Below are 230,686 nucleotides of genomic sequence, written 5' to 3'. Positions count from 1 at the left end.
GAAACCGCCACAGGCTACCAGCGCCTGGAAGTTACCCAGACCGATGCGTCCGCCCAGCAGGTCGCTCATATGCACATCGATGGCGTCAAAGCCCGCACGGTGGAAGGCAGCCGCCATTTCAACGTGGGAGTTCACGCCCTGCTCGCGCAGCACGGCCACTTTTGGACGCGCGCCGGTAGCGATGTACGGGGCGGCAACATCTTCGTTGATATCAAACGACAGTTTTACGTTGAGGCCAGGATCGGCATCGTTGGTTTTCGCGTCGTGTTCCTGATCGGCACACTCCGGGTTGTCGCGCAGACGCTGCATCTGCCAGGTGGTTTCCGCCCACCACATGCGCAGCGTGGTGCGGCTTTCGCTGAACACCGGCTGACCGTTGGCGCTCAGGGTGAAACGGTCACCCGTTACCGCCTGGCCGAGATAGTGCACGCAATCTGCCAGGCCATGTTGTGCCAGCAACACCTCAACCGCTGCACGGTCAGCAGCGCGAACCTGGATCACTGCGCCCAGCTCTTCATTAAACAGCGCCGCCAGACGATCGTCACCCAGCGAGTGGATATCAGCGTCAATACCGCAGTGACCGGTGAAGGCCATTTCCGCCAGCGTAACCAGCAGTCCGCCGTCGGAACGGTCATGGTAGGCCAGCAGCTTACGCTGCGCGACCAGCGCCTGAATGGCGTCGTAGAAGCCTTTCAGTTGCTCAACGTTACGTACGTCGGCAGGCTTGTCGCCCAGTTGACGATAAACCTGTGCCAACGCCGTCGCGCCCAGCGCGTTGTGACCCAGACCGAGGTCAATCAGCAGCAGGGCGTTGTCTTCAGTAGAGAGCTGCGGGGTTATCGTGTGGCGCACGTCTTCCACACGGGCAAAGGCGGTGATCACCAGCGACAGCGGCGAAGTCATTTCACGCTGCTCATTACCTTCCTGCCAGCGGGTTTTCATCGACATAGAGTCTTTGCCCACCGGAATAGTCAGGCCAAGCGCCGGACATAATTCTTCCCCAACGGCTTTTACCGCTTCGTACAGCCCGGCATCTTCACCGGGGTGACCCGCAGCCGCCATCCAGTTAGCCGACAGTTTAATGCGTTTGATATCGCCAATCTGCGTTGCCGCAATGTTAGTCAGCGCTTCACCTACCGCCAGACGCGCAGAGGCCGAGAAATCCAGTAGCGCAACTGGCGCACGCTCACCGATAGACATCGCTTCACCGTAGTAGCTATCCAGGCTTGCGGTGGTGACCGCGCAGTTGGCTACCGGGATCTGCCACGGACCAACCATCTGGTCACGCGCCACCATGCCGGTAACGGTACGGTCGCCGATCGTCACGAGGAACGTTTTCTCAGCGACAGTCGGCAGATGCAGCACGCGGTTAACCGCATCTGCAATCGAGATTTCGCCACGATTCAGGGCGTCGCCTTTGGCTTTCAGCGTCTGCACATCGCGGGTCATTTTCGGGGTTTTACCCAGCAGCACATCAAGCGGCATGTCGATCGGCTGGTTATCGAAGTGGCTGTCGCTCAGTGTGAGATGCTGTTCTTCAGTGGCCTCACCGATCACCGCATACGGCGCGCGCTCGCGCTTACACAGTTCGTCAAACAGCGGTAGCTGGTCAGCGGCAACCGCCAGCACATAACGCTCCTGGGATTCGTTACACCAGATTTCCAGCGGGCTCATACCCGGCTCGTCGCTAAGGATATCGCGCAGCTGGAACTTACCGCCGCGACCGCCATCGCTTACCAACTCCGGCATGGCGTTAGACAGACCGCCTGCGCCAACGTCATGGATAAACAGGATCGGGTTCGCATCGCCCATCTGCCAGCAGCGGTCGATAACTTCCTGGCAACGGCGTTCCATTTCCGGGTTGTCGCGTTGTACCGAAGCGAAATCAAGATCGGCATCAGACTGGCCGGAAGCCATAGAGGAGGCCGCCCCGCCGCCAAGCCCGATGTTCATCGCCGGGCCGCCGAGGACGATCAGCTTGGCGCCAACGACTATCTCACCTTTTTGCACATGATCGGCACGGATGTTACCGATCCCCCCCGCCAGCATGATCGGTTTATGGTAACCGCGTAGCTCTTCGCCGTTGTGGCTGTTGACCTTTTCTTCGTAGGTTCGGAAGTAGCCGGTCAGCGCCGGACGACCGAATTCGTTGTTAAATGCCGCGCCGCCCAACGGACCTTCGGTCATGATATCGAGCGCGGTAACAATACGGTCCGGCTTACCAAAGTCTTCTTCCCACGGCTGTTCAAAGCCAGGAATACGCAGGTTGGAAACGGAGAAGCCCACCAGCCCGGCTTTCGGTTTTGCACCACGACCGGTTGCACCCTCGTCGCGGATTTCGCCGCCGGAGCCGGTAGCCGCGCCCGGCCACGGAGAGATAGCCGTCGGGTGGTTGTGGGTTTCAACCTTCATCAGGATGTGGGCTGGCTCCTGATGGAAATCGTAGCGGCCGGTTTTGTGGTCGGCAAAGTAGCGGCCCACTTCAGAACCTTCCATTACCGCGGCGTTGTCTTTATAAGCAGACAGCACGTGGTCCGGCGTGGTTTCGAAAGTGTTTTTAATCATCTTGAACAGCGACTTGGGCTGCTGTTTACCGTCGATAACCCAGTCGGCGTTAAAAATTTTGTGGCGGCAGTGCTCGGAGTTAGCCTGCGCAAACATGTACAGTTCAATGTCGTTCGGGTTGCGTCCCAGTTTGGTAAACGCATCCTGCAGATAGTCGATTTCGTCTTCCGCCAGCGCCAGACCGAGACGCAGGTTAGCGTCGATCAGCGCCTGGCGTCCCTCACCCAGCAGATCAACACTGGAGACCGGCGCAGGCTGGTGATGGACAAACAGTTTTTCGGCATCGTTCAGCGCAGAGAAAACCGTTTCCATCATGCGGTCGTGCAGTTCGTCGGCAACCATCTGCCACTGCTCAGCGGTCAGCGTAGAGGCTTCTACATACCAGGCAATGCCACGTTCCAGACGGCTAATCTGTTGCAGGCCACAGTTGTGGGCAATATCAGTCGCTTTAGAAGACCACGGGGAGATGGTGCCAGGGCGAGGCGTAACCAGCAGCAGTTTGCCTTCAGGGGCATGGCTGTGAAGAGCAGGACCATATTTCAGCAGGCGTACAAGCTGGGCGTGCTCATCCTCATTCAACGGTGCATTCAGATCGGCAAAATGGACGTACTCGGCGTAAATATTGTGGACCTGGAGGTTGGCAGCCTGAAAACGTGCCAGCAGTTTGTTAATACGGAATGCAGACAGTGCAGGTGAACCACGCAGAATTTCCATCATAAGTCTCTCGTCTTCTAAGCTTTCGGTGTGCCCAAGTGGGGGAAACGGGCGTCATTATAAAGAATCTACCGCGCCGACGAAACCGTTTGCGTCGAAATAAAATCACGACCTTCTCTTATCATCAAATGCGGTCTGGTTTCTGAATAAGTTGCCAACTGACGCAAGTTTAAGCAAAATGCCGCTCATTAATGACGACTTCACTTCTTAATCATCACCACAGCAGGCAGAGACAACGTACGGTTCAGAGAATTAACTAATTGAAAAAATTAAAGATTAATTATCTGTTCATCGGCATATTAACGCTGTTGTTGGCAGCGGCCCTCTGGCCATCTATTCCCTGGTTCGGTAAAGCCGAAAATCGTATCGCCGCCATTCAGTCGCGGGGAGAACTGCGCGTCAGTACCCTCGACTCGCCGTTAACTTACGCGACCCTCAACGGTAAGAAATTCGGCCTGGATTATGAACTGACTCAGGCGTTCGCCAACTACCTGGGCGTGAAGTTAAAAGTCACCGTGCGCCAGAACATCAGCCAGCTTTTTGACGACCTGGATAACGGCCATGCCGATCTGTTAGCCGCAGGCCTGGTATATAACAGCGAGCGGGTGAAAAATTACCAGCCCGGCCCAACCTACTATTCGGTTTCACAACAGTTGGTGTATCGGGTTGGGCAATACCGCCCGCGCACTCTTGCCACTGTGAACGAAAATCAGCTGACCATCGCCCCGGGACACGTGGTGGTTAACGATCTCCAGTTACTTAAAGAGAATAAATTTCCCGATCTGAGCTGGAAGGTGGATGACAAAAAGGGCACTACTGAACTGCTTGATGATGTTATCGCCGGGAAGCTGGATTACACCATTGCCGATTCCGTCGCCATCAGCTTATACCAACGCGTACATCCTGAGCTGGCCGTAGCGCTGGACGTATCTGACGAACAGCCGGTGACCTGGTTTAGTCGCCTGGACGATGACAACACGCTGTCTGCCGCCCTGTTGGATTTTTTTAACACCATGAATGAAGACGGCTCTCTGGCGCGGCTGGAAGAGAAGTATCTCGGACATGGCGATGATTTTGACTATGTTGATACCCGCACCTTTTTACGTGCCGTAGACAGCGTATTGCCGGACCTTAAGCCGCTGTTTGAGAAATATGCGCAGGAGATAGACTGGCGACTGCTCGCCGCAATCTCTTATCAGGAGTCGCACTGGGACGCGCAGGCCACTTCCCCGACCGGCGTACGCGGGTTGATGATGCTGACCAAAAATACCGCTCAAAGTCTCGGACTGACTGACCGTACCGATGCCGAACAAAGCATCAGCGGCGGCGCACGGTATTTGCAGGATATGATGAGTAAAGTGCCCGATACCGTCCCCGAAGGGGAACGCATCTGGTTTGCGCTCGCAGCCTACAACATGGGTTATGCGCACATGCTGGATGCACGGGCGCTGACAGTGAAAACCAAAGGCAATCCGAACAGTTGGTCCGACGTAAAACAGCGTCTGCCGCTGCTCAGCCAAAAGCCGTATTACAACAAGCTGACCTATGGTTATGCGCGAGGCCACGAAGCCTACGCTTATGTAGAAAATATCCGTAAGTACCAGATTAGCCTGGTGGGGTATCTGCAGGAGAAAGAAAAACGGGCGCTTGAAACGCAGCAACTGGCGCAGGATTACCCGGCGGTGACGCCGGCAGAGCTAATAGGTAAAGATGAATTGCCGCTTTCGGCGTTTCTGTCTCAGACGTCGTCAAATTACCTGTCGCACTCCCCTTCCCTGCTGTTTTCACCGCAGAAAAAAGAGGACAAGTAGCCTCGTAGGCCTGATAAGCGCAGCGTCATCAGGCAATCAGACCGGCATTTACAAATTGGCGTTTTTTTTCAGCGCTTTGATTTCCTGACGACGCATGCGGAAGAAATCACTGAGCAACGTTGCGCATTCATCCCGTAGCACCCCTTCGGTCACCTCCACCCGATGATTCATTCCAGGGTGATGCAGTACATCCATTAATGACCCGGCAGCCCCCGTTTTCGCATCGCGCGCGCCAAAAACGACATGGCCGATACGGCTGTGCACCATCGCGCCTGCGCACATCACACACGGCTCCAGAGTGACATACAGCGTGGTATCCAACAGACGATAGTTTTGCAGCACCAGGCCACCCTGACGCAGCGCCATAATTTCAGCGTGGGCAGTCGGATCATGGTGACCAATCGGACGGTTCCAGCCTTCGCCAATCACGCGGTTGTTATGTACCAATACCGCGCCCACCGGGACTTCACGCTCATCCCAGGCGCGCTTAGCCAGTGTTAAAGCATGACGCATCCAGTATTCGTGGCTAAATTCAACTTCAGACAAAGGGGGTAACTCCAGTAATCAAAGCGGGCGCATTATACACAGACGCTATCGTTTACTCTATTCGAGTTGTTGCAGCTCTCCGCGCGGCGTGACGCGCCAGCGATGCTGGCAAAAAGAGAGCAGAGGATTGTCCTGATTACTGTCGCTGTAGCCACTGTAAAGCTGAAGCGGCGCACCAATGTGGCGTTCCAGTTGTGTCACTTTCTCATGGCCCAGACAGCGCAGAGGCAGCACCCACCCGCCGAATCCCCGCGCCATTTTACTGGCGATCAGATTGACACGCGGTAGCCACGGCGTGTCGAAGTACACCTGCTCAACCAGCGACTGCGGGGAGCCAGTGATAAGCCAGATTTCGGCGTCAGAGCTTAACAGGTAGGTTGTCAGCCGCTGCTGAACGAGCGGAAAGGCCGTCACGTTACTGCGAAACCAGCGCACAAAGTCAGCCTGATGCCCTTTCAGGCGCGCCTCGCTACGACCAAAAGTACATCCCCATAACAGCAGGCTCATTGGCCAGCGGGCGGCGCGCCCTTGTATCAGCAGCGCCAGCGCAATCACCGGTAGCAGAGGCAGCACAAGCAACGCGTTCAGCGGCTGGCGACGCAGCAGATAACGTATAAAGCTACCGAACATATCTTGCTGGTGTAACGTGCCATCCAAATCAAAAAAAACAACGCGGCGCTGGTGATTGGTCAAACCTTATTCCTCTGGATCGTTGAACCCCAATAGCCAGGTAAACAGGAACCCGGCGATAACTGCTACCAGATAGCCTAACAGATAGAACATCACTTTTCCGGCAACAATCGTTAGTGCCAGCGGCAAACCGGAGATGCCAAAGGTGATAACCGTCGCCACCTTCCAGTAGCTAATCAGCGCCCCGCCTACCGCTCCGCCAAGGCAGGCGCCGATAAACGGTTTACCCAACGGCAGCGTGACGCCAAAAATAAGCGGCTCACCAATACCCAGCAGCCCGACCGGCAGCGCTCCTTTGATCACTTTCTTTAGCCGCACATTGCGGGTTTTCATCAACACCGCTATCGCAGCCCCAACTTGTCCAACGCCTGCCATCGCCAGGATAGGAAAGAGCGCGTTATAACCGTGTGCCTGTACCAGCTCAACGTGGATGGGCACCAACCCTTGATGAAGTCCGGTGAGCACCAATGGCAGGAAAGTTCCCGCCAGTATGGCACCAACCAGGAACCCGCCGCGGTCGATAGCCCAGGATGCGCCGTGAGCGATGGATTCAGAAATCCAGCCTCCAAGCGGTTGCAGCGCCACAATCGCGATGGCCCCGGTAATGATGGTGGTCAGCAGCGGGTTAAGGATAAGCTCCAGCGATTCCGGCAACAGCTCGCGGAATTTGCGCTCGATCCAACACATCAGCGCAACCACCAGCAGCACTGCGATCACCCCGCCGCGCCCCGGCTGCAACGCTTCGCCAAACAGGGTAATCTGCGCCAGCTGTGGACTGGAGAGGATCCCCGCCATCACCCCGCCCATCGCCAGAGAGCCGCCGAAGACTTTGGCGGTATTCACCCCAACCAGAATATTCATGATGGCAAACACGGCGCTACCAAATATGCCCATCAGCCCCAGCATATTCGGATAATGGGTCGCAAAATCCCCCACGATATCCGGCCGCTTAAGGATGTTTATAATGCCGGTGATCAAACCGGAGGCGATAAACGCCGGAATAAGAGGGATAAAGACGTTCGCCAGCTTGCGCAGCGCATCGCTCATTGGCGCTTTGTACTTCGCTTTGGCCTCTGATTTGGTGCGCTCGATATTATTCACATCTGCACGCTCGCCGCCACCGGCAATCAGGGAGCGCATGGCATCCACCACCTTGGCAGCTTTACCGGGGCCGACGATTATCTGATGCTGCGCGCCCTGCTTCACGTAACCGCTAACACCGGGCAGTTGCCTGAGACGGGGAATATCAATCTGATCGTCATCCTGAACTTCCACCCTGACGCGGGTCATACAGTTTTCCAGGCGCAGAATATTTTGCTCTCCGCCTACGCCCAGCAGAATGTCGCTGGCCAGCACCGCCGTCTTATCCATATACACCTCTTAGTGTTCTAACACCGCGCGTAAAAAACCCTGGTGAGCGGCAAGCTTTTCGCGGGCGGTAGCGGCATCCAGGCCGGTGAGCGCCATTAAAATCGCTGGCTTAACGTCAAAATCAGTCTGCTTTAACAGCGCTTGCGCCTGTTCACGCGCAATGCCGGTGGCTTCAACCACCATACGGCACGCTCGATCGACCAGTTTGACGTTGGTTGCCTGCATATCCACCATCAGGTTCTGGTACACCTTGCCAAATTTCACCATCGCACCGGTGGAGATCATATTGAGCACCAGTTTTTGCGCGGTGCCGGATTTCAGTCGCGTTGACCCGGTCAACGCCTCCGGCCCCACCACCGGGGAGATAGCAATATCCGCTTCATGCGCGACAGGAGAATCCGGATTGCAGGAAATAGCCGCCGTCGTACAACCCACCGAACGCGCATATTTCAGCCCGCCAATCACATACGGCGTGCGACCTGAAGCCGCCAGACCAACCACCAGATCCTGTGCGGTAAGGTTGAGTGCGCGCAGATCGTCCTCGCCTAACTGCGGGTTATCTTCCGCGCCTTCTACCGCCTTGAGCAGCGCGCCCGGCCCCCCGGCAATCAGCCCAACCACCAGACCATGCGGTACACCGAAGGTCGGTGGGCACTCAGACGCGTCCAGCACTCCAAGACGTCCGCTGGTACCTGCGCCCATGTAAATAATGCGTCCACCGGCTTTTAACGCGTTGGCTGCCGCATCGACCGCACACGCAACTTGAGGCAGAGTTGCTTTTACTGCTTCCGCTACCAGCGTATCCTGTTGATTAAATCGATGAACCAACTCCAACGTTGAGAGCGCATCCAGATCCATGGTCTGTGGATTGCGGGTTTCTGAAACTAATGCACCGAGATTCATTTTTTGTTCCTTAGGAATTTTTAATTCATAATAATCTGTCATAATGGAATATTATATTCATCCAGGCGAGTGAAATTTTGTTTTGCAATCGCCATCACGTTTTCGCCAGGAGACAGCATGAACTGTTTAATTCGCATTCGTCAGCGTTACCCGGACCTCGCGCAAAGCGATAAAAAACTTGCGGATTATCTTCTTGCTCAGCCGGATACCGCGCGTCATCTCAGCTCACAGCAGCTGGCCTTTGAAGCAGGTGTCAGCCAGTCCAGCGTGGTGAAGTTCGCGCAAAAGATGGGCTTTAAAGGGTTTCCGGCACTGAAACTGGCGATTAGCGAAGCGTTGGCCAGCAATCCCAACCCTCATTCCATTCCGGTGCATAATCAGATTCGCGGTGACGACCCCATGCGTATGGTGGGCGAAAAGCTGATTAAAGAAAACGTGGCGGCGATGCATGCGACGCTGGATGTCAACAGCGAAGAGAAACTGATAGAGAGCGTCACGATGCTGCGCTCAGCCCGGCGCATTATCCTGACCGGGATTGGCGCATCGGGTCTGGTAGCGCAGAATTTTGCCTGGAAACTGCTAAAGATTGGTTTTAACGCAGTGGTTGAACGCGATATGCACGCCCTGCTGGCGGCGGTGCAGGCGCTTTCACCCAACGATCTGCTGCTGGCCATTTCGTATACCGGAGAACGCCGCGAACTCAACCTGGCTGCGGATGAAACGTTGCGCGCCGGAGCCAAAATTCTCGCCATCACCGGATTTACCCCTAACGCCCTGCAACAGCGCGCAACTCATTGTCTGTACACGATTGCTGAAGAACAGGCCACGCGCAGCGCAGCGATTTCCTCTACCCATGCGCAAATGATGCTCACTGATTTACTGTTTATGGCGCTGGTGCAGCAAGATCTGGAGCATGCCCCGGAACGCATTCGCCACAGCGAAGCACTGGTAAAAAAACTGGTCTGAGCAAAGAATGCGCGTATAATGCCCGCCCGATTTGTGATGTTTTGAGAGTTTCCTGATGGCCCTGTTAATCACTAAAAAGTGTATCAATTGCGATATGTGCGAGCCCGAATGCCCGAATGAGGCGATTTCGATGGGTGACAGCATTTACGAGATTAACAGCGACAAGTGTACTGAATGCGTAGGCCATTACGACACGCCAACCTGCCAGAAGGTGTGCCCGATCCCTAATACTATTTTGAAAGATCCGGCACATGTTGAAACGGAAGAGCAGCTGTGGGATAAGTTTGTACTGATGCACCACGCCGATAAGCTGTAACGTTGCCTGATGACGCTATGCTTATCAGGCCGACGAAACGTTAGCTCTCGATAATCACCGTGGCGCAGGCGTAGTGACGCTCATCGGCCAGTGTCACATGCATATGTGCGACGCCGAGTTTTTCCGCCAGTTTTAACGCCTCCCCCCATAACCGCAGACGCGGCTTACCGAGTTCGTCGTTAAAGACTTCAAACTGATTAAACGCCAGACCGTTGCGAATACCGGTACCAAAGGCTTTTGCTGCCGCCTCTTTGACCGCAAAACGCTTCGCCAGAAAGCGCACCGGTTGCTGATGCGTCTCCCAGATTGCCCATTCGTTGTCGCTGAGCACGCGTCTTGCCAGACGGTCGCCGGAACGGGAGATCACCGCTTCGATGCGGGCAATCTCCACGATATCCGTACCTAATCCCAGAATCGCCATTAACCACGCGCTTCCAGCATCAGGCGCTTCATTTCGACTACTGCATCTTTCAGACCGCTCATCACCGCGCGGCCGATAATGGCATGGCCAATGTTCAACTCGTGCATTTCCGGGATCCGCGCGATGGCTTTAACGTTATGGTACGTCAGGCCGTGCCCCGCATTCACCTTCAGACCAAGGCTGGCGGCAAAGGTCGCCGCTTTGGCGATACGCGCCAGTTCGCTGGCCTGTTCAGCGTCGGTTTTCGCATCGGCGTAACAGCCGGTGTGAATTTCGATGTACGGCGCGCCGACTTCAGCAGCGGCCTTAATCTGTTCGTCATCAGCATCGATAAACAGCGAAACCAGAATGCCTGCGTCCGCCAGGCGTTTGCAGGCATCACGCATCTTGTCACGCTGACCGGCGACGTCCAGGCCACCTTCAGTCGTCACTTCCTGACGTTTTTCCGGCACCAGGCAGCAAAAATGCGGCTTAGTCTCAACGGCAATCGCCAGCATCTCTTCGGTTACCGCCATTTCCAGATTCATACGCGTATCCAGCGTCTGGCGCAAAATGCGCACGTCGCGATCGGTAATATGGCGACGATCTTCACGCAGGTGCACGGTAATGCCGTCTGCGCCCGCCTGCTCAACGATAAACGCCGCCTGAACCGGGTCAGGGTATGCGGTGCCGCGTGCATTACGTAAAGTGGCAATGTGGTCAATGTTGACGCCTAACAGTAATTCGGCCATGGCAATCCATCCTCGTTAATCATTTTTTGTTTTTACTGCGCGTTTTGGCATAAATTGCCGGAACAGTTCCCGGCTTTTTAACGGCTTGCCACCAAGATACGGCTTTAACGCCATGCGGGTAAAGCGTTTCGCGGCGCGAAGCGTATCAGCATCCGGAAATTCCCGCGATTCGAGAGCTTTCAGATGGCGTCCGGTAAAGGTGGCGTTATCAATCACTACGCTTGCGATAAACCCTTTTTCTTCCCGGTAACGATAGGTCATGGTGTCATCCACCGGCTCGCCACTACCTGCACAGTGGGTAAAATCGACGCCGTACCCCAGATGTCCAAGTAAGGCCAGCTCAAAACGACGCAGCGCAGGCTCTGGCGAACCCGTCGCGCCAGCCAGCGCCTGAATACAGTTCAGGTAGTCGAAAAAGAGTTCAGAAAAGCGGGTCTCATACTCAAGTACACGAGAGATAAGCTCGTTGATATACAAGCCGCTGTACAGTGTGATACCGCTAAGGGGGAGAGCCAGAGAAACGGCTTCGGCACTGCGTAAGGTTTTGACCTCACCACGTCCACCAAAGCGAAGCAACAACGGAGTAAAAGGCTGGAGCGCGCCTTTGAGATTAGAACGTTTGGAGCGCGCGCCTTTAGCCACCAGGCGCACACGACCCGATTCTTCCGTGAAGACGTCCAGCACGAGACTGGTTTCGCTCCACGGGCGGCTATGCAGGACAAAAGCGCGTTGCCATCCTTCCATCATACCCGCCGTCTTTCAAGCTGCAGGTGTGTTGGCTGCGCCCACTCACCCCAGTCACTCACTTGAGTAAGCTCTCGAGGATCTGCGGTCTTGCCGCCTTCCTGCACCTCGAAAGCCATAACCTATGAAAAATTAGACGTCGTCGCCGTAACCGAGGCTACGCAGCGCGCGCTCGTCATCGGCCCAGCCGGATTTCACTTTCACCCACAGCTCGAGGTGAACGGGCGCTTCGAACATCTCCTGCATGTCTTTACGCGCTTCGATGCCGATGGTTTTAATTTTGGCCCCTTTGTTGCCAATAACCATCTTCTTCTGCCCTTCACGTTCAACGAGGATCAGCCCGTTAATATCGTAACCACCGCGTTCGTTAGAGATAAAACGTTCAATCTCCACGGTAACGGAGTATGGCAGTTCAGCCCCCAGAAAACGCATCAGCTTTTCACGGATGATTTCAGAAGCCATAAAGCGCTGAGAACGGTCGGTGATGTAATCTTCCGGGAAGTGATGAATGGCTTCCGGCAGGTGCTTACGCACGATGCCCGCAACGGTATCAACATTCAGGCCGGTTTCGGCAGAAATCGGGACAATATCAAGGAAGTTCATCTGGCTTGCCAGGAACTGCAGGTGCGGCAGTAAATCGGCTTTTTCCTGAACGTTGTCCACTTTGTTCACAGCCAGAATAACCGGGGCTTTACCGTCGCGCAGCTTGTTGAGCACCATTTCGTCGTCCGGCGTCCAGCGCGTGCCTTCCACAACGAAAATAACCAGTTCAACATCACCAATCGAGCTGCTTGCCGCTTTGTTCATCAGGCGGTTGATCGCCCGTTTTTCTTCCATATGAAGGCCCGGGGTATCAACATAAATTGCCTGATACGCACCTTCGGTATGGATGCCAACAATACGGTGACGTGTTGTCTGAGCCTTACGTGAGGTTATGGAAATCTTCTGCCCAAGCAGATTATTCAACAGGGTGGATTTGCCGACGTTCGGGCGACCGACGATGGCAATAAATCCGCAGTAAGTTTTCTCTTCGCTCATTCCAGCTCCAGTTTTTTCAACGCCTGTTCGGCGGCAGCCTGCTCAGCCTTACGACGGCTCGAACCTGTGCCAACCACCGGTTCACTCAGGCCGCTGACCTGGCAGTGGATAGTAAATTCTTGATCGTGTGCTTCACCACGAACCTGCACCACCAGATAGGACGGTAGCGGCAGGTGGCGACCCTGCAAATATTCCTGCAGGCGCGTTTTCGGATCTTTTTGTTTATCGCCTGGGCTAATTTCATCCAGACGAGTCTGATACCAGTTCAGGATCAGTTGTTCAACGGTTTGAATATCGCTGTCGAGGAAGACGCCGCCGATCAAAGCTTCAACGGTATCTGCCAGGATCGATTCACGACGGAAACCGCCGCTTTTCAGCTCGCCTGGCCCCAAACGTAAACATTCACCGAGGTCAAACTCACGGGCTAATTCAGCCAGCGTATTGCCGCGAACCAGCGTCGCGCGCATGCGACTCATATCACCTTCATCCACACGCGGAAAACGGTGATACAGCGCATTAGCGATAACAAAGCTCAGAATAGAGTCGCCTAAGAATTCTAAACGCTCGTTATGTTTGCTGCTGGCGCTACGGTGAGTTAATGCCTGCTGCAACAGCTCCTGATGATTAAAAGTGTAGCCCAGCTTCCGTTGAAGCCGATTAATTACGATGGGGTTCATGCGATACCAATAAATGAATGCGTCAACAATTCAGCACACGAAACAGACCTGATATACGCATTTCGCTTAGCCATCCCGCTTCGGCTGAATGCATTTATACACAAACCAACGCTGTTTCGTGTGCCGTGGCAACCTGTCGGTGCCAACCTCAAACTTCGGGGGAATATTCTATACACAACGACAAGGGATGTCGTTAGTCTGCGGGAATTTATCCGAGAAATAATTCACGCTGTCGCCATAATGACGACAACGTGAACGATTATCAGCGATTAGTGAATGCCACCAATACGGCTTAAGCGCACACCGGTCGGCCATTCGCCTTCTTGCTTATCGAAACTCATCCAGATAGCGGTTGCTTTACCAACCAGATTCGCTTCCGGCACAAATCCCCAGTAACGGCTGTCCGCGCTGTTGTCACGGTTATCACCCATCATGAAGTAGTGTCCCGGCGGGACGATCCAGGTTGCCAACTGCTGGCCTGGCTGGCGGTAATACATCCCCACCTGATCCTGCGCGATTGGCACGGTCAGAATGCGGTGCGTTACCTCACCCAGCGTTTCTTTACGCTCGGAGAGGCGAATACCGTTATCTTTCGTTTCATTCAGCGGAACCTCAAAGAAGCCGCTGGTCGCTTCACCGCCGTTACGACGCGCAAATGTCTGCACAAAATCACTTGGCTGAACATCAGAGTACGTTACCGGCAGCGCGTTTTCACACGCCTGACCGGAACTGCATCCTGGCTGAATAGTTACCTCTTTCGCCACCGGATCGTACGTCACTTTGTCTCCCGGTAAACCGACAGCACGTTTGATGTAGTCCAGACGCGGATCTTCCGGGTATTTAAACACCACGATATCACCGCGTTTCGGATGGCCGGTTTCGATCAGCGTTTTCTGGTAAATCGGATCTTTAATCCCGTAGGCGAATTTCTCCACCAGGATAAAGTCACCGATAAGCAGTGTCGGCATCATCGAACCAGACGGGATCTGGAACGGCTCATAAATAAATGAACGCACCACCAGCACAATAGCTAAAACCGGGAAAACGGATGCCCCGGTTTCCAGCCAGCCTGGCTTAGGGGCCACTTTTTTCAGCGTTGCTTTATCCAGTGAATCACCTGCAGCAGCTTGCGCTGCTGCCTGACGCTCCCGGCGTTTAGGCGCGAAGATGAATTTATCTACGCACCATAAAATGCCCGTCACCAGTGTGGCAATCACCAGAATCAGGGCAAACATGTTCGCCATGCCAACTCCTTAAGATTATTTGCTGTCTTTACCGACATGCAGAATGGCGAGGAAGGCTTCCTGTGGCAGTTCGACGTTACCGATCTGCTTCATGCGCTTTTTACCCTCTTTCTGTTTTTGCAGCAGCTTTTTCTTACGGCTGATATCGCCACCGTAGCATTTCGCCAGAACGTTTTTACGCAGCTGCTTAACCGTTGAACGCGCGATGATGTGCGTACCAATGGCCGCCTGGATCGCGATATCAAACTGCTGGCGAGGGATCAGATCTTTCATCTTCTCGACCAGTTCACGACCACGGCTCTGGGAGTTGTCGCGGTGGGTAATCAGCGCCAGCGCATCGACACGTTCGTTGTTGATGAGAACATCAACGCGCACCATGTCAGACGCCTGGAAACGTTTGAAGTTATAGTCCAGCGACGCATAGCCGCGAGAAGTTGACTTCAGACGGTCGAAGAAGTCGAGTACCACTTCCGCCATCGGAATTTCATAGGTCAGCGCCACCTGGTTACCGTGGTAAACCATGTTGGTCTGTACGCCGCGCTTCTCGATACACAGCGTGATGACGTTACCGAGGTAAGCCTGCGGCAGCAGCATATGACACTCAGCAATCGGCTCACGCAGTTCGTATATGTTGTTCAACGGCGGCAGCTTGGACGGGCTATCGACGTAGATCGTCTCTTTCGCCGTGGTTTCGACTTCGTAGACTACGGTCGGCGCGGTAGTGATCAGATCCAGATCGTATTCACGTTCCAGACGTTCCTGAATGATCTCCATGTGCAGCAGACCGAGGAAGCCACAGCGGAAGCCGAAGCCCAGCGCGGTTGAGCTTTCCGGTTCATAGAACAGGGAGGCATCGTTGAGGCTCAGCTTGCCGAGCGCGTCACGGAAGTTTTCGTAGTCGTCAGAGCTCACCGGGAACAGACCGGCGTAAACCTGCGGCTTCACTTTTTTAAAGCCTGGCAGCGGCTTGTCCGCCGGGTTACGCGCCTGCGTCAGGGTATCGCCAACCGGTGCGCCCAGGATGTCTTTAATCGCACAAACCAACCAACCCACCTCGCCGCATTTCAGCTCGGTACGGTCAACCTGTTTTGGCGTGAAGATGCCCAGACGGTCAGCGTTATAGACCTGACCGGTGCTCATCACTTTAATTTTGTCGCCTTTACGCATGGTGCCGTTTTTAATACGCACCAGTGACACGACGCCCAGGTAGTTATCGAACCAGGAGTCGATGATCAGTGCCTGTAACGGACCTTCCGGGTCGCCTTCCGGCGGCGGAATGTCGCGCACCAGACGTTCAAGAACGTCAGTGACGCCAACGCCGGTTTTCGCCGAACAGCGAACGGCATCCGTCGCATCGATACCGACGATATCTTCGATCTCTTCCGCCACACGTTCAGGATCGGCGGCTGGCAGGTCAATTTTGTTCAGTACCGGCACCACTTCCAGATCCATTTCCATGGCGGTATAGCAGTTAGCCAGGGTCTGTGCTTCGACGCCCTGTCCGGCATCAACCACCAGCAGTGCGCCTTCACAGGCAGCAAGCGAGCGGGAAACTTCATACGAGAAGTCAACGTGGCCCGGGGTGTCGATAAAGTTAAGCTGATAGGTTTCACCATCAGATGCTTTGAAATCGAGCGTCACGCTCTGCGCTTTGATAGTAATACCGCGCTCACGCTCAAGATCCATCGAGTCGAGAACCTGCGCTTCCATTTCACGGTCAGACAGGCCACCGCAGATCTGGATAATACGGTCAGACAGCGTCGATTTACCGTGGTCGATGTGAGCTATGATTGAAAAGTTACGTATGTTCTTCATATAGTGTAATTATTGTGCCTTACGCCCGCCTGAGCAGGCTCTGAGAAGTCGCTGATCTGAGCTTAACGTCTGTTTAAGTGAAACGCCGCATTCTACACTACAACGCTGAGGCGAGGAAATGTTCATAGAGCAAGGATAGCGGGAACTGGAAACAACTTTGCAAAGTCGGTGAAACTTTTGCCGGATGGCGACACAAGCGCCATCAGGCAAAGCTATCACTGTTGGGTTTCGACGCGAATAAGATCGGGTGGGAGAGCAACGTTCAGAATGACCGGCTGCCAGGCTTCGCGCTCAGCAAGCTTACGAGAGTATCCACGGGCAATCAGGAATCCGCCCACGCCCCCCAGCACGGCACCGCTTAATGCCGCAAGGTCGGAACCAAACAGCACCTGGAATAACGCCGCGAAGAGAAAGAGCCCCGCCAACGGAGACATGTAGACCAACATCGCTGAACCCAGCAGGCTACCCTCGGCAATACCCAGTTCAACTTTTTGACCGGGCGCTAAGGGTTCGTCGCTGGGCACCACAATGGTATGCGTGGTCTGCGGCCCAAGTTTGTTCAGCACGCGGCTCCCGCATCCGGCCCGCGAAGCACAGCTGCTACATGATGCTTTAACATCACAGCTGACCGTCGCCAGACCATTTTGCCAGGAGACGACTGTCGCCCACTCTTTAATCATTGTGCAGCCCTGAACTTAATATTGTCCGCGATACGCTTCGCCGTTTGCGGTGGAAGCTCGCCCACAATCGTAATTTCTGCGTTATCACGCACGCTGGTGCTAACCGTTCTACGCCCGGTTCGCAACAGCTGATCGGCGCTGTTTTGCATCGCACGGTTTACGTTCACGGAGAAACTGAACAGGCCATCAGAATATAGGCGCGATTCGATCGGCATGTTATCCATCGTCGGCAGCGGACGTCGACTGCTGGAAACTTCGCTGAAGCCTTGCGGCAACCACGACGGACTCCAGTTGAAGTTGGTTTTCTCGCCAGCAGGAACTGACAGCAACGGCGGTAGATTGGCTTTCGCCAGCGCCTGCATGCTATCGCTAACGCCGTTGTTTACGGTAAACGCGATAACACGGAACTGTTCCAGCGTCTCACCATCACGGTCGAGAAGATCGACGCGCATCGGCAGCTTAGTCTCCGTGTCCATCCAGACGATATAGCTGTAACGCGTACCGTCACGGGCGACTACGCGGATCACTTCACAGAGCCGATCGGCAATGCGGGTGCGACCTACTGAGATAAAGTCATAGTAGGGAGCAAGACGTTTGAAGTCGGTGTAAATCAGAGAGGGCAGAGAGTCAACGATATAGTCGCCGTTCAGCGTGAACGGTTCGAGACCAGGCTCAAAATAGCTAATTTCATTGCCACGCTGCACCACTTCCCGGCGCGGTCCATCCATTTGCAACAGTTGCGCTAGCGGACGGTTATCCAGGCGGGCATGGCGATAACGTAGGGATTCAACACCCTGCTTATTGATGCTGACAAATGACAGCTCATAGGTTAGCGACTGGCTGGCCAGATTCATCTGCTGCAACAACGCCCCGGACGCAGGATTGGCCGAGGCGTTTACAGAGAAAAACAGGCTACCAGCCACAAGTGACATGGCAAACCAAAGTTGCTTCATTACTGCGATTGCGTTCCTAAAGTTTGAATTCCTGGCACCTGCACAGCGGCTTGCTGTGTTTGGGCCTGCTCAAACTGAAGCTGTTCAGAGTGCAGTCGACGTTGCAGTTCGTAGTCCTGCAACATGGCATTAATACGACGACGCTGCTCCTGTACCTGCTGTTGCTGACCGCCGCTGGCCGTCGCGTCAGAGGGTACACCCAAGCTTACCGGACTGGCTTTACCCATCATCGGTAATGTATTAAATACCGGCGTTTCGGGCTGCTGGGACGTTTCAGATTGCCCATTATAGTGCTGGACGCCAACAATAACTGCAAGTGATACACACGCGGCCACACCCATTTGGGTAAGCTGCGCGGCCCATGGACGCATTTTCTTCCAGAATGGCATTTTCTGCCACTGGTGCGGTGCTGGCTGGGCCTCAGGAATCAATGGCACCGTCTGACGTACTGGCTCATCCTGGATGGCAGCCATTACGCGGGCGGAAATATCGAAATGGAGAACGTCGGCGGTATCACCTCGCATAGAATCGCGAATCAGGTGATAACTCTCCCAGGTTTTTTGCATTTCCGGGTCCTGAGTCAGCTCTTTGAGTAACTCAGTATCCAGCGTTTCGCCATCCATTAAAGCGGAAAGTTTTTCTTTCTGCATGCCTAATACCTTTTCCAGTATCCCGCTATCGTCAACGCCTGATAAGCGGTTGAACTTTATTATCAATAGCTTCCCTCGCTCGGAAGATACGTGAACGCACCGTACCTACCGGACAATCCATGATAGCGGCTATCTCTTCATAGCTCAGGCCATCCAGCTCCCGCAAGGTTATTGCCATGCGTAAATCTTCCGGGAGGGACTCAATAGTCCGGAAAACTATCTGTCTCAGTTCTTCTGACAACATTAAGTTCTCAGGGTTCGAAATTTCTTTCAGCGCACCGCCACTTTCGTAATTTTCTGCTTCAATCGCATCAATATCACTGGAAGGTGGACGACGCCCCTGAGCGACCAGGTAATTCTTCGCTGTATTGACTGCAATACGATACAGCCAGGTATAAAAAGCACTATCTCCCCGGAACGAGTCCAGCGCACGATAGGCCTTGATAAATGCTTCTTGTACTACATCGGGTACATCGCCCGATGGTACATAGCGAGAAACCAGACTCGCCACCTTATGCTGATAGCGCACTACCAGTAGGTTAAAGGCTTTCTGATCTCCCTTCTGGACCCGTTCTACCAGGACCTGGTCCGTTAACTGCTCGCTCATCCGAGGTAAAGTCTCCCCAAACCAAATTTCCACGCGCCTTCGAAACGCCACTCCATCAGCTTCACTATGAGCAAGCAAATGCTTAGAGTGCTCAAGTTTCGTAAAGTTCCGTTACGCATTGTTTTTTGTTTGTCATGTTGTAGACAGGTCTTATCTCTCATTATAAGTCTACATAATCCGATCGACGCACTATCTGTTTAGAAATGCCCATTTCACCGCTTGCAGAGTAACCCAACGGCCACTTTATTTCATCACATAATCTGGTGCTAACGGCCTGCTTCACAAAATATTTTTGCTCATTTCGTCCTCGTCATGCTTTTTTTTCATGTTTAGTCACTGCAACACATTTAAAAATAAAACGTGCAGTATCGCGCAAAGTGGTGCTATGGTGACCAAACACTGTTTAGTAAATTAAACAAAAATCATGAATACGACTCCTGAATTATCCTGTGACGTGCTGATCATTGGCAGCGGGGCTGCCGGACTCTCACTGGCGCTGCGCCTGGCCGAAAAACATCAGGTTATTGTCCTGAGCAAAGGTCCGGTCAGCGAAGGCTCGACATTTTATGCCCAGGGCGGTATTGCCGCGGTGTTTGATGAAACCGACAGCATCGATTCCCACGTTGAAGATACCCTGATTGCCGGGGCCGGCCTGTGCGATCGCCATGCGGTTGAATTTGTCGCCAGCAATGCCCGCACCTGCGTTCAGTGGCTTATCGATCAGGGCGTCTTATTTGATACGCAGGTTCAGCCCAACGGTGAGGAGAGCTATCACCTGACCCGTGAAGGTGGTCATAGCCATCGACGCATTCTGCACTCTGCGGATGCCACCGGTAAAGAAGTCGAAACCACCCTCGTCAGCCAGGCACAAAATCACCCCAACATACGGGTTCTTGAGCGCAGTAATGCCGTCGATCTGATTGTCTCCGATAAAATCGGTCTGCCGGGAACGCGTCGGGTTGTCGGAGCCTGGATCTGGAACCGTAATAAAGAAGCCGTAGAAACCTGCCATGCCAAGTCAGTAGTGTTGGCCACCGGCGGCGCGTCAAAGGTGTACCAATACACCACCAATCCAGATATTTCCTCGGGTGATGGGATTGCGATGGCCTGGCGCGCGGGATGCCGTGTCGCCAACCTGGAATTTAACCAGTTTCACCCGACGGCGCTGTATCATCCGCAGGCGCGCAACTTTCTGCTAACCGAGGCGCTGCGTGGCGAAGGCGCACATCTGAAGCGCCCGGACGGTTCGCGCTTTATGCCCGATTTTGACGAGCGTGGCGAACTGGCTCCCCGCGATATTGTTGCCCGCGCCATCGACCACGAAATGAAGCGCCTGGGCGCTGACTGCATGTTTCTCGACATCAGCCATAAACCGGAAGAATTTGTTCGTCAGCATTTCCCGATGATTTATGAAAAATTGCTGGGACTGGGCATCGATTTGACCAAAGAGCCGGTTCCCATCGTTCCTGCCGCGCACTATACCTGCGGCGGCGTGATGGTGGATGACTTTGGCCGTACGGATGTCGACGGGCTGTATGCGATCGGCGAAGTGAGTTACACCGGCCTGCATGGAGCCAACCGGATGGCGTCAAACTCATTACTGGAGTGCCTGGTTTACGGCTGGTCCGCGGCTGAAGATATCGACAGGCGAATGCCTTATGCTCGCAGCGTCAGCACCCTCCCGGATTGGGATGAAAGCCGGGTAGAAAACCCGGATGAACTGGTTGTGATTCAGCATAACTGGCATGAGCTGCGGCTATTTATGTGGGATTACGTCGGTATCGTGCGCACAACTAAACGTCTGGAGCGCGCCCTGCGCCGTATCACCATGTTGCAACAGGAAATCGACGAGTATTACGCTCATTTCCGCGTGTCGAACAACTTGCTGGAACTGCGCAATCTGGTGCAGGTTGCTGAGCTGATTGTCCGCTGCGCGATGATGCGTAAAGAGAGTCGGGGCCTGCACTATACGCTGGATTATCCAGAACAGCTTCCAGAGGCGGGCCCGTCCATTCTCTCGCCGCTAAGTCATCACATGAACAGATAAAACGCCTGGGTCAGCGCCGTGTAACCTTCAGAGTAACGTTGGTCTGGCCCACGGATCACCAGCCTGTCACTAAAGCACTCCCCGGCCTGCGGGGAGAATGCCAGCAGTACACGATTCGGTAGTCGGGCCTCGGTTTCTGCTACATCCGTGCGCAATCGCAGATGCCAGCCCATGCCCAGTGCCTGCTGGGAAAATGCGTTACCAATCTGTTCGGGCAGCACCACACAGAAAAAACCTTCTTCCGTAATGCTGTCTGCCGCCAGCGTCAGCAATACTTGATGATCGAGCGTGGTGGTGTAGCGAGCCTGCTCGCGCTGCGGCGTGGCACATTCCACTCCCTGTTCATAATAGGGAGGGTTGCTGATGATCAAATCAAAGCGCACGGTCTGGCGCGGTACCCACTGCTGCACATCTTCCGTATGAACGTTCACGCGATGCATCCACGGGGATTGCGCGATGTTCTCCTGCGCCTGCTGCGCGGCATCAACATCAAGCTCCACAGCGTCAATGATGACGTTTTCATCTGTGCGCTGGGCCAGCATCAGCGCCAACAGGCCGCTCCCGGTACCAATATCCAGGATCCGCTTTACGCCAGCAACAGGGGCCCAGGCCCCCAATAAAATGCCGTCCGTTCCGACTTTCATTGCACAACGATCGTGTGCCACAAAAAACTGCTTAAAAGTAAATCCATTACGTCTAAGTACGGATGTAGACTGGGGCATGAAGAACAACCTTCCTGGAAAAAAAACGATAACATAGGATAAAAACAATACCTGAGAAGGTATATCCATACAAACAGATGAAGATTGCAGCCGTAACGTCTATAATCAGCGCCCCACTCAGAGGTAGAACATGACTGTAACGACTTTTTCCGAACTTGAACTCGATGAAAGCCTTCTGGATGCCCTCCAGGAAAAAGGTTTCACTCGCCCGACCGCCATTCAGGCTGCCGCCATTCCGCCTGCGCTCGATGGCCGTGATGTTCTCGGTTCTGCGCCGACAGGCACCGGTAAAACGGCGGCATATTTGCTGCCAGCGTTGCAGCACCTGCTCGACTTCCCGCGCAAGAAATCTGGCCCGCCGCGCATTTTGATTTTGACACCGACGCGCGAACTGGCGATGCAGGTTGCCGAACACGCCCGTGAACTGGCGAAGAATACGCATCTGGATATCGCCACGATTACCGGCGGCGTGGCTTACATGAACCACATGGAAGTCTTTAGCGAAAACCAGGACATCGTGGTCGCCACTACCGGTCGTCTGCTGCAGTACATTAAAGAAGAAAACTTCGACTGCCATGCGGTTGAGACACTAATCCTCGATGAAGCAGACCGCATGCTGGACATGGGCTTTGCCCAGGACATCGAGCATATCGCTGGAGAAACCCGCTGGCGTAAGCAAACTATGCTGTTCTCCGCCACGCTGGAAGGCGATGCGATCAAAGATTTTGCTGAGCGTCTGCTGGAGGATCCGGTCGAAGTTTCGGCGGATCCGTCTACCCGCGAACGCAAGAAGATTCATCAGTTTTACTACCGTGCCGATGACATCGAGCACAAAACTGCCCTGCTGATCCATTTGTTAAAACAGCCGGAAGCGACCCGCTCGATTGTCTTCGTACGTAAACGCGAGCGTGTGCACGAGCTGGCAGGCTGGCTGCGCCAGGCGGGCATTAATAACTGCTATCTCGAAGGCGAGATGGTGCAGAACAAACGTAATGAAGCGATCAAACGCCTGACCGATGGTCGAGTGAACGTGCTGGTAGCAACCGACGTTGCCGCTCGTGGGATCGATATTCCTGACGTCAGCCACGTGTTTAACTTCGACATGCCGCGCAGTGGCGATGCCTATCTGCACCGCATTGGCCGTACCGGTCGTGCAGGCCGTAAAGGTACTGCGATCTCTTTGGTTGAAGCCCACGACCATCTGCTGCTCGGCAAAGCGAGCCGCTATATTGACGAGCCACTGAAAGCACGCGTCATCGACGAACTGCGTCCAACCACGCGCGCGCCAAGTGAGAAATCTAACGGTAAGCCATCCAAGAAAGTGCTGGCGAAGCGCGCCGAGCAAAAAGCGAAAGAGAAAGAGAAACCGCGGGTGAAAAAACGTCACCGCGACGCCAAAAATATCGGCAAACGCCGTAAGCCGAGCGGAGCTGCTACCCAGCAGTCCGACAAAGAGTAAACCGAATGCCGGGCCTTTAGCCCGGCATTTTTTGTGCACAAAAAAGCGGAAGATACGTTGGCATCTTCCGCTTTCAGATTCTCTGCTAGACGGGGTTATTCCCCGTGAGCCTTACAGGCTCTCAGTAAAGGTACGAGCAATAACGTCGCGCTGCTGTTCTGGCGTCAGAGAGTTGAAACGCACGGCATAACCAGAAACACGGATGGTCAGCTGCGGATATTTTTCCGGATGCTTAACTGCATCTTCCAGCGTTTCACGACGCAGAACGTTCACGTTCAGGTGCTGACCACCTTCCACACGGACTTCCGGCTGTACGTCTACCGGTACTTCACGGTATTCGATTTCACCCAGTTTGCTGATAGCAACGACTTCATCAGCATTGAAACCTGCTTTCGCAACGATGCAGCGTGCTTCGCCTTTTTCGCTGTCCAGCAGCCAGAAAGAGTTCAGCAGGTCGTCATTTGCAGCTTTAGTAATCTGGATACCTGTAATCATTTGATGCCTCCCCGGCAAAATTATTTGATCTCGGTTGGCCGTCATCCGGCCAATTGGTAAAACCATTGTTGCTTGAGTGTATATATACCCCTCACACACCCTTGAATCTTTGATTTAAATCAATAAAAACCACACATGAAAAGTGGTGATAGGTGGATTTTATTGTTTTACATCAACTTACGCCACATGCGCAGCTAAACTTTTTACATAAATTTTCAACTATCTTTAAGGGGTAGACCCTTGAGAAACGTACAGAATTTTGCGACGCAGAAAGGAGCAGTTAAGCTAGGGGGATTGAAAATTCGCAGGAGAGCGAGATGGCCACCGAATTAACCTGGCACGATGTGCTGGCAGAAGAGAAACAGCAGCCTTATTTTATTAACACGCTGCATACTGTGGCGGGCGAGCGTCAGTCAGGTATGACAATTTATCCGCCACAAAAAGATGTATTCAACGCTTTTCGCTTTACCGAACTTGGCGACGTGAAAGTCGTCATCCTGGGGCAGGATCCATACCACGGTCCGGGCCAGGCACACGGTCTCGCGTTTTCTGTCCGCCCCGGTATTGCCACCCCGCCCTCGTTGCTGAACATGTACAAAGAGCTGGAAGCAACGATTCCTGGCTTCACACGCCCAACGCACGGATATCTGGAAAGCTGGGCACGCCAGGGTGTGCTGTTACTCAACACCGTGCTTACCGTCCGTGCCGGGCAGGCACATTCGCACGCCAGTCTGGGATGGGAAACATTTACCGATAAAGTCATCAGCCTGATTAACCAACATCGGGAAGGCGTGGTATTCCTGCTCTGGGGTTCACACGCACAAAAGAAAGGTGCGATTATTGATGCGCAGCGTCACCATGTATTGAAAGCGCCGCACCCATCACCGCTCTCTGCGCATCGCGGTTTCTTTGGCTGCAATCATTTTGTACTGGCTAATGAGTGGCTGGAACAGCGAGGTGAAAAGCCGATTGACTGGACGCCGGTATTACCAGCAGAAAGCGAGTAAAAAAATGCCAGCGAATCGCTGGCATTTTTATTATCAGGCTTTGTTCTGACGCCACCACTCCGCGAGCAGCACGCCGGTCGCGACAGAAACGTTGAGCGTTTCTACGTTGCCCGTACCGTCTATCGCCACGCACAGGTCGTCGGCTGAGCATGCTGCTTCTGGCAGAGCCTCACGCTCACGCCCTAATACCAGCACCATTTTTTCCGGCAACGTGGTAGTAAACAGCGGCTTGCCTTTCACGCTTGAGGTCATCACTACCGTGTAACCCGCATTACGGAAGTCGTCCAGCACATCGACAATACTGTCACCGGTGATCGGCTGAACGTGCTCAGCTCCGCCTTCAGCGGTGCGGATAGCCGCACCTGATTCCAACAGCGCCGCATCCTGTACCACCACGCCTTTCACACCGAAGTGCGCGCAGCTACGCATCATGCCGCCCAGGTTGTGCGGGTTAGCAATGTCTTCGAGGGCCAGCACACAATCCTGCGCCCCGGCCTGACCAACCCACTGCTTAACAGTGGTACCGTTACGTTTTTTGATCAGGAAACAGACGCCGCCATGGTGTTCAGTGCCGGAGGCTTTCGCCAGCTCGGCTTCGTCAACCACGTGGTAGGCTTTGCGGTTCGCCGCCATCCAGCGTAATGCTTCTTTAAAGCGCGGGGTTACGCTCTGAACAAACCAGGCGCGAACAATAGCGTCCGGACGACTCTGGAACAGAGCCTGACAGGCATTCTCACCGTAAACGCGGGTTTCTTCCGCGCGCTGACGACGTAATACTTCAGGATCGATAAAGCTTTTGCCGCTGATACCACCGTGATCGGCTTTGTCTGCTGCATCATCATTCGGTGCGCGGGACACGGTACGCCATGGTGAATCTTCACGTCCACGGTCGCGTTCTACATCGCGGCCACGACCACGTTCACGACCACGTTCGCTGTTCGGACCCTTTCTGTCATCACGGGCAGGGCGACGACCGCCTTCGGCTCGGGAAGTACCGGGGCGACCGCCGCCTTTACCAGTACGTGGATTTTGGGTGCGTTTGTCCGAGTCATCGTCACTGCGGACGTACATCACTTTGACCTTGCCGTTTTTATTCTTCAGTTCGTCGCTCATGTTTTTCTCCACCTGCTCTGCGCGAAGCGCGAAGATTACCCGATGTGCACGTCGTTAGCCATTATTTCATTTAAAAGCTAAGGACTATTGTACTCATTGAATAAAACGCATTGTTGTTTAGAACAGACTCCCCGATAATATGTAACATAATAGAAACATACTGGCGTTACTGCCGTGAAGTCCACTCCACTCATCCAGAGGTTAGTTATGAATACCGTTTGTACCAGCTGCCAGGCTATCAACCGCATCCCCGACGATCGTGTCCAGGAAGCGGCTAAATGCGGACGCTGTGGTCACGACCTGTTTGATGGGGAGGTGATCAATGCGACCGGTGAAACACTGGATAAACTGTTAAAAGACGATCTCCCGGTGGTGGTTGATTTTTGGGCCCCCTGGTGTGGTCCATGCCGTAACTTCGCCCCGATTTTTGAAGATGTCGCGGAAGAGCGTAGCGGTAAAGTGCGTTTTGTTAAAGTGAATACAGAAGCCGAGCGTGAACTCAGCGCCCGTTTCGGTATCCGCAGCATCCCGACCATTATGATCTTCAGAAAAGGTGAAATCGTCGACATGCTTAATGGCGCCGTACCTAAAGCCCCGTTTGATAGCTGGCTTAACGAATCATTATAATCTCTACGGGGCGCATCTTGTGCCCCGTTTTCACCTCTGCGACAATAGCGTTTTTCAACGTGTTCTCCCATGACCGATAACGCTGTTCTTCAGTTACGCGCTGAGCGCCTCGCGCGCGCCACGCGTCCTTTCCTTGCCCGAGGTAATCGCATTCGCCGCTGTCAGCGCTGCCTGTTGCCACTGAAGCTCTGCTTGTGCGCAACGCTGGTGCCGTCTGAGGCCAAAAGCCGCTTTTGTCTGGTGATGTTTGATACCGAGCCGATGAAGCCCAGCAACACGGGACGTTTGATTGCCGATATTTTGCCCGATACCACGGCTTTTCAGTGGTCACGCACCGAACCGCCGCAGGCGCTGCTCGAACAGGTGAAAAACCCGGATTACCAGCCGATGGTTGTATTCCCGGCATCCTATGCGGGCGAAGAGCGTGAAGTGATTTTCGCGCCACCAACCGGTAAACCACCGTTGTTTATCATGCTTGATGGTACCTGGCCTGAAGCGCGTAAAATGTTCCGCAAAAGCCCGTACCTTGATAACCTGCCGGTGATCTCCGTTGATTTATCGCGACTTTCCGCTTACCGCCTGCGTGGCATTCACGCCGAAGGGCAATACTGTACTGCCGAAGTGGCCATCGCGTTGTTGGATCTGGCGGGCGATACGCAAGCTGCGGAGGGGTTGAGCGATCATTTTACTCGCTTTAAAACCCGCTACCTGGCAGGAAAAACTCAACATCAGGGAAGCGTCACAGCAGACTCGCCAGAAAGCGTTTAAAATCATTCGGTCACTGGTGTCATTAAGGAAGCCGATATGAGTCAGCGTGGTCTGGAAGCACTACTGCGACCGAAATCCATTGCGGTGATTGGGGCGTCAATGAAGCCTAATCGCGCAGGTTACCTGATGATGCGTAACCTGCTTGCCGGCGGTTTCAATGGACCTGTTTTACCAGTGACGCCAGCATGGAAAGCGGTGTTGGGCGTCCTGGCCTGGCCCAATATCAACAGCCTGCCTTTTAGCCCAGACCTTGCCGTGTTGTGCACCAATGCCAGCCGCAACCTGGCATTACTCGAAGCGCTTGGCGAGAAAGGCTGTAAAACCTGCATTATTCTTTCAGCTCCCGCATCGCAGCACCTGGAATTGTTGGCCTGCGCCGCACGCTACAACATACGTCTGCTAGGCCCCAACAGCCTGGGACTTCTCGCGCCCTGGCAGGGGCTTAACGCCAGCTTTTCCCCCGTCCCCATCAAGCGCGGTAAGTTGGCATTTATTTCCCAGTCAGCGGCGATTTCCAACACCATTCTGGACTGGGCGCAGCAGCGCGACATGGGTTTTTCCTGGTTTATCGCGCTGGGCGACAGCCTTGATATCGACGTTGATGAACTGCTGGATTACCTGGCGCGCGACAGTAAAACCAGCGCTATATTACTGTATCTCGAACATTTAAGTGATGCCCGGCGCTTTGTCTCCGCCGCCCGTAGCGCCTCGCGCAATAAACCCATTCTGGTGATTAAGAGCGGTCGCAGTCCGGCTGCGCAGCGTTTACTGCATACCAGTGCAGGGATGGACCCTGCGTGGGACGCGGCTATCCAGCGCGCCGGTTTATTACGCGTACAAGACACTCACGAGCTGTTCTCTGCGGTAGAAACCCTGAGCCACATGCGTCCACTGCGCGGCGACAGGCTGATGATCATCAGCAATGGGGCCGCGCCTGCCGCACTGGCATTAGATGAGCTGTGGTCAAAAAATGGCAAGTTGGCGACATTGAGTGAAGATACCTGCCAGAAATTACGCGATGCGTTACCTGAACATATTGATATCGCCAACCCGCTGGATCTGCGTGACGACGCCAGCAGCGAACACTACGTTAAGACGCTGGATATCTTGCTCGCCAGCCAGGATTTCGACGCACTGATGGTGATTCACTCACCCAGCGCCGCCGCCCCGGGAACAGAAAGCGCACAAGCGTTAATCGAAGCGGTAAAACGTCATCCCCGCGGTAAGTTCGTCTCGTTGCTGACCAACTGGTGCGGAGAGTTTTCCTCCCAGGAAGCCCGTAGACTGTTTAGCGAAGCCGGATTACCTACCTACCGCACGCCAGAAGGCACCATCACCGCGTTTATGCATATGGTGGAGTACCGGCGTAACCAGAAGCAACTGCGGGAAACCCCTGCGCTGCCCGACTACCTGACCACCAACACCGCCGAGGCGCATAATCTGTTACAGCAGGCGATTGCTGAAGGAGCAACGTCGCTGGATACCCATGAAGTGCAGCCGATTTTACAAGCCTATGGCTTACACACGCTGCCTACGTGGATCGCCAGCGACAGCGCTGAAGCCGTACACATCGCGGAGCAAATCGGTTACCCAGTGGCGCTAAAACTGCGTTCTCCTGATATCCCGCATAAATCAGAAGTTCAGGGGGTAATGCTCTACCTGCGAACGGCAACAGAGGTGCAGCAGGCAGCCAATGCGATTTTTGATCGGGTAAAAATGGCCTGGCCGCAGGCGCGCATTCACGGTTTATTAGTACAAAGTATGGCGAATCGCGCTGGCGCTCAGGAGCTGCGCGTCGTCGTTGAACATGACCCGGTATTTGGCCCGTTGATTATGCTTGGTGAAGGCGGAGTTGAGTGGCGACCAGAAGAGCAAGCCGTGGTGGCGTTGCCGCCATTGAACATGAATCTGGCGCGTTATCTGGTGATCCAGGGGATCAAAAATAAAAAGATCCGCGCTCGCAGCGCATTACGCCCATTGGATATCGCCGGGTTAAGTCAGCTTCTGGTGCAGGTCTCCAATCTGATCGTCGATTGTCCGGAAATTCAGCGTCTGGATATTCATCCGCTGTTGGCCTCCGCCGGTGAATTTACCGCGCTGGATGTCACGCTGGACATTGCCCCTTTCACGGGCGATAACGAAAGCAGACTGGCTATACGTCCCTACCCCCATCAGCTTGAAGAATGGGTGGAGTTGAAGAACGGCGAGCGTTGCTTGTTCCGCCCTATTTTGCCCGAGGATGAACCTCATCTGCAGCAGTTCATTTCTCAGGTAACAAAAGAAGATCTTTATTATCGCTATTTCAGTGAGATCAACGAATTTACCCACGAAGATTTAGCCAATATGACGCAGATCGACTACGATCGGGAAATGGCCTTTGTTGCGGTACGCTGTAAAAACAATCAGCAAGAGATCCTCGGCGTAACGCGAGCAATCTCAGATCCTGATAACATTGACGCCGAGTTCGCCGTGCTGGTTCGTTCAGATCTCAAAGGGCTTGGACTGGGTCGCCGGTTGATGGAAAAATTAATTGCATATACCCGAGATCACGGACTTAGACGTTTGAATGGTATTACGATGCCAAACAATCGTGGGATGGTCGCCCTGGCCCGGAAACTCGGGTTCGCTGTTGACGTCCAACTCGAAGAGGGAATTGTTGGGCTAACGCTTAATCTGGCCCAATTTGAGGAATCGTGAGTAAGGTACTGGAAATGTTGACCACATTAATAGGTACTGGTGGTATCATTACCCGCTTATGTCGTCTGCATAGCACAGAGGACCCTTCAATGAACAGAGAAGAAATGCACTGTGATGTTGTCAAAATTTAAGCGTAATAAACATCAACAACACCTTGCCCAACTACCCAAGATTTCTCAGTCAGTTGATGATGTAGATTTCTTTTATGCTCCCGCTAATTTCAGGGAGACTCTGCTGGAAAAAATAGCCAGCGCGACGCGACGGATCTGCATTATTGCGCTGTACCTGGAACAGGATGACGGTGGCAAAGGCATACTCGACGCGCTCTATGCGGCAAAACGGCAGCGTCCTGAACTGGATGTACGGGTGCTTGTCGACTGGCACCGAGCCCAGCGCGGACGTATTGGTGCTGCGGCATCAAATACCAACGCTGACTGGTATTGCCGAATGGCACAAGAAAACCCAGGTATTGATATTCCTGTCTACGGTGTTCCGATTAACACCCGAGAAGCGCTTGGCGTCCTGCATTTTAAAGGCTTTATCATCGATGACAGCGTCCTGTACAGCGGGGCCAGCCTGAATGATGTTTATCTGCATCAGCATGATAAATATCGCTATGACCGTTATCAGTTGATTCGCAACGCGCAAATGGCCGATATCATGTTCGATTGGGTCACGCAGAACCTGATGAACGGTCGCGGCGTTAATCGCCTTGATGATATTAATCGCCCTAAAAGCCCGGAAATTAAAAACGACATCCGCCTGTACCGTCAGGAACTGCGCGATGCGTCATTCCATTTTCAGGGTGATGCGGATAATGAACAGCTTTCGGTAACGCCTCTGGTAGGCCTTGGAAAATCCAGTCTGTTAAATAAGACCATTTTCCACCTTATGCCCTGCGCGGAGCACAAGCTCACAATCTGTACCCCTTATTTCAACCTGCCCGCTATACTGGTGCGCAATATCATTCAGCTGCTGCGTGAAGGCAAAAAGGTCGAGATCATTGTCGGTGATAAAACTGCCAACGACTTTTTCATTCCAGAAGATGAGCCATTTAAAATCATCGGCGCGCTGCCCTACCTGTATGAAATTAACCTGCGCCGTTTCCTGAGCAGACTGCAATATTATGTGAATACCGACCAACTGGTCGTGCGCTTATGGAAAGATGATGACAACACCTATCATCTGAAAGGCATGTGGGTTGATGATAAATGGATGCTGCTCACCGGCAACAACCTTAACCCTCGCGCCTGGCGTCTGGATCTGGAAAACGCCATCCTTATCCACGATCCGAAGCAAGAGCTGACTCCCCAGCGCGATAAAGAGCTGGAGCTTATTCGCACGCATACCACCGTCGTTAAGCACTATCGCGACCTGCAAAGCATTGCCGACTATCCAGTCAAAGTGCGTAAGCTCATCCGTCGACTACGCCGTATCCGTATCGACAGATTAATTAGCCGTATTCTGTAACCAAGACCCCGTCCAGTGACGGGGTTTTTCCTATGGAGGCAACGGTGCGCTTGTTTATTCTTTTCAGTATCATGGCCATTTCTGGCTGCAGCCACATGGCAAACGACCGCTGGAGCGGACAAGACAAGGCTCAACACTTTATCGCCTCCGCTATGCTCTCCGCAGCTGGAAACGAATATGCTCAACATCAGGGCAACAGCCGCGATCGCAGCGCGGCTATCGGCCTGATGTTCTCTGTCAGCCTGGGCGCATCAAAAGAGTTATGGGACAGCCGTCCCGCTGGGAGCGGCTGGAGCTGGAAAGACTTCGCCTGGGATGTTGCAGGTGCGTCTACCGGCTATGCGGTCTGGCAACTGGCACATCACTAGAGGCGCAGACCTTTCCCCTTCCCATGCAGCATCAGCGATACCAAAAATGCGACTATTGCCAGTACTGTAACGTACCAGAAGAATGTTGTTTCCATACCGACAGACTTCAGGGATAACGCAACATATTCGGCTGAGCCACCAAACAGAGCATTGGCCACCGCATAAGATAATCCAACCCCCAGAGCGCGCACCTGTGCCGGGAACATCTTGGCCTTCAGAATACCGCTGATTGACGTATAGAAACTCACAATCAGCAAGGCACACATCACCAGAGCAAACGCCATATACGGGGACGTCACGCTTTGCAACGCTGTCAGAATGGGGACGGTGAAAATCGCGGCCAACGCGCCAAAACACAGCATTGAAGTACGTCGGCCAATTTTATCTGACAAGGCACCGAACAACGGTTGCACCAGCATAAACACACACAGTGCCGCCGTCATAATCCCACTGGCTACATTGGCATGCATACCGGCAGTGTTAACCAGGTACTTCTGCATGTAGGTTGTGAACGTGTAAAAACACAGCGAGCCAGCAGCGGTAAAGCCAAGCACCATGATGAAGGCTTTGCGATTACGCCACAGACCTTTCAGAGAGCCAGCTTCTTTCAGCGCGCGAACGTCCTGTTTCGAGGTTTCATCCAACTGTCGACGCAGCCATAACGCAACAATAGCCAGTACGGCGCCCAACGCAAATGGAATACGCCAACCCCACGATCTCAGCGCTGAGTCTTCTAACGTTTGCTGTAATATGACCACAACCAGCAGTGCCAGTAACTGCCCGCCGATTAACGTCACGTACTGGAAGGAAGCATAAAAACCTTTCTTACCTTCAACTGCTACTTCACTCATATAGGTAGCGCTGGTCCCGTATTCACCACCCACAGACAGCCCCTGAAATAACCTAGCCAGCAGCAATAGAGCAGGAGCCCAGGTACCGATGGTTTCATATCCCGGAAGACAAGCGATCACCAGCGATCCCATACACATCATACAAACTGATAGCAGCATCGACTTTTTACGCCCGTGCTTATCCGCGATGCGACCAAACAGCCAGCCGCCAATCGGTCGCATCAGAAAGCCTGCAGCAAAAACTCCGGCTGTTTGTAAGAGTTGCGTAGTGGTGTTTCCTGATGGAAAAAAGATATGAGCAAAATAGAGAGAGCAGAAAGAATAGATATAGAAATCAAACCATTCGACCAGATTCCCTGATGATGCTCCGACAATCGCCCATATACGACGCCGAGTATCGCCGTCTGCCAGCGCCCCGTTCTCAGTTACACTGCTATCAGCCATTAGAATTGTACCCCTGCCAACGATTGCATTAATTTATCAATGGTGGTTGTGTCTTTTTTGGTGATGTAAATGTTATATAATTGTTATAAGTTATTATGAGAGAAAGATCACGGTTTTCATTAGCAGAGAAAGGATTCAGATATGTTCGAGAAAGAGAAAAATCGGTTTGAAATAGAGTGGGCTTTTATGGGCTGGATAAAATGGTTCGCTGCATCCGGCAGTTCTGACTGCCCTGCAGACGCAAAAAAGCCCATCCGGCAGGATGGGCTTCTTCACTTGTTTGATGCCTGGCAGTTCCCTACTCTCGCATGGGGAGACCCCACACTACCATCGGCGCTACGGCGTTTCACTTCTGAGTTCGGCATGGGGTCAGGTGGGACCACCGCGCTACAGCCGCCAGGCAAATTCTGTTTATCAACACGCTTTTCGCATGTCGATGTCATCTGTAATCAAGCTGAATTTCGTGTCTCTTCGCCAAAACACCTTCGGCGTTGTAAGGTTAAGCCTCACGGTTCATTAGTATCGGTTAGCTCAACGTATCGCTACGCTTACACACCCGACCTATCAACGTCGTCGTCTTCAACGTTCCTTCAGGACCCTTAAAGGGTCAGGGAGAACTCATCTCGGGGCAAGTTTCGTGCTTAGATGCTTTCAGCACTTATCTCTTCCGCATTTAGCTACCGGGCAATGCCATTGGCATGACAACCCGAACACCAGTGATGCGTCCACTCCGGTCCTCTCGTACTAGGAGCAGCCCCCCTCAATTCTCCAGCGCCCACGGCAGATAGGGACCGAACTGTCTCACGACGTTCTAAACCCAGCTCGCGTACCACTTTAAATGGCGAACAGCCATACCCTTGGGACCTACTTCAGCCCCAGGATGTGATGAGCCGACATCGAGGTGCCAAACACCGCCGTCGATATGAACTCTTGGGCGGTATCAGCCTGTTATCCCCGGAGTACCTTTTATCCGTTGAGCGATGGCCCTTCCATTCAGAACCACCGGATCACTAAGACCTGCTTTCGCACCTGCTCGAGCCGTCACTCTCGCAGTCAAGCTAGCTTATGCCTTTGCACTAACCTCCTGATGTCCGACCAGGATTAGCTAACCTTCGTGCTCCTCCGTTACTCTTTAGGAGGAGACCGCCCCAGTCAAACTACCCACCAGACACTGTCCGCAACCCGGATCACGGGTCTACGTTAGAACACCAGCCATTAAAGGGTGGTATTTCAAGGTTGGCTCCATGCAGACTGGCGTCCACACTTCAAAGCCTCCCACCTATCCTACACATCAAGGACCAGTGTTCAGTGTCAAGCTATAGTAAAGGTTCACGGGGTCTTTCCGTCTTGCCGCGGGTACACTGCATCTTCACAGCGAGTTCAATTTCACTGAGTCTCGGGTGGAGACAGCCTGGCCATCATTACGCCATTCGTGCAGGTCGGAACTTACCCGACAAGGAATTTCGCTACCTTAGGACCGTTATAGTTACGGCCGCCGTTTACCGGGGCTTCGATCAAGAGCTTCTCCTTACGGATAACCCCATCAATTAACCTTCCGGCACCGGGCAGGCGTCACACCGTATACGTCCACTTTCGTGTTTGCACAGTGCTGTGTTTTTAATAAACAGTTGCAGCCAGCTGGTATCTTCGACTGATTTCAGCTCCATGAGTAAATCACTTCACCTACATATCAGCGTGCCTTCTCCCGAAGTTACGGCACCATTTTGCCTAGTTCCTTCACCCGAGTTCTCTCAAGCGCCTTGGTATTCTCTACCTGACCACCTGTGTCGGTTTGGGGTACGATTTCGTGTTACCTGATGCTTAGAGGCTTTTCCTGGAAGCAGGGCATTTGTTACTTCAGCACCGTAGTGCCTCGTCATCACACCTCAGCGTTAACAAGACTCCGGATTTACCTGGAATCTCCGCCTACATGCTTAAACCGGGACAACCGTCGCCCGGCTAACATAGCCTTCTCCGTCCCCCCTTCGCAGTAACACCAAGTACAGGAATATTAACCTGTTTCCCATCGACTACGCCTTTCGGCCTCGCCTTAGGGGTCGACTCACCCTGCCCCGATTAACGTTGGACAGGAACCCTTGGTCTTCCGGCGTGCGGGTTTTTCACCCGCATTATCGTTACTTATGTCAGCATTCGCACTTCTGATACCTCCAGCAACCCTCACAGGCCACCTTCAACGGCTTACAGAACGCTCCCCTACCCAACAACACATAGTGTCGCTGCCGCAGCTTCGGTGCATGGTTTAGCCCCGTTACATCTTCCGCGCAGGCCGACTCGACCAGTGAGCTATTACGCTTTCTTTAAATGATGGCTGCTTCTAAGCCAACATCCTGGCTGTCTGTGCCTTCCCACATCGTTTCCCACTTAACCATGACTTTGGGACCTTAGCTGGCGGTCTGGGTTGTTTCCCTCTTCACGACGGACGTTAGCACCCGCCGTGTGTCTCCCGTGATAACATTCTTCGGTATTCGCAGTTTGCATCGGGTTGGTAAGTCGGGATGACCCCCTAGCCGAAACAGTGCTCTACCCCCGAAGATGAATTCACGAGGCGCTACCTAAATAGCTTTCGGGGAGAACCAGCTATCTCCCGGTTTGATTGGCCTTTCACCCCCAGCCACAAGTCATCCGCTAATTTTTCAACATTAGTCGGTTCGGTCCTCCAGTTAGTGTTACCCAACCTTCAACCTGCCCATGGCTAGATCACCGGGTTTCGGGTCTATACCCTGCAACTTAACGCCCAGTTAAGACTCGGTTTCCCTTCGGCTCCCCTATTCGGTTAACCTTGCTACAGAATATAAGTCGCTGACCCATTATACAAAAGGTACGCAGTCACCCCATAAAGAGGCTCCCACTGCTTGTACGTACACGGTTTCAGGTTCTTTTTCACTCCCCTCGCCGGGGTTCTTTTCGCCTTTCCCTCACGGTACTGGTTCACTATCGGTCAGTCAGGAGTATTTAGCCTTGGAGGATGGTCCCCCCATATTCAGACAGGATACCACGTGTCCCGCCCTACTCTTCGAGTTCACAACACATGCACTTTTGTGTACGGGACTATCACCCTGTACCGTCGGACTTTCCAGACCGTTCCACTACCACACATGCTGATTCAGACTCTGGGCTGCTCCCCGTTCGCTCGCCGCTACTGGGGGAATCTCGGTTGATTTCTTTTCCTCGGGGTACTTAGATGTTTCAGTTCCCCCGGTTCGCTTCATTACGCTATGTATTCACGTAATGATAGTGTGACGAATCACACTGGGTTTCCCCATTCGGAAATCGCCGGTTATAACGGTTCATATCACCTTACCGACGCTTATCGCAGATTAGCACGTCCTTCATCGCCTCTGACTGCCAGGGCATCCACCGTGTACGCTTAGTCGCTTAACCTCACAACCCGAAGATGTTTCGTAAAACACTTCAGTATTGCGAAAATTTGAGAGACTCGGACACACCGCTTTTCATTTCTTGTTTACGGAGAAATGAAACAGTGTGTCGTTTCAATTTTCAGCTTGATCCAGATTTTTAAAGAGCAAATATCTCAAACGAGACTCGAAAGTCTGTTTTGAGATACTTCGGTCGGCGACTTTCACTCACACATACCAGCAAGTGGCGTCCCCTAGGGGATTCGAACCCCTGTTACCGCCGTGAAAGGGCGGTGTCCTGGGCCTCTAGACGAAGGGGACACTGAAGTCTCAATCGCAAGACGCCTTGCTATTTACTTTTCATCAGACAATCTGTGTGAGCACTACAAAGAACGTTTCTTTAAGGTAAGGAGGTGATCCAACCGCAGGTTCCCCTACGGTTACCTTGTTACGACTTCACCCCAGTCATGAATCACAAAGTGGTAAGCGCCCTCCCGAAGGTTAAGCTACCTACTTCTTTTGCAACCCACTCCCATGGTGTGACGGGCGGTGTGTACAAGGCCCGGGAACGTATTCACCGTGGCATTCTGATCCACGATTACTAGCGATTCCGACTTCATGGAGTCGAGTTGCAGACTCCAATCCGGACTACGACATACTTTATGAGGTCCGCTTGCTCTCGCGAGGTCGCTTCTCTTTGTATATGCCATTGTAGCACGTGTGTAGCCCTACTCGTAAGGGCCATGATGACTTGACGTCATCCCCACCTTCCTCCAGTTTATCACTGGCAGTCTCCTTTGAGTTCCCGACCGAATCGCTGGCAACAAAGGATAAGGGTTGCGCTCGTTGCGGGACTTAACCCAACATTTCACAACACGAGCTGACGACAGCCATGCAGCACCTGTCTCAGAGTTCCCGAAGGCACCAAAGCATCTCTGCTAAGTTCTCTGGATGTCAAGAGTAGGTAAGGTTCTTCGCGTTGCATCGAATTAAACCACATGCTCCACCGCTTGTGCGGGCCCCCGTCAATTCATTTGAGTTTTAACCTTGCGGCCGTACTCCCCAGGCGGTCGACTTAACGCGTTAGCTCCGGAAGCCACGCCTCAAGGGCACAACCTCCAAGTCGACATCGTTTACGGCGTGGACTACCAGGGTATCTAATCCTGTTTGCTCCCCACGCTTTCGCACCTGAGCGTCAGTCTTTGTCCAGGGGGCCGCCTTCGCCACCGGTATTCCTCCAGATCTCTACGCATTTCACCGCTACACCTGGAATTCTACCCCCCTCTACAAGACTCTAGCCTGCCAGTTTCGGATGCAGTTCCCAGGTTGAGCCCGGGGATTTCACATCCGACTTGACAGACCGCCTGCGTGCGCTTTACGCCCAGTAATTCCGATTAACGCTTGCACCCTCCGTATTACCGCGGCTGCTGGCACGGAGTTAGCCGGTGCTTCTTCTGCGAGTAACGTCAATTGCTGCGGTTATTAACCACAACACCTTCCTCCTCGCTGAAAGTACTTTACAACCCGAAGGCCTTCTTCATACACGCGGCATGGCTGCATCAGGCTTGCGCCCATTGTGCAATATTCCCCACTGCTGCCTCCCGTAGGAGTCTGGACCGTGTCTCAGTTCCAGTGTGGCTGGTCATCCTCTCAGACCAGCTAGGGATCGTCGCCTAGGTGAGCCGTTACCCCACCTACTAGCTAATCCCATCTGGGCACATCCGATGGCAAGAGGCCCGAAGGTCCCCCTCTTTGGTCTTGCGACGTTATGCGGTATTAGCTACCGTTTCCAGTAGTTATCCCCCTCCATCGGGCAGTTTCCCAGACATTACTCACCCGTCCGCCACTCGTCACCCAAGGAGCAAGCTCCTCTGTGCTACCGTTCGACTTGCATGTGTTAGGCCTGCCGCCAGCGTTCAATCTGAGCCATGATCAAACTCTTCAATTTAAGTTTGATGCTCGTGAATTAAACTTCGTAATGAATTACGTGTTCACTCAGAGACTTGGTATTCATTTTTCGTCTTGCGACGTTAAGAATCCGTATCTTCGAGTGCCCACACAGATTGTCTGATAAATTGTTAAAGAACAGTGCCGCTTCGCTTTTTCTCAGCGGCGCGGGGTGTGCATATTACGCCATCCCGCTACAGAGTCAAGCGTTTATTTTCGCCTTTCTCCGCTGACCCGGCGGTTTGTAATCCGTTGTTCCGTGTCAGTGGAGGCGCATTATAGGGAGTTATTTCAGACTGACAAGTTAAAAATACAAAAAACTTATCAAGCGGCTACTTTTCAACCGTTACATTGCTTTTCGCTTTGTTTTTAAACAAAAACGAGCCCCGCAGGGCTCGTTTATTGTCGTTTTGTGACTTACTGCACTGCCACAATGCGATCGTCATTCACTTCCAGCCGAATCGTTTTGCCTGGAATCAGCTCACCAGACAGAATTTGCTGCGCCAGCGGATTTTCGATCTGTTGCTGGATAGCACGTTTGAGTGGACGTGCGCCATACACCGGATCGTAACCATTCGCACTCAGCAGTTTAAGCGCCTCGTCAGAGATATGGATTTCATAGCCACGCTCTTCCAGACGTTTATACAGACGTTGCAGTTGGATCTGTGCAATAGAAGCAATGTGCTGCTCACCCAACGGATGGAATACAACAACTTCATCTATACGGTTGATGAATTCCGGGCGGAAATTATGGCTTACGACGCCAAGGACCATATCCTTCATGTGGCCGTAGTCCAGCTCGCCGAAGCGTTCCTGAATCAGATCGGACCCCAGGTTCGAGGTCATGATGACAACCGTATTACGGAAGTCGACCGTTCTCCCCTGCCCGTCAGTCAGACGACCATCGTCAAGCACCTGCAACAGAATATTGAACACATCCGGGTGCGCTTTCTCCACTTCATCCAGCAGGATGACAGAGTAAGGACGACGACGTACCGCTTCTGTCAGATATCCACCTTCTTCATAGCCGACATATCCCGGAGGCGCCCCGACCAGACGAGACACCGAGTGTTTCTCCATAAACTCGGACATATCGATACGCACCATGGCATCATCACTGTCGAACATAAAGTTTGCCAGCGCTTTGCACAGTTCAGTTTTACCGACACCGGTTGGGCCGAGGAACAAGAATGAACCAATCGGGCGATTTGGATCGGACAAGCCAGCACGGCTACGACGGATAGCGTTAGAAACGGCTTCCACCGCTTCGTTCTGGCCAATCACGCGGCTGTGCAACTGCTGCTCCATACGCAACAGTTTTTCCCGTTCGCCTTCCAGCATGCGAGCAACCGGGATCCCGGTCCAGCGCGCCAGCACTTCTGCAATTTCTGCATCCGTGACTTTATTACGCAGCAGACGCATGGTTTTGCCTTCAGACTGGGTGGCTGCTTCCAGCTGTTTTTCCAGTTCAGGAATTTTGCCGTACTGCAGTTCAGACATCCGCGCCAGGTCGCCGACACGACGCGCCTGTTCGATAGCGATTTTCGCCTGCTCCAGCTCAGCCTTGATAGTTTGCGTTCCCGAAAGGGATGCTTTTTCAGCTTTCCACTCTTCTTCTAATTCAGAATACTGGCGCTCTTTATCGTCCAGCTCTTCGTTGAGCATATCGAGACGTTTTTTACTCGCCTCATCAGACTCTTTCATTAATGCCTGCTGTTCCAGTTTGAGCTGGATAATACGGCGGTCGAGTCTGTCGAGTTCCTCCGGCTTGGAGTCAATCTGCATACGAATGCTGGATGCCGCCTCATCGATAAGGTCGATAGCTTTGTCCGGCAACTGACGATCGGCAATATAGCGGTGAGACAGCGTAGCTGCCGCAACAATCGCCGGGTCAGTGATCTGCACATGGTGGTGCAGCTCATAACGTTCTTTCAGGCCACGCAGAATCGCGATGGTGTCTTCTACTGAAGGTTCGGCTACAAATACTTTCTGGAAACGACGTTCCAGTGCCGCATCTTTTTCGATGTACTGGCGATATTCATCAAGCGTTGTTGCGCCTACACAGTGCAGTTCCCCGCGTGCCAGCGCAGGTTTCAGCATGTTCCCGGCGTCCATTGCGCCATCGGCTTTACCCGCCCCAACCATAGTATGCAGCTCATCAATAAACAGGATGACATTGCCTTCCTGTTTCGAGAGATCGTTCAGCACGCCTTTTAAGCGTTCTTCAAACTCACCACGATATTTGGCCCCAGCCACCAGCGCGCCCATATCCAGCGCCAGCACACGGCGACCTTTTAAGCCTTCCGGCACTTCACCATTGATAATTCGTTGGGCCAGCCCTTCAACGATAGCCGTTTTACCGACGCCTGGTTCGCCGATTAACACCGGGTTATTTTTAGTACGCCGCTGCAGTACCTGAATAGTACGGCGAATTTCTTCATCACGGCCGATGACCGGATCGAGTTTGCCCTGCTCGGCACGTTCGGTCAGGTCGACGGTATATTTTTTCAAGGCCTGACGTTGGTCTTCAGCCCCCTGGTCATTCACGCTTTCACCTCCACGCATTTGTTCAATTGCCTGAGTGATATTCGCGGTCGTCGCACCTGCTGATTTTAGTAAATCGGTCAGCGTACCGCGTGACTCAAGCGCCGCCAGTACGAACAGTTCTGACGAAATAAAGTTATCCCCACGTTTTTGCGCCAGCTTGTCGCAAAGATTCAGTACACGCACCAGATCCTGAGAAGGCTGCACATCACCGCCGGTACCTTCTACCTGCGGCAACCGGCTCAACGCCTGGTCAATGGCTGTACGTAACTGGCCAGCATTAATGCCAGCAGACGTTAATAAAGGACGTACCGATCCCCCTTCCTGATTCAGCAAGGCGCTCATTAGATGAAGTGGTTCGATGAATTGATTGTCGTGCCCCAATGCGAGTGACTGGGCATCGGCAAGAGCAAGCTGGAATTTATTAGTAAGACGATCCAGACGCATAACTCCTCCCATAACAGGTCAAAATTGCTACTGGAGATTAAATGAGGTCATCCCTCAATTATTCAAGGTGAATGACCTGAATTATGTGAAAAGAAAATTACACGTACCGGATCGTCTTGATTCTTTAGGTTATATCAGCCAAATAAAACTTGCCATACGACCCGTGGTATTGTCGCGACGATAAGAGAAGAACGTCTCACTTTCGCTGAAGGTGCAACGGTCGCCACCGTAGATGTTCTCTACTCCGATATTTGCCAGACGCTGACGCGCAAGCTGGTAAATATTCGCCAGATATTTATCACCATGCGGTATAAATGCGAGGTCCGCTTGCGGATCTTTCGCCATGAACGCTGCGCGAACTTCTGCTCCCACTTCAAACGCGTTCGGGCCAATCGCCGGGCCTAGCCAGGCAATAATGTTTTCAGGTTTGTCGGCAAAACACGCCACCGTCTCTTCCAGCACGCCTGCGCATAATCCGCGCCAACCCGCATGTGCCGCCGCGACTTCCGTTCCAGCGTGATTGCAAAACAGCACCGGCAGACAGTCGGCCGTCATCACTGCACACACGGTGCCCGGCGTATTGCTGTAAGAAGCATCCGCACGTTTGGAGGCGTAAGGCTCGCCGGTCAGTTTCAGGACATCCTTACCGTGGACCTGCTCCAGCCAGACTGGCTTTGACGGCAGATTGCCCGCAGCAAACAGCCGCTTGCGGTTCTCTTCAACATGCTCCGGGTTGTCGCCGCAATGGGCGCCCAGATTCAGCGAATCATAAGGCGGCATGCTAACACCGCCAATACGGGTAGAACTACACGCCACAACACCTTGCGGTATCGGCCACTGCGGCACAATTAGCTTACTCATAGCCAGGCAATATCATCCTTATGTTCTTCGAAATCAGCGCGCATCACTTCAATCAATTGCACCATATCTTGTGGAATCGGTGCGTGCCATTCCATTTCGATACCTGAAATTGGGTGATATAAACGCAGCATAGTCGCGTGCAGCGCCTGACGATCGAACTTACGCAGAACGGAGATAAATTCGTCAGAAGCGCCTTTCGGGGGACGCGGACGACCGCCGTAGACCTGATCGCCCACCAGCGGATGGGTGATATGCGCCATGTGCACGCGGATCTGGTGCGTACGTCCGGTTTCCAGACGCAGGCGCAGACGCGTGTGCACACGGAAGTGTTCCATAATGCGATAGTGCGTCACCGCCGGTTTCCCCATCGGGTGTACCGCCATGTGCGTACGCTTGGTCGGGTGGCGGCTAATCGGTTCCTCAACGGTTCCGCCTGCCGTCATATGACCAATCGCCACGGCTTCGTACTCACGGGTAATTTCACGCAGCTGCAGCGACTCCACCAGACGCGTTTGCGCCGGAACGGTTTTTGCCACCACCATTAATCCGGTCGTGTCTTTATCCAGACGGTGCACGATACCAGCACGTGGAACATCCGCGATTGGCGGGTAGTAATGCAGTAATGCATTCAATACCGTGCCATCAGGATTACCGGCGCCCGGATGCACTACGAGGTCACGGGGTTTGTTGATGACAAGAATATCGTCATCTTCATAAACGATATCCAGTGGGATATCCTGAGGTTCAAAACGAACCTCTTCATCAATTTCTGCAGTGATGGAGACGCGCTCTCCACCCAACACTTTTTCTTTCGGTTTATCGCAAAGATTGCCATTTACCAGTACGCGCTGGTCAAGGATCCATTCTTTTATGCGCGATCGCGAATAATCAGGGAACAATTCGGCCAAAGCCTGATCTAAGCGTTGACCGAGCTGATTTTCGGAGACTGTTGCGGTGAGTTCTACTCGTTGTGCCATAAACTGCTTCTTCGTTTAACGTTGGGTTTTACGGCTTTGCCGTTTAATATAGTGTGCTATTGTAGCTGGTCTTAACCGGGAGCAGGAACAGAGAATCTCCCGTAAAACATTTTGAGGAAAGTCAAAACGTCATGACGCGCATGAAATATCTGGTGGCAGCAGCCACGTTGAGCCTGTTTTTGGCGGGTTGCTCTGGTTCAAAGGAAGAGGTGCCCGATAATCCGCCAAATGAAATCTACGCGACTGCTCAGCAAAAGCTGCAGGACGGTAACTGGAAACAGGCAATAACGCAATTAGAAGCGTTGGATAACCGTTATCCATTTGGACCGTATTCTCAGCAGGTGCAATTAGATCTCATCTACGCCTACTACAAAAACGCCGATCTGCCACTTGCTCAGGCTGCCATCGATCGTTTTATTCGTCTTAACCCGACACACCCTAACATTGATTATGTCATGTATATGCGTGGCCTGACCAATATGGCGTTGGATGATAGCGCACTGCAAGGATTCTTTGGTGTTGATCGCAGCGATCGCGATCCGCAACATGCCCGAGCTGCGTTTAATGACTTTTCCAAACTGGTACGTGGCTATCCGAACAGCCAGTACACCACTGACGCCACCAAACGTCTGGTATTCCTGAAAGACCGTCTGGCGAAGTATGAATATTCCGTTGTGGAATACTACACTGCCCGCGGTGCATGGGTTGCCGTGGTAAACCGTGTGGAAGGCATGCTGCGCGACTTCCCGGATACCCAGGCAACACGCAATGCCCTGCCGTTGATGGAAAATGCTTATCGCCAGATGCAGATGAATGCGCAGGCAGAAAAAGTAGCGAAAATCATTGCCGCTAATAGCAGCAATACCTGATTTATCTCAGAATGCAAACGGCAGCCCAAAGGCTGCCGTTTTTTTATCCGTAAACGTCACAACTGAAGCGGTTTAGCTGCAACGCATCTCATCAAATATGGCCTGCTTTCAGGTATTCCTCAAGTAAAAAATCGCTTGTTCCTGCGGTGCCTCACAAAAAGGTTTTCTTGACAAAAAGCGACAAAAAAATGTGATTAATATCACACATTTTGACATTAGGAACGGTATGCTGGAATCACCAAGACGGGAAAGACAAGAGGTAAAATTTATGACAATGAACATTACCAGTAAACAAATGGAAATTACTCCGGCAATTCGCCAGCATGTCGCAGACCGTCTCGCCAAACTCGAAAAATGGCAAACTCATCTGATTAATCCACATATCATTCTGTCTAAGGAGCCGCAGGGTTTCATTGCTGATGCCACCATCAATACACCGAACGGACATCTGGTCGCCAGCGCAAAACACGAGGATATGTACACCGCAATTAACGATTTGATCAACAAGCTGGAACGGCAGCTCAATAAAGTGCAGCACAAAGGCGAAGCCCGTCGTGCAACAACTTCAGTCAAAGACGCCAACTTCGTCGAAGCAGAAGAAGAGTAGTCCCTTACATTGAGTGTATCGCCAACGCGCCTCCGGGCGCGTTTTTTGTTGACAGGGTGAAAACAGTACGGGTACTTTACTGACGTAGCCAAAGGAAAATTACATGAAACTTGTCCCGTTCTTCTTCGCATTCTTTTTTACCTTCCCCTGAATGGGAGGCGTTTCGTCGTGTGATAAAGAATGCGAAGACGAACAATAAGGCCTCCCACAACGGGGGGCCTTTTTTATTGATAACAAGAAAGGCAACACTATGACATCGGAAAACCCATTGCTGGCGCTGCGCGATAAGATCAGCACGCTGGATGAAAAATTACTGGCCCTGCTGGCTGAGCGACGTGGACTGGCCGTAGAAGTTGGCAAAGCTAAGCTCCTTTCACATCGTCCAGTTCGTGATATCGACCGTGAGCGCGATCTGTTGGACCGACTGATTCAGCTTGGCAAAGCACATCATCTTGATGCTCACTACATCACTCGCCTGTTCCAGCTCATAATCGAAGACTCCGTCCTGACTCAGCAGGCACTGCTCCAGCAGCATCTGAACAAAATTAACCCGCACTCAGCACGCGTTGCTTTCCTTGGGCCAAAAGGGTCATATTCTCATCTTGCCGCACGTCAGTATGCTGCCCGCCATTTTGAACAATTTATAGAAAGCGGCTGCGCGAAATTTGCCGATATCTTTAATCAGGTCGAAACCGGACAAGCTGACTACGCAGTGGTTCCGATTGAAAACACCAGTTCCGGTGGGATTAACGACGTTTACGACCTGCTACAGCACACCAGCCTGTCTATCGTTGGCGAGATGACTATCACGATTGACCACTGCCTACTGGTGTCCGGCACGACAGATCTCGAGACCATTGAAACGGTATATAGCCATCCGCAGCCATTCCAGCAGTGCAGCAAATTCCTGAGTCGTTACCCGCACTGGAAGATTGAGTACACCGAAAGCACCTCGGCGGCGATGGAAAAAGTTGCGCAGGCTAACTCACCGCGCGTGGCGGCTCTGGGGAGCGAAGCCGGAGGCGTACTATACGGTTTGCAGGTTCTCGAGCATATCGAAGCTAATCAGACGCAAAACATCACCCGCTTCGTGGTACTGGCGCGCAAGGCAATCAATGTTTCCGATCAGGTGCCAGCAAAAACCACGTTGCTGATGGCGACAGGACAACAAGCCGGTGCGCTGGTAGAAGCTCTGCTGGTACTGCGCAACCATAATCTGATTATGACTAAACTGGAGTCACGCCCGATTCACGGCAATCCGTGGGAAGAAATGTTTTATCTTGATATCCAGGCCAACCTGGAATCACCCCAGATGCAAAAAGCATTGAAGGAGTTAGGTGAGATTACGCGCTCGATGAAAGTACTTGGCTGCTATCCAAGTGAGAATGTGGTGCCGGTCGATCCAAGCTAACGTTTGACAATGCCGGATGGCGCTACGCTTCTCCGGCATTCTATTTAGCCGATCCTTGTATGACTGATACAACGCATCAGCGTTGCCATCAAGCATCGTATTTATTGGCGACTATCGTTAGCCTGGCGCAACAAAGTACGGCTTTCATTCTGGAAGCGTTTCGCATAATCACCAAACCATTGCTCCACCTTACGGAAGCTGTCGATGAACGCTTGCTTATCGCCCTGCTCCAGTAAACCGATCGCCTCACCAAAACGTTGGTAGTAGCGTTTGATCAGCGCAAGGTTACTCTCAGACGACATAATGATATCGGCATAGAGCTGCGGATCCTGGGCAAACAGACGTCCGACCATCGCCAGTTCAAGGCGATAAATCGGCGAAGAGAGTGCCAGTAACTGCTCTAGTTGAACATTCTCTTCCGCTAAATGCAGACCGTAAGCAAAGGTCGCAAAGTGACGCAATGCCTGAATAAATGCCATGTTCTGGTCGTGTTCCACAGCACTGATCCGATGCAGTCGCGCACCCCACACCTGAATCTGTTCCAGAAACCACTGATAGGCTTCCGGCTGACGTCCGTCACACCAGACGACGACCTGCTTTGCCAGACTGCCGCTGTCCGGGCCAAACATAGGGTGTAATCCCACCACCGGGCCGTCGTGCGCCGCCAGCATCGCCTGCAAAGGACCATTTTTCACCGAAGCCAGATCCACCAGGATGCAGTCGGACGGCAGACGCGGTAATTTGGCGATCACCTGCTCAGTGACGTGGATCGGCACGCTGACGATCACCATGCCCGCATCAGAGACGATCTCCGGCGCACGATCCCAGTCCTGCTGTTCCAGGATCCGTACCTGATAACCTGACAGGGTGAGCATTTTTTCGAACAGACGTCCCATCTGACCGCCGCCGCCGACAATCACCACCGGTCGCAGAGAAGGACAAAGCGTTTTAAATCCTTTGTCGTTCTCACTGGAGTAAGACTCGCGCATAACCCGGCGCAGCACATCTTCAATCAGGTCCGGCGGCACGCCAAGGGCTTCCGCTTCCGCCCGGCGGGAGGCCAGCATAGAGGCTTCCCGTTCCGGCACGTAGATAGGCAGCCCAAAGCGGCTTTTTACTTCACCGACTTCGGCCACCAGCTCCAGGCGACGTGCCAGTAAACCCAGCAGCGCCTTGTCGACTTCATCAATTTGATCGCGTAATGCGGTCAATTCAGCAACCATAACCAACCTCTTATGCTACACGCGCCGACAGCTGGCCGTTTAAATCCTGGCTAATTTCACGCAGTAGCGCATCCGTCATTTCCCAGCTAATGCAGGCATCAGTTACAGACACGCCGTATTTCATTTTGCTACGCGGCTGTTCAGAAGACTGGTTGCCTTCGTGAATATTACTTTCAATCATCAAGCCAATGATCGAGCGATTGCCATCTTTGATTTGTGCAATCACGGATTCAGCCACGGCAGGCTGGCGGCGGTAATCTTTATTGGAGTTACCATGACTGCAATCTACCATCAGAGAAGGTCGTAGTCCCGCCTGCTCCATCTCTTTTTCGCACTGGGCGACATCTGCCGGGCTGTAGTTCGGCGCTTTACCACCGCGCAGGATCACGTGACCGTCCGGGTTACCCTGAGTTTGCAGCAGTGCAACCTGTCCAGCCTGGTTAATACCAACAAAGCGGTGCGACTGTGCCGCCGCGCGCATCGCGTTAATGGCGGTCGCCAGGCTACCGTCAGTACCGTTCTTAAAGCCGACCGGCATCGAAAGACCGGAAGCCATTTCGCGGTGAGTCTGCGATTCCGTGGTACGCGCACCGATTGCAGACCAGCTAAACAGATCGCCCAGGTATTGCGGGCTATTGGGATCCAGCGCTTCAGTTGCCAGCGGTAGTCCCATATTCACCAGTTCAAGCAGCAGCTGACGCGCAATTTTCAGGCCGGCTTCAACATCAAAAGAGCCATCCATATGAGGATCGTTAATTAACCCTTTCCAGCCGACGGTGGTACGGGGTTTTTCAAAATAGACACGCATCACCAGGTAGAGGCTATCGCTGACCTCTGCGGCAAGGGCTTTAAACCGACGAGCGTACTCAATAGCCATTTCAGGATCGTGAATGGAACACGGGCCACATACCACCAGCAGGCGCGGATCGCGACCAGAGATAATATCTGAAATGGTTTTACGCGACTGGGAGATTTGCGCTTCTTGCGCCTGGCTCAGCGGGAATTCAGCTTTCAGCTGCTCCGGAGTCATCAGAACCTGTTCGTCGGTAATATGTACGTTGTTCAGCGCGTCTTTTTGCATGGTGGTGATCCTGTTTAGCTCGTTTGCGATAGTTGGTCCTCAGCGAGGAGGTGATAACGATAACACAACAGGTAAAGATTTCAATCCACAAACCGTAAATTTTAATTTACAGAATGCAATTTAATGACAAACCAAGCCCTCCACTGTGTACATTAAAATTTACATCACCCGATATATAGATCCACTATGCTTAAAAAAACGAGGGAGTACAGGCAATGAAGCAACTCATCAGCACCCTATTTCTATTACTTCTTAGCGGATGTCAGATAGATCCTTATACCCACGCCCCCACATGGACGGGAACCGCCTGGTACGACGCCGGAATACAAGATGCCATTTCGGGGTATGCCGTTAAAGATAATGAAACTCTTGCCGACAACTACAATGACCCCGAAGTCGATCGTACGGAATATCTTAAGGGTTATGCCGAGGGACAACGTAAAATCTGCCAGCCGGATTTTGTTTACGCCAGAGGTTTGACCGGGAAAACCTTTCCCCCAAGTTGTGATACGGTCGAAAATATTGACCAGTTACACAGTGCCTGGCAAAAAGGAGCAAACGAAGGTGCCACCTCAATAAGATTAAATTAAACAATAGCTTATATTTTATAAATTACTAAGATTTAACTTAAATCACCAATGGCTTTCCACCTGGCATAATGACGGCTTAGGAAAATAATGTTATTTTGTCCTAAATAATCTTGAATGTATTTCGACGTTTTACGGCAAACGCTGGTAGGTAACTATTCATGAGCTATTCTTACCGACTCATACTTCTACTGGCACTGCTCCTGACCGGATTACCGCTGTACGCCCAAAGCGTTACGGAAGAAGCAAAATCTGTACGCGCTATGGTTTCCGGCATCGTCAGTTATACGCGCTGGCCTGCACTGTCCGGCCCCCCCAAATTGTGTATTTTCTCTTCATCGCGTTTTTCCAGTGTCCTGGGAGATACCAGTGCCGGAGCATTACCCTATCTTCCCGTCATCATTCGTACGGAACAAGAAATATTAGTTTCGCAGTGTGATGGCTTTTATTTTGGAAAAGAATCCCCTACTTATCAGGTGGAATTAAAGAATAAATATCCGTCTAAGGCATTGCTATTAATTGCCGAACAGAACCCCGAATGCGTTATTGGCAGCGCCTTTTGCCTCATAATTAAAGATGAAGATGTGAGATTTTCCGTAAATATGGATTCCCTTTCACGCAGTGGCGTAAGGGTCAGTCCGGACGTATTAATGCTTGCACGGAATCAGAAGCATGGATAAGGGCCATTCTCCCATAACACGCCCGACGTTTAAGCGGACATTACGGCGTATCAGCATAATCAGCGTTCTGGTAACTATGACGCTGATCTGGCTGCTGCTCAGCATTTCTTCGGTGCTGGCATTGAGACAGTATGCGCAAAAGAACCTGGATCTGACCGCTGCAACCATGACCCGCACACTTGAAGCAGCATTAGTTTTTTCTGATGGCGTCGCGGCCACTGAAACGCTGGCAGCACTGGGCCAGCAGGGGCAATTTTCCGTTGCAGAAGTTCGTAATAAAAACCAGAAGGTGATCGCCACCTGGCGCTATAACGCGCAGGATACCACTGAAAAAATCAGCGGACTTATCAGCCACTGGCTGTTCCCACAACCGGTCACTCAACCTATTTTGCATAATGGCAACGTCATCGGCGAAGTACGATTGACTGCGCGCGATAGCGTTATCAGCCATTTCATCTATTTGTCGCTGGCCGTCCTTACCGGGTGCATTCTGTTGGCCTCTGGCATTGCATTAATGCTCACTCGTTATTTACATAATGGCGTCGTGGAAGCCCTGCAAAATATAACCGAGGTGGTACATGATGTTCGTACCAACCGTAACTTTTCACGGCGCGTTTCAGAAGAGCGCATTGAAGAGTTTCACCTTTTTGCCCAGGATTTTAATAGTCTGCTGGACGAGATGGAGGAGTGGCAACTTAAACTGCAGGCAAAGAACGCCCAGCTTTTGCGTACGGCGCTACACGATCCGCTGACCGGACTGGCGAATCGCGCCGCATTTCGCAGCAGCATTAACGCCCTGATGAATGACCATGCCGCCCACAGCAGCTCCGCACTGTTATTCCTTGATGGTGATAATTTTAAATTTATTAATGATACCTGGGGCCACGCAGCGGGGGATCGGGTCCTGATTGAAGTTGCAAACAGGCTGTCCGAGTTTGGTGGTAATCGACATCACCCCTACAGACTTGGCGGCGATGAGTTCGCTATGGTGCTGTACAGCGTTCACTCTGAATACGAAGTTCAGCGGATCTGCGCGGCACTGTCACACGAGTTTAACCGACCTTTTGACCTGCATAACGGTCATCAGGCAAGCATGACACTCAGCATTGGTTTTGCGCTGACGTGGGAACATGCCTCTGCCGAGAAATTACAAGAACTTGCCGATAAAAATATGTATCAGGCCAAAAATTTGCGTTCTGAACGCATTATTAAAAAATAAGGACTTACACATGCTAAAACGTCTATCATCCCCGTTTCTTCTGCTTTTACTGATTTTGGCAGGCTGTCAGGCACCTCAGGGAAAATTTACCCCGGAGCAAATTGCAGCCATGAAATCGTACGGATTTACCGAAGCTTCCGGAGACTGGTCTCTTGGTCTGTCTGACAACATCCTGTTTGACAAAAATGACTATAAGCTCCGCCCTGAAAGTGAAAAGCAGATCCAGGAAATGGCATCCAAACTGGCAGCTACCGGGTTAAACCATGCGCGTATGGATGGTCATACCGATAACTACGGCGAAGACAGCTACAACGAAGCGCTGTCGCTCAAACGCGCGAATGTGGTTGCCGATGCGTGGGCACAGGGCGCCAACATTCCCCGCACTAATCTGACAACGCAGGGACTCGGGAAAAAATACCCGATCGCCAGTAATCAGACGTCAAAAGGTCGTGCTGAAAACCGCCGGGTTGCAGTCGTGATCGCTACGCCGTAAAAGTCCTCAACTGGCTGCGCGCCGCGCAGCCATCCAATTGCAATAAAACAAAAGAGTAAGGTCGGAATAAAAAAAGGGCCAGCCTTTCGGCCAGCCCTTTTCTAACAGGATGTCGCTTGCGCGAATCTTAGTTAAGACGCTCTTTGATACGAGCAGACTTACCAGTGCGCTCACGCAGGTAGTACAGTTTAGCTTTACGAACAGCACCACGACGTTTAACAGCAATGCTGTCAACTACCGGAGAGTGAGTCTGGAAGACACGCTCAACGCCTTCGCCGTTGGAAATTTTACGAACAGTGAATGCAGAGTGCAGACCGCGGTTACGAATAGCGATAACCACGCCCTCGAATGCCTGCAGACGTTTTTTGGAACCTTCAACAACCCATACTTTCACTTCCACGGTATCACCCGGACGGAAGGAAGGTACGTCCTGCTTCATCTGCTCTTGTTCAAGTTGCTTAATAATGTTGCTCATAATTTAATCTCTTATCCTGGGTAAACTGATATTTGGGGGTCTCAGACCAGCCCATCATGTTTATGCTGCTGTTGTGCGTGTTCCGTTTTGAACTCCGCCAGCAACCTTGCTTGCTCTTCAGTCAGAGCCAGGTTTTCCAGAAGTTCAGGTCTTCTAAGCCAGGTCCGGCCCAGCGACTGTTTTAAACGCCAGCGACGTATCTCAGCGTGGTTCCCCGACAGTAACACTGCCGGTACTTCCATCTGTTCTAACACTTCAGGTCGGGTATAGTGCGGGCAATCCAGCAACCCATCAGCAAACGAATCTTCGATTGCCGAAGCTTCATGACCCAGAACTCCCGGAATAAACCGAGAAACGGAGTCGATCAGCGTCATTGCTGGTAACTCACCACCGCTGAGAACGTAATCGCCGATTGACCATTCTTCGTCAATTTCGGTTTGAATCACGCGCTCATCTATTCCTTCATAGCGACCACACACCAGAATCAGCTTTTGATTCGTGGCCAGTTCGCTAACGCCCGCTTGATCAAGCTTGCGTCCCTGAGGTGACAGATAAATCACCTTTGCGCCTTCACCAGCCGCAGCTTTTGCTGCATGAATGGCGTCCCGTAAAGGTTGCACCATCATTAACATCCCCGGTCCGCCGCCGTAAGGACGATCGTCCACGGTACGGTGCCGGTCATGAGTAAAGTCACGAGGACTCCAGCTCTGGATGTTCAGCAGGCCATTTTTTACTGCCCGGCCAGTTACCCCGTAATCGGTAATTGCGCGGAACATTTCTGGAAACAGGCTAACGATACCTATAAACACAAGCCAATCCCCATAACGCCGACTTTTACCGTTTATCCGGTGGTTTAAAAACCAGGATCCCAATCTACTTCGATAGTACGAGTAGCGAGATCGACTTTCTTGATAACCTGCCCATCGAGGAACGGTACAAGACGTTCCTTGATACCAAACGCATCTTTCAGGTTTGCCTTAATGACAATGACGTCATTCGAACCGGTTTCCATCATATCGACGACTTTACCGAGATCGTAACCTTCAGTGGTCACTACCTGGCAGCCCATAAGGTCTTTCCAGTAGTAGGAACCATCTTCCAGCGCTGGCAACTGCGAGGAATCCACGACAATTTCGCAATTAGTCAGTAGATTCGCCGAATCACGATCGTCAACGCCTTTCAGCTTGATGATCAGATCCTGATTGTGGTGCTTCCAGCTTTCCAGCTGTACTTGCTGCCACTGACCCGCCTTCTGGATAAACCAAGGCTGATAGTCAAAAATGCTTTCGGCGTCTTCAGTGGAAGAAAACACTCTGAGCCAACCACGGATACCGTAAGAAGACCCCATTTTCCCCAAAACGATGGGTTCCACAGGAGCCTGCGCGGCGAGTTGCTTGCTCATCATGACCACCGTGACAGATTAAGCTGCTTTGTTTGCTGCTTTGATCAGCGTAGCTACGCGATCAGAAATAGTCGCGCCCTGGCCAACCCAGTGAGCGATGCGATCCAGATCCAGGCGAGTGCCTTCTTCTTTTTCGCTAGCGATTGGGTTAAAGAAGCCAACGCGCTCGATGAAGCGACCGTTGCGTGCATTACGGCTGTCGGTAACAACAACCTGGTAGAACGGACGCTTTTTAGCGCCGTGACGAGCTAAACGAATAGTAACCATAACATCCTCTTGTGTGAATAAAACACCCAGGCCCCATCGAGGAACGGAGCCCGGGTGTCATATTAAAAGCCCGAAAATTTTACTGATTTCTGGGAAAAAAGCAATCAACATGTGATGAGGCTTTATACCAGGGCGTTACCATTGCAGCCAGTTTGGCGTCGGTGTGCGCGCAGAAAGCGGAACGTACATGCAGTACGTGAGCATTTCGAGCCCACCCCGACGTCAAAAAGGCAAATTAGGTAGCCCGATATATTTATCTACCAGGGAAGCCTGGCGGCATCATACCCTTCATGCCACGCATCATCTTCGCCATACCGCCTTTCTTCATTTTCTTCATCATGCGCTGCATGTCGTCGAACTGTTTCAGAAGGCGGTTTACGTCCTGTACCTGCATACCGCAGCCGGCAGCAATACGGCGTTTACGGGAACCTTTGATGATTTCCGGCTTAGCGCGTTCTTTCATCGTCATCGAGTTGATGATGGCTTCCATACGCACCAGCACTTTATCGTCCATCTGCGATTTCACGTTGTCTGGGATCTGCCCCATGCCAGGCAGCTTGCCCATCAGGCTTGCCATGCCGCCCATGTTTTTCATCTGGTTGAGCTGCTCAAGGAAATCGTTGAGATCGAAGCCGTCGCCTTTTTTCAGCTTGCTGGCTAATTTCTCTGCCTGCGCGCGGTCGACCTTGCTTTCGATATCTTCGATCAGCGACAGCACGTCACCCATGCCGAGAATACGCGAAGCAATACGATCCGGGTGGAACGGCTCCAGCGCTTCGGTTTTCTCGCCAACGCCGAGGAATTTAATCGGCTTGCCGGTGATATGACGAATAGAGAGCGCCGCACCACCACGAGCATCACCATCAACTTTGGTCAGCACGACACCGGTTAACGGCAGCGCTTCGTTGAAGGCTTTTGCGGTATTCGCGGCATCCTGACCGGTCATGGCGTCGACCACAAACAGCGTTTCAACCGGCTTGATAGAAGCGTGGACCTGTTTGATTTCGTCCATCATCGCTTCATCAACGTGCAGGCGACCGGCGGTATCCACCAGCAGCACGTCGTAGAATTTGAGTTTGGCTTCTTTCAGCGCGGCGTTAACGATATCGACCGGCTTCTGGCCGACATCCGACGGGAAGAAGTCCACACCGACCTGCTCGGCCAGCGTTTCCAGCTGTTTTATCGCCGCCGGGCGATAAACGTCCGCGGAGACCACCAGCACTTTCTTCTTATGCTTCTCACGCAGGAATTTCCCCAGCTTACCGACGCTGGTCGTTTTACCCGCCCCCTGCAGACCAGCCATCAGCACAACGGCTGGCGGCTGTGCAGCCAGATTCAGGGTCTGGTTTTCTTCGCCCATTGCCGCAACCAGTTCGTTACGGACAATCTTGACGAACTCCTGACCCGGCGTCAGGCTTTTGTTAACTTCATGACCAACCGCTTTCTCTTTTACGCGATTGATAAACTCACGCACTACCGGCAGCGCTACGTCAGCCTCCAGCAGCGCCATGCGCACTTCGCGCAGCGTCTCTTTAACGTTGTCTTCAGTAAGGCGTCCACGGCCACTGATATTGCGCAGCGTGCGCGACAAACGATCGGTTAAATTATCAAACATTGTCTCTCGCCTGGGGTGGAAACGGTCGGTCGCGACAGCGACACATCAACAGAAATTTGTCGCAGTATAACATGAAGCCGCCTTTGTTGTTATGCAACGGTTGGAGCAGCGGTCACGTAACGCTATACTGCTTTTCTTTATCACTGGCCAACTGTCGACACCTATATGCCCGTTTTTGCTCTGCTCGCCCTTGTCGCCTACTCAGTCAGCCTTGCGCTGATTATTCCCGCTCTGCTGCAAAAAAACAGCGGCTGGCGGCGTATGGCTATTCTCTCTGCGGTCGTCGCGCTGGTAAGTCATGCTATCGCCCTGGAAGCGCGAATTCTGCCCGGCGGTGAAAGCGGACAAAACCTGAGTCTGTTGAACGTCGGCTCACTGGTTAGCCTGATGATCTGTACGGTAATGACTATCGTCGCTTCCCGCAATCGTGGCTGGCTATTGCTGCCCATTGTCTACGCCTTTGCGCTAATCAACCTGGCCTTCGCCACGTTTATGCCGAACGAGTTCATCACCCATCTCGAAGCTACGCCGGGCATGATGATTCACATCGGGCTATCGCTATTCGCTTACGCCACGCTGATTATCGCCGCACTCTATGCGCTGCAACTGGCATGGATCGACTACCAGTTGAAAAACAAAAAACTGGCCTTCAGCAATGAGATGCCGCCACTAATGAGTATTGAGCGGAAAATGTTTCATATCACCCAAATTGGCGTGGTTCTGCTGACGCTCACCCTGTGCACAGGCCTGTTTTACATGCATAACCTGTTCAGTACCGAGAACATTGATAAAGCCGTTCTCTCTATCGTGGCATGGTTTGTCTATATCGTTCTGTTGTGGGGGCATTACCATGAAGGCTGGCGCGGACGTCGCGTCGTATGGTTTAACGTCGCAGGCGCAGGCATTCTAACGCTGGCCTATTTCGGCAGTCGTATCCTGCAGCAGTTCGTGAGTTAAATCTTTAAGGAACCCTACGTGGAACACATCTCCACCACCACGCTCATTGTCACGCTTCTCATCATGGTGGTCATTTCCGCCTATTTTTCCGGTTCTGAAACCGGAATGATGACCCTGAATCGCTATCGTCTACGTCATCGGGCCAAGCAGGGAAATCGTCAGGCAAAACGCGTTGAAAAGCTACTTCGTAAGCCGGACCGCCTGATAAGCCTGGTGCTCATCGGTAATAATCTGGTGAATATTCTGGCCTCCGCGCTCGGCACCATTGTCGGTATGCGCCTGTATGGCGATGCGGGTGTCGCTATTGCCACTGGGGTACTGACGTTTGTCGTGCTGGTTTTTGCCGAAGTACTGCCCAAAACTATTGCCGCGCTGTATCCAGAAAAAGTTGCCTATCCGAGCAGTGTACTGCTGGCTCCACTGCAGATTCTGATGATGCCGTTGGTGTGGCTACTCAACACCATCACGCGGCTACTTATGCGCATGATGGGCATCAAAACGGATATCGTGGTGAGCGGTTCGCTGAGTAAAGATGAACTGCGAACGCTGGTGAATGAATCGCGCTCGCAAATCTCACGCCGTAACCAGGATATGCTGCTGTCAGTGCTGGATCTGGAAAAAGTCAGCGTCGATGACATCATGATCCCGCGTAACGAAATCATCGGCATTGATATTAACGATGACTGGAAGTCAATCGTGCGTCAGCTTTCGCACTCTCCACACGGCCGTATTGTGCTGTACCGCGACTCGCTGGACGACGCCATCAGTATGCTGCGCGTACGTGAAGCCTGGCGATTGATGGCAGAGAAAAAAGAGTTCACCAAAGAGACCATGTTACGTGCCGCCGACGAAATTTATTACGTCCCGGAAGGTACGCCTCTCAGCACCCAGCTCATTAAGTTTCAGCGAAACAAGAAGAAAGTGGGTCTGGTTGTCAATGAATATGGCGATATTCAGGGGCTGGTCACGGTCGAAGATATTCTGGAAGAGATTGTCGGCGACTTCACCACTTCAATGTCACCCACGCTTGCCGAAGAGGTAACGCCGCAGAATGATGGCTCGGTGATCATTGACGGCAGCGCCAACGTTCGTGAAATCAATAAGGCGTTTAACTGGCACCTGCCGGAAGATGACGCACGTACCGTGAATGGTATTATTCTTGAAGCACTGGAAGAGATCCCGGTTGCCGGCACGCGTGTGCGCATTGGACAGTACGATATCGATATTCTCGACGTGCAGGACAATATGATTAAACAGGTGCAGGTATTGCCGGTCAAACCGCTACGGGAAAGCGTGTCGGACCAGTGAGAGTAATTCAGGCCGGGTAGCGCGTGAGCATTACCCGGCCTGAAGGCTGATTAGCCTTTGGCTTTCGCCACAGAGACCATCGCGGCGCGGATGGTACGTCCGTTCAGGGTATAGCCTTTTTGCATTACCATCAGCACATTACCGGCAGCAACGTCGTCGGACTCTACCATTGCAATTGCCTGGTGCACGTTCGGGTCCATCGGCACATCGATATCCGCAACCACCTGTACACCAAACTTCGCCACGACATCCAGCATTGACTTACGGGTCAGCTCAATACCTTCAACCATCGCCGCCATAGCGTCATTATCTTTATCCGCAACTTCCAGCGCGCGGTCCAGGCTATCCAGCACCGGCAGCAGTTCGTTGACGAATTTTTCCAGCGCAAACTTATGCGCTTTTTCTACGTCCAGTTCGGTACGACGACGCAGGTTTTCCATTTCCGCTTTGATACGCAACACGCTGTCGCGCTCGCGAGTTTCGGCCTCAGCAAGCTGAGCTTCCAGATTCGCAATTTTTTCATCGCGCGGATCCACCTGCTCAGCAGAAGCGTCTGATTCAACCGCCTCAACTTCTTCGTGCTGATCCATGATAATTTCTTCCGGGGCTTGCCCCTCAGGCGTTTTCTGTTCTTTACTACTCATGAATTTCTCCGCGTTTTTTTCGCATTCATCTCGCTAACTTGGCTTATTATGGGGATCAGATTCAGGGATTCAAGGGAAGTACTCACATTGTCACTAATCTTCGTTACAAGGACCTCGAGAAAATGAACAAACATTTCAAGTGTATTGGCATTGTGGGGCATCCACGTCACCCCACTGCACTGACCACACATGAAATGCTCTACCGTTGGCTGTGCACCAAAGGTTATGAGGTTATCGTTGAGCAACAAATCGCCCACGAACTGCAGCTGAAAAATGTGAAAACCGGCACGCTCGCAGAAATTGGCCAACAGGCAGACCTCGCCGTGGTAGTCGGCGGCGACGGCAATATGCTGGGCGCCGCACGCACCCTGGCACGTTATGACATCAAGGTTATTGGCATTAACCGCGGCAACCTCGGTTTTTTGACCGACCTTGACCCAGACAATGCCCAGCAACAGTTAGCTGACGTGCTGGAAGGCCACTACATCAGCGAAAAGCGCTTTTTACTCGAAGCTCAGGTGTGTCAACAGGATTGCCAGAAGCGCATTAGCACTGCCATCAATGAAGTTGTGCTGCACCCCGGGAAAGTGGCGCACATGATTGAATTTGAAGTCTATATCGATGAAATTTTTGCCTTCTCCCAACGTTCAGATGGGCTGATTATCTCGACGCCGACCGGCTCTACCGCCTACTCGCTCTCTGCCGGAGGCCCAATTCTGACGCCTTCTCTGGATGCCATTACGCTGGTACCCATGTTTCCGCATACGCTTTCCGCGCGACCGCTGGTGATCAACAGTAGCAGCACCATTCGCCTGCGCTTTTCCCATCGCCGTAACGATCTGGAGATCAGCTGTGACAGCCAAATCGCCCTACCTATACAGGAAGGTGAAGACGTATTGATTCGCCGCTGTGATTATCATCTGAACCTGATACATCCAAAAGATTACAGCTATTTCAACACATTAAGCACTAAGCTTGGTTGGTCAAAAAAATTATTCTAATTTAACGCCAACCTCTTTACTGTATAAAAAACCAGTTTATACTGTATGAAATTACAGTTATGGTTTTTCATACAGGAAAACAGCTATGTTGGCACAACTGACCATCAGCAATTTTGCTATCGTTCGTGAACTTGAGATCGATTTCCAGAACGGAATGACCGTTATCACCGGTGAGACCGGTGCGGGTAAGTCCATTGCCATTGATGCTCTCGGTTTGTGTCTGGGCGGACGCGCAGACGCAGACATGGTGCGTGCAGGCGCCATGCGAGCCGACCTCTGCGCCCGTTTTGCCTTAAAAGATACCCCCGCAGCCCTGCGCTGGCTGGAAGAGAACCAGCTTGAGGAAGGCCGTGAGTGTTTGCTGCGTCGCGTTATCAGCAGCGATGGCCGCTCCCGTGGGTTTATTAACGGAACCGCCGTTCCGTTATCGCAGTTGCGCGAGCTGGGCCAGTTACTTATTCAAATCCATGGCCAGCATGCGCATCAGCTCCTGACAAAATCAGAACACCAAAAATCCCTGCTTGATGGTTACGCCAATGAAGCGTCTCTGACCCAGGAAATGGCTGCGCGCTACCAACTATGGCACCAAAGTTGCCGTGACCTGGCGCATCATCAGCAACAAAGCCTGGAACGCGCAGCCCGGGCGGAATTGTTGCAATACCAGTTAAAGGAACTGAACGAATTCAATCCGCAGCCGGGTGAGTTTGAGCAAATCGATGAAGAGTACAAGCGCCTGGCTAACAGTGGGCAATTGCTCACCACCAGCCAACAGGCGCTGGCTATCCTGGCTGATGGTGAAGACATCAATCTGCAAAGCCAACTGTACACCGCAAAACACCTGGTCACTGAACTGGCAGGCATGGACGGCAAACTTTCAGGTATTCTGGATATGCTGGAAGAGGCCACCATCCAGCTCAGCGAAGCCAGCGACGAGCTGCGCCACTATTGCGATCGTCTGGATTTAGACCCTAACCGCTTGTTCGAACTCGAACAGCGTATCTCCAGGCAAATCTCGTTGGCGCGTAAGCATCATGTTGCCCCTGAAGTGCTGCCACAGTTCTATCAGTCGTTGCTGGATGAACAACAGCAACTGGACGATCAGGCCGACTCGCTCGAAACCTTAACCCTGGCGGTGAACAATCACCACCTGCAGGCGCTGGAAACGGCAAAAATGCTGCACCAACAGCGTCAGCATTATGCGCAGGAACTGGGACAACTTATTACAGAGAGCATGCATGCTCTCTCGATGCCGCACGGTGTCTTTTGCATTGATGTGAAATTTGAGGAGCATCATCTGAGCGCAGACGGTGCCGATCGCGTGGAGTTTAAAGTAACCACTAACCCAGGTCAGCCGTTACAACCAATTGCGAAAGTCGCTTCCGGCGGGGAACTGTCACGTATTGCGCTGGCTATTCAGGTCATTACAGCACGTAAGATGGAAACGCCTGCGCTAATTTTCGATGAGGTGGATGTTGGTATCAGCGGCCCGACGGCTGCGGTAGTGGGTAAAATGTTGCGACAGTTGGGCGAGTCAACGCAGGTAATGTGTGTTACTCACCTGCCGCAGGTTGCGGGCTGTGGTCATCAACATTTCTATGTCAGCAAAGAAACAGATGGCGCGATGACGGAAACACACATGCAGCCGCTTGATAAACGCGCGCGCCTGCAGGAATTAGCCCGTCTACTTGGCGGTAGCGAAGTGACGCGCAATACCCTCGCAAATGCAAAAGAACTGCTGGCGGCATAAACTTTTTTACCTTGTGAAGGTCTGAGTTCAACATAAAATCGCCGACCGACCCGACAGCAAAAGGTTTTAAAGTGGTGAAAGGTCTATTATCATCGGCATATTACATATGAGCCGCGTACTGCTCGGGCCCGAAAAGGAATCAAATCACTATGCGCTGTAAAACGCTGACTGCTGCTGCAGCAGTACTACTGATGTTGACTGCAGGCTGTTCCACTCTGGAGCGAGTGGTTTACCGCCCTGACATCAACCAGGGAAATTATCTGACACCTACCGATGTCGCTAAAGTGCGCACGGGTATGACGCAACAGCAGGTTGCTTATGCTCTGGGTACACCAATGATGTCTGATCCTTTTGGCACTAATACCTGGTTTTATGTGTTCCGTCAGCAACCTGGACATGAAGGCGTAACCCAGCAAACGCTGACGCTGACCTTTAACAGCAGCGGCGTATTGACCAACATTGATAACAAACCCGCTTTGACCGATAACAAGTAGGTTTGAGAGATCAAAAAAAGGTGCTCAATGAGCACCTTTTTTATTGTCTGTTACTTTTTAGCGGATTTCTCTGCTCGCTGTCTGCGCAGCTCTTTTGGGTCAGCAATCAGTGGCCGGTAAATTTCCACCCGATCGCCGTCATGCAGAACATCAGCAAGCTTTACCGGACGGCTGTAGATACCCACTTTATTTTTACTGAGATCGATATCGGTACGTAATTCCAGCAGCCCGGAAGCGCGGATAGCCTCTTCCACCGTTGCGCCCTGCTGCAGCGTTACGCGCTGTAAATACTGTTTCTCGGGTAGCGCGTACGCCACTTCAACGACAATTTTAGCCGACGCTGACACTGTAAACCTCTTTCGCGCGAACCGTGAAGGCCTGCACCATATTTGAAGCCAGTTCTTTAAAGATACGGCCAAACGCCAGCTCGATTAACTTATTGGTGAACTCAAAATCGAGGTGAAATTCAATACGACACGCTTCATGACTCAGTGGCGTAAACTTCCAGCCGCCAATCAGCTTCTTGAACGGCCCATCGACCAGATGCATCAGAATGCTCTGATTACTGGTCAGTTGATTGCGCGTGGTGAACGTTTTGCTGATCCCTGCTTTCGAGACATCCACAGCGGCCGTCATTTGTCCCGGAGTCGACTCCAGTACGCGGCTACCGGTGCAACCCGGCAAAAACTGAGGATAGGACTTAACATCATTCACTAGCTGATACATCTGTTCCGCACTGTAGGGTACTAAAGCGGTCCGGCTAATCTGAGGCATAACAATTCCCATCAATATCAATCACACAAATAATACCATTTATCACCCGCTAAAAAAAACGCTATAGCCTAACTCGTGCTAAGATAGCGCCTTGCGCCCCGCTGGATGAAATGGGGTGTTTTTCGATTCCAGATTACCTATACTGAGCGGCATTATGACGAAGAAAAAAGCACACAAACCTGGCTCAGCCACAATCGCGCTAAACAAGCGCGCACGACACGAATACTTTATTGAAGAAGAGTTCGAAGCAGGACTCGCCCTGCAAGGTTGGGAAGTCAAATCCCTGCGCGCGGGTAAAGCCAACATCGGCGACAGCTATGTCATACTCAAAGACGGCGAAGCGTTCCTGTTTGGCGCCAACTTCACGCCAATGGCGGTGGCCTCAACACACGTGGTATGCGACCCCACTCGGACCCGTAAACTGTTGTTAAACCAGCGTGAACTCGACTCCCTGTATGGTCGTATGAATCGTGATGGTTATACCGTCGTTGCGCTTTCGTTGTACTGGAAGAATGCCTGGTGCAAAGTGAAAATTGGCGTTGCGAAAGGTAAGAAACAGCACGACAAGCGCTCTGATGTGAAAGAACGCGAATGGCAGTTAGATAAAGCACGTATCATGAAAAATGCTGGCCGCTAAACGCTACTCCCCTGTGACCAGTCTCCCCTTCTGAGACTGGTTCTTATTTTTTAGTTATCGAAACCCACACAATACATTCACCTCGTTTATAGTTTATTTATGCTGAATCGTTCAGATATGAAATAACCCCCCTGTCATTACCGTAGCGGTCTATAGTCCAATAATATAAAAGTTCAAGACCATAGCATTCATATTTCCATTTATTTAATACCACTATTATTACTATTGTTTATTATATTGGCATTCATTTCAATAAAAACAAACCCATTTAAATACAATTAGTTGCCATGAAAACAACCGTTAAAAGCAAACTGGAAAGTATCCTTTTCAAATGACTAATTACTTTTTTAATATGGATAAGTTGCAGAATACTTTCTTTCTGACTATATCATCTAATACGAAAGAACTATTCAGCCGAAAGGGCCCAGACGTATTTAATCAATAAACTAACATCTATGTGACCTAATCAATGAAATTACATGTGTAAATTCATCTTTATGATGAACGGAGCCCCTGTCTGCTCATTTTCCCAGCGCGCTGTTGCGGATTAATACTCCCGGCATGCCATCAGGAGTGAACATATGCGTCTACTCGCCGTTGTATCAAAATTAACTGGCGTTTCCACAAATGTTGAAGCCTCTGAAATTACGCTCAGTTCACCTTCTATCGTGAAACTGTCTGTGTCGCGTGAGGAGGTGAGTCAACTCACGCGCGTTAATCAGGATCTGGTTGTCACACTCCGCTCAGGTGAAACCATCACCATTAAAAATTTCTACCTCGGAAAAGGCGAAGCGCAAAACCAACTTGTTCTGGAGGACAGTAATGGCGCACTGTGGTGGGTTCAGGATACTGACGGAGCATTCCATTTCCAGCACCTGGACGATCTCACACCGCTGATGACGGCCGAAGGCAGTCATGAAGGCGGCGCCGTCTGGCCGTGGGTTCTTGGCGGGATCGCTGTCGCTGGCGGGATTGGCCTCGCTGCGGGTGGTGGTGGCGGCGGCGGCGGTGGGAGTGATAATAACGCTGGAAACGGTAATACCGGGAACGGCAATGGTAGCGGCGGCAATGGCAACGGCGGCAACGGCGGCAACGGCGAAGGTAACGGTAACGGTAATGGCGACGGTGACGGTGATGGCGGCACACCGCCAACAACAACTCCTAACAGGCCAGACGTCCCCGTTATCACCAGCATAATCGATAACCAGGAGTTGATTACTGGCCCTGTCAATCAGCAGGAATCCACCAACGATAATACGCCGACACTCCAGGGCACCGGCCCCGCGAATGCCACATTACATATTTTTGATAACGGCGTCGAAATAGGCCAGGTGACAATCGATGCCAACGGCAACTGGTCGTTTACGCCATCCTCTCCTCTGGCAGACGGCACGCACCAGTTTATCGTCAGCGCTTCAAACGGTGCTGGCAGCAGCGGCATGTCGGACAGTTGGGAAATTATTGTCGATTCGCTTGCCCCCGACGCCCCCGTGGTCACTCAGGAAACCGACAATGTCGGTTCCATTACCGGCTTTATCGCCAATAACGGCGTAACCGACGATGCTACGCCGACGTTCACTGGCACAGGCGAAGTAGGTAGTTTCATCAGCATTTCTGATAACGGCATTCTGATCGGCATGGCCCGGGTGGATGACAATGGGAACTGGACATTTACACCGGACATTCCGCTCAGCGATGGTGTTCACAATCTGACGCTGACGCAAACTGACGCCGCGGGTAACGTGAGCGCGGAAACGCGCGTGCCGACATTCACCGTTGATACCACCCCGCCTGCAGCCGCAGTCATTTCCTCCGTTAATCCGGAAGGTACAACGGTAACCGGTAGCGCTGAGGCGGGAAGCCTGGTCATTATCATCGGCAGTAATAATCAGGTTTTGGGTTCAACAACGGTCGGTCAAACCGGCAATTTCGTCATCGCGATTTCGCCCTCACAGACGCACGGTGAAGCGCTGATCGCGAAAATTCAGGACCAGGCAGGCAACATCGGGCCAGATACCTCTTTCAATGCCACCAACTCTGGCTACCCGGGCGTGCCTGTTATCGTCAGCATAATGGATGATTTTGCCCCCTCAACCGGACCATTGAGCAATAATCAGGCCACCAACGATAATACCCCCACGCTCTCTGGCACTGCCGACGCCAACAGCACGGTGACTATTTACGACAACGGCACAATTATCGACAGCGTACTGGCTGACGGTAACGGTAACTGGACATGGACTTCCAGCTCCCCGTTATCAGATGAGCTACACGCCTTCAGCGCCACCGCGACAAACCAGTCAGGTACAGGAGGCATGTCACCAGCGTTCAATATCAACATCGACACACAACCACCGTCAGCGCCGGACGATCTGAACGTATCTGCCGATGGCACTGTTGTTACCGGGACGGCCGAGCCGGGCAATACCGTGGTTATCACCGGCAGTGGCGGAACTCAGATCGGCAGCGGCGTCGCCGGAACGGACGGCTCATTTACCATCACCATTAACCCACCACAGACCAATGGCGAAGCCATTGAAGCCATCGCAACCGATCCGGCAGGAAACCCAAGCCTGCCAGAAACGGCGCTTGCACCAGACATTACCGCGCCACAGCCCCCAACAAACCTGCTAGTTAATGGCACTGGCGACCAGGTCACCGGCAAGGCCGAACCCAACAGTACGGTCAATATTCTGGATCCAGATGGCAATATCATTGGTACGGCAACTGCCGATACGGATGGGGATTTCACCGCAACGCTGGTTCCGCCGCAAACCAACGGCGAGACCCTTACGGCAAATGCGACCGACACCGCAGGCAACAAGGGCGACGACGCCTCTGTCAACGCACCGGACACCACGGCACCTGATGCGCCAACCGGCGTCACCGTCGCCGGAGACGGCGGTTCTGTAAGCGGACATGCTGAAGCGGGAAGCACCGTCACCGTTAAAGACAGCAACGGTAACCCGATTGGCATAGGCCAGGCTGACAGCGGCGGCAATTTCACCGTGTCTATCGCGCCGTCGCAAAAGAACGGCGAAACGGTAAAAGTCACCGCAACGGACAGCAGCAATAACGAGAGTCAGCCTACCTCCGCGTTGGCTCCGGATATCACTGCACCAAACCAGCCAGTTATTATTGCCGTTACTGATGATGTTGACGATTTCACTGGCCCCATCAATAACAATGGGTTAACCAACGACGATAAACCGAAAATTGAAGGCATCGCCGAAGCAGGTTCGCGGGTCAAAATTTATGATAATGGCACCCTGCTTGCGACCGTTACCGCTGATAACAACGGTAACTGGAACTATACGCCCACCGCAGCACTAAGCCAGGGCGCGCACGTATTTACGGTGACGGCAACAGACGCTGCCAACAACACCAGCAGCGCCGCCAGTTGGAAAATTATTGTCGATAGCATCGCCCCAACCGTTCCAGTAATAACGTTGATTAACGATGATGTTGGCAGCATTACGGGCAACGTTGCAAATAACGGTTGGGTCACCAACGATAACACGCCAACCCTCTCGGGTACCGGTGAACCAGGTTCACTGGTGAGCCTGTACGATGGCAGTCTGTTGATGACGGTTATTCTTGTCGACAGTTCAGGCACCTGGAGCTATACCGTTCCGGGAAATCAGGTGCTCAGCGATCGCACTCATCAGTTTACGGTATCGGCAACCGATGCCGCCGGTAATGTCATCACCTCACCCACTGTGGTCAGCGTTACCGTAGATACTCAACCGCCAGGCGATCCTGTCATTTTGGCTGCCACCGACGACGTTGGGAATGCGCCGATCGATCTGCCTTCCGGAAGCCGTTCAAACGATACCTTACCAGAGCTGAAAGGAACCGGAATAGCCGGTTCTACAATCACCCTCTATGAGGGTTCCACGCCAATTGGCAGCACAACGGTTTTACCCGCCGGCACCTGGAGTATTCAACTCAGCCAACCGCTCAGTGAAGGCGCACACAATTTATCCGCTATCGCCACGGACGCTGCAGGCAACGCCAGCAATGCCGGGAACTTTACGCTGACGATTGATACCACCCCACCAGCTGCCCCGGTTATCAGCTCCGCAGAAGGTCTGATTGGGACAAATCTTCAAACGCTGAGTAACGGCAGCAGTACCAAGAGCTCAAATCCCGAACTCTCCGGAACCGGCGAGCCCGGCGCGAAGATTACGATTTATGATAATGGCGGTTCTATTGGCATCGTCACCGTACAACCAGACGGCACCTGGACATTTACCCCAACCTCACTCGCCGACGGGCCGCATAAATTTACCGCCACGGCGACTGACGTCGCGGGCAACACGGGGATCCCGTCGGCAAGCTTTACTCTGACAGTAGACAATACGCCTCCCGCACAACCAGCCGCGCCAATCATTACCGACGATGTGGCTCCGGTAACGGGTGTGGTCACTAATGGCAACACCAATGACACCACGCCAACTTTTAGCGGCACGGGGAACGTCGGGGATCTGATTACCCTCTATCTTGCTGGTACTCCCCCATTGCAGGGAACAGCAACAGTAGGTGCAGACGGTACCTGGAGCTTCACTCCGTCAGCACCGGTTGCTCCTGGTAGTTATCAGGTAACTCTCACCGCAACCGATCCAGCAGGCAACGTCAGCCTGCCATCTAACGCCATAACACTGAACATCGACACGACGCCGTCTGCACCACCGGAGATTATTGCCGCCAACGATAATGTCGGTGATGTCACGGGCGACCTTGCGCCAGATGCCGTGACTGATGACACCACGCCAACCATTCGCGGTACTGGCACAGACGGGGATACCATCACCCTGTATAACGGGGGGACGGTGATCGGTACTACAACGGTGGCTGGCGGAACCTGGAGTATTACGCCAGGGACTGCGCTGGCGAATGGAAGCTACACGTTAAGCGCCACCGCAACCGATCCGGCAGGTAACATCAGCGACAATTCAAACAGCATTTCGTTTACGGTTAACAACACGAAGCTGACGTTGCCGCAGGTAACGGATATTAAGGATAGCGTTGGAATCTTTACCGGTTCGCTAACCAGTGGCAGCGTCACGGACGATACCTCCCCGACCATTAGCGGGACCGGCACACCGGGCAGTACAGTGTTAATTTTCGATGGCAATAATCCCGTCGCAATTGCTACGGCTACCGTTGCTGCTAACGGCACCTGGAGTGTGGATGTTCCCCTCACGCCTAACGTCTCACACACACTGACGTTCGGCGCCGTGGATGCTGCAGGTAACTCACTGGCTGCAGATAACCCGCTGACGGTGATTGTCGATACCCTGCCGCCTGCAACGCCTACGGTTACCAGCGTAGATCCTAACGGGACGCTGGTAAGCGGTACGGCCGATGCCGGCAGCACCGTGATTATTCGCAGCGGTAACACCATTCTCGGCCAGGGGGTGGCAGACGGTTCTGGTAACTTTGCTGTCACCATTTCGCCAGCGCAAACAACCGGTCAGGCGCTCAACGCCATCGCTCAGGATACCGCCGGAAATCAAAGCGATCCGACAACGTTTAACGCCGCTACCTCCAGCGTTCCGCATCCACCGACTCTTGAGATCGTTGATGACATCGCGCCCATCATGGAGGTGATTGGCAACGGTAAAACCACCAACGACACCTTACCGCTGCTGCAAGGGACCGCAACTGCAGGGGCATCGGTGACTATCTATCAAAATGGCGCATCCATCGCCACGGTAACCGCCGATGCCGTGTCTGGCGCATGGAGTTATCAGCTACCCACTGCGCTGACTAACGGCATTACCTATAACTTCACGGTTTCACAAACGGTGGACGGTACCCCAAGTGGTCTGTCGCCCAACTACGCAATCACCATCGACACCACGCCCCCGCAGGTGCCAACTATCACCAGTATTATTGACGATATTGCCCCCGGAACCGGATCGTTGGATAAAGGGCAAATTACCAACGATTCACGCCCGACGTTTAACGGAACCGGCGAGGCGGGGGCAACCATCACCCTTTACGATAATGGCATCGCTTATGCCACTACCACGGTAAACAGCAACGGATTCTGGAGTTTTACCCCTACCGCTCCGCTGGGTGAAGGCGACCATATCTTTACCGCTCGCGCAACAGATGCTGCAGGCAACCAGGGAGATCCATCCGGTGATTACCAGATAATTGTCGATACCCTGGTGCCGAATGCCCCCTCTATTGTTACAGTCACGGACAACGTTGGTACAACCCAAATCCTGACCTCCGGGCAGTTGACCAACGATAATACCCCAACGCTTGCTGGCGTTACCGAGGCGGATTCGCTTGTTACCATCCGCGACAACGGGGCGGTCATTGGCACAACCATCAGCGATGAAAACGGCAACTGGAGCTTTACGCCTGCGCCTGCCCTCGGTGAAGGCAGCCACTCGCTGACTGCCACCGTCACAGATGGTGCGGGCAATATCAGCCCGGCAACGCCGCCGTTTGTGGTTGTCGTCGACACGCTGCCGCCAGCAGCACCGACCATTACCTCCGTAATTGACGATCAGCCCGGCAATACAACACTGGCTAACGGACAACTGACAAACGATGCGCAGCCTACGCTGAACGGCAAAGGCGAGATCGGTACCATCATCACGATCCGTGATAACGGCGTCGCCATCGGTACAGCGCAGGTGGACGAGTCAGGCAACTGGCGCTTCACACCGGATGCCCCGCTGGGACAGGGACAACATATATTCACTACCGTTGCCACCGATCAGGCAGGTAACTCCGGCGGAGTATCATCATCGTTTACTATTGAGCTGGACTCAGTTGCCCCGTCAATCCCGGTCATCAGCTCAGTTCAGGACAGCACCGCACCGACAACAGGCCCGATAACCAACGGGCAGACCACGAATGAATCCCGTCCGGCCCTGAGCGGCACCGGTGAAATTGGCGCGACCATTACCGTCCTGAGCGATGGTCAGCCCATCGGCACCACCACCGTTGGGGCTAACGGCACCTGGAGCTTAACCCCAACGGATGCACTCAGTAACGGCCCGCATACGCTGACCGTCACCGCCACCGACAGCGCCGGTAATACCAGCCAGCCATCCAATAGCTTCACGCTTATCGTGGATACCGTGTTGCCTGGTACGCCAGCGATTACTCAGGTTGCAGATGATGTCGGCCCGCTGATCGGTAATCTAAACAACGGTCAGGCCACGAACGATCCACTCCCGACGCTTAGCTGCACGGCTGAAGCCAATTCCACGGTAAGAGTTTACGATAACGGATCGTTTATCGGCTTTACCTCAGCGGATGGCACGGGCGCCTGGAGCTTCACGCCAGGAACCGAGCTTGGCAACGGTGACCACGCGCTGACGGTGACAGCCACCGACGCTGCCGGAAACGTCAGCCTCACGTCCGCTGGATTTAACATCGTTGTTGATACCGTCGCCCCGCTTGCGCCAACGATTATCCAGGCTTTTGATGACGTGCTGCCGGGAACCGGAACGCTGTCGAGCGGGGCCTTTACCAACGACACCCGCCCCGTACTCAACGGCTCAGCGGAAGCCGGTGCCCGGGTAGCCATTTACGATAATGGCACGCTGCTGGCAACGGTAACTGCGGCGATAGACGGCACCTGGGAATATCTGCCTGCCGCGCTGGGTAACGGTCAGCATGTGTTTACCGCTATCGCCACCGATGCCGCCGGAAACGTAAGTCCCACCTCCGGCGGGTTTATTATTAATGTCGACACCATTGCACCATCCGCCCCGCTGCTGGTCTCAGTGGTGGATGATATCGCAGGCGGCGTGTTCAATGCGGCACTCAGCAACGGACAACTGACCAACGATGCGCGCCCGACGCTGAACGGTACCGCCGAGGCAGGCAGCACCGTCAGCATCTATGATGGAAGCACCCTGCTGGGTACGGCGCTGGTGCAAAGTAATAACAGTTGGTCGTTTACCCCAACTACGCCGCTGACGAATGGATCGCACACCTTCACCGTCACCGCGACTGATGCGGCGGGCAACACCAGCAGTGCGACGGCAGGCTTTAGCGTGGTGGTCGACACCACGGCGCCGACGCAGCCTTCAATCAGCAGCATTATTGACGACGTCGGGCCAAACACCGGGGCGATTGGCGCTAATCAGCCAACCAACGACGCACGCCCAACGTTAAACGGCACCACAGAAGCCAACGCGCGGGTCGATATTTACGATAACGGCAGCTTTGTCATCAGCGTGACAGCGGACGGCAGCGGCAACTGGAGTTACACCCCAACCACCGCGCTGGCACAAGGTACCCACTCCTTTACCATCACCGCAACGGACAGTGCGGGTAATACCAGTGGCATATCGTCTGCGGCAGCGATCGTGGTCGATACCGTCGCCCCGGGCATTCCTACAGGGCTGGCGGTAAACGCCAACGGTACCACGCTCACCGGCGTTGCCGAGCCAAACAGCACGGTCATTATTACCTCCAGCGGTGGAACGGTGCTCGGCACGGCAACCGCCAACGCCTCCGGAAATTTCACCTTCACGCTGAACCCACCGCAAATCAGTGGGCAAACGCTGCAGGTCAGCGCCCAGGATGCCGCAGGCAACATCGGCACGGCGGGTAACGTTCTGGCACCGTTTACTGGCGTACCGCCTGCGCCGGTTATTGCCACCGTTCTCGATGACGTCGGTACGATCACGGGGCCCGTCGCGGCGGGCAAAACCACCAATGATACACTGCCAACGCTCAGCGGAACGGCGCAGGCTAACGCCATCGTCAGCCTGTACAACAACGGTGTGCTAATGGGCACCACAACCGCAGACGGTAACGGGATCTGGAGCTTTACCCCATCCGGGGCGCTCAGCGAAGGTAACCACGCGTTTACCGCCACTGCAACAAACGCCAACGGCGCAAGCGGATTGTCCAGCTCGTTCAGCGTGATTGTGGACACCACACCACCGACCGCGCCAACGATACTGATCAGCGCCGATGGCGGCACCGTCAGCGGCGTCGCCGAAGCGGGAAGCACGGTCACTATCTCCCTGCCCGGCGGCACCAGCGTGACGGCAATCGCCAACAGCAGCGGTGTCTACAGCGTCAACCTGCCGGTTCGCCAAATTGAAGGCCAGTCGCTGTCCGCCACGGCGACCGATGCGGCGGGCAATACCTCATCGCCGACAAGCGCTATCGCACCGGTATTGCCACTGCTGGCTGAAGACAACGTCACCAGTCTGCCGCTGCAAACCGATGTTATCGTCAGCACCGATCATCAAAGCGATTATGGTTTCCTGCTGGTTAATGCGTTGGGGAATGTCGCCAACGTGCTGGGGAACGATACGGCAAGCGTTAATTTCAGCATCGCTTCTGGCGGCAGTGGGTCCATTACGATCAATGCCGCCGCGACCGGCGTGGTGCTGTCGCTTTTAAACACGCTTGAAGTCGTTATCCAGCGCTTTGACACCGGGCTGAATGCCTGGGTAACGGTGGTGGATACCGGTAAATCAGACTTTGCCAGCCTGCTCACCCTGGGCGCCTCGGGCGTAACGCTCAATTACGGCGGACTGACTGGCGGTGATTACCGCGTGGTCAGTTACAACACCAACCTGCTGGCGACCGGGGCATACACCAGCCTTGATGTCTCGGTGGTGAAAGCCAGCGCAGGGACCATCATCGGTGGTACCACGGAATCCGGGAATATCATCACGGATACCGATCCCGCCAACGGGCAGGATAATGCGCCTTCCGGCACGTTGGTCACCTCCATCACCGACGGTAACGGCAACGTTGTGAATATCCCAGCGGGCGGCATTGATGTGCAAGGGAAATACGGTATTCTGCATATCAATCAGAACGGTAGCTACACCTATACCCTGACCAATACGTCAATCTCAGTGTATGGTCGTTCTGAAAGTTTCACCTACACGCTGACGCATGGCAGCGATCACTCCTCGGCAAAACTGGTGGTAACGCTCGGTCAGGCTCCAACCACCAGCACGGTAACCGCGGCAGACGATGCAGCAGTGCTGACTTACGGAACGCAGGTCATCGCGGTTGACCACTTGCCATCACAACAAACCGGCTTCACGCTCGCCAGCGTCGGACTCGGCAATGTGCTGGACGTCAGTCTGGTCAACGGTCTGACTAACCCGATTAAGTTCAACGTTGACGATGGCGCAACCCGCACGCTGACCGTACAGGCGAATGTTCTCGGCGTGACGCTTGGCGGCTTCGATCTCTATGTTTATCGCTTCAACGAGTCAATTCAGCAGTATGAGCAGTACCGGGTACAGCCAAACTGGGTCACTGCCCTACTGGGCGGAAGTTCGTCAGCGTATACCATTACGCTACCGGGTGGCGATTATCTGTTCCTGCTTAACGCTTCCGGCGGCCTGACGCTGCTGACCAGCTATACCCTGAATATTCAGGCCGATCACACCTACGCCGTCGACAGCCTGAGTGCGACAACCAATGGCAATCTGCTGGTCAACGACTCAGCTCCGGCCAATACCGTTATCACCGAAGTAAACGGTATTGTCGTTAACGGGACGGGCACTACCACTATTAATGGGCAGTACGGCACGCTGACTATCGATGCGAAGGGGAACTACACCTACACGCTAAGAAGCGGACTGGGTGCAGACGGTATCAACACCCCGGACAGCTTCGTGTATAAGGTCAGGGCACCAAACGGCGATACCGGCAGCGCCTCGCTGAATATCAAACCAACGCCGCAACCGCTGGACGCCGTAAATGACGTCAGTAGCACGATGGCGGTAAGTACCGTTCAGGATTCTGCTGCATACGGAAGCGGCGCGCTGGGAACAGCGACAATTCCGACGCTTGGGAACAAAGCAACCGGTACAGGTTCGTTTGATATCGCGACAAATGACGTACTGAAAAGCGCCACGCTCAACTTCAACATCGGCACGCTTATCACCGTCGGTACGCTGGGCATTGCCTGGACAATCACCGGTCCCGACGGATTCTCGCTTTCTGGCTCTGTACCCGCCAGTTCCATCAGCCTGTTAGGCAGTTCAATTGCCATTTCGCTGGGTAATGCCGAGCTGGCCGCAGGCCATTACAACATCAGCTTCACCGGAACAATGGGAGGACTGGCAGTTGGCAACGTCAGCATTACGCCAAACGTCACGGGCACGACATGGCACCTCAATACCTATGACGTTAACGCCACCACGGTGAATGGCAATATTTTTGATGGCAGTGATGCCGCCGGCGCGCACGATCAGCTCTCAACCGTCCATACCCAGCTCACCGTCACCGGCTTTAACGGCAGTACTGCCACCCTCAATCCGGCCAGCAGCGCCAGTAGCGCAATAATTCAGGGTCATTATGGATCACTGACCATGAACCTGGATGGCTCATACATCTACACGCTGAAGCCGGGTGCAACCGTAGCATCGATCACCAGCAAAGAGACCTTTACCTATACGCTTAACGACCAAAACGGGCATACGGACACCGCTACGCTGACCATCAATATGAATCCGCAGATGGTAAGCACCGCACAGCATGAGGTGATCACCGGATCGGTCTACGGCGATACGCTGATTTATCACCTGCTCAACGCCAACGATGCTACCGGTGGTAACGTTGGCAATGTTGGCGTTGGACCTACCGATACCTGGACCAACTTCTCGCTGGCCCAGGGCGACAAAATCGATATCGGCGACCTGCTGGTGGGCTGGAACGGGCAGAACGCTACGCTCGGCAACTACCTCACCGTGACCACCAGCGGTAACAACACGGTGATTGCTATCGACCGCGACGGTACCGGCAACACCTGGCACTCAACCAATCTCATAACGCTGGAGAACGTACACACCACGCTCGATGAGCTGGTGCAACAAAATCACATTGTGCCCTGAAGCTAACGCATAACGTTAAAGCGCCATAACTACAGCCCCGGATGCCATGACGTCCGGGGCAATAACAGTCGTCGCTGCCGTATTTTGTAACGGATAAACTATGAGAAATGTCGCGCCTGTTGCCTTACTGCCGGCATTAACGCTCTGTACCCTGCGGGTGAATGCCGAAGATGAACCGCAAATTATTACGCCGGAAGGCCTGGCCACCAGCCAGATGCTGCCCTCGCTGGACGGCGCGGTTGCCGATCTGCCGCTAAGCGCCGCCGCCCCCGGCAGCCTGACGCTCAACGACGCAGTGAGTCGCGCCGTGAGCTGGCATCCTTCTATTCGTGAATCCATCGGCAAACTGCTCTCACAAAATGAGCAGATCGACGTGGCGAAATCAAAATATTACCCGCAGGTTTCTGCCGGGATGAACAACGGTTACAGCAATACTTACACCGATCACGGCTTTAGCCCGGCCCTGGTTATTTCAGTGTCGCAAATGCTGTACGACTTCGGCAAAGTGGCAAGCCAGGTCCGTGCTGAAACCGCCGGATCCGCACAACAGCAGGCGAATGTGTTACTCAGTATTGATACCATCGCCCACGCAACCGCCAACGCGATAGTCCAGGTGCAGACGTGGCAGCAAATGGTGGACGCCGCCGAAGAGCAGCTCAGCGCCTTGAACGGTATTGGTCGGCTGACCCGTCAACGCAATGATGAAGGGGCAACCTCGCTATCCGACGTGGTGCAAACCGATGCGCGTATCGAGTCTGCACGTTCTCAGTTGGCGCAGTATCAGGCTAATCTCGACAGCAGCAAGGCAACGCTGATGAGCTTCCTCGGCTGGAACTCGCTTAACGGCATCAGCAACGAATTTCCGGTCAAACTGGACAGCAGTTGTGATGTGGTCAAACCGGACGATAAGCTGGTTCCTGCGGTGCTGGCGGCATGGGCGCAGGCGAATGTGGCACAGGCAAATCTCGATTACGCCAACGCGCAGATGACGCCCACTATCTCCCTCGAGCCGTCGGTTCAACACTATCTCAACGACAAATACCCCAGCCATGAGGTGCTCGATAAAACCCAGTACTCCACGTGGGTAAAAGTCGAGATGCCGCTGTATCAGGGGGGCGGACTCACCGCCAGACGCAACGCCGCCAGTCACGCGGTAGAGTCTGCACAGTACTCCATCCAGCGTACCCGACTTGAAGTGCGGCAGAAATTACTGGAATCCCGCAGCCAGGCGATGAGCCTCGCCACTGCCCTGCAGATCCTGCGTCGCCAGCAACGGCTGAGTGAACAAACGCGCGAGCTTTATCAACAGCAGTATCTGGACCTCGGGTCACGCCCACTGCTCGACGTGCTTAACGCCGAGCAGGAGGTATATCAGGCCCGTTTTGCTGAACTCCAGACTCAAAACCAGCTGCGCCAGCTCCAGTTGAACTGCCTCTATAACACCGGCTCGCTTCGCCAGGCGTTCGCCTTAAATAACCGCAGTATTCAATCGGTGGAGATAAAGCTATGAGCGACGTCGATACACATGCGGAAGATGCGATTGGCGAACACGCCCTGAGCCAGTGGGCGCTAGCGATGACGCATATTGCCAGCCACTATCGCGTTGCCTGTTCGCCCGGCGCAATCCAGGCCAACGCCCCGTGGTTTGCGGGAAAAAGCCGAGCTATGGCCCTGTCGCAGCTGGCGCGTCAGGCGGGGCTGTCATTTCATGCGCTGGATACCGCCACGCAGGCGTTCGGCCAGTGGCGTCTGCCGGTGGTGGCGGAACTGCGCGACGGCCAACTGATGGTGATAGAACATTTCAACGGTGAAGATGCGTTGGATGTTTTTATAATCGCCGAAGAGGGCCAGCGTAACCGACTCACAGTTGCAGAACTTCTGCCGGAGATCGTGAGCATTACCGCGCTGCGCCCGCTGTCGGCGCTGAAGGACAGTCGGGTAGACCGCTATATTTCGCGCTTCAAGCCCGACTGGATGCGCGAACTGGTGTTACAGGACATCCGCCCTTACCTGCCGGTCATGGTTGCCGCCTTTCTGATTAACGTCCTGTCGCTCGCCGGGATTATCTTTTCGATGCAGGTCTATGATCGGGTGATCCCCGCCCAGTCTTATCCAACGCTGTATGTTCTCTCCACCGGCGTTCTGGTGGCGGTGCTGTTTGGCTTTTTGCTGCGCGAAGCGCGTACCCACATAATGGACCTGCTCGGCAAACGCGCCGATATGCGCATTTCCGATCGCGTGTTCAGCCACGCATTGCGGCTGCGCAACAGCGCCGTTCCCCGCTCGACGGGGAGCTTTATTTCTCAACTGCGCGAGCTGGAACAGGTTCGCGAGATGATCACCTCCTCGACCCTGTCGACGATTGTCGATCTACCGTTTTTCTTTTTGTTTATCGTGGTGCTGGCCTTTATCGCCCCGCCCTTGGCGTGGATAGCCCCCGTCGCGGCCCTGCTGATGATCCTGCCCGGTTTGCTGTTACAGAAGAAACTGGCGGTACTCGCCAACCAGGCAGCGCATGAATCCACCCTGCGCAACGCGGTGCTGGTCGAGAGCGTTCAGGGGCTGGAAGATATCAAGCTGATGCAGGCGGAAAACCGCTTTTTACAACAGTGGAACAGCTACATCCGTATTACCGGAGAGTCCGGGCTACGCACGCGCAAGCTGACTCAGGGGCTGATTGGCTGGGGCATGTCGGTACAAAGCCTGGTCTACGCCGCCATCATTATGTTCGGCGCGCCGATGGTCATTGAAGGCACAATGACCACCGGGGCCGTGGTGGCCGCGTCGATGCTCGGTTCCAGAATGATTGCCCCGATGGCGAACTTGTGTGGCGTGCTGGCCCGCTGGCAGCAGGTCAAGGCGGCGAAGATGGGGTTAGACAGCATCATGCAGCTTCCCACCGAAACGCAGTACGATGAAGACCGGGTGCATCAGGAGATTTTTCACGGCCATTATCTGTTTGAAAACGCGCACTTTCGCTACCACAGCGACGATCAACGCGTTCCGCTGCGCATCTCGCGTCTGGAGGTCATGCCCGGCGAACGAGTGGCGATCCTCGGGCGTAACGGCGCCGGGAAATCAACGCTGCTACAGGCCATGGCGGGCGGCGTGGAGATCGTCCAGGGCGATGTCCGACTCGATAACCTGAGCCTGGCGCAAATTGATATGGCCGATTTACGCCGCAATATCGGTTTTCTCAGTCAGAATGCGCGGCTGTTTTTCGGCACCCTGCGCGAGAACCTGACCCTCGGCGCACCGCATGCCAGCGACGGGCAGATCTTCGAAGCGCTGGAGGTCAGCGGCGCGGCAGCTTTCGTTAAACAACTCGCCAAAGGGCTGGCGCACCCCATTATGGAGGGCGGCAACGGTCTGTCCGGAGGACAACGGCAGTCGATCCTGCTGGCAAGAATGCTGCTGCGATCGCCCAATATCGTGCTGCTCGACGAACCCAGCGCCTCGCTGGATGAACATACCGAACGAGAGTTTATTCAGCGCCTGAACCAGTGGCTGGGCAACCGAACATTGATTGTCGCCACCCATCGCGTGCCGGTTCTGGAGCTGGTCGAGCGCGTAGTGGTGTTAAAAGAAGGTCAACTGGTCATGGATGCCCCGAAAGCGCAGGCGCTGAATGCGAGCCGGGCACCAGCCCCTACTCACGGTCGGGAGTGGAAAAATGAAAACCAATCCGCATGACGCTGCCATGGACGACCTCGATATCCGCCGCGAGCACCGTTTCTCCGGGGCCAGCCGCATTATTCTGCTCAGCACGCTGCTGTTTGCCGTCCTGGGTATCTGGGCATATTTCGGCAAACTGGATGAAGTCTCGACCGGCAGCGGGAAGGTAATCCCCAGCTCGCGCGAGCAGGTATTGCAGTCGCTGGATGGCGGCATTCTCGCCGAGCTCACGGTACGCGAAGGAGATAAAGTATAGGCTAATCAGATTGTCGCGCGCCTCGACCCCACTCGCTCTGAGTCCAACGTTGGGGAGAGCGCCGCCCGCTATCGCGCTTCACTGGCTTCCAGCGCAAGGCTCAATGCCGAAGTTAACGATCTGCCGCTCGTTTTTCCCGCTTCACTACGCGCCTGGCCGGATCTCATCGCCTCCGAAACGCGCTTGTATAAAAGCCGCCGCGCGCAGCTCGCTGATTCTATGGCAGAACTGCAGGATGCGCTGGTCTCGGTAAATAAAGAGCTGGCCATAACCCAACGGCTGGAAAAAAGTGGTGCCGCCAGCCACGTTGAAGTGCTGCGTCTGCAACGACAAAAAAGCGATTTAGGATTAAAAATCACCGATCTGCGCTCACAATACTTCGTGCAGGCGCGGGAAGCGCTGTCAAAAGCCAATGCCGAAGTGGATATGCTGGCGGCTATTTTGAAAGGACGCGAGGATTCCGTCACCCGCCTGACCGTGCGTGCGCCGATGCGCGGTATTGTGAAAAACATCCAGGTCACTACCATTGGCGGCGTTATCCCGCCCAATGGCGAGATGATGGAGATTGTACCGCTGGACGATCATCTGCTGATTGAAACTCGCCTGTCTCCGCGCGATATCGCTTTCATCCACCCCGGCCAGCGGGCGCTGGTGAAGATAACCGCTTATGACTACGCGATTTACGGCGGTCTGGAAGGCGTAGTCGAAACTATTTCCCCGGACACTATTCAAGACAAAGTGAAACCGGAAATATTCTACTACCGCGTGTTTATCCGCACCCATCAGGACTTCTTACAGAACAAACTGGGACGCCATTTCTCCATCGTACCGGGAATGATTGCCACAGTGGATATAAAAACAGGTGAAAAAACCATCGTCGACTATTTAATCAAACCGTTTAATCGCGCAAAAGAAGCGCTGCGCGAGCGGTAAATCCTTGAGGATTGGGGTTGCGGGGGCTGGTCACGCGTGTCACAAGTCTGTTATACTTGCTCTAACACATTGGGGCTGATTCTGGATTCGACGGGATTCGCGAAACCCAAGGTGCATGCCGAGGGGCGGTTGGCCTCGTAAAAAGCCGCAAAAAAATAGTCGCAAACGACGAAAACTACGCTTTAGCAGCTTAATAACCTGCTCTGAGCCCTCTCTCCCTAGCTTCCGCTCTTAAGACGGGGATCAAAGAGAGGTCAAACCCAAAAGAGATCGCGTGGAGGCCCTGCCTGGGGTTGAAGCGTTAAATCTAATCAGGCTAGTCTGGTAGTGGCGTGTCTGTCCGCAGGTGCCAGGCGAATGTAAAGACTGACTAAGCATGTAGTACCGAGGATGTAGGAATTTCGGACGCGGGTTCAACTCCCGCCAGCTCCACCAAAATTCTCCATCGGTGATTACCAGAGTCATCCGATGAAGTCCTAAGAGCCCGCACGGCGCAAGCCCTGCGGGCTTTTTTGTATCTGCAATTTGTCCCGCGAAGTCCGAAGAGAACTAATTAAATCCGAACCTTTTAGGCCCATTGATAGGCCCAACGAAAAGCTCTATTGTTTTCGTTGGGCCTAAACGCATGGAGACTCCCCATGGCAAGAAAAACCAAGCCGTTAACCGATACGGAAATCAAAGCCGCCAAACCTAAAGATGCCGATTACCAGCTGTATGATGGTGACGGGCTTACTCTGTTAATCAAGTCCAGTGGTAGTAAGCTCTGGCAGTTCCGTTACTATCGACCTCTGACAAAGCAGCGAACCAAGCAGAGCTTCGGTGCCTACCCTGCCGTCTCACTTTCTGATGCGCGTAAACTCAGAGCCGAATCTCGAGTTTTATTGGCAAAAGATATTGATCCTCAGGAACATCAGAAAGAACAGGTGAGGAATTCTCAAGAGGCCAAAACCAACACCTTCTTGTTAGTTGCCGAGCGTTGGTGGAATGTGAAGAAAGCCAGCGTGACAGAGGACTATGCCGACGATATCTGGCGCTCGCTTGAGAGAGATGTTTTTCCAGCAATCGGTGATATCAGTGTCACTGAGATTAAGGCTCATACTCTGGTTAAAGCAGTTCAGCCGGTTCAGGCTAGAGGTGCATTAGAAACTGTTCGCCGTCTTTGTCAGCGTATTAACGAAGTCATGATTTATGCGCAGAACACGGGCCTGATTGATGCGGTTCCCAGCGTAAATATCGGAAAAGCGTTCGAGAAGCCTCAGAAAAAGAACATGCCGAGCATCCGGCCTGATCAACTGCCTCAACTGATGCAGACGATGCGAACAGCAAACATCAGCCAATCAACACGATGCCTGTTCATGTGGCAGCTTCTTACTATTACCCGTCCTGCCGAAGCCGCTGAAGCTCGATGGGATGAGATCGATTTTGAAGCTAAAGAATGGAAAATTCCTGCAGCTCGAATGAAGATGAACCGGGACCATACGGTTCCATTGTCTGATGGAGCTCTCGCTATTCTGGCAATGATGAAGTCACTCAGTGGTGGCCGAGAATTTATCTTTCCTAGTCGAATCAAACCAACCCAGCCGATGAATAGCCAAACAGTGAATGCAGCACTCAAACGTGCTGGATTGGGAGGCGTTCTCGTTTCTCATGGCTTGCGTTCTATCGCCAGTACCGCCCTTAATGAACAAGGCTTCCCACCTGATGTTATTGAAGCGGCGCTGGCTCATGTGGACAAAAATGAAGTACGTCGCGCTTACAATCGCAGCGATTATCTTGAGCAGAGACGCCCGATGATGCAGTGGTGGGCAAACCTTATAAAAGCGGCAGATAGTATTCCTACCGTTTGTAACGAAGTAGCAGGTCTTAGATTGGTTGGGTAGTGGATTTAAAATCTCAAGTGATTATCCTTAGAAAAGATAATCACTTGAGATAATTGAAATTTTTATTGGATTAAGGCAAAACCATGCTACATTAATTAAGATAGTTTAAAATAGCATTTATATAGATATATGTTACACTTTCTAAAAAAAATCGCGAAAAAGGAAATATGATAACAATCATATTTTAGAAGTTGACATAATACATACCAAATTTATTGTGCTATGAACACTACATTAACCTTTTATTTTTCATAACAAGCAAGCAAAAATGATGAATACAATAGAAATTCACCGCAAACAACCAAACATAACTCTAGCCCAGCACATACAAAATAAAAGACTACAACTTGGAAAAGAAATCTCCAAAAAATACAAGATTTATCTCGACTTAAGGTTCTGGTTTTTTTTAGAGATATTGAGCTTGGGAATAATAACGATCGAGACTTAATTAATCTCCTACAAAAAATAAAGTACTTGGTTGATAATGGAAAGGTAGTTTGCCCTATATCTGCTACTGTTTTTTTAGAACTAATGAAACAGAACGATATCGAAACAAGGATGGCCACAGCCAAAATTATTGATCATCTGAGTTTTGGAGTTACACTTATAGCTAGTCATGAGAGAGTCAAACAAGAATTATGTAATGCTACGTATTCGATTTTGGGAGCTAAGGACAGCATTCCAATTGATCAATTAGTATGGACCAAACTAAGTTATATTTTCGGCGATTACCATCCATACGATACATCTTTCGATGCAGCTGAAGAACTGATCATTCAGAAATCTTTTTTTGATCATATGTGGGATATTTCACTCGTTGAAATGATGAACCATATCAACTATGAAAGCTGGGAACAATTTGATTGGCAGAAAACAACAGAAATGCTTAACTTGGCTAATAAAGAGCATACCAATGAGCTTAGAAGCTATCAACACGCATATCGTATTGAGTTCGACGGAGTGTTAAGCCTTTTCAACGAGCAATTAATCCAGATATTCAAAGAGGCTTACAAGGCCGGATATAACAATGATGAAATTAATAATAAGAAAAAATCAAAAAATGAAAAACTTAAACAATTTGCACAATTAGTCCGTACTTTACATATTGGTGCCTCTTGTCATGCTGCAGTAAGATGGGATCAGAAACGCCAGCTCAATGGTAATGATCTTTTAGATTTTCATCATGCCGAAGCAGCTTTAGGATATTGTGATTTATTTTTGACTGAAAAACCTTTGAAAGTTCTAGTGAGTCAAGAACATTTGGGATTAAGAGAATTATTCTCATGCTCTGTTGAGTCATCAGCTAGTGAAGGGCTCAAGATACTTAACATGTGTAAAATATAAAAATTAAGAATATTTCATATTACTAAATCTATAAACTTTAGAGGTCATTTTCATAATTGAAGCTGACCTCTCACCCGCTCGATAAGTCTCACACAACTATGACTAAGATTGGCAAGTATTATACCCCCCAATTATCATCTATTACAAAAATAGCTAATCATCTATTTTAAAATCAAAAATCCTTAAAATATCATTAAATGATGCTTCACATTGCCCCACAAGGCTAGTGAAGTGTGCACGTAGATTTTCATGATCGGTACGCGCTTCTAATATCGCTTTCTTCTTTTTTTCTGTAGAAGCATGTCCGCGTACTTCGGTTCGTAGAGCATGCAGTTTTTGCATAGGCTGAACTAACATTTTCGCTTCATCTACTGTTGCACTTTTAGCAATAAGAGCTTCTTGTAGTATGCGCAAGGATCCCCATTTGGGTTCAATGATTCGGCCCTCATATTTAGCAATTTCACTCAGTGGCTTTGGTAAAAAGCCCTCAACTAAATACTGATCAAGCGCAAGGATTTCATCACCCCACTCTTTGATTGAATCTGTTGCAGGATACTGAACAGCGCCACTCAATACTGTACCCCGTGGCTTCCACCAGGTGGGAGGATTCTTGTCCATTAGCGAAATTTTGTGTTTGAGTGCCAACAATGGTTCATTGGACAGATACCATTCCCCAACAATATCCGTCTGAAATGCACGCTTAGAAATTGTTCCTTTTGGCCATTCATTGAAGGCTTGCCAATAGAGCTGTTCTTCATAAGGTAAATGAGCCAAATCACCAATGTATACATGAACTTGCCCGGCCTCATTAATATCATAGGATTTTAAATACCAAGCATTTCGACAAGCAATACTTCTTTCATCTAAAGTATATTTTTCTGGATCCGCCTTGAAACGATGTAACACTTCTGCTCTAAAAAAGGCAGGTGAAACTTCCCACGGTAATTTATTTTCTTGAAAATAGTTAGATAGTGAGTCTGGTCCGCAAGATGTTTCAACATTGCAGCTATTTTTACGATCGTATATTTTAAAGGTTGCGTATTTCCTTTTAGATGGATTATCTTCATCCTTCCATGCTTTTACCAGACCGCGCACAGTTACTTGAGGGCGAATGATCATTACACCATTACAGTAACTGGCTTCCCCGTTAATACCACCATGATAAAAAAGACTCCCTTCATCTTTAGTATATCTGTTGATATTCCCCCAGCCAGCAAAATTACCCCATCTGACACGTGTAAAATCAAACTTTAAAACAAGACATGTTTTGGATAAAGCCATGAATGTATCTAAATCCTTTCTCTTAATAGTAACTATATCCAGATAGTTAAAAGGAGGTGAAATATTTTTGTTAATTATCCTGATTACATCTTCAATATCACCCCGTTCATCGAGACGACAATATGCATTTCTTTCTGACAAGTAATATAACCCAAGGCTGTGCACAAGTTTCTGACTTAATTCGATAGGTGCACGGCCTTCTTCAACGCCATGAAACCTACGACGATAAATTAATGCCTCTCCCCCTTTGAACACCCCATCTAAAGGTGGCTCAAGATAAATACGATGTCCTTGACCTCCACCCCATGACTTTTGAATCTTCCAACAATACTCAACATCCATACGCATATTCTGCAATGCCCATCTATCTGCTGTAGTAACATTTTTCTCTAAATAGCTGCGCCTAATACCGCTACACTTTTGCCTGACCATGTTTTCCTCCGGGGAATGGGCTGGCGGTTTCCATAAAATGGCGGACCTTTTTCAGTAACTGCCACATTGAGCGGCACTGATGATTACGGGTTATCGTGTCATGAAGTGCCTGCCATAGCCGTTCCACATGATTCACCCACGGCGAGTAAACCGGCTGGTAAATTACCCTGAACTTGGGATTTGCTTTCAACCAGCGCTGTGTTTCGCGGCTTTTATGGATAATGTAGTTATCAACGATCAGCGTGATTGTTTTCGCCCGCCGGTAAGTGGCTTTCAGGTGCTTCAGCAGAGCGATAAACAGCGCTGAACTTTTGCTGTTGCCGCCCACGTAGCTGACTTTACCCGTGCCACTGTGCAGTGCGCCGGCCAGATAGTATTTTTCGTTCTGCCCCGGCGTCACTACCCGTTTCTGCTGTCCGCGCAACTGCCAGTCCGCACCGATTTTAGGATTAAGGTGGATATCCACTTCATCTTCATAAAATACCGGATGCTCTGCGCTGCATTCATCCAGCGCTTTGTGGATTACCGCCATCTTTTCATCTTTATGTGGGTCACGGATACGCAGAGTTGGCGCGGCCCTGCGCCATACAAGCCCCGCAGATGGCAACCAGCGGCGAACGGTTCCTGCATGTAACTGGCAACCGGTTATCTCATTGATTTTTAATGCCAGTAATTCGGTGCTCCAGCGTGAACGTTGATAACCAAAATCGCCGGGAGAATGCTTTATCAGCTCACGTAACAGGGTGCAGATATGTTCAAAAGGCCAGCGTCGGGAGCGCCCTGCGGGTAAGGATTTCAGGCCTTCAATACCTGAGTGCGTAAACCAGTTAATCCAGCGACCAACGGATGAACGAGCACAACAGAGAGTTCTGGCAACATCGCTGACCCGTTCACCCCGATGAAGCATCAGCATGGCCGTGAGTCTGCGGGCATGATTTTTATCGCGCGTTTTATGAATAGCTTTCTGCATCAGGCGTCGTTCGCCACGGGGTATTGGTGCTATGATCGGCATCGCTCAGTCCGGTTGGTGGTTTTGGTTGGTTTGGCGATTGATCAGATCGCACAATCCGGGCTGAGTTCCCTTTCAGTGATCTACTATTCCGCGCATCTATTTAGAGCTAGCGCGCCATGAATTAGGACACTATTTCCAATCGCGTAGATAACCACTTCATCATTTTGAGCATTTTCTTTCAGAAATTTAATTGACCTTTCAGCCTCTATTAACCAAGCGGCATCATCATTCTGTGGCTTTTCCGAAATAGCATGAAGCTCTGTGAATTTAAATTGGCTCATGAGTAATATTCATATCCTTTTACTTTATCTATAACTGACATCACTTATAAGTTATAAGTTATAAGTTATAAGTTATAAGTTCCCCTTATGAATTAAGAAATAACATCAAACAAATACCACCCCTCTCGTAATTTTTTCACTGAATCTGCCATAACTTCCATTACGATGGAATCTACGTACTTGCCAAGAGTAAAATGAGCGCAATGACCCGGTATTTGTTATGTTTCTCTCGCGATATGAGGGCTGTCCCACAATTACCTTGAATTTGCCCTAGCCTAGCTGGCCCCCATCCAGCATTCCAATAATAAAGCTCTGCGACGACTAGGTCCTTTAACTTAACCTGTAGACGCCCATCATGCGGGATGACTTCAAGAGAATTTTCTATGCCTGGCATCGTCGGTAAAAATAACCGGGATGGATACAAATCATGTTGTAGGTATCCTATCCGACCAAAATCGAGCGTTCCCGCCAATGGCCAAGCCATACAAGTTTTATTCACCAGTTGTTCAAAAGTTGGTGGAGTTATTAAGGTTGTTGTACTGAGTGGATCCGGAGCTTGGCTGGAAAGCATTTGTTCACGTGTCCAGAACGATTCAATATGGGATGTCAACGAGTCCGCTTCTTCCTTATCACTGCTTACAGTTTGTGACCACCGAACAATCGACAACTCTACGCACTGTTCCATTGACATTGAAATGGGCGAGCTAAATGCAATTAGCTCGTCTCCTGGGTTTGCCGCCTCTACTTGAGCAAAGAAAGTTCGCAATGAAGCCTCGATCGCCTTACTATCACTTTTGAATTCAGTCGATACTGAGAGCCATTCGGGACGATAAGGTCGAAGAAAAGCCAAAGTTGGATGGATAGGCAACGCCAAGAGAGAATGTTGCTCGGTCAACTCCATTGGTATCCTCCAGATGTGTCTAGCCACAGCTAACGTGCGAAGATAAGCGGAAATTACGCGAAGGGCTGTTCGAGAGGAAAAATGAGGGGCAAAGCCCTCTCCCAAGGGCCGAATGAAATATCCTGCATCCCCTTGGTACGGTGCATTTGGATATGCCGTCCGGTTTTTTGTCCATTCGAAGGCCATTTGTCGAATAAATGGACAGCGGGTAAAAGTTTCCAACTTGCTAATGGTTATATGGAAGATTCTTGGCAAATCCGTACCTTGAACACTATCAAAGTCATCGGGAATGATGAAGTCTTCTGGAGCTAGTTCCAAATCAGTATTCATGAGCAGAATCGATAACCCAAAATCTTTCATCAACAATGATGAAAGTGGTGAGGGTAGAAGAATATTCTCTGCCAACAAAGTCGTAGGAAAGTAGTTAAACTCTTTAATTGCCATCCAGAAAATACATAATACTTCGACAACCTCGGCTTCAAGTTTGCGCGAGCGCAGCAATTGAAGCAGCAATGATTCGGTTTCAGCTTTCGTCTCAGGCTCTCCCAGTCGAGCGGCAAGCTCCTGGATAGTCCACCACCGAGCAGACGTAGCAGGCCATCCAAGACGGGCAATAAGAATGCGAAGATCGTTCATTTCACTTCCTGGGCGATTGGCTCGAGCAGTTTTGACATCCAGCAAGGTGGTTCTAAGGGCAAGGTCCGAGTATCCTCAATCACACAATTAACCATCGTCTCTGTGAAGTGGTCAACAAAAACTGGCCACCGAGTTAGAGTTTTTCCAGTATCGATTTTCCGATTCGTTTGGGGGTAACCCACCGTTATATTCGTGCGGTCTTAGTGCGCTGTAATATCCAACGATATAATCCGTTATGGCGTGAGCTGCCTCGCTGAAGCTTACGTAACCCACCACCGGTATCCATTCGTTCTTCAGACTTCTGAAGAAGCGTTCCATTGGGCTGTTATCCCAGCAATTTCCGCGCCGGCTCATACTCTGCCTGATCTGGTATCGCCACAATAACTGCCGGAACTGCCTGCTCGTATAATGACTGCCCTGATCGCTGTGGAACATCACCCCGCCGGGCTTACCACGGGTTTCCCATGCCATTTCCAGCGCTTTCATGGTGAGCCTGCTGTCCGGCGAGAACGACATGGCCCAGCCCACTGGTTTTCTTGCGAACAGGTCGAGAACAACGGCGAGGTACGCCCAGCGCTTACCCGTCCAGATATAGGTCACATCACCGCACCACACCTGATTTGGCTCGGTCACGGCGAACTGCCGTTCAAGGTAGTTAGGGATAGCAACATGTTCATGACCACCACGTTTATACCGGTGAGTCGGCTGCTGACAGCTGACCAGCCCCAGCTCTTTCATGAGCCTGCCAGCAAGCCAGCGTCCCATCTGGTAGCCTCTCCGGGTTGCCATTGTGGCGATGCTTCTTGCTCCGGCCGAACCGTGGCTGATGCCATGTAGCTCAAGTACCTGACTGCGTAATACAGCCCGTCTGCCGTCTGGTTTTTCAGGACGGTTTTTCCAGTATCTGTAGCTGCTGCGATGAACCCCGAACACATGGCAGAGTGTGACCACAGGATAATGCGCTCTGAGTTTCCCGATTATCGAGAACTGTTCAGGGAGTCTGACATCAAGAGCGCGGTAGCCTTTTTTAATATTTCATTCTCCATTTCAATGCGTTGTAGCTTTTTCCTCAGCTCACGTATTTCGATTTGTTCTGGTGTTATCGGAGAGGCTTTTGGTGTTTTGCCCTGACGCTCATCACGCAGTTGTTTGACCCATCTTGTCATTGTGGAAAGGCCAACATCCATAGCTTTGGCGGCATCTGCCACCGTGTAGTTCTGGTCAACAACCAGTTGAGCGGATTCGCGTTTAAACTCTGCGCTGAAATTTCTTTTTTTCATTGGAGCACCTGTGTTGTTCTGAGGTGAGCATATCACCTCTGTTCAGGTGGCCAAATTCAGTGTGCCACTTCATATTGAGATTCTTTTGCATTAGCGCAAGATAATCCGCGTTGACGCCCCGATAATATTCACCGCTATTTTGATAAACAATGGGGGAGACTTCCGGTAACCAGGTGCCAACAACCAAGGTTTTTTTATGCGCTAACCAGTTTGCTTCTTCCCTGTTCAAGCCGATATGTTGTACTGAGGTATTATAGTTACTTTTTAGCTCAACTTGCCGGGCTGAGCTTACACCCGTAGAAAACCCGATGGTAAATATGACCATCAAAAAAATAAACAAGCGATCCAGCATTACTCTATCCTATTTTATTTCTTTGCGCATAATCATAAATTTCCATTAATGACGAGCAATCTAATTTCTCCATCAAACGGCTTTTATAGGTGCTTACCGTTTTATTACTGATGTTCATTTTGCTGGCAATAGTGCTGTAATCCATACCGTTAAGAATATAACGCAACACTCTCATTTCCTGGGTCGACAACGTATCAAGCTTATCCTGTTCGCTGACAGATGAGCCAGTAAAATGCTCAAGGGAAAAGGGAAAATAGCTATACCCATTTTTTGCAGCTTCGATTGCGGCAAGAATATTATTCATACCCTCTTTTTTACTCACAAATCCGTTGGCACCGTATTCGGCGCTACGTTTGCCGTAAAAAAATTCATTTTTGGCTGAAATGATAATGATTACACCAGCATAGTGCCGCTTTCGCAGTTGCTCCAGCACTTCGATGCCGCTGATGCCCGGAATATCCACATCAATAATTAGTAGCTCCGGCTTAGTTTTTTCAACGGTTTGGACCACATGCTCTCCGCTGTCGAGCTCGGTGGTTACGGTAATACCATTAGTATCGAGTAAGTTGCGGATGGCTATGCGAGCTAATGGGTGATCATCAACGATTATCGCGTTCATTGCGTATAAGAATCCCGATAAATAAAGAGAGGCGATGGCTATCGAGCAGGTGAGCCTTAAGCATTATAATTTATAAAAATAAGGCGTTATCAGGTAAATCCTAACACATTCACACGTATATTTATTGGTTTTTTATAAAAACGAAGAATAAGGCATAAATGCAACACTGTATTTTACAAATTTTAAACCTTGAGCCTATCTAAATATCAAACCATTAACACAACCAAAAGGAATATTCCTACATGCGTAGGATAAATCCCTCATTTATTATGATTCATTCTTAATGGCCGGGGTCATAGAACCTAGGGGAGTTTTCATCACAACGGCAAAGGTGTATATGCAGAATAGCTTTCTAAGAATCATTTTTATACCAGGTCAAATCTGGAGAAAAAGATAATAAACCTGCTGATTTGATAGTAAAACGCCCTGTGGCTCAGGAATCAGCAGAGCCACAGGAGTCAGTCATGAATCAGGCTTTACTGGGCAACGCCCCAATAGCATGGGAGCTTTTCACGGTCAGCGTAACGACGGCAGAACATAACAGCGCGGCAATCATAAAGATAAAGGCGCTGTTATAACTTCCACCACTGCTTTGAATCAGCCAGCCGATGATAGGTGCAGAAACGACTCCCGCCATCTGACCGCCAAAGTTAACGATCCCGGATGCCCGCCCCATGATGTTGCTGGGAATGGTGTCCATCAGAATGCCCCAAAATGTCGCCATGGCGAAGAACATGAACAGGGCTGAAATACACTGATAAACCACCGCCATATCTGCACTGCTCACGCTGAAGGTCAGGTACAGGAAACCCGCGGCGATAACGGAGGTCACGACATACAACGTTTTACGCTGGGGTTTAAATTTATCTGAGCAATAGCCGCCTAACAACGTTCCGCCTGCGCCAAACAGGAAGGGAATGGCCGCCATGACGCCGGTTTTTGCCAGAGAAAACTCACGAACGGTGATCAGGTAGCTTGGCAGCCAGGTTGAAAAGCCCCAGAAGGTGATATCAAACAAAAACCAGATACTTGCCATTTGCCAGAGCACCGGCATTTTGAGGACGTCTTTAAACGCGATGCCGCTGGTGTTTTGCAGGCTTCCCTGCTCGTCAGCAGCCAGTTCCGCCAGATCCTGCTGCGTAATTGCGGGGTGATCTTTCGGATTGTCACGGGTAAAAAAGTAGATCCCCGCCGCGATAAACAGACCCGGAATACCTAGCACGATAAAGACCATGTGCCAGCCAAAGGCCCCGATTATGCTTGCAGCTACCACTACCGCCAGCGCCGGGCCTAAGGTGTTTACCGTTGACTGAATCGCCGTGGCGCGGCCACGTTCTTTCGACGGGAAATAGGTTGATATCATCTTCCAGGAAGCCGACGGGAAACAACCTTCACCAACACCAAAGAAGAAGCGAACGGCCAGCATTAGCGGCAGCGTCAACACGGCACCGGTTAAGCTGGTGAAAACAGACCACCAGGCAATACCGATGGCCATGATTTTGCGCGAACCAAACTTATCCGCCAGTAAACCGCCGGGAATTTGAAACGCGGCATAACCAATAAAAAAGGCGCTAATAATTAACCCTTGTTGGGTCGTATCCAGATTTAAATCTTTGCCGATATAAGGGAGCGAAACGCTCATCACCATTCTGTCGAGAAAAGAGAGCAGCCACGCCAGCCAGATCAATGTCAGGACGGTATACCTTGCTTTCCAGGTCTTTGGTTTACCTGAAGGTAAAGACGTTTGTAGGTTCATTGTGATGTCCTTAGGGTGTAGTGATCTACCGCGGCCATAAATGGTCGCGATAAATCAATGCGTGTTTAGCGTTATTTATTAATATTGTTTTCTAATAACCGTACCGCTACAGGCATAACTTTCAGTGCCATTGATTAAGGCAATGCGCCCATTAACCATGACAATTTCAATCCCTTCCGGATATTGATTGGGTTCAACAAAAGTGCCCTTATCGGCAATGGTGTTCGGATCGAACATCACAATATCCGCCGCATAACCCACTTTCAGCAGCCCACGATCCTGCAGGCCTAATACCTCAGCGGGTTTGCCAGTCATCTTACGGATTGCCGCTTCCCAGCTCAGACATCCCTCTTCACGCACATATTTACCGAGCACACGAGGGAATGCGCCAAACACGCGCGGGTGCGGTTTGCCAGCCCCCATTAAACCGTCGGTACAGACGTTTTGCTCAGGACGGCAAAGGAACTTAATCACATGCTCTTCAGTACCGTAAAAGTCGACCATCCCAACGGCGTTTTCTTCTTCAAACAGCAGATCGAAGGTGGCGTTGTACGGATCTTTTCCGCGTAGCTCGCCCAACTGAACGAGGTTCAGACCGACGGCATCCTGGTTTTTTGTCGTTTTCACGCTGGTGACAAAAATCTGGTCCAGCCCGGCAAAATCGATAAAGTTATCCCAGCCAGGAATGCCCTGCTGAATATCGTCGATCATTTTGGCGCGCAGTTCAGGCGAGGCCAGCCGCTCAAGTAATTTGTCAGTGCCACCGGAGTGGACCCACGGCGGCAGGATCACGCCGAGCATCGTGCTGCCTGCCACATACGGATACTGGTCGAAAGAGATACGAATCCCCTCTTCCTGCGCCTGTTCCAACATGCCCAGCATCTGGTCAATCAGCCCCCAGTTTTTCTTACCGCAAACTTTCATATGTGAAATATGCAGCCAGACACCGGTGGCGGTGGCGATATCAATCAGTTCCTGCGTTGAGTTGATAATATCGTCCGCTTCACTGCGCTGATGCACCACAAAGATCCCGTCATATTTCGCCGTCACTTTGCACAGTTCAATCATTTCGGCGGTATCGCCAAAGGCGCAAGGCATGTAGATGAGCCCAGTGGAAAGACCAAACGCCCCCGCTTGTAACTCCCGCTCAAGGATTTCGCACATCTTCGCCACATCCTCACGAGTAGAGGGGCGCCCATCCAGGCCCATGGCTTCCATGCGTACGTTGCCATGCGGAACTAAATACGCGAGGTTTGTCGCCGGATGACGCGATGCCAGCAGATTGAGGTAGCCGTCTGTGTTTTTATATTTCCAGTCTATTTTGTCGGTATCGCCATCCAGTCCGGCGATATTTTTACGCCAGGCCGGAATATATTCTTCAGGTAACGGCGCAAGGGCGACACCATCCTGCCCTAACAGCTCGGTGGTAATACCCTGACGAATTTTTGCCGACAGCGCGGGGTTAATAATGGCCGACAGGTCAGAGTGCGTATGGGTATCAATAAAACCAGGACAAATAATTTTTCCCGTTGCGTCAATAACCTGCTCATTAACGCCAACGTCAATTTGTCCGATTGCGACAATGCGTCCTTCGTCAACCATCACATCGGCAATTCTGCCTTCACTGCCCGTCCCATCGATTACATTTCCGTTTTTGAAAATGGTTTTCATCGTTATTCTCCATAGCGGTGTCGCTTCACGACACCACTTGTAAGGTAAGAGGTTGTTATCTTTCTTTTTATTGGCGATAGAGTGTCTGAATGATGCTGTAATAGCCGCTGGCCGAGCCGGTTAACTGATCAATCTCGATATATTCATCGATGGTGTGGGCCAGGTTTTCGCGTGAAGGTCCGAAGCCGATAGTTTTAATTCCCGCTTCGCCCGCATAGTGGCTGCCGTTGGTGCAAAATGAGTACTGTGTGATAGTTGGATTAAACCCGGCCTCGCGAACGCCAGCCAGAGCGGCCTGCACGAATTCGTCAGACTCGTCATACACCCAGCCCGGGAAGAAGCGCTCGCCCTCAATTGTGGCACCGGTATAGCAAGACTCCTGACCTACCGCGTAGGAGACACGGGCCTTAAACTGCAGATCCTGTGCGGTAAGTTCCGCAAGCGCATTTTCCAGTGGGGCAATAACACTTTCTTTGGTTTCACCCACCAGCAAACGACGATCGTAGGTTGCGCGACAATAATCCGGCACTACCGAAGCTCCTGGGTATGGCGAAGATTTAATGTCGGTAAGCTCCAGAATGCCAGGCCCCAGTACCGGGTGCGTGGGCGGAGTGATTGTGCGAATTTTGTCGATCAATTGCGCCATTTTGTACACCGCGTTAATGCCTGCCTGCGGGTTGGCGGAGTGCGCGGGTTTACCAAACGTTTCGACCACAATTTCAGCGCGGCCACGCTGACCAATTTTCAGGTTTAACTCGGAAGCTTCACCGATGATCACGTAGTCCGGCTTATAGCGCTCGCTGACCAGCCGGGCAGCAATACCTTCAAAGCACTCCTCATGCACGATGCAGGCAACGTAGATTTTGCCGGCAAAATTACGCTGATTGTCCTGGCCGAAAAAACCCACGGCGGAAATCATCGCCGCCACGGCACCTTTCATATCGGTTGTACCGCGACCATAAATTTTGCCATCGTCGATATCGCCGCCGTACGGGTTGCGGCTCCACTTCTCTTCGTTGACCGGCACGGTATCGATATGTCCATCGAGAACCAGCGTTTTCCCCGGCTGATTGCCGACAATGCCGCCCACAATGTTGCCGTACTTATCAACGTGGATGTCATCGAACTGGTAATGCTGCATCATTTTTTTTATGGCATTAACCACTTCCCCTTCCTGACCGGAATAACTTTTTTGTTGGATCAGCGCCTGACAGTTTTTAATGACTTCATCAATACGTTTTGCAGATAACATGGGTTTCTCCGTTATTTCTCTCAATCAGGAAATGTGTTATTTGATGCCCGGGTACTGACCGCCCCAGACAATATCCAGATATTGTTGCGGGTCGGTGTCGCCTTCGGTACTGACCAACAGCACGCGGGAATGCGCATCCAGCCCCAGTTGTTCACGCGTTTGCGCCAGTTCAGGTGAGGTCATCAGCAGCGCCAGCAGACCGGAAGTGACCGCGCCGGACTCACCAGATACGATCTGCGGATCGCCCGCCAACGGATTACCCAGCATGCGCATGCCCAGCGCTGCAACTTCATCAGGGCAGGAGGCAAATGCGTTGGCATAATCACGTAGCAGTTTCCAGCCGATGCTGTTCGCCTCACCGCAGGCGAGACCAGCCATCACGGTTTGCAAATCGCCGCCCACCGCAATTGCATCCCCCTCTTTAGAACGGGCAGAGCGGTAAAGACAATCGGCAATTAACGCTTCAGCGACGATCACTTTCGGTCGGTGTTCACCCCAGGCTGCCGTCACCATTCCCTGCACCATTCCGGCAAACGAGCCAACACCTGCCTGAACAAAAATATGCGTCGGCGCAACCTGATGCAGTTGGTCTATCGCCTCCAGCATCAGCGTGCCGTAGCCCTGCATAATCCACTGCGGGATTTTTTCATACCCTTCCCAGGCGGTATCCTGCACCACAATCCAGCCATGCTTTTGTGCCTGTTCCGCGGTCATGCGAACCGCATCGTCATAGTTCATATCGACGATTTCAGCGGTAGCGCCTTCATTACGGATGGAGGTCAAACGCTGCTGCGAAGAGCCCTTCGGCATATAAACCACGGCGTTTTGCTTCAGTTGGCGCGCCATCCACGCCACACCGCGACCGTGGTTGCCATCGGTGGTGGTGGCAAACGTGACGGTTTGGAGATCGCGGCGTACCTCTTCGCTGGTCATCACGTCAAACGGCAGTTCACTGATATCCTTGCCGATTAATTCCGCGATATGGCACGCCATCGCATAGGAGCCGCCCAACGCTTTGAAGGCTTTCAGGCCAAAACGCTGAGACTCATCCTTGAGATAGATATTTTTAACACCCAGCTTTTGTGCAAGAGCCGGCAGCGTATATAACGGCGTCGGCGCATAACCCGGAATAGACCGATGAAAATTCAACGCTTTTACCAGCTCCTGGCGACTAAACGGTGCCAGCGGCGCGTTTGGATGTTCGGTAAACGGCGTCTGGTTGATAAAAAATGATAAGTTTTCCTGCATCATAAAACCTCATTGTTCTGGTATTTCACTCCCTGTAATAGACGTATACAGAGATATTTACGCTATCGGTATTGCCAATAGAGCAAAATGCTTACCAGTTTTTTATTAATCGAGTAAAACTTTATAAATATTTTAATAAAGGCTTTATTTTCAACCAATTAAAAAGAGAGCAAGATGGGTACTGAAAAATACCACAGCATTAGTTTATCGCCTCGTTTGATAAACTCTCACAATTGATAAATAGTGTGATCGCGGAAGATAAAATAAAAAAAACATCCAAAAACAGAGCGGTAGATTGATTTTTCGCAAATCATTTTTGCATTGCTTCGCATATTTATCATCTCCCTTGAGAAATGCCACTCACTGCCGGAGAAGTACCATGATTTCAGTACTCAGCAATATCCAGGATGATATCTGCAATTATGCCGACGCTATTTCTGGCATAACCGGAACGGATGTTGAAATCATCGATGAATCCTTAATGCGCATCGCTGGCACCGGTAAATACCGACATATGCTCAATGAAAACGTGGCAAAAAATGGCTACATCTACCACCACGTTTTGCAGGTCCGAGAAACGGTTCTTATCAAAAACCCCGGCGAACATCCGCTGTGTCAGTTATGTGAAAAACACCACTACTGTTCTGAAATGCTGGATTTGAACGCACCAATTTTTCTCAACAATCGTGTGATTGGCGTGATCGGAATTATTTGCTCAACCCAGGCGCAGCGTGACGCGTTATTGAGCCAGATTGATAAATTTGTCACTTTTATTGAGCAAATCGCGGTGATGATCTCCAGTAAGGTCTTTGAATGTCTGGAGCGTTTACGCGCGCAGGAAACCCTCGGCGCATTTCGGCGTCTGATCGATGCCATGGACCGCGGCGTTGTAGCAATTGATGGCAATGGTCTTATCTGGCATGCCAATCATTCAGCCGATCGCATTCTCAACCGCGAAGTTCAGGGATTACCGCTGACCATTGAAACAACCGGGGACAGTTTGTATGGCGATGAAGAAGCATGGCTGACGCTTGAAGGCCAGAAACACCATGTACTGTGCAAACAAATTTCGCTCTCCTCGCTGGATAACGATCGCTTAACGATGGTCATCTTTCGTGATGCGCACGACTACCTGAGTAACCTTACTCCATCCCCTTACGAGTCTGACACGCAGGTGCGGCTGATTGGCCACTCTTCCTCAATGGAGCAGCTCAGAAGCACCATTAGCAAAATTGCCAACAGCTACGCCAGCGTGCTCATCACCGGGGAAAGCGGCTCGGGTAAAGAGGTCGTGGCATTTGCCATTCACCAAAACAGCCCCCGTAAAGCCGCCCCTTTCGTGACAATCAACTGCGCGGCAATCCCTGAGCAACTACTGGAAAGCGAACTGTTTGGCTATGTACGCGGTGCATTTAGCGGTGCAGATCCCAAAGGACGAATGGGGAAATTTGAACTGGCCAACGGCGGCAGCCTGTTTCTGGATGAGATCGGCGATATGCCGCTGCACCTGCAGGCCAAGCTGCTCAGGGTGTTGCAGGAAAAAGCGATCACCCGCGTGGGTTCTAATAACATCATTAATATTGATGTGCGCATTATTGCCGCGACCAACAAAAATATTAGCGCGATGGTGGAGAATAATCAGTTTCGCGAAGACCTTTTCTATCGCCTGAATGTCGTCCCTCTGGTGCTTCCTTCCCTGCGTGAACGCAAGGCTGATATCGCCGTCCTCGCACAATACTTTGCCGATGAGTTTTCTGTCAGTTACCAACGTGCACCGCAAAAACTGCCCGATGACGTTATTAATCGCCTTTATGCCTGGCACTGGCCGGGGAACATTCGCGAATTACGCAACGTCATCGAATACATTTTTGTGATGCGCGGAGAAGCCGCTGGGATCAACGCCAGCCATCTGCCCCCTTATTTACTCTCCCCGGCTGACAGCAGGAAAACCACGATGACCGCACAACCCCGACAGCTGGCGATCCAAGGAAAACAAGCGGAAAGGGACGCCATCGAAAATGCCATCCAGCGATTTGGTTCAAGCGTGGAGGGCAAAAAACAGGCTGCATCAGAACTGGGAGTCAGTATTGCCACGCTCTATCGAAAAATAAAACTGTATGGTTTGTGAGCCCCACTTTTTTAACAATTAAGCCCGCGTAGCGCGGGCTTGTGGTGGGTATAACAGAGCAAATTAAGTACAGGAATACTTAATCAAACACACCATTGATAACCGCGGTGACAATTGCCGTGCTCAGTGCAATCAACACCAGATTGTCGCCAACAACCTGCCATTCATAACCCGGGTAATACGGCAGTTGATTCAGCATCGAGGATGGGACACTTTTCTTAGCGATCCCCGGAGGAAGTGGTTTTCCTCGCGCCAGATTTTTGGCGATGCCCGGAGGCAGTGACTTATATCCCGTCAAACCATATCTGACGGCATACTGCCTGGCCACGTTATAGCTAATATCACTATCAACATGGTCCGGCTTGCCATAATTTTTACGCTGTTCCGATTGCGAGTTGTTTTTTGGGCCTGGGTTTCCTTTCTGGCTATGACTGCTATTACCCTTATTCCCACTATTACCATGGTTGCCGCTATTACCATTTCCGTTGCCATTGCCGGGGTTAGCCGAAACGGGGATAGCGCACATCGACATCGCGGCAACGGCAACTAAAGCCGTTGCTAAAGTACGGAGACTGGACATGATGATTCCTTAAGATATGGATACATACAAAATGTATGGTATTGCGTGAATATTGGCTATCGCTATGAATCCGATTTATTGGCAGAAAAACGCTGTCGCTTTGCAAAGTGAGCAGCTTTGATTGACCGTTTTTTAAATTAAAAACCACCATTCCCGTTAACTCAGATCGGCAAGCGACAGGCACAGGATCTGAGTTTTTGGGAATAACTTCGCGAAAATGGAGAGAAAACGGCGTTTTTTTTCGGTTAAGCTATGTTCATGCTTTGGCGCTACCCATGGTCAGATTCACTATTCAGGAACCCACCCATAATGGCAAAAAGTACCCCGCAGCTACCGCTCGACCCACATATGTGTCGCAGCTATGAAAAAAAGTCGCGAAGTCCGCTGGCGCTCTACTCAGAGTATCAGCGGATGGACGTCGAGCTGCGGGCTCCGCTGGCCATGACCTACAGCCACTGGCACGGTCAGGTTGAAGTGAATGTGCCGTTTGATGGCGATGTGGAGTACCTTTTCAATGACGAAGTGGTGAAAAGCAAACAGGGCTTTATAACGCTGTTCTGGGCCTGCACCCCCCATCAGCTGACGGATGCCGGGCACTGTAAACAGATGGCCATCTTCAACTTACCGATGCATCTGTTTTTGTCCTGGCCGCTGGACAGGGAACTGATCAACCACGTGACGCATGGGATGGTGATCACGTCGCTTGCCTCGCAACAGCTGAGCACTTTTGAAGTGCAGCGTTGGCAGAGTGAACTCAACAGCGACAATGAGCAAATTCGTCAATTAGCCATTGATGAGATTGCCCTGATGCTCAAGCGATTTAGCCTCGCTGGCTGGCGGCCAGTGCTGGGTAACAAAACATCGCGCACCCAGAAAAACAGTATTTCACGGCATTCACAGTTTTACGTCAGCCAGATGCTGGAGTTTATTGCCGCAAACTGCGACAAACAGCTTACGGTCGATGCAATTGCCGAACACGTTAAGCTCAACCCAAATTATGCGATGGGCATTTTTCATCGCGTGATGCAACTAACCATGAAACAGTATATTACCGCAATGCGCATCAACCATGTGCGGGCTTTGCTCAGCGATACGGATAAAACAATTCTGGATATCGCTACAATTGCAGGTTTCCGATCCAGCAGCCGTTTTTATAGCTCATTTCATAAATACGTCGGCATGCCGCCGCAGCAGTATCGCAAACTGAGCCAACAGCGCCGAAATCATTCACCTTATGCCGAGGGGTAATTTATTCGTCAAACTTACTCTTACCTTACAACCAAAATATAAGCATCAGAATAGCAGGTCAAAATAGATAATCTGCAGCAGTTAATAAAATAGGGTTCAGCCATGAACTCTGGCAACTATGTTACCCATTTATGGGTGACCTGTAGCAGGTATTTATTTGACGTGTTCAACCATTAACGATTGGGATGGAATTATGGAATTAAATAGCTGCACCGCCAACAATAGAAAGCCATTGTCTTTCTTTTGGTCAGTTTTACCCATGATAGTCATGCTGGGTGGCATTAGCATCGGATATTTTATCTTCAATATTCGAGCTGAACCCATGATCCTCGTGGGAACCGCAACCGCCTCGTTTATCGCCATCGCTCACGGCTACACGTGGGATGACATTCTACAATCTATTTGCAATAAAATATCTGAAGCGCTTCCTGTCATATTAATCGTCGCCAGTATCGGATTCTTAATTGGCGCATGGATGGTGTCAGGCACTATTCCAATGATGATTTATTATGGTCTGAAGTGGATTAACCCGCAGTATTTCTATATTTCAGCATTTATGCTGGGAGCGCTGATCTCAGTCTGTACCGGCACCTCCTGGGGGTCCATCGGAACCGTCGGGATTGCCATGATTGGCGTAGCGATTGGTCTGAATGTTTCGCTGCCCATTGCTGCTGGCGCTATTGTCTCCGGCTGCTGGTTTGGTGATAAGCTTTCTCCGGTTTCTGACTCAACCAACATGGCGGCGCTGGCTGCCGGTGTAAACCTGTACTCGCATATCGGCCATCTGCTGTGGACCACCGGCCCGGGATTTATTATTTGCTGCGTCGTATACAGCTATATGGGCATGGGCATTGATGCCTCATCCAGCGCGCCAGCCAATATCACCAACTTGATGAACGCTATCGGCCAGATTTATCACTTTAACATTCTGCTACTGTTGCCACCGATCATCGTTTTGTATGGCTCACTGTCAAAAAGACCGCCAATCCCGATGCTCTTTTTATCCACAATAGTCTCGATGATTCTGGCATTAGCCTTTCAGCAATTTACCGCATCATCGGTTGGCGAATCCGTGGTTAGCGGTTTTAAGCTCGCGATGCTCACCGGAGATAACCTGCCAACACTGTCATCAGATGTTTCGCGCTTACTGGAACGAGGCGGCGCCATTTCAATGTTTAGCAGCTTCGTCACCGTCTTCAGCGCCTTCAGCTTTGCCGGCGCAATGAGTGCGACAGGCTCTTTGCACACCGTGATAAACGCGCTCACGAAAGGCGTTAAATCCACATTCCGCCTGGTGGCCACCACGATTGTGACGACGTTCACCATCTGTGCCTGTACGGCAAATGGAACCTTGCCACTGCTGCTGTGCGGCGATGCCTTTAAAGAAGAATATAAAAAACGAGGGCTTGCGACAAAGAACCTCTCGCGTACTACCGAAGATGCCGGAACCGTTGTCGAACCGATTATTCCCTGGTCTGCCTCAGGCGTTTATTGCGCCACGATGCTGGGCGTGGCGACGCTTGATTATTTGCCATGGGCAATCCTCTGCTACAGCGGCATCATCTTTGCCCTGCTGTGGGCTGCCACCGGTATTGGCATTGCTAAATATGAACCAAATGAAGCTACAGAGCATATGGTTGAGCAAAAATCATAGGCTAATAAATAGCTAAATATTGGCTACCACCAGGGTAAATTTAATATATCGATTAGATATACAGAAATATTCTTCACTGTTGCGTTGCTTAAACTATTTTTTCAGAGACTGTCCAGGAGTCAGCAATGTCTTTGTTTGATGATATTGTCATAAGGGATGTTAATTGCCGTAAATACGGTCAATTACAACAGATGTACGGCACCACCGATGTATTACCGCTGTGGATTGCAGATATGGATTTTGTGACGCCAGAGCCAATCATGAGCACACTGCGTTCAGTGGTATCGCAGCCAGTACAAGGCTACAACCTGGATTATCCGCAATGGAAAGAGTCCGTTATTCATTGGTATGCGCAACAGTATGAAGTCGACATAAAGCCACACTGGTTGCATTTTATTCCCGGCGTCATCAAAACTATCGTGCTCTCTCTGATGGTGTTTACCCGACCAGGCGATAATATTTTAACCTGTACGCCAATATATGACCCCTACCCTAATCTGGTAAACACCAGCGGCAGGAATTTGATTCAAACGCGCCTCATTGAGAAAGATGGTCATTACGAATTTGACTGGCATGATTTCAGCGAAAAACTCAGGCAGTGCAAAATGTTTCTTTTCCCTTCGCCGCATAATCCAGGCGGTATGGTGTGGTCGCGGGAAACGTTGGAAAAAGTAAGCCACTATTGTCAGCAAGCTGGCGTCATTATTCTCTCAGATGAAGTGCATAGTGATTTAACCCTGCCAGGCAAGCGCCATCTGCCGTTTTTTACTTTAGACGAAGCGACAGGGAGTCAGTCAATCGTGTTGACATCAATCAGTAAAACCTTCAACACAGCAGCGATCCAGGGCGGAATTGCCATTATTAAAAATGATGAATTACGCCATCAGTTCTATGGTTTCCTGGATAACTGCTACCTTGCCGAGACACATACATTACAGCAGGCGGCCATTTACAGCGCCTTTACCCATTGTGGCGACTGGCACCAAAAATTATTAGCCTACCTGGCCGACAATGTGGCGTTTGTTAAAAGTGAAATTGAAAAGCACTGTCCCTTAATCTCCATTGTGTATGGCGGAGCATCGTATCTTCTGTTTCTGAACGCGGAAAAAATGAATCTTAGCGATGAACAGCTAAGCGCATTTTTTGTGCAGGAAGCAAAACTGGGTCTGTCACCAGGCGCGCAATATGGCCCCGGCGGAGAGGGTCACATGAGACTCAACGTTGGGTGCCCGCGCTCGGTACTGGTAGAAGCGATGAACCGACTGAAAGCGGCGTACCAAAAACGACAGAACGCATAGCGCGCATCACACTCTTTGCCCCGCCACGGTGGGGCAAAACTATACAAAGATGTTGCAGAACTGCTATAAAGTTTTTCCGTTCTGTCGGCTGGTGTTAAACTGGAAAGTGTGATCTTCATCATAACCTGCTTAAACAGAGAAAAGAGACACTGCTATGCAACATATCATTGAGGGCTTCCTCAACTTCCAAAAAGAGATTTTCCCTCAACGTAAGGAACTCTTTCGCAGCCTGGCATCCAGCCAGAATCCCAAAGCGCTTTTCATCTCCTGTTCCGATAGCCGCCTGGTGCCAGAACTCGTTACTCAGCAAGAGCCCGGACAGCTTTTCGTTATCCGCAACGCCGGTAATATCGTTCCGTCTTTTGGACCGGAACCCGGTGGCGTATCTGCTACGATTGAATACGCGGTTGTCGCACTTGGCGTGACGGATATCGTCATCTGCGGACACTCCAACTGCGGCGCGATGAAAGCCATTGCTGATAGCCAGCCTCTGGATCCGATGCCCGCTGTGGCTCACTGGTTGCACTATGCCGATGCCGCGAAAGCCGTGGTTGAGAAGAAAACCTGGGATAACCCAATCGATAAAGTTAACGCCATGGTGGAAGAAAACGTTATCGCACAGCTCAATAATATTAAAACGCATCCTTGCGTCGCGGTTGGGCTGCGAAATAATGCGCTTCGTCTGCACGGCTGGGTATATGACATCGAAAGCGGTGAAATCCGTACCCTGGATAAAAACAGCAAAACCTACGTTTCCCTTGCTGATAACCCGCAGGTGCATTTCGAGTAAATCGTCCACTGGAGCAAGGATGCTCTGGAGAGCTTTTACCTACTTTTGTGCTATAGACAAAAAACATGCTTGCGACTAGTTTTAAAATAGCCACTGGTATTCTCACATCAGTTTTCGCACATTCATACAACGTTGCGACAGGTCTCATGAACTGAGCCGCAAATAGCTGTTCATACATGATGCAGGCGATAAAAAGGAGCGGGTACGAATGCAAGCAAAAATAAAAAGAATAATAAATATGTTATTCTATCATGAGTCGTGGGATATCATGATTATTAAGGTTCATGGTACACACTTATTCCCGAATAATACACTGGATATATTAAGTAAATCCGCTGCACAGCAGTTAAAAAAGAAATATACGTTTCAGGCCGATCCTTTTCTTATTGAAAAAGATGATAAACTGTTTGTTTTTTATGAAGCTTTTAGCTTTCGCAACTCGAAAGGCACGCTCCGATGCCGTATTCTTGATCGTGAACTGGTTGAAATTGATGACGTGAAACTTGAAGGTTTTGACGACCTGATGTGTCATTTGTCATTTCCTTTCCTGATTAATATTAACGATCAGCTCTTCATGATTCCTGAATCATCAGAAAGAAAAGAAGTGATACTGTTTCAGTCAGTAGAGTTTCCTACGCGCTGGAAGAAAATTAAAGTTCTAATCTCTGACACCGAAGTGACAGATAACATTTTTCTTTCAATGAAAGAGACCTGCTATCTTATGTCGACCACCATGGATAATAAAATAATTATTCATTCGGCAGAGCATCTCCACGGACAGTGGCAAAGAATTACTCCTGCATTGAAGGTGAGCAATCATCATCATCGGGGAGCGGGTGCGCCTTATCTTGTCGATAACAAAATGTATTTCTTAACCCAGGAATGCACACCTGAAACATATGGAAAATCTATCTACATCAAAGAATTAGTTACACTGAATGACGCTACTTTTGATGAGAATCTGATCGAACAAATCAATTCGTCGATCAACCACAGTGACGGCGTTCACACGCTAAATTTCTCAAGTAATTATATTGCCTATGATACAAAAATAAATAAGTTCAGTCTGTTGGCAATCTTTAAAAAAATATCATATAAGTGTATGATAAAATATAGAAACGTATACCTTTCCCGGCAAAATAACTGATCCACTGGATCCTTGGGTGCATTGCTGGAAAATCGCTCGGGTTTTTAGCATTTTTCTGGAGTCTGTATGGCTATTCTTGTCACTGGTGGTGCAGGTTATATTGGTTCACATACTGTTTTAACGCTACTGGAAAGAGGCGATGATGTCGTTGTCATCGATAATCTGGCGAACGCCAGCCGAATCTCGCTGGACAGGGTCGCGGAACTCACAGGAAGGGAACCCATTGTCTATATCGCTGATGTTCTCGACAGGCAGGCATTAAAAAACATTTTCGCCAACCATAACATCACTGATGTCATTCATTTTGCGGGCCTCAAATCGGTTTCCGAGTCGATAAAAGAACCCCTTGCTTACTACGAAAACAACGTCACTGGAACGCTGGTTTTACTGGATGAGATGCTGGCCGCAGGCGTTAATCGATTCATTTTTAGCTCATCTGCTACGGTATACGGTAATCCGGAAAGCGTGCCGCTGAGCGAGCAATCGCGTACGGGGGGAACCACCAATCCGTACGGTACCTCTAAATTAATGGTCGAACAGATTCTGGCCGATTTCTCCCGCGCGCAGCCCGATTTCCGCATTACCTGCCTGCGCTATTTCAACCCGGTAGGCGCCCATCCATCGGGTCGAATTGGTGAGGATCCCAATGGTATCCCCAATAACCTGGTGCCGTACATCTCCCAGGTTGCGATTGGTAAGCTGAAAACCGTGTCGGTGTACGGTAATGACTATCCAACCCCCGACGGCACCGGCGTTCGTGATTATATCCACGTCATGGATTTGGCGACCGGCCATTTAGCCGCGCTGGATAGCCAGAACAAAGGCGCTGCCTACAAGGTGATTAATCTCGGTACCGGGGTCGGTTATTCTGTGATTAATCTGATTGAGGCGTTTGAAAAAGCGGCGCAGAAAAAAATAAGCTATCAGTTTGTCGACAGAAGGCCCGGCGACATTGCCGAATGTTGGTCTGACCCGTCACTGGCATACAAAGAGTTGGGCTGGAAGGCCATATACAACCTTGATGAAATGATGCGTGACACCTGGAACTGGCAAAAAAACAACCCGAATGGTTATAACATCTGATGTACCCGGCAACGAGCCTGAGCCTCAGGCTCGTTGCAGTGACGGGCTAGTGTGCCGTTATCGTTGATACGCGATACCAGCCGCTGCTCTGCTTTCCTTCGTTGGCAAAGTTAATTCTTGCCGCCCCGGATTTATCCAGCATCGAAACCTCAATGGCGTATTGCCCTTTCGCCAGTCGGCCCGGCATGGGCAATGCGTAGCTAACCTGATAAACGCCCGGGAGCCAACGTCGTATATCATCCGCCGTATTCCCCTGCGCCACTACATTATTGGCGCTATCCATCACACGAAATGCCAGCGTGTAGGGCAGATAAATCGGTGCGATACCTTCGTTATACCAGGTACTGTTCAACCTCAACGTTTGTCCGCCGTCCCACACGGACTCATGGCTCAGAGACGCTAAGCGAAACCGATAGCCCAGTTTGGTCAGCGCATCATCAACAATCGGTCGATAATCGCTGGGTATCGCTCTCGATTTCAGGTTGAACGTGCTGGCGTGCTGCTTGACCGCCCAGTCAAAAATGCCCTGCACTTCAGCACGCGTATAGTGGAAGGTATTCTTCCAGTCCTGCATATATGAACAGATTTCCAGACTGACCGGCGCACGTTTCCAGGCATCGTTAAACCCCGAATAGCTCTGCTGTGCTGCCAGTAATCGCTGCGGGTAATCACCGGCCATATGGCTCCAGGAGTCCGAAAATACGCGCAGGTCACCCCAGCAATCCGCCCGCCATCCAGCCCCTCGAGCCACCGCATTCGCCAGGCTTTGCCCACCGCTCATCAACATTATTTTCGGCGTCGAAGGGAAGGCAGAAAAGTGCATTGCGACGTAGCGGTCTAACTGCGCGGTGGTGTACTGCTCCAACAGTGGTTTCAGATCAGGGAAATTGCTGTTATGCCATTCACCCCAGGCCCCCACCATGCCGATATCCACAAAAGCGAGATTCGCATTACCGTCGTAGCGTTTTCCGAATGCGTTCAGCAGACGCTGGCTGTACTCAATAAACAGCGGGTCGCTTAAATCCGGAATAAATGTTTTATTATCTTGCGTCCAGCTGCCTTTCACGCCTTTTTTAATCAGCCAATCGGGAATTTTGGTGCCATCCCCCGGATCGGCAAGCACCATAAAGCGCAGCCCGACATTCATCGCGGGACGATGCGCTGCCGCGTATTTGAAGGCATCATCCACCAGCGCAAAATTATACTGACCTTCAACAGGCTCCAGCTCTCGCCAGTAAAATCGCTCGTATTCAAATCCGGTATTGGGATAATCCGCCAGATCCAGCGTTTCACCGTACCCCTGATGAAAACTTGCCACGCCAATCCCCGGATTGGTTAGCGGGCCCGTTAATGCTTTGGGGGTTACGGTCGTTAATGCAGACATAACCGCCAACGGAAAGGACATCAACAACAGCGCAGAAACCCATTTACACTTCATCGCAGTGACGCCCTCCACAGGTTTGTTTACGCTAGCGGTTTTTCAGGCTTAACCACCAGTCCCATATACCCACATGAAAATTTTGGAACACATCAATACCTAATGCTGATTTGATCATATACAGCGTCAGCAATACGCAGCAGGTAACGAACAACACGGCTATCAGCAGCAAAAAAGTGAGCAATATTCTCGACAGGGTCGATTCCTGACGATGCTGCCGACGCAAATCTCTGCCAAACAAAAAAACCAGATAATAGCGTTTACTGAAAAAGGGAAAGCTTCGGCGAATATCGATCTGATGCCGCGAAGTCAGAGTCGAGGCCAGGATCGCTTTTTCCACCCCTTCTTTTTGTTCAGGGGTCAACCCTTGCGCAATCGGCTCGTCAAGATGAGCATAAAATCGTTCGATGACGGGAGGACGATTTTGAGGACTGGTCAAAATTAACCTATATCTTTATCAATTGAGTGATAGACGTTAATCGTCTTTTTGGCGATTTCATGCCAGTTATAGTTTTGCAAATATACACGATAGTCCACGCTATTGGTTGCCGCCCACTCGGTTAATTTTTCGGCCAGGCTGGTCACATCCCCCACCTTAAAATAGGCCTCGGACGGCAGTTGAACTTCGAGGTTAGCCGGAATATCACTGACGACGGCAGGAAGAGAAAATGACATCGCTTCCAGCAGCGCAATGGGCAATCCTTCATGGTATGAAGGCATCACAAACAGCTGTGCCTGGGAAAACACCGCCTGAAGCTCATCACCACGCAAGAACCCCGTCATCACAACGCCAGGGGTGTCCGCGGCAAGCTTTTTGAGGCGAATGCTATATTCGGTCGGATGATCCGCATCGCCAATTAACACTAACGGCATAGTTAAACCGCTGCGCTGATAGGCGGCGATGGCATCATGCATCCCTTTTTCTTCCACAAATCGCCCAACCACCACGAGGTAGTTTTTCGGCTGCAGCCCAAAGCGGGAGAGCGTATTGTCGATGGTCAGCGCAGATAACGACCGCGGCTCATTGACGCCATTGTGAATTAAATGCGCATCATAGCGAGCGTGTTTTTTCTGGATCAGTTGATTAATAACCTCAGAAATCACAATCACTTCGTTGGCATATCTCACTGCCCAACGCTCACCCAGCAGCAATATTTTTTTGGCAACGAATCCCCATTTTTGACGATCGTAATCAGGTCCATGGTGGGTGAAAACCACCTTCTTCCCTAACATGCGTAATAAGGGGATCACAAGCCCAGGTCCGATAGCATGGACATGCACAATATCCGAATGGTCGATACTTGTCCTAAATGCCGCTAAAACAGAATGGACAATCGCTTCCAGCGAGCGCTTTTTGGGTGCCCACAGCGCGTAGGTTTCAACTTTCTTATATAACGATCGTTTGTAATTTACATACGGCGAGCGTGCAATCACGCAAATATCAACGTCCAACTGCTGCTTAATGGCAGGATATAGATTCTGACAGTGTGTCTCCACCCCACCCAATACATCGGGAATACCACGCGTACCAAAAACCGTTATTTTTTTACTCATACTATGGCCTGCTCAGCAGTTCTTTATAGAGCGCCAGTAGAGTATCCATATGTTTACTCAGCGCATATTTTTCACTCAATCGCGCACGACCCTGTAAGCCCATGACCCGCGCCTTCTCTGGCGAGTCGGCCAGTGCATCCAGCGCATTTGCTAACTCCTGCGCATTGCCAGGTTCGAATAAAATCCCTTCGATACCGTCACGAATTTGTTCCGGGATGCCACCGATGCGCGATCCGATCACCGGCTTGCCTAAGGACATCGCCTCTAATATCGCCATAGAACAGTTTTCATAGCATTCTGAAGGAAGGATCACTGCCCGCGCATGCTTAATAAGGTTATCGAGAGCTTCCCCTTGTTGCACATAACCTAAAAACTCAACGTCCGGGTATTGGGCGACTAATTCGTCGTGCAGGGGACCGTGCCCCACAATTTTCAGCGGCGCTTTGTTCTGCATTTTCTCATGCGCCGCCAATAACGTTGCCACGCCCTTTTCACGGCTCAGGCGACCGAAGTACAGCATATAGCCCTCATCGCTTACCTCACCCAGAGGACGGCTGTCATCAACGCCATTGACGATGACATCAATGCGCGAATTCGGCAGCGTACGCAACAATACGCCACGTAAAAAGACGCTCGGCGAAACGATCACATCCAGCGCCTGGTAATTTTGCGCAATATATTGCCAGGTCGCCTCTAAAGAGAGCAGGAGGCTTTTTGAAGCAGAGCCTTCCTGGCAACGATACCTGAAGGCATTGAAAACCGTCCCGGTAATACAGGAATCACACACTTTACCGTCGCGCAGCATGGAATAGGCAGGACAGACGATCTTATAGTCATGCGCGGTCAACACCGTTTTGCAGCCAAAATTGCGGGCCACTTTAATCAACGCCGGCGTTAACTGATGGTAAATGTTATGGAAGTGGACGATATCCGGACGCTCTTTTTGTAGTAGCGCCAGCATCTTTTTGCAGGCCTGCGAATTATGAATAAAGTTAACCGCCGTTTTGAGCCCGCCCAGCAGATTGCGCTCTTGGTGGTAGTCCACATTGCTGACGAAATAATCCGCATAGTCCGAAGGGAAATTGTTCTCATGCTGCATCGAGAAATCAATAACCTGTACTCCGGCCTGTTTCAGCATCTCGCGCTCTTGAAAATAAACGGTTTCCGCGCCGCCTTTAATGAAAAAAAACTTATTCACTAATAAAACTTTCATTGCGCCAGCCTTAGTTATTCATGAATGATTTTACTGTCAGGCGGAGTCAACGGATCGCGTACTGGTTTAGTCAACCCTTTAACAAGTCCCGCAGAAAGCACGGCCAGGTTCATTACGCTCTGCAATCCGTTCAATAACGATCGATTCTGCACGGTTTTCAAGATAATAAAGGCAAGCAAGGGTAGAAATGCAATATCGAAAAGTTCGAGATTGAAGGTCACCGCCGCAATAAACAAGGCAATCAGATACACAGAAAAAATCGCCTCGTTCTTAACCATTTTTAACGCTTTGCCGAAATAAGGTTTTCCCCATGCACAACGTAAAAGCTCGCCCGGTGCCTGATAGTATCCACTTTTCCAGCGGTGCTTCAGCATCTGAAAGGTCGGCATGGTATGCGAAGTATGGATAAAATACGGAATATTCAGACGGCGTAGTTTATAACCCGCATCGAGCAAACGCAGGCCAAGTTCGGCTTCTTCATAAGCGTGCAAATTACGGTTGGTGAGATAACCAATTTTCTCAATCGCAGAGCGGCGATATAACCCACCACCGCCTAAATGGTCGCTATCTCCAAGCGGATAGATTTTACTAATACGCTGCTTACGCGATTTAAATTCATAGTTAACGGCATCGTCCATTTCAACGGTTCCCGCGACACCTGCATATTCCGGCTCAGCCTGCAAAAAAGCGACAGCCTGATCCACAAAGCCCTCTTCCAGCTCCATGTCGCCGTCCATCAGCAACAGATATTCCCCTTCACTATACAGATAACCTAACTGATGCCCGACGCCGCAGCAGCGATCGCCTGGGTCAGTTAAAGAGACCACGGTCACCCCTTTATCGATCGCAAGCTGTTGGGTGTTATCCGTTGACAGGCTATCTGCCACTATAATTTTATGTGGATAATCAACAAGCTGCCTGCGGATACTGTCTATCGTTTTCTCAATACATTCAGATTCATTGAGTGTTTTAATACTCACTGAAATAAACGGTTTTTGGTCCATACAATTACCCTACACAGCGAAGGACGGTTCGACGAATCACTAAACTTGATCCTAGTGATAAATAGAACAGGAATTGTAACATCGGTGTAATCATCAGTATCTGGCTGTAAGGTAAGCTAATTAAGCAACTGATAGCAAAAGCGTTAAACGCCGGTGCAAAGCTCAGCAACTGAAGATCCTGCTGGTCCAGTTGTTCAAGCGTCAGTAATGGCTTTGGCTGACAAACTTTCAGGATATAAATGAATAAGCTAATAAAAAGTAACGTGCCGATCACCCCGACTTCCCACAGCAGCATACTCAGGGAAGTCGAGTCGAGAATTAAGTTATAAATGATATTCAAAAAGCCCGGCGACACCGTACTCCCGCTGTTTGTGGCGTTGAGCCCGTAACCAAATAACGTTCCTGAAAGCCCCCACAGATCGTTATTTTTCAACCAGAACAGGAACGTCGTAAAGCGCCCTAACTCCCCGGTAGACATGATGTAGTTCGGGTCAAAGATATAGCTTAAGGAGTCGATGAAAATGCTTAACGAGCTTTTCGACGGATCGCCGCCAAACGCGGAAGAATAATAGTACGCGAGGATCACTATCGACAAGCTAATAAGCAGCAGCATGCCCGCCACAATAACCAACAGCGTTTTCAGATTAACCTTACTGACGTCTTTGACGTAGCTCGGTGAGATCCACACCCACGCAAGGAACAGAGGAGACAGCAGAATGACGAACTTCACTTCACCAATAATACATAGCCCGATCCCAAGAACAATGTGCAACGCCATGGACTTGAACGAGGTCAACCCGTGCTTATACTCAGAGACTTTTAACAACATAATCAACAGGCAAAACAGGCCCATCGCAGCAGTGTTACCGCCCCCCATGGGGTCACCGCCAAACGTACCAACCACGGAGTCCCATTTCTCATCTTCGCCACGCACCGCAACGCGCTGGGGAACGACCAGCAAAACCTGATAAATCATTACCGGGATTTGCGCGTAAAACACCCAGTACAGATAGCGCGTTGCACGGTAAATCTGCGACTCCCGGCAAAATCCCAGCAGCAAACAGATCATCACCAGTGACAATGCGATTTCATTTTTAAATGCCACAATCGCGACGGTGATCCCGCCCTGAATCAGCGTCGATGTTCCGGCCAGTATCAGGAACGAAAAATACAACGCCAGGACAATCGTCTCCTGCGCATCCAGCTGCAGCGAGCCATCACGCGTCTGCATCACCAATAATCCCACCATCAACAGGGTCAGGAAAAAGGGGATCCACAGCACCGACTGCATGCCGGTAAAGTATTGCACCAGGCCACACAGGATCAGCGTGACAAAGCTAAAAACCTGTAAATAGTATCCGGTATTCAGCGTCATAGTATCACCGGCTTGTCTTTCAGAAGATTGGCTCGCTTATTCATTTTCAGATAAATGAAGGCGTAACGAATAAATGTCAGTGAAGAAAACAGGATAACCGACGTGGCATAATCTTTATGAAAATAGGGAATGACGACAAATGCGAATAACACAATCGCCAGCTGTTCCAGTTGGATACGCAGAAAATAGCGGTGGGAACCAAAAATAAGCTCAATCACCGTCAGAGGGCTTATCGCCAGCGCCGGGAATAAATAGGGCAACATGTAGCGCGACGTCTCAATGGAGTTAATCCAGTCTTCGCTAAAGCCCAGACGCATCACTATTGGATAGAAAATAAACACCCCGAGAGTACAGATAACCCCCAGAACCAACAGTAGCATCCGCACCCTGGTATATTCATGAAAATTAAAGGTATTATTTCTGAAGTCGATAGACCACTTGGAAAAAATAGTATTGCGCACTGCGTTGCCGATGATCACCACCGGCGCCAGGCAAAAGCGGCTAACCACGGAAAAATAACCTGCCGTCAGCGCCGAGAACCAAAAGTTAATCAACATAATCGGCAAATTGCTGCTGGCCATCGCCAGCACTTCCGCACTACCGACTTTGGTAATGTGATGGATATTTTGTTTGAAAAAATGCCAGTTACTGGCAGGTCGCAAATGTCTGGCCGCCACGGAACGAATATCAAACGAATGCAAAATACAGCTTATGGTCAGCAGCATCGTCGCGCAGGCCCATGACCAATAAAACAGTTGCACCTGATGCGTAACCAGCACCGAAAGTAATACCACCACAGAGACAGAGATGCGCTGGAAAATCAGAAAACGAAAATTGGCCGTGCGCAGCGACAGGTTTTCCGAGATTAAAACCCACGCCGTCGCCAGCGTCAGCAAATAAAGGAACAGGATATTCTGGTGAAACAGCCACGCTGTCAGTACGGCGTACGGTAAGGCAATGATCGTGCTTTGGATCAGGCAAAAAACGACGTTCTGTACCAGTTCGTCGTCGTGCTGTTTTGGAATTAAAAGCTGCGATGCAAAGGTACACACCTGCGCGCCCACCACGGCGATGCTGTAATTGAGCGCATAAAGCCCCACCTCAGCCATATCATACTTGTGCGAAATCAACCAGATAGACAGCGCACCAATCAACTGCGAGATGACTGATGAACCGGCTATCGTGGAAGCGCTCTTCAGTAGACTCATACCCGGCCTGGCGTCGTCATCAGTTGATCGGTACTGAAGTTAAGTGAACGCAGACCCTCCTGGGTTTCAAGATCTTTTTCTTCAACCGCATTGAGTACCGCGCCAATCACCACGCCGTTATTTTCCTCAATCTTATCCAGCGCGCTGGCGATGTGTCCCGCCGACTCCACCCCGGCTTTCACTATGAAAACAACCCCATCGACGGCACGTTTGATCAGTTGAACATCCTGGCTCTGATTCACAGCAGCAACATCAATAATGATGCGCTGATAATGCGATTTCAGTTCGCGCATTAAGGGTTCAACGTGCTCCAACGACAACATCAGTAAAGAAGAGATGGTGCTCTTGCCGTGCGCAATAAAGTCGAGATTATCACTGAGCGTGATCCGCGCCTGTTCCAGCTGAGTCTCTCCGCGCAGCAGCTCAGCCAGGCCTGCGGATGTGGCTGATGCAAGTTCAGAAGAAAGCCCGCCCGTATTAAAAAAATCTGCATCAATAAGCAGCGTTTTCTGGTCAAAACTAAAGGAGTTCGCTAACAGATTCGCCAACAAAGAACGCCCATCACCGTGTTCCGTCGATGCCACGGCGAGCGTCTGTAATGGACGATTATCCAGCATAATCCGGGTACGGATACCGTGCACAATATCGGCATTCAGCGGGTTCTTCAGGATCATGTCGCGCACTTGCGCACGCTCTGAGGTTCCACTAAAACGACGGATTTCGCCCAGCGGGGTAACGTTGAGGCGCTTTTTCATGCGACTCAGGCTGGCGATTGAGTTATCCATCGCCGCTTTGACAATGAAATACATGATGCTGAACACGACCACCAGCATGACCACCATCACCAACAGCAGTGATTTATTCGGCTTCGCCGGTTTTAATGCAGGAACTGCGGGATCGTATAACACCGCATCGGCATTCACGCCGGACAGCGACAACTCCTGAGTACGCTGATAGAGCGATTTATACAGGTCTTCCATTTTATCTAACGACAGTTTTTGGCCGTTCCAGGCATCCCGTTTTGACGCCATTTTCTGGAAGATCTCTTTCTGCTGTTCCACCTGTTGCTGATAGTTCTTTTCATCCGCCAGCGCCGCCAGATATTGCTGACGTAAGCCGACTTTCAGCTCACCCAACACCCGTCCGGTTTGGCTTTGGATCGACTGAACATCGGCCTGTGCTTTTAAAATGGCGGGGTTTTTTGGCCCATAAACTTTGCGCAGTTCAGACAACGTACGCTGCGCCTGAATCAGCGCAATGCGCAGATCCTGAATCTGAGCGTGGTTAGAGACCGAAGGCAGCGAGATAACGCTTTCGGCGGACTTCCCTGCGCCATTCACTTCGTTATAAACGGATTCAGCGGCAACACGACGTTGGGTCGCGTCGGCCAGACGATTGGTCACGATACTTAACTGCTCGGTTTCAAAACCATCGATACCGCGAAAGGTCAACAGCCCGGCATTTTTCAGATAGCTTTCCATCTCTTCTTTTTGCTTCGCTATCGACTTCTGAATCTCTTCCATTTTTTCATAATTCAGTTCGCGGGCTTTCTCTACTTTCTGACGCTTTTGCTCCAGCGTATAGTTGATGAAAGCCTGCGCGACGCCGTTGGCGATATCAGCCGCAACCTGGGGCGAAGTCGATTCATAGGTAATAGAGGCGAGGTTCGTTGTCCGAATACCGATGACATTCAGGTTTTTCGACAACGTTTTCAGCGCCAGCTCCATTCTCAGTTGCCGACTTTCACTGCTATCAGCGCCCTGAGCATCGGCTTTTTCCCCGGTAAATGCCGGGTTTTCATCCAGCTTCATATCGCGAACGGCTTGCTCGAGCACAATTCGTGAATGCATCAACGCATATTGCGTTTCGTAGTAACCACTGCGCGTTGAATCGAAACCATCAACCTGTGGGAACGGAGAAACGTTATCGGCCTGCGCCTTAATCAGCACCGTCGCCGTTGATACATACTTTGAGGACATCATGCTGATTAACGGATAAGCCACGACCCCGGCAACGATACCGGCCAGCGCGATTTTCCAGGCGTTCTTTTTCAGCGCTTTGGCAAAGCGGGAGAATTCAACAGTGCTTTCTCGTTTTTTGCCGTTTTCCACTATTGATAGTTTCATCGTCAGAAGAACCCCATGCCAATAATCACGACATCCCCAGGATGAACAGAGTGCGTTAAATCAACATTCTCAAGCAGCTGATTGCTACCTGACAGGCGAATGTTGATATCTTGACGGTCAGCACGATCTGTAAATCCCCCCGCCTGCGCAATAGATTTCTCGACGGTAAGTCCTGGCTCATAAGCGAATCCATTCGGACTTTTCACCTCGCCAGAAACATAGTATTTACGGAACTCGGCAATACTCACCGTCACCATCGGAGTAGTAAAATAATCTCCAGTCAGGCGTTGAGTTAATTCGTTAGTCACCTGCTCAACAGTTTTATCTTTTAATATAAGAGCACCAACAAACGGGAAATTAATCTCCCCACTCTTATCCAAAATAAACCGCATCGTCATATCGGGTTGACCATGAACAGCGATATTGACAGTATCCCCTGCCCCAAGTCGGTAATCCTGCTGAACAGTAGCAGGATCGTCCATTAATCTCGGGCTGGACGTTGTGCATCCGACCATCAGGATACTGAATAGCAAAACCGCGCACAGTTCTATTATTTTCATTTTAGATCTGAACCTTAGCTTTAAGCATAATCATAGAATTATCATAACCCAACGTTCTGATGACTTCCTGATTGTCGTTGGGACCGATATAAAACGAATCAGTATCCTTATTCGAATTCAACGTATCTATTTGATATTTAATCTCAAAATTGACCGACGGCGTGTAGTCATAGCTCATGGTTACGCTAAATACCCCATCTTTATCATGCCGATCTTTATTCTGTTTTTTATAGTCTTCTGAAGTATATGAGTAATCCAGCAAGGTAGAAAAACGGTTACCTAACCAGAAGTGCTGGTAAGAAAGACCATACTGGGTGACTAAAATATATCCCCCAACTTCCGATGGGTCTTTAATGCTTTGCGCTGAGTGCACCGTGAAAACAGACTGCTGTAACGGCTTCCACTCCCCTTTTATATCCCAGTTTAGACCATTAAAATCATGCGAGTTTGCGTTGTTTTCAAATGTCTTGTACAACCATGAAATATTCATGTCGACATTGGTTTTTCCCGTCAACTGCGACTTCAGGCCATACAGCAAATAATACTCATTAGTGTCTTTTTCTGAGTTGTTATCATAGTGACGCTGGTTAGTAATAAAGCTATAGCGAAAACGCGTTCTGGATGTGTATTGGTCAAAAATTTCTGCCACCAGGCTATTTTCGTGCCATTCCTGTTCCTGAATGTAATTGTAGAAATCTTCACTACTCTCCTGGGCGTCAGACGTATTGCCGAACGTCAGTTTTTTGTATAACAACGCCAGTTCCGCTTTCCCGCGCCCATCCGGCGCGCCATAGCTATAGCGCAATTCACTGTTAATAAAATTCGTCGTCAGCGGAGATTTAATCCCATACTGCTCGAATTGGCCCGGTAGAAAACCCTCAGTGATCCCTCGACCGCGCGATTCGTGCCCAAGCGTATCCTCCAGATTGAGTGTTAAGCCGTGCTTGAGCCCATAGCGCCAGGCACCGTTAAAACGGAAAAAATGATCGTTATAGTTATCAGCGGAATCGCTTGAGTAGTTACGATAATCACCGGAGTACATCAGTAAATACTTATCCTGACCGCGCTCTCCGATCATACTCAAAACGGGCGCTGCGCTCTGAAACGAGGAACCGATAGCATCTCTGCTATGTGGCTGATAAGACACGTTATCATTATAACCATAGTCCACAGCGACCTTGCCCTGGAAGTCGATCCCCGCAAAGCCAATGTGTGATTTCGGTGTTAAATCAGCCCATACGGGCTGCGATATCACGATTCCGGTAATCACGAGTAATTTAGTATGCATTCTTGGTGATGCTGCCAACTTACTGATTTAGTGTATGATGGTGTTTTTGAGGTGCTCCAGTGGCTTCTGTTTCTATCAGCTGTCCCTCCTGTTCAGCTACTGACGGGGTGGTGCGTAACGGCAAAAGCACTGCCGGACATCAGCGCTATCTCTGCTCTCACTGCCGTAAAACATGGCAACTGCAGTTCACTTACACCGCTTCTCAACCCGGTACGCACCAGAAAATCATTGATATGGCCATGAATGGCGTTGGATGCCGGGCAACCGCCCGCATTATGGGCGTTGGCCTCAACACGATTTTACGTCACTTAAAAAACTCAGGCCGCAGTCGGTAACCTCGCGCATACAGCCGGGCAGTGACGTCATCGTCTGCGCGGAAATGGACGAACAGTGGGGCTACGTCGGTGCTAAATCACGTCAGCGCTGGCTGTTTTACGCGTATGACAGGATACGGAGGACGGTTGTGGCGCACGTCTTCGGTGAACGCACTCTGGCCACACTGGAGCGTCTTCTGAGCCTGCTGTCGGCCTTTGAGGTCGTGGTATGGATGACGGATGGCTGGCCGCTGTATGAATCCCGCCTGAAGGGAAAGCTGCACGTAATCAGCAAGCGTTACACTCAGCGCATTGAGCGACATAACCTGAATCTGAGACAACATCTGGCAAGGCTGGGACGGAAGTCACTGTCGTTCTCAAAATCGGTGGAGCTGCATGACAAGGTCATCGGGCATTATCTGAACATAAAACACTATCAGTAAGTTGGAGTCATTACCTGCATTCTTACCGATAAATCCTTTAAAAATAGTTTTAATAATAATTTTTATATCCAACCATAAAGACCAGTTTTGAATGTACTCAATATCGTACTGAACCCTTTTTTCCATCTTATAAAGCGCATCGATTTCCCCGCGGAAACCGTTGATCTGCGCAAGCCCGGTGATCCCAGGCTTAACTTTATGGCGGATCATGTAATTTTCGACCTGTTTACGGTACTGCTCATTATGCGTAACCGCATGAGGTCTGGGACCGACAATCGACATACTTCCCTGCAATACATTGATAAATTGCGGCAGTTCATCCAGTGAGGTGCGGCGTAAGAAACTACCAAACTTGGTTACTCGCGGATCGTTTTTAGTAGCCTGAATAACCGTATCGGCGTTCTCCATAACGCGCATCGAGCGAAACTTCCAGACCTTAATTTTTTGCCCGCTAAGACCATACCGGTCTTGTTTGAAAAAGACTGGCCCGCGGGAAGTGAGTTTGATTCCAATGGCAATGGCCAACATCAGCGAAGAAATCATCACCATAATGATGCTACCAAGCACCAAATCTTCCGCCCGCTTGATAAACGAACCCGCCCCTTCAAACGGCGAATGCGTTGTAAAGCTACCATCGGTAATGCGATGTAGATTTCGTCTATATTTCCCTGCCGGGCTTCCTCAACCAGATTGATCACCGGCCCACGAAAGGGGCTTTTTACCTTATCGACGATATCGCCACAGCGGGATAAGGCGCGCTCATCATAAAAAGCCAGATCTAATGTGATATTAGCGTATTCATCCATTAACGCGTTTTCTGCCGCCAGACCATTGTCGGTCAGACCAATAATCGCCACGCGCATACTCTTTTTCGTTGAATATTTAAAAATGAAAAAGCGAATGTAATAAAGAAAAGGTAATGGGATGAAGTACCAGTAAATAATCGCTGAATAAAAGGGGGAAGGCAGTTTGTCTAAGTAGCCGAGAGACTCAGGTTCAGCCACCGTCATGCTGACCAGTTCGTTCAGAAAAATCGCCAGTAGCGTACAAAAAACCAACCGTTTTTGATTACGTAAACCGATCGTCTTAATCTTTTGTTGATACATTTTAATGTATTCAGCAAACAGTAAGAAAAAGACTGAGAAGAGAATACTCAGAATGGCAATGGTGTTAAATGGCGCCAGACCTAACAGATGGGCGCTAAAAATTAACGTCGCATTGATTACAATGAAATCGACCAGCTTTAAAAAGACTGGATATCCCTGGCTGCTAATCTTTAGCGATTTTTTAAGCATATCTCAGCCCATTATTTATTGATCTTTAATTGTTTTTTTCTCATTTATGTTGCTAATTATATCACAAGTCTTAAAAACGCAATGGCACACTGTCAGTAAATGTAAAAAACAATGTAATACAATGTGATGGGTTTCGCACCATACAAATGCAACCCAATGATTTAGATGATTATTTATTGGTAATATTTTTTAATTTCATCCTTAAAAAACATTATTAATTGCAACATAAACGTCATTGACAGTTCACAATTCATAAGCTACCACGGGTAGAATCACATGATGAGCGCCTGACAACGGGTTAACCTTACAAAAAGCAATACTTTGTCCAAACCTCGTTGCGCTATGGTCAGTGATGAGAGTCCTGGAGAGCGACAAGAAGAAATCAATAAGTCTATTTATAATACCCACCATAAAAATAACTTAGTAACACATTTACAAAGCAATGATTAGCAACCTTATTATAAATAAGGTATTTTACGAAGAGTCTGCGATTGCTTTCATTTTCACGCTCAAATTTCAAAAAAAAACGAATAGTAAAAAAAATTTAGTTTAAATAATTGTAGCAAATCCGAGGAGATGAAGCGGCAAGCATGACTTCAACTAAAACGATAGCCAATCATTGAGAAAATGCGTGTTACATATTACTAATGTCAACATTCTGCATGAACACACCTTTAACATCAGAATTTTCAGCGCTTACCAACATATCGATTTAAAATAAAGAGAAGAGAATAAATGACAGCATTAAAATTTTGTTAAAAGCAGCGTAAATCGCCCCAACGAATTATTGATAACAATGTATACACTTTTGTTAAGATATATATAAAAACACCTTCCAAAGCCATTCAATGATGCCAAAAAATTTTGTTTACTTATTTTTCGCAAATAAATAATATCCGCGCCGGATTACTTGTTGAGCAATTTACGCACGTTAATCATTTCTTTCAAATGAAGTCCTACATCATTTTTTGACGTTGATGAACTCCAGCTGAATCTGTGCCTCTGACAAGTACTTTTCTGGGTAAATAATAAATTTAACGGAGTTATGATGATGAAAACTGCACTTACCAGCAGTGTACTGGTCGCTTTGTTTGCCGCTAATGCTGGCGCAGCAGCGAATTACGTTACCACTGCCGCAACAGGTTCTAAAGCCACCGCGACGGTCCATTTTACCGGTGAAATTGTTGCCAGTACCTGCGTGGTGAGCACAACAAACCAGCCAGGTAAAACAGTGGCATTGCCACAAGTTACCAACCAGCTATTTAGCGGCGCGGGCTCTAGCACCGGTGATACTCCGTTTACGTTGCAATTTAGCGGCTGTAGTGGGGTAACTGGAGGAAGCGGCTATGTGGTGGTCTTTACTGGTAAAACCCCTGGCAGTAACACAGCACTTCTGGAAGCGAAACGTGGCTCGGCTTCTGCCACCGATGTTGGCATCGAAGTGGATCAAGCGGGTCATGCCCTCGATTTCGCTTCCGGTAGTAATGAGGTGAGCTTAAAAGCAGATCAAAATGGCGATGCAAAAATCGATCTGGTCGCCAAATATCAGCAAATTGGCGCAACGCTGCCTGCGGCTGGCACGATCACTGCGGATATGAATTACACCGTCATTTATAAATAACGGACGTTGATTGCTATGGATGGCACTCTTCCCTGAACCTGGAAAGTGCACCTGATGAATAAAATATTCTTTTACCTGTTGCTGTGTGTGGTTAGCACCGCTCACAGCGCAATTAATTTGGGTCAAACACGCGTTATTTATAATGAGAACGATAAAGCGGCGATGTTTGACGTCAATAATAATACAGACAAGCCATATATGGTACAGACGTGGCTGGATAATGGTAATCCGGATGAGACGCCAGCCAATCTGCCAATGTTAATTACGCCTCCGATCCTGAAACTTGACGGCCATAAATCAGCCGTGTTGCGAGCTATTTATCAGGGCAACGGCTTTCCTGAGGATGTTGAATCTGTAGTGTGGATTAATGTGCAGGAAATCCCCACCATCGAGAATGAAGAAAATACCTTACAGCTGGCGCAGCGTATTCGCATCAAACTATTTTATCGCCCTGGTGGGCTGAATATGACGCTACCTGAAGCCGTTGAGAAATTACAGTGGCAGTGCCACGGTCATACTCTGCGGGCAGTCAATGCGACGCCGTTACATATCTCCCTGACGCAATTACATATTAACGGCCAAAACATTGATGCCGACATGATTAATCCGCATGGCGAACGCACGTTTGCGTTGTCACAGCAAAAAGTCAGCCATATCGGTTTTAGCTGGGTAGATGATTACGGCGGCACTAACGCGGTTAATAACGTCTCGGTATTTTGCAATTAAGTTAGGGTTGCACATGATGAAAAAAAATAAGCAGCCGCAACGGTACACCCTCTTTACGCTGTCAACGCTGGCCGTGTGCATACCTGCATACGCCAGCAGCACGCCGCAGTTTAATACCCGTTTTGTACATGGTACGCAAAATATTACCTCCGTAGTGCAAATAGCCCGTAATGACGGACTTAGCGAAGGCACGTTTGAATACGATATATATCTTGACCATAGCTTCGTCGAAACGCGCAATGTTGACTTTAAAAGACGTCAACCACAAGGCAAGCCGCAACCTTGCCTGAGCGCGGACGATCTGCGCAAATACGGGATTAAAATCCCGGAGGGTAACGCCGATACCTGCGTGGAGCTCACGGCTCTGATCGCAAACAGCCGCCTGACGGCAGATGCAAACTACCAGCGCATTGATATTTCAGTGCCGGAAGCGTTTCTGCTTTCGACTGCGCATGACGCCGTGCCTGAATCGGCCTATGACGATGGGATTAATGCCGCTTTTGTCGGCTACAACGCCAATACGACGCACCTGATTGAACAGGGTCAGGATCATGACTCTGTTTTTGCCAGTTTTGCCAACGGTATAAACCTGGCGGGATGGCATTTTCGCAACCAGTCTACTTTCAGCTATGCCAGCGGCTCAGGTCGTCAATGGCAAGCGGTTTCCACGTGGGTGGAACGTAATATTATTGCGCTGCGTAGCCGCTTGCGCTTCGGGCAAACATATACGGACGACGATGTATTTGACAGCATCCAGTTTACCGGGGCACAGCTCACCAGCGATGAAAACATGTTGCCTGATAGCCAACGCGATTTTGCGCCAGTCGTTCGCGGCGTCGCCAATAGCAATGCCACAATCGAAATCCGTCAAAATGGCTATCTGATTTACAGTAAAAACGTCGCGCCAGGCGCGTTTGACATCGACGATATTAACCCCAGCAACCAAAGCGGCGACCTGAACGTCAGCGTTATTGAAGCCGATGGCAGTCGGCGTAATTTCAGTGTGCCTTATTCGGCGGTCCCGAACATGCTGCGTGCAGGTAACAACCGCTTTCAGTTTACGGCAGGGGAATACCGCGACGGTTACAGCGGCGGCTGGCGGCCCCGCTTTGTTCAAGGCACATTGAGTTATGGTCTCAGCTTTGGCTCCACGTTGTACGGTGGTTTCCTGACCGCAGAAAGCTATAATGCGATTGCCACCGGGATCGCGCAGGATCTGCACCAGTTCGGCGCGATCTCTTTCGATATCACTACCGCCAGAGCGCAGCTTGCCAGTGGAGATACGTCCACAGGACAAAGTTACCGTTTCTTATACTCCAAATCGCTGAACCAGTACGGTACGGATTTCCGTCTGGTAGGCTACCGCTACAATACCTCCGGTTATTACAGCTTTAGCGACACCATTAACGAGCATAACAGTTGGTCCTCGGGCTATTACGACATCGCCTATGACGACCCGAATCAACAGCTGCGTTTTCCTGGCGAAGAGCACAACAAAAAGCATTACTACACCACTAACTACAATAATCGCCGCCAACGTTTTGAGGTCTCTGTTAACCAGCGTTTGTGGGATAACGCCTCTCTTTACGTCAGCGCCAGCCAGCAAAACTACTGGCACAACGGGAGTCACGACCGCACGATACAGCTGGGTTACAACGATACACTGGGGAAAATCAACTGGAGCGTTTATGTACAGGATACCCGTAACCAGTACGACTACCAGGACCGCAGTATCAACCTGACGCTTTCCATTCCATTCGATTTCATGGATAGCCGCGGCTTTGTCTCCACCAACATCATGCATAGCCAGCAGAATGGCGACAGCTACTCCACCAGCTACAGCAATACAGCATTTGACGATCGTCTGAGCTGGGGCGTTCAGGGCAGTACCACCGATCGACAGGATTCCTCTGCCGGGGTTAACGCCGCCTGGCAAGGTGACAAGATGAATGTTCAGGGGGGCTACAGCGCAGGACGCAACTACCAGAATATGAATATGGGCATCAGCGGCGGGGCAATGCTGCACGCAGGCGGCGTGACGCTCATGCACTCTCCTGGCGATACCATGGTGTTGGTCGAGGCCAAAAATGCCGACGGTGTCCATATCCAGCAACAAAATGGCGTGGCAATTGACGGTAACGGCTATGCGGTCCTTACCGCCGCAGACGCATGGCATTACAACGTGGTGAGTCTGAATACCGCTGATATTGGTGCCGGGCTGGATATTCCGCAGGCACAGAAAAAAATTGTTCCAACAGAGAAAGCCATCGGCAAAGTGGTGTTTGAAACCTTCAGCGGCCGCAACTATCTGGTCAATGCCGTCATGCCCGGCAACATTGCCCCCCCGGTCGGCGCGAACGTACGAGATACCAAAGGTCGTAGCCACGGTCTGGTCGGTATGCATGGCGCACTGTATGCCAGCGGCGTGGAAGACAATTCTCGCCTGGAAGTGCGCTGGGGCTCCCATGCAAATGAACACTGCTTTATTCAAATGCCGGATAACCATAACCAGCCGGTGAAGAAAATCGGATATACACAAATTACCGCCCAGTGCGTCGGCTCGTAAGGTGCAATCAATGAATCCGTTAAAAATAGTTAAACTTGTGGTGCTACTTTGTTTGCCGATATTCAGTAGTGCAAGCTATGCGGTTACCTGTACAGCAAACAGCGTCTCCGTACACGTTGATCCCATTAAAATCAGCCACAGTACCACCGCTGGGGACACCGTTTGGGTGTCCAATCCACAAACCGTTAGCGTCACTTGCCGCGACACAGACTATATGCCCCACGGCGAAGCCGCCAGAATCTACATCGACCCTGATCATGAGTTTGCGCATTTTCTGCAGGGAACCAATATGAAACTGGTGGTGAGCATTGATGGTCGCCCCTACGATCAAAGCGCCCAGGCCGTCACCACCCAATATCAGGCAACGTTGCCCCGAGCAGGTTCAGACAACTACTGCAGGAGTAATAACCACAGCCATACCAGTGACTGCCAGGCGCGCCCACAAACATTTTCTTTCACCTTTAACCTCAGTCTGGTCGCTACCGGAAAACTCCCGGATCCTTTGCCTGCGCTGGCCGGTCGCACCATCAACAAAGTTTTCGTCGTCGACGGTATTGGCAGCATTAACGCCTGCGGTTCGCATTGCTCCACCAGCAATCCGGCAAAAAACTTTGGCCCCGCGCTTAATGGCCTGAATAACATCAGTTATATCAACTGCGAACCGATCGTCTCTATCAGCTCTGACAAAGGAAGCGATACCGTCGAGTTTGGCAGGATCAGCATTACCGAAGCAAAAGTGGGAAAAGATAACAGCCACAGTAAACAGTTTGCCGTTATTGCCGCAGAAGCCGCCGGGAAGCATGAATATCGCGGCATCAACTACGCGGTAACCTTTACCGGCACCACAAGCAACAGCGGCGCAGTTTTTACCGGTCAGGGGACGCCAGATATCGGCGTTACGCTCCAGGATGCTGCACACCCCGGCTCCGGGGACATTATCAGCGGCAACCGTATCGATTTTGCCAGCAGCGCGTTTACCAACCAGAGCGACAGCCGACGCAAAGAGTTCATGGCAACCCTGTTCTGGCTGAAAAATCCTCCCCAACCCGGCACATTTAGTATCCCTGTCAATGCGACGGTGACCTTTAAATAACAGGCGCAGGACGATGCTGATCGTCCTGAGCGTCTCGCACCAGGCATAAAAACCGCAGTCGTATGCTTAACCCGCCTAATGTTTCACTCCGTGATAGCTGAGGGTGCGTGCGGTGCAGACGAGCAATGTCGTTGACCAGCGCCAGGCCTATCCCGGCGCCAGGGACATTACCAACGTTATCAAGGCGATGAAACGGTAGCAGCGCCTGGTGCACCATCTGCTCATCGATGCCCGGCCCGCTATCTTCAACCACCAGCACCACCGCCTCTCCTTTTCGCAGCAGACGGGCGGTTACCACACCATGCGGCGGCGTGTATTTCAGTGCGTTATCCAGCAGATTCCCGCACAGTTCGCCAAGCAGGACTTCATCGCCCTCAATCCACACCGCATCCTGTTCCCCTTCATAGCCCAGATCGATCCCTTTACTGCGCGCCTGCGCCAGTCGCGTGAAACAACTGCTTTGCACCACCTCATACAAATTAACCGGCGAGAAGTGCCTTTCTCCTTGCTCTTTGCGCTTCACAGCCGACAGCTGTAACAGCCTTTCCGTCAGTTGAATGGTGTTGTCCAGCGTGGAGCTCATGGCTTGCAGACTCTCATACCATTGCTGCGGCTGCTGGCTGGCGAGGGCCACCGACGCCTGAGTTTTTAGCACCGCCAGCGGCGTTTTAAGCTGATGGGAAGCATCCGCGCTGAAGCGCTCCTGGCGAGAGATCAGGCCGCGAAGTCGGTCCAGATAACGGTTGAATGCCACAATCAACAGACGGGTTTCCGACCACGGCAGTAGCTCCGGCAGCGGCGTCAACAGCCCAGGCTCGCGACGCACCATCAGCGATGACAGCTGGCGCATCGGGCGTAACACCCGACGCAGCAGCCAGCCGACCAGCACCAGCGTGAGCAGCACCAGCAGCCCTTGCGAAACCCACGAGGAAAACAGCAACTGTCGCGCCAGGTAACGTCGCGATTGCAGCGTTTCGGCGACATAAATCTCGGCCATGCCGATAATGCCGCCCTCGTTGACGGGCTGCAGCAGACGCGCCACGCGAATTGCCTCCCCGCGATATTCAGTGTGATAAAACCACGCCAGCGCCGGATAAAGCCGCGTACGCGATGTCGCAGGCGGCATCGCAGGTAAATCGTCATAACCTGAGATAACCTTCCCCGCCGGATCGACCACCTTGTAATACAACCTGTCGTTCATATTCAGCTCAAAGCTGTCCAGCACCACCCACGGCACATTCACTTCCAGCTGTTTGTTGTGCACCACCAGTCGCTCGGAGACGGTTCTGGCAGACGAGAGCAGCGTCCGGTCATACGCCTGCGTCGCCGCCTGTAGCGCGCTGACATAGCTGTTAAATGCCGACAACCCCCACAACAACATGAGCGGCAAACCCAGAAACATCAGCAGTTGCAGGTACAACGATTGGGGTTTAACCCACTTCATCGCTACGCTCCAGCACATAGCCCAGTCCGCGCAGCGTGGCGATGCGCACATCGCTTCCCTGTAGCTTTTTACGCAGACGATGGATGTAGAGCTCAATGCTTTCGGGGCTGACCTCATCGTTTAGACTGAAGACCTGTTCAAACAACTGCTGACGCGAAACCGGTCGCAATCGACGGTACATCAGCACCGTCAGCAATGCCTGTTCGCGCGGCGTGAGCGCCAGCGGCTGTCCCTGCAACAGAAAATAGCCCTCATCGTGAAACGCCAGTTCGCCCAGTTGCTGTATGCCCTGCACCTGCCCCGCGCTGCGGCGTAGCAAAGCCCTCAGCCGGGCATCCAGCTCCTCGATTTCAAACGGTTTTGCCAGATAATCATCGGCCCCGACGTTCAATCCTTTCACCCGATCGGCCACCGCGCTGCGCGCCGTCAACAGCAGCACAGGAAGCGTCTGCCCGCGTTTGCGCAGGCGCTGAACGACGTCAAGACCATCCAGTCCCGGCATATTGATATCCAGCACCGCCAGCGCGTACGTTTCGCTATGTAAAAGATGGTCGGCCGCCAGGCCATCAAAAACGCAGTCGACGGCAAAACCGTTTTGCACCAGCGCTTTCTCCAGCCAGTGAGCTAACTCACGGTTATCTTCCGCTAATAAGAGACGCATATCACATCCTGTAAAGTTTCTGCCGCATTGAAAGGGAATTGAAAGGTTAATGTTTTAACAATCATGCAACCGAACTGCTACACATCGGCTCACATAATCACAAAAATCTTCTTCCGTACCCGAAAATCCGGTTTTCCGGCGTGAGGATAAACAATGAAAAAACAGTTACTTCGTACCCTTACTGCAAGCATTTTACTGATGAGTACCTCTGTTCTGGCGGAACAAGCGCCATCGCGCACAGAATGTATCGCCCCTGCTAAACCTGGCGGTGGTTTCGATCTCACCTGTAAGTTGATTCAAGTGAGCATGATGGAAACCGGCGCTATCGAAAAACCGATGCGCGTTACCTACATGCCCGGTGGCGTCGGCGCCGTGGCCTATAACGCGATCGTCGCGCAACGTCCGGCTGAAGCGGGTACCGTAGTGGCATTCTCCGGCGGCTCGCTGCTGAACCTGTCACAAGGGAAGTTTGGTCGCTACGGCGTTGATGATGTCCGCTGGCTGGCAAGTGTGGGCACTGACTACGGCATGATTGCCGTACGCCAGGACTCACCATGGAAAACGCTGAAAGATCTGCTGACGGCTATGGAGAAAGATCCTAACAGCGTGGTCATTGGCGCAGGCGCCTCTATCGGTAGTCAGGACTGGATGAAGTCGGCGCTGCTGGCGCAAAAAGCCAACGTCGATCCACATAAGATGCGCTATGTGGCCTTTGAGGGCGGCGGCGAACCGGTCACCGCGCTGATGGGGAATCACGTACAGGTGGTTTCCGGCGATCTCAGCGAGATGGTGCCTTATCTTAGCGGCGACAAAATCCGCGTGCTCGCCGTGTTCTCTGATCAACGTCTGCCAGGCCAGTTAGCTAACGTGCCAACCGCCAAAGAGCAGGGTTATGACCTCGTGTGGCCCATCATTCGTGGCTTCTACGTTGGACCAAAAGTCAGCGACGCCGAGTATCAGTGGTGGGTTGATACCTTTAACAAACTCCAGCAGACCGATGAGTTTAAAAAGCAGCGCGATCTGCGCGGCCTGTTTGAATTCAACATGAGCGGTAAGCAGCTCGACGAATACGTGAAAAAGCAGGTCACGGATTACCGTGAGCAGGCGAAAGCCTTCGGTCTGGCGAAATAAGCGCAGAGGCAAAGATGATGAGCGATCGTATTTTTGCAGGTATCTGGCTGTTGCTCTGCATAGCCGGGCTGTTCGTGGCCTGGCAAATCACCAGCGAATACAGCTATGAGCCGGTTGGGCCGCGTCCCTTTCCGCTTGGCATTATCAGCCTGATGCTGGTATGCGCCGTGGCGCTGCTGTTGCGCCATCCCGACACCATCAGTTGGCCCCGCCGCCACGTGCTGCAAAAGCTGCTGACAATGGTGATTGTTCTGTTGATGTACGCCTGGGGTTTCGAATGGCTCGGTTTTCCCATCGCCACCGCCATTCTCACCGTGGTAATTGGCATGCTGTTCGGCGCAACCATTCCGGCTGCGGGGATTTCCGGCGCGGTACTCGGCATTCTGCTGTGGTATGCCTTTGACCGACTGCTTGACGTCACCTTACCACTCGGCGCCTGGCTGGGTTAACGGAGAAACGATGGATACCTGGATTTATCTTTCTCAGGGTTTCGCGGTGGCCATGACGCCGGAAAACCTGGTCATCGCCCTGATTGGCTGTTTTGTCGGTACCATTGTCGGGCTGTTGCCTGGTCTTGGACCCATTAACGGCGTGGCGATCCTCCTGCCTCTGGCCTTCGCTTTGCATCTGCCTGCAGAATCTGCGCTGATCCTGCTGGCTACGGTCTACATAGGTTGTGAATACGGCGGACGTATCTCCTCCATCCTGCTGAATGTTCCCGGCGATGCGGCGGCGATTATGACCGCGCTGGATGGCTACCCGATGGCGCAGCAAGGCCGCGGCGGCGTTGCGCTCTCTATCTCGGCGGTCAGCTCTTTCATTGGTTCGCTTATCGCTATCGGCGGCATCATTCTGTTTGCCCCGGCGTTAGCCCAATGGTCGCTGGCCTTCGGTCCGGCGGAATACTTTGCCTTAATGGTTTTCGCCATTGCCTGCCTTGGCAGCATGATGGCGCAAAACCCGCTGAAATCATTTCTGGCAGCGCTTATCGGTCTCGGCCTTGCGACCGTCGGCGTAGACGCCAATACCGGGGTTTATCGCTTTACCTTTGACAGCGTTCATCTCTCCGACGGTGTGCAGTTTATCGTGGTAGTGATTGGACTGTTCTCAGTCTCTGAAATACTGTTAATGCTGGAACATACCAGCAGTGGCCAGACGCTGGTGCGTAAAACGGGCCGCATGTTATTTAACGCCAAAGAAGGTGCGCAGTGCGTTGGCGCAACCCTGCGTTCATCGGTGATTGGCTTTTTCGTCGGCGTCCTGCCCGGCGCGGGCGCAACCATTGCCAGCGCTATCACCTATATGACCGAGAAAAAGCTCAGCGGCAATAGCGACAGCTTCGGCAAAGGGGATATACGCGGCGTGGCGGCCCCCGAAGCCGCCAACAACGCCTCGGCCTGTGGCTCCTTTATCCCGATGCTGACGCTCGGCGTACCGGGCTCCGGCACCACAGCGGTGATGATGGGCGCGCTGACGCTGTACAATATCACCCCGGGTCCGGCCATGTTCACCGAACAGCCGGACATCGTCTGGGGGCTGATTGCGGCGCTGCTGATTGCTAACGTGATGCTGCTGGTGATGAACATCCCGTTGATCGGCCTGTTTACCCGTATGCTGACCATCCCCTTGTGGTTTTTGGTACCGGCTATCGCGGCAGTCTCCGCGGTGGGCGTGTATGCCGTCCACAGCACCACTTTCGATCTGGTGCTGATGGTTGCCCTCGGCGTGCTGGGCTACATATTGCGCAAAATGCACTTCCCGATGTCGCCGTTGATTTTAGGCTTCGTTCTCGGGGAAATGCTGGAGCAGAACCTCCGTCGGGCGCTGTCTATCAGTAACGGTAATATGGATATTCTGTGGGCCAGCGGCGTGGCGAAAGTGCTGCTGGTGATGGCGGTACTGGTTATCGTCGTCCCGCCAGTGCTACGCCTGATTCGTAAACGTAACAGCAAACCACAGGTGGATATCAGCTAATAATATGCCGGATAGCGGCGCTGACGCGTCTTATCCGGCATTTTCATCTTAATTCCTGAACGGCACTGAGTACGTGCTCAACAAACCGCGTCAGCTTGGGCAGCGGACGCAAATCTTGTCGCCACAGTAGATGAATCGGCCGCGGCTGCGGCGTAAACTTTTCCAGTATCCGAATCAGTTTCCCGGTAGCCAGCTCTTGCGCCAGCAGCACCTCCGGTTGCAATAACAGTCCGGCCCCCGCTACCGCCGCCATACGCAGGCCATGACCATCGTTACAGCGCAGGATCGCATCGCGCTTCCATCTGACTTCGCCCGTCACGCCAGGCAGTATCCATTCGTTGCGAGCCGTCCACACGGTATGGGACAGGCACAGATGATCCACCAGATCCGCAGGCGTAAGGGGCGTGCCATGACGGGCAAGATAATCCTTTGATGCACAGATCGCCATACGGTAAGGGCACAGGTATTTCGCCACCACATCAGTCTGATGGATATCGCCAATACGGATCGCCAGGTCGACGCCTTCATTCACCAGATCAACCATCCGGTTGGTCAGATCCAGCTCAATGCGCACGTCTGGCCAGGCCTGTAAAAACGCAGCGGCCAGCGGCGAGATAACGCAAGCGCCAAAAGAAGTAGGCGCGCTAATGCGCAGCGTCCCCGCAGGGGCCAGCCGCAGACGCTCTACCGAACGCTCGGCTATCGACACCTGCTCCAGCACGCGGCGGGCTTCTTCAAAATAGACACGCCCGGCATCGGTCAGGCTCTGGCGGCGAGTATTGCGCTCCAGCAGACGCGTGCCGAGCTGTGCTTCCAGTTGGGTGATATATTTTCCCACCATCACCGCAGACATCTCGAGTCTTGTTGCCGCGGAGGTAAAGCTGCCGCTCTCCACCACGGCGATAAACGTTTCCATGCCGCGCAGCTTATCCATATTACAAACCTCTGGTTAGTAATCATCTAACTTATAGCCAGTTTATCCGATTTCATTTTCATTAAAGAATAGTGGCTCACACTATTCTGGAGGTGGTTATGAAAATCGTCATTATTGGTGCCAGCGGTACAGTGGGGCGCGCAGTTACAGAAACGTTAAGCCGTAAACATGAGGTGATCCGCGTAGGTCGCACGCGGGGAGATTACCAGGTCGATATCACCTCGCAGGAGAGTGTCGGGGCATTGTTTGAAAAAGTCGGTCGGATAGATGCGATCGTTTCCGCCACCGGCAACCTGTTCTTTGGCCCGCTGTCGACAATGACCGACGAGGACTTTAATCAGGGATTACAGGATAAGCTGTTAGGCCAGATACGTCTGGCATTAACCGGGCAACATTTCCTCAATGATGGCGGCTCGATTACGCTGATTAGCGGCATTATCGCCCATGAACCCATCGCACAAGGGGCGAATGCGGCAACGATCAATGCCGGACTGGAAGGATTTGTGCGCGCTGCTGCCTGTGAGCTAGGTCGTGGTCAGCGCATAAACCTGATAAGCCCAACCGTACTCAGTGAATCCGCCGAAGCATACGATGGTTTCTTCCCAGGCTTTGAAAGCGTCCCCGCCGCTACCGTTGCCAATGCCTATCGCCGCAGCGTGGAAGGCATCCAAACCGGGCGCATTTATAAAGTCGGTTACTGACTTTGCTGCTGCCGTTGAGTTACCCTCAGCGGCAGAATAATTAACTCTTTGTTTTAAAATAACATTACCTGTCATTCCTTCTCATCCTCGCACTTAACCTCACTTTTTATAATGTTAAATAATTGTTGTTTTTGATCACAAATAATAAACAAACAAGCCCATTCTGTGCGCGTTTTTCAAAAATGTAGATATTTTTAATTTATGGCTACGAAACGATCTGCGCCATATCTCCCTGACAATCTACTGAGAGGAACGATTTGATGAACGCACTGACTGCCGTAAAACCGAACGCTGATGATCCAGCCCAGCACTACAGCGGTTTCACGTTGAAACCATCAGCCCAGTCCCCACGCCTGCTGGAGCTGACTTTTTCCGCTGAAACCACTGAGCAATTTCTGAAAGCCGTAGCGCAGTGGCCGGTGCAGGCACTGGAATACAAATCCTTCCTGCGCTTCAAAGTGGGCAAGATCCTCGACGACCTGTGCGGTAATCAGTTGCAGCCTTTGCTGCTGAAAACGTTGCTCGATCGTGCCGAAGGCGCACTGCTGATCAACGCTGTTGGCGTAGATGATGTGGCACAGGCTGAAGAGATGGTCAAGCTGGCGACGGCGGTAGCGCATCTTATCGGGCGCTCCAATTTTGATGCGATGAGCGGTCAATACTATGCCCGTTTTGTGGTGAAAAACGTTGATAACTCAGACAGCTATCTGCGCCAGCCGCACCGTGTAATGGAGCTGCATAACGACGGAACCTACCTCGAAGAAATCACCGACTATGTGCTGATGATGAAGATTGACGAGCAGAACATGACCGGCGGTAACTCGCTGCTGCTGCACCTCGACGACTGGGAACATCTGGATCAGTACTTTACCCACCCGCTGGCGCGTCGCGCCATGCGCTTTGCCGCACCGCCAAGCAAAAACGTCAGCCAGGAAGTGTTCCATCCGGTGTTTGACGTTGACCAGCAGGGCCGCCCGGTGATGCGCTACATCGACCAGTTCGTCCAGCCAAAAGATTATGAAGAAGGCGTCTGGCTGAGCGATTTGTCCGATGCGTTGGAAACCAGCAAGGCCATTATTTCCGTTCCGGTTTCAGTCGGTAAATTCCTGCTAATCAACAACCTGTTCTGGTTGCACGGTCGCGATCGCTTCACCTCGCATCCTGACCTGCGCCGCGAACTGATGCGCCAGCGTGGTTATTTCGCTTACGCGACAAACCACTACCAGACCCATCAGTAAGCGCGAAGGAATAAAGCGGATGTATGATTTTGTGATTATTGGCGGCGGCATTATCGGCATGTCGACCGCCATGCAGCTGATTGATGTCTATCCGGACGCCAGAATCGCGCTGCTGGAAAAAGAGTCCGGCCCGGCCTGTCATCAGACGGGCCACAACAGCGGCGTAATTCATGCCGGGGTCTATTACACCCCCGGCAGCCTGAAGGCGCAGTTTTGCCTGGCCGGAAATCGCGCCACAAAAGCCTTTTGCGACCAAAACGGCATCCGCTACGACGTCTGCGGAAAAATGCTGGTTGCCACCTCCGAACTGGAAATGGAGCGCATGCGCGCGCTGTGGGATCGCACCGCCGCTAACGGCCTTGACCGCGAATGGCTGAATGCGCAGGAGCTTCGCGAGCGTGAACCCAACATCACCGGGCTGGGCGGTATTTTTGTTCCGTCGAGCGGGATCGTCAGCTACCGCGAAGTCACCGCCGCGATGGCGAAGATATTTCAGGCCAAAGGCGGTGAGATTATCTACAACGCTGAGGTCAGCGCGCTAAAAGAGCACGCTGCGGGCGTTGTCGTACATACCCGTCAGGGTCAGGAATTTGAGGGAGCGACGCTGATTAGCTGCTCTGGCCTGATGGCGGACCGACTAGTGAAAATGCTCGGCGTTGAACCCGGCTTTATCATCTGTCCGTTCCGTGGCGAATATTTCCGTCTGGCGTCAGAACATAACCAGATAGTCAACCATCTGATCTACCCCATCCCCGACCCGGCGATGCCGTTTCTCGGCGTTCATCTGACCCGGATGATTGACGGCAGCGTCACCGTGGGCCCCAACGCGGTACTGGCATTTAAACGTGAAGGCTACCGTAAACGCGACTTCTCGCTCAGCGATACGCTGGAGATCCTCAGCTCTTCCGGCATTCGTCGCGTGCTGCAAAACAACCTGCGCTCAGGACTTGGCGAAATGAAGAATTCGCTGTGCAAAAGCGGTTATCTGCGGCTGGTACAAAAGTACTGCCCGAGTCTGACGCTCAAGGATCTGCAGCCCTGGCCTGCAGGCGTGCGGGCACAGGCTGTATCACCGGACGGCAAGCTAATCGACGATTTCCTGTTTGTCACCACGCCACGCTCAATTCACACCTGTAACGCGCCTTCTCCGGCAGCAACGTCGGCGATCCCTATCGGCGCGCATATTGTCAGCAAAGTTCATGCGCTGCTGGAGAACCAGAGTAATCCCGGACGCACGCTGCGTGCGGCACGTAGCGTGGAAACATTACACGCCGCATTCACCCGTTAAAACGATTTAGACAGGACGCAATTATGCAACTTAACGATCCAACCTTATTTCGCCAGCAAGCACTGATCGATGGCAACTGGCGTGACGCCAACAGCGGCGAGACCATCGCGGTGACCAACCCCGCCAACGGTCAGCAATTAGGTAGCGTACCGAAAATGGGGGCGGATGAAACCCGCGAAGCGATTAACGCCGCTAACCGCGCTCTGCCCGCCTGGCGTGCGCTGACCGCCAAAGAGCGGGCCAACATCCTGCGCCGCTGGTTCAACCTGATGATTGAGCATCAGGACGATCTCGCCCGTCTGATGACCCTGGAACAGGGTAAACCGCTGGCAGAAGCCAAAGGTGAAATCACCTATGCCGCTTCTTTTATTGAGTGGTTTGCCGAAGAGGGCAAACGTATCTATGGCGATACGATCCCCGGCCACCAGGCCGACAAACGCCTAATCGTCATCAAACAGCCGATCGGCGTTACCGCCGCGATTACGCCGTGGAACTTCCCCGCGGCGATGATTACCCGCAAAGCCGGTCCGGCGCTGGCGGCTGGTTGCACAATGGTGCTTAAACCGGCCAGCCAGACCCCCTACTCCGCACTGGCGCTGGCAGAGCTTGCCAATCGCGCCGGGATCCCGGCAGGCGTTTTCAGCGTGGTGACCGGTTCAGCGAGCGCGGTCGGCAACGAGCTGACCGGCAACCCGCTGGTACGCAAGCTGTCATTTACCGGCTCAACCGAAATTGGTCGTCAGTTAATGCAGCAGTGCGCCAAAGACATCAAAAAAGTGTCGCTGGAGCTGGGCGGCAATGCGCCGTTTATCGTCTTTGACGATGCCGATCTTGATAAAGCCGTGGAAGGCGCACTGGCATCGAAGTTCCGTAACGCAGGCCAAACCTGTGTCTGCGCCAACCGCCTATACGTGCAGGACGGCGTGTATGACCGTTTTGCCGAAAAACTCCAGCAGGCAGTGAGCAAACTGCACCTCGGTGATGGTCTGCAACCTGACGTCACCACCGGGCCGCTGATCGACGAGAAAGCGGTAGCCAAAGTGCAGGAACACATCGCCGATGCTCTGGATAAAGGCGCGCGCATTATCGCGGGCGGCAAACCTCACGCACTCGGCGGCAACTTCTTCCAGCCCACCATTTTGGTGGATGTGCCTGACAACGCGAAGGTCGCCAAAGAAGAGACGTTCGGCCCGCTGGCTCCGCTGTTCCGGTTTAAGGACGAGGCTGACGTCATCGCTCAGGCCAATGACACCGAGTTTGGTCTGGCCGCCTATTTCTACGCCCGTGATTTGAGCCGCGTCTTTCGCGTTGGCGAAGCGCTGGAATACGGCATTGTCGGGATTAACACCGGCATTATCTCCAACGAAGTCGCCCCGTTTGGGGGAATCAAAGCCTCCGGTCTTGGCCGTGAAGGATCGAAATACGGCATCGAAGACTACTTAGAAATCAAATATATGTGCATCGGCCTTTAATAAAATAAATACTGGAGAACACCTGATGAGCACCAACAAAGAACTTATGCAACGTCGCAGCAACGCCGTTCCCCGTGGCGTAGGACAAATCCATCCTATTTTTGCCGAGCGTGCAGAAAACTGTCGAGTCTGGGACGTTGAAGGCCGTGAATTCCTCGATTTTGCTGGCGGTATTGCGGTGCTGAACACCGGCCACCTGCACCCGCAGATCGTCTCTGCGGTAGAAGCACAGTTGAAAAAGCTGTCCCATACCTGTTTCCAGGTGCTGGCCTATGAGCCGTACCTGGAGCTGTGCGAAATCATGAATAAGAAAGTGCCGGGCGATTTCGCCAAAAAAACCCTGCTGGTGACAACCGGCTCGGAAGCGGTGGAAAACGCGGTGAAAATCGCCCGCGCCGCCACCAAACGAACCGGCACTATCGCCTTCAGCGGCGCTTACCACGGTCGAACCCACTACACCCTGTCACTGACCGGGAAAGTAAACCCGTACTCTGCAGGAATGGGACTGATGCCGGGCCACGTGTACCGTGCGCTTTATCCTTGCCCGCTGCACGGCATCAGTGAAGACGATGCTATCGCCAGCATTCACCGTATCTTCAAAAATGATGCCGCTCCGGAAGATGTTGCCGCCATCGTGATTGAGCCCGTCCAGGGCGAAGGTGGTTTTTACGCCGCCTCTCCTGCTTTTATGCAACGTCTGCGCGCCATTTGTGACGAGCACGGCATCATGCTGATTGCCGATGAAGTACAGAGCGGCGCAGGCCGTACCGGTACGCTGTTCGCTATGGAGCAGATGGGCGTTGCGCCCGATCTCACCACCTTCGCCAAATCTATTGCCGGTGGCTTCCCGCTGGCGGGAGTGACCGGGCGCACCGAAGTCATGGACGCTATCCCACCGGGCGGTCTGGGCGGTACCTATGCCGGTAACCCGATTGCCTGCGCCGCCGCACTGGCGGTACTGAATATTTTCGAACAGGAAAATCTGCTGCAAAAAGCCAACGAGCTGGGTCAAACCCTGCGCGAAGGCCTGCTGGCTATCGCGGAAAGCCACCGCGAGATTGGCGATGTACGCGGGCTGGGAGCGATGATCGCAATCGAACTGTTTGAAGACGGCGATCACACGAAACCAGACGCCAAACTGACCGCGGAAATCGTCGCGCGTGCGCGCGATAAAGGGCTGATCCTGCTCTCCTGCGGACCTTACTACAACGTACTGCGCATTCTTGTCCCACTGACCATTGAAGATGCCCAAATCCGCCAGGGGCTGGACATTATCGCTCAGTGTTTTGCCGAAGCGAAGCAGGGTTAACACCGCATTCGACCAATAAAAAACGCAATCCACAGGCCGGATAAGGCGGAGCCGCCATCCGGCTGACAGGGTCAATAACAATAAATACGCGTGCCCCGGCGCGGGAATGACGGGGTGCTCTCCCAAGTGAAATACTTTCGAGAGGTTTAAAAGATGGGGCAAGTGTCACAATCACATGATTTAGGGGGCGGGCTGAAATCACGCCACGTCACCATGCTGTCTATTGCCGGGGTTATCGGCGCAAGTTTGTTTGTGGGTTCAAGCGTGGCGATTGCAGAAGCCGGTCCCGCAGTATTACTGGCCTATCTGTTCGCCGGATTGCTGGTGGTGATGATTATGCGCATGCTGGCCGAAATGGCCGTTGCCACCCCGGATACCGGTTCCTTTTCCACCTACGCCGATAAGGCCATCGGGCCGTGGGCGGGTTATACCATCGGCTGGCTGTACTGGTGGTTCTGGGTGTTGGTTATCCCGCTGGAAGCGAATATCGCCGCCATCATTCTGCACTCCTGGGTTCCAGGCATTCCTATCTGGCTGTTTTCTCTGGTTATCACGTTGGCATTAACCGGCAGTAATTTGCTGAGCGTCAAAAATTACGGTGAGTTCGAGTTCTGGCTGGCGCTGTGCAAAGTGATTGCCATTCTGGCGTTTATCACTCTCGGTGCGGTGGCGATTAGCGGTTTCTACCCCTATGCCGAGGTCAGCGGAGTTTCGCGCCTGTGGGATCAGGGCGGCTTCATGCCCAACGGCTTTGGCGCGGTGATCAGCGCGATGCTAATCACCATGTTCTCCTTTATGGGCGCAGAGATTGTTACCATCGCCGCCGCCGAGTCCGACACCCCGGATAAGCACATCGTCCGCGCCACCAACTCGGTTATCTGGCGTATCTCCATCTTCTATCTGTGCTCTATTTTCGTGGTCGTCGCGCTGATTCCGTGGAACATGCCGGGACTGAAAGAGGTGGGCTCTTACCGCTCGGTGCTGGAGTTACTGCATATCCCACACGCGAAGCTGATCATGGACTGTGTCATATTGCTGTCGGTAACCAGTTGTCTGAACTCCGCGCTGTATACGTCCTCGCGTATGCTTTACTCCCTGAGCCGTCGTGGCGATGCTCCCGCCTTTATGGGTAAAACGAACCGGAGTAAAACGCCTTATGTGGCGGTGTTGCTGTCTACGGGGGCCGCGTTCCTCACCGTGGTGGTCAACTATTACGCCCCGGCCAAGGTGTTCAAATTCCTGATCGACAGCTCTGGCGCCATCGCCCTGCTGGTTTATCTGGTTATTGCAATTTCCCAACTGCGGATGCGCAAAATCCTGCTGGCGCGAGGCGGTGAAATTAAACTGAAAATGTGGCTCTATCCGTGGCTTACCTGGCTGGTAATCGCCTTTATTATCTTTGTGCTGGTGGTGATGCTCTTTCGCCCGGCTCAACAACTGGAAGTTATCTCTACCGGGTTGTTAGCCATAGGTATTATTTGCACCGTGCCTATTATGTCACGCTGGAAAAAACTGCTATCGTGGCAAAAAGCAACGTTGCAAAATACGCATTAAACCTTTTCCCGGCGCAGGCCGGGAAAACCGTTCAGGAGTAAGACCATGACCGCCATTCCCCAACCGACGGCCATTGATGGATACCGCTGGCTGAAAAACGACATCATCCGCGGTGTGTATCAGCCTGATGAAAAACTGCGTATGAGCCTTCTGACCTCACGCTATGAGCTTGGCGTGGGACCGCTACGCGAAGCGCTTTCGCAGTTGGTTGCCGAGCGGCTGGTCACGGTGGTCAATCAGAAAGGGTATCGTGTCGCCCCAATGTCCGAACAGGAGTTGCTCGATATTTTCGATGCCCGCGCCAATATGGAAGCCATGCTGGTTGCGCTGGCCATTGAACGCGGCGACGACGCCTGGGAAGCTGAAATTCTGGCGCGGGCGCATATGCTCGGCAAGCTTGAAGCCGTTGACGCCAGTGAACAGATGCTCGACGAGTGGGATCAGCGCCATCAGGCTTTTCACTCGGCAATTGTCGCTGGCTGCGGTTCACAGTATCTGCTGCAAATGCGCGAACGGCTATTCGATTTGGCGGCGCGCTACCGGTTTATCTGGCTGCGAAAGACGGTGCTGTCGGTGGAGATGTTGGAAGATAAACACGATCAGCACCAAACGCTGACCGAAGCAATTCTGGCACGCGATGCCGCACGTGCCAGTGAATTAATGCGCCAGCACCTGCTGACGCCCATTCCGATTATTCAACAAGCGATGTCCGGCAAATTGCTGACGCAATAAGCCTGAACATTCTTATTGTTCTGGAATACGCAAAACCTGCCCTGGATAAATTTTATCCGGGCTTTTCAGCATCGGTTTATTCGCTTCAAATATCTGGTTATACAGGTTGGCGTTACCGTATACCTGTTTGGCAATAGCGCTCAGGGTATCCCCTGATTTTACGGTATAAAACTGGCTTTCACTCGCCGGCGCAGAAGTTTTTACCTGATCGTCGACGCTGGCAATACCAGAGATATTGCCAATCGCAATCAGGATTTTTTCTTTCGCTTCCTGACTTAATCCATCGCCAGAAACGGTGGCTTTACCTTCGTTAATTTGGACGTTCACTTTATCCGCATCCGGGATGCCCGTTTTGTTCAGGTGTTCCTGTACCTTTTTTGCCAGATCGGCAGTGTCATGGTTGCCAGTAACCGCATCCCACAGTTTTTCACCCGCATCTTTTACAAAATTAAAGAGTCCCATATCCACCTCGGTAGTTAACAATCAACACCAGGAAGTGTAGCAGAGGAGAAAGAAGCGCAAAGAAAACGGCGCCAGAGCGCCGTAGTAGAAAGGTAATTAGCTACGCGTTTGTATCCAGAAGGCGTGGATCAGACCCGGGATGTAGCCCAGCAGCGTCAGAACAATATTGAGGATAAATGCCCAGCCGAACCCCTTCCCCAGCAGCACGCCAAGCGGGGGCAGAATAATAGTAAAAACGATTCTCCAGAAACCCATACACACTCCATACAAGCAAAAAGTTACTCATTGTTTAAAAAGAGATTTTATCTCTAAGCATAGTCAGTGTACCTAACTCTGCCAGCCTTCCCCTGCTGTTTTACCCTCCTTTACGCTCTTTACGCTGGCGTACGTTGACCGTTTATTTTAGAATAAGCTTAATTTAGAATATGCTTAAATACATATGACTGAACTTGAACAACTCCAGGCCAGCGCAGAGCAGGCTGCCGCCCTGCTAAAAGCGATGAGTAACCCGAAAAGGTTGCTGATTTTGTGCATGCTCTGCGGCTCACCCGGTACCAGCGCGGGCGAATTAGCCCGTGTTACCGGCCTGAGTCCTTCCGCCACTTCGCAGCATCTGGCGCGTATGCGTGAAGAGGGCCTGATAGACAGCCAACGCGATGCCCAGCGCATCCTGTACTCCATCAAAAATGCGGCCGTGAATTCACTGATCGCCACATTAAAAACACTGTATTGCCCATAAGGAGCCATCATGACCATTGGGACGATTTCCCCGCGCGAGGCGCAGACGCTGGTCGCACAAGGCGCAAAACTGATTGATATCCGCGATGCTGACGAGTATCTGTACGAGCATATTCCGGAGGCGCATCTGGTACCATTATCTACGCTAGAGCAGGGATCGCTGCCTGCGAATTTACGCGCCGGGCAGGTGATTTTTCACTGCCAGTCAGGCAAACGTACACAAAACGCGGCGACAAAACTGAACGCTATTGCCGCGCCTGCGCAGGTCTGGTTGTTGGAAGGTGGCATTGACGGCTGGAAAGCCGCAGGTTTTCCGGTGGCAAAAGATCGTTCACAACCGTTACCGCTGATGCGCCAGGTGCAGATAGCCGCAGGTAGCCTTGCCTTACTCGGCGTCATTCTGGGCTACACCGTTAGCAGCGCCTTCTTCCTGCTGAGCGGTTTCGTGGGTGCCGGGCTAATACTCGCTGGCGTGAACGGCTTTTGCGGCATGGCGCGATTGCTGGATATCATGCCCTGGAACCGACGTACTCATTAAGCGGTAATCATTGAAACTGCACTGTACCCGCTGATTGACGTGATCTATGGTGAGTTCTGCGATAAATAAAGGAGAGCAATATGTTTAAACCTGGCGATCTGGTTCAACCACGCATGGGTGGACCCAAACTGAAAGTTGTCGAAGTCAATGGCGATCACATTGTGGCGGTACACGCCAGTAATGAAAGCGGCGAAAAATTCACGCTGAAAGCAGCTGACGTGACGCGATATACCGAAGAGGGTGATTTTGGCGTTTGCTGAAAATAAGCGGTGAGGTCGCCCTCACCGCATTAATAATCAGATCAAAAAGTCATCAAGAGATTTACCGGCAGCCAGTGCCTGGGCAATTGGCTTCGGTGTGCGACCCTGTCCGGTCCATGTTTTTGTTTCACCATTGAGATCGGTAAAACGATATTTCGCCGGGCGCGGCTGACGTTTTTTAACTGAACCTGCCGTCGCAGGCGTCATGCTCAGTAGCTCTTCCGGATTGATCCCGTCTGCCTGCATCAGCGCCAGCAAAGTATTAATTTTTTCCTGCTGTTCTGCACGTTGGCGCTGTTGTTGTTCTTCTTCATCGCGGCGTTCTTTGGTCACTACCCTGAATTTTTCAAGCATATCTTCCAGCACATCAACGGAAAATTCACGAGCCATTGCACGCAGCGAGCGGATATTATTTAAGTTTTTTAACATTGAACTCATATTAACAAAACCTCTTTAACGTAAAACATAAAAACGGTATTACCCTAAATATTGTATGCAACTGCTTATTATATTTCCAGTCTAATTTATTCGCATATTACTAATCAAAAAAGCTAATTCGTGTATTTATAGCATCCATTTTGACATCGCCTATGCGATATATTCTATTCCTCTGCTAGTCGCTATAAATATACCTGCAAGGAGTCTCAGGGTATCAGTCGAGAAACAGGCCACAACATCGCGCGGAGCCGGTGCGTATACATATTGCACATTAGTCAACATTGAGAAAAGGAGCGCAAAAAATTCAGAAAAACAAATTTCCATAACCCATTGTTCTAAAATGCCTTTAATTAAATCAGCAACGAAAATACCAAAACGAACAAAAAACAAACCATTGCAGAGCATTTTATCGACAAAAAGGTAATAAATAAAAATTTTAAGCTAGTTGCTAGTTATTATCCAGGCAGATATCCTATTCAAACGCGAAAGCAGCAAGACAAATCACTAGCAAGAAGGTATTCAAAACCTTTTTTTCCCTTTTTACAAGGAGCATTAACATGTTCTCTCCGCAGTCACGCTTGCGTCATGCAGTAGCAGACACGTTCGCGATGGTTGTTTATTGTTCTGTCGTGAACATGTTGATCGAAATATTCCTTTCAGGAATGAGCTTCGAACAGTCTCTGTACTCCAGACTGGTGGCTATCCCCGTCAACATCCTGATCGCGTGGCCATACGGCATGTATCGCGATTTGTTTATGCGCGCGGCGCGTAAAGCCACGCAAGCAGGATGGGGGAAAAACCTGGCGGACGTGCTGGCTTATGTCACCTTCCAGTCACCAGTGTATGTGATTATTCTATTGACGGTTGGCGCAGACTGGCACCAGATTACGGCTGCAGTAAGTTCGAACATCGTGGTATCAATGCTGATGGGCGCGGTCTATGGCTACTTTCTTGATTATTGCCGCCGCCTGTTTAAGGTCAGCAGCTATCACCAGGCTAAAGCCTGACAGATCTCTTCGCGACTGGCCCTGCCAGTCGCATTATTAGTTTGAACTAACGTCGCCAAACAACCCACTCAGATAACGCTCAAGCGCAATTCGCGAACTGAAGCCGTGCGGAATACCATAATGTTCGTGAGTCTCTCCGGCTAAATATAGCGGGAATTGCTGGTAGTGATCGCAGGTTTTAATATCCGTCGCAGGTTCCGCCAGCGAAGAGCTGCGCTCTTTTAGCGTGGGATGGATAACTAATGCGGTACGTCCCATACGTGCTTCACGGTTAACGTACACATAATTTTCGCCACGACGATAGCCGTACGTTTTTTGCGTCACTACATCGACGGTAAAGCCCACTTTTTCAAGTACGCGCGCCACCTCATCAGGTCGTAAATACATATATTTTCCTCGTTATCTTTTTTTACTGCGGGCTTACCTTACCTGATTCAGCATTAGCAACGCTTTCAGAAAAGTCCATAAACGAGTGGCGATGGTGGGACGAATATCTTAAGAACCGCGCAGATTTATGTCAGCGACATCCGCAGTTGATACGCTGCCTGCTGCGCCATTTCCACCGAACTGATGTTAGTAAACGACAGCAATATTCCCCCCTTTCCTGCTGAAGTTATTCGCCAGCGGCTTAACGCCTGAACCGCCAGCCCGGCCTGATTCGCTTTGCGCACTAGGGCAACATCATCTCCGTCGACAGTTATCACCAGCTGAATCCCTCCTTCCTGAGGAATGACGTTAAACCCTTGTTCGCTCAGCGCGTTTTCCATCCATTGACGTCGCAGGGCATAATTCTGGCGCATACGTTTTAAGTGCCGCCAGAAGTGGCCATCTTGCATAAAATCCGCCAGCGTTTGCTGCCATAAAACCGGAACGCTACAGGCCGTTAGCGCCGCCTGCTGACGAAAATGTTCGACCTGAGTCAGGGGTACCACCAGCCATGCCGTGCGCAAAGCCGGAAACATCGATTTGCTGAACGTTCCGGCATAAATCACCCGCTGGGGCGCATCCAGACTTTTTAGCGGCGGCAACGGTTTACCGTGGTAGCGAAATTCACTGTCGTAATCATCTTCAATGATCCACGCCTGCGCCCGAGTCGCCCATTCAAGCAGTTGGTGGCGACGGTCTAATGACAGGGCGACGCCCAGCGGACTTTGGTGTGCGGGTGTGAGCAGCACAAAACGCGCCTGCGGGTAGTCACGGATCCCAGCGCAGACATCCAGGCCATCGGCATCAACTGCCACCGGCATCAGCTCAATGCGCTCCTGAGCCACCACGGGGTGAATCAACGGAAAGCCAGGATCTTCGACCCACATCCCCTCACCGGGTTGAGACAGAGCGCGCAGGATTAACGTCATTGATGCCGCGTAACCTGAAGTAATAAAAATCTGCTCCGGCTGGCACTCAATACTGCGTGAGACGCGCAGGTAATCGACAATCGCCTGACGTAACCCCCGTTCGCCGCAAACATCGCCCACGGCCAGGTCAAAACGCGTTTGGGTGCGTAAACGCCGCCCCATCACCCGCGCCCAGACGTCCCGCGGGAAGAGATCGAGTGCGGGTAATCCCATCTGAAAAGGCTGCGGCCTGGGGTTTTCTCCGGCGAAGATGGCGGGAGACACAGGTGCGTTTTCCGGTCGCAGTTGCTCACTGACAAATGTTCCTGCCTGCCCGCGTCGCGCGAGCCAGCCCTGCGCCACCAGATCTGCATAGGCATTTTCCACCGTCGAACGTGATACCCCCAGCTCCTGGGCCCAGGTCCGACTGGAGGGCAATCTTGTGCCTGGCTTTAGTTCAACTTTCTCAATGGCGTTTTTTAACTGACGGGCAATTTGCTGATAGCGTGGCATTTATGGTCTGCTTTTTTGGCAACAATATGGCTCTCTGTAGCAGTCCATTATAGTGCTACATTGCGGGTCATCCAAACGAGGAGAAATACCATGACAATGTTACGCCAGCCCTATTATGAACTCAGTCCTGAAATCTATAACGCTTTGGTTCAGGCCAGCAAAGCGCTGGAAAACTGCGCGCTGGAACCTACGCTGACGGAACTGATTTACCTGCGAGTCTCGCAAATCAACGGCTGCGCCTTTTGCCTGGAAATGCACAGTAAGGCGCTGCGCAAATCCGGTGTTGCGCAGGCCAAACTGGACGCTCTGGCAGGCTGGCGGGTGAGTCATCACTTCAGCGAGCAGGAGCGTGCGGCACTGGCGTGGGCCGAATCCGTCACCCATATAGCCAGCACCCATGCCGAAGATGACGTTTATCTGCCGCTGCTCGACCATTTTAGCGCGAAAGAGATTAGCGATTTGACGTTTGCTATTAGCCTGATGAACTGCTTTAACCGTCTGGCGGTAGGGATGCGCATGTGATTCTGCGCTGCCGGATGGCGACATAAGCGCCATCCGGCAACCTGCCATAGTTTCTATCACTTCCTCCGTCACGCTCATCACCCAAGCCCTCATCAATCTAAAATTACCATATCTTGTATGGTTGAATCTTTTTAAAACTACATCTAGTATCTCCTCTATCAAGACACACACAACCTGACGCCCTCTATCGCGTCATTCTTTTACTTTTAGATGGAAATACGAATCATGCGCATTGTTATTTACACTCGTAACAACTGTGTTCAGTGCCACGCCACTAAGCGGGCGATGGAAAGCCGCGGGTTTGACTTTGAGATGGTAAACGTCGATTTACACCCCGATATGGCTGATCGCCTGCGCGATCAAGGCTTTCGTCAGTTACCGGTCGTGGTCGCAGGGGAAACCAGTTGGTCAGGATTTCGCCCGGACATGATCAACCGTCTGCGCCCGGCTCCTCAAGTGGCCAGCGCATGAGTCAGCTCGTCTACTTTTCCAGCAGCTCCGAAAATACGCACCGCTTCATGCAGCGTCTGGGGCTGCCTGCCATCCGCATTCCGCTTAACGAACGCGAGCGGATCCGGGTAGACGAATCTTACATTTTAATCGTGCCCTCCTACGGTGGCGGCGGTACAGCTGGCGCGGTCCCGAGACAGGTGATCCGCTTTTTAAACGATACGCACAACCGGGCGTTAATCCGTGGAGTGATCGCCTCCGGCAATCGCAATTTCGGGGACGCCTACGGTCGCGCGGGTGATGTCATCTCACAAAAATGCGGCGTGCCGTGGCTCTATCGCTTTGAGCTGATGGGCACCCAAAGCGATATCGACAACGTGCAAAAAGGAGTGAGCGAATTTTGGCAACGACAACCGCAGAACGTGTAGAACAGCAGACGCTGGATTATCACGCCCTGAACGCCATGCTGAATCTGTACGATAAGGCCGGGCGCATTCAGTTCGACAAAGACCATCAGGCGGTGGAGGCATTCTTTACCGCCCACGTTCGCCCCAACTCGGTGGCGTTTGCCAGCCAGCAGGCGCGTCTGGACACGTTGGTGGATGAAGGCTATTACGATGCCAGCGTGTTAGCCCGCTACGATCGCGCGTTTGTGCTGAAGCTATTCGCCCACGCCCACGCCAGCGGATTCCGTTTCCAGACGTTCCTCGGCGCATGGAAGTTCTACACCAGCTATACGCTGAAAACGTTCGACGGGAAGCGCTATCTCGAAGACTTTGAGGATCGCGTAACGATGGTGGCGCTCACGCTGGCGCAGGGCGATGAAGCGCTCGCTCTGCAACTGACCGATGAAATGCTCTCCGGGCGTTTTCAACCCGCCACGCCAACCTTTTTAAACTGCGGTAAACAGCAACGCGGCGAGCTGGTTTCCTGCTTCCTGTTACGCATTGAAGACAACATGGAGTCAATTGGACGGGCGGTCAACTCGGCGCTGCAACTCTCCAAACGCGGCGGCGGTGTGGCATTTTTGCTCTCTAACCTGCGTGAGGCGGGTGCGCCCATTAAGCGCATTGAGAACCAGTCCTCAGGGGTGATCCCGGTAATGAAAATGCTGGAGGATGCGTTTTCTTATGCGAATCAATTAGGGGCGCGTCAGGGTGCAGGCGCGGTGTATCTGCACGCGCATCATCCGGATATTTTGCGTTTTCTCGATACCAAACGTGAAAACGCCGACGAGAAAATCCGTATCAAAACGCTCTCGCTTGGTGTGGTGATCCCGGATGTCACCTTCCAGTTAGCCAAAGAAAATGCCCAAATGGCGCTGTTTTCACCGTATGACGTGGAACGCATTTACGGCAAACCATTCGGTGATATCGCCGTAACTGAACGGTATGACGAACTGGTTGCCGACAAACGAGTGCGCAAAAAATACATTAACGCCCGCGATTTCTTCCAGCGGCTGGCCGAGATCCAGTTCGAGTCCGGCTACCCTTACATCATGTTTGAAGACACGGTGAATCGCACCAATCCGATTGCCGGTCGTATCAATATGAGCAACCTGTGCTCGGAGATTTTGCAGGTTAACAACGCTTCCACCTACGATGAAAACCTCAATTACGCGCAAACAGGGCACGATATCTCCTGCAACCTCGGCTCGTTGAATATTGCTCATACCATGGATTCGCCAGACTTTGGGCGCACCGTGGAAACGGCGGTTCGCGGTTTAACGGCCGTTTCGGACATGAGCCATATCCGCAGCGTACCCTCAATTGAGGCCGGAAACAGCGCATCGCACGCCATCGGTCTTGGGCAGATGAACCTGCACGGGTATCTGGCACGGGAAGGTATCGCCTACGGCTCACCTGAAGGGCTGGATTTCACCAATCTCTATTTCTACACCATCACCTGGCATGCGCTGAATACGTCGATGAAGCTCGCCCGGGAACGCGGCAAAACCTTTGCCGGATTCAGACAGTCCCGCTACGCCAGCGGTGAGTATTTTAACCAGTATCTGCAGGGCGACTGGCAGCCAAAAACCGCCAAGGTTCGCACACTGTTTGCCGCCAGCGGCATTACGCTGCCAACGCGCGAAATGTGGTCGCAACTGCGTGAAGATGTCATGCGCTACGGCATTTATAACCAGAATTTACAAGCGGTTCCGCCAACGGGTTCTATCTCCTACATCAACCATGCGACATCAAGCATTCACCCGATCGTGTCAAAAGTGGAGATTCGCAAAGAGGGCAAAACCGGGCGCGTTTACTACCCTGCCCCGTTTATGACCAATGAGAATCTGGCCTTGTATCAGGATGCCTACGAGATTGGTCCACAAAAAATCATTGATACCTACGCTGAAGCAACGCGGCATGTCGATCAGGGGCTTTCACTGACGCTCTTTTTCCCCGATACCGCCACCACTCGCGATATCAACAAAGCGCAGATTTACGCCTGGCGTAAGGGCATCAAATCGCTGTACTACATCCGACTACGCCAGTTGGCGCTGGAAGGAACCGAAATCGAAGGTTGCGTGTCATGCGCGCTGTAAGGAGGACAACATGACATTATCCCGCGTGAGTGCCATCAACTGGAACAAGATTGAGGATGATAAAGATCTCGAGGTTTGGAATCGCCTGACCAGTAACTTCTGGCTACCGGAAAAGGTCCCGCTCTCCAACGATATCCCGGCCTGGCAAACATTGAACGCCGCCGAACAGCAGCTGACTATCCGCGTTTTTACCGGGCTGACGCTGCTCGACACTATTCAGAACATAGCCGGTGCGCCAGCATTGATGGCCGATTCGTTAACGCCGCATGAAGAGGCGGTGCTATCGAATATCAGCTTTATGGAAGCGGTGCACGCCCGTTCGTACAGCTCAATTTTCTCCACTCTTTGCCAGACCAAAGACGTGGATGCGGCTTACGCGTGGAGTGAAGAAAATACCCCACTCCAGCGCAAGGCGCAGATCATTTTGACACATTACGCCAGCGACGAACCGTTGAAGAAAAAAATTGCCAGCGTGTTTCTGGAATCCTTCCTGTTCTATTCCGGCTTCTGGTTGCCAATGTATTTCTCCAGCCGCGGAAAACTGACCAATACCGCCGATCTCATTCGTCTGATCATTCGTGATGAAGCCGTTCACGGGTATTACATTGGTTATAAATATCAAAAAGGTCTGGAGCACATTTCTGAATCCGCACGCGAGGAGTTAAAGAATTTTGCCCTCGATCTGCTGATGGAATTGTATGATAACGAAGCGCGTTATACGGAAGAATTGTATGCAGAAACCGGCTGGGTGGATGACGTCAAAGCCTTCCTTTGCTACAACGCCAATAAGGCATTAATGAATTTGGGGTATGAGGCATTATTTCCGCCAGAAATGGCGGAGGTTAACCCGGCAATCCTTGCCGCGCTGTCGCCCAACGCTGACGAAAACCACGATTTCTTCTCGGGTTCCGGCTCATCATACGTGATGGGAAAAGCTGTCGAAACTGAAGACGACGACTGGAATTTCTAGCACTCATTTCCGCGGGAAATACCGTATATTTTTCGCGGAAATATTTTAACAGGATCACACTTTTGTCGTGCAAATATAATTGTGTGATCTACACTCAATATCAGCCGCATTATTCGCCTGCATTTCAGCAATTCAGGCGACTTTTCATTGCCATTTACAAAAAATATTACCCCATTCACATTCGCGCTCAGCCCTTATATCACGGGAAGTCCCGCCACATGGCCTTCAGCAATATTCGTGCCACAAACAAATTCAGGGTTGTCTCAGATTCTCAGTATGTTAGGGTAGAAAAAGGTCACTATTTCCATCAGGTAATATATCGATATAAACAAATAACAGGAATCATTCTATTGCATGGCAATTAAATTAGAAGTTAAAAATCTCTATAAGATATTTGGAGAGCATCCGCAGAGAGCCTTCAAATATATTGAAAAAGGACTTTCAAAAGAGCAGATTCTGGATAAAACAGGGCTATCGCTTGGCGTTAAGAACGCCAGTCTGGCCATTGAAGAAGGCGAGATATTTGTCATCATGGGATTATCCGGTTCGGGTAAATCCACAATGGTACGCCTTCTCAATCGCCTGATTGAACCCACCCGCGGGCAAGTATTGATTGACGGCGTAGACATCGCCCGGATATCCGATGCTGAGCTTCGCGAGGTGCGCAGAAAAAAGATTGCGATGGTTTTCCAGTCCTTTGCCCTGATGCCGCACATGACGGTCCTGGACAATACGGCATTCGGCATGGAATTAGCCGGTGTTGGCGCGGATGAACGTCGTGAAAAAGCGTTAGATGCGCTGCGTCAGGTTGGTCTGGAGAATTATGCTCACGGATACCCGGATGAACTTTCCGGAGGGATGCGCCAGCGTGTGGGCCTCGCCCGTGCATTAGCCATAAACCCTGACATCTTATTAATGGATGAGGCCTTTTCTGCCCTCGATCCGTTAATTCGTACCGAGATGCAGGATGAACTGGTAAAACTACAGGCGAAACATCAACGTACCGTGGTCTTTATTTCCCACGATCTCGACGAAGCTATGCGTATTGGCGACAGAATTGCCATTATGCAAAACGGTGAAGTGGTCCAGGTCGGCACGCCAGATGAAATCCTGAATAATCCGGCCAATGATTATGTACGCACCTTCTTCCGCGGCGTTGATATTAGCCAGGTCTTTAGTGCCAAAGATATTTCACGTCGTAGCCCTGAAGGTTTAATTCGTAAAACGCCCGGGGTCGGTCCACGTTCAGCGCTGCAATTATTGCAGGACAAAGATCGCGAATATGGTTACGTGATCGAGCGCGGCAATAAATTCGTCGGCGTTGTCTCTATCGACTCTTTAAAAACAGCATTAAGTCAGGCGCAAGGTATTGAAGCGGCATTGATCGATGAGCCGTTAGCCGTGGATGCGCAAACTCCTCTCAGCGAGTTGCTTTCTCATGTCGGCCAGGCCCCGTGCGCGGTGCCGGTTGTTGATGAGGAACAACAGTATGTGGGCATCATTTCAAAACGCATGCTGTTACAGGCTTTAGATCGTGAGGGGGCAAACAATGGCTGATCAAACCAATCCGTGGGATACCACACCAGCGGCCGACAGTGCCGCACAAACCGCCGATGCCTGGAGTACGCCATCAGGCGCGCCAGCTGACGGCGGTGGCGCAGACTGGCTGACCAGCGCACCCGCGCCGGCGCCAGAGCATTTCAATATTATGGATCCGTTCGATAAAACGCTAATCCCGCTGGATAGCTGGGTCACAGAAGGGATCGACTGGGTCGTTACCCATTTCCGTCCGGTCTTCCAGGGCATTCGAGTCCCGGTGGATTATATTCTCAACGGCTTCCAGCAGCTTCTGTTGGGTATGCCTGCCCCGGTGGCGATTATCCTGTTCGCTCTGATTGCCTGGCAGATTTCCGGCGTTGGAATGGGCGTTGCTACGCTGATTTCATTGATTGCAATCGGGGCCATCGGCGCGTGGTCGCAGGCCATGATAACCCTGGCGCTGGTACTTACCGCGCTGCTGTTCTGCGTGGTGATCGGTCTACCGATGGGGATCTGGTTGGCGCGCAGTCCACGGGCGGCAAAAATTGTTCGTCCGCTGCTGGACGCCATGCAAACCACACCGGCGTTCGTCTATCTGGTGCCGATCGTCATGCTGTTTGGTATCGGTAACGTCCCGGGCGTGGTGGTGACGATTATCTTCGCCCTGCCGCCAATCGTGCGTCTGACCATTCTGGGGATTAACCAGGTGCCAGCAGACTTGATTGAAGCCTCGCGCTCATTTGGCGCCAGCCCGCGCCAGATGCTGTTTAAAGTGCAGCTCCCGCTGGCGATGCCTACCATTATGGCCGGGGTCAACCAGACGCTGATGCTGGCGCTCTCAATGGTCGTCATCGCGTCGATGATCGCCGTCGGCGGACTGGGTCAGATGGTTCTGCGCGGAATCGGTCGTCTGGATATGGGGCTTGCCACCGTCGGCGGGGTTGGGATCGTGATCCTCGCCATCATTCTCGACCGCCTGACGCAGGCTGTCGGTCGCGACGCCCGTAGCCGTGGCAACCGTCGCTGGTACACCACCGGTCCCGTTGGGCTTATCACTCGCCCATTCACGAAGTAATTCACCCGTTGCCCGGTGGCGTATTGCTTACCGGGCCTATACGTCCCTCCAATAATTAAGGAACAACGATGCGACAGAACGTCATTATTGCCACAGCGTTTGCCACCCTTGTCTCCACCAGCACTTTCGCTGCCGATCTGCCAGGCAAAGGCATCACTGTACAGCCAATCCAGAGCACTATCTCTGAAGAATCCTTCCAGACGCAACTGGTCGCCCGTGCGCTGGAGAAACTGGGTTATACCGTTAACAAAACAAGCGAAGTTGACTACAACGTCGGCTATACCTCCATTGCCTCTGGCGATGCAACTTTTACCGCTGTGAACTGGCAGCCGCTGCATGATGATATGTATGCCGCAGCGGGCGGAGACAAAAAGTTCTATCGCGAGGGGGTATTCGTTACGGGTGCCGCGCAAGGATATCTGATCGATAAAAAAACCGCTGAGCAGTATAAAATCACCAACATTGCCCAGTTAAAAGATCCGAAGATCGCCAAAATCTTTGACACCAACGGCGACGGAAAAGCAGACATGATGGGCTGCTCGCCGGGCTGGGGCTGCGAAGCGGTGATCAACCACCAGAACAAAGCCTTCGATCTGGAAAAAACCGTCGAGGTCAGCCACGGTAACTATGCGGCGATGATGGCTGACACCATTACCCGCTTTAAAGAAGGCAAACCCATTCTTTACTACACCTGGACACCGTACTGGGTGAGCGACGTAATGAAACCGGGTAAAGATGTGGTCTGGTTGCAGGTGCCGTTCTCTTCCCTGCCAGGCGAGCAGAAAGACATTGATACCAAGCTGCCTAACGGCGCCAACTACGGCTTCCCGGTGAACACTATGCATATCGTCGCCAACAAAGCCTGGGCGGAGAAAAACCCGGCTGCGGCGAAACTGTTTGCCGTCATGAAGCTGCCGCTGGCGGATATCAACGCGCAGAACGCGATGATGCACGACGGGAAGGCATCTGAAGCCGACGTGCAGGGTCACGTTGACGGCTGGATCAAAGCCCACCAGCAACAGTTTGATGGCTGGGTGAAAGAAGCGCTGGCTGCGCAGAAATAACCCCCCTCGTAGGTCTGATAAGCCTAGCGCCATCACACCAATGCCGGATGGTGGCGCGATGCGCCTTATCCGGCCTACACGCCCTCCTCCCAACCGCACAATCCATCACCCAACAAATCAGCAACATTTAATCACTTACGTTATGATTGTTTTCTGCAACCCATTTTTCAGTTGAAAACCATGACGAAAACCACTCAGGGACTTAGCCCTTCGCTGATCCTGTTAATGTCTATCGCCACCGGCCTCGCCGTCGCCAGTAACTATTACGCGCAGCCGCTGCTCGACACCATCGCACGTAACTTTTCGCTATCGGCCAGCACCGCTGGCTTTATCGTCACCGCGGCCCAGCTCGGCTATGCCGCCGGCCTGCTATTTTTAGTACCGCTTGGCGATATGTTTGAACGTCGGATGCTGATCGTCTCCATGACGCTGTTAGCGGCAGGCGGCATGCTTATTACCGCCAGTAGCCAGTCGCTGGGCATGCTGATCCTCGGCACCGCCCTTACCGGATTATTCTCGGTAGTGGCACAGATTCTGGTTCCGCTGGCGGCGACGCTTGCCACGCCGGATAAGCGCGGTAAAGTTGTCGGCACCATTATGAGCGGCCTGCTGCTGGGTATCCTGCTGGCGCGCACCGTGGCGGGATTACTGGCCAATCTTGGCGGCTGGCGCACCGTATTTTGGGTCGCATCGATATTAATGGCGCTGATGGCGATTGCGCTGTGGCGCGGTCTGCCGAAGATGAAATCAGATACTCATCTCAACTATCCGCAACTGTTAGGCTCCGTATTCAGCCTGTTTATCCATGATAAATTGCTGCGTACCCGCGCGATGCTGGGCTGCCTGACCTTTGCCAATTTCAGTATTCTCTGGACCTCTATGGCGTTTTTGCTCGCCGCGCCGCCGTTTAACTACTCCGAAGGAACGATCGGGCTGTTTGGCCTGGCAGGGGCCGCAGGGGCGTTAGGCGCGCGTCCGGCAGGTGGTTTTGCCGATAAGGGAAAATCACATCTCACCACGACCACAGGTCTGTTATTACTGCTGCTCTCCTGGTGGGCTATCTGGTTTGGGCATAGTTCCGTACCAATGCTGATTATCGGTATCCTGGTCCTGGACCTCACCGTTCAGGGCGTGCATATCACCAACCAGACGGTTATCTATCGCATTCATCCGGACGCGCGTAATCGCCTGACCGCCGGATACATGACCAGCTATTTTATTGGCGGGGCGGCAGGTTCGCTGATTTCGGCCTCCGCCTGGCAGCATGCCGGTTGGGCTGGCGTTTGTCTGGCCGGTACGACCGTTGCCCTACTCAACCTGTTGGTCTGGTGGCGAGGATATCACCGTCAGGAAGCCGTAAATTAAGCATATAGCGTATGTTTACCGCTGATTGGGCTCCGCAGGGTGTTAAGGAGCCCATCAGTCTGCTAAGGTTATAACTCATTGAACCAAGTTATATTAATTTCGGTAATGAAACCTATAACCCTATGGAAAGCCCGATATCCCAGTCTGAACCCAGTTCTGCGACGCTAACTGAAGGATTCAAAGACAGCCTGCCAATAGTCATCAGCTATATTCCGGTCGCTTTTGCATTTGGTCTCAATGCCACTCGCCTTGGCTTTACTCCGGTTGAAAGCGTGTTTTTCTCCTGCATTATCTATGCGGGAGCCAGCCAGTTTGTCATCACCACAATGCTCGCCGCAGGCAGTTCTTTGTGGGTCGCCGCCCTGACCGTCATGGCCATGGATGTACGCCATGTTTTGTACGGACCTTCCCTGCGTAGCCGAATCGCCCAGCGACTGAGCAAACCCAAAAGCGCGCTGTGGGCCTTTGGCCTCACCGATGAAGTCTTTGCCGCCGCCACGGCGAAGCTGGTACGGGATAACCGGCGCTGGAGTGAAAACTGGATGATCGGCATTGCGCTATGCTCCTGGGCCTCCTGGGTGTTTGGCACGGTGATCGGCGCGTTTTCCGGCAGTGGTTTACTCAAGGATTACCCGGCAGTTGAAGCGGCGTTGGGCTTCATGCTCCCGGCGCTGTTCATGAGCTTCCTGCTCGCCTCTTTCCAGCGTCAACAAGCACTCTGCGTGACTGCAGCACTGGCCGGCGCGCTGGCTGGCGTCATGCTGTTTTCCATTCCTGCCGCTATCCTTGCAGGCATTGTCTGCGGATGCCTGACGGCTCTTATCCAGTCATTTTGGCAGGGAGGTCCCGATGAGCTATGAGGTCCTGCTGCTTGGCCTGTTGGTCGGCTGCGTTAACTACTGTTTTCGTTATTTGCCGCTCCGTCTTGGAGTGGGGAATGTTCGCCCGACGAAGCGCGGCGCGACGGGCATATTACTCGACACCATTGGCATTGCATCAATTTGCGCCCTGTTGGTGGTGTCTACCGCGCCAGAAGTGATGCACGATTCTCGTCGGTTCGTGCCTACGCTGGTGGGGTTTGTCATACTGGGCGCAAGCTTCTATAAGACCCGCAGCATCATCATTCCAACCTTACTGAGTGCTCTGGGCTATGGATTAGCCTGGAAAATGCTGATTGTCTTATAGATAAAAACAATCATTTTAAATAAATAATACATTTACTTTATTTGTCACTGTCGTTACTATATCGGCTGAAATTAATGAGGTTATACCCAAATGGATAGTTCGTTTACGCCCATTGAACAAATGCTAAAATTTCGCGCCAGCCGCTACGAAGAGTTCCCTTATCAGGAAGTGCTTCTGACTCGTCTATGCATGCACATGCAGGGCAAGCTGCTGGAAAACCGCAATAAGATGCTGAAAGCTCAAGGGATTAACGAGACATTGTTTATGGCGTTGATTACGCTGGAGTCTCAGGAAAACCACAGTATTCAGCCTTCTGAACTGAGTTGCGCGCTTGGCTCGTCACGCACTAACGCAACCCGTATTGCGGATGAGTTAGAAAAACGTGGCTGGATCGAACGTCGCGAAAGCGATAACGATCGCCGCTGTCTGCATCTGCAATTGACCGAGAAAGGCCACGCATTTTTGCAAGAGGTGTTACCGCCTCAGCATAACTGCCTGCATCAGCTTTGGTCATCTCTCAGCACCACCGAAAAAGATCAGCTTGAGCAAATTACCCGTAAACTTCTGACCCGTCTTGACCAGATGGAGCAGGATGGCGCGGTATTAGAAGCGTTGCGCTAACGCGCCGACTCGCTCAGAAATCCAGATTTATAAATGAAAAAACCGACAGGCCAGCACGCATACTGCTGGCCTGTCTGATAAACAGGTCGGCTCAGCCGATGTGAAAAAAAAGAAGATCGTGGAGAACAACATGAGCGCAAATGCGGAGACTCAAACCCCGCAGCAACCGGTCAAGAAGAATGGCAAACGTAAAAGTATGCTGCTCCTTCTGACCTTGCTCTTTATTATCATTGCCGTGGCATATGGGATTTATTGGTTTTTAGTACTGCGTCATGTCGAAGAGACAGACGATGCGTACGTGGCAGGGAACCAGGTTCAAATCATGGCGCAGGTATCAGGCAGCGTGACGAAAGTCTGGGCTGATAACACTGACTTTGTAAAACAAGGCGATGTGCTGGTCACCCTCGACCAGACGGACGCAAAGCAGGCATTTGAAAAAGCCAAAACTGCGCTGGCTTCCAGCGTGCGTCAGACGCACCAGTTGATGATCAATAGCAAGCAGTTACAGGCAAGCATTGAAGTGCAGAGAACCGCGCTGGCGCAGGCACAAAGCGACTTTAATCGCCGTGTCCCGCTGGGCAACGCCAACCTGATTGGCCGCGAAGAGCTGCAACATGCGCGTGATGCCGTCGCCAGCGCTCAGGCTCAGCTTGATGTCGCTATCCAACAATATAATGCCAACCAGGCGATGATTCTCGGCAGTAAGCTGGAAGACCAGCCCGCCGTGCAACAGGCGGCCACTGAAGTGCGCAATGCCTGGCTGGCGCTGGAACGAACCAGAATCGTCAGCCCAATGACTGGCTATGTTTCCCGTCGTTCCGTGCAACCGGGAGCGCAAATTAGCCCGACCACGCCGCTGATGGCGGTTGTTCCAGCCACTAACCTGTGGGTGGATGCCAACTTCAAAGAAACACAGCTCGCGCACATGCGTATCGGTCAACCGGCGACCGTTATCAGTGATATTTACGGCGATGACGTGAAATATACCGGTAAGGTTGTCGGGCTGGATATGGGTACGGGCAGCGCCTTTTCCCTGCTGCCAGCACAAAATGCGACGGGTAACTGGATCAAAGTCGTCCAGCGTCTGCCAGTGCGTATTGAACTGGATGCACAGCAGTTGGCGCAGCATCCGCTGCGTATCGGTTTATCTACGCTGGTTACGGTAGATACCTCAAATCGTGACGGACAAATTCTGGCAAGCCAGGTTCGCACCACGCCGGTATCAGAAAGTAATGCACGGGAAATCAACCTTGCTCCGGTCAATAAGATGATCGAAGAGATCGTGCAGGCCAACGCGGGCTAATTCAAAGGTGCGTGTGATGCAACAGCAAAAACCGCTGGAAGGCGCGCAGCTCGTCATTATGACGATCGCGCTGTCCCTGGCGACATTCATGCAGGTGCTGGACTCCACCATTGCTAACGTGGCGATCCCCACTATCGCCGGGAACCTCGGCTCTTCACTGAGCCAGGGAACCTGGGTGATCACCTCATTCGGGGTGGCGAACGCTATCTCTATTCCGATCACCGGCTGGCTGGCAAAGCGTTTTGGCGAAGTAAGGCTATTCATGTGGTCAACTATCGCCTTCGTCATTGCGTCATGGGCATGCGGGATGTCCACCAGCCTGAACATGCTGATTTTCTTCCGCGTAATCCAGGGGATTGTCGCCGGTCCATTAATTCCGCTGTCACAAAGCTTGTTGCTGAATAACTATCCTCCCGCCAAACGTTCCATCGCTCTGGCGCTATGGTCGATGACGGTGATTGTTGCCCCGATATGCGGCCCTATTCTTGGGGGCTATATCAGCGACAACTATCACTGGGGCTGGATATTTTTCATCAACGTGCCAATCGGTGCTGCGGTGGTATTGATGACTCTGCAAACCCTGCGCGGTCGGGAAACCAAAACCGAGCAGCGGCGCATCGATGCCATTGGTCTGGCCCTGCTGGTCATTGGTATCGGCAGTTTGCAGATTATGCTCGACCGCGGCAAAGAGCTGGACTGGTTCGCCTCTCAGGAGATTATCATCCTGACGGTGGTCGCCGTTGTCGCCATCAGCTTCCTGATCGTCTGGGAGCTTACCGACGAGCACCCCATTGTCGACCTCTCACTGTTTAAGTCGCGCAACTTTACCATCGGCTGTCTGTGTATCAGTCTGGCCTATATGCTCTACTTCGGCGCAATCGTCCTGCTGCCGCAGCTGTTGCAGGAGGTATACGGCTATACGGCAACCTGGGCCGGTCTGGCGTCAGCGCCGGTTGGGGTGATTCCGGTGATCTTATCGCCGATTATCGGCCGCTTCGCGCACAAGCTTGATATGCGTCGGTTAGTCACGTTCAGTTTTATTATGTACGCCGTCTGTTTCTACTGGCGTGCGTGGACGTTCGAACCGGGTATGGACTTTGGCGCATCGGCCTGGCCACAGTTTATTCAGGGTTTCGCGGTAGCCTGCTTCTTTATGCCGCTGACGACTATCACGCTGTCCGGCTTACCGCCTGAGCGTCTGGCCGCGGCATCAAGTTTGTCGAACTTTACGCGAACGCTGGCCGGCTCTATTGGCACATCAATTACGACGACGATGTGGACTAACCGCGAGTCACTTCACCATGCGCAGTTAACGGAATCCGTTAATCCCTACAATCCAAACGCGCAGGCAATGTACGATAAGCTGCAGGATTTAGGGATGACGCACCAGCAGGCGTCAGGCTGGATAGCCCAGCAGATCACCAATCAGGGGCTGATTATTTCCGCCAACGAAATCTTCTGGATGTCGGCGGGGATCTTTCTGGTCTTGCTTGGCCTGGTGTGGTTTGCCAAACCGCCCTTCGGTGCGGGCGGCGGCGGCGGTGGCGCGCACTAAATATCTGATAAAAGGGATCTGCGGATCCCTTTTTTATTGTCCCCCTAGGAGTAATGCTTGTTAGTTAACGAGGATGAGTGGCACATACAGAGGTAATGAATCTGTTGCCTCCGGTATATTGCTACGTTCACCTTATGTTTGTCACTTCTCTGAGGCAATACGACCTGTGAACGTGTTAAGGGTACTATCGCCGTACCCTTAACAATCCCGGCTCCCGACGGGAAAATTGTTGCTACGCAATACCCTCCGCTTATTCCTTCAGGCTACCGGGGCGGGCGCGAGGAAGCGTCCCTGCAAAACGCGCCCTGACCCCGCATCCCTGCGGGTTCTCCCGGCCTTACGGAAACACGTCGGCAATTTTCAGCCGGACCAGCCCACACCTGACCACCTGCGTTTTTTATCTGAACAGCAAAACAGAGTTAACTGGAAGTCAGTGCGTTGCAGCGATGACCCCGTTCCGGCTGAAAATCGATGAGGCGTTGACGGCTGACCGGGTTTGCCCGCAGGGATGCGGGCAGAGGGGACGGCCTGCAGGGACGCAGGCCCGGCCCCGGCCCGACAGGCAGACGGCATAAGACGAATGAATCGCGCAGCGACGATTTTCCCGCCGGGAGCCTGGGTTGCAAGGGAGGCGGCGGTGAGCCTCCTTTGCACGTTCACGGGTATCTGCGCTTCAGAAAAGTGATGCCACTGAGGTGAACGGAACCCTGAGCCGAAATCACATGTTCTCCATAATGCTTAACTGACTGGCATTACCTACCAGGGAGGTGGTTTAGGGGGAGGGGCAAATAAATATCCTCCGGCATAGCCGGAGGTTTTTCGGATGCGCCTATAAGGCTCTGTTACCAGCCGCGCCCTAACAGGCGCATACGATCTGACATTTGCATCAGACTTCGTTACTTACGGCCCGTAAACGGGCTACCCGCATAAGGGATCGATAACTGCTCACCCATTTTATCTTCTGCAAGCTGGTGCTTTATGTATTCCTGTATCTTCACCGTGTTCTTACCCACCGTATCTACGTAGTATCCCCGGCACCAGAACTCTCTATTCCTGTACTTGAATTTCATATCCCCAAACTGTTCATACAGCATCAGACTGCTTTTCCCTTTCAGATACCCCATAAAGCCGGATACGCTCATTTTGGGTGGGATTTCCACAAGCATATGGATATGATCCGCACAGCATTCCGCTTCCAGGATCCGCACGTTTTTCCACTCACACAGCTTTCTTAAGATGCTGCCTATCGCCCTGCGTTTCTCACCGTAGAATGCTTGTCTCCGGTATTTGGGCGCAAAAACTATGTGATATTTACAGTTCCATCGGGTGTGCGCTAAGCTCTTTTCGTCCCCCATTGGGACCCCCTTTTGATTTCTTGTTAAACATTTGCAGTTGCCAGACCGCAATGTGTTTTAACAAATCAAAAGGGGTTTTAATAACTGGCCCAAAGCTGAAAGCTTTCCGGAACCCCCAGCCTAGCTGGGGGTTTTCTGTGCACAATAAAAAACCCCGGTTATAAGCCGGGGTTAATTTAATTACTGGAACAACTAATCAGTATGACTAAATATGCAGTTCCTGCAGTTTCTCTTTCGGCAGCGCCAGCTCTTCATTGCTGTTAACGCGTACATCATGCTCCAGAATATGACGTGCGATATCCTGTGCTTCGCTAAGAGAGTGCATCTGATACGTGCCACACTGGTAAACGTTCAGCTCCGGGATCTGGTTTTGATCCTGCACTTTCAGCACGTCCGCCATCGCCGCTTTCCACGCGTCGGCAACACGCTGCTCGTCTGGCGTACCAATCAGGCTCATGTAAAAGCCAGTGCGGCATCCCATCGGAGAGATATCGATAATCTCCACGCCGTTGCCGTTGAGGTGGTTACGCATAAAACCTGCAAACAGGTGTTCCAGCGTGTGGATACCTTTCTCAGGCATCACTTCTTTGTTCGGAATGCAGAAACGCAGATCAAACACGGTGATTGCGTCGCCATGCGGGGTGTTCATCGTTTTTGCAACCCGGACCGCGGGAGCTTCCATCCGGGTGTGATCGACAGTAAAACTATCTAACAACGGCATTTAGCCACCTCCGATAAATTTTTTGAAAATAATCTGAACTCTTTGTTCCGGGGCGAGTCTGAGTATATGAAAGACGCGCATTTGTTATCATCATCCCTGTTTTCAGAGATGAAATTTTGGCCACTCCCGAGTGGCCTTTTTCTTTTGTATCAAGCGTGCTTTTCCAGCCACACGCTAAACGGCTCAGTATCAGCCGCTTCGATCTCCTGCTGACGACGCTTTGAAGCCTCGGTTTCAGCAATAAATTCCGCTTCCTGCAATATTTCTAACGGCTCTTCACGCAGCAGATTTCGGTAAGCCTCACCCAGCGCTTTACCCGTGCCGCCAATGCCTTCATCAATCATAGACCGTAGGATGCGGGCAGAGAAAGTCAGTTCTGGGTTGTCAAAACAGGCAACCAGTTCATCACAGACCTTTTGATACTCCTCTCCCCCATCGATGCTGTCCAGCGTTTGTGCCACGCGTTTCAGATCACGGAACAGATCTTTCCCTACCTTAGGCAACGGGAACTGGGCTGTTTCACAGCCAATACCTAACGTCAGCCCAGGCTTACGACCTTCGAGAATCACCCGATTCCAGTTTTTACGCGTACACAGCAATTCATCGCTGCTCATTTCCGGGGCATCGGCCAGCGCACACCAGACCATAAACAGATCGAGGAAGCGCACCTGCTGCTCGTCCACGCCGATCGGTGAGAACGGGTTGATATCCAGTGAGCGAACTTCGATGTACTCAATACCGCCACGTAGAAGCGCGTCAGAAGGCGTTTCGCCACGACGAGTGACGCGTTTCGGGCGAATAGGCGCATACAGCTCATTTTCAATCTGCAGAACGTTGCTGTTGATTTGCAGACGCTTACCGTCCTTCTCCAGACCGATCGCCGCGTACTCCTCGGAAGGGGTTTTAATCGCGCGCTTTAATCCTGCCACATACTCATGCAAATCGTTAAACGTAATTCCGAGATTGCTTTGCGACTTATTGGTATAGCCCAAATCACTCAGGCGCAGCGACGTCGCATACGGCAGGTAATACATCCCACAGTCGGTTTTTTCAAACGGCAGGGTTGTCGGTTTTCCTTGCAGGAAAGAGGAACAAATGGCCGGAGAGGCGCCAAACAGATACGGGATCACCCAACCAAAACGGTAGTAGTTGCGGATCAGACGGAAGTAACCCGCGGAGATCTTCTCTTTAGCATCTTCGCCGTCCGTTACGCCACATTTCGCCTGCCAGAAAGCCATCGGCAATGAGAAATTGTAGTGTACGCCAGAGATAGTCTGCATCAACGCGCCGTAACGGTTTTTGAGGCCTTCACGGTACAGCGTTTTCAGACGACCGGTATTCGACGTACCGTACTGCGCCAGTTCGATATCCTGACCTTCGGCAATATAGCAAGGCATGCTCAGCGGCCACATACGCTCGTCGCCCAGGTTCCTGGCGGTATACCGATGCAGGTCGCGCATGAACGTGAGCATTTTCTCAATGTCGTCGCCTGGAGGCGTAATAAACTCCAGCAGTGCTTCGGCAAAGTCAGTGGTTATCCATTTATGCGTTAGCGCTGAGCCTAACACCTCAGGATGGCCTGTCGTTGCTAATGACCCATCTGCATTAACGCGCAGCGTTTCGCGCTCCAGCCCACGTTGAATCCCCTTTAACGCCTGAGGATGGTTTTCCAGCCAGGCCAGCGCCTGTGATACGTCCGGGATCAAATTGACCTCCCGCCTGTCAAAATCGTTTTAATTAGCATAATGGTATTGGTTACCCTGAAGGCTATCTCACAACACAATTAGTGCCACCACATAATGCCTTGCGTCGTAACCGCTGCGACAACTATATAGCGCAGCGCCTTGCCAAGGCATAAGAAAAAAAGTACTGGACCCCACGAGATGCGCATCCATCCAGCTAACAGGCACAGTAAATCACCCACAACCGGCATCCAGCTTAATAATAGTGTGACAGCGCCATAGCGCCGCAGCCAGCCAGTGGCTTTTTCTTGCCAGCGCGATGTTTTACGCAATGGAAAGAAACGCCCAAGGATAACGTTAGTTAACCCTCCAAGGCTATTACCCATTGTTGCTGTTAAGACTAAGACCCAGGGATGACTTACCCCAGAGACCAGCAAAGCAACTAAAACAACTTCAGAATTGCCGGGTAATAGCGTAGCGCTGAGAAAACTGCTGGCAAACAGTGACAGGAGCGATAGTCCATCACTCACAATAACCGGACATCCACAGCATCCATTCCTGCGGCACGCGCCGCCTGCAGTCCAAAATCGGCATCTTCAAACACGACACAGCGTGCCGGAGCAACACCCATACGTTCGGCACAGAGCAAAAACGTATCAGGAGCAGGTTTATGGTGTTGTACGTGATCGGCTGCGACTACAGCATCAAAATAGCGACGCAGCCCAAGGTGTTCGAGAAGAGCTTCCGCAATCGCGCTTTCACTCCCCGTACCTACCGACATAGGACGACGACCATGCCAGGCTTTCACGACGTCAACCAATGGCAAAGGCTGGACGCTATCCAGCAGCATGCTTCTCACCTTGTCGGTTTTTTCACGCGCCAAGGCATGAGGGTCAAGATCGGCATGATTCAATTCAATTACCGACTGAGCAATACGCCACGTTGGGGAGCCATTGAGGGCGACCATGGCTTGTTCATCAAAACGTAACCCATAATGCCCCAATACCTCATGCCACGCCTTACGGTGCGTTGGCTCGGTATCCAGGATGGTGCCATCCATATCAAAAATCAAACCCGCATAACGTTCGTACATCGTCTTCTCACAAGCCGAATGACCAGACGTTATTTTATCGTAATTGATTGATTTTGTCGCTGACAGCGAATTAAGGGGGTTCCGGGAGTATGTGGAAATGATTCAAAGGAGAGAAGATGGTGCATCCGGGAGGATTACTCGGCTGCGCCTCGCCCTGGGGCCGTTGCTGAAGCAACGTTATCCTCCCTGGTGCTCACGATTATCTCGCAGACCATGAAACAACAGTGTTGTTGTTATCTCGGAGAAGATGGTGCATCCGGGAGGATTCGAACCTCCGACCGCTCGGTTCGTAGCCGAGTACTCTATCCAGCTGAGCTACGGATGCATCAGGGAAACTTGCTTTACTGCAGACTTGATGTCGCTGCTAAAGCGCTATCAAGTAAGATGGTGCATCCGGGAGGATTACTCGGCTGCGCCTCGCCCTGCGGGTCGTTGCTGAAGCAACGTTATCCTCCCTGGTGCTCGCGATTATCTCGCAGACCATGAAACAACAGTTTTACTGTTATCTCGGAGAAAATGGTGCATCCGGGAGGATTCGAACCTCCGACCGCTCGGTTCGTAGCCGAGTACTCTATCCAGCTGAGCTACGGATGCATCGGGAAACTTGCTTTACTGCCGATATTGATATCGTAATGAGCGATATCAAGTAAGAGATGGTGCATCCGGGAGGATTACTCGGCTGCGCCTCGCCCTGTGGGCCGTTGCTGAAGCAACGTTATCCTCCCTGGTGCTCACGATTATCTCGCAGACCATGAAACAACAGTTTTGCTGTTATCTCGGAGAAGATGGTGCATCCGGGAGGATTCGAACCTCCGACCGCTCGGTTCGTAGCCGAGTACTCTATCCAGCTGAGCTACGGATGCATCAGGGAAACTTACTTACTGCAGATTTGATATCGCTGCTAAAGTGATATCGATTTTCTGTAACAACGCTAATGCGCTATTGCAGAGAAGATGGTGCATCCGGGAGGATTCGAACCTCCGACCGCTCGGTTCGTAGCCGAGTACTCTATCCAGCTGAGCTACGGATGCAAATGGCGGTGAGGCGGGGATTCGAACCCCGGATGCAGCTTTTGACCGCATACTCCCTTAGCAGGGGAGCGCCTTCAGCCTCTCGGCCACCTCACCAACACGCCTCTTGCGAGTGCTTCGAAGAACTTGTTTCTGCTCATCGTCGCTGCGTGGCGCACATATTACTTTCTGGGACTTATAAGTCAAACAATTTTTCCAGCGCTTTTATCGTTTGCACATTTCACGCGCAATTAGTCTGCAAAAACGGCAAAAAGAGTGTTTTATCAACAGATAAATTGGCAATTTCCTGAGGCAATGAACAAACGGAAAAATCGCAGGGAAAGGCAATGCGCGGATGGGAATCGAAAAAATGAGGAAGACGAAGAAGAAAAGAGAAGAAAAGGGATAATTCAATCAGGTTGCGCCTCACCAGAAAGGTGAGACGCGAAAACCTTAGTAACTGGACTGCTGGGATTTTTCAGCCTGGATACGCTGGTAGATCTCTTCACGATGGACAGAAACTTCTTTCGGGGCGTTTACGCCAATGCGCACCTGGTTGCCCTTCACCCCTAAAACTGTCACGGTGACCTCATCGCCAATCATGAGGGTCTCACCAACTCGACGAGTCAGAATCAGCATTCTTTGCTCCTTGAAAGATTAAAAGAGTCGGGTCTCTCTGTATCCCGGCATTATCCATCATATAACGCCAAAAAGTAAGCGATGACAAACACCTAAGTGTAAGCAGTCACGGCATCACATTCTGTTAAACCTAAGTTTAGCCGATATACACAACTTCAACCTGACTTTATCGTTGTCGATAGCGTTGATACAAACGCTGCGGATTGAAGTCCGCAGCGTCGACTTACGCTTATAATTATTACAGTTTTGCGCTGACCCAGCCTTTCACACTGGCTAACGCTGCTGGCAGAGCCGCAGCATCCGTACCACCGGCTTGCGCCATGTCCGGACGACCACCACCCTTACCGCCTACCTGCTGAGCGACCATTCCAACCAGCTCCCCTGCTTTCACGCGATCTGTCACGTCCTTAGACACACCCGCAATCAGAGAAACCTTACCTTCCACTACCGTTGCCAGAACGATAACGGTAGACCCCAGTTGATTTTTCAGATCATCAACCATGGTACGCAACATTTTCGGCTCAACGTCCGCGAGTTCGCTGACCAGCAGCTTCACGCCATTGATATCAACCGCTTTGCTGGAGAGATTTGCACTCTCCTGCGCCGCAGCCTGTTCCTTCAATTGCTGCAATTCTTTTTCGAGTTGACGCGTACGCTCCAGCACGGAACGAACTTTGTCACCAATATTCTGGCTATCGCCTTTCAGCAGCTGCGCAATATCGCTTAAGCGATCGCTCTCAGCATGCACGGTTTGGATAGCGCCTTCACCGGTCACAGCTTCAATACGACGAACGCCCGCCGCAGTGCCTGACTCAGACACAATACGGAACAGACCAATATCCCCCGTACGGCTGGCATGAGTACCACCACACAGTTCGGTAGAGAAATCACCCATGCTCAGAACACGCACGTGGTCGTCATATTTCTCGCCAAACAGCGCCATTGCGCCTTTGGCTTTCGCCGCTTCGAGATCCATGATGTTCGTTTCAATCGGCAGATTGCGACGAATTTGCGCATTCACCAGATCTTCAACGGCACGGATTTCAGCAGGCTTCATAGCTTCAGTATGAGAGAAGTCGAAGCGCAGCACTTTATCGTTAACCAACGAGCCTTTCTGTGCCACATGCGTGCCCAGTACCTGGCGCAGCGCCGCGTGCATCAGGTGCGTTGCAGAGTGGTTCAAGCGAATGCGCGCACGACGAGCTTCATCAACATCAGCCTGTACTGCATCGCCAATTTTCAGAGAACCCGCAGACAGCTTACCGATGTGACCAATGGCCTGGCCATATTTCTGCGTGTCGCTCACGGCAAACGCGAAGCCTGCGCCTTTCAGTTCACCCTTGTCGCCAACCTGACCACCAGATTCCGCATAGAACGGAGTCTGATCCAGTACGACAACTGCGTCCTGACCTGCGTTAATTGCGTCTACCGCTTTACCATCAACAAACAGCGCGGTCACTTTGCCGTTCAGTTCCAGGTGTTCGTAGCCTTTAAATTCAGAGGCGCCATCAACACGAATCATCGCATTGTAGTCTGCGCCAAAGCCGCTGGCTTCACGCGCGCGACGGCGCTGTTCTTCCATTGCGGCTTCAAAGCCCGCTTCGTCAACCTTAATGTTGCGCTCGCGGCAAACGTCCGCCGTCAGGTCAACCGGGAAACCGTAGGTGTCATACAGACGGAATGCGGTTTCGCCATCCAGTGTATCACCGGACAGTTTTGCCAGTTCTTCATCCAGCAGCGCCAGACCACGCTCCAGTGTACGCGCAAACTGCTCTTCTTCGGTTTTCAGAACCTGCTCAACCATAGCCTGCTGACGCTTCAGTTCTTCACCTGCGGAGCCCATGACGTCCACCAGCGGACCAACCAGCTTGTAGAAGAAGGTATCCTTCGCGCCCAGCATGTTGCCATGACGTACCGCGCGACGAATGATACGACGCAGCACATAACCACGGTTTTCATTCGACGGGACAACGCCATCGGCAATCAGGAATGCACAGGAGCGGATATGGTCAGCGATAACGCGCAGCGACTTGTTGCTCAGATCGGTCGCGCCGGTGACTTTCGCCACGGACTCAATCAGTGAACGGAACAGGTCGATTTCATAGTTGGAGTTAACGTGTTGCAGCACGGCCGCAATACGCTCAAGGCCCATACCGGTATCCACGGACGGCTTCGGCAGCGGTTCCATGGTACCGTCAGCCTGACGGTTGAACTGCATGAAGACGATGTTCCAGATCTCAATGTAGCGATCGCCATCTTCTTCTGCGCTTCCCGGAGGGCCCCCCCAAATATGGTCGCCGTGGTCGTAGAAAATTTCGGTGCACGGACCGCAAGGGCCGGTATCACCCATCTGCCAGAAGTTGTCGGAAGCATAAGCCGCGCCTTTGTTATCACCGATACGGATGATACGTTCGCGCGGAATGCCGACTTCTTTTTCCCAGATTTCATAGGCTTCATCGTCAGTTTCATAGACGGTGACCCACAGACGCTCTTTTGGCAGGGCAAACCAGTTTTCACCGGTCAGCAGTTCCCATGCGTATTGAATAGCATCATGTTTGAAATAATCGCCGAAGCTGAAGTTGCCCAGCATTTCGAAGAAAGTATGGTGACGTGCAGTGTAACCGACGTTTTCCAGGTCGTTGTGCTTACCGCCCGCACGCACGCAACGCTGCGAGGTGGTTGCGCGGGAATAATTACGCTTGTCGAGGCCAAGGAACACATCCTTGAACTGGTTCATCCCGGCGTTGGTAAACAACAAAGTAGGGTCATTGTTCGGTACCAGGGAGCTGCTGGCAACTACCTGATGTCCTTTACTATGGAAAAAATCGAGAAACGCCTGACGGATCTCAGCGGTGCTCTTGCTCATAATTATCCTGAAGAAATCAAGCTAACGAAATGTCATTACCAGCATCGGCACGTAAACTGCGCCTCTGGCAATCGAAAAGTGGGAATAAGATAAGTTTTCTTTACTGGGAAGTAAAATCCCGTATGCGCTCAATCGTCAAAATTTCGCCATATTGCCTGAATATCTTCCATCAGATAGCCACGGTAGAGCAAAAAGCGCTGGACCTTTACCTTATCTGAAAAATCTACAGGTAAAGGTTCTCCGTATTTACGAATGGCCTGCGCGCGCGCAAGTGCTGCCCAGTCAATTTCGCACTCGCGCATGGCTCGTTCAACGGCTTCACGCGAAATCCCTTTTTGGTTTAATTCCTGACGCACACGCGCGGGTCCATAACCTTTACGGCTACGGCTGGAGATAAACTGCTGAACAAAGCGGTCATCATCCAGATAACGACTTTCAATACACCAGGCAATGACCTTGTCGTAATCCTCCGGCTTTGCATCAATGTCTTCCGGTCCATTTTTTCCCATCACCGGAGCGGCCAGCTTACGCCGCAGTTCCTGCTCGCTGTGATCGCGCATCGCCAGTATACGTACAGCGCGGTCAAGAAGTCGGGAATAAGCGGAGCGGCGGGAAGTTGCTTCTGTCATAGTGAGCCTTCAGAAATGGAAAAGGGCTGCATGGTATGCAGCCCTTCTATGTGCGATAACGTCAGATTATCAGAAATCTTCGTTCGTTTCTTTTACATCTTCACCGCTGTCATCAACAGAGAAGTCTGGTTTTGAATCCGGGTTATTGAGCAGTAACTCACGTACTTTCTTCTCAATTTCCTTCGCAGTTGCCGGGTTTTCCTTCAGCCAGTTAGTGGCATTCGCTTTACCCTGACCAATTTTCTCACCGTTGTAGCTGTACCATGCACCGGCTTTTTCAATCAGCTTCTCTTTCACGCCCAAATCGACCAGTTCGCCATAGAAGTTGATACCTTCACCGTAAAGAATCTGGAATTCAGCCTGTTTGAACGGCGCTGCAATTTTGTTTTTCACGACCTTAACACGGGTTTCGCTACCAACCACGTTGTCGCCTTCTTTCACCGCGCCAATACGACGGATATCCAGGCGAACAGAAGCATAGAATTTCAGGGCGTTACCACCGGTGGTGGTTTCCGGGTTACCGAACATAACGCCAATCTTCATACGGATCTGGTTGATGAAAATCAGTAGCGTGTTGGACTGCTTCAGGTTACCGGCCAGCTTACGCATGGCCTGGCTCATCATACGTGCCGCAAGGCCCATGTGAGAGTCACCAATCTCGCCTTCGATTTCTGCCTTCGGCGTCAATGCGGCAACGGAGTCGACAACGATAACGTCAACCGCACCGGAGCGCGCCAGCGCATCACAGATTTCCAGCGCTTGTTCACCGGTATCCGGCTGAGAGCACAGCAGGTTGTCGATATCAACGCCAAGCTTGCGCGCATAGACAGGATCCAGCGCGTGTTCCGCATCGATGAACGCACAGGTTTTACCTTCGCGCTGGGCGGCAGCAATAACCTGCAGGGTCAGCGTCGTTTTACCGGAAGATTCAGGCCCGTAGATTTCAACGATACGGCCCATTGGCAAACCGCCCGCGCCCAATGCGATATCCAGAGAAAGCGAACCGGTGGAGATGGTTTCCACATCCATGGAACGGTCTTCACCCAGGCGCATGATGGAGCCTTTACCGAATTGCTTTTCGATCTGACCCAGCGCTGCCGCCAACGCTTTCTGTTTGTTTTCGTCGATAGCCATTAATTACTCCTGTCATGCCGCTTTCGGGTTAAACCGCTAAACGTGATAGATAATGTTCTGTTGGGGTAATTATACTGTATGCTCATACAGTATCAAGTATTTTGTAGAAATTGTTGCCACAGGGTTTGTAACGCGTAGGCGGTCGCCTGTCGACGTACCGCATCGCGATCGCCGCTGAAGCATTCCCGGCGAGTAATCCCCTCGCCGCTCGCGCTGGCAAAAGCGAACCATACCGTCCCCACGGGCTTTTCTTCACTGCCGCCATCTGGCCCCGCAATACCGCTAATCGAAACAGCGAAATGCGCGCGGGCCGCTTTTAGCGCGCCAATCGCCATCTCCACCACCACAGGTTCGCTCACCGCCCCATGCTGGACCAGCGTCTCTTCGCGCACGCCAATCATCTGCGCTTTGGCTTCATTGCTGTAGGTCACAAACCCGCGTTCAAACCAGGCGGAGCTGCCGGCAATATCCGTAATTGCTTTAGCTACCCAGCCGCCGGTGCAGGATTCCGCCGTCGTCACGGTTGCCCCGCGCGCTTTCAACGCCAGGCCAACCTGCTCGCTTAACTGCATCAGTTCACTGTCGGTCATTTCAGCCTCTGTCAGTTAAAAAAATATGCCGGACAAGATAGCACTTTCATAACCAAGATGGGGATGAGGAGACAATTTTACGAGGGGTATTCAGAAAATAGATAAACCGCATTCAAAAGAGTACCGGATAACGCACCAGGATAGCGTATTCGGTCTACAAGGAATTGCCCCTGTAGACCGATAACAAATGATTACTGCACGCGCGCCAGCGCGACCGCCTGACCCAATTGCCACACGGCCATGGCATAGTGGGTACTGTGGTTATAGCGGGTGATGGTGTAGAAGTTCGGCAGTCCATACCAATACTGATAACCGGTACCGATATCCAGTCGCAGCAGGCTGGCCTGCTGATGATTACCCAGAGACTGCTGCGGCGTCAGGCCTGCGGCGGCAAGCTGAGAAATGCTGTACTGGGTTTTAAAGCCGTTCGCCAGCCCAGGCGCCTGGCCATTCGCCGGAACCGCAACCATATCGCCTTTCACCCAGCCGTGGCCTTTGAAATAGTTCGCCACGCTACCGATAGCATCAACCGGATCCCACAGGTTAATGTGACCATCGCCATTGAAATCAACGGCATATTGTTTATAGGAAGATGGCATAAATTGGCCGTAGCCCATCGCCCCTGCGAAAGAACCTTTCAAATCGAGCGGATCGTCGCTTTCATCTCGCGCCATCAGCAGGAAGGTTTCCAGTTCACCAGAGAAATATTCCGCACGACGAGGATAGTTAAACGACAACGTCGCCAACGCATCCAGAATCCGCGTTTTACCCATCACGCGGCCCCAGCGAGTCTCTACGCCAATAATGCCAACGATAATTTCCGGCGGTACGCCGTAGACCTGCCATGCACGGTTCAGCGCATCTTCATATTGGTTCCAGAAGGCCACACCGTTTTGTACGTTATCCGGGGTGATGAACTGTTTACGATACCGCAGCCATGCACCGTTAGGTCCGGCTGGCGGTTGAGTCGTCGGCGCCTGGCGGTCCATCAAACGCAATACCGAGTCCAGACGCTTGGCCTGCGACAGAATCTCCTGCAACTGCTGGCGGTCAAAGCCGTGCTTGTTCACCATTTTCTCAATGAACTGTTGCGCGTTCGGATTATTGGCAAAATCGCCGCCCGTTTGCATGACATTGTGCTGTGGCTCAAGCAGGAAGCCGCCGGATGGCGTACCCGTAGTCGTTTGAGTCTCTGAAGGTTTAGGTTTGCTGCTACAAGCAGCAAGCAATACGAAAAGGGGAAGTAACGCTACATAACGACGCTTGAACATGAGACATCCATTAAACAAATTCAGCCTGGGAGAAGTATGGTAAAGCATCCTCCGCCACACAAGGAAGCAGTAGTCGCTCTCCTTCACAGAATTTCCCCCCTCTTACACTCCTGACCGGCACATTTGCGCGTTCTCACGCACAACCTTTCAAATTAAAATATTTATCTTTCATTTTGCGATCAAGATAACACTTTTAAATCTTTCGATCTGATTAAAATTAGTTACCGTTTGGCAAGATAACTAAAACCCCTACAGGAGAGAATAATGATCGACACCATCACACTCGGTGCTGAGTGGTTTATCGGATTGTTCCAGAAAGGCGGAGAGGTGTTTACCGGCATGGTGACCGGTATTCTGCCTCTGCTGATCAGTCTGCTGGTCATCATGAATGCGCTGATTAACTTTATCGGTCAGCAACGTATTGAACGTTTTGCCCAGCGCTGCGCCGGAAACCCGCTGTCCCGCTATCTACTGCTGCCGTGCATCGGCACATTTGTGTTTTGTAATCCTATGACACTGAGCCTGGGCCGCTTTATGCCGGAAAAGTTCAAGCCCAGCTACTACGCAGCCGCCTCTTACAGCTGCCATTCAATGAACGGCTTATTTCCCCACATCAATCCCGGTGAGCTGTTCGTCTATCTGGGGATCGCCAGCGGTCTGACCACGCTGGGTCTTCCGCTCGGCCCGCTGGCGGTGAGCTATTTGCTGGTCGGCCTGGTGACCAACTTCTTCCGCGGCTGGGTGACCGATTTCACCACCACCATCTTTGAGAAAAAAATGGGCATTCAACTTGAGCAGAAAGTACATCTGGCGGGAGCAGCATCATGACGCGTATTCGTATTGAAAAAGGCACCGGCGGCTGGGGCGGCCCGCTTGAACTGGATGCCGTGCCAGGCAAGAAAATTGTCTATATCACCGCCGGGACTCGCCCCGCAATAGTCGACAGGATAGCCAGCCTGACAGGTTGGCAGGCCGTTGATGGCTTCAAAGAAGGCGAGCCGCCAGAGAACGAAATTGGCGTGGCGATCATCGACTGCGGCGGCACGCTGCGCTGCGGGATCTATCCAAAACGTCGTATACCAACAGTGAATATTCACGCGACGGGTAAATCCGGTCCGCTGGCCCAATATATTATCGAAGATATCTATGTCTCTGGCGTGAAAGAAGAAAACATTACCGTTGTCGGTGAAGCATCCGCTGCGCCAACGCCAGCAAACAACACGATGGGTCGCGAGTACGACACCAGCAAGAAAATTACCGAACAAAGCGACGGTCTGTTGGCAAAAGTCGGCATGGGAATGGGTTCAGCCGTTGCGGTTCTGTTTCAGGCCGGGCGAGACACTATCGATACCGTCCTGAAAACCATTCTGCCGTTTATGGCGTTCGTCTCGGCGCTGATCGGCATCATTATGGCGTCTGGCCTGGGGGACTGGATTGCCCATGGACTCGCACCGCTGGCCAGCCATCCGCTGGGGCTGGTAACCCTGGCGCTGATCTGCTCTTTCCCGCTGCTGTCCCCTTTCCTCGGCCCTGGTGCGGTCATCGCCCAGGTTATCGGCGTCCTGATCGGCGTACAGATTGGTTTGGGGAACATTCCTCCGCATCTGGCGCTACCTGCCCTGTTCGCCATTAACGCCCAAGCGGCATGCGACTTTATTCCAGTCGGATTGTCGCTAGCCGAAGCGCGCCAGGACACGGTCCGCGTCGGTGTGCCATCCGTACTGGTGAGTCGTTTTCTGACCGGCGCACCGACCGTTCTCATCGCCTGGTTTGTTTCCGGCTTTATTTACCAATAAGAGGCACTCAAAAATGACCGTGATTTATGAAACCACCATCACCCGCATCGGCCAGAGCGCCCCGGATGCACTCTGCGACCAGATGCTAATTACCTTTCGTGAAGGCGCGCCTGCGGATATCGAAGAATTTTGCTTCATCCATTGCCATGGGGAGCTGAACGGCTCTTTGCAGGCTGGGATCCAATTTGAGCTAAGCCAGCATCGCTACCCGGTCACAGCCGTTGGCAGCGTGGCGGAACAAAACTTACGTGAACTGGGGCATATCACTCTGCGTTTTGACGGACTGAGTGAAGCGGAATTTCCCGGCACCGTACACGTTGCGGGCCCCGTACCGGACGGTATCGCACCGGGCTGTATTTTGAAGTTTATTGCTTAAGATTTAAGGAGATAAAGATGAATCAGGTTGCCGTTGTCATTGGTGGAGGCCAGACCCTGGGGGCATTCCTTTGCCGTGGGCTTGCGACAGAAGGGTACCGCGTCGCGGTGGTGGATATCCAAAGCGATAAAGCCGCCAACGTCGCGCAGGAAATTAACGCCGAGTTTGGCGAAGGCACCGCCTACGGTTTTGGCGCTGATGCCACCAGAGAACAAAGTGTGCTGGCGCTGTCGCGCGGAGTGGATGAAATATTTGGCCGCGTCGATCTGCTGGTTTACAGCGCGGGTATCGCAAAAGCCGCGTTTATCAGCGACTTTCAGCTTGGGGATTTCGACCGCTCGCTGCAGGTGAATCTGGTCGGCTACTTTCTCTGCGCACGGGAATTTTCACGCCTGATGATCCGCGATGGCGTCCAGGGACGCATTATCCAGATCAACTCCAAATCAGGGAAAGTGGGCAGTAAACACAACTCAGGCTATAGCGCGGCAAAATTTGGCGGCGTAGGTTTAACCCAGTCGCTGGCGCTGGATCTGGCAGAGTACGGGATCACCGTGCATTCACTGATGCTCGGCAATCTGCTGAAATCACCGATGTTCCAGTCATTATTACCGCAATATGCGACCAAGCTTGGCCTTAAGCCAGACGAAGTCGAGCAGTACTACATTGATAAGGTTCCGCTTAAGCGCGGCTGCGATTATCAGGACGTGCTGAACATGCTGCTGTTTTACGCCAGCCCGAAAGCCTCTTACTGCACCGGTCAGTCCATTAACGTGACCGGTGGTCAGGTGATGTTCTAAGAAACATGATTGCCCGGTGGCGCTGCGCTTACCGGGCCTACACACATCTGGTCGGATAAGACACAGCCGCCATCCGGCAAAATCAAAGGAGCACATTATGGTTTCCGCACTGATTACCGTCGCCGCTATCGCCTGGTGCCTGCAACTGGCGCTCGGTGGCTGGCAAATATCCCGCTTTAACCGGGCGTTTGATCAACTCTGCCAGCGGGGTCGGGTTGGCGTAGGTCGTTCCGGTGGACGGTTTAAACCCCGCGTGGTGGTCGCCATCGCGCTGGATGAGCAGCAGCGGGTTACCGATTCGTTATTTATGAAAGGTCTTACTGTATTTGCCAGGCCCGGTAAAATTGCCACGATAATGGGCAAACATCTTGATGATTTACAGCCTGATGTGATCTTTCCCCATGATCCGTTAGCGCAGAATGCACTATCATTGGCGCTTAAACTGAAACATGGGTAATTTCGTTGTGAATGCTAATAGCTTGCGAAATTATCATTTTGCAACCTAATAAGTCAGGGTAATCACGCCTATGAAACCTCGTCAGCGACAGGCGGCCATACTGGAGCACCTACAAAAGCAGGGGAAATGCTCGGTTGAAGAACTGGCCCACTACTTTGACACAACCGGCACGACCATTCGCAAAGACCTGGTCATTCTGGAGAATGCCGGAACCGTCATTCGTACCTATGGCGGCGTGGTATTAAATAAAGACGAATCCGACCCGCCAATCGATCACAAAACGCTAATCAATACGCATAAAAAAGAGCAGATTGCTGAAGCCGCCGTCCGTTTTATTCACGATGGCGACTCGATTATTCTGGATGCGGGCAGCACCGTATTGCAGATGGTGCCGATGCTCACCCGCTTTAGCAACATCACCGTCATGACCAACAGTCTGCACATTGTTAACGCCCTTTCAGAGCTGGACAACGAGCAAACTATCCTGATGCCCGGCGGGACCTTTCGCAAAAAATCTGCGTCATTTCACGGTCAGCTGGCAGAAAACGCCTTTGAGCAGTTCAGCTTTGATAAACTCTTCATGGGCACCGACGGCATTGACCTCAATGCCGGCGTGACCACCTTTAATGAGGTGTTTAGCGTCAGTAAAGCGATGTGCAATGCCGCTCGCGAAGTGATTCTGATGGCTGACTCGTCAAAATTTGGGCGCAAAAGCCCCAATGTTGTGTGCAGTCTGGAAAGCGTCGACAAGCTGATTACCGATGCGGGTATCGACCCTGCGTTTCGTCAGGCGCTGGAAGCAAAAGGGATTGAAGTGATCATAACCGGAGAAACCAATGAGTGATGCACTACTGAACGCGGGCCGTCAGACGTTAATGCTGGAGCTACAGGAAGCCAGCCGACTGCCTGAACGACTGGGCGATGATTTTGTCCGCGCCGCCAATACTATCATCCACTGCGAAGGCAAAGTGATTGTCTCCGGGATTGGCAAATCAGGCCATATTGGCAAAAAAATAGCCGCGACCCTCGCCAGTACCGGCACGCCCGCCTTTTTTGTGCATCCGGCTGAAGCGCTGCACGGCGACTTAGGGATGATTGAAAGCCGTGATGTCATGCTGTTTATTTCCTACTCCGGCGGCGCAAAAGAACTGGATCTCATCATTCCGCGCCTGGAAGACAAGTCCGTCGCTCTGCTGGCAATGACCGGAAAATCGACCTCACCGCTGGGTCTGGCAGCCAAAGCCGTGCTGGATATTTCCGTTGAGCGCGAAGCCTGTCCGATGCGCCTGGCACCGACTTCCAGTACCGTGAACACTCTGATGATGGGCGACGCGTTGGCAATCGCCGTGATGCAGGCGCGCGGCTTTAACGAAGAAGATTTTGCCCGCTCGCATCCAGCGGGTGCGCTGGGCGCTCGCCTGTTAAATAAAGTGCATCATCTGATGCGCCGTGACGATGCCATTCCGCAGGTGACGCTCACCACCAGCGTCATGGACGCGATGCTGGAACTAAGCCGTACGGGTCTTGGCCTGGTGGCAGTCTGCGACGACGAGTCGCTGGTGAAAGGCGTCTTTACCGACGGCGACCTGCGCCGCTGGCTGGTTGGCGGCGGAGCGCTCACCACTCAGGTTAGCGAAGCAATGACCCATAATGGCATTACGCTGCAGGCCCAGAGCCGCGCCATTGACGCCAAAGAGATCCTGATGAAGCGCAAAATCACTGCCGCACCGGTGGTAGATGAAAACGGTAAACTCACCGGTGCTATCAACCTGCAGGATTTCTATCAGGCAGGTATTATCTAATCCTTCAGCCCCAGACGTTTCGCCAGCCGGTGCAGGTTGGCGACGTCTGTTTCCAGCGCCCGCGCACTTGCCGCCCAACTATGATTATTTTGCGCCAACGCCCGGCGGATCATCTCCCGCTGGAATGACTCCGTTGCCTCACGCAGGTTGCGATGCTGCGGGATCTCCGCAACAACCTCCGCCTGCAGAGCCGGCGTTTCATCCTGCAGGGCAAAATGCTGCGCCTCAAGCACCACTTCATCCGCTGCCCTGGTGGCCCTTGCCAGAACAACCGCCCGGTGAATGGCATGCTCCAGCTCACGCACGTTCCCGGGCCAGCCATAATTTAACAGATGGCTACGCGCGCCGGGACTTAACACCACGCGGGAAAGTCCCAGCCGCAGCCGACATTGTTCGCAAAAATAACCGGCCAGCAGCACCACATCTTCGCCGCGTTCACGAAGGGGCGGTACGGAAAGGGGAAAGACGCTCAGGCGGTGGAACAAATCCGCACGGAAATTCCCGGCCAGCACCTCTTCCCGTAAATCACGGTTCGTTGCCGCCAGCACCCGAACATCCACGCGCAGGCTGCGATCGTCACCCACACGCTGAATATCGCCGTACTGCAACACACGTAGCAACTTAGCCTGTAACGCCAGCGATAGCTCACCAATCTCATCGAGAAACAGCGTCCCATTGTCAGCCATTTCAAACTTACCGCTACGATTGCTGATAGCCCCGGTAAAGGCGCCTTTTACGTGACCAAACAGCTCACTTTCCGCTACGGTTTCCGGCAACGCCGCGCAGTTCAGATACACCAGCGGATTCACCGCGCGCGGCGAACCTTCATGGATAGCCTTAGCTACCAGCTCCTTCCCGGTCCCCGTTTCGCCGCTAATCAGTACGTTGAGATCGGATCCCGCCACAATCTCAATCTCTTTTTTCAACTGCAGCATATTGGGCGACAGGCCAATCATTTGGGTTTCAGTCACCTGCTCGAAGGCCGTCGACGGGCCCGGCAACATATTCTGGCTTTCCAATTGTTCAATCAGCAGCGCATTGCTCAGCGCGCCCGCCGCCAGCGCGGCAATCAGCCTAAGCTCTTCATCGCTGAAAACATCGAATTGATCGGGCTCCATGCCATCCAGCGTTAACGCGCCAATCAGATTTTGACCAGCGAACAGCGGTAAGCCAATGCAGGCGTGTACCTTCAGGCTCTCCTGGCCCGGAATCAGCCCATCGTAAGGGTCTGGCAAATCGCTGTCGGCAGGGAAACGAACCACGTCCCCGGCGCGGGCAATCGCCTCCAGACGAGGATGCCCTTCCAGGGTAAAGCGCCTGCCGAGAACGTCCTGCGCCAGCCCATCGATCGCCAGCGGAATAAACTGTCGCGACTCATAGCGCAGCAATGCCGACGCGTCGCACTCCAGCACCTGACGCAAGGTGGTTATCAGGCGTTGAAAACGGTCCTGATGTCCAATACCGCTTTGTAATTCAATGGCGATACCCGCCAGCACGTCTACGGAAAAACTCATGACGACCTCATTGTCATTTTGACAATTCATATTGTCATATTGACAATAAAATGAATAGTCATTTTGACTACCACCTTATAGGCATTAAAAAACAAACCCTTTAAAATCAACAAATAAAAAGTTGGCACGCAACCTGCAATAAGCAAAACATCTTTTTTAGAAAAACGCTGAATTAATTACTGAGGTTGCTATGTCTATTCTGGTTAAAAATAACATTCATTGGGTTGGCCAACGTGACTGGGAAGTTCGTGATTTCCACGGGACTGAATATAAAACGCTGCGCGGTAGCAGCTACAACAGCTATCTCATCCGTGAAGAAAAAAATGTCCTGATCGATACAGTAGACCACAAGTTTAGCCGTGAATTCGTGCAGAACCTGCGCAGTGAAATTGACCTAGCAGATATCGACTACATCATCATTAACCACGCGGAAGAGGACCATGCCGGTGCGCTGACTGAGCTGATGTCCTGCATCCCTGACACGCCAATTTACTGCACAGCCAACGCTATTGACTCTATCAACGGGCACCACCACCACCCGGAGTGGAACTTCAACGTGGTGAAAACCGGCGACTCGCTGGACATTGGCAACGGTAAGCAGCTGATCTTCGTTGAAACACCGATGCTGCACTGGCCTGACAGCATGATGACCTACATGACCGGCGATGCGGTGCTGTTCAGTAACGACGCCTTCGGCCAGCACTACTGTGATGAACGTCTGTTTAACGACGAAGTTGACCAGACCGAACTGTTCGAACAGTGCCAGCGTTACTACGCCAACATCCTGACGCCGTTCAGCCGTCTGGTTACACCGAAAATCACTGAGATTCTCGGCTTCAACCTGCCGGTGGATATGATTGCCACTTCCCACGGCGTGGTATGGCGCGACAACCCGACACAAATCGTTGAAATGTATCTGAAATGGGCGGCTGACTATCAGGAAGACCGTATCACCATTTTCTACGACACCATGTCCAACAACACCCGCATGATGGCGGACGCCATTGCCCAGGGCATCAACGAAGTTGACCCGAACGTGGCGGTGAAAATCTTTAACGTCGCCCGTAGCGACAAAAACGAAGTCCTGACTAACGTCTTCCGCTCTAAAGGCGTGCTGGTTGGTACTTCAACGATGAATAACGTAATGATGCCAAAAATCGCCGGTCTGGTAGAAGAGATGACCGGCCTGCGTTTTCGTAACAAACGCGCCAGCGCCTTTGGTTCACACGGCTGGAGCGGCGGTGCGGTAGACCGTTTGTCCACACGCTTGCAGGATGCCGGTTTCGAGATGTCGCTGAGTCTGAAAGCGAAATGGCGTCCGGATCTGGACGCGCTGGAACTGTGTCGCCAGCATGGCCGTGAAATCGCACGTCAGTGGGCGCTTGCTCCGCTGCCGGAAACAATCGTCAAAACGGCAACCAAAGAGGAAGAGTGCGCCTGTGCCGCTGCGGCTGCCGCTGATCTTGGTCCAAGCATGCAGTGCAGCGTATGCCAGTGGATTTACGACCCGGCAAAAGGTGAACCGCTGCAGGATGTCGCGCCGGGAACACCGTGGAGCGACGTGCCGGATAACTTCCTGTGCCCGGAATGTTCATTAGGTAAAGACGTCTTCGACGTACTGGCAACGGAGGCAAAATGAGCCGCGGAATTGTCATTATTGGTTCGGGCTTCGCCGCCCGCCAGTTAGTCAAAAATATCCGTAAGCAGGATGCAAATGTCCCGCTGACCCTGATTGCTGCAGACAGTATGGATGAGTACAACAAGCCCGATCTCAGCCATGTTATCAGTCAGTCGCAACGTGCAGACGACCTCACCCGCCAGTCGGCGGGGGAGTTTGCCGAACAGTTTAATTTGCGCCTCTTTCCGCACACCTGGGTAACCGACATCGATGCCGATGCTCACGTAGTGAAAAGCCAGGAGCAACAGTGGCCATACGACAAACTGGTGCTGGCGACGGGAGCGTCGGCCTTCGTACCGCCGATTACCGGACGTGAGTTAATGCTCACATTGAACAGCCAACAAGAGTATCGCGCCTGTGAAACACAACTGCGTGACGCCCAACGGGTGCTGATTGTCGGCGGCGGCTTGATTGGCAGCGAACTGGCGATGGATTTTTGTCGTGCTGGTAAAGCGGTGACGCTTATCGACAACGCCGCCAGCATTCTGGCTTCGCTGATGCCGCCAGAAGTAAGCAGTCGCTTACAGCATCGTCTGACCGATATGGGCGTACACCTGCTGCTGAAATCGCAGCTTCAAGGGCTGGAGAAAACGGAGTCGGGGATTCGCGCCACGCTCGATCGTAGCCGCAGCGTAGAAGTCGATGCGGTGATCGCCGCTACGGGTCTGCGCCCTGAAACCGCGCTGGCGCGTCGCGCCGGATTGAACATCAATCGTGGCGTCTGCGTCGACAGCTACCTGCAAACCAGCCACCCGGACATTTATGCTCTCGGCGACTGTGCGGAAATTAACGGTCAGGTACTTCCGTTCCTGCAACCGATTCAGCTGAGCGCCATGTATCTGGCGAAAAACCTGCTCGGCGGCAATGCGCCATTGAAGTTGCCTGCCATGCTGGTAAAAGTCAAAACGCCGGAATTACCCTTGCATCTGGCTGGGGAAACCCAGCGCCGCGATCTGAACTGGCATATTGCCGCCGAAGCGCAAGGGATGGTGGCCAGAGGGATGAACGACGCAGGCCAGCTATGTGCCTTTGTCGTCAGCGAAGACCGCATGAAAGAGGCCTTTGCGCTGCTGAAAACGCTGCCCGTGTAAGTACAGGATACCGTTGCTTGATTTATTAACCTCACGCACATGGATGTGCGTTGCCACTTGTCGGTATGCCCCGACCTGTAGTTCTTGCCCCGCCAGTCCCGGGGCTTTTTTATTTTTGCGCCAACGCCCACGCCGCCGCAATCACGCCCTGCCCCAACGACAACCCGCCGTCGCCCGCCGGTAAACGCTGCGGGAACAGTAAGGTAAAATCATGCAGATAAAACGCCAGCCGGGCTGACAATAAGCGGTTATGCATCACACCTCCGCTGAATACCAGCGTCTTAATCCCCCGCTCTTCAGCCTGCAAACGCATCAGGGTAGCAAACCCACGCGCCAGCGCGTCGTGAAACGCCCACGCTCTTTCGGCAGGTTTGGCCTGCCAGGTCAGCCATTGTTGCCAAAAAACCGCTAAGTTCAGCTGATTGCCATCAAGCGGCACCGTGACAGGGTGCTCAACGCCAGCACATTGCGATGCCATCGCCTCCAGCGCGCAGGCCGCCTCACCTTCATAACTCAGCGATTCCGGCGCACATTGAAGCGCGGCGGCAACGGCATCAAACAGCCGTCCGCACGATGACGCCAGCGGCGCGTTAATCCCCCGCTCAATGGCGCGCGCCAGCACGTTCCAGTTTTGATGTTGCAGCACCGATGTTTCCGGGTAGCGCTGCCAGTCAGGAACAAAATGCAGGCACTGCGCGAGCAAATTGCGCCACGGCTGTTTTGCCGCCAGATCGCCCCCCGCCAGCGCTACCGCCGGTAAGCCGCCAAGGTGTTCGCATTCACGATAGTTGACCCGCAAACACTCTCCCCCCCACAGCGCGCCGTTTTCCCCCATGCCGATACCGTCTAACGTCAGGGCAATCACGTCGCCACCGTCGAGCGACCAGCCGTGCTCGGCCAGACACGCAGCGGCATGCGCATGGTGATGCAGCACCGTTTCGGTTGGCAGATTCATTTCGCTGGCCCACTGGCTGGAAACATAACCAGGGTGTGCATCATGCACGATACGCTGCGGCGTAAAGTCATAAATGTTCTGGATAAGGCGCAGCGCATCACGCCACTGCTGCTGAATGCCGTCATCGCTGAGATCGCCCAAATGCTGGCTGATAACCGCCTGTTCACCACGCACCAGGCAGAAGGTATTTTTCAGATCTGCGCCCAGGCAAAGCATCGGTGGCACGTCGTGAAATCCTGGCGGCAGCGCTACCGCATCCGGCACGTAACCCCGTGAACGACGCAGCATCTCGCCACTGTCGCGTACCACAGAGTCATCCATCCGCTGCACAATTTCGCGGTTATGCAGCAGGAAACCATCGGCAATTTCGTGTAAATCTTCCAGCGCCTGGGCGTTGGTAATAGCGGGCGGTCTGCCGCTGAGATTGCCGGAGGTCATTACCAACGGACACTTCATCTCTTGTAAGAGCAAATGCTGCAACGGATTCGCTGGCAGCATGACACCCACTTCCGTTAACCCTGGCGCAATGCCCTCGCTCAATGCTGCGACATAGCGTTTCTGCACCAACACGATCGGCGCGGCTGGGGTTGTCAGCAAACGACGAGCGGGTTCAGGCAGTCCGTCATCACCGGGCAGCATCACTGCCAGAGGTTTTGCCGGACGGTGTTTGCGCAGCCTGAGCAGCGCTACGGCGTCATCATTTCGTGCATCGCACACCAGATGAAACCCACCAATCCCTTTAACAGCCACAATACCGCCCGCTTTCAGACGCGATACTGCCGCCTGCAACGCCTCTTCTTTCTCCGCCCGCTCACCCGCGCTAAACCATTCGAGGTGGGGACCGCATGCCGGACAGGCAACGGGCTGGGCATGGAAGCGACGGTCGTACGGATCACGATACTCTTTATCGCATTGCGCACAGAGTGGGAATGACGCCATCACGGTAAACGGGCGATCGTAGGGCATGGCGCGGATAATCGTAAAGCGCGGGCCACAGTGGGTACAGTTGATAAAGGGATAACGATAGCGGCGTTCGCCGGGGGTGTTCATTTCAACCAGACATTCTGGACAGGTCGCGGCATCCGGAACGATTTGCGTATTCATCGTGCCGCCAGCACTTTGCCGAATCGAGAAATCGGCAGGCGGCTGCGTCCAGGCGAACGGTTCGCTCTCAACGCTGTCAATGCGCGCCAGCGGCGGGCAGTGTTGATGCAACTGCGCAATAAACTCTGCCGGATCTTCCTGTATACGCACAACCACACCGTCACCGTCGTTACACACATCGCCATGTAGCTGTAACCGCTGCGCCAGTTGCCAGACGTAGGGGCGAAATCCGACGCCCTGTACCTTACCGCGAATACGCAGCTGTACGCCGGAGTGGTTGTTTATTGTCATGATGAATTCCCGCGGTATTGTATCCCTGAAATGTCCGTTTGCCGGATGGCGGCTTCGCCTTATCCGGCACGTATTTTACGCGGATTTTCAGATATCAGAACAGCAAAGATGCCGTGGAATCCAGCGCCGCGCGACGGCGTTTTTCAGCGCTCAGTTGCTCAAGCTTATTGCGATCCACATAAATCAGCGCGTGAGTCGGGCAGACTTCCATACAGGCAGGGCCGGCCTCACGATGGTGGCACAGGTCGCACTTATTGGCTTCGGCTTTTTCTGCCCGGACGTTCAGACCTGCCCCGCTGTTACGAACAACCGGACGCACGACCACTTCCATTGCGCCATAAGGGCAAGCCACAACGCAGGTTTTACACCCAATGCAGCGCTCCTGCATCACGTGGACAAAGCCTTTATCACGGCTGATTGCACCGTTCGGACAGACGTTAGCGCACGGTGCGTCTTCACACTGGCGGCACAGCGTCGCCGTGGAGACATTAACGCCTTTGATGACATGAATGCGGGGTAAAAAGGTTTCAGGGGTCAGCGATGCGCAGTCCTGGTTATCCTGATGGGATACCACGCAGGCCACTTCACAGGTACGGCAACCAATGCATTTATTGGCGTCTGCAATGATGAAACGGTTCATCAATTTCTCCAGCAATGACAGATTATCTGCCGAAGCATTCATAAATCGTGCCAGAATTTAATTAACTGTTATTAAAGGTTTTTTATTTTGATGAATGCAGAGAAGCCGTGTCATCGTCACTAGTGACGATGACAAATGACAGCCGTCAGCGCAAAACGAGCGGCGCAACAGAGTCGCGTTGAATGAGTTCACCGGTGAAGGTTTTTGGCGGCGTAAACGCCCCGTCATCCAGCATAAAGATCAGGCGGCCTATCGTTTCCTGGATCATTTCCGTTACCGGGATTTTGACGCTGGAAAGCGCCGGAATAGTGTATGGCGCGATGGCGATATCATCGAAGCCAATCACCGACACCTGAGCAGGGACGCTCACGCCATGCGCGTGCAACTGCTTCATCGCACCGATCGCCATATCATCATTGCTGGCCACCAGCGCGGTAAAATTGACCTGACGCGAAAGCAAAGTATCGACTCCCGCCGCGCCGCAGGCTGGCGTCCATTTCCCTTTAACAATCAAATAATTATTAAGCGGAATGCCATGATGTGCCAGCGCGTCTTTATAGCCTGAAAGTCGCTCCACGCCGGTAGGCGAATCCATTGAGCCGGTAATAAAACCAATCTCTTTGTGGCCGCTGGCAATGAGTTGAGTAACGGCGTTAAAACTGGTTTGCTTTTGATCGCACCACACGCAGTGGCTGGTATTTTTCCGCAGCCGCCGATTAAGCACCATAATCGGCTGGGCGTGGGCGTCGATGATATCGTCTATCTCATCCACGCTAAGAAAACGCGGATAGATCATAATCGCGTCACAGCGCAGGTCGAGCAGGTACTGGATCGCCTGACGCTCTTCCTCTGCGCTGTGCTTACCGTCAGCCAGCAACAACTGGCGTCCCTTATCTTCCGCCATCCGCGCGGTATGAAACAGCAGTTCGCTGAAATAGACGCCGTGATAAAGGGTGTTAGTTACCACCAAACCCAGCGTCTGCGTGGTTTTCGCTGCCAGACTGCGTGCCAGCAAGTTAGGGCGGTAACCACTCTCTTCAATGGCCTGAAACACGCGATCTTTGGTTTCCTGGCTGACATAGCCATTCCCGGAAAGCACCCGGGAAACCGTCGCTTTTGACACCCCGGCACGCTTCGCCACCTCCAGCATCGTGGTCATATTACTCATCCCTTTTCTCTCAATGTGACGCAGTGTACTGCACCGTTTCGCCGCTGTCCTTGCTGCTAAATTGCAAACGCTGACATCTGGTGATCGGAGTCACAATTATAAAAAATGATCAAAATTAAAACTTGCCCATTACGTGTAATTTAAACATGATTTTGTGGAACCGGTTTCCTATCTGCGTTTCATCAACCCAGAAAAGCGACCAACGTAAACGGATAAAACATAACGTACTCTACTGATAAAACAGGATTAAATCCGATGTCCAAAAATTATGCAGCGCTGGCGCGCTCGGTTGTGACGGCTCTGGGAGGCGTGGACAACATCACAGCAGTGACCCACTGTATGACCCGTTTGCGTTTCGTTATCAAAGATGACTCGCAGGTCGACAGCACGACGCTGAAGACGCTCCCTGGCGTGCTCGGCGTGGTGCGCAGCGATAACCAGTGCCAGGTGATCATCGGCAACACCGTTTCGCAGGCGTATCGCGAGGTAGTCAGCCTGTTACCTGCCAATATGCAACCTGCAGAGCCGCAAACCAAACCTCGGCTGACGCTGAAGCGGATTGGCGCGGGGATCCTCGACGCGCTGATCGGCACAATGTCCCCGTTGATCCCGGCTATTATCGGCGGATCAATGCTCAAGCTGCTGGCAATGATCCTCGAAATGACCGGCGTGCTGGTGAAAGGATCGTCCACGCTCACTATTCTGACCGTAATCGGCGACGGCGCCTTCTTCTTCCTGCCACTGATGGTCGCCGCCTCAGCAGCCATAAAATTCAAAACCAACATGTCGCTGGCAATCGCCATCGCAGGCGTACTGGTGCATCCCAGCTTCATCGAACTGATGGCGAAGGCCGCGCAGGGTGAGCACGTTGAGTTTGCCCTGATCCCGGTGACGGCGGTGAAATACACCTACACGGTGATCCCGGCGCTGGTCATGACCTGGTGTCTGTCCTACATCGAACGCTGGGTCGATCGCATCACTCCGGCGGTAACCAAAAACTTCCTTAAACCGATGCTAATCGTGCTGATCGCCGCCCCACTCGCCATCGTCATCATTGGCCCTATCGGTATCTGGATCGGTAGTGCAATTTCAGCGCTGGTTTATACCATTCACGGCTATCTCGGCTGGCTGTCGGTGGCCATTATGGGCGCATTGTGGCCGCTGCTGGTGATGACCGGTATGCACCGCGTCTTCACGCCAACCATTATTCAGACCATTGCCGAAACCGGAAAAGAAGGCATGGTGATGCCGTCGGAAATCGGCGCCAATTTGTCGCTGGGCGGTTCATCGCTGGCAGTAGCATGGAAAACCAAAAACCCGGAACTGCGTCAGACGGCGTTAGCGGCAGCCGCCTCGGCCATCATGGCAGGCATTTCCGAACCCGCGCTGTATGGCGTGGCGATCCGCCTGAAACGCCCACTGATTGCGAGTCTTATCAGCGGCTTTATCTGCGGTGCCGTTGCCGGAATGGCCGGACTGGCGAGCCACTCCATGGCGGCTCCAGGCTTGTTCACCAGCGTACAGTTTTTCGATCCAGCCAATCCGATGACCATCGTTTGGGTGTTTGGCGTGATGGCGCTGGCGGTCGTGCTTTCCTTTGTATTAACACTGCTCCTCGGCTTTGAAGATATTCCTGTCGAAGATGCAGCCGCGCAGGCCAGAAAAAACCAGGCCGCGCAACCAGGCAATATCAATAGAGCCAGCATTTGACTGGTATGAACTGAGGTTAACTATGTCTGTTTTTCCGCAAGGATTTTTATGGGGCGGCGCACTGGCCGCCAACCAGTCTGAAGGGGCATACCGGGAAGGCGGCAAAGGGCTGACCACCGTCGATATGATCCCCCACGGCGCAAACCGCATGGCCGTCAAACTGGGTCAGGAAAAACGCTTTACGCTGCGGGATGACGAATTTTATCCCAGCCATCAGGCAATCGACTTTTATCATCGCTATAAAGAAGATATCGCGCTGATGGCGGAAATGGGGTTTACGGTTTTTCGTACTTCCATTGCCTGGAGCCGTCTCTACCCCAACGGCGACGAGCTGACGCCTAATGAAGAGGGTATCGCGTTTTACCGGGCCGTGTTTGCCGAGTGTAAAAAATACGGTATTGAGCCGTTAGCTACGCTGTGTCACTTCGATGTGCCGATGCATCTGGTCAGCGAGTATGGCTCCTGGCGTAACCGCAAAATGGTGGAGTTCTTTACCCGCTACGCCCGTACCTGCTTCGAGGCCTTTGACGGTCTGGTGAAGTACTGGCTAACGTTCAACGAAATCAACATTATGCTGCACAGCCCTTTTTCTGGCGCCGGACTGGTATTTGAAGAAGGTGAGAATCAGGATCAGGTGAAATATCAGTCCGCCCACCACGAACTGATTGCCAGCGCCCTGGCAACTAAAATTGCCCATGAAATTAATCCGCAAAACCAGGTCGGCTGTATGCTGGCGGGCGGTAATTTTTATCCTTATTCCTGTAAACCGGAAGATGTGTGGACCGCGCTGGAAAAAGACCGCGAAAACCTGTTCTTTATTGATGTGCAGGCGCGCGGGGCTTACCCCGCTTACTCTGCCCGTGTGTTTCGCGCAAAAGGCGTGGTGATAGAAAAAGCGGCGGGAGATGACGATATCCTGAAAAACACCGTCGATTTCGTCTCGTTTAGCTATTACGCATCGCGCTGCGCCTCCGCTGAAATGAATACTGGCAATACCAGCGCCGCTAACGTGGTGAAGTCGCTGCGTAATCCGTACATTGCCGCCAGCGAATGGGGCTGGGGTATCGATCCGCTCGGTCTGCGCATCACCATGAATATGATGTATGACCGCTACCAGAAGCCGTTGTTTTTGGTGGAAAACGGGCTGGGGGCGAAAGATGAGATCGATGCTAACGGCGAAATCAATGACGACTATCGCATTAGCTATTTACGCGAGCACATTCGCGCCATGGCAGATGCTATTGAGGATGGCGTGCCGCTGCTGGGCTACACCACCTGGGGCTGTATCGATCTGGTTTCAGCCTCAACCGGTGAGATGAGCAAACGCTACGGTTTTGTGTATGTGGACCGCGATGACGCGGGCAACGGCACGTTAGCGCGTAAACGCAAAAAATCGTTCTGGTGGTATAAGAAAGTGATTGCGAGCAACGGGACCGATCTGGAATAACAATATTGCCGGATGACACTGCCATCCGGCAACACGTATTATTCAGAATATATATACCCGCTGTCTGTTATCATTTTTATTGCACAACTTTAGGATTTTGCAGCAGCGGCAAAGGCGCTTCGCCCAACGCGTGGACCTGACCAATAATTGTCGCGCTCCGGCCAATCTGTAATGACTCAACATTCGTACTATTATGGGAGCCAAACTGGAACTGAATCACGTTGTTCGTTTTATTATTTTCGTCTTTCAGGCTGACAAGATAAGAATAAGCATTGGAAATACCATTAATCTTACGAATATCAATGACCACGCCCCGCAGCTTCACCCACTCACCAAGATAGTCCTTATTGGCTTTAACAGGATTTAAGGTATAGGGCGCGACAAAATCAGCGACGGACAAGGTTGGCATTGACGCAGCTGATGACTCCCCCGGTTGAAATAATCGGTCTCCCGCAGAGAAGAACGCGTCAGCCGCCGTCTCGCACCCGCTAAGAAGAGAGGAAATAATAATTAAATTTACCAAACGTATACCTGAACGCATAAATAACTCCTGTATATTAATTTCCCATATATTCAAATTCTAAATAATTCGAGTATATAACCTCCCTGAACAACGCCGAAATATAATATAACTCCCGTATTAGTAAAAGAAGAGAATATTCCCCCCCAGCTATTATCAACTTCTCATCCGTTCATTATTTGCATTCTATTTTCTGGATCTGCCTTCCAGTTTCGGGTTTGCCCTCCCGCCTTTTTACTGGCATTTTATTCAGTAGTTTTCCATCTCTTTATTTGTAACAAGGGAGTGTTTATGTCTGGTAAAAATGGCAATGCAGAAGCGGTTATCAACAAGCCATTACGTCATTTTAAAGTCAGCTATGTCAGAGTTCGGCATGAAGATCGCAAGACCGGTTTTACACGACGTATAAGCCGTCATGCTTCACTCACGATGAACGGAGACTGGCTGGAACAGGCGGGGTTCCCAACGGGCACGTCAGTAAAAGTATCGGTTACGCAGGGGAAATTAATTATTGAACAAGCGGGTGAATAGTCTGTTTCGAGGGTGTCGACGTTATCCGGATGGTGGTAATGCGACACACCATCCGGTATTCAGTGCCCTCAGGCTCAGGCTTCCGGTGCCTCTAATTCAGCGAACCCACCGTGTCCTTCCCACCCGGCTAATCGCTGATAGACGGTATCTACCGCATCTTTGATCGGCTGTGTCATCGGGTAGTAAAAACCGACAATATCCGGCTGAATGCCAAGGAAAATCACCTCGCCAACGTCGTCTTTCAGCTGATCGACCAAATAGTTCAGCGGCATGTTGTGGGTGGTCATCATGAACATCTCGGCAATATCATCAGGATCGATAATGCGGATTTCACCAGGGTTTAGCCCCATGTCGGTGGCATCCACAATCAACAGACGCTGCGGACGCAACTCACGGATGGCGACGATGTCGTTTTCCGGCGCGCTACCGCCGTCGATGACAACCCATTGTCCTTGAGGATTTGCAGCACACATTTCGGCCAACAGCGGCCCCGCGCCGTCATCGCCCATCATGCTGTTACCCACACATAATAAAACGTCAGTCACGATGTCTCCTCACCATCAGATAGATGGCGCTTTCCTGGTGGATATCGTGAAGCATGCTAAGCATCAGCTTGCTCCACTCCTGCTGCTGCGGGGTCTGCACGGCACGCGCATCATCGAACGCGCGCGCCAGCATTTGCACATGGTTGAAATCGATGACGATCTCGCCGTACTTCGGCACGCCCTCCATTTTCCGGCGGGCTTCACTGCCTTCGGCAAGCGTGGCAATCCACGCCAGATATTCATCCCACGGACAGGTTAACGCCGCTTCCAGGCAATCGATGATCCCAAGGTGGTGACCAATCGCCAGGCTGTAATAGACAACCTGCTGCGCCTCAGCGGGCGTTGCATCGTTCTCATCAATAAACTTACGGCTCAGTTGACTGAACACCACCGTTTCACTCATCGGATACGCGCCTCTTCGACAACATGATTAAGATGCGTGACGATCTCGGTCAGACGCGGATCGTTTTCCGCTTCCAGCCAGCGCGCCACCTGATGCTCGCCCTGCCCTAACTGTGTCATATAGTCATCAGCAATCTGGCGACCGTAGCGGTAGCCCGCCAGACGGCGTGCTTCACGATCCACCTTCACGCGCAGCGGCTGAACCATGTCCGGATGCAGAATTTCAGCCGGTTGTTCGTCCAGTTCACCTGGCGCACGCGCGTGAATTTTTTGTTCCAGCAGACCCAGCGCCATTGCAAAACCGTACAGCGTAGCCGCAGGCGTTGGCGGACAGCCAGGAATATACACATCCACCGGTACGATTTTATCCGTGCCGCCCCATACGCAGTATAAGTCGTGGAAGATACCGCCGCTGTTACCGCAGGCACCGTAAGAGATACAAATTTTCGGATCTGGCGCAGACTGCCAGGCGCGCAGCGCCGGAGAGCGCATGGCACGCGTTACCGCGCCGGTAAACAGCAGGATATCCGCATGGCGCGGTGATGGTACAACTTTGATACCAAAACGTTCGGCATCAAACAGCGGAGAAAGCGTAGCGAAGATTTCGATTTCACAGCCGTTGCAGCCGCCGCAGTCCACACGGTAAACGTACGCTGAACGCTTGATGCTTTTAAGCAGCGACGCTTTCATGCTGGCAATGGATTCATCCACCGTCATCGGTACCGGAATACCGTTGGCGTCACGTGGGCCTAATAAATTGCTCATCAGCTGGCCTCTTTCATATGGCGAGTCAGTTCAATACGGTCAGACGGCACCAGGCATTTCTGGCGCTTACAATCCGGGCAGGTCTCAAAGCTTTCACGGTGGTTTTCCGCACGGCTGTCGCCGTTGTGCTTAAGTAGCGCAATGGCGTAATCGATCTCTTTTTGTACCGCAAACGGGCGGTTACATACGCGACAATTACACAGCGCAAAGCGGGACTGCTGCAGGAAATCCTCTTTCTTCCACACTGCCAGTTCATACTCCTGCGACAGCTTGATTGCCGCCGTTGGGCAGACTTCTTCGCAGCGGGCGCAGAAGATGCAACGGCCGAGGTTGAACTGCCACGCCAGCTCATGGGTGACCAGATCGGTTTCTACCGTCAGCGCGTTCGACGGGCACGCATTCACACAGGCCGCACAGCCAATGCACTGCTGCGGATTGTGTTCCGGTTTGCCACGGAAGTTTTTATCGACCGCAATCGGCTCCAGCGGATACGACGATGTCGGCGCCCCGGTTTTGATGACTTTTTTGATAAAGGTAAACATGGCGATTCCTTATTTCAGCGGCGAGTTTTTACGCTCGATGCTGTAGCGCTCAAGTTCTTTGTACGGCACGACTTTGCTCTTCTTCTTACGCACATCGACCACAGTCATACGGTCGGTACAGGAATAGCAAGGATCGAGGCTACCGATAATCAGCGGGGCATCGGAAACGGTGTTGCCACGCAGCATGTAGCGCAGCGTCGGCCAGTTGGCGTAAGTCGCCGCGCGACAGCGCCAGCGATACAGTTTCTGGTTGTCGCCAGTCATACTCCAGTGGATGTCATCCCCGCGCGGCGCTTCAGCAAAGCCCAACGCAAAGCGGTGTGGAATGTAGGTGAAACCTTCCACAGCCAGCGGGCCGCCTGGCAGGTTGTCCAGACCAAAGTCGATCATATTCAGTGCGGTGTAGACTTCATTGATACGGACTTTCAGACGAGAAATAACGTCGCAACCCTGCTCACTGTGAACTTCCATCGGCAGCAGGCCATAGCCCACAAACGGGTGATCGGCGCGGGTGTCACGCGCATGGCCGCTGGCGCGTACCATCGGGCCGACGTTACTGAAGTCACGGGCAATCTCCGGATCCAGACGGCCAATACCTACGGTACGCTGTTCCATGTTCGGCGTGCTGAGCAGCATATCGACCAGTTCCTGCACGTCACGACGCATCTGCTGCGCCAGTTGACGGGTCTGGATCATATCCTCTTTCAGCAGATCACGACGAATACCGCCGATCAGGTTCAGACCGTAAGTTTTACGTGCCCCGGTGAGGATCTCCGCCATCTTCATGGAGGTTTCACGCACGCGGAAGAACTGCATAAAGCCGGAGTCAAAACCGGTAAAGTGACAGGCCAGGCCGAGGTTCAGCAGGTGCGAGTGCAGGCGTTCAACTTCCAGCAGAATGGCGCGGATCATCTGCGCACGTTCCGGCACGACGATGCCCATCGCGTTCTCGACGGAGGTGGTATAGGCGGTGCTGTGCGCAAAGCCGCAAATGCCGCACACGCGGTCGGACAAGAAGGTCACTTCGTTGTAACCCATGCGGGTTTCCGCCAGCTTCTCCATGCCGCGGTGGACATAGAACAGACGGTAGTCGGCGTCGATGATGTTCTCGCCGTCAACAAACAGACGGAAGTGACCGGGTTCATCAGAGGTGACGTGCAATGGGCCAATCGGCACCACGTTGTTTTTCTTGTCGCCCAGTTCGTTGATGAACTCGTAGGTTTCAGCATCGGTAGTCGGCGCGGGGCGCTGGCGATAATCCATGCTGTCTTTACGCAGCGGGTAGAGTTCGTCCGGCCAGTCATCCGGCAGTACCAGACGACGCTCATCGGGCAAACCAACCGGGATCAAACCGTACATATCGCGCACTTCGCGCTCGCCCCAGACCGCAGCAGGCACGCGCGGCGTGACGGACGGGAACTCCAGCTTATTAGCATCGACTTCAACGCGCACGGTAATCCAGCACTTGGTACCCTGCTCCATCGACAGCACGTAGTACACAGCATAATGACCGCACAGCTGACGTTCGTCGTTACCAAACAGCACGGACAACCAGCCCCCCTGTTTGTAGTACAGGAACTCCACCACTTCCGGCAGGTAGTTCACCTTGACGGTGATCGTCAGCTGATCTTTGGTCTGCCAGGCTTCATCCAGCACGACGCCCGGGAAGGCCTGGTGCAGCGCCGCGAGATATTGTTGACCTAATTTTTCTTCAGACATGCTCAAACTCTCTTAAATCACGCCACCAGCAAGGAGACGAACGCTAAAAACGCAAACCCAAAACCGGCCCAGGTCACGCGTGAAGTGGCGCAAAAACGCAGACGCGCCATGCTGTTTTCGAACAGGGCGATGACCAGCACGCCGAGAACCAGTTTGACGACGGCAATCACCAGCGCCAGCAGCAGCCCACCCGAGGTGAAGGTTTCCATCTGTCCCCACGGCAGGAACACGCCAACGAACATTTGCAGAACGACCAGTTGCTTAAGGCTAATGCCCCATTTCAGCACCGCAAAACCGCTGCCGCTGTATTCGGTCAATGGACCTTCCTGCAGCTCCTGCTCTGCCTCTGCCAGATCGAACGGCAGTTTGCCCATTTCGATAAAGGTGGCGAAAGCACAGGCGCACAGCGCCAGAATCAACGGAATGCTGCGTGCAGCAGGCCAGTGATAAATGGTATCGGCGATATTGCTGATATGCGTTGAGCCAGCAACCTGCGCCGCTACCCACAGACCCAGCAGCAGGATAGGTTCAACCAGCACGCCGAGCATCGCTTCGCGGCTGGCGCCAATAGCGGTAAACGGGCTACCGGTATCCAGGCCCGCGATAGAGAAGAAGAAGCGGGCGATGGCGAACAGGTAAATTAAGGTGATCAGATCGCCCAGTTGCGGCAGCGGTGAGCCAACGGTCACTACCGGCAACGCGGTGGCGATAGTCAGCATCACACCCACCATCACAAACGGCGTCAGGCGGAAAACCCAACTGGAGTCCGCAGGCGCAATGCTCTGACGGCCCAGCAGTTTGATAATGTCGCGGTATTCCTGCAAAACGCCCGGACCGCGGCGATTGTGCAAACGCGCACGTGCCACGCGGGTAATACCGGACAGCAGCGGCGCAACGGCAAACAGCACCAGCGCCTGAATTAACGGATATAAAACACTCATTCTCAGGCTCCTCGTGAAACCACAATCACCACCAGTACCGCCAGCTCAATCAGCGCCAGGCGACGGAACAGCACCGGTGCAGCCGCATTCTGCCAGCCCGGAACCAGTGATACCGGATTCAGCCATTTGCGCAGTTTGAGTACCGGTGCAAAGGCTTCTTTCACCGGCATGGCAAAACCGTGTGCGGTAATGACCATTGACTGCTCGTGATCGTAACCACACACCCATGCCGCACCGCGTGAACGCGATGGCAGACGGTTGCCTTTGAAAATCGCCATGATGATGAACGGCAGCAGCGGACATGCGATCAGCAGCAGCGTGATCATTGGCTGAGAAACGGTGGTGTTCGCGGTTTCCAGCGGCAGCGGAACGGCAGCGGAGATCATCGGCAGCAGCCACGGCGCAGCAACGCCCCCAATCACGCAGCAGATAGCCAACGCGACTACGCTAACGCCCATCAGGATTGGCGCGCAGCAGGCATTTTCAGCTTCCTTCGTGCGCGGTGCGCCAAGGAACGTAACGCCATAGACTTTCGCCATACACATCACCGCCAGCGCGCCGGTAATCGCCAGTCCTACCGCCAGCAACGGTCCTAACAGACGACCGACAAACGCGCCGCTGTTGCCAAGCTTAAAGAAGGACTGGTAGATAACCCACTCACCGGCAAAACCGTTCAGCGGCGGCAGTGCGGCCATCGCCATCAGGCCAACCAGCATCGCCAGAGAGATAACCGGCATACGTTTACCGATACCGCCCAGTTTTTCGATATCACGATGACCGGTACGGAACCAGATGCTGCCTGCGCCCAGGAACAGAACGCTTTTGAACAGGCTGTGGTTTACCAGGTGGTACAGACCGCCGGTCAAACCCAGCGCAATCAGCGCAGGTTGATTCAGGGAAATTCCGGTTACGCCAGCGCCCAGACCCAGCAGAATAATGCCGATGTTTTCCAGCGTGTGGTATGCCAGCAGACGCTGAATGTTGTGTTCCATCAGTGCATACAGACCGCCGACAAACGCGGTGATCATTCCCAGCACCAGCAGCGTAATGCCCCACCACAGCGGCGCGTTACCGCCCAGCAGCGACAGGGAGAGAATACCCAGCAGACCCACCTTCATGACGACGGTAGAGAACAGCGCCGCAGCCGGTGCGCTGGCGTTGGCGTGTGCCTGTGGCACCCATCCGTGCAGCGGAATAATCCCGGCCAGCAAGCCAAAACCCGCCACGCCCAGCAGCCAGATATCAGACCCGAGCGGCAGCTCCTGAGTGCGCAGGTCAAGCAGGCGCAGCTCCAGGGTGCCGTAGCGTTGCCACACCAGGTAGCAGGCAATAGCCAGCAGCAGCGTGCCGACACGGCCCAGCGCAAACCACAGTTTGCCCTCTTTGCTGCAGCCGGTGAGGAACACGGCACACAGCGCCATGATTTCCGCCATCACCACCAGCGTTCCGAGGTTGCTGGCAACCACCGCACATACCGCCGCGGCCATCAGCAGATTCACCAGCAGCCCGTTGGCTTTTACCTGCGGATGACGATGCCAGTCAATGTTGTACAGGCTGACAAACAGGCCGCACAGGCCCAGCGTAATCAGCCAGATAGCGTTCAACGGGGTAATTTGCACACTGTGACCAATAAATGGCATCACACCGCTTAAAGCCAGGGCATTAGTCAGTACGGTGAAACCCGCAGCCGCTGTACACAGGCTGCCAACCGCACCGCCAACCCCGGCAATCCAGCCGCTCAGCGGTTTATGAAATGAAAACAGAAATGCCAGAACCGCAGCCGCCGTAAACCAGGCTACGCCGCTGTTAATCAGTGAAATTGCGCTCATTTTGCATCCCCACTCTGAGCCTGCTGAAACAAGGTGAGATCGCCGAAGTCGGTATTGAAAGTCAGCTCACGCTTACGTTTGCTGGCGCGGGTAATATCCACGTTACTCACCAGGTGCAGGGCTTTGGTCGGGCACATGCGTACGCAGGCCGGACCAAGCTCGTCAAAACTACACAGATCGCATTTCACCGCGATGGCACGAATACCCGGAACCCAGTCCAGCAACGTGCTTACGCGGGCAGGCGCTGGCGGAGCCGGAGGCGCTTTTGGTGTATTGGCGTTTGCCGGGATATGCAGCGGACGGCTACCGGAAAACTCAATCGCGCCAAACGGACAGGCGATCCCGCACAGTTTGCAGCTTACACACAGGCTTTCATTCAGCTGCACGGCACCATCAACGCGATTAATCGCATTAACCGGACAAACGGTGGCGCAAGGCGCATCTTCGCAATGGTGGCAAAGCTGCGGGGCGGATTCTTTTTCATTTAACATCACTTTCAGGCGCGGCATTGACTGCAGGCCATGCTGGCGATGTGTCTCTGAGCAGGCGGCTTCACAGGTGTGGCAGCCGATGCAAAGAGTGGAGTCAGCAATTACAAAACGATTCACCAGGCATTCCTCAGGTGATAGTCATTTTTGACGAAAACATGTCTGGAAAATGTCATTTCGACATTTTTCGACATGCCCATTCCCTAAACGTCGTGACGCAGTATGAAAGCGCATCATGACAAAAGTGGGCAGCACCCAAGGCTTAAGCCGGGCTATGTCCCTCAATCAGCTGGCTTAAATTCACCGGCATATTGTTTTCAACCGCGGTATAGAGGCTGTCGTAGACGGTGGCGATTTTTTCGAGATAGTGCTCCAGCACCTGCTCGCGATCGCGGTTGCTGATACGCTCATCAACCTTACCGTCGATGGTCAACTCAGCCTGTGCAATCAGTTGCTTATCATCACCGTCTTTCGTTTCAACGTAGTACTCGATGGTGTGGCTGTTAAAGCCGTCCGCCAGCGTGACGTAGATAGTGAAGTGTTCAAAAAGGACGAAGCAGAGATCCTTGTCCGGTGCGCAGCTCATTGCATGGTGCAAACGCGCTTTTGACAGGGTGATCCCCTGAACCAGCGAGTTGCAGTAAATACGCCACTGGTCCTGTAGGCGACGATGCCGTTCAGCGATGTAATCGGCTTTTTCGCTTATTTCCCAAATAGTCATGTCAGGTTACCCGTTTAGCAGAGATGAACAGCTTTAAGCACATTTCATGCCAAAATTAAAAACCTTTATTTTCATATAGATAAAAAATCAAAGAGCGGTGACGACATGTCATTTCGTCATCGTCGTCATTGTCACGATAGAAAAAATTCAATCTGGCATGTTTATTGCTTTTAATACGGCAACTTCATAGGAGGCGGTATGCACGAAATAACCCTCTGCCAACGGGCACTGGAATTGATTGAACAACAGGCCACGCAATACGGTGCTCAACGAGTAACTGGGGTCTGGCTCAAAATTGGCGCATTTTCTTGCGTAGAAACCAGCGCTCTCGCCTTTTGTTTTGATCTGGTATGCCGCGGGACCCTTGCAGAAGGTTGTAAACTCCACCTCGAAGAACAAGAAGCCGAATGTTGGTGCGAATCTTGTCAGCAATACGTCACCTTACTGACGCAACGCGTGCGCAGATGTCCGCAATGCAACAGCGATATGCTGAGAATTGTGGCCGATGACGGCTTACAGATTCGACGTATTGAAATAGATGAAACTCCAGCGTCGGATGCCGACGCCTAAGCGTCATCATCCGGCAACTGAAGTATCGCAAGTAATAAATCAGGAGTGAGCGATGTGTACGACATGTGGTTGCGCTGAAGGCAACCTTTATATAGAGGGTGATGAGCATAATCCCCACTCGGCGTTTCGCAGCGCGCCATTTGCCCCAGCGGCTCGTCCGGCGCTGAATATTACCGGGGTGAAGACCTCCAGTTTCACACCGAGCCAGACCGAAGAAGGCGATTTGCATTACGGTCACGGTGAAGCAGGCACCCACGCACCAGGCATGAGTCAGCGCCGGATGCTGGAAGTGGAAATTGACGTGCTGGATAAAAACAACCGTCTGGCCGAGCGCAACCGCGCCCGCTTTGCTGCCCGTCAACATCTGGTATTAAACCTTGTCTCAAGCCCAGGCTCCGGTAAAACCACGCTGCTGACCGAAACGCTGATGAAGCTCAAAGACAGCGTGCCTTGCGCCGTCATTGAAGGCGACCAGCAGACGGTTAACGATGCCGCCCGTATTCGCGCCACAGGTACGCCCGCCATCCAGGTCAACACCGGTAAAGGTTGCCACCTTGACGCACAAATGATTGCTGACGCCGCGCCACGTTTGCCGCTTGAAGACAACGGCATCCTGTTCATTGAAAACGTCGGGAACCTGGTTTGCCCGGCCAGCTTCGACCTCGGAGAACGCCATAAAGTGGCGGTGCTTTCCGTCACCGAAGGCGAAGACAAGCCGCTGAAATACCCGCATATGTTTGCCGCCGCGTCGCTGATGCTGCTCAACAAAGTAGACCTACTGCCGTACCTCAATTTTGACGTAGAAAAGTGCATCGCCAGCGCCCGGGAAGTGAACCCGGAAATTGAGATTATCCTGATTTCCGCCACCAGTGGCGAAGGCATGGACCAATGGCTCTCCTGGCTGGAGACGCAGCGATGTGCATAGGTGTTCCGGGTCAAATCCGCACCATTGATGGCAACCAGGCCAAAGTCGACGTTTGCGGTATTCAGCGCGACGTCGACCTGACGCTGGTCGGAAGCTGCGATGAACACGGTCAACCCCGTCTGGGCCAGTGGGTACTGGTCCACGTCGGCTTTGCCATGAGCATCATTAATGAAGCTGAAGCGCGCGACACGCTCGACGCGCTGCAAAACATGTTTGACGTTGAGCCGGATGTCGGCGCGTTGTTGTATGGCGAGGAAAAATAATGCGTTTTGTTGACGAATACCGCGCACCAGAACAGGTGATGCAGTTGATAGAGCACCTGTGTGAACGTGCCGCACACCTCCCCTACACTGCTGAACGCCCGCTGCGCATCATGGAAGTGTGTGGTGGTCATACCCACGCTATCTTCAAGTTCGGTCTCGACCAATTGCTGCCTGACAACGTCGAGTTTATTCATGGCCCGGGCTGCCCGGTTTGCGTTCTGCCGATGGGCAGAATCGACAGCTGTGTGGAAATCGCCAGCCATCCGGAAGTGATTTTTTGCACCTTTGGCGATGCGATGCGCGTTCCGGGTAAACAAGGTTCTTTGCTACAAGCCAAAGCGCGCGGCGCGGATATCCGCATCGTCTATTCACCGATGGATGCGCTGAAGCTGGCGCAGGAAAACCCAACGCGTAAGGTTGTGTTCTTTGGCCTGGGTTTTGAAACCACAATGCCAACCACCGCCATCACCCTTCAGCAGGCAAAACAGCGTGACGTGCAGAACTTTTACTTTTTCTGCCAGCACATCACGCTTATCCCTACGCTGCGCAGCCTGCTGGAACAGCCGGACAACGGCATCGACGCCTTCTTAGCGCCGGGCCATGTCAGCATGGTGATTGGCACCGATGCCTATAATTTCATTGCTTCAGATTTCCATCGTCCGTTGGTGGTCGCCGGTTTCGAACCGCTCGATCTGCTGCAGGGCGTGGTGATGTTGATTGAACAGAAGATTGCCGCGCATAGCCAGGTTGAAAACCAGTATCGCCGCGTGGTGCCGGACGCCGGTAACCTGCTAGCGCAACAGGCCATCGCCGAAGTGTTCTGCGTCAATGGCGATAGCGAATGGCGAGGTCTGGGCGTCATTGAATCCTCTGGCGTTCACCTGACGCCAGACTATCAGCGCTTTGATGCCGAAGCGCATTTCCAGCCAGCGCCGCAGCAGGTGTATGACGATCCGCGCGCGCGTTGCGGCGAGGTATTGACCGGCAGATGCAAACCGCATCAGTGCCCGCTATTTGGCAAAACCTGTAACCCGGAGACCGCGTTTGGCGCCCTGATGGTCTCCTCAGAAGGCGCATGTGCCGCCTGGTATCAGTATCGTCAGCAGGAGTGTGAAGCATGAACAGCGTACAACTCGCCCACGGTAGCGGCGGTCAGGCTATGCAGCAGTTGATCAACAGTCTGTTTATGGAGGCTTTTGCTAATCCGTGGCTGGCGGAACAAGAAGATCAGGCCCGTCTGGACCTGGCACAACTGGTTGCAGAAGGCGATCGTCTGGCGTTTTCAACCGACAGCTATGTTATCGATCCGTTGTTCTTCCCGGGTGGCAATATCGGCAAGCTGGCCATCTGCGGTACGGCTAACGACGTGGCGGTCAGCGGCGCGATCCCTCGCTACCTCTCCTGCGGTTTTATCCTCGAAGAGGGTTTGCCGATGGAGACGTTGAAAACCGTCGTCAACAGTATGGCGGCGACCGCGCGTGAAGCAGGCATCGCCATCGTGACCGGCGATACCAAAGTCGTGCAGCGCGGCGCTGCAGACAAGCTGTTCATCAACACGGCCGGAATGGGGGCGATCCCCGCCAACATTCACTGGGGCGCACAGACCCTCGGCCCAGGCGATGTGCTGCTGGTCAGCGGTACGCTTGGCGATCACGGCGCAACTATCCTTAACCTGCGCGAACAGCTGGGTCTTGATGGCGAACTGGTCAGCGACTGCGCGGTATTGACACCGCTTATCCAGACGCTGCGTGATATTCCCGGCGTGAAGGCGCTGCGTGACGCGACCCGTGGCGGCGTGAATGCGGTAACGCATGAGTTTGCCGCCTCATGCGGGTTTGGTATTGAGCTGTCTGAAGCGGCCCTGCCCGTGAAGCCCGCGGTGCGTGGCGTTTGCGAACTGCTGGGTCTGGATGCGCTTAACTTTGCTAACGAAGGCAAGCTGGTGATTGCCGTTGAGCGTCAGGCTGCTGAAACGGTGCTTGCCGCGCTGCGCGCACATCCGTTAGGACGCGATGCCGCAATGATTGGTGAAGTGGTAGAACGCAAAGGTGTGCGTCTTGCCGGACTCTACGGCGTGAAACGCACTCTCGATTTACCACACGCCGAACCATTACCTCGTATATGCTAACAGCCGGTTGGCAGCAAGCTGTAGGCCGGGTAAGACGCATTTGCGTCGACATCCGGCCTTAACGCTGCATTATCACCTGATGGCGTTTTGCCGATCGGGTCTACGGTTCGAGTAGCTGGACCAGTCCGGCAATAATTTACGACTTATACCTATAATTCATTTACCGTTTTCGCACCGTTCTGCGGTGCTTTTCCTGGAAAAGCAATATGTCGTATACACCGATGAGTGACCTCGGACAGCAAGGCCTGTTCGATATTACTCGTACATTATTACAGCAGCCCGACCTGCCGTCTCTCAGCGAGGCGCTTTCGCAACTGGTCAAGCGTTCAGCGCTGGCCGACTGCGCGGCTATTGTCTTATGGCAGGCACAAACGCAGCGTGCGCGTTATTTTGCGACGCGTGAAAATGGTAACCCCATCGATTATGAAGACGAAACGGTGCTGGCGCATGGCCCGGTACGCCGTATTTTGTCTCGCCCCGATGCGCTGCACTGCAACTATCACGAGTTTAGCGAAACCTGGCCACAGCTGGCCTCTGGCGGACTGTATTCTAAATTTGGTCACTATTGCCTGCTACCGCTGGCAGCAGATGGGCGAATCTTTGGCGGTTGCGAATTTATCCGTAACGAAGACCAACCGTGGAGTGAAAAAGAGTACAACCGGCTGCAGACCTTCACCCAAATAGTCGGCGTCGTTGCTGAACAAATTCAAAGCCGGGTCAGCAACAATGTCGATTACGATCTCCTGTGCCGTGAGCGTGATAACTTTCGCATCCTGGTCGCCATCACCAATGCTGTGCTCTCACGCCTGGATATTGATGAGCTGGTCAGCGAAGTCGCCAAAGAGATCCATCACTACTTCGACATTGATGCCATCAGCATCGTGTTACGCAGCGATCGCAAAAACAAGCTCAGCATTTATTCCACTCACTATCTGGATGAACATCATCCGGCACACGAACAAAGTGAAGTGGACGAAGCCGGCACGCTCTCTGAACGGGTCTTCAAAAGCAAAGAGATGCTGCTGATTAACCTGAGCGAACGCGATACCCTGGCCCCTTACGAAAGAATGTTGTTCGAAACCTGGGGCAACCAGCTACAGACTCTGTGCCTGCTGCCGCTGATGTCCGGCAATAATATGCTCGGCGTACTTAAGCTGGCGCAATGCGAAGAGAAAGTATTCACCACCGCCAATCTCAAACTGCTGCGCCAAATCGCAGAACGCGTGGCGATCGCCGTGGATAACGCCCTCGCCTACCAGGAGATCCACCGCCTGAAGGAGCGGCTGGTCGATGAAAACCTGGCGCTGACTGAACAACTCAACAACGTGGAGAGTGAGTTCGGAGAAATCATTGGCCGCAGCGAAGCGATGTACAGCGTACTCAAACAGGTCGAAATGGTGGCGCAAAGCGACAGCACTGTCCTGATTCTTGGTGAAACCGGGACGGGTAAGGAGCTGATTGCACGAGCAATTCACAACCTGAGCGGACGTAACGCCCGTCGGATGGTGAAAATGAACTGCGCGGCAATGCCTGCCGGATTGCTGGAAAGCGATCTGTTTGGCCATGAGCGTGGCGCATTTACCGGGGCCAGCACGCAGCGGATTGGACGCTTTGAACTGGCGGACAAAAGTTCGTTATTTCTCGATGAAGTTGGCGACATGCCGCTGGAGCTTCAGCCCAAGCTGCTGCGCGTTCTGCAGGAGCAGGAGTTTGAACGTCTGGGCAGCAATAAACTGATCCAGACCGACGTTCGCTTGATCGCTGCCACTAACCGCGATCTGAAAAAGATGGTCGCCGATCGCGAGTTTCGTAACGATCTCTACTATCGACTGAACGTCTTCCCGATCCATCTGCCACCGCTGCGCGAGCGCCCGGAAGATATTCCGCTGCTGGTGAAAGCCTTCACCTTCAAAATTGCCCGCCGGATGGGGCGCAATATCGACAGCATTCCCGCCGAAGCCCTGCGTACGCTGAGCAACATGGAATGGCCGGGTAACGTGCGCGAGCTGGAAAACGTCGTAGAACGCGCGGTTCTGCTCACCCGGGGCAACGTGCTGCAACTGTCCTTGCCGGATGTAATCGCTATGGCGCCGTCTACGCCGCCGGTGGCGACCGAAGTCGCGCAGGATGGCGAAGATGAATACCAGCTGATAATGCGCGTTCTGAAAGAAACCAATGGCGTTGTCGCCGGTCCTAAAGGCGCGGCACAAAGACTGGGGTTGAAACGCACAACGTTACTCTCGCGCATGAAGCGCCTGGGCATTGATAAGGACGCACTGGTTTAACGGATTATTGCCCGATAGCGCTACGCTTATCGGGCCTACGCCACTGGTGCGTTTGTCTTTGTCGGCCGGATAAGGCGCAGCCGCCATCCGGCATAGAATTGCTAAATCACTTCTTCCGCTGGTATTTCTCGGGTAACTCCGGCACCGGACGTTTGTCATCAATCAGATGACGCACGGTCAGGATCGGATGACGCCAGAGCATTCTGGGTCCAGCCCAACGCATAATTTGCTTCATCTCTTCGCGTTTAGCGGGCTGGTAACAGTGCACCGGACACTGTTTGCAGGCCGGTTTTTCCTCACCAAATACGCATTTATCCAGGCGCTTTTGCGCATAGGCAAACAACGCATCGTAATGCCCCGGTTCATCTGAAGCCTGCGGACACTGGCTCTCATACAGCGAGATCATTCTCTGGATCGTCATTTTCTCACGTGCAATACGTTTGCCGGACATGATGCCTCCATAATTAAGTTGCATAAATAATACACCTTAACTAAGCGCAGGACTATTACCTGGCGGTGATACATTCCTTAGCACCCTACGCAAATAAGAATTATTTTCATTTGTTTATGCCATGTGCTATATAACATAGCAAAGGCTATATTCGATGATAAATTAACCACTTTGTTGTGAGGGATACTATGCCGCATCTGCCCCATCTGAAGTCATTTCTCCTTGCCAGCGTGTTAACGGCGCTTACGCTGTCACCTGCCTGGGCGAAAGAAAAGTTCAAAGTGATAACCACCTTTACGGTGATTGCCGATATGGCAAGCAACGTGGCAGGTGACGCGGCGGACGTCAGTTCCATCACCAAACCCGGGGCAGAAATTCACGAATATCAACCCACACCGGGGGATATTAAACGGGCGCAAGGCGCACAGCTTATTCTCTCCAACGGCCTTAATCTCGAACTATGGTTTGCCCGCTTCTACCAAAATTTGTCCGGCGTACCGGAGGTCATGGTCTCAAATGGCGTGCAGCCAATGGGTATCAGCGAAGGGCCGTACAACGGCAAACCGAATCCGCATGCCTGGATGTCAGCGGAGAACGCGCTTATCTACGTGGATAACATTCGCGATGCGCTGATGAAATACGATCCCGACCATGCCGCAACCTACCAGAAAAATGCGGAGAATTATAAAGCGAAAATCCAGCAGACTCTGGCGCCACTGCATGCAGAACTGGCGAAGCTCCCTGCTGATAAACGCTGGCTGGTCACCAGCGAAGGCGCATTCTCTTACCTCGCGCGTGATAACGGCCTGAAAGAGCTGTATCTGTGGCCGATCAATGCCGATCAGCAAGGCACGCCCAAGCAGGTACGCAAAGTGATCGATGCGATCAGAAAACATCAAATCCCTACCGTATTTAGCGAAAGCACCGTGTCCGACAAACCTGCGCGTCAGGTCGCCCGCGAGTCTGGCGCGTATTACGGCGGCGTGCTGTATGTCGATTCGCTCAGCGCTGCCGATGGTCCGGTACCGACCTATCTGGATTTACTGCGCGTGACGACAGAAACCATCGTCAGCGGCATCAACGACGGGTTAAGGAGCCAAAAATGAGTCAATCTGCGATTACCGTGAATCAGGTTACGGTGACGTATCGCAACGGCCACACCGCGCTGCGGGATGCCACTTTTCAGGTTCCGGGCGGCTCAATTGCCGCTCTGGTCGGCGTAAACGGTTCGGGAAAATCAACGCTTTTTAAAGCGCTGATGGGTTTTGTCCGGTTGGCGAAAGGGGAAATATCTATTCTGCAACAACCGGTTAATAAGGCGCTCAAACAGAATCTTATCGCCTATGTCCCCCAGTCAGAAGAGGTGGACTGGTCGTTTCCGGTACTGGTGGAAGATGTAGTGATGATGGGCCGCTTTGGCCATATGGGTTGGCTGCGTCGACCAAAACAAATCGACCACGACTGCGTGGATGCGGCGCTGGCGCGGGTAGATATGCTGGACTATCGCCATCGCCAGATAGGTGAACTGTCCGGCGGGCAGAAAAAACGCGTTTTTCTGGCAAGAGCCATCGCACAGGACGGGCAGGTTATTTTACTGGATGAACCCTTCACCGGCGTGGATGTGAAAACCGAGGCCCGGATCATCGATCTGCTGCGTGAACTGCGTGATGAAGGCCGGACCATGCTGGTCTCTACCCATAATCTGGGATCCGTCACCGAATTTTGCGATTACACGGTGATGATTAAGGGCACGGTGCTGGCAAGTGGGCCAACCGAAACCACCTTTACCCACGAGAATCTCGAGCTGGCATTCAGCGGCGTTCTGCGTCACGTCGCGCTGAGCGGCGGTGAACAACACGTGATTACCGATGATGAACGTCCGTTTATTTCGCGACGCGCGGCAAGCGAGGGGGAGTAATCATGAACTGGCTGACGGAGCCGTTTGGCTACCAGTACATGCTCAACGCCATGTGGGTTTCGGCGATGGTCGGCGGCCTGTGCGCATTTCTCTCCTGCTATCTGATGCTCAAAGGCTGGTCGCTGATTGGCGATGCGCTGTCGCACTCGATCGTTCCAGGCGTAGCCGGAGCCTATATGTTAGGGCTTCCCTTCGCGCTGGGCGCATTTCTTTCCGGTGGACTGGCGGCGGGCAGCATGCTGTTTCTCAATCAGCGTTCACGCCTGAAGGAAGATGCCATTATCGGGCTGATTTTTTCGTCCTTTTTCGGTATCGGGCTATTTATGGTGTCGCTTAATCCGATGTCGGTGAACATTCAGACCATTATTCTGGGTAACATCCTGGCGATTGCGCCGGAAGATATTCTGCAACTGGCGATCATCGGCGTGGTTTCGCTGACCATTCTGTTTTTGAAGTGGAAAGATCTGATGGTGGTCTTTTTTGATGAAAACCACGCGCGGTCTATCGGGCTGAATCCGGGTCGGCTGAAGCTGTTGTTTTTTACGCTGCTCTCCGTTTCCACGATCGCCGCACTGCAAACCGTCGGCGCCTTTCTGGTGATTTGCCTGGTGGTTACGCCCGGTGCGACGGCCTGGCTGCTGACCGATCGTTTTCCTCGCCTGCTCACCATCGCCGTGGCGCTCGGCAGCCTGACCAGCTTTTTCGGTGCCTGGCTAAGCTACTGGCTGGACGGTGCAACCGGCGGAATTATCGTCGTTCTGCAAACGCTGCTGTTCCTGCTGGCATTTGTCTTCGCACCAAAACACGGTCTGCTGGCAAATCGCCGCCGCGCCCGTCTGGTGAACAAGGAGCAAGTATGATCTTAACAACGCTGCTGGAACCTTTTCAGTTTAGCTTTATGGTTAATGCGCTGGTCATCTCTACCATCGTCGCAGTGCCCTGCGCGCTGCTGTCGGTATTTTTAGTACTCAAAGGCTGGGCGTTGATGGGCGATGCCATGAGTCATGCGGTTTTCCCAGGGATTGTCCTGGCGTGGATTGCGGGCATCCCGCTGGCAATTGGCGCGTTTATCGCCGGTCTGTTCTGCGCGGTGGCGACCGGATACCTCGACGATAACAGCCGCATCAAGCGCGACACCATCATGGGTATTGTTTTCTCCGGGATGTTTGGTGCGGGTCTGGTGCTGTACGTCTCTATCCAGTCAGAAGTCCATCTCGATCATATTCTGTTCGGCGACATGCTGGGCGTATCGTTAAGCGATATCATGCAAACCGCGGTTATTACTCTGGGGATCGCGCTTATCATCGGACTTAAATGGAAAGATTTGCTACTGCATGCCTTCGACCCACATCAGGCAAAGGCCAGTGGGCTTAACACCGGACTGCTACATTACGGCCTGTTGTGCATGATCGCCCTGACGATTGTCGCCACGCTAAAATCGGTAGGGATTATTTTGTCAATTTCATTACTGATTGCACCTGGCGCCATCGCGATTTTAATGACGAGGAAATTTTCCCACGCCTTATGGCTGGCGGTGGCGATGTCGGTCATTACGTCATTTATGGGCGTGTACCTGTCATTTTTCATCGACAGCGCGCCGGCTCCTACCATCGTCGTACTATTTTCTCTGCTGTTTGTGATTACCTTTATTTATGCAACCCTGCGCGATCGGCGTTTAGAGAATCAGCTTCAGCTGCAGGATCCGTAAATTATGGGTCAGCTAATGTTCTTGATATTAATATAGCCTCCGCCAGGAGGTTATATTATCGGCAGATTACAGCATCGTGATGATACGTTTAAATAAACGGATTATAGATTACTCTAACGTGAACAACGGTTGTGGCTTGCCAATGTGGTATCCCTGTAACCACCCGACATTCATATGTTCCAGGTGCATCTGGATTTCGGCACTTTCAACAAACTCGGCGACAACCTGCATACCTTTCATTGCCGCAACCCGGCAGAAAGATTCGATGATATAGCGACTAACCTCACATTTTATAACCCCACGAACGAAAGACCCATCAATCTTCAAAATATCTGCTTCAATGTTCATCAGGCGTTCATAGCTTGCAAACCCGGCACCGAAGTCATCAATCGCGATCCGACATCCCAATTGACGTAGTAAGCGTAGTGTATCTGCCGTGTGTTCTTTATCTGACAGGGTATCAGCCTCGGTTATCTCAAAAATAATCCGTTGCGGTATCACCACATATTCCTGCAACAACGCAGTTATCTTTGCAACGATACCTGAACGACATAGCGTCACTGGCGCCAGGTTAATGGAAAAACAACTCAGCGGATGGTAGCGCATGTACTTCAGGGTGTTCTCAATAACCCAAAGATCGATATCGGGTGCTAACCCTGTGTCGCGTGCAACCGACAGAAAATGGTCAGGGGAAAGAAATTCCCCGTGCTCATTGAGCATGCGGATCAGTATCTCATGATAGGATTCATCACCACGAGTACTGACGATAGGCTGGGCCAGCAGGACAAAGGTATTGTGATCCAACGCGTTTTGCAGTGCAGCGCCAACATCCGTTGTATCGGTAGTAGGGTTGCCAAACAGTCGGCTATGCTGTGCCTCAAGGTTTTCCGGCCTGCCGTTGGTCATTGGCGATATGACTTTTGTTATTATTGGAGGGAACATCATATTCATATCAAATTAATAAATAAATACTAATTTATAGATAAAAATGGACATTCCGCGTAGCTGGCATCAGCGGTGAAGAAAAAGACAAAAACCAACATACTGATAATCAACAAAAATCACAAACCCAGTTTTTTCATTATCATTCCATCTGAGTGCAAAAAAACACGTCAGATGCTTTTAATGTTAACTTTAACATACAAAAAAAGAGAGTTTCCCTCGCTTCATAATTATTTTTCCGTCATTCACTAACTCCTGCAATACTTTGTGGATAGCACTGCGTGAGATATGATTTCGAGCGAGAATGAATGTATACACAGATGTGTTTTCACGCATCTCTGGCTCCATCGACCAAATATATTTCAGGTGCTCAATAATCAATTCACGGATAGTGCGATGCGATTGCAATTTTTCTCGCTGAAAATAGCGTTGCAGATGTAGCGTTAAAATATCAAATGCATGTTTCCAAAGATTCTTCGCAGTGAACAAAAGTTCGGCATTGGGTGCACTCATGGCCCACATTTCACAATCGGTATCACAACGTAAATAGTGTCCGGCAACTTCCGTACGCATTTGTGGCAAGCCGAGGATAGCCGGTGCAGATATACTTACCATCACTAAATCATTTTCCACACGATGAACAGAGACGGCCCCTTTCTCCAGAAACAAGATATTTCCATCACTCTTCAGATCAATACGCTGGCGTTTTTTGCGTAAGGACAGCCAGGCATTATCTGACTTTTTCATTTCATCACCAACAAGCACTACAGCATTTTCAATATCTTTCTGGAACATGGGACTCTCTACCGCAAATTATGGCTTTGTCAAAACGAGGGTGGAATTTTACTCAACACGAAAAATAAATGTCAGCTCATCAACAAGCTGACATTTATTCCCATCTACATCTACCACCGGCATTCCCTGGTGCCGTTGACGCGTTCAGACTCATGCTGTTTTCGCGTGGTGGCGCCAGGCAGTATATGACGCTGTCCATAAAGAATTAATGACAATCATCTTTGTCGTCGTTATTTCATCTTTCTGTTCTTTGCAACGTAGCCAAAAAGATACAATACATTGATTTATATATAGTTTATTTTCATTAAAAAGTTATCATTGTTGTTATATTATGATACTAAATTGGGTGATGCTGCCAACTTACTGATTTAGTGTATGATGGTGTTTTTGAGGTGCTCCAGTGGCTTCTGTTTCTATCAGCTGTCCCTCCTGTTCAGCTACTGACGGGGTGGTGCGTAACGGCAAAAGCACTGCCGGACATCAGCGCTATCTCTGCTCTCACTGCCGTAAAACATGGCAACTGCAGTTCACTTACACCGCTTCTCAACCCGGTACGCACCAGAAAATCATTGATATGGCCATGAATGGCGTTGGATGCCGGGCAACCGCCCGCATTATGGGCGTTGGCCTCAACACGATTTTACGTCACTTAAAAAACTCAGGCCGCAGTCGGTAACCTCGCGCATACAGCCGGGCAGTGACGTCATCGTCTGCGCGGAAATGGACGAACAGTGGGGCTACGTCGGTGCTAAATCACGTCAGCGCTGGCTGTTTTACGCGTATGACAGGATACGGAGGACGGTTGTGGCGCACGTCTTCGGTGAACGCACTCTGGCCACACTGGAGCGTCTTCTGAGCCTGCTGTCGGCCTTTGAGGTCGTGGTATGGATGACGGATGGCTGGCCGCTGTATGAATCCCGCCTGAAGGGAAAGCTGCACGTAATCAGCAAGCGTTACACTCAGCGCATTGAGCGACATAACCTGAATCTGAGACAACATCTGGCAAGGCTGGGACGGAAGTCACTGTCGTTCTCAAAATCGGTGGAGCTGCATGACAAGGTCATCGGGCATTATCTGAACATAAAACACTATCAGTAAGTTGGAGTCATTACCCTAAATTGAAACACTTCGCGGTTCTCGCTGCAGGGTCGGGTCCATACTGGTGGTCTTTATGGGCTAAGTGGTATCATGACTCGCCAACCGCCTGGCGCACCAGCAAGAGTAGAAACATCATGTCTGAGACTGGCAATGTCAGTTATCTGATTGAAAAAATAATAATATTTATGCCAGCTACACAATCTCTGGCGCGGATAGATCAACCCAATCAGCGGATAAAACTCAAACACTCGGCGTCATTATGTCTTTTATTACTTATTCAACATCGCGGGCAAGTGGTTTCCCAAAACGAACTACTGGAATTCGGCTGGGGTAAAAATCACCGCCAGGTGAGCTTCAACGCCTTTTATCAAAGCATTCTCTCTTTGCGCAAAAGTTTGCTGCAGCTGGAACTGGAGCAACCGCTTATCACCACGATCCCCCGCAAAGGGCTGATCATCCAGGAAGAGTTCAATATTCAGGTGATTGAAACTCCGGAGGAGAGCGTATCTTTTACAGCAGAACCCTTAGTGCCGGATGCCGCCATAGAAGAACTGTCAGATGACACAGCGCGCCAACCTTTGATAACCACTGCTGAAATGGTAATACTTGCTATTACCCTGATAATTTGTGTGCTTATAATGTATCCGTGGCAAACCAGTGATAACTATTTCTCCGGCTATATCACCGCAGACAAAGCCCCCACTGACTGTCAGTATTATTTTAATAATGATGCCAGTAATTTCTCCCGACATACGGCATTTATCAACAAAAATCCTGGGTTGTGTCAGAGCCATAAATTTATCTATATCACCACCTACCCTGAATCCAAGAAATTATCCGTGCTTGTATGTCGCTCACCGATGAAAAACAGGCAGGAAAACGCCTGTCAGTCGGTTTATTACCCACGGTATGATAGCTAATGAATTTTTATTCCCGAACGCCCCGCATCCAGACAGGTATTATCCTGTTGCTTTGTTTTGCTGCGCTAATTGTTACCGCCGTCTACCGGTACAGTAAAAACAATGGTCAGTTACATAATCTGACCTGTCGGTCTGCCATCGAGATTGTACGCAATACAAGCTCATTCCGAGGGATCATTGATATCAAAACCGGCGGCAGCAAAGGTATTGTGAATATTGATGGCATTATCAAAGATGCCGAAAATAATGAGCAGACCGTGCAACGCATGGTACTTTTTACACAATCCAGCTACGGCTCAAGCCCGGTTTGGATTTCGCAGAAAATCCAAATATCCAATCGCGAAACAGCACCCGCCAGTCTCATTCAGGAACTCCTCCCCGACTTCTTCCTGACCAACACCAGCGTATCCAACGTCGATTTTTTTGCGCTGAATAGAGAGACGTATTTGATTACCAAAGAGGGGATCCCCTATCTGTACTGCCAGAATTATGCGTTGCCGGAAAATGAATAATCAGTAAGCGAAGATTAAATAAGAGCAAAAACGATTTGAAAGAGTCACTTGATACGGACTTCACGAACCACACGCCCAAGATGCCTTGGTGTGTTAATGCTGATTAATAAAGATTATTTTCTCTCATAATATAAAAACCCTATTCTAACCTACACTACCATAACTCACTGATTATGCGAACATTGTTACCCTGTTCGTCCAGCGTTATAACTCTCTGGTTTTCCAATAATCCCTTCCCTCTCTGACCGCCAGTAACAAATGTCACCGACAGTTGTATATTGATGCAACGATGATTTTATAGCTCGGGCGACTTTTCAGGCGCAGAGTTAGCGGTGAAATTTGACAGTGTGCCAAGCTGATATTCTGCAATGCGGCACAATCATCCGGTCAGACAGGTATTGAGCATGTTCATAACCCGATTGATTGCCCTGCCCGGGAGTCCACTTTAGCCCAGGGCCGACACAGTAATTGTATCTAACACGTTTATTTTATTAAGCTTTTGATAACAATTAGTTAATTAATTTATTCATTCGCCTATTCCTCTGTTCTGCAAAAACGTCATTTGCAGCTTTTGTCCATCATCTAACCAGTAATTACTTTCTTAACGCTAGCCTCTTCATCCCCTCGCTCATGATATAAATTTATAAAAAACATTAAAAATAGCGTTTTAATCTTAAAAAAATAATTTAATCGATATTTACATTTACCAAATATGCAAACAATGGTCTTATATTCCAACCTTACAGCGTGACGCGAAATGTTGTTCTGCAACCGAATGCGCCACTCCAGAGAAGGTGAAATGAATCATCAACATCTGTTCAGATGCCAGGGATGATGTAGCGCGAACCAGGGAGCAGGGAAAAAGTTTCACGCTACTGACAAAAGTAAATTTGATTATGAAAATGGGATATACACAAATGTTTAACAAAACATTCATCGTAGCGGCATTGATGGTTTCCGGCTCTGCATTTGCAGCTGAATCAACCGGCGTAGCGGGTGGCACTATTACCTTTAACGGTTCAGTGTCCGATACCACCTGTAACGTGGTGACCAATAACGGTTCAGACTTCACGGTAAACCTTTCCCCTATTGCTGTGGGTGATATGGGCACCACCGCCGGTGTTGTTAAAACCAACGCCAAAGACTTCACCATGAATCTGAAAAACTGCTCTGCAGCATCGGACGAAGCTAAAACGCTTAAAATCACTTTCAGCAGCAGTAACCTGTCGGATGACGCTAAATACCTGAAAAACTACAGCGACAATGGTGCCGAGGGTGTGGGTATTGCGCTAACCAAAGACGGTAACACTGCCGTACCGTTTGATACCGCTTTCGATACTGGTCTGAGTTCCGCTGACGCTGCCACCGAAGATGGCGTCACACTGACCATGTATGCCAACTACTACAACTACGGTGGCGCGGCCGTAACAACCGGTAAAGTAGTTACTGACGCAACTTATTCCTTCAGCTACGACTAACTCATTCAGCCGGGGTCTCCCCGGCTCTCCTCTACGACATTATGAAAACTCTGATATTTTTTCTTGCGGCTACGTTCATTTCCATGAATGCCAGCGCAAGCGTTGTGATCAACGAAACGCGTGTTATTTATCCGGCCAGCACCAAATTTGTGTCGGTGCAACTGGTAAACGACAGCGAACAAACCCATCTGGTGCAGTCCTGGATTGACGAGGGCGATGCTTCCGCCGCGCCGGAGAAAGTCAAAGTGCCGTTTTCTCTGCTGCCTCCGGTCGTAAAAATGAGCGGACACGCCGGACAGGCTCTGAAAATCTCGGCGATGAACACCCATTCGCTGCCAAAAGACCGCGAAAGTGTGTTCTGGCTTAACGTTCTGGATGTCCCTCCCGTCCCTGAAGGGAGTGGAGATAGCTACCTACAAGTGGCCATTCGCAATCGTATAAAACTGTTCTATCGTCCGGATCAACTGAGCGATCTCGACAGCAGCGTGGCGGAGAAAATTACCGTTTCGACTTCTGGCGGTCACACCTGCCTGAAGAATAATTCGCCATATTACATGACCATCCCTCAGGTCGTGACATGGCAGGGGGGCGAGCTAAAGCAAAGCCGAAAAGATAATTTACTGGCTGAGACTGCGTTTATACCGCCGTTTGGCTGCGCGCTGGTATCCAGCAAAATTCAGTCCGGTGGGCAATATCGCCTTACCTGGCTTGATGATTATGGCGCAAAGAGATTCAGCACTATCCACTGATATCCCAGATAAATGACTCCAGGTTCAATTCTGATGAAAAACAGTTCTCTGTTTCGTATAAGTTTGCTAGTTCACTCTGTCAGCCTCGCGATATTTTCATACGGCGCGTTGGCGGAGGATTTTAATAGCAGCCTGCTGGTAGGTAATTCAGCAGATATGGACTGGAGTAATTCTCGGCTGGTTATGACGCCGGGGGCTTATGATTTGGATGTTTATGTGAATAACGTCTGGCGCGGGAAATTTAATATTTCCGTCGCTAATGACGATAAAGGTACTCTGCTTATTAATAAAGACGACGCATCTCTACTGGATATTCAGGGGCTGGATGATATTGTAAATAAAAGCACCGCTGAAAAGCTCGACGTTAATACCCTGCTACACGGAGGGAAAAGCGCCCTGATACCCGGCACACTGCGTCTGGATTTAGAAGTACCTCAGGCTTTCGTAAAAGAATATAGCCGTAACTGGGTGTCACCGCAAAAATGGGATCAGGGAATTAATGGCCTGTATACCAATTACAATTTCAACTATTACAATTTTCACGGCCTGCAGAATGGCTATAGTGACAGCGATAATCTGTATTTATCGCTGAACAGCGGACTAAACATGTATGGCTGGCATTTTCTCGATAGCTCATCGTGGATGCGCTACAGCGCAATGAACAAAGGTAGCTGGATAAATACCACGCGTTTTGTTGAAAAACCAATTGCGGCAATCGATTCGGTACTGCGCATTGGTCGAAGCTATACGACGTCTGATTATTTTGACACGGTCCGTTTTCGTGGGGTGACACTGAATAAAAGTCGTCAGATGTTACCGGACAGCGAAAACGTTTATATGCCGGTGATCGAAGGTGTTGCAACCAGTTCTGCGGTGGTCAGTATCTCCCAGGATGGTCATATCATCCACCAGATCAATGTCCCGCCTGGTCCCTTTGCCATCCGCGATCTGATGCCTACCGGCTCACGCAGCGATTTATCCGTCGAGGTAAAAAACACCGGCGGCAACATTGAGCGCTTCATTGTGCCATTCTCCTCGATCCCGGATATGCAGCGCCCCGGCAGCAGCGACTATCAGATTAACGTCGGGGCGGTGGACATGCGCAACGTCGACGATAGCAGCCATTTTACCCGGGTGAGCTATTCACGTGGGGTGAATAACTACCTCACCGCGTCAGCGGGCGGGATCTTGAGCCAGAATTATCAGTCTCTGCTTCTGGGAGGAGCTGTTTCCATCCCCTACGCTGGGTCACTCTCGGCTTCCGTGGAGGAGTCGCAGTATCGTCTGCCTGGCGATAGCCGTCGCCACGGAGAAAAATACGCGCTGTCCTGGAGTAAATACTTCCCGACCCGCACCAATATTTCGCTGGCTTCGTATTATTACCGTACTCAGGATTACGCTTCTTTTAGCGATTATATCCTGACCAAATCCAATATTAAGGATTATGGCGGAACGGGCACCTCAACGATCAACAGCAAACAAGCCTTTAGCGCCAATATTAATCAGCCGCTGGGGGAACAATTTGGAAGACTGTCGCTTTCAGCCTACTGGCGCGATTACTGGCGCGGTCAGAAAAGTAGCCGTCAGTACAACCTGACCTGGAGCAATGCCAGTCACGGCGTCAACTACTCGGTTTCGCTGCGCCGCTCGGAGGTTACGCAGTCCTATTACGACTATGAAACCAATTATGAAGGCGACCTGGTGAGCGCGTTGCGTTCACGCGGTAAGACGGAAAACAACCTCTATTTTTCTGTCACGATACCGATGTCGATATTCGGCAGCGGCGGCAGCCTGTCTTCTCATGCCAGCGTGCAGAACGGCAAATATTCCTCTTCTGACGTCAGCATGAGCGGGAATATGCATGATGTTGACTACAGCCTGATGCTGAGCCACGACAGTGACAACGATTCGCGGGCAGCCGATCTCTACACCAGCTGGAAAAATGACTATACCAGCATGAACAGCGGCGCGACCCTGGCCCGTGAATATCGCCAGCTAAGCCTGGGTGCCAGCGGCAATCTGCTGGCATGGAAGGGTGGGCTGCTGGCGTCTCCTCATAACGGACGTAATTTTGTCATTATTGAAGCGCCAGGAGTGGTGAACGCGGTCGTTAACGGCGATACCTCCGCACACACCAACAGCAAAGGTATCGCCCTCATCACCAGCGCGACACCGTACCGACAGAATAATTTCCATCTGGAGCAGGATGGAACCCAAAAAAGCGACGTCGACCTTGAAGGTAATTTACTCAATGTGGCGCCGTACGAAGGCAGTATCAGCTGGCTGAAGTACAAAACTGACACGCGCAGACTCTTCACTTTTGATGTGCAAACCGCGGAAGGGGGTCAGTTGCCGTTTGGCGCGGTTGTCAGCGGTGCCGGGAATGAAGAAGTCGGCTATGTCGCACAGGGGAGTCAGATTTTTATTAAGTCAGAGACGCTTCCCGCCAGCCTGAAAGTGAATATCAGCAAAGGCAAAACTAAAAAATTCTGCACTATTTCCCAGCCTGCAGAGCATGCTGAAAATATTTGTCGCTAACTCAGTTTACTCAGCTAACAGAATCAATCATGAAAAAATTATTTTATCTTATGGTTACGGCCATAATACTGACCGCACTCCCAATATTATCTGCACAAGCACAGTCGCAGGCTCAGTCTCGCGGTGTAACAGGCGATACCTGCCGTAATTCCGGCATACTTTTTACCAGCGTCGCAGAATCGGATAAGTCGCTAAATCTTTCATCGGCTTTCGTGAATTCAAACGTCGTTGAATATTCCTATACCACCAGTTGGTCGGGTAGTATGACCTGTACTTACGGGAATATTGGGATCGGTGGTCTGGCGCAAGACCACTTATATTATTTTACCGGTTTCAACGGTTCTCCTGTTTATTTGAATTTCAACAGTGCGGATGGTGAAAGTAGCTACTGGATAAAATTAACGGCCACCATTAGTGGCGATACCAAAGTGACTGTCAGCGGTATCGTGGGCATTCACTCTCTGTCATATCAGACACAATATACGCTGCGGGCGGAATTAATGTCGGCTCCGCCTGTGGGCATGGAAAGCTATACCAAAACCACAACCAGCGGCGCACTGTCGGTCATACCTGCGGTGATGAGCGGTACCGGAAGCGGCTCCAGCTCACCGTTCCTTTCCAGCAAAACATATGCTTATCGCGCCTGGTCCAATATGATGTCTGAAACCGCACGCAAAAGCTGGAATACCGATTATTTTATTGCTTATGAGAAGCTGACGATTCAGTTTGAGCCAAAAGAAACAACCTGCAATATGACGCGGGACATGAGCGTGAAATTACCCCCTGCTCCGTTTAGCGTCCTGAAAAAAAATGGAAAGGCAGCTGGTGCCGATTTCACGATCCCGCTGAAGTGCGGCAACCTGGCCGGAATTAAAACGTCTACCCGCAATGTTAAGGCCTGGTTATCCAGCAATGATTTAGTCAGTTCTGATACCAGCTACCAGATAATGGTCAACGATGAAACCACGGCGGGAGGGGTAGGTATTGCCATTCGTAGCCGGATGTTTATGGGTGACTATGATGAGGTGCAAATATCCAGTAGCAATAATATGGAACATGCCTCACAAATATTAGATATCGCTAAAGATGATGATATAAGCAATACGCAATACATTTATCTTCATGCTTATTACAAAGTTTATAACGCATCAGCATTATCAACCGGTAGCGTGGTGGCGACTGCGCAGATAATGTTTGGCTACGATTAACCCCCCTATTTTACTGTGGCCCAGACGGGCTACTGTAAGTTTTTAATTTAATTCTCTTAAAGGATTTTATGAAAATATCTGTTCAAACCGTGCTTGATCTTCTGCACAGCATTATGCACCCGCTTTCTCCTGAACTGGTGCATCATTTGCAACGCACGGGTCTCATTTGCTGGTATCTCGGGAATCGAGCCGGTTTTGACAGTGCAGCCATCAATAACGCCTGGCTTGCGGGTATGTTGCACAATATCGGGGCGCTGAGCAAAGTGCATCCCTTCAGTGGCGCCCATGGTAAAGCCTTTATTGAAGAGCATGGACGACTTGGCGCCTCAATGATGTCCGGCGTACGTTTTTTACAGCCAGTGACCGCAATTCTTGAAACGCGCCACGCGGATGCCTTGGGTTACACGCAGAATACAATGCTAAATACCTGGCATCTGGTGCATCTGGCCGATGAGTTTGAGCTGTGGCTGCGCGGGATTGAAGGTGACTATGTGGCCCAACGGCATAATATTGTTTCCGGTTTTCTGGCCAGTAGCCCACTATGGCCATCGTGCCTGGTCGAGGCGCTACAGGATGCCAGCCATGAGGATGGTTTCTGGTTTCGCCTGAGTTCGCCCTCATTACAACAGGTGCTGCGTGTTATCAGCCCGCTCAATGATGTGGTGCTGGATCACCATGATTTTCTGGAGGTCTGCCTGCTGATTTCGAATATCGTCGATAAATACAGCAGCTTTACGCAGACTCACAGTACCAGCGTGGCTCACGTGGCGGCGAAGCTTGCGGAGCTGTACGGCTGCGATCGCTACACCCAGGATAAAATCCGCATCGCGGGGTACCTGCACGATATTGGCAAGCTGGGTATTCCACTGGAAATCCTCGAGAAGCAGGGAAAGCTGGAGCCGGACGAGTACGCGCAAATGAAGCGCCACAGCTATAAGACGCTGGAGATGCTACATCCCATTGAGGAGCTGGGTGAAATCGTACACTGGGCGGCAAGACATCATGAACGCCTCGACGGCAGCGGCTATCCTTTTCGCCTGGGTGCGGCTGCGCTGGATATCCCTTCGCGTATTATTGCTGTGGCTGATGTTTTCACCGCGATGACCGAGAACCGCCCCTATCGTCAGGGGATGTCCAGCGAAAAAGCATTGATTATTCTGGAGGAAGAGGCGTCAAATTTTCGTCTGGATCGGGACATTGTCGATCTGCTAAGCCATAATATTGCAGTGCTCAGACCTTTGGTTGCGATGTACTAAGCCAGGCATAACCCGAAATCGCAGCCGCGCAGAATGCATATTGTATAAATTTACCGAAAGAAAACGCGAATGAAATATTTGATAGCCAATAGAGTCATTTACGATAGCGAGAGCGGGGAACTTGTGGTCAAGGAACCCGGAAACGAGCAAAGTAAAAGGCTAACAAATACCGCTAACCGTATTCTTTCGTTACTGATTGCGTCGCCAGGCCGGGTACTTGAACGCGATTATCTTCTGGATAAAGTCTGGGAGGAAGCGGGCCATCCGGGTTCCAGTTCATCGCTGAGCCAGTACATTAGTATCCTCAGAAAAACATTAACATCCTTAATATTCATTGAGGAAATTATTGTAGCCGTACCCAAGGTGGGCTTTTACTTCTCACCAGAAATCGCCGTTGAACTGCAGAATGATGAAGAAATGGTGAGTACCACACCTCTTCCGGTATCCCTGCGTAAGGCGGCAACGAAGGATAAAAAAAACCTCTGGCTGATTGCGGCTATCGCGTTTTTGCTGCTGGCCAACCTTTGGATACTCAGCCAGAAACAGGGTTCACCGCGTTTTGCAGCCGAATACAGTATTGGTGAAATCGGGAACTGCAAATTTACTGCCTATGAAGATTTATCGGAGGAAGTTGACCCTCAGGTCATGAATATTATCCGTCAGCTACAGCCTGAACTTGAGCTAAAGTGCGCCCGGAAACCCGCGCAGATTATGGTTTATTTTCAACCCAGTGTTCTTTACGGTAGTCATGGTCGGTTTTTCTACTCTTACTGTCCAACAGATAAGGCAACAGCAAAAATTGTCTATTGTGAGAACCATTATGCTTTTAACTGGAAATTAAAATGAAGCTGATGACAACCTTAGTGCTGGCAGTGGTCGCGTTGATTTGTCTGTTAACATGGCAACTAAGCCTGCGATCGGGTGTTTATTTTGACAAACGCTGCTTTGCGAATATCACCTATGTTGACGCTTCGGATCACGCTCTCTTATTCAAAGGAAATATCACGTTTGAATTTAACAAGAACGAAACGGGCGTATTTAATCTTTCCGGCAATATTGACTATCAGGGGCGTCAATATCGATTGTCGCGTTATATAACATTTACCTATCATAACGTCAGTGGGAACCAGTATCGTATGAATACGACGACAAAAGATATCATGGCTCACGATAATGTGCCGGAAGACATTACCCTGCTGACAACAAAAATATTTGGGATGGAAGGGGAATACGTTATCTCCTTAGACAAAAAAGACAATAACTATATTACGATTGCAAATACCTTATCACCCTTAATGAACTGTGTGATTCAATAACAGGGATAGTGTTATACATTCACTATGAAAAGAAATAATTGTGTCAATTGTGAAGAGTGCGGTTTTGCAGAACTGTGCTCCGCCTATCTGTTCAGGCAGAAAGATCCATTGTTTATCCGCAATCTGGAGACAAAAAAGAAGATTGCCAGAGGTGAATATATTTATCGTCGGGGAGAGAAAATAGACGAGCTGTATGCCCTACGTAGCGGGGCCGCTAAGGTTTACGATGCGCGCGGGCAGCTGATGGGGATCGTTTTGCCAGGACAGGTGATGGGCGTGGAGGAGCTGCACATCGGGTACAGTCAGCAGGATATTCAAGCCGCAACGGAAATAGAAGTTTGCGTACTGAGAAGCGATCATTTCTACGAAATGAGCCAGCTGATGCCAGGGTTTACAGATTTTATTGTCAGGATCCTGTCACGTTCGGCGCAGGAAAAACGGTAATGACTCCAACTTACTGATAGTGTTTTATGTTCAGATAATGCCCGATGACCTTGTCATGCAGCTCCACCGATTTTGAGAACGACAGTGACTTCCGTCCCAGCCTTGCCAGATGTTGTCTCAGATTCAGGTTATGTCGCTCAATGCGCTGAGTGTAACGCTTGCTGATTACGTGCAGCTTTCCCTTCAGGCGGGATTCATACAGCGGCCAGCCATCCGTCATCCATACCACGACCTCAAAGGCCGACAGCAGGCTCAGAAGACGCTCCAGTGTGGCCAGAGTGCGTTCACCGAAGACGTGCGCCACAACCGTCCTCCGTATCCTGTCATACGCGTAAAACAGCCAGCGCTGACGTGATTTAGCACCGACGTAGCCCCACTGTTCGTCCATTTCCGCGCAGACGATGACGTCACTGCCCGGCTGTATGCGCGAGGTTACCGACTGCGGCCTGAGTTTTTTAAGTGACGTAAAATCGTGTTGAGGCCAACGCCCATAATGCGGGCGGTTGCCCGGCATCCAACGCCATTCATGGCCATATCAATGATTTTCTGGTGCGTACCGGGTTGAGAAGCGGTGTAAGTGAACTGCAGTTGCCATGTTTTACGGCAGTGAGAGCAGAGATAGCGCTGATGTCCGGCAGTGCTTTTGCCGTTACGCACCACCCCGTCAGTAGCTGAACAGGAGGGACAGCTGATAGAAACAGAAGCCACTGGAGCACCTCAAAAACACCATCATACACTAAATCAGTAAGTTGGCAGCATCACCAGATTTAAGGTGGAATAGAAAAGTAAATTACCATCTCTTATTATGTGATTCTGTTTCTCCAGAAACCATAGAAAAAGAAATTATAAACTGTCTGAAATTTGATTTTTATTCAGAACCAGGTGCCAGAACAGACAGAAGAAACTTCACAAAAGAGAATATAATCGAATTTGGCGAAAAACTATGCCAACATCAACATAATTTTGCTGGACAAAATCCTTTATTTGTAGGGATGATAAATTCATGCTTCAATCTTGATGAACTCAAAGACATATTAAACACGAACGGAAAATTCAAAGGAAAATATATATTAGCTTTACCAGCAGACGAAGATCTAAGTAAAGTCAGTTGGAAGAGTCAAGGCCATGCCGTTCGGAAGCATCTCATAATGCAATCACACATGCTCTTCACTTCAAATAGTGGCACTATTGATTTTTGCAAAGGTGAAAAACACGAGACGATAAGAGATTATCTGAAAGAGTTTGGAAACATAAAACCTTGCGTTTGGGGTTCAGATGCACACTCCTCAGATAAAATGTTTAAACCTGACGATAACAGACACACCTGGATAAAAGCTAATCTCAGTTTTGATGGGCTAAAACAAATAATATATGAGCCTGAGTCGAGAGTTAAAATCCAAGAATCTCACCCTCAGACAAAAGCTGGATATCAAACGATATTAAGAGCAAGATTTATATGTGAAGATAAAAAATTCCCCAAAAATTGGATATATTTAAATAAAGATTTGAATACAATAATAGGTGGAAAGTCTTCTGGAAAATCACTTTTACTTTACTTCATTGCAGCGGCTATAAATAAAAGTGCTGTTTTAGAAAATATAAACTTAGCTGACACCGATAACTATAATACACAAGGTGTTGACTTTGAGGTAGAATGGGATGATGGAAGTATTAGTTTGCTCTCTGACTTAGAGGATACAAAACCTATAACTTACATACCTCAATTGTATATTAATAAACTTGCGGAAGTTGAAGGAAAAAATCAGCTCAAAAAACTTATCGAGTCAATTCTGAAGCAGAATAGAGATTTTTATGAATTCAGTGAAGTAAAAGACTCTGAAATTAAATTAAAAAACAAAGAGATAAAAGAAAAAATTGAACTTCATCAGACATTTTCAGATAATTACACAACATTATGTGATGAAAGAAATAAGATTGGTGATAAATTCTCTATTGAAAAGGAGATCAGTTCATTAGAAGAACAATGTAAAAAACTAAGAGAAAAATCAGGATTCAATCAGCAAGAAATAATAAAATACAATAAACTCAACACCATTCTAAAAAACTCTGAGAATAGACTAAGAGTAGTTGATAACTATCATTTAAACTCCACAAAGCTAATAACTGGCCTACACGAAAGGTTTCTAGATTACACTAATGCTTTAAAATCTGATTTAGCATCCTCATTAAGTGTTGCGGATACTGCTATTTTTTCCAGAAAATACTATTCCATTATTGAAAAAGGTATGGACAGTATTCGCTTAGAAACTCAAAAGCATTTTGAGTTGAAAACAAATAAAATACCAAAACTCATCGATAAAATCACACAAATAAAAGAAAAATCAGAGTTAGAGATCACTCCTTTATTATTAAAAGTTAAGGAAAAACAAAGCCTCGACTTATTTACCAAAAAAATAAGTATCGAAAGAGAAAAACTAAGCAAAATAAATGGACTGCAACAAGTAATAGATAAATTATTAGTAGATGCAAAAGACAACCTTTCTAATTTACAAACAAACTATGCAGAATTAATGTCTTTATATCAAGACTATATTATTGAGTTATCATCCGAGCAATATAGTATTTCTGATGATATGAAAATAATCCCTAAACTGGGTAATGACTCCAACTTACTGATAGTGTTTTATGTTCAGATAATGCCCGATGACCTTGTCATGCAGCTCCACCGATTTTGAGAACGACAGTGACTTCCGTCCCAGCCTTGCCAGATGTTGTCTCAGATTCAGGTTATGTCGCTCAATGCGCTGAGTGTAACGCTTGCTGATTACGTGCAGCTTTCCCTTCAGGCGGGATTCATACAGCGGCCAGCCATCCGTCATCCATACCACGACCTCAAAGGCCGACAGCAGGCTCAGAAGACGCTCCAGTGTGGCCAGAGTGCGTTCACCGAAGACGTGCGCCACAACCGTCCTCCGTATCCTGTCATACGCGTAAAACAGCCAGCGCTGACGTGATTTAGCACCGACGTAGCCCCACTGTTCGTCCATTTCCGCGCAGACGATGACGTCACTGCCCGGCTGTATGCGCGAGGTTACCGACTGCGGCCTGAGTTTTTTAAGTGACGTAAAATCGTGTTGAGGCCAACGCCCATAATGCGGGCGGTTGCCCGGCATCCAACGCCATTCATGGCCATATCAATGATTTTCTGGTGCGTACCGGGTTGAGAAGCGGTGTAAGTGAACTGCAGTTGCCATGTTTTACGGCAGTGAGAGCAGAGATAGCGCTGATGTCCGGCAGTGCTTTTGCCGTTACGCACCACCCCGTCAGTAGCTGAACAGGAGGGACAGCTGATAGAAACAGAAGCCACTGGAGCACCTCAAAAACACCATCATACACTAAATCAGTAAGTTGGCAGCATCACCCTAAACTGAGTTTCAATAAAGATGGATTTGATAAATTCATAGATAATTATGACATGAGAGGCAATTTACAACCTTTAATGGGTGATGCATATGATCCTAAAGAGATTTTTGCTTTTGATGTAGTAAACCATATAGAAAAAATAAATACCATTTTAGCAAATACAAAAAAAGAAACCTGTCCCAAAGTGAAGAAAGGGATTACTAAAAAGGATATCCTTTACACACTCTACGATGACTATTTCTTCATTGATTATGAAATTATCTATAATAATGATGAAATAATAAAAATGTCTCCCGGTAAAAGAGGGTTAGTTCTTTTGAATTTATTGCTGCACCTGAGCAATGCATCGCATCCAATACTCATAGATCAACCAGAAGATAACTTAGATAACAGAACTATTTATGAACAGTTGAACAGGTTTATTAAGCAACGCAAAAAAACGAGACAAATAATATTGGTTACTCATAACGCAAACCTTGTTGTTTCCGCTGATTCAGAATGTGTTATTGTTGCAAACCAAACTGGTCAAATTAAAGATGGTGAGAATGAAGAGTATCAGTTTGAATATATCAGTAATGCACTTGAAAATACTTTTGAAAAAATACAGGATACTTGCCTTCTCAAGAGTATGGGTATAAGGCAACATGTATGTGAAATTCTGGAGGGAGGCCAGGATGCATTTAAAGAAAGAGAAATAAAATATGGTCTAAGATTCTAAATGATATATAGGAATGTTAGCAAGGTATGACTAAGAGAAGCTCCGCTTCTCTTGTCCCTTGCTCTTTTCACCGTTCTGTTGAAAAAATCAAAATCTAAGCACGAAGATTGACCTACACTGAGATTCTTAATGCTAAACGTGGAAACAAAAGCAAGGCGAATGGCTTCGATTAACCTCTTTGATAGGCTTCCTCCTGTCGTTCCTGCTATCAATGTTGAAGCTTGGAAATCACAGTCTAACATATCCCAAAAGCTGAACCGCCTTATAAGCCATCTTGATGCAAAAAGTAGCAATAGTGAGTTAGCTAAAACAGAGATCTTCGCAGTCAAGAAACAGATCAAAGAGCTTCGCTCGTGCCAGACAGCCTCTATGAGTAGGTATTCCTATGAAGTGAATGCAACAGCCCCTCATCCCTCTAAAAAATGGTCATGAGAGCATGATTGTCAGGATTGCAATTAACCATCAAATTCTTTTTATGTTTTTAGCTTTATCTGAATTTTCTAATATGATTGAAGAAATTATTTTTTCTTCTTTTTTTGCAATTAGAGATTGGATATTAATAGTACCATAATCTAAATTATCTCCCCACCAGTACATGAATTCTTTTATTACGGAAGTCATATTGTCTATAACCTCTTGAGATCCTTCGTTATAAATAAAAGATAGTATTTTTAAATTTTCAACATCAATCTCTTGCACAATTATCCGAAACATATCATCAGTTGGATATAAATTCGTTTCATTTAATGATATATTTAATTTCTCAAGCATCTCATTCATAAGCAAGTCTACTTCATTGAAGGCCGTATTATATTCAGTCATTATTTAACCTCTTGTTTTAAGTTTATACAACATTACAATTAATCACTTTAAGAAAGAATGTCAAGCGTTTTTGTTAAATAAATAATATTTATTATAAAAATAATTGCTTGAGTGAATAATTTTTTAATTATAAGCACCATACAGTGTCATCTATTCAACCGAAGCGGAAATTTATAGCATCTTCTGTGCTGCAAGAGAAGCTTTAAAATAAATGCAAGTTAAGCTGTATATCTTTATATAAAATATCAGGCACTGCGATTTTTTATTATTATAGCGAAATGAAGCAAGGGCTAACTCTGCGAAGCCGCTGCGCTTGCTTCTTCGAGTTCCCCTTGCTTTTCTGCCCTTCGGTTAGAAAAGAAGCCAAACTGCTACCAACCTTGAATCTCTATATTTTTGAATAGACAAACATTACCCGCTCCCTTAATCACCACTATCAAAAATAAAAAATCATCTTACAAATAACCCCATACACATCATTTTAGATTGCGACCTTATTAAATTAAAAATTCAACCTTAGATGGAATTTAATGTACAAGGAATGTCCTACTGTAACGGAGAATTTTAAACATTAAAAATTACAACTATGGTTTGTCATAGCCTGTACATCTATTCACCTCATGCATATGCACTAAGAAAGCTTTTTTGAATACTGGAGTTGTCCCTGCTAAAACGGACACGGCTAATTAACTGCTAATATGGCATCACGATATTCGCGTGGCGATTTCATGTTCAACCCCTTGTGTGGATGCAGATTATTATAATCCTCTATCTATTCTGCCATTGTTTCCATCATTTAGACTGCATCCAGCAGATCATCTACGTACACATAATCCCGCTTGAACGTCTTTACAAACGATTCTGCCATGCCGTTACTTCCCGGACTGCGTACTGGTGTAGTACACACGATGAACCACAGTGAACTAGCAAATGTGCGCGTGGCATCGGCTGTGCAGCAATTATGCCAATGACACTGGCTCCATTGACGGCAATGACCTGACATCTACAATCCCGCTACAAAGCATTTACTCCATGAGTCATTGCACTTGCTGAGCTACACGAACACACTAAAACCAGATAATAATTAATCGCTGTATAAGCTCGTAACAAGCGGAACTTTAAGGCAAAATAGGGCCATCTTCCCCCTTCATAAGGTTACGCTAATGGCCAGAAAACCTAAAGAAATCAAAACAGACCCGTTAGAGGTCATCCTGTGGAAAGCGGCAGACAAACTGCGTAAAAACATTGATGCAGCCGAGTACAAGCACGTCGTACTAGGCCTCATTTTCCTTAAGTACATTTCTGATTCTTTTGAATCTCATTATGAGTTGCTGAAAGCCGGTAAAGGCGAGTTCGCAGGTGCTGATCCGGAAGACAAAGACGAGTACACCGCTTACAACGTTTTCTTTGTCCCTGAGCTTGCACGTTGGAACTATCTGATTTCTAAGGCCAAGCTTCCTGAAATCGGTAAGATGGTTGATGATGCGATGGAGCTTATCGAAGCGGGCAATCCACAGTTAAAAGGTGTGTTGCCGAAAGTCTATGCCCGACAAAACCTCGACGCCACTGTTCTGGGTGAGCTGATAGATCTGATTGGCAACATTGCACTAGGAGATGCCAAAGCACGCTCTGCTGACGTTTTAGGTCACGTATTCGAATACTTCCTAGGTGAATTTGCACTGGCAGAAGGCAAACAAGGCGGCCAGTTCTATACGCCAAAATCTATTGTAAGCCTGCTGGTTAACATGCTGGAACCCTATAAAGGCCGTGTCTTTGATCCCTGCTGTGGTTCTGGTGGTATGTTCGTTCAGTCAGAAAAATTTGTAGAAGCACATCAGGGAAATATTGACGATATTTCGATCTATGGGCAGGAGTCCAACCAGACCACTTGGCGTCTGGCAAAAATGAACCTGGCAATTCGTGGGATTAATTCTGAACACGTTCGCTGGAATAATGAAGGTTCATTTCTTAACGATGCTCACAAAGATTTGAAATCTGATTTTATCATAGCTAACCCACCGTTTAACGTTTCCGACTGGTCTGGTGAGCAGCTTCGTGGTGATGCCCGCTGGCAATATGGCATTCCACCTGCTGGCAACGCTAACTTTGCATGGATGCAACATTTTTTGTATCACTTGTCTCCTAAAGGGCAAGCGGGTGTTGTTCTGGCAAAAGGGGGCATTAACTTCTAAAAGCTCTGGTGAAGGTGATATTCGTGCTGCACTGGTAAAAGATGCCAATGTGATTGACTGTATCGTCAACTTACCGGCAAAGCTGTTCCTGAATACTCAGATCCCTGCTGCATTATGGTTTATGCGCCGTGACCGTCATAACAGCAACCAGTATCGTGATCGTAGTAAAGAAATTCTGTTTATTGATGCCCGTAATCTCGGTCATTTAATTAATCGTCGTACCAAAGTACTTTCTGACGACGATATAAAAACCATCGCTGATACCTATCATAACTGGCGTAACAAAGGTGGCGACTACAAAGACGTCGCTGGTTTCTGTGCGTCAGTAGACATTGCTGAAGTTGCTAAACTCGATTATGTGCTGACACCTGGCCGTTATGTTGGTCTTGCTGATGAAGAAGACGATTTCGACTTTAAAGAACGCTTTACGGCTCTTAAAGCGGAGTTTGAAGCACAATTGGAAGAAGAATCACGATTAAATAAAGCTATCGCTGATAATTTGGCAAAGGTGGTTTTATGACTTTTAAAAATGTAGTGAAGCTTGGTGACTTTGTTACGATTAAACACGGATATGCTTTCCCCGGTAAATTTATCACTTCACAAGAAACAAAAAAAATCCTTGTAACGCCAGGAAACTTCAATATTGGAGGTGGCTTCAAATCCTCTAAATTCAAATACTACTCAGGTGAAACCTATCCTGAACAATATAGGTTCAATGGTGGTGAATTGATAGTTACAATGACCGACTTAAGTAAGGAAACAGATACTCTTGGTTATGCTGCATTAGTTCCTAATGACAATAACATTTACCTTCATAATCAACGAGTTGGATTAGTACAAATTTTAAATAATGACTTAGACAAAATGTATTTGTATTGGAAGATGCGTACTCGTGAGTACCAAGAGTTTATTGCAAACTCTGCAAGTGGTACTTCTGTAATGCATACTTCTCCCAAAAAAATATGTGAATATGAATTTTTATTACCCACAAAGTTAGAACAGAAAGCTATAGCTTCTGTCCTTTCATCTCTTGATGAAAAAATAGACCTGCTTCATCGCCAGAATAAAACACTTGAATCTATGGCTGAAACGATATTCAGGAAGTGGTTTATTGAGGAGCCGCAGGAGGAATGGGATACAGTGCCTTTAAGTAAAGTAGCTACTTTTACGAATGGTTTAGCTTGTCAAAAATTCCCTGCAATTTCAGGGGAGCCAAGCATGCCTGTTTTGAAGATAAAAGAGCTTAGTTCTGGTATATCTTCGAACACTGATTTAGCTACTGCTAACATCAAAGAAGATTATATAGTAAATCATGGTGATGTTATTTTTGCTTGGTCTGCATCTCTAATGGTAAAAATTTGGTCAGGGCCTGTTTGTGTGCTTAATCAACATTTATTCAAAGTTACATCGGATACATACCCTAAATGGTTTTATTTAGAATGGTGTAAACATTATTTAAAAGAATTCATTAGTATATCTCAAAGTCATGCAACGACAATGGGGCATATTAAAAGAAAAGATCTTGACGAAGCTATGGTAAAAATCCCTTCGAACAATGAATTAGTTAATATGACGGCGAAAATTGGGCCATTACTTGATCAAAGAATAGAAAAAATGAGGCAAATCCGAACCCTCGAAACCCTGCGCGATACTCTACTTCCTAAACTGATGAGCGGTGATGTACGGGTTCAGTATGCAGAAGAAGCAATCGCATCAGTAGCATAAAATAATTAAGCGGGCTCACAACCCGCTATC

General features: G+C 51.4%; 200 protein-coding genes, 6 tRNA genes, 3 rRNA genes, 1 other RNA gene, 7 pseudogenes and 1 other annotated feature (1 of these 218 cut by a window edge). Of the genes and pseudogenes, 110 read left to right on the top strand and 107 right to left on the bottom strand.

Going from position 1 to position 230,686, the window contains the following annotated elements; genetic code table 11:
• On the bottom strand, positions 1 to 3,282 hold the 5' portion of the coding sequence (gene purL / locus HV302_RS06500) for a phosphoribosylformylglycinamidine synthase (RefSeq protein WP_181627067.1). Its footprint begins 606 nt before the window's first position; only the first 3,282 of its 3,888 coding nucleotides appear in the window; it begins with the start codon at positions 3,280 to 3,282; its stop codon lies beyond the left edge, outside the window.
• A 257-nt stretch (positions 3,283 to 3,539) separates the two neighbouring features.
• On the opposite strand from purL, the gene mltF reads away from it, so the two are divergent.
• On the top strand, positions 3,540 to 5,090 hold the full coding sequence (gene mltF, locus HV302_RS06495) for a membrane-bound lytic murein transglycosylase MltF (RefSeq protein ID WP_016157165.1): 1,551 nt from the start codon (positions 3,540 to 3,542) through the stop codon (positions 5,088 to 5,090).
• Positions 5,091 to 5,138: 48 nt separating this feature from the next.
• Here mltF and tadA read toward each other — a convergent pair whose 3' ends face one another.
• The 4 genes from tadA to murQ are packed head-to-tail and all read right to left on the bottom strand — an operon-like array spanning position 5,139 to position 8,600.
• Positions 5,139 to 5,636, bottom strand: coding sequence for a tRNA adenosine(34) deaminase TadA (tadA, locus tag HV302_RS06490; protein ID WP_046275235.1), 498 nt, complete (start codon positions 5,634 to 5,636; stop codon positions 5,139 to 5,141).
• A gap of 57 nt (positions 5,637 to 5,693) precedes the next feature.
• A complete protein-coding gene (gene yfhb / locus HV302_RS06485) occupies positions 5,694 to 6,329 on the bottom strand; it encodes a phosphatidylglycerophosphatase C (protein WP_016157167.1) in 636 nt (211 codons plus the stop codon).
• 3 nt (positions 6,330 to 6,332) lie between these two features.
• Complete coding sequence (locus HV302_RS06480; RefSeq protein ID WP_181627066.1) at positions 6,333 to 7,697, bottom strand: PTS transporter subunit EIIC; 1,365 nt, start codon at positions 7,695 to 7,697, stop codon at positions 6,333 to 6,335.
• A gap of 9 nt (positions 7,698 to 7,706) precedes the next feature.
• A complete protein-coding gene (gene murQ / locus HV302_RS06475) occupies positions 7,707 to 8,600 on the bottom strand; it encodes an N-acetylmuramic acid 6-phosphate etherase (RefSeq protein ID WP_181627065.1) in 894 nt (297 codons plus the stop codon).
• A gap of 117 nt (positions 8,601 to 8,717) precedes the next feature.
• Here murQ and HV302_RS06470 point away from each other — a divergent pair, with 117 nt between their 5' ends.
• Both HV302_RS06470 and HV302_RS06465 read left to right on the top strand, forming a co-directional pair.
• The gene (locus HV302_RS06470; protein WP_016154045.1) at positions 8,718 to 9,566 is read left to right on the top strand and encodes a MurR/RpiR family transcriptional regulator; all 849 of its coding nucleotides are present in this window, start codon (positions 8,718 to 8,720) and stop codon (positions 9,564 to 9,566) included.
• 55 nt (positions 9,567 to 9,621) lie between these two features.
• Positions 9,622 to 9,882: a YfhL family 4Fe-4S dicluster ferredoxin gene (locus HV302_RS06465; RefSeq protein WP_003037590.1), complete on the top strand. Its 261-nt coding sequence runs from the start codon at positions 9,622 to 9,624 to the stop codon at positions 9,880 to 9,882.
• A gap of 40 nt (positions 9,883 to 9,922) precedes the next feature.
• On the opposite strand, the gene acpS is transcribed toward HV302_RS06465, so the two are convergent.
• The 12 genes from acpS to rseD form a co-directional block, all read right to left on the bottom strand.
• Positions 9,923 to 10,303 carry a holo-ACP synthase gene (gene acpS / locus HV302_RS06460; protein WP_003037588.1) on the bottom strand — a complete coding sequence of 127 codons (381 nt, stop codon included), beginning with the start codon at positions 10,301 to 10,303 and terminating at the stop codon, positions 9,923 to 9,925.
• Positions 10,303 to 11,034, bottom strand: coding sequence for a pyridoxine 5'-phosphate synthase (pdxJ, locus tag HV302_RS06455; RefSeq protein ID WP_016157172.1), 732 nt, complete (start codon positions 11,032 to 11,034; stop codon positions 10,303 to 10,305). Before pdxJ ends, acpS begins: the two co-directional genes overlap by 1 nt.
• 15 nt (positions 11,035 to 11,049) lie before the next feature.
• Positions 11,050 to 11,778, bottom strand: coding sequence for a DNA repair protein RecO (gene recO, locus HV302_RS06450; RefSeq protein WP_016154047.1), 729 nt, complete (start codon positions 11,776 to 11,778; stop codon positions 11,050 to 11,052).
• 132 nt (positions 11,779 to 11,910) lie between these two features.
• Positions 11,911 to 12,816 carry a GTPase Era gene (era, locus tag HV302_RS06445; RefSeq protein WP_003037581.1) on the bottom strand — a complete coding sequence of 302 codons (906 nt, stop codon included), beginning with the start codon at positions 12,814 to 12,816 and terminating at the stop codon, positions 11,911 to 11,913.
• On the bottom strand, positions 12,813 to 13,493 hold the full coding sequence (rnc, locus tag HV302_RS06440) for a ribonuclease III (protein ID WP_003037579.1): 681 nt from the start codon (positions 13,491 to 13,493) through the stop codon (positions 12,813 to 12,815). The genes era and rnc overlap by 4 nt, the downstream gene beginning before the upstream one ends.
• 269 nt (positions 13,494 to 13,762) lie before the next feature.
• Positions 13,763 to 14,737: a signal peptidase I gene (gene lepB, locus HV302_RS06435; protein WP_016154048.1), complete on the bottom strand. Its 975-nt coding sequence runs from the start codon at positions 14,735 to 14,737 to the stop codon at positions 13,763 to 13,765.
• A 15-nt stretch (positions 14,738 to 14,752) separates the two neighbouring features.
• A complete protein-coding gene (gene lepA / locus HV302_RS06430) occupies positions 14,753 to 16,552 on the bottom strand; it encodes a translation elongation factor 4 (RefSeq protein WP_003037577.1) in 1,800 nt (599 codons plus the stop codon).
• 215 nt (positions 16,553 to 16,767) lie between these two features.
• Positions 16,768 to 17,232: a SoxR-reducing system protein RseC gene (rseC, locus tag HV302_RS06425; RefSeq protein WP_016157173.1), complete on the bottom strand. Its 465-nt coding sequence runs from the start codon at positions 17,230 to 17,232 to the stop codon at positions 16,768 to 16,770.
• Positions 17,229 to 18,185, bottom strand: coding sequence for a sigma-E factor regulatory protein RseB (rseB, locus tag HV302_RS06420; RefSeq protein ID WP_016154050.1), 957 nt, complete (start codon positions 18,183 to 18,185; stop codon positions 17,229 to 17,231). The genes rseC and rseB overlap by 4 nt, the downstream gene beginning before the upstream one ends.
• Positions 18,185 to 18,835, bottom strand: coding sequence for an anti-sigma-E factor RseA (rseA, locus tag HV302_RS06415; RefSeq protein WP_019077408.1), 651 nt, complete (start codon positions 18,833 to 18,835; stop codon positions 18,185 to 18,187). The genes rseB and rseA overlap by 1 nt, the downstream gene beginning before the upstream one ends.
• Before the next feature lie 31 nt (positions 18,836 to 18,866).
• Complete coding sequence (rpoE, locus tag HV302_RS06410; protein ID WP_003037573.1) at positions 18,867 to 19,442, bottom strand: RNA polymerase sigma factor RpoE; 576 nt, start codon at positions 19,440 to 19,442, stop codon at positions 18,867 to 18,869.
• A complete protein-coding gene (rseD, locus tag HV302_RS06405; protein ID WP_223306697.1) occupies positions 19,439 to 19,561 on the bottom strand; it encodes a rpoE leader peptide RseD in 123 nt (40 codons plus the stop codon). Before rseD ends, rpoE begins: the two co-directional genes overlap by 4 nt.
• Before the next feature lie 305 nt (positions 19,562 to 19,866).
• Between rseD and nadB the strand changes: the two genes are divergently transcribed.
• A complete protein-coding gene (gene nadB, locus HV302_RS06400) occupies positions 19,867 to 21,489 on the top strand; it encodes an L-aspartate oxidase (RefSeq protein ID WP_047358259.1) in 1,623 nt (540 codons plus the stop codon).
• Here nadB and trmN read toward each other — a convergent pair.
• On the bottom strand, positions 21,474 to 22,211 hold the full coding sequence (trmN, locus tag HV302_RS06395) for a tRNA(1)(Val) (adenine(37)-N(6))-methyltransferase TrmN (protein ID WP_016154053.1): 738 nt from the start codon (positions 22,209 to 22,211) through the stop codon (positions 21,474 to 21,476). The genes nadB and trmN overlap by 16 nt on opposite strands.
• Positions 22,212 to 22,341: 130 nt before the next feature.
• Here trmN and srmB point away from each other — a divergent pair, with 130 nt between their 5' ends.
• The gene (gene srmB / locus HV302_RS06390) at positions 22,342 to 23,670 is read left to right on the top strand and encodes an ATP-dependent RNA helicase SrmB (protein WP_016154054.1); all 1,329 of its coding nucleotides are present in this window, start codon (positions 22,342 to 22,344) and stop codon (positions 23,668 to 23,670) included.
• A gap of 111 nt (positions 23,671 to 23,781) precedes the next feature.
• Here srmB and grcA read toward each other — a convergent pair whose 3' ends face one another.
• Positions 23,782 to 24,165, bottom strand: coding sequence for an autonomous glycyl radical cofactor GrcA (gene grcA, locus HV302_RS06385; protein ID WP_181627064.1), 384 nt, complete (start codon positions 24,163 to 24,165; stop codon positions 23,782 to 23,784).
• A gap of 317 nt (positions 24,166 to 24,482) precedes the next feature.
• On the opposite strand from grcA, the gene ung reads away from it, so the two are divergent.
• On the top strand, positions 24,483 to 25,172 hold the full coding sequence (gene ung, locus HV302_RS06380) for a uracil-DNA glycosylase (protein WP_181627063.1): 690 nt from the start codon (positions 24,483 to 24,485) through the stop codon (positions 25,170 to 25,172).
• A gap of 33 nt (positions 25,173 to 25,205) precedes the next feature.
• Here the strand turns inward: ung and HV302_RS06375 are convergent, their stop codons facing one another.
• Positions 25,206 to 26,285 carry a tRNA/rRNA methyltransferase gene (locus HV302_RS06375; protein ID WP_046275240.1) on the bottom strand — a complete coding sequence of 360 codons (1,080 nt, stop codon included), beginning with the start codon at positions 26,283 to 26,285 and terminating at the stop codon, positions 25,206 to 25,208.
• Positions 26,286 to 26,492: 207 nt separating this feature from the next.
• Between HV302_RS06375 and trxC the strand changes: the two genes are divergently transcribed.
• The 5 genes from trxC (at position 26,493) to HV302_RS06350 (ending at position 32,215) form a co-directional block, all read left to right on the top strand.
• The gene (gene trxC, locus HV302_RS06370; protein WP_003037559.1) at positions 26,493 to 26,912 is read left to right on the top strand and encodes a thioredoxin TrxC; all 420 of its coding nucleotides are present in this window, start codon (positions 26,493 to 26,495) and stop codon (positions 26,910 to 26,912) included.
• Between the two features lie 69 nt (positions 26,913 to 26,981).
• A complete protein-coding gene (gene tapT, locus HV302_RS06365) occupies positions 26,982 to 27,680 on the top strand; it encodes a tRNA-uridine aminocarboxypropyltransferase (protein WP_181627062.1) in 699 nt (232 codons plus the stop codon).
• A 36-nt stretch (positions 27,681 to 27,716) separates the two neighbouring features.
• Entirely contained in the window at positions 27,717 to 30,377 is a 2,661-nt protein-coding gene (locus HV302_RS06360) for a bifunctional acetate--CoA ligase family protein/GNAT family N-acetyltransferase (RefSeq protein WP_016157179.1), read from the top strand.
• 114 nt (positions 30,378 to 30,491) lie between these two features.
• Positions 30,492 to 31,847 (top strand): CDP-diacylglycerol--serine O-phosphatidyltransferase, encoded by a 1,356-nt coding sequence (gene pssA / locus HV302_RS06355; RefSeq protein WP_003835350.1) that lies wholly within the window; start codon positions 30,492 to 30,494, stop codon positions 31,845 to 31,847.
• A gap of 71 nt (positions 31,848 to 31,918) precedes the next feature.
• Positions 31,919 to 32,215 (top strand): YfiM family lipoprotein, encoded by a 297-nt coding sequence (locus HV302_RS06350; RefSeq protein ID WP_442780526.1) that lies wholly within the window; start codon positions 31,919 to 31,921, stop codon positions 32,213 to 32,215.
• Here the strand turns inward: HV302_RS06350 and HV302_RS06345 are convergent.
• From HV302_RS06345 to rluD, 8 genes are all read right to left on the bottom strand, one after another.
• Entirely contained in the window at positions 32,212 to 33,510 is a 1,299-nt protein-coding gene (locus HV302_RS06345; RefSeq protein WP_181627061.1) for an MFS transporter, read from the bottom strand. The two genes, HV302_RS06350 and HV302_RS06345, sit on opposite strands and share 4 nt — an antisense overlap.
• Before the next feature lie 285 nt (positions 33,511 to 33,795).
• Positions 33,796 to 33,911, bottom strand: a 5S ribosomal RNA gene (gene rrf, locus HV302_RS06340).
• A gap of 94 nt (positions 33,912 to 34,005) precedes the next feature.
• A 23S ribosomal RNA gene (locus HV302_RS06335) occupies positions 34,006 to 36,912 on the bottom strand.
• Positions 36,913 to 37,132: 220 nt separating this feature from the next.
• A tRNA-Glu gene (locus HV302_RS06330) sits at positions 37,133 to 37,208 on the bottom strand.
• An 85-nt stretch (positions 37,209 to 37,293) separates the two neighbouring features.
• Positions 37,294 to 38,835 (bottom strand): 16S ribosomal RNA (locus tag HV302_RS06325).
• Together the 16S, 23S and 5S rRNA genes with 1 tRNA gene alongside form the textbook arrangement of a ribosomal RNA operon.
• A gap of 416 nt (positions 38,836 to 39,251) precedes the next feature.
• Complete coding sequence (gene clpB, locus HV302_RS06320; protein WP_016154061.1) at positions 39,252 to 41,825, bottom strand: ATP-dependent chaperone ClpB; 2,574 nt, start codon at positions 41,823 to 41,825, stop codon at positions 39,252 to 39,254.
• 129 nt (positions 41,826 to 41,954) lie between these two features.
• On the bottom strand, positions 41,955 to 42,686 hold the full coding sequence (gene yfiH, locus HV302_RS06315) for a purine nucleoside phosphorylase YfiH (RefSeq protein ID WP_181627060.1): 732 nt from the start codon (positions 42,684 to 42,686) through the stop codon (positions 41,955 to 41,957).
• Positions 42,683 to 43,663 carry a 23S rRNA pseudouridine(1911/1915/1917) synthase RluD gene (gene rluD, locus HV302_RS06310; protein ID WP_016154063.1) on the bottom strand — a complete coding sequence of 327 codons (981 nt, stop codon included), beginning with the start codon at positions 43,661 to 43,663 and terminating at the stop codon, positions 42,683 to 42,685. The genes yfiH and rluD overlap by 4 nt, the downstream gene beginning before the upstream one ends.
• A gap of 131 nt (positions 43,664 to 43,794) precedes the next feature.
• On the opposite strand from rluD, the gene bamD reads away from it, so the two are divergent.
• From bamD to pheA, 4 genes are all read left to right on the top strand, one after another.
• Entirely contained in the window at positions 43,795 to 44,532 is a 738-nt protein-coding gene (gene bamD / locus HV302_RS06305) for an outer membrane protein assembly factor BamD (protein WP_016154064.1), read from the top strand.
• Positions 44,533 to 44,800: 268 nt separating this feature from the next.
• Positions 44,801 to 45,139 (top strand): ribosome-associated translation inhibitor RaiA, encoded by a 339-nt coding sequence (gene raiA / locus HV302_RS06300; protein ID WP_003031244.1) that lies wholly within the window; start codon positions 44,801 to 44,803, stop codon positions 45,137 to 45,139.
• A gap of 102 nt (positions 45,140 to 45,241) precedes the next feature.
• Positions 45,242 to 45,367, top strand: a sequence feature (Phe leader region).
• Positions 45,243 to 45,290: a pheA operon leader peptide PheL gene (pheL, locus tag HV302_RS06295; RefSeq protein ID WP_100250063.1), complete on the top strand. Its 48-nt coding sequence runs from the start codon at positions 45,243 to 45,245 to the stop codon at positions 45,288 to 45,290. Its footprint overlaps the feature before it by 48 nt.
• A 22-nt stretch (positions 45,368 to 45,389) precedes the next feature.
• Entirely contained in the window at positions 45,390 to 46,550 is a 1,161-nt protein-coding gene (pheA, locus tag HV302_RS06290; protein WP_016154065.1) for a bifunctional chorismate mutase/prephenate dehydratase, read from the top strand.
• Between the two features lie 101 nt (positions 46,551 to 46,651).
• On the opposite strand, the gene tyrA is transcribed toward pheA, so the two are convergent.
• Together tyrA and aroF are read right to left on the bottom strand one after the other, a co-directional pair.
• Positions 46,652 to 47,773: a bifunctional chorismate mutase/prephenate dehydrogenase gene (gene tyrA, locus HV302_RS06285; protein WP_181627059.1), complete on the bottom strand. Its 1,122-nt coding sequence runs from the start codon at positions 47,771 to 47,773 to the stop codon at positions 46,652 to 46,654.
• Positions 47,774 to 47,783: 10 nt separating this feature from the next.
• On the bottom strand, positions 47,784 to 48,854 hold the full coding sequence (aroF, locus tag HV302_RS06280; protein ID WP_181627058.1) for a 3-deoxy-7-phosphoheptulonate synthase AroF: 1,071 nt from the start codon (positions 48,852 to 48,854) through the stop codon (positions 47,784 to 47,786).
• Positions 48,855 to 49,069: 215 nt separating this feature from the next.
• Here aroF and HV302_RS06275 point away from each other — a divergent pair, with 215 nt between their 5' ends.
• From HV302_RS06275 to HV302_RS06260, 4 genes are all read left to right on the top strand, one after another.
• Positions 49,070 to 49,444, top strand: coding sequence for a DUF2799 domain-containing protein (locus HV302_RS06275; protein ID WP_016157184.1), 375 nt, complete (start codon positions 49,070 to 49,072; stop codon positions 49,442 to 49,444).
• A gap of 158 nt (positions 49,445 to 49,602) precedes the next feature.
• Positions 49,603 to 50,121 (top strand): YfiR family protein, encoded by a 519-nt coding sequence (locus HV302_RS06270; RefSeq protein WP_016157185.1) that lies wholly within the window; start codon positions 49,603 to 49,605, stop codon positions 50,119 to 50,121.
• Positions 50,114 to 51,340, top strand: a complete 1,227-nt coding sequence (gene dgcN / locus HV302_RS06265) for a diguanylate cyclase DgcN (RefSeq protein WP_047414892.1) — start codon at positions 50,114 to 50,116, stop codon at positions 51,338 to 51,340. The genes HV302_RS06270 and dgcN overlap by 8 nt, the downstream gene beginning before the upstream one ends.
• A gap of 10 nt (positions 51,341 to 51,350) precedes the next feature.
• Positions 51,351 to 51,833: an OmpA family protein gene (locus tag HV302_RS06260; RefSeq protein WP_016154071.1), complete on the top strand. Its 483-nt coding sequence runs from the start codon at positions 51,351 to 51,353 to the stop codon at positions 51,831 to 51,833.
• 127 nt (positions 51,834 to 51,960) lie between these two features.
• Here the strand turns inward: HV302_RS06260 and rplS are convergent, their stop codons facing one another.
• The 5 genes from rplS to ffh form a co-directional block, all read right to left on the bottom strand.
• Positions 51,961 to 52,308: a 50S ribosomal protein L19 gene (gene rplS, locus HV302_RS06255; RefSeq protein ID WP_002914145.1), complete on the bottom strand. Its 348-nt coding sequence runs from the start codon at positions 52,306 to 52,308 to the stop codon at positions 51,961 to 51,963.
• A gap of 41 nt (positions 52,309 to 52,349) precedes the next feature.
• Positions 52,350 to 53,117: a tRNA (guanosine(37)-N1)-methyltransferase TrmD gene (gene trmD, locus HV302_RS06250; RefSeq protein WP_016157187.1), complete on the bottom strand. Its 768-nt coding sequence runs from the start codon at positions 53,115 to 53,117 to the stop codon at positions 52,350 to 52,352.
• 44 nt (positions 53,118 to 53,161) lie between these two features.
• Positions 53,162 to 53,710, bottom strand: a complete 549-nt coding sequence (gene rimM, locus HV302_RS06245) for a ribosome maturation factor RimM (RefSeq protein ID WP_003031230.1) — start codon at positions 53,708 to 53,710, stop codon at positions 53,162 to 53,164.
• Positions 53,711 to 53,728: 18 nt separating this feature from the next.
• Positions 53,729 to 53,977, bottom strand: coding sequence for a 30S ribosomal protein S16 (rpsP, locus tag HV302_RS06240; RefSeq protein ID WP_003031228.1), 249 nt, complete (start codon positions 53,975 to 53,977; stop codon positions 53,729 to 53,731).
• Positions 53,978 to 54,230: 253 nt separating this feature from the next.
• Positions 54,231 to 55,592, bottom strand: coding sequence for a signal recognition particle protein (gene ffh, locus HV302_RS06235; RefSeq protein ID WP_003031226.1), 1,362 nt, complete (start codon positions 55,590 to 55,592; stop codon positions 54,231 to 54,233).
• 165 nt (positions 55,593 to 55,757) lie between these two features.
• Between ffh and HV302_RS06230 the strand changes: the two genes are divergently transcribed.
• On the top strand, positions 55,758 to 56,549 hold the full coding sequence (locus HV302_RS06230; protein WP_003031224.1) for a cytochrome C assembly family protein: 792 nt from the start codon (positions 55,758 to 55,760) through the stop codon (positions 56,547 to 56,549).
• Between the two features lie 18 nt (positions 56,550 to 56,567).
• The gene (locus HV302_RS06225) at positions 56,568 to 57,857 is read left to right on the top strand and encodes an HlyC/CorC family transporter (protein WP_008324538.1); all 1,290 of its coding nucleotides are present in this window, start codon (positions 56,568 to 56,570) and stop codon (positions 57,855 to 57,857) included.
• 50 nt (positions 57,858 to 57,907) lie between these two features.
• On the opposite strand, the gene grpE is transcribed toward HV302_RS06225, so the two are convergent.
• Positions 57,908 to 58,501, bottom strand: coding sequence for a nucleotide exchange factor GrpE (gene grpE / locus HV302_RS06220; protein ID WP_003031221.1), 594 nt, complete (start codon positions 58,499 to 58,501; stop codon positions 57,908 to 57,910).
• Between the two features lie 122 nt (positions 58,502 to 58,623).
• On the opposite strand from grpE, the gene nadK reads away from it, so the two are divergent.
• The 3 genes from nadK (at position 58,624) to bamE (ending at position 61,743) form a co-directional block, all read left to right on the top strand.
• A complete protein-coding gene (nadK, locus tag HV302_RS06215; protein WP_016154073.1) occupies positions 58,624 to 59,502 on the top strand; it encodes an NAD(+) kinase in 879 nt (292 codons plus the stop codon).
• Positions 59,503 to 59,587: 85 nt separating this feature from the next.
• The gene (gene recN / locus HV302_RS06210) at positions 59,588 to 61,249 is read left to right on the top strand and encodes a DNA repair protein RecN (protein ID WP_019077416.1); all 1,662 of its coding nucleotides are present in this window, start codon (positions 59,588 to 59,590) and stop codon (positions 61,247 to 61,249) included.
• A 149-nt stretch (positions 61,250 to 61,398) separates the two neighbouring features.
• Positions 61,399 to 61,743 carry an outer membrane protein assembly factor BamE gene (gene bamE, locus HV302_RS06205; RefSeq protein ID WP_003826401.1) on the top strand — a complete coding sequence of 115 codons (345 nt, stop codon included), beginning with the start codon at positions 61,399 to 61,401 and terminating at the stop codon, positions 61,741 to 61,743.
• A 50-nt stretch (positions 61,744 to 61,793) separates the two neighbouring features.
• On the opposite strand, the gene HV302_RS06200 is transcribed toward bamE, so the two are convergent.
• A complete protein-coding gene (locus HV302_RS06200; RefSeq protein ID WP_003839823.1) occupies positions 61,794 to 62,090 on the bottom strand; it encodes an RnfH family protein in 297 nt (98 codons plus the stop codon).
• A complete protein-coding gene (gene ratA, locus HV302_RS06195) occupies positions 62,074 to 62,517 on the bottom strand; it encodes a type II toxin-antitoxin system toxin RatA (protein WP_003031213.1) in 444 nt (147 codons plus the stop codon). The genes HV302_RS06200 and ratA overlap by 17 nt, the downstream gene beginning before the upstream one ends.
• 154 nt (positions 62,518 to 62,671) lie before the next feature.
• Between ratA and smpB the strand changes: the two genes are divergently transcribed.
• From smpB to HV302_RS06155, 8 genes and pseudogenes are all read left to right on the top strand, one after another.
• Positions 62,672 to 63,154 (top strand): SsrA-binding protein SmpB, encoded by a 483-nt coding sequence (gene smpB, locus HV302_RS06190; protein WP_003031211.1) that lies wholly within the window; start codon positions 62,672 to 62,674, stop codon positions 63,152 to 63,154.
• A 581-nt stretch (positions 63,155 to 63,735) separates the two neighbouring features.
• Positions 63,736 to 75,009, top strand: a complete 11,274-nt coding sequence (locus tag HV302_RS06185; protein WP_181627056.1) for a BapA/Bap/LapF family large adhesin — start codon at positions 63,736 to 63,738, stop codon at positions 75,007 to 75,009.
• Between the two features lie 100 nt (positions 75,010 to 75,109).
• On the top strand, positions 75,110 to 76,519 hold the full coding sequence (locus HV302_RS06180) for a TolC family outer membrane protein (protein WP_181627055.1): 1,410 nt from the start codon (positions 75,110 to 75,112) through the stop codon (positions 76,517 to 76,519).
• The gene (locus HV302_RS06175) at positions 76,516 to 78,702 is read left to right on the top strand and encodes a type I secretion system permease/ATPase (RefSeq protein ID WP_181627054.1); all 2,187 of its coding nucleotides are present in this window, start codon (positions 76,516 to 76,518) and stop codon (positions 78,700 to 78,702) included. The genes HV302_RS06180 and HV302_RS06175 overlap by 4 nt, the downstream gene beginning before the upstream one ends.
• A gap of 7 nt (positions 78,703 to 78,709) precedes the next feature.
• A pseudogene (locus HV302_RS06170) lies at positions 78,710 to 79,873 on the top strand (HlyD family efflux transporter periplasmic adaptor subunit).
• 71 nt (positions 79,874 to 79,944) lie between these two features.
• Positions 79,945 to 80,308: a transfer-messenger RNA gene (gene ssrA, locus HV302_RS06165) on the top strand.
• A gap of 203 nt (positions 80,309 to 80,511) precedes the next feature.
• Positions 80,512 to 81,753 (top strand): integrase, encoded by a 1,242-nt coding sequence (locus HV302_RS06160; protein ID WP_000101724.1) that lies wholly within the window; start codon positions 80,512 to 80,514, stop codon positions 81,751 to 81,753.
• 558 nt (positions 81,754 to 82,311) lie between these two features.
• Entirely contained in the window at positions 82,312 to 83,097 is a 786-nt protein-coding gene (locus HV302_RS06155) for a hypothetical protein (protein ID WP_225373264.1), read from the top strand.
• Positions 83,098 to 83,250: 153 nt separating this feature from the next.
• Here the strand turns inward: HV302_RS06155 and HV302_RS06150 are convergent, their stop codons facing one another.
• From HV302_RS06150 to dpaL, 11 genes are all read right to left on the bottom strand, one after another.
• Positions 83,251 to 84,810: a hypothetical protein gene (locus tag HV302_RS06150; protein ID WP_326928756.1), complete on the bottom strand. Its 1,560-nt coding sequence runs from the start codon at positions 84,808 to 84,810 to the stop codon at positions 83,251 to 83,253.
• Positions 84,791 to 85,822 (bottom strand): IS630-like element ISEc33 family transposase, encoded by a 1,032-nt coding sequence (locus tag HV302_RS06145; RefSeq protein ID WP_032425611.1) that lies wholly within the window; start codon positions 85,820 to 85,822, stop codon positions 84,791 to 84,793. The genes HV302_RS06150 and HV302_RS06145 overlap by 20 nt, the downstream gene beginning before the upstream one ends.
• Before the next feature lie 83 nt (positions 85,823 to 85,905).
• Positions 85,906 to 86,103: a hypothetical protein gene (locus HV302_RS06140; RefSeq protein ID WP_326928755.1), complete on the bottom strand. Its 198-nt coding sequence runs from the start codon at positions 86,101 to 86,103 to the stop codon at positions 85,906 to 85,908.
• A 172-nt stretch (positions 86,104 to 86,275) separates the two neighbouring features.
• The gene (locus HV302_RS06135; protein ID WP_326928754.1) at positions 86,276 to 87,640 is read right to left on the bottom strand and encodes a multidrug DMT transporter permease; all 1,365 of its coding nucleotides are present in this window, start codon (positions 87,638 to 87,640) and stop codon (positions 86,276 to 86,278) included.
• A gap of 111 nt (positions 87,641 to 87,751) precedes the next feature.
• Positions 87,752 to 88,920, bottom strand: a protein-coding gene (locus HV302_RS06130) for an IS3-like element IS911 family transposase (RefSeq protein ID WP_094461488.1) whose coding sequence is annotated in 2 segments (ribosomal slippage) — positions 87,752 to 88,671 and positions 88,671 to 88,920 — 1,170 coding nt in all. Because the reading frame shifts where the segments join, the coding sequence is not laid out codon by codon here.
• On the bottom strand, positions 88,889 to 89,272 hold the full coding sequence (locus HV302_RS06125; protein WP_326928753.1) for a hypothetical protein: 384 nt from the start codon (positions 89,270 to 89,272) through the stop codon (positions 88,889 to 88,891). The genes HV302_RS06130 and HV302_RS06125 overlap by 32 nt, the downstream gene beginning before the upstream one ends.
• Positions 89,273 to 89,276: 4 nt before the next feature.
• Positions 89,277 to 89,891 (bottom strand): acid-sensing system DNA-binding response regulator EvgA, encoded by a 615-nt coding sequence (gene evgA / locus HV302_RS06120; protein ID WP_016157256.1) that lies wholly within the window; start codon positions 89,889 to 89,891, stop codon positions 89,277 to 89,279.
• A 469-nt stretch (positions 89,892 to 90,360) separates the two neighbouring features.
• The gene (locus tag HV302_RS06115) at positions 90,361 to 91,647 is read right to left on the bottom strand and encodes an MFS transporter (protein ID WP_016157257.1); all 1,287 of its coding nucleotides are present in this window, start codon (positions 91,645 to 91,647) and stop codon (positions 90,361 to 90,363) included.
• A 78-nt stretch (positions 91,648 to 91,725) separates the two neighbouring features.
• On the bottom strand, positions 91,726 to 93,318 hold the full coding sequence (locus tag HV302_RS06110) for an N-acyl-D-amino-acid deacylase family protein (RefSeq protein WP_016157258.1): 1,593 nt from the start codon (positions 93,316 to 93,318) through the stop codon (positions 91,726 to 91,728).
• 67 nt (positions 93,319 to 93,385) lie between these two features.
• Positions 93,386 to 94,570, bottom strand: a complete 1,185-nt coding sequence (locus tag HV302_RS06105) for a YgeY family selenium metabolism-linked hydrolase (protein WP_181627053.1) — start codon at positions 94,568 to 94,570, stop codon at positions 93,386 to 93,388.
• A 36-nt stretch (positions 94,571 to 94,606) separates the two neighbouring features.
• A complete protein-coding gene (dpaL, locus tag HV302_RS06100; protein WP_425476443.1) occupies positions 94,607 to 95,821 on the bottom strand; it encodes a diaminopropionate ammonia-lyase in 1,215 nt (404 codons plus the stop codon).
• 376 nt (positions 95,822 to 96,197) lie between these two features.
• On the opposite strand from dpaL, the gene HV302_RS06095 reads away from it, so the two are divergent.
• The gene (locus tag HV302_RS06095) at positions 96,198 to 97,946 is read left to right on the top strand and encodes a sigma-54 interaction domain-containing protein (RefSeq protein ID WP_181627052.1); all 1,749 of its coding nucleotides are present in this window, start codon (positions 96,198 to 96,200) and stop codon (positions 97,944 to 97,946) included.
• A 79-nt stretch (positions 97,947 to 98,025) separates the two neighbouring features.
• Here the strand turns inward: HV302_RS06095 and HV302_RS06090 are convergent, their stop codons facing one another.
• On the bottom strand, positions 98,026 to 98,526 hold the full coding sequence (locus HV302_RS06090; protein WP_181627051.1) for an anti-virulence regulator CigR family protein: 501 nt from the start codon (positions 98,524 to 98,526) through the stop codon (positions 98,026 to 98,028).
• A 309-nt stretch (positions 98,527 to 98,835) separates the two neighbouring features.
• On the opposite strand from HV302_RS06090, the gene melR reads away from it, so the two are divergent.
• The 6 genes from melR (at position 98,836) to galE (ending at position 105,746) form a co-directional block, all read left to right on the top strand.
• Entirely contained in the window at positions 98,836 to 99,774 is a 939-nt protein-coding gene (gene melR, locus HV302_RS06085; RefSeq protein WP_181627050.1) for a transcriptional regulator MelR, read from the top strand.
• Between the two features lie 193 nt (positions 99,775 to 99,967).
• Positions 99,968 to 101,428: a Na+/H+ antiporter NhaC gene (gene nhaC / locus HV302_RS06080; protein WP_046275107.1), complete on the top strand. Its 1,461-nt coding sequence runs from the start codon at positions 99,968 to 99,970 to the stop codon at positions 101,426 to 101,428.
• 125 nt (positions 101,429 to 101,553) lie between these two features.
• Positions 101,554 to 102,726: a MalY/PatB family protein gene (locus HV302_RS06075; protein WP_181627049.1), complete on the top strand. Its 1,173-nt coding sequence runs from the start codon at positions 101,554 to 101,556 to the stop codon at positions 102,724 to 102,726.
• 154 nt (positions 102,727 to 102,880) lie between these two features.
• Positions 102,881 to 103,516 (top strand): carbonic anhydrase, encoded by a 636-nt coding sequence (locus tag HV302_RS06070; RefSeq protein ID WP_016154107.1) that lies wholly within the window; start codon positions 102,881 to 102,883, stop codon positions 103,514 to 103,516.
• 208 nt (positions 103,517 to 103,724) lie between these two features.
• The gene (locus tag HV302_RS06065; protein WP_181627048.1) at positions 103,725 to 104,663 is read left to right on the top strand and encodes a glucosamine inositolphosphorylceramide transferase family protein; all 939 of its coding nucleotides are present in this window, start codon (positions 103,725 to 103,727) and stop codon (positions 104,661 to 104,663) included.
• 66 nt (positions 104,664 to 104,729) lie between these two features.
• Positions 104,730 to 105,746: a UDP-glucose 4-epimerase GalE gene (gene galE, locus HV302_RS06060; protein WP_016154109.1), complete on the top strand. Its 1,017-nt coding sequence runs from the start codon at positions 104,730 to 104,732 to the stop codon at positions 105,744 to 105,746.
• A gap of 46 nt (positions 105,747 to 105,792) precedes the next feature.
• Here galE and HV302_RS06055 read toward each other — a convergent pair whose 3' ends face one another.
• The 10 genes from HV302_RS06055 to HV302_RS06010 are packed head-to-tail and all read right to left on the bottom strand — an operon-like array spanning position 105,793 to position 117,512.
• The gene (locus HV302_RS06055) at positions 105,793 to 107,184 is read right to left on the bottom strand and encodes a DUF4832 domain-containing protein (RefSeq protein ID WP_181627047.1); all 1,392 of its coding nucleotides are present in this window, start codon (positions 107,182 to 107,184) and stop codon (positions 105,793 to 105,795) included.
• 31 nt (positions 107,185 to 107,215) lie between these two features.
• The gene (locus tag HV302_RS06050) at positions 107,216 to 107,623 is read right to left on the bottom strand and encodes a hypothetical protein (RefSeq protein WP_016154111.1); all 408 of its coding nucleotides are present in this window, start codon (positions 107,621 to 107,623) and stop codon (positions 107,216 to 107,218) included.
• A 2-nt stretch (positions 107,624 to 107,625) separates the two neighbouring features.
• On the bottom strand, positions 107,626 to 108,738 hold the full coding sequence (locus tag HV302_RS06045; protein ID WP_016157268.1) for a glycosyltransferase family 4 protein: 1,113 nt from the start codon (positions 108,736 to 108,738) through the stop codon (positions 107,626 to 107,628).
• A gap of 1 nt (position 108,739) precedes the next feature.
• Positions 108,740 to 109,951 (bottom strand): glycosyltransferase family 4 protein, encoded by a 1,212-nt coding sequence (locus HV302_RS06040; protein ID WP_181627046.1) that lies wholly within the window; start codon positions 109,949 to 109,951, stop codon positions 108,740 to 108,742.
• A 14-nt stretch (positions 109,952 to 109,965) separates the two neighbouring features.
• Positions 109,966 to 110,955, bottom strand: coding sequence for a glycosyltransferase (locus HV302_RS06035; protein WP_016154114.1), 990 nt, complete (start codon positions 110,953 to 110,955; stop codon positions 109,966 to 109,968).
• 4 nt (positions 110,956 to 110,959) lie between these two features.
• Positions 110,960 to 112,330, bottom strand: coding sequence for a capsular biosynthesis protein (locus HV302_RS06030; protein ID WP_181627045.1), 1,371 nt, complete (start codon positions 112,328 to 112,330; stop codon positions 110,960 to 110,962).
• A complete protein-coding gene (locus HV302_RS06025; protein WP_181627044.1) occupies positions 112,327 to 113,538 on the bottom strand; it encodes a lipopolysaccharide biosynthesis protein in 1,212 nt (403 codons plus the stop codon). The genes HV302_RS06030 and HV302_RS06025 overlap by 4 nt, the downstream gene beginning before the upstream one ends.
• Positions 113,535 to 115,664 carry a GumC family protein gene (locus HV302_RS06020; protein WP_181627043.1) on the bottom strand — a complete coding sequence of 710 codons (2,130 nt, stop codon included), beginning with the start codon at positions 115,662 to 115,664 and terminating at the stop codon, positions 113,535 to 113,537. The genes HV302_RS06025 and HV302_RS06020 overlap by 4 nt, the downstream gene beginning before the upstream one ends.
• Positions 115,665 to 115,666: 2 nt before the next feature.
• Positions 115,667 to 116,224, bottom strand: a complete 558-nt coding sequence (locus HV302_RS06015) for a polysaccharide biosynthesis/export family protein (protein WP_016154118.1) — start codon at positions 116,222 to 116,224, stop codon at positions 115,667 to 115,669.
• Position 116,225: 1 nt separating this feature from the next.
• The gene (locus tag HV302_RS06010) at positions 116,226 to 117,512 is read right to left on the bottom strand and encodes an outer membrane beta-barrel protein (RefSeq protein ID WP_046274862.1); all 1,287 of its coding nucleotides are present in this window, start codon (positions 117,510 to 117,512) and stop codon (positions 116,226 to 116,228) included.
• Positions 117,513 to 117,571: 59 nt separating this feature from the next.
• Between HV302_RS06010 and HV302_RS06005 the strand changes: the two genes are divergently transcribed.
• A protein-coding gene (locus HV302_RS06005) for an IS1 family transposase (RefSeq protein WP_223429336.1) occupies positions 117,572 to 118,269 on the top strand; the annotation gives its coding sequence in 2 pieces (ribosomal slippage) (positions 117,572 to 117,821 and positions 117,821 to 118,269; 699 coding nt in all).
• A 15-nt stretch (positions 118,270 to 118,284) separates the two neighbouring features.
• Here HV302_RS06005 and HV302_RS06000 read toward each other — a convergent pair.
• Positions 118,285 to 119,564, bottom strand: a pseudogene (locus tag HV302_RS06000) (exopolysaccharide biosynthesis polyprenyl glycosylphosphotransferase); the annotation flags it as partial.
• Between the two features lie 1,048 nt (positions 119,565 to 120,612).
• Here HV302_RS06000 and HV302_RS05995 point away from each other — a divergent pair.
• From HV302_RS05995 to HV302_RS05980, 4 genes are read left to right on the top strand one after another with little or no spacing between them, the layout of a single operon-like run.
• Positions 120,613 to 121,185 carry a fimbrial protein gene (locus HV302_RS05995; RefSeq protein WP_181627443.1) on the top strand — a complete coding sequence of 191 codons (573 nt, stop codon included), beginning with the start codon at positions 120,613 to 120,615 and terminating at the stop codon, positions 121,183 to 121,185.
• Between the two features lie 54 nt (positions 121,186 to 121,239).
• A complete protein-coding gene (locus HV302_RS05990; protein WP_181627042.1) occupies positions 121,240 to 121,911 on the top strand; it encodes a fimbrial biogenesis chaperone in 672 nt (223 codons plus the stop codon).
• 13 nt (positions 121,912 to 121,924) lie between these two features.
• Positions 121,925 to 124,477: a fimbria/pilus outer membrane usher protein gene (locus tag HV302_RS05985; protein WP_181627041.1), complete on the top strand. Its 2,553-nt coding sequence runs from the start codon at positions 121,925 to 121,927 to the stop codon at positions 124,475 to 124,477.
• A gap of 10 nt (positions 124,478 to 124,487) precedes the next feature.
• Positions 124,488 to 125,570 (top strand): fimbrial protein, encoded by a 1,083-nt coding sequence (locus tag HV302_RS05980; RefSeq protein ID WP_181627040.1) that lies wholly within the window; start codon positions 124,488 to 124,490, stop codon positions 125,568 to 125,570.
• Here the strand turns inward: HV302_RS05980 and HV302_RS05975 are convergent.
• Together HV302_RS05975 and tctD are read right to left on the bottom strand one after the other, a co-directional pair.
• Complete coding sequence (locus tag HV302_RS05975) at positions 125,563 to 127,014, bottom strand: sensor histidine kinase (protein WP_181627039.1); 1,452 nt, start codon at positions 127,012 to 127,014, stop codon at positions 125,563 to 125,565. The genes HV302_RS05980 and HV302_RS05975 overlap by 8 nt on opposite strands.
• Complete coding sequence (tctD, locus tag HV302_RS05970) at positions 127,001 to 127,675, bottom strand: transcriptional regulator TctD (protein ID WP_016157281.1); 675 nt, start codon at positions 127,673 to 127,675, stop codon at positions 127,001 to 127,003. Before tctD ends, HV302_RS05975 begins: the two co-directional genes overlap by 14 nt.
• Positions 127,676 to 127,828: 153 nt before the next feature.
• Here tctD and HV302_RS05965 point away from each other — a divergent pair, with 153 nt between their 5' ends.
• Genes HV302_RS05965 through HV302_RS05955 form a run of 3 tightly spaced genes read left to right on the top strand, consistent with a single transcriptional unit; the run spans position 127,829 to position 130,780 of the window.
• A complete protein-coding gene (locus tag HV302_RS05965; RefSeq protein ID WP_181627038.1) occupies positions 127,829 to 128,806 on the top strand; it encodes a Bug family tripartite tricarboxylate transporter substrate binding protein in 978 nt (325 codons plus the stop codon).
• A 14-nt stretch (positions 128,807 to 128,820) separates the two neighbouring features.
• Complete coding sequence (locus HV302_RS05960) at positions 128,821 to 129,255, top strand: tripartite tricarboxylate transporter TctB family protein (protein WP_087050849.1); 435 nt, start codon at positions 128,821 to 128,823, stop codon at positions 129,253 to 129,255.
• Positions 129,256 to 129,265: 10 nt separating this feature from the next.
• Entirely contained in the window at positions 129,266 to 130,780 is a 1,515-nt protein-coding gene (locus HV302_RS05955; protein ID WP_016154129.1) for a tripartite tricarboxylate transporter permease, read from the top strand.
• A 43-nt stretch (positions 130,781 to 130,823) separates the two neighbouring features.
• Here the strand turns inward: HV302_RS05955 and HV302_RS05950 are convergent, their stop codons facing one another.
• Entirely contained in the window at positions 130,824 to 131,714 is an 891-nt protein-coding gene (locus HV302_RS05950; protein WP_046274856.1) for a LysR family transcriptional regulator, read from the bottom strand.
• 98 nt (positions 131,715 to 131,812) lie between these two features.
• On the opposite strand from HV302_RS05950, the gene HV302_RS05945 reads away from it, so the two are divergent.
• The 7 genes from HV302_RS05945 to csiR all read left to right on the top strand — a co-directional run bounded on the left by HV302_RS05945 (position 131,813) and on the right by csiR (position 140,008).
• Positions 131,813 to 132,415, top strand: a complete 603-nt coding sequence (locus HV302_RS05945) for a short chain dehydrogenase (protein ID WP_181627037.1) — start codon at positions 131,813 to 131,815, stop codon at positions 132,413 to 132,415.
• 260 nt (positions 132,416 to 132,675) lie between these two features.
• Positions 132,676 to 133,653 carry a glutarate dioxygenase GlaH gene (glaH, locus tag HV302_RS05940; protein WP_016154132.1) on the top strand — a complete coding sequence of 326 codons (978 nt, stop codon included), beginning with the start codon at positions 132,676 to 132,678 and terminating at the stop codon, positions 133,651 to 133,653.
• A gap of 19 nt (positions 133,654 to 133,672) precedes the next feature.
• Positions 133,673 to 134,941 carry an L-2-hydroxyglutarate oxidase gene (gene lhgO, locus HV302_RS05935; RefSeq protein WP_181627036.1) on the top strand — a complete coding sequence of 423 codons (1,269 nt, stop codon included), beginning with the start codon at positions 133,673 to 133,675 and terminating at the stop codon, positions 134,939 to 134,941.
• Positions 134,942 to 134,964: 23 nt separating this feature from the next.
• The gene (gene gabD / locus HV302_RS05930; RefSeq protein WP_016154134.1) at positions 134,965 to 136,413 is read left to right on the top strand and encodes an NADP-dependent succinate-semialdehyde dehydrogenase; all 1,449 of its coding nucleotides are present in this window, start codon (positions 134,965 to 134,967) and stop codon (positions 136,411 to 136,413) included.
• A 25-nt stretch (positions 136,414 to 136,438) separates the two neighbouring features.
• Positions 136,439 to 137,722 (top strand): 4-aminobutyrate--2-oxoglutarate transaminase, encoded by a 1,284-nt coding sequence (gene gabT, locus HV302_RS05925; RefSeq protein WP_181627035.1) that lies wholly within the window; start codon positions 136,439 to 136,441, stop codon positions 137,720 to 137,722.
• Positions 137,723 to 137,875: 153 nt separating this feature from the next.
• Positions 137,876 to 139,276: a GABA permease gene (gene gabP / locus HV302_RS05920; RefSeq protein ID WP_181627034.1), complete on the top strand. Its 1,401-nt coding sequence runs from the start codon at positions 137,876 to 137,878 to the stop codon at positions 139,274 to 139,276.
• Between the two features lie 45 nt (positions 139,277 to 139,321).
• Positions 139,322 to 140,008, top strand: a complete 687-nt coding sequence (csiR, locus tag HV302_RS05915) for a DNA-binding transcriptional regulator CsiR (protein ID WP_049270954.1) — start codon at positions 139,322 to 139,324, stop codon at positions 140,006 to 140,008.
• Between the two features lie 12 nt (positions 140,009 to 140,020).
• Here the strand turns inward: csiR and lysM are convergent, their stop codons facing one another.
• A complete protein-coding gene (gene lysM / locus HV302_RS05910; RefSeq protein ID WP_016154138.1) occupies positions 140,021 to 140,470 on the bottom strand; it encodes a peptidoglycan-binding protein LysM in 450 nt (149 codons plus the stop codon).
• A 96-nt stretch (positions 140,471 to 140,566) separates the two neighbouring features.
• Positions 140,567 to 140,725: a YqaE/Pmp3 family membrane protein gene (locus HV302_RS05905; RefSeq protein WP_049270951.1), complete on the bottom strand. Its 159-nt coding sequence runs from the start codon at positions 140,723 to 140,725 to the stop codon at positions 140,567 to 140,569.
• 184 nt (positions 140,726 to 140,909) lie between these two features.
• On the opposite strand from HV302_RS05905, the gene HV302_RS05900 reads away from it, so the two are divergent.
• From HV302_RS05900 to HV302_RS05890, 3 genes are all read left to right on the top strand, one after another.
• Entirely contained in the window at positions 140,910 to 141,209 is a 300-nt protein-coding gene (locus HV302_RS05900) for an ArsR/SmtB family transcription factor (protein WP_016154139.1), read from the top strand.
• 9 nt (positions 141,210 to 141,218) lie between these two features.
• On the top strand, positions 141,219 to 141,746 hold the full coding sequence (locus HV302_RS05895) for a rhodanese family protein (RefSeq protein WP_181627033.1): 528 nt from the start codon (positions 141,219 to 141,221) through the stop codon (positions 141,744 to 141,746).
• An 80-nt stretch (positions 141,747 to 141,826) separates the two neighbouring features.
• Positions 141,827 to 142,006, top strand: coding sequence for a hypothetical protein (locus HV302_RS05890; protein WP_016154141.1), 180 nt, complete (start codon positions 141,827 to 141,829; stop codon positions 142,004 to 142,006).
• Between the two features lie 36 nt (positions 142,007 to 142,042).
• On the opposite strand, the gene stpA is transcribed toward HV302_RS05890, so the two are convergent.
• Entirely contained in the window at positions 142,043 to 142,444 is a 402-nt protein-coding gene (gene stpA / locus HV302_RS05885; protein ID WP_181627032.1) for a DNA-binding protein StpA, read from the bottom strand.
• A gap of 557 nt (positions 142,445 to 143,001) precedes the next feature.
• Between stpA and alaE the strand changes: the two genes are divergently transcribed.
• Positions 143,002 to 143,451 carry an L-alanine exporter AlaE gene (gene alaE / locus HV302_RS05880; RefSeq protein ID WP_016154144.1) on the top strand — a complete coding sequence of 150 codons (450 nt, stop codon included), beginning with the start codon at positions 143,002 to 143,004 and terminating at the stop codon, positions 143,449 to 143,451.
• Between the two features lie 36 nt (positions 143,452 to 143,487).
• Here alaE and HV302_RS05875 read toward each other — a convergent pair whose 3' ends face one another.
• Entirely contained in the window at positions 143,488 to 143,838 is a 351-nt protein-coding gene (locus tag HV302_RS05875; RefSeq protein WP_016154145.1) for a DUF2002 family protein, read from the bottom strand.
• A 125-nt stretch (positions 143,839 to 143,963) separates the two neighbouring features.
• A complete protein-coding gene (gene pdxR, locus HV302_RS05870; RefSeq protein WP_181627031.1) occupies positions 143,964 to 145,298 on the bottom strand; it encodes a MocR-like pyridoxine biosynthesis transcription factor PdxR in 1,335 nt (444 codons plus the stop codon).
• Between the two features lie 90 nt (positions 145,299 to 145,388).
• Here pdxR and HV302_RS05865 point away from each other — a divergent pair, with 90 nt between their 5' ends.
• From HV302_RS05865 to emrB, 14 genes are all read left to right on the top strand, one after another.
• Positions 145,389 to 145,820, top strand: coding sequence for a carboxymuconolactone decarboxylase family protein (locus HV302_RS05865; protein WP_016154147.1), 432 nt, complete (start codon positions 145,389 to 145,391; stop codon positions 145,818 to 145,820).
• A 225-nt stretch (positions 145,821 to 146,045) separates the two neighbouring features.
• Complete coding sequence (gene nrdH, locus HV302_RS05860; protein ID WP_016157297.1) at positions 146,046 to 146,291, top strand: glutaredoxin-like protein NrdH; 246 nt, start codon at positions 146,046 to 146,048, stop codon at positions 146,289 to 146,291.
• On the top strand, positions 146,288 to 146,698 hold the full coding sequence (gene nrdI, locus HV302_RS05855; RefSeq protein ID WP_181627030.1) for a class Ib ribonucleoside-diphosphate reductase assembly flavoprotein NrdI: 411 nt from the start codon (positions 146,288 to 146,290) through the stop codon (positions 146,696 to 146,698). The genes nrdH and nrdI overlap by 4 nt, the downstream gene beginning before the upstream one ends.
• On the top strand, positions 146,671 to 148,815 hold the full coding sequence (nrdE, locus tag HV302_RS05850; RefSeq protein ID WP_181627029.1) for a class 1b ribonucleoside-diphosphate reductase subunit alpha: 2,145 nt from the start codon (positions 146,671 to 146,673) through the stop codon (positions 148,813 to 148,815). The genes nrdI and nrdE overlap by 28 nt, the downstream gene beginning before the upstream one ends.
• A gap of 10 nt (positions 148,816 to 148,825) precedes the next feature.
• Positions 148,826 to 149,785 (top strand): class 1b ribonucleoside-diphosphate reductase subunit beta, encoded by a 960-nt coding sequence (gene nrdF, locus HV302_RS05845; RefSeq protein ID WP_016157300.1) that lies wholly within the window; start codon positions 148,826 to 148,828, stop codon positions 149,783 to 149,785.
• Between the two features lie 354 nt (positions 149,786 to 150,139).
• Entirely contained in the window at positions 150,140 to 151,342 is a 1,203-nt protein-coding gene (gene proV, locus HV302_RS05840) for a glycine betaine/L-proline ABC transporter ATP-binding protein ProV (RefSeq protein WP_016157301.1), read from the top strand.
• Complete coding sequence (proW, locus tag HV302_RS05835; protein WP_181627028.1) at positions 151,335 to 152,399, top strand: glycine betaine/L-proline ABC transporter permease ProW; 1,065 nt, start codon at positions 151,335 to 151,337, stop codon at positions 152,397 to 152,399. The genes proV and proW overlap by 8 nt, the downstream gene beginning before the upstream one ends.
• A gap of 68 nt (positions 152,400 to 152,467) precedes the next feature.
• Positions 152,468 to 153,463 (top strand): glycine betaine/L-proline ABC transporter substrate-binding protein ProX, encoded by a 996-nt coding sequence (gene proX / locus HV302_RS05830; RefSeq protein WP_016154154.1) that lies wholly within the window; start codon positions 152,468 to 152,470, stop codon positions 153,461 to 153,463.
• 180 nt (positions 153,464 to 153,643) lie between these two features.
• Complete coding sequence (locus tag HV302_RS05825) at positions 153,644 to 154,828, top strand: MFS transporter (protein WP_181627027.1); 1,185 nt, start codon at positions 153,644 to 153,646, stop codon at positions 154,826 to 154,828.
• 122 nt (positions 154,829 to 154,950) lie between these two features.
• On the top strand, positions 154,951 to 155,688 hold the full coding sequence (locus HV302_RS05820) for an AzlC family ABC transporter permease (RefSeq protein WP_019077531.1): 738 nt from the start codon (positions 154,951 to 154,953) through the stop codon (positions 155,686 to 155,688).
• Positions 155,678 to 156,013 carry an L-valine transporter subunit YgaH gene (gene ygaH, locus HV302_RS05815; RefSeq protein WP_016154157.1) on the top strand — a complete coding sequence of 112 codons (336 nt, stop codon included), beginning with the start codon at positions 155,678 to 155,680 and terminating at the stop codon, positions 156,011 to 156,013. Before HV302_RS05820 ends, ygaH begins: the two co-directional genes overlap by 11 nt.
• Before the next feature lie 90 nt (positions 156,014 to 156,103).
• Positions 156,104 to 156,634, top strand: coding sequence for a multidrug efflux transporter EmrAB transcriptional repressor EmrR (gene emrR / locus HV302_RS05810; protein WP_003037300.1), 531 nt, complete (start codon positions 156,104 to 156,106; stop codon positions 156,632 to 156,634).
• Between the two features lie 130 nt (positions 156,635 to 156,764).
• Positions 156,765 to 157,937, top strand: coding sequence for a multidrug efflux MFS transporter periplasmic adaptor subunit EmrA (gene emrA, locus HV302_RS05805; protein WP_049282740.1), 1,173 nt, complete (start codon positions 156,765 to 156,767; stop codon positions 157,935 to 157,937).
• A gap of 16 nt (positions 157,938 to 157,953) precedes the next feature.
• A complete protein-coding gene (gene emrB, locus HV302_RS05800; RefSeq protein ID WP_016154159.1) occupies positions 157,954 to 159,492 on the top strand; it encodes a multidrug efflux MFS transporter permease subunit EmrB in 1,539 nt (512 codons plus the stop codon).
• Between the two features lie 360 nt (positions 159,493 to 159,852).
• Here emrB and HV302_RS05795 read toward each other — a convergent pair whose 3' ends face one another.
• The 17 genes from HV302_RS05795 to mltB all read right to left on the bottom strand — a co-directional run bounded on the left by HV302_RS05795 (position 159,853) and on the right by mltB (position 172,482).
• Positions 159,853 to 160,152 carry a hypothetical protein gene (locus HV302_RS05795; RefSeq protein ID WP_191212343.1) on the bottom strand — a complete coding sequence of 100 codons (300 nt, stop codon included), beginning with the start codon at positions 160,150 to 160,152 and terminating at the stop codon, positions 159,853 to 159,855.
• A 236-nt stretch (positions 160,153 to 160,388) separates the two neighbouring features.
• On the bottom strand, positions 160,389 to 160,847 hold the full coding sequence (gene tnpA / locus HV302_RS05790) for an IS200/IS605 family transposase (protein ID WP_079778750.1): 459 nt from the start codon (positions 160,845 to 160,847) through the stop codon (positions 160,389 to 160,391).
• A 205-nt stretch (positions 160,848 to 161,052) separates the two neighbouring features.
• A complete protein-coding gene (luxS, locus tag HV302_RS05785) occupies positions 161,053 to 161,568 on the bottom strand; it encodes an S-ribosylhomocysteine lyase (RefSeq protein WP_016154160.1) in 516 nt (171 codons plus the stop codon).
• A gap of 149 nt (positions 161,569 to 161,717) precedes the next feature.
• Complete coding sequence (gene gshA / locus HV302_RS05780; protein ID WP_016154161.1) at positions 161,718 to 163,274, bottom strand: glutamate--cysteine ligase; 1,557 nt, start codon at positions 163,272 to 163,274, stop codon at positions 161,718 to 161,720.
• A gap of 77 nt (positions 163,275 to 163,351) precedes the next feature.
• Positions 163,352 to 163,780 carry a YqaA family protein gene (locus HV302_RS05775; RefSeq protein ID WP_047358814.1) on the bottom strand — a complete coding sequence of 143 codons (429 nt, stop codon included), beginning with the start codon at positions 163,778 to 163,780 and terminating at the stop codon, positions 163,352 to 163,354.
• Positions 163,777 to 164,343, bottom strand: a complete 567-nt coding sequence (gene yqaB / locus HV302_RS05770) for a fructose-1-phosphate/6-phosphogluconate phosphatase (RefSeq protein ID WP_046274846.1) — start codon at positions 164,341 to 164,343, stop codon at positions 163,777 to 163,779. The genes HV302_RS05775 and yqaB overlap by 4 nt, the downstream gene beginning before the upstream one ends.
• A gap of 248 nt (positions 164,344 to 164,591) precedes the next feature.
• Positions 164,592 to 164,668 (bottom strand) — tRNA-Arg (locus tag HV302_RS05765).
• A gap of 192 nt (positions 164,669 to 164,860) precedes the next feature.
• A tRNA-Arg gene (locus tag HV302_RS05760) sits at positions 164,861 to 164,937 on the bottom strand.
• A 192-nt stretch (positions 164,938 to 165,129) separates the two neighbouring features.
• Positions 165,130 to 165,206 (bottom strand) — tRNA-Arg (locus HV302_RS05755).
• 91 nt (positions 165,207 to 165,297) lie between these two features.
• Positions 165,298 to 165,374: transfer RNA gene (locus HV302_RS05750), tRNA-Arg, on the bottom strand.
• A 3-nt stretch (positions 165,375 to 165,377) separates the two neighbouring features.
• Positions 165,378 to 165,470 (bottom strand) — tRNA-Ser (locus tag HV302_RS05745).
• Between the two features lie 336 nt (positions 165,471 to 165,806).
• Positions 165,807 to 165,992, bottom strand: a complete 186-nt coding sequence (gene csrA / locus HV302_RS05740) for a carbon storage regulator CsrA (protein ID WP_000906486.1) — start codon at positions 165,990 to 165,992, stop codon at positions 165,807 to 165,809.
• Between the two features lie 238 nt (positions 165,993 to 166,230).
• On the bottom strand, positions 166,231 to 168,858 hold the full coding sequence (gene alaS / locus HV302_RS05735) for an alanine--tRNA ligase (protein ID WP_016157306.1): 2,628 nt from the start codon (positions 168,856 to 168,858) through the stop codon (positions 166,231 to 166,233).
• Positions 168,859 to 168,986: 128 nt separating this feature from the next.
• The gene (recX, locus tag HV302_RS05730) at positions 168,987 to 169,487 is read right to left on the bottom strand and encodes a recombination regulator RecX (protein ID WP_181627026.1); all 501 of its coding nucleotides are present in this window, start codon (positions 169,485 to 169,487) and stop codon (positions 168,987 to 168,989) included.
• 69 nt (positions 169,488 to 169,556) lie between these two features.
• Positions 169,557 to 170,621: a recombinase RecA gene (gene recA / locus HV302_RS05725; RefSeq protein WP_016154166.1), complete on the bottom strand. Its 1,065-nt coding sequence runs from the start codon at positions 170,619 to 170,621 to the stop codon at positions 169,557 to 169,559.
• Positions 170,622 to 170,713: 92 nt separating this feature from the next.
• Positions 170,714 to 171,211 (bottom strand): nicotinamide-nucleotide amidase, encoded by a 498-nt coding sequence (pncC, locus tag HV302_RS05720; protein WP_016154167.1) that lies wholly within the window; start codon positions 171,209 to 171,211, stop codon positions 170,714 to 170,716.
• Positions 171,212 to 171,402: 191 nt separating this feature from the next.
• Positions 171,403 to 172,482, bottom strand: coding sequence for a lytic murein transglycosylase B (mltB, locus tag HV302_RS05715; RefSeq protein ID WP_046274844.1), 1,080 nt, complete (start codon positions 172,480 to 172,482; stop codon positions 171,403 to 171,405).
• A gap of 264 nt (positions 172,483 to 172,746) precedes the next feature.
• Here mltB and srlA point away from each other — a divergent pair, with 264 nt between their 5' ends.
• The 7 genes from srlA (at position 172,747) to gutQ (ending at position 177,710) form a co-directional block, all read left to right on the top strand.
• Complete coding sequence (gene srlA, locus HV302_RS05710; RefSeq protein ID WP_016154169.1) at positions 172,747 to 173,310, top strand: PTS glucitol/sorbitol transporter subunit IIC; 564 nt, start codon at positions 172,747 to 172,749, stop codon at positions 173,308 to 173,310.
• Positions 173,307 to 174,278, top strand: coding sequence for a PTS glucitol/sorbitol transporter subunit IIB (gene srlE / locus HV302_RS05705; protein WP_181627025.1), 972 nt, complete (start codon positions 173,307 to 173,309; stop codon positions 174,276 to 174,278). The genes srlA and srlE overlap by 4 nt, the downstream gene beginning before the upstream one ends.
• Before the next feature lie 13 nt (positions 174,279 to 174,291).
• Positions 174,292 to 174,654 (top strand): PTS glucitol/sorbitol transporter subunit IIA, encoded by a 363-nt coding sequence (gene srlB, locus HV302_RS05700; protein ID WP_053389534.1) that lies wholly within the window; start codon positions 174,292 to 174,294, stop codon positions 174,652 to 174,654.
• 17 nt (positions 174,655 to 174,671) lie between these two features.
• Positions 174,672 to 175,451 (top strand): sorbitol-6-phosphate dehydrogenase, encoded by a 780-nt coding sequence (srlD, locus tag HV302_RS05695; RefSeq protein WP_181627024.1) that lies wholly within the window; start codon positions 174,672 to 174,674, stop codon positions 175,449 to 175,451.
• A 97-nt stretch (positions 175,452 to 175,548) separates the two neighbouring features.
• Entirely contained in the window at positions 175,549 to 175,908 is a 360-nt protein-coding gene (gene gutM, locus HV302_RS05690; RefSeq protein WP_016154172.1) for a transcriptional regulator GutM, read from the top strand.
• Positions 175,909 to 175,978: 70 nt separating this feature from the next.
• A complete protein-coding gene (srlR, locus tag HV302_RS05685; protein WP_003037350.1) occupies positions 175,979 to 176,752 on the top strand; it encodes a glucitol operon DNA-binding transcriptional repressor SrlR in 774 nt (257 codons plus the stop codon).
• Entirely contained in the window at positions 176,745 to 177,710 is a 966-nt protein-coding gene (gutQ, locus tag HV302_RS05680) for an arabinose-5-phosphate isomerase GutQ (RefSeq protein WP_181627023.1), read from the top strand. Before srlR ends, gutQ begins: the two co-directional genes overlap by 8 nt.
• On the opposite strand, the gene norR is transcribed toward gutQ, so the two are convergent.
• On the bottom strand, positions 177,707 to 179,224 hold the full coding sequence (norR, locus tag HV302_RS05675) for a nitric oxide reductase transcriptional regulator NorR (protein ID WP_181627022.1): 1,518 nt from the start codon (positions 179,222 to 179,224) through the stop codon (positions 177,707 to 177,709). The genes gutQ and norR overlap by 4 nt on opposite strands.
• Positions 179,225 to 179,414: 190 nt before the next feature.
• Between norR and norV the strand changes: the two genes are divergently transcribed.
• A complete protein-coding gene (norV, locus tag HV302_RS05670) occupies positions 179,415 to 180,863 on the top strand; it encodes an anaerobic nitric oxide reductase flavorubredoxin (protein ID WP_016154175.1) in 1,449 nt (482 codons plus the stop codon).
• Entirely contained in the window at positions 180,860 to 181,993 is a 1,134-nt protein-coding gene (gene norW, locus HV302_RS05665) for an NADH:flavorubredoxin reductase NorW (protein WP_016157314.1), read from the top strand. The genes norV and norW overlap by 4 nt, the downstream gene beginning before the upstream one ends.
• A 109-nt stretch (positions 181,994 to 182,102) precedes the next feature.
• Here norW and hypF read toward each other — a convergent pair whose 3' ends face one another.
• From hypF to HV302_RS05650, 3 genes are all read right to left on the bottom strand, one after another.
• Positions 182,103 to 184,343: a carbamoyltransferase HypF gene (gene hypF / locus HV302_RS05660; RefSeq protein WP_181627021.1), complete on the bottom strand. Its 2,241-nt coding sequence runs from the start codon at positions 184,341 to 184,343 to the stop codon at positions 182,103 to 182,105.
• Between the two features lie 94 nt (positions 184,344 to 184,437).
• Positions 184,438 to 184,983, bottom strand: coding sequence for an electron transport protein HydN (gene hydN / locus HV302_RS05655; protein ID WP_003037366.1), 546 nt, complete (start codon positions 184,981 to 184,983; stop codon positions 184,438 to 184,440).
• Positions 184,984 to 185,128: 145 nt separating this feature from the next.
• Positions 185,129 to 186,142, bottom strand: coding sequence for a LacI family DNA-binding transcriptional regulator (locus tag HV302_RS05650; RefSeq protein ID WP_181627442.1), 1,014 nt, complete (start codon positions 186,140 to 186,142; stop codon positions 185,129 to 185,131).
• 264 nt (positions 186,143 to 186,406) lie between these two features.
• On the opposite strand from HV302_RS05650, the gene ascF reads away from it, so the two are divergent.
• The gene (ascF, locus tag HV302_RS05645) at positions 186,407 to 187,861 is read left to right on the top strand and encodes a PTS cellobiose/arbutin/salicin transporter subunit IIBC (RefSeq protein WP_046274835.1); all 1,455 of its coding nucleotides are present in this window, start codon (positions 186,407 to 186,409) and stop codon (positions 187,859 to 187,861) included.
• 22 nt (positions 187,862 to 187,883) lie between these two features.
• The gene (locus HV302_RS05640) at positions 187,884 to 189,308 is read left to right on the top strand and encodes a 6-phospho-beta-glucosidase (protein ID WP_181627020.1); all 1,425 of its coding nucleotides are present in this window, start codon (positions 187,884 to 187,886) and stop codon (positions 189,306 to 189,308) included.
• Between the two features lie 76 nt (positions 189,309 to 189,384).
• Here HV302_RS05640 and HV302_RS05635 read toward each other — a convergent pair whose 3' ends face one another.
• Positions 189,385 to 189,849 (bottom strand): OB-fold putative lipoprotein, encoded by a 465-nt coding sequence (locus HV302_RS05635; RefSeq protein ID WP_049282636.1) that lies wholly within the window; start codon positions 189,847 to 189,849, stop codon positions 189,385 to 189,387.
• A gap of 270 nt (positions 189,850 to 190,119) precedes the next feature.
• On the opposite strand from HV302_RS05635, the gene HV302_RS05630 reads away from it, so the two are divergent.
• Positions 190,120 to 190,359, top strand: a complete 240-nt coding sequence (locus tag HV302_RS05630; protein WP_016154182.1) for a SymE family type I addiction module toxin — start codon at positions 190,120 to 190,122, stop codon at positions 190,357 to 190,359.
• A 74-nt stretch (positions 190,360 to 190,433) separates the two neighbouring features.
• Here the strand turns inward: HV302_RS05630 and hycI are convergent, their stop codons facing one another.
• The 9 genes from hycI to hycA all read right to left on the bottom strand — a co-directional run bounded on the left by hycI (position 190,434) and on the right by hycA (position 198,311).
• Positions 190,434 to 190,904, bottom strand: a complete 471-nt coding sequence (gene hycI, locus HV302_RS05625) for a hydrogenase maturation peptidase HycI (RefSeq protein ID WP_016154183.1) — start codon at positions 190,902 to 190,904, stop codon at positions 190,434 to 190,436.
• Entirely contained in the window at positions 190,897 to 191,307 is a 411-nt protein-coding gene (locus tag HV302_RS05620; RefSeq protein WP_003037385.1) for a formate hydrogenlyase maturation HycH family protein, read from the bottom strand. Before HV302_RS05620 ends, hycI begins: the two co-directional genes overlap by 8 nt.
• Positions 191,304 to 192,071, bottom strand: coding sequence for a formate hydrogenlyase subunit HycG (gene hycG, locus HV302_RS05615; RefSeq protein ID WP_003037388.1), 768 nt, complete (start codon positions 192,069 to 192,071; stop codon positions 191,304 to 191,306). The genes HV302_RS05620 and hycG overlap by 4 nt, the downstream gene beginning before the upstream one ends.
• Complete coding sequence (gene hycF, locus HV302_RS05610; RefSeq protein WP_016154185.1) at positions 192,071 to 192,613, bottom strand: formate hydrogenlyase subunit HycF; 543 nt, start codon at positions 192,611 to 192,613, stop codon at positions 192,071 to 192,073. The genes hycG and hycF overlap by 1 nt, the downstream gene beginning before the upstream one ends.
• A 9-nt stretch (positions 192,614 to 192,622) precedes the next feature.
• Positions 192,623 to 194,332: a formate hydrogenlyase subunit HycE gene (hycE, locus tag HV302_RS05605; RefSeq protein WP_016154186.1), complete on the bottom strand. Its 1,710-nt coding sequence runs from the start codon at positions 194,330 to 194,332 to the stop codon at positions 192,623 to 192,625.
• A gap of 17 nt (positions 194,333 to 194,349) precedes the next feature.
• Complete coding sequence (locus HV302_RS05600; RefSeq protein WP_046274832.1) at positions 194,350 to 195,273, bottom strand: respiratory chain complex I subunit 1 family protein; 924 nt, start codon at positions 195,271 to 195,273, stop codon at positions 194,350 to 194,352.
• Positions 195,274 to 195,275: 2 nt separating this feature from the next.
• Positions 195,276 to 197,102, bottom strand: a complete 1,827-nt coding sequence (hycC, locus tag HV302_RS05595; protein WP_103284148.1) for a formate hydrogenlyase subunit 3 — start codon at positions 197,100 to 197,102, stop codon at positions 195,276 to 195,278.
• A complete protein-coding gene (gene hycB, locus HV302_RS05590) occupies positions 197,099 to 197,710 on the bottom strand; it encodes a formate hydrogenlyase subunit HycB (protein WP_049040386.1) in 612 nt (203 codons plus the stop codon). Before hycB ends, hycC begins: the two co-directional genes overlap by 4 nt.
• 142 nt (positions 197,711 to 197,852) lie before the next feature.
• Complete coding sequence (hycA, locus tag HV302_RS05585; protein ID WP_016154190.1) at positions 197,853 to 198,311, bottom strand: formate hydrogenlyase regulator HycA; 459 nt, start codon at positions 198,309 to 198,311, stop codon at positions 197,853 to 197,855.
• A gap of 198 nt (positions 198,312 to 198,509) precedes the next feature.
• Between hycA and hypA the strand changes: the two genes are divergently transcribed.
• The 6 genes from hypA (at position 198,510) to flhA (ending at position 204,482) form a co-directional block, all read left to right on the top strand.
• Positions 198,510 to 198,881, top strand: coding sequence for a hydrogenase maturation nickel metallochaperone HypA (hypA, locus tag HV302_RS05580; protein ID WP_019077546.1), 372 nt, complete (start codon positions 198,510 to 198,512; stop codon positions 198,879 to 198,881).
• 52 nt (positions 198,882 to 198,933) lie between these two features.
• Positions 198,934 to 199,806 carry a hydrogenase nickel incorporation protein HypB gene (hypB, locus tag HV302_RS05575; protein WP_016154192.1) on the top strand — a complete coding sequence of 291 codons (873 nt, stop codon included), beginning with the start codon at positions 198,934 to 198,936 and terminating at the stop codon, positions 199,804 to 199,806.
• Positions 199,797 to 200,069 carry a hydrogenase 3 maturation protein HypC gene (hypC, locus tag HV302_RS05570; RefSeq protein WP_003037411.1) on the top strand — a complete coding sequence of 91 codons (273 nt, stop codon included), beginning with the start codon at positions 199,797 to 199,799 and terminating at the stop codon, positions 200,067 to 200,069. The genes hypB and hypC overlap by 10 nt, the downstream gene beginning before the upstream one ends.
• Positions 200,069 to 201,190 carry a hydrogenase formation protein HypD gene (hypD, locus tag HV302_RS05565; RefSeq protein WP_019077547.1) on the top strand — a complete coding sequence of 374 codons (1,122 nt, stop codon included), beginning with the start codon at positions 200,069 to 200,071 and terminating at the stop codon, positions 201,188 to 201,190. Before hypC ends, hypD begins: the two co-directional genes overlap by 1 nt.
• Positions 201,187 to 202,197 carry a hydrogenase maturation carbamoyl dehydratase HypE gene (hypE, locus tag HV302_RS05560; protein WP_016157324.1) on the top strand — a complete coding sequence of 337 codons (1,011 nt, stop codon included), beginning with the start codon at positions 201,187 to 201,189 and terminating at the stop codon, positions 202,195 to 202,197. The genes hypD and hypE overlap by 4 nt, the downstream gene beginning before the upstream one ends.
• 206 nt (positions 202,198 to 202,403) lie before the next feature.
• Positions 202,404 to 204,482 carry a formate hydrogenlyase transcriptional activator FlhA gene (flhA, locus tag HV302_RS05555; RefSeq protein WP_047357866.1) on the top strand — a complete coding sequence of 693 codons (2,079 nt, stop codon included), beginning with the start codon at positions 202,404 to 202,406 and terminating at the stop codon, positions 204,480 to 204,482.
• Between the two features lie 106 nt (positions 204,483 to 204,588).
• Here flhA and HV302_RS05550 read toward each other — a convergent pair whose 3' ends face one another.
• Positions 204,589 to 204,933, bottom strand: coding sequence for a nitrous oxide-stimulated promoter family protein (locus HV302_RS05550; protein WP_003825888.1), 345 nt, complete (start codon positions 204,931 to 204,933; stop codon positions 204,589 to 204,591).
• Between the two features lie 188 nt (positions 204,934 to 205,121).
• Here HV302_RS05550 and HV302_RS05545 point away from each other — a divergent pair, with 188 nt between their 5' ends.
• The 4 genes from HV302_RS05545 to sitD are packed head-to-tail and all read left to right on the top strand — an operon-like array spanning position 205,122 to position 208,559.
• Positions 205,122 to 206,039, top strand: a complete 918-nt coding sequence (locus tag HV302_RS05545) for a metal ABC transporter substrate-binding protein (RefSeq protein ID WP_019077550.1) — start codon at positions 205,122 to 205,124, stop codon at positions 206,037 to 206,039.
• On the top strand, positions 206,036 to 206,851 hold the full coding sequence (gene sitB, locus HV302_RS05540; protein WP_019077551.1) for an iron/manganese ABC transporter ATP-binding protein SitB: 816 nt from the start codon (positions 206,036 to 206,038) through the stop codon (positions 206,849 to 206,851). Before HV302_RS05545 ends, sitB begins: the two co-directional genes overlap by 4 nt.
• A gap of 2 nt (positions 206,852 to 206,853) precedes the next feature.
• Positions 206,854 to 207,711 (top strand): iron/manganese ABC transporter permease subunit SitC, encoded by an 858-nt coding sequence (gene sitC / locus HV302_RS05535; RefSeq protein WP_016154199.1) that lies wholly within the window; start codon positions 206,854 to 206,856, stop codon positions 207,709 to 207,711.
• Positions 207,708 to 208,559 carry an iron/manganese ABC transporter permease subunit SitD gene (gene sitD / locus HV302_RS05530; RefSeq protein WP_181627019.1) on the top strand — a complete coding sequence of 284 codons (852 nt, stop codon included), beginning with the start codon at positions 207,708 to 207,710 and terminating at the stop codon, positions 208,557 to 208,559. Before sitC ends, sitD begins: the two co-directional genes overlap by 4 nt.
• 108 nt (positions 208,560 to 208,667) lie before the next feature.
• Here the strand turns inward: sitD and HV302_RS05525 are convergent, their stop codons facing one another.
• Entirely contained in the window at positions 208,668 to 209,465 is a 798-nt protein-coding gene (locus HV302_RS05525) for an EAL domain-containing protein (protein WP_181627018.1), read from the bottom strand.
• Between the two features lie 228 nt (positions 209,466 to 209,693).
• On the bottom strand, positions 209,694 to 210,296 hold the full coding sequence (locus HV302_RS05520; RefSeq protein ID WP_053389516.1) for a helix-turn-helix domain-containing protein: 603 nt from the start codon (positions 210,294 to 210,296) through the stop codon (positions 209,694 to 209,696).
• Positions 210,297 to 210,696: 400 nt separating this feature from the next.
• Between HV302_RS05520 and HV302_RS05515 the strand changes: the two genes are divergently transcribed.
• The 11 genes from HV302_RS05515 to HV302_RS05465 all read left to right on the top strand — a co-directional run bounded on the left by HV302_RS05515 (position 210,697) and on the right by HV302_RS05465 (position 221,815).
• Positions 210,697 to 211,394 (top strand): IS1 family transposase gene (locus HV302_RS05515; RefSeq protein WP_223429336.1). Its coding sequence is split into 2 segments (ribosomal slippage): positions 210,697 to 210,946 and positions 210,946 to 211,394, totalling 699 coding nucleotides; the frame shifts between segments, so codons are not numbered across the junction.
• A 134-nt stretch (positions 211,395 to 211,528) separates the two neighbouring features.
• Positions 211,529 to 212,314 (top strand): winged helix-turn-helix domain-containing protein, encoded by a 786-nt coding sequence (locus HV302_RS05510; RefSeq protein WP_181627017.1) that lies wholly within the window; start codon positions 211,529 to 211,531, stop codon positions 212,312 to 212,314.
• The gene (locus HV302_RS05505) at positions 212,314 to 212,826 is read left to right on the top strand and encodes a hypothetical protein (RefSeq protein ID WP_016154204.1); all 513 of its coding nucleotides are present in this window, start codon (positions 212,314 to 212,316) and stop codon (positions 212,824 to 212,826) included. The genes HV302_RS05510 and HV302_RS05505 overlap by 1 nt, the downstream gene beginning before the upstream one ends.
• A gap of 917 nt (positions 212,827 to 213,743) precedes the next feature.
• The gene (locus HV302_RS05500; protein ID WP_047414269.1) at positions 213,744 to 214,304 is read left to right on the top strand and encodes a fimbrial protein; all 561 of its coding nucleotides are present in this window, start codon (positions 213,744 to 213,746) and stop codon (positions 214,302 to 214,304) included.
• 41 nt (positions 214,305 to 214,345) lie between these two features.
• Positions 214,346 to 215,053: a fimbrial biogenesis chaperone gene (locus tag HV302_RS05495; RefSeq protein ID WP_149381257.1), complete on the top strand. Its 708-nt coding sequence runs from the start codon at positions 214,346 to 214,348 to the stop codon at positions 215,051 to 215,053.
• Positions 215,054 to 215,086: 33 nt separating this feature from the next.
• A complete protein-coding gene (locus HV302_RS05490) occupies positions 215,087 to 217,591 on the top strand; it encodes a fimbria/pilus outer membrane usher protein (protein WP_181627016.1) in 2,505 nt (834 codons plus the stop codon).
• Between the two features lie 29 nt (positions 217,592 to 217,620).
• Positions 217,621 to 218,799 (top strand): fimbrial protein, encoded by a 1,179-nt coding sequence (locus HV302_RS05485; protein ID WP_047414273.1) that lies wholly within the window; start codon positions 217,621 to 217,623, stop codon positions 218,797 to 218,799.
• Between the two features lie 68 nt (positions 218,800 to 218,867).
• Positions 218,868 to 220,055 (top strand): HD-GYP domain-containing protein, encoded by a 1,188-nt coding sequence (locus tag HV302_RS05480; protein ID WP_047414275.1) that lies wholly within the window; start codon positions 218,868 to 218,870, stop codon positions 220,053 to 220,055.
• 69 nt (positions 220,056 to 220,124) lie between these two features.
• Positions 220,125 to 220,901, top strand: a complete 777-nt coding sequence (locus HV302_RS05475) for a winged helix-turn-helix domain-containing protein (protein WP_047414277.1) — start codon at positions 220,125 to 220,127, stop codon at positions 220,899 to 220,901.
• Positions 220,898 to 221,371 (top strand): hypothetical protein, encoded by a 474-nt coding sequence (locus HV302_RS05470; protein ID WP_047414279.1) that lies wholly within the window; start codon positions 220,898 to 220,900, stop codon positions 221,369 to 221,371. Before HV302_RS05475 ends, HV302_RS05470 begins: the two co-directional genes overlap by 4 nt.
• A gap of 24 nt (positions 221,372 to 221,395) precedes the next feature.
• Positions 221,396 to 221,815, top strand: coding sequence for a Crp/Fnr family transcriptional regulator (locus HV302_RS05465; RefSeq protein ID WP_181627015.1), 420 nt, complete (start codon positions 221,396 to 221,398; stop codon positions 221,813 to 221,815).
• 10 nt (positions 221,816 to 221,825) lie between these two features.
• Here HV302_RS05465 and HV302_RS05460 read toward each other — a convergent pair.
• Positions 221,826 to 222,523 (bottom strand): IS1 family transposase gene (locus HV302_RS05460; protein WP_223429336.1). Its coding sequence is split into 2 segments (ribosomal slippage): positions 221,826 to 222,274 and positions 222,274 to 222,523, totalling 699 coding nucleotides; the frame shifts between segments, so codons are not numbered across the junction.
• A gap of 56 nt (positions 222,524 to 222,579) precedes the next feature.
• Here HV302_RS05460 and HV302_RS05455 point away from each other — a divergent pair.
• A pseudogene (locus HV302_RS05455) lies at positions 222,580 to 224,430 on the top strand (TrlF family ATPase); the annotation flags it as partial.
• A gap of 15 nt (positions 224,431 to 224,445) precedes the next feature.
• Here HV302_RS05455 and HV302_RS05450 read toward each other — a convergent pair.
• Positions 224,446 to 225,143, bottom strand: a protein-coding gene (locus HV302_RS05450) for an IS1 family transposase (RefSeq protein ID WP_223429336.1) whose coding sequence is annotated in 2 segments (ribosomal slippage) — positions 224,446 to 224,894 and positions 224,894 to 225,143 — 699 coding nt in all. Because the reading frame shifts where the segments join, the coding sequence is not laid out codon by codon here.
• 54 nt (positions 225,144 to 225,197) lie between these two features.
• Between HV302_RS05450 and HV302_RS05445 the strand changes: the two are divergent.
• Positions 225,198 to 225,917 (top strand): annotated as a pseudogene (locus HV302_RS05445) (TrlF family ATPase); the annotation flags it as partial.
• A 119-nt stretch (positions 225,918 to 226,036) separates the two neighbouring features.
• Positions 226,037 to 226,349 (top strand): annotated as a pseudogene (locus tag HV302_RS05440) (hypothetical protein); the annotation flags it as partial.
• A gap of 30 nt (positions 226,350 to 226,379) precedes the next feature.
• Here HV302_RS05440 and HV302_RS05435 read toward each other — a convergent pair.
• The gene (locus HV302_RS05435; protein ID WP_048213044.1) at positions 226,380 to 226,739 is read right to left on the bottom strand and encodes a hypothetical protein; all 360 of its coding nucleotides are present in this window, start codon (positions 226,737 to 226,739) and stop codon (positions 226,380 to 226,382) included.
• Between the two features lie 682 nt (positions 226,740 to 227,421).
• Positions 227,422 to 227,691 (bottom strand): annotated as a pseudogene (locus tag HV302_RS05430) (integrase core domain-containing protein); the annotation flags it as partial.
• Positions 227,692 to 227,902: 211 nt separating this feature from the next.
• Between HV302_RS05430 and HV302_RS05425 the strand changes: the two are divergent.
• Both HV302_RS05425 and HV302_RS05420 read left to right on the top strand, forming a co-directional pair.
• Positions 227,903 to 229,451 (top strand): annotated as a pseudogene (locus HV302_RS05425) (N-6 DNA methylase).
• On the top strand, positions 229,448 to 230,656 hold the full coding sequence (locus tag HV302_RS05420) for a restriction endonuclease subunit S (RefSeq protein ID WP_159140930.1): 1,209 nt from the start codon (positions 229,448 to 229,450) through the stop codon (positions 230,654 to 230,656). Before HV302_RS05425 ends, HV302_RS05420 begins: the two are co-directional and overlap by 4 nt.
• Positions 230,657 to 230,686: the final 30 nt, after the last annotated feature.

The organism is Citrobacter sp. RHBSTW-00859, from assembly GCF_013729795.1.
In the GTDB taxonomy this organism is placed as follows: Bacteria; Pseudomonadota; Gammaproteobacteria; order Enterobacterales; family Enterobacteriaceae; genus Citrobacter; species Citrobacter braakii.
This window is presented reverse-complemented; position numbering and strand designations above follow the sequence as displayed.

Excerpts from the sequence above, each read along its gene's own strand:
- HV302_RS06480 (WP_181627066.1), bottom strand. The coding sequence starts at position 7,697 with ATGGATAAGACGGCGGTGCTGGCCAGCGACATTCTGCTGGGCGTAGGC.
- murQ (WP_181627065.1), bottom strand. The coding sequence starts at position 8,600 with ATGAATCTCGGTGCATTAGTTTCAGAAACCCGCAATCCACAGACCATG.
- HV302_RS06470 (WP_016154045.1), top strand. The coding sequence starts at position 8,718 with ATGAACTGTTTAATTCGCATTCGTCAGCGTTACCCGGACCTCGCGCAA.
- HV302_RS06465 (WP_003037590.1), top strand. The coding sequence starts at position 9,622 with ATGGCCCTGTTAATCACTAAAAAGTGTATCAATTGCGATATGTGCGAG.
- acpS (WP_003037588.1), bottom strand. The coding sequence starts at position 10,303 with ATGGCGATTCTGGGATTAGGTACGGATATCGTGGAGATTGCCCGCATC.
- pdxJ (WP_016157172.1), bottom strand. The coding sequence starts at position 11,034 with ATGGCCGAATTACTGTTAGGCGTCAACATTGACCACATTGCCACTTTA.
- recO (WP_016154047.1), bottom strand. The coding sequence starts at position 11,778 with ATGGAAGGATGGCAACGCGCTTTTGTCCTGCATAGCCGCCCGTGGAGC.
- era (WP_003037581.1), bottom strand. The coding sequence starts at position 12,816 with ATGAGCGAAGAGAAAACTTACTGCGGATTTATTGCCATCGTCGGTCGC.
- rnc (WP_003037579.1), bottom strand. The coding sequence starts at position 13,493 with ATGAACCCCATCGTAATTAATCGGCTTCAACGGAAGCTGGGCTACACT.
- lepB (WP_016154048.1), bottom strand. The coding sequence starts at position 14,737 with ATGGCGAACATGTTTGCCCTGATTCTGGTGATTGCCACACTGGTGACG.
- lepA (WP_003037577.1), bottom strand. The coding sequence starts at position 16,552 with ATGAAGAACATACGTAACTTTTCAATCATAGCTCACATCGACCACGGT.
- rseC (WP_016157173.1), bottom strand. The coding sequence starts at position 17,232 with ATGATTAAAGAGTGGGCGACAGTCGTCTCCTGGCAAAATGGTCTGGCG.
- rseB (WP_016154050.1), bottom strand. The coding sequence starts at position 18,185 with ATGAAGCAACTTTGGTTTGCCATGTCACTTGTGGCTGGTAGCCTGTTT.
- rseA (WP_019077408.1), bottom strand. The coding sequence starts at position 18,835 with ATGCAGAAAGAAAAACTTTCCGCTTTAATGGATGGCGAAACGCTGGAT.
- rpoE (WP_003037573.1), bottom strand. The coding sequence starts at position 19,442 with ATGAGCGAGCAGTTAACGGACCAGGTCCTGGTAGAACGGGTCCAGAAG.
- rseD (WP_223306697.1), bottom strand. The coding sequence starts at position 19,561 with ATGCGTAACGGAACTTTACGAAACTTGAGCACTCTAAGCATTTGCTTG.
- nadB (WP_047358259.1), top strand. The coding sequence starts at position 19,867 with ATGAATACGACTCCTGAATTATCCTGTGACGTGCTGATCATTGGCAGC.
- trmN (WP_016154053.1), bottom strand. The coding sequence starts at position 22,211 with ATGCCCCAGTCTACATCCGTACTTAGACGTAATGGATTTACTTTTAAG.
- srmB (WP_016154054.1), top strand. The coding sequence starts at position 22,342 with ATGACTGTAACGACTTTTTCCGAACTTGAACTCGATGAAAGCCTTCTG.
- grcA (WP_181627064.1), bottom strand. The coding sequence starts at position 24,165 with ATGATTACAGGTATCCAGATTACTAAAGCTGCAAATGACGACCTGCTG.
- ung (WP_181627063.1), top strand. The coding sequence starts at position 24,483 with ATGGCCACCGAATTAACCTGGCACGATGTGCTGGCAGAAGAGAAACAG.
- HV302_RS06375 (WP_046275240.1), bottom strand. The coding sequence starts at position 26,285 with ATGAGCGACGAACTGAAGAATAAAAACGGCAAGGTCAAAGTGATGTAC.
- trxC (WP_003037559.1), top strand. The coding sequence starts at position 26,493 with ATGAATACCGTTTGTACCAGCTGCCAGGCTATCAACCGCATCCCCGAC.
- tapT (WP_181627062.1), top strand. The coding sequence starts at position 26,982 with ATGACCGATAACGCTGTTCTTCAGTTACGCGCTGAGCGCCTCGCGCGC.
- HV302_RS06360 (WP_016157179.1), top strand. The coding sequence starts at position 27,717 with ATGAGTCAGCGTGGTCTGGAAGCACTACTGCGACCGAAATCCATTGCG.
- pssA (WP_003835350.1), top strand. The coding sequence starts at position 30,492 with ATGTTGTCAAAATTTAAGCGTAATAAACATCAACAACACCTTGCCCAA.
- HV302_RS06350 (WP_442780526.1), top strand. The coding sequence starts at position 31,919 with ATGGCCATTTCTGGCTGCAGCCACATGGCAAACGACCGCTGGAGCGGA.
- HV302_RS06345 (WP_181627061.1), bottom strand. The coding sequence starts at position 33,510 with ATGGCTGATAGCAGTGTAACTGAGAACGGGGCGCTGGCAGACGGCGAT.
- clpB (WP_016154061.1), bottom strand. The coding sequence starts at position 41,825 with ATGCGTCTGGATCGTCTTACTAATAAATTCCAGCTTGCTCTTGCCGAT.
- yfiH (WP_181627060.1), bottom strand. The coding sequence starts at position 42,686 with ATGAGTAAGCTAATTGTGCCGCAGTGGCCGATACCGCAAGGTGTTGTG.
- rluD (WP_016154063.1), bottom strand. The coding sequence starts at position 43,663 with ATGGCACAACGAGTAGAACTCACCGCAACAGTCTCCGAAAATCAGCTC.
- bamD (WP_016154064.1), top strand. The coding sequence starts at position 43,795 with ATGACGCGCATGAAATATCTGGTGGCAGCAGCCACGTTGAGCCTGTTT.
- raiA (WP_003031244.1), top strand. The coding sequence starts at position 44,801 with ATGACAATGAACATTACCAGTAAACAAATGGAAATTACTCCGGCAATT.
- pheA (WP_016154065.1), top strand. The coding sequence starts at position 45,390 with ATGACATCGGAAAACCCATTGCTGGCGCTGCGCGATAAGATCAGCACG.
- tyrA (WP_181627059.1), bottom strand. The coding sequence starts at position 47,773 with ATGGTTGCTGAATTGACCGCATTACGCGATCAAATTGATGAAGTCGAC.
- aroF (WP_181627058.1), bottom strand. The coding sequence starts at position 48,854 with ATGCAAAAAGACGCGCTGAACAACGTACATATTACCGACGAACAGGTT.
- HV302_RS06275 (WP_016157184.1), top strand. The coding sequence starts at position 49,070 with ATGAAGCAACTCATCAGCACCCTATTTCTATTACTTCTTAGCGGATGT.
- HV302_RS06270 (WP_016157185.1), top strand. The coding sequence starts at position 49,603 with ATGAGCTATTCTTACCGACTCATACTTCTACTGGCACTGCTCCTGACC.
- dgcN (WP_047414892.1), top strand. The coding sequence starts at position 50,114 with ATGGATAAGGGCCATTCTCCCATAACACGCCCGACGTTTAAGCGGACA.
- HV302_RS06260 (WP_016154071.1), top strand. The coding sequence starts at position 51,351 with ATGCTAAAACGTCTATCATCCCCGTTTCTTCTGCTTTTACTGATTTTG.
- rplS (WP_002914145.1), bottom strand. The coding sequence starts at position 52,308 with ATGAGCAACATTATTAAGCAACTTGAACAAGAGCAGATGAAGCAGGAC.
- rimM (WP_003031230.1), bottom strand. The coding sequence starts at position 53,710 with ATGAGCAAGCAACTCGCCGCGCAGGCTCCTGTGGAACCCATCGTTTTG.
- rpsP (WP_003031228.1), bottom strand. The coding sequence starts at position 53,977 with ATGGTTACTATTCGTTTAGCTCGTCACGGCGCTAAAAAGCGTCCGTTC.
- ffh (WP_003031226.1), bottom strand. The coding sequence starts at position 55,592 with ATGTTTGATAATTTAACCGATCGTTTGTCGCGCACGCTGCGCAATATC.
- HV302_RS06230 (WP_003031224.1), top strand. The coding sequence starts at position 55,758 with ATGCCCGTTTTTGCTCTGCTCGCCCTTGTCGCCTACTCAGTCAGCCTT.
- grpE (WP_003031221.1), bottom strand. The coding sequence starts at position 58,501 with ATGAGTAGTAAAGAACAGAAAACGCCTGAGGGGCAAGCCCCGGAAGAA.
- nadK (WP_016154073.1), top strand. The coding sequence starts at position 58,624 with ATGAACAAACATTTCAAGTGTATTGGCATTGTGGGGCATCCACGTCAC.
- recN (WP_019077416.1), top strand. The coding sequence starts at position 59,588 with ATGTTGGCACAACTGACCATCAGCAATTTTGCTATCGTTCGTGAACTT.
- bamE (WP_003826401.1), top strand. The coding sequence starts at position 61,399 with ATGCGCTGTAAAACGCTGACTGCTGCTGCAGCAGTACTACTGATGTTG.
- ratA (WP_003031213.1), bottom strand. The coding sequence starts at position 62,517 with ATGCCTCAGATTAGCCGGACCGCTTTAGTACCCTACAGTGCGGAACAG.
- smpB (WP_003031211.1), top strand. The coding sequence starts at position 62,672 with ATGACGAAGAAAAAAGCACACAAACCTGGCTCAGCCACAATCGCGCTA.
- HV302_RS06185 (WP_181627056.1), top strand. The coding sequence starts at position 63,736 with ATGCGTCTACTCGCCGTTGTATCAAAATTAACTGGCGTTTCCACAAAT.
- HV302_RS06180 (WP_181627055.1), top strand. The coding sequence starts at position 75,110 with ATGAGAAATGTCGCGCCTGTTGCCTTACTGCCGGCATTAACGCTCTGT.
- HV302_RS06175 (WP_181627054.1), top strand. The coding sequence starts at position 76,516 with ATGAGCGACGTCGATACACATGCGGAAGATGCGATTGGCGAACACGCC.
- HV302_RS06160 (WP_000101724.1), top strand. The coding sequence starts at position 80,512 with ATGGCAAGAAAAACCAAGCCGTTAACCGATACGGAAATCAAAGCCGCC.
- HV302_RS06155 (WP_225373264.1), top strand. The coding sequence starts at position 82,312 with ATGGCCACAGCCAAAATTATTGATCATCTGAGTTTTGGAGTTACACTT.
- HV302_RS06150 (WP_326928756.1), bottom strand. The coding sequence starts at position 84,810 with ATGGTCAGGCAAAAGTGTAGCGGTATTAGGCGCAGCTATTTAGAGAAA.
- HV302_RS06145 (WP_032425611.1), bottom strand. The coding sequence starts at position 85,822 with ATGCCGATCATAGCACCAATACCCCGTGGCGAACGACGCCTGATGCAG.
- HV302_RS06140 (WP_326928755.1), bottom strand. The coding sequence starts at position 86,103 with ATGAGCCAATTTAAATTCACAGAGCTTCATGCTATTTCGGAAAAGCCA.
- HV302_RS06135 (WP_326928754.1), bottom strand. The coding sequence starts at position 87,640 with ATGAACGATCTTCGCATTCTTATTGCCCGTCTTGGATGGCCTGCTACG.
- HV302_RS06125 (WP_326928753.1), bottom strand. The coding sequence starts at position 89,272 with ATGCTGGATCGCTTGTTTATTTTTTTGATGGTCATATTTACCATCGGG.
- evgA (WP_016157256.1), bottom strand. The coding sequence starts at position 89,891 with ATGAACGCGATAATCGTTGATGATCACCCATTAGCTCGCATAGCCATC.
- HV302_RS06115 (WP_016157257.1), bottom strand. The coding sequence starts at position 91,647 with ATGAACCTACAAACGTCTTTACCTTCAGGTAAACCAAAGACCTGGAAA.
- HV302_RS06110 (WP_016157258.1), bottom strand. The coding sequence starts at position 93,318 with ATGAAAACCATTTTCAAAAACGGAAATGTAATCGATGGGACGGGCAGT.
- HV302_RS06105 (WP_181627053.1), bottom strand. The coding sequence starts at position 94,570 with ATGTTATCTGCAAAACGTATTGATGAAGTCATTAAAAACTGTCAGGCG.
- dpaL (WP_425476443.1), bottom strand. The coding sequence starts at position 95,821 with ATGATGCAGGAAAACTTATCATTTTTTATCAACCAGACGCCGTTTACC.
- HV302_RS06095 (WP_181627052.1), top strand. The coding sequence starts at position 96,198 with ATGATTTCAGTACTCAGCAATATCCAGGATGATATCTGCAATTATGCC.
- HV302_RS06090 (WP_181627051.1), bottom strand. The coding sequence starts at position 98,526 with ATGTCCAGTCTCCGTACTTTAGCAACGGCTTTAGTTGCCGTTGCCGCG.
- melR (WP_181627050.1), top strand. The coding sequence starts at position 98,836 with ATGGCAAAAAGTACCCCGCAGCTACCGCTCGACCCACATATGTGTCGC.
- nhaC (WP_046275107.1), top strand. The coding sequence starts at position 99,968 with ATGGAATTAAATAGCTGCACCGCCAACAATAGAAAGCCATTGTCTTTC.
- HV302_RS06075 (WP_181627049.1), top strand. The coding sequence starts at position 101,554 with ATGTCTTTGTTTGATGATATTGTCATAAGGGATGTTAATTGCCGTAAA.
- HV302_RS06070 (WP_016154107.1), top strand. The coding sequence starts at position 102,881 with ATGCAACATATCATTGAGGGCTTCCTCAACTTCCAAAAAGAGATTTTC.
- HV302_RS06065 (WP_181627048.1), top strand. The coding sequence starts at position 103,725 with ATGCAAGCAAAAATAAAAAGAATAATAAATATGTTATTCTATCATGAG.
- galE (WP_016154109.1), top strand. The coding sequence starts at position 104,730 with ATGGCTATTCTTGTCACTGGTGGTGCAGGTTATATTGGTTCACATACT.
- HV302_RS06055 (WP_181627047.1), bottom strand. The coding sequence starts at position 107,184 with ATGAAGTGTAAATGGGTTTCTGCGCTGTTGTTGATGTCCTTTCCGTTG.
- HV302_RS06045 (WP_016157268.1), bottom strand. The coding sequence starts at position 108,738 with ATGAGTAAAAAAATAACGGTTTTTGGTACGCGTGGTATTCCCGATGTA.
- HV302_RS06040 (WP_181627046.1), bottom strand. The coding sequence starts at position 109,951 with ATGAAAGTTTTATTAGTGAATAAGTTTTTTTTCATTAAAGGCGGCGCG.
- HV302_RS06035 (WP_016154114.1), bottom strand. The coding sequence starts at position 110,955 with ATGGACCAAAAACCGTTTATTTCAGTGAGTATTAAAACACTCAATGAA.
- HV302_RS06030 (WP_181627045.1), bottom strand. The coding sequence starts at position 112,330 with ATGACGCTGAATACCGGATACTATTTACAGGTTTTTAGCTTTGTCACG.
- HV302_RS06025 (WP_181627044.1), bottom strand. The coding sequence starts at position 113,538 with ATGAGTCTACTGAAGAGCGCTTCCACGATAGCCGGTTCATCAGTCATC.
- HV302_RS06020 (WP_181627043.1), bottom strand. The coding sequence starts at position 115,664 with ATGAAACTATCAATAGTGGAAAACGGCAAAAAACGAGAAAGCACTGTT.
- HV302_RS06015 (WP_016154118.1), bottom strand. The coding sequence starts at position 116,224 with ATGAAAATAATAGAACTGTGCGCGGTTTTGCTATTCAGTATCCTGATG.
- HV302_RS06010 (WP_046274862.1), bottom strand. The coding sequence starts at position 117,512 with ATGCATACTAAATTACTCGTGATTACCGGAATCGTGATATCGCAGCCC.
- HV302_RS05995 (WP_181627443.1), top strand. The coding sequence starts at position 120,613 with ATGATGAAAACTGCACTTACCAGCAGTGTACTGGTCGCTTTGTTTGCC.
- HV302_RS05990 (WP_181627042.1), top strand. The coding sequence starts at position 121,240 with ATGAATAAAATATTCTTTTACCTGTTGCTGTGTGTGGTTAGCACCGCT.
- HV302_RS05985 (WP_181627041.1), top strand. The coding sequence starts at position 121,925 with ATGATGAAAAAAAATAAGCAGCCGCAACGGTACACCCTCTTTACGCTG.
- HV302_RS05980 (WP_181627040.1), top strand. The coding sequence starts at position 124,488 with ATGAATCCGTTAAAAATAGTTAAACTTGTGGTGCTACTTTGTTTGCCG.
- HV302_RS05975 (WP_181627039.1), bottom strand. The coding sequence starts at position 127,014 with ATGAAGTGGGTTAAACCCCAATCGTTGTACCTGCAACTGCTGATGTTT.
- tctD (WP_016157281.1), bottom strand. The coding sequence starts at position 127,675 with ATGCGTCTCTTATTAGCGGAAGATAACCGTGAGTTAGCTCACTGGCTG.
- HV302_RS05965 (WP_181627038.1), top strand. The coding sequence starts at position 127,829 with ATGAAAAAACAGTTACTTCGTACCCTTACTGCAAGCATTTTACTGATG.
- HV302_RS05960 (WP_087050849.1), top strand. The coding sequence starts at position 128,821 with ATGATGAGCGATCGTATTTTTGCAGGTATCTGGCTGTTGCTCTGCATA.
- HV302_RS05955 (WP_016154129.1), top strand. The coding sequence starts at position 129,266 with ATGGATACCTGGATTTATCTTTCTCAGGGTTTCGCGGTGGCCATGACG.
- HV302_RS05950 (WP_046274856.1), bottom strand. The coding sequence starts at position 131,714 with ATGGATAAGCTGCGCGGCATGGAAACGTTTATCGCCGTGGTGGAGAGC.
- HV302_RS05945 (WP_181627037.1), top strand. The coding sequence starts at position 131,813 with ATGAAAATCGTCATTATTGGTGCCAGCGGTACAGTGGGGCGCGCAGTT.
- glaH (WP_016154132.1), top strand. The coding sequence starts at position 132,676 with ATGAACGCACTGACTGCCGTAAAACCGAACGCTGATGATCCAGCCCAG.
- lhgO (WP_181627036.1), top strand. The coding sequence starts at position 133,673 with ATGTATGATTTTGTGATTATTGGCGGCGGCATTATCGGCATGTCGACC.
- gabD (WP_016154134.1), top strand. The coding sequence starts at position 134,965 with ATGCAACTTAACGATCCAACCTTATTTCGCCAGCAAGCACTGATCGAT.
- gabT (WP_181627035.1), top strand. The coding sequence starts at position 136,439 with ATGAGCACCAACAAAGAACTTATGCAACGTCGCAGCAACGCCGTTCCC.
- gabP (WP_181627034.1), top strand. The coding sequence starts at position 137,876 with ATGGGGCAAGTGTCACAATCACATGATTTAGGGGGCGGGCTGAAATCA.
- csiR (WP_049270954.1), top strand. The coding sequence starts at position 139,322 with ATGACCGCCATTCCCCAACCGACGGCCATTGATGGATACCGCTGGCTG.
- lysM (WP_016154138.1), bottom strand. The coding sequence starts at position 140,470 with ATGGGACTCTTTAATTTTGTAAAAGATGCGGGTGAAAAACTGTGGGAT.
- HV302_RS05905 (WP_049270951.1), bottom strand. The coding sequence starts at position 140,725 with ATGGGTTTCTGGAGAATCGTTTTTACTATTATTCTGCCCCCGCTTGGC.
- HV302_RS05900 (WP_016154139.1), top strand. The coding sequence starts at position 140,910 with ATGACTGAACTTGAACAACTCCAGGCCAGCGCAGAGCAGGCTGCCGCC.
- HV302_RS05895 (WP_181627033.1), top strand. The coding sequence starts at position 141,219 with ATGACCATTGGGACGATTTCCCCGCGCGAGGCGCAGACGCTGGTCGCA.
- HV302_RS05890 (WP_016154141.1), top strand. The coding sequence starts at position 141,827 with ATGTTTAAACCTGGCGATCTGGTTCAACCACGCATGGGTGGACCCAAA.
- stpA (WP_181627032.1), bottom strand. The coding sequence starts at position 142,444 with ATGAGTTCAATGTTAAAAAACTTAAATAATATCCGCTCGCTGCGTGCA.
- alaE (WP_016154144.1), top strand. The coding sequence starts at position 143,002 with ATGTTCTCTCCGCAGTCACGCTTGCGTCATGCAGTAGCAGACACGTTC.
- HV302_RS05875 (WP_016154145.1), bottom strand. The coding sequence starts at position 143,838 with ATGTATTTACGACCTGATGAGGTGGCGCGCGTACTTGAAAAAGTGGGC.
- pdxR (WP_181627031.1), bottom strand. The coding sequence starts at position 145,298 with ATGCCACGCTATCAGCAAATTGCCCGTCAGTTAAAAAACGCCATTGAG.
- HV302_RS05865 (WP_016154147.1), top strand. The coding sequence starts at position 145,389 with ATGACAATGTTACGCCAGCCCTATTATGAACTCAGTCCTGAAATCTAT.
- nrdH (WP_016157297.1), top strand. The coding sequence starts at position 146,046 with ATGCGCATTGTTATTTACACTCGTAACAACTGTGTTCAGTGCCACGCC.
- nrdI (WP_181627030.1), top strand. The coding sequence starts at position 146,288 with ATGAGTCAGCTCGTCTACTTTTCCAGCAGCTCCGAAAATACGCACCGC.
- nrdF (WP_016157300.1), top strand. The coding sequence starts at position 148,826 with ATGACATTATCCCGCGTGAGTGCCATCAACTGGAACAAGATTGAGGAT.
- proV (WP_016157301.1), top strand. The coding sequence starts at position 150,140 with ATGGCAATTAAATTAGAAGTTAAAAATCTCTATAAGATATTTGGAGAG.
- proW (WP_181627028.1), top strand. The coding sequence starts at position 151,335 with ATGGCTGATCAAACCAATCCGTGGGATACCACACCAGCGGCCGACAGT.
- proX (WP_016154154.1), top strand. The coding sequence starts at position 152,468 with ATGCGACAGAACGTCATTATTGCCACAGCGTTTGCCACCCTTGTCTCC.
- HV302_RS05825 (WP_181627027.1), top strand. The coding sequence starts at position 153,644 with ATGACGAAAACCACTCAGGGACTTAGCCCTTCGCTGATCCTGTTAATG.
- HV302_RS05820 (WP_019077531.1), top strand. The coding sequence starts at position 154,951 with ATGGAAAGCCCGATATCCCAGTCTGAACCCAGTTCTGCGACGCTAACT.
- ygaH (WP_016154157.1), top strand. The coding sequence starts at position 155,678 with ATGAGCTATGAGGTCCTGCTGCTTGGCCTGTTGGTCGGCTGCGTTAAC.
- emrR (WP_003037300.1), top strand. The coding sequence starts at position 156,104 with ATGGATAGTTCGTTTACGCCCATTGAACAAATGCTAAAATTTCGCGCC.
- emrA (WP_049282740.1), top strand. The coding sequence starts at position 156,765 with ATGAGCGCAAATGCGGAGACTCAAACCCCGCAGCAACCGGTCAAGAAG.
- emrB (WP_016154159.1), top strand. The coding sequence starts at position 157,954 with ATGCAACAGCAAAAACCGCTGGAAGGCGCGCAGCTCGTCATTATGACG.
- tnpA (WP_079778750.1), bottom strand. The coding sequence starts at position 160,847 with ATGGGGGACGAAAAGAGCTTAGCGCACACCCGATGGAACTGTAAATAT.
- luxS (WP_016154160.1), bottom strand. The coding sequence starts at position 161,568 with ATGCCGTTGTTAGATAGTTTTACTGTCGATCACACCCGGATGGAAGCT.
- yqaB (WP_046274846.1), bottom strand. The coding sequence starts at position 164,343 with ATGTACGAACGTTATGCGGGTTTGATTTTTGATATGGATGGCACCATC.
- csrA (WP_000906486.1), bottom strand. The coding sequence starts at position 165,992 with ATGCTGATTCTGACTCGTCGAGTTGGTGAGACCCTCATGATTGGCGAT.
- alaS (WP_016157306.1), bottom strand. The coding sequence starts at position 168,858 with ATGAGCAAGAGCACCGCTGAGATCCGTCAGGCGTTTCTCGATTTTTTC.
- recX (WP_181627026.1), bottom strand. The coding sequence starts at position 169,487 with ATGACAGAAGCAACTTCCCGCCGCTCCGCTTATTCCCGACTTCTTGAC.
- recA (WP_016154166.1), bottom strand. The coding sequence starts at position 170,621 with ATGGCTATCGACGAAAACAAACAGAAAGCGTTGGCGGCAGCGCTGGGT.
- pncC (WP_016154167.1), bottom strand. The coding sequence starts at position 171,211 with ATGACCGACAGTGAACTGATGCAGTTAAGCGAGCAGGTTGGCCTGGCG.
- mltB (WP_046274844.1), bottom strand. The coding sequence starts at position 172,482 with ATGTTCAAGCGTCGTTATGTAGCGTTACTTCCCCTTTTCGTATTGCTT.
- srlA (WP_016154169.1), top strand. The coding sequence starts at position 172,747 with ATGATCGACACCATCACACTCGGTGCTGAGTGGTTTATCGGATTGTTC.
- srlE (WP_181627025.1), top strand. The coding sequence starts at position 173,307 with ATGACGCGTATTCGTATTGAAAAAGGCACCGGCGGCTGGGGCGGCCCG.
- srlB (WP_053389534.1), top strand. The coding sequence starts at position 174,292 with ATGACCGTGATTTATGAAACCACCATCACCCGCATCGGCCAGAGCGCC.
- srlD (WP_181627024.1), top strand. The coding sequence starts at position 174,672 with ATGAATCAGGTTGCCGTTGTCATTGGTGGAGGCCAGACCCTGGGGGCA.
- gutM (WP_016154172.1), top strand. The coding sequence starts at position 175,549 with ATGGTTTCCGCACTGATTACCGTCGCCGCTATCGCCTGGTGCCTGCAA.
- srlR (WP_003037350.1), top strand. The coding sequence starts at position 175,979 with ATGAAACCTCGTCAGCGACAGGCGGCCATACTGGAGCACCTACAAAAG.
- gutQ (WP_181627023.1), top strand. The coding sequence starts at position 176,745 with ATGAGTGATGCACTACTGAACGCGGGCCGTCAGACGTTAATGCTGGAG.
- norR (WP_181627022.1), bottom strand. The coding sequence starts at position 179,224 with ATGAGTTTTTCCGTAGACGTGCTGGCGGGTATCGCCATTGAATTACAA.
- norV (WP_016154175.1), top strand. The coding sequence starts at position 179,415 with ATGTCTATTCTGGTTAAAAATAACATTCATTGGGTTGGCCAACGTGAC.
- norW (WP_016157314.1), top strand. The coding sequence starts at position 180,860 with ATGAGCCGCGGAATTGTCATTATTGGTTCGGGCTTCGCCGCCCGCCAG.
- hypF (WP_181627021.1), bottom strand. The coding sequence starts at position 184,343 with ATGACAATAAACAACCACTCCGGCGTACAGCTGCGTATTCGCGGTAAG.
- hydN (WP_003037366.1), bottom strand. The coding sequence starts at position 184,983 with ATGAACCGTTTCATCATTGCAGACGCCAATAAATGCATTGGTTGCCGT.
- HV302_RS05650 (WP_181627442.1), bottom strand. The coding sequence starts at position 186,142 with ATGACCACGATGCTGGAGGTGGCGAAGCGTGCCGGGGTGTCAAAAGCG.
- ascF (WP_046274835.1), top strand. The coding sequence starts at position 186,407 with ATGTCCAAAAATTATGCAGCGCTGGCGCGCTCGGTTGTGACGGCTCTG.
- HV302_RS05640 (WP_181627020.1), top strand. The coding sequence starts at position 187,884 with ATGTCTGTTTTTCCGCAAGGATTTTTATGGGGCGGCGCACTGGCCGCC.
- HV302_RS05635 (WP_049282636.1), bottom strand. The coding sequence starts at position 189,849 with ATGCGTTCAGGTATACGTTTGGTAAATTTAATTATTATTTCCTCTCTT.
- HV302_RS05630 (WP_016154182.1), top strand. The coding sequence starts at position 190,120 with ATGTCTGGTAAAAATGGCAATGCAGAAGCGGTTATCAACAAGCCATTA.
- HV302_RS05620 (WP_003037385.1), bottom strand. The coding sequence starts at position 191,307 with ATGAGTGAAACGGTGGTGTTCAGTCAACTGAGCCGTAAGTTTATTGAT.
- hycG (WP_003037388.1), bottom strand. The coding sequence starts at position 192,071 with ATGAGCAATTTATTAGGCCCACGTGACGCCAACGGTATTCCGGTACCG.
- hycF (WP_016154185.1), bottom strand. The coding sequence starts at position 192,613 with ATGTTTACCTTTATCAAAAAAGTCATCAAAACCGGGGCGCCGACATCG.
- hycE (WP_016154186.1), bottom strand. The coding sequence starts at position 194,332 with ATGTCTGAAGAAAAATTAGGTCAACAATATCTCGCGGCGCTGCACCAG.
- HV302_RS05600 (WP_046274832.1), bottom strand. The coding sequence starts at position 195,273 with ATGAGTGTTTTATATCCGTTAATTCAGGCGCTGGTGCTGTTTGCCGTT.
- hycC (WP_103284148.1), bottom strand. The coding sequence starts at position 197,102 with ATGAGCGCAATTTCACTGATTAACAGCGGCGTAGCCTGGTTTACGGCG.
- hycA (WP_016154190.1), bottom strand. The coding sequence starts at position 198,311 with ATGACTATTTGGGAAATAAGCGAAAAAGCCGATTACATCGCTGAACGG.
- hypA (WP_019077546.1), top strand. The coding sequence starts at position 198,510 with ATGCACGAAATAACCCTCTGCCAACGGGCACTGGAATTGATTGAACAA.
- hypB (WP_016154192.1), top strand. The coding sequence starts at position 198,934 with ATGTGTACGACATGTGGTTGCGCTGAAGGCAACCTTTATATAGAGGGT.
- hypC (WP_003037411.1), top strand. The coding sequence starts at position 199,797 with ATGTGCATAGGTGTTCCGGGTCAAATCCGCACCATTGATGGCAACCAG.
- hypD (WP_019077547.1), top strand. The coding sequence starts at position 200,069 with ATGCGTTTTGTTGACGAATACCGCGCACCAGAACAGGTGATGCAGTTG.
- hypE (WP_016157324.1), top strand. The coding sequence starts at position 201,187 with ATGAACAGCGTACAACTCGCCCACGGTAGCGGCGGTCAGGCTATGCAG.
- flhA (WP_047357866.1), top strand. The coding sequence starts at position 202,404 with ATGTCGTATACACCGATGAGTGACCTCGGACAGCAAGGCCTGTTCGAT.
- HV302_RS05550 (WP_003825888.1), bottom strand. The coding sequence starts at position 204,933 with ATGTCCGGCAAACGTATTGCACGTGAGAAAATGACGATCCAGAGAATG.
- HV302_RS05545 (WP_019077550.1), top strand. The coding sequence starts at position 205,122 with ATGCCGCATCTGCCCCATCTGAAGTCATTTCTCCTTGCCAGCGTGTTA.
- sitB (WP_019077551.1), top strand. The coding sequence starts at position 206,036 with ATGAGTCAATCTGCGATTACCGTGAATCAGGTTACGGTGACGTATCGC.
- sitC (WP_016154199.1), top strand. The coding sequence starts at position 206,854 with ATGAACTGGCTGACGGAGCCGTTTGGCTACCAGTACATGCTCAACGCC.
- sitD (WP_181627019.1), top strand. The coding sequence starts at position 207,708 with ATGATCTTAACAACGCTGCTGGAACCTTTTCAGTTTAGCTTTATGGTT.
- HV302_RS05525 (WP_181627018.1), bottom strand. The coding sequence starts at position 209,465 with ATGACCAACGGCAGGCCGGAAAACCTTGAGGCACAGCATAGCCGACTG.
- HV302_RS05520 (WP_053389516.1), bottom strand. The coding sequence starts at position 210,296 with ATGTTCCAGAAAGATATTGAAAATGCTGTAGTGCTTGTTGGTGATGAA.
- HV302_RS05510 (WP_181627017.1), top strand. The coding sequence starts at position 211,529 with ATGTCTGAGACTGGCAATGTCAGTTATCTGATTGAAAAAATAATAATA.
- HV302_RS05505 (WP_016154204.1), top strand. The coding sequence starts at position 212,314 with ATGAATTTTTATTCCCGAACGCCCCGCATCCAGACAGGTATTATCCTG.
- HV302_RS05500 (WP_047414269.1), top strand. The coding sequence starts at position 213,744 with ATGTTTAACAAAACATTCATCGTAGCGGCATTGATGGTTTCCGGCTCT.
- HV302_RS05495 (WP_149381257.1), top strand. The coding sequence starts at position 214,346 with ATGAAAACTCTGATATTTTTTCTTGCGGCTACGTTCATTTCCATGAAT.
- HV302_RS05490 (WP_181627016.1), top strand. The coding sequence starts at position 215,087 with ATGAAAAACAGTTCTCTGTTTCGTATAAGTTTGCTAGTTCACTCTGTC.
- HV302_RS05485 (WP_047414273.1), top strand. The coding sequence starts at position 217,621 with ATGAAAAAATTATTTTATCTTATGGTTACGGCCATAATACTGACCGCA.
- HV302_RS05480 (WP_047414275.1), top strand. The coding sequence starts at position 218,868 with ATGAAAATATCTGTTCAAACCGTGCTTGATCTTCTGCACAGCATTATG.
- HV302_RS05475 (WP_047414277.1), top strand. The coding sequence starts at position 220,125 with ATGAAATATTTGATAGCCAATAGAGTCATTTACGATAGCGAGAGCGGG.
- HV302_RS05470 (WP_047414279.1), top strand. The coding sequence starts at position 220,898 with ATGAAGCTGATGACAACCTTAGTGCTGGCAGTGGTCGCGTTGATTTGT.
- HV302_RS05465 (WP_181627015.1), top strand. The coding sequence starts at position 221,396 with ATGAAAAGAAATAATTGTGTCAATTGTGAAGAGTGCGGTTTTGCAGAA.
- HV302_RS05435 (WP_048213044.1), bottom strand. The coding sequence starts at position 226,739 with ATGACTGAATATAATACGGCCTTCAATGAAGTAGACTTGCTTATGAAT.
- HV302_RS05420 (WP_159140930.1), top strand. The coding sequence starts at position 229,448 with ATGACTTTTAAAAATGTAGTGAAGCTTGGTGACTTTGTTACGATTAAA.